The organism is Halomonas sp. KHS3, assembly GCF_000830495.1.
In the GTDB taxonomy this organism is placed as follows: domain Bacteria; phylum Pseudomonadota; class Gammaproteobacteria; order Pseudomonadales; family Halomonadaceae; genus Vreelandella; species Vreelandella titanicae.
The window spans coordinates 1-230,686 of the sequence record NZ_JWHY01000004.1 but is presented as its reverse complement, the minus strand read 5'-3'; the positions used below and the strand labels follow the sequence as shown (position 1 = coordinate 230,686).

Annotated in this window: 203 protein-coding genes, 1 tRNA gene, 1 other RNA gene and 4 pseudogenes (1 of these 209 cut by a window edge); 72 read left to right on the top strand and 137 right to left on the bottom strand. The window is 53.6% G+C overall.

The features are described 5' to 3' along the window. Positions 1 to 493, bottom strand: the 5' portion of a protein-coding gene (locus RO22_RS11885) for a hypothetical protein (protein ID WP_039858552.1). It extends 8 nt beyond the left edge of the window; the window shows 493 of its 501 coding nt (coding positions 1–493); its start codon is at positions 491 to 493; its stop codon lies off the left edge, out of view. 361 nt (positions 494 to 854) lie between these two features. Here RO22_RS11885 and RO22_RS11880 point away from each other — a divergent pair, with 361 nt between their 5' ends. The 6 genes from RO22_RS11880 to RO22_RS11850 all read left to right on the top strand — a co-directional run bounded on the left by RO22_RS11880 (position 855) and on the right by RO22_RS11850 (position 6,815). Next, positions 855 to 1,883, top strand: coding sequence for a zinc-dependent alcohol dehydrogenase family protein (locus tag RO22_RS11880; RefSeq protein ID WP_039858317.1), 1,029 nt, complete (start codon positions 855 to 857; stop codon positions 1,881 to 1,883). Positions 1,884 to 2,450: 567 nt separating this feature from the next. Further along, on the top strand, positions 2,451 to 2,909 hold the full coding sequence (locus RO22_RS11870; RefSeq protein WP_041158416.1) for a hypothetical protein: 459 nt from the start codon (positions 2,451 to 2,453) through the stop codon (positions 2,907 to 2,909). A 179-nt stretch (positions 2,910 to 3,088) separates the two neighbouring features. Next, complete coding sequence (locus RO22_RS11865; protein ID WP_027959244.1) at positions 3,089 to 3,415, top strand: TraR/DksA family transcriptional regulator; 327 nt, start codon at positions 3,089 to 3,091, stop codon at positions 3,413 to 3,415. A 54-nt stretch (positions 3,416 to 3,469) separates the two neighbouring features. Then, positions 3,470 to 5,317 (top strand): ATP-dependent zinc metalloprotease FtsH, encoded by a 1,848-nt coding sequence (gene ftsH, locus RO22_RS11860; protein ID WP_041158415.1) that lies wholly within the window; start codon positions 3,470 to 3,472, stop codon positions 5,315 to 5,317. Between the two features lie 247 nt (positions 5,318 to 5,564). After that, positions 5,565 to 6,497 carry a DnaJ C-terminal domain-containing protein gene (locus RO22_RS11855; RefSeq protein WP_039858316.1) on the top strand — a complete coding sequence of 311 codons (933 nt, stop codon included), beginning with the start codon at positions 5,565 to 5,567 and terminating at the stop codon, positions 6,495 to 6,497. A 3-nt stretch (positions 6,498 to 6,500) separates the two neighbouring features. Beyond that, on the top strand, positions 6,501 to 6,815 hold the full coding sequence (locus RO22_RS11850; RefSeq protein ID WP_039858314.1) for a chaperone modulator CbpM: 315 nt from the start codon (positions 6,501 to 6,503) through the stop codon (positions 6,813 to 6,815). 119 nt (positions 6,816 to 6,934) lie between these two features. On the opposite strand, the gene RO22_RS11845 is transcribed toward RO22_RS11850, so the two are convergent. The 4 genes from RO22_RS11845 to RO22_RS25315 all read right to left on the bottom strand — a co-directional run bounded on the left by RO22_RS11845 (position 6,935) and on the right by RO22_RS25315 (position 11,845). Then, the gene (locus tag RO22_RS11845; RefSeq protein ID WP_041158414.1) at positions 6,935 to 8,050 is read right to left on the bottom strand and encodes an ABC transporter permease; all 1,116 of its coding nucleotides are present in this window, start codon (positions 8,048 to 8,050) and stop codon (positions 6,935 to 6,937) included. 1 nt (position 8,051) lies between these two features. Beyond that, positions 8,052 to 10,772, bottom strand: coding sequence for a ribosome-associated ATPase/putative transporter RbbA (rbbA, locus tag RO22_RS11840; protein ID WP_041158413.1), 2,721 nt, complete (start codon positions 10,770 to 10,772; stop codon positions 8,052 to 8,054). Continuing rightward, positions 10,769 to 11,566, bottom strand: coding sequence for an HlyD family efflux transporter periplasmic adaptor subunit (locus RO22_RS11835; RefSeq protein WP_235270502.1), 798 nt, complete (start codon positions 11,564 to 11,566; stop codon positions 10,769 to 10,771). Before RO22_RS11835 ends, rbbA begins: the two co-directional genes overlap by 4 nt. A 72-nt stretch (positions 11,567 to 11,638) precedes the next feature. Further along, positions 11,639 to 11,845 (bottom strand): hypothetical protein, encoded by a 207-nt coding sequence (locus RO22_RS25315; RefSeq protein ID WP_235270501.1) that lies wholly within the window; start codon positions 11,843 to 11,845, stop codon positions 11,639 to 11,641. Positions 11,846 to 12,841: 996 nt separating this feature from the next. Between RO22_RS25315 and RO22_RS11830 the strand changes: the two genes are divergently transcribed. Beyond that, the gene (locus RO22_RS11830; protein ID WP_041158412.1) at positions 12,842 to 13,312 is read left to right on the top strand and encodes an antitoxin Xre/MbcA/ParS toxin-binding domain-containing protein; all 471 of its coding nucleotides are present in this window, start codon (positions 12,842 to 12,844) and stop codon (positions 13,310 to 13,312) included. Between the two features lie 441 nt (positions 13,313 to 13,753). Here RO22_RS11830 and cas6f read toward each other — a convergent pair whose 3' ends face one another. From cas6f to RO22_RS11795, 7 genes and pseudogenes are all read right to left on the bottom strand, one after another. Continuing rightward, positions 13,754 to 14,362 (bottom strand): type I-F CRISPR-associated endoribonuclease Cas6/Csy4, encoded by a 609-nt coding sequence (gene cas6f, locus RO22_RS11825; protein WP_041158411.1) that lies wholly within the window; start codon positions 14,360 to 14,362, stop codon positions 13,754 to 13,756. Continuing rightward, a complete protein-coding gene (gene csy3, locus RO22_RS11820) occupies positions 14,359 to 15,408 on the bottom strand; it encodes a type I-F CRISPR-associated protein Csy3 (protein ID WP_041158410.1) in 1,050 nt (349 codons plus the stop codon). The genes cas6f and csy3 overlap by 4 nt, the downstream gene beginning before the upstream one ends. Before the next feature lie 10 nt (positions 15,409 to 15,418). Then, a complete protein-coding gene (locus RO22_RS11815) occupies positions 15,419 to 17,476 on the bottom strand; it encodes a hypothetical protein (RefSeq protein ID WP_041158409.1) in 2,058 nt (685 codons plus the stop codon). A 4-nt stretch (positions 17,477 to 17,480) separates the two neighbouring features. Beyond that, the gene (locus RO22_RS11810; RefSeq protein WP_052475616.1) at positions 17,481 to 18,719 is read right to left on the bottom strand and encodes a TniQ family protein; all 1,239 of its coding nucleotides are present in this window, start codon (positions 18,717 to 18,719) and stop codon (positions 17,481 to 17,483) included. Positions 18,720 to 18,940: 221 nt separating this feature from the next. Then, positions 18,941 to 20,155, bottom strand: a complete 1,215-nt coding sequence (locus tag RO22_RS11805; RefSeq protein WP_041158408.1) for a DUF4236 domain-containing protein — start codon at positions 20,153 to 20,155, stop codon at positions 18,941 to 18,943. 28 nt (positions 20,156 to 20,183) lie between these two features. Continuing rightward, a complete protein-coding gene (locus RO22_RS11800) occupies positions 20,184 to 20,642 on the bottom strand; it encodes a hypothetical protein (RefSeq protein WP_235270500.1) in 459 nt (152 codons plus the stop codon). Between the two features lie 226 nt (positions 20,643 to 20,868). Further along, a pseudogene (locus RO22_RS11795) lies at positions 20,869 to 21,752 on the bottom strand (DMT family transporter). Positions 21,753 to 21,969: 217 nt separating this feature from the next. Here RO22_RS11795 and dsbD point away from each other — a divergent pair. The 3 genes from dsbD to dsbG are packed head-to-tail and all read left to right on the top strand — an operon-like array spanning position 21,970 to position 25,507. Continuing rightward, positions 21,970 to 23,877 carry a protein-disulfide reductase DsbD gene (gene dsbD / locus RO22_RS11790; RefSeq protein WP_235270499.1) on the top strand — a complete coding sequence of 636 codons (1,908 nt, stop codon included), beginning with the start codon at positions 21,970 to 21,972 and terminating at the stop codon, positions 23,875 to 23,877. Further along, positions 23,874 to 24,698 (top strand): TlpA disulfide reductase family protein, encoded by an 825-nt coding sequence (locus tag RO22_RS11785; RefSeq protein ID WP_041158406.1) that lies wholly within the window; start codon positions 23,874 to 23,876, stop codon positions 24,696 to 24,698. Before dsbD ends, RO22_RS11785 begins: the two co-directional genes overlap by 4 nt. 26 nt (positions 24,699 to 24,724) lie before the next feature. Continuing rightward, a complete protein-coding gene (dsbG, locus tag RO22_RS11780) occupies positions 24,725 to 25,507 on the top strand; it encodes a thiol:disulfide interchange protein DsbG (protein ID WP_052475614.1) in 783 nt (260 codons plus the stop codon). 11 nt (positions 25,508 to 25,518) lie between these two features. Here dsbG and RO22_RS11775 read toward each other — a convergent pair whose 3' ends face one another. After that, positions 25,519 to 26,826 (bottom strand): ATP-binding protein, encoded by a 1,308-nt coding sequence (locus RO22_RS11775; protein ID WP_041158405.1) that lies wholly within the window; start codon positions 26,824 to 26,826, stop codon positions 25,519 to 25,521. Beyond that, on the bottom strand, positions 26,823 to 27,500 hold the full coding sequence (locus RO22_RS11770) for a response regulator (protein ID WP_041158404.1): 678 nt from the start codon (positions 27,498 to 27,500) through the stop codon (positions 26,823 to 26,825). Before RO22_RS11770 ends, RO22_RS11775 begins: the two co-directional genes overlap by 4 nt. A gap of 289 nt (positions 27,501 to 27,789) precedes the next feature. Here RO22_RS11770 and RO22_RS11765 point away from each other — a divergent pair, with 289 nt between their 5' ends. Further along, positions 27,790 to 28,695, top strand: coding sequence for a L,D-transpeptidase family protein (locus tag RO22_RS11765; protein ID WP_041158489.1), 906 nt, complete (start codon positions 27,790 to 27,792; stop codon positions 28,693 to 28,695). An 883-nt stretch (positions 28,696 to 29,578) separates the two neighbouring features. Here the strand turns inward: RO22_RS11765 and RO22_RS25015 are convergent. The 6 genes and pseudogenes from RO22_RS25015 to RO22_RS24130 all read right to left on the bottom strand — a co-directional run bounded on the left by RO22_RS25015 (position 29,579) and on the right by RO22_RS24130 (position 35,970). Next, a complete protein-coding gene (locus RO22_RS25015) occupies positions 29,579 to 31,180 on the bottom strand; it encodes a molybdopterin dinucleotide binding domain-containing protein (RefSeq protein WP_235270498.1) in 1,602 nt (533 codons plus the stop codon). Position 31,181: 1 nt separating this feature from the next. Beyond that, the gene (locus RO22_RS25010; protein WP_235270497.1) at positions 31,182 to 32,768 is read right to left on the bottom strand and encodes a molybdopterin-dependent oxidoreductase; all 1,587 of its coding nucleotides are present in this window, start codon (positions 32,766 to 32,768) and stop codon (positions 31,182 to 31,184) included. Continuing rightward, positions 32,761 to 33,990 (bottom strand): NrfD/PsrC family molybdoenzyme membrane anchor subunit, encoded by a 1,230-nt coding sequence (gene nrfD, locus RO22_RS11755; RefSeq protein WP_041158403.1) that lies wholly within the window; start codon positions 33,988 to 33,990, stop codon positions 32,761 to 32,763. Before nrfD ends, RO22_RS25010 begins: the two co-directional genes overlap by 8 nt. Next, a complete protein-coding gene (gene dsrO, locus RO22_RS11750) occupies positions 33,974 to 34,750 on the bottom strand; it encodes a sulfate reduction electron transfer complex DsrMKJOP subunit DsrO (protein ID WP_039857572.1) in 777 nt (258 codons plus the stop codon). The genes nrfD and dsrO overlap by 17 nt, the downstream gene beginning before the upstream one ends. A 292-nt stretch (positions 34,751 to 35,042) precedes the next feature. Then, positions 35,043 to 35,794 (bottom strand): annotated as a pseudogene (locus tag RO22_RS11745) (IS5 family transposase). A 101-nt stretch (positions 35,795 to 35,895) separates the two neighbouring features. Next, positions 35,896 to 35,970 (bottom strand): DUF2892 domain-containing protein, encoded by a 75-nt coding sequence (locus tag RO22_RS24130; RefSeq protein WP_083868688.1) that lies wholly within the window; start codon positions 35,968 to 35,970, stop codon positions 35,896 to 35,898. A 208-nt stretch (positions 35,971 to 36,178) separates the two neighbouring features. On the opposite strand from RO22_RS24130, the gene RO22_RS11740 reads away from it, so the two are divergent. The 6 genes from RO22_RS11740 to RO22_RS11715 all read left to right on the top strand — a co-directional run bounded on the left by RO22_RS11740 (position 36,179) and on the right by RO22_RS11715 (position 40,810). Beyond that, entirely contained in the window at positions 36,179 to 37,093 is a 915-nt protein-coding gene (locus tag RO22_RS11740; protein ID WP_039857571.1) for an MBL fold metallo-hydrolase, read from the top strand. A gap of 20 nt (positions 37,094 to 37,113) precedes the next feature. Beyond that, positions 37,114 to 37,560 carry a TIGR01244 family sulfur transferase gene (locus RO22_RS11735; RefSeq protein ID WP_041158402.1) on the top strand — a complete coding sequence of 149 codons (447 nt, stop codon included), beginning with the start codon at positions 37,114 to 37,116 and terminating at the stop codon, positions 37,558 to 37,560. Between the two features lie 7 nt (positions 37,561 to 37,567). Continuing rightward, on the top strand, positions 37,568 to 39,334 hold the full coding sequence (locus tag RO22_RS11730; protein WP_041158401.1) for a SulP family inorganic anion transporter: 1,767 nt from the start codon (positions 37,568 to 37,570) through the stop codon (positions 39,332 to 39,334). 5 nt (positions 39,335 to 39,339) lie between these two features. After that, positions 39,340 to 39,801, top strand: coding sequence for a YeeE/YedE family protein (locus RO22_RS11725; protein ID WP_041158400.1), 462 nt, complete (start codon positions 39,340 to 39,342; stop codon positions 39,799 to 39,801). Continuing rightward, a complete protein-coding gene (locus RO22_RS11720; RefSeq protein WP_041158399.1) occupies positions 39,798 to 40,211 on the top strand; it encodes a DUF6691 family protein in 414 nt (137 codons plus the stop codon). The genes RO22_RS11725 and RO22_RS11720 overlap by 4 nt, the downstream gene beginning before the upstream one ends. Positions 40,212 to 40,348: 137 nt before the next feature. Then, positions 40,349 to 40,810: a DUF2892 domain-containing protein gene (locus RO22_RS11715; RefSeq protein ID WP_041158398.1), complete on the top strand. Its 462-nt coding sequence runs from the start codon at positions 40,349 to 40,351 to the stop codon at positions 40,808 to 40,810. An 840-nt stretch (positions 40,811 to 41,650) separates the two neighbouring features. Here the strand turns inward: RO22_RS11715 and RO22_RS11710 are convergent. The 22 genes from RO22_RS11710 to RO22_RS11610 form a co-directional block, all read right to left on the bottom strand. Next, positions 41,651 to 41,974: a hypothetical protein gene (locus RO22_RS11710; protein WP_041158397.1), complete on the bottom strand. Its 324-nt coding sequence runs from the start codon at positions 41,972 to 41,974 to the stop codon at positions 41,651 to 41,653. A 58-nt stretch (positions 41,975 to 42,032) separates the two neighbouring features. Continuing rightward, positions 42,033 to 42,215, bottom strand: coding sequence for a hypothetical protein (locus RO22_RS11705; protein ID WP_041158396.1), 183 nt, complete (start codon positions 42,213 to 42,215; stop codon positions 42,033 to 42,035). A gap of 62 nt (positions 42,216 to 42,277) precedes the next feature. Continuing rightward, positions 42,278 to 44,350 (bottom strand): protease Lon-related BREX system protein BrxL, encoded by a 2,073-nt coding sequence (gene brxL / locus RO22_RS11700; RefSeq protein WP_052475612.1) that lies wholly within the window; start codon positions 44,348 to 44,350, stop codon positions 42,278 to 42,280. 72 nt (positions 44,351 to 44,422) lie between these two features. Further along, positions 44,423 to 47,053: a BREX-1 system phosphatase PglZ type A gene (gene pglZ, locus RO22_RS11695; protein ID WP_041158395.1), complete on the bottom strand. Its 2,631-nt coding sequence runs from the start codon at positions 47,051 to 47,053 to the stop codon at positions 44,423 to 44,425. Positions 47,054 to 47,302: 249 nt separating this feature from the next. Then, on the bottom strand, positions 47,303 to 48,025 hold the full coding sequence (locus tag RO22_RS23865) for a hypothetical protein (protein WP_052475611.1): 723 nt from the start codon (positions 48,023 to 48,025) through the stop codon (positions 47,303 to 47,305). After that, positions 48,025 to 49,143 carry an AAA family ATPase gene (locus RO22_RS11685; RefSeq protein WP_041158394.1) on the bottom strand — a complete coding sequence of 373 codons (1,119 nt, stop codon included), beginning with the start codon at positions 49,141 to 49,143 and terminating at the stop codon, positions 48,025 to 48,027. The genes RO22_RS23865 and RO22_RS11685 overlap by 1 nt, the downstream gene beginning before the upstream one ends. Positions 49,144 to 49,250: 107 nt before the next feature. Further along, positions 49,251 to 51,041: a DUF262 domain-containing protein gene (locus tag RO22_RS11680; protein ID WP_041158393.1), complete on the bottom strand. Its 1,791-nt coding sequence runs from the start codon at positions 51,039 to 51,041 to the stop codon at positions 49,251 to 49,253. A 119-nt stretch (positions 51,042 to 51,160) separates the two neighbouring features. Then, positions 51,161 to 52,564 (bottom strand): tetratricopeptide repeat protein, encoded by a 1,404-nt coding sequence (locus RO22_RS11675; protein WP_041158392.1) that lies wholly within the window; start codon positions 52,562 to 52,564, stop codon positions 51,161 to 51,163. Continuing rightward, the gene (locus RO22_RS11670; RefSeq protein ID WP_235270496.1) at positions 52,561 to 55,323 is read right to left on the bottom strand and encodes an NERD domain-containing protein; all 2,763 of its coding nucleotides are present in this window, start codon (positions 55,321 to 55,323) and stop codon (positions 52,561 to 52,563) included. Before RO22_RS11670 ends, RO22_RS11675 begins: the two co-directional genes overlap by 4 nt. 34 nt (positions 55,324 to 55,357) lie before the next feature. Next, on the bottom strand, positions 55,358 to 57,112 hold the full coding sequence (gene pglX, locus RO22_RS25190; RefSeq protein WP_141224404.1) for a BREX-1 system adenine-specific DNA-methyltransferase PglX: 1,755 nt from the start codon (positions 57,110 to 57,112) through the stop codon (positions 55,358 to 55,360). A gap of 62 nt (positions 57,113 to 57,174) precedes the next feature. After that, a complete protein-coding gene (gene pglX / locus RO22_RS25185) occupies positions 57,175 to 59,112 on the bottom strand; it encodes a BREX-1 system adenine-specific DNA-methyltransferase PglX (protein ID WP_052475610.1) in 1,938 nt (645 codons plus the stop codon). Further along, a complete protein-coding gene (locus RO22_RS11655) occupies positions 59,109 to 60,590 on the bottom strand; it encodes a helix-turn-helix domain-containing protein (protein ID WP_041158391.1) in 1,482 nt (493 codons plus the stop codon). Before RO22_RS11655 ends, pglX (RO22_RS25185) begins: the two co-directional genes overlap by 4 nt. 111 nt (positions 60,591 to 60,701) lie before the next feature. Beyond that, positions 60,702 to 64,385: a BREX system P-loop protein BrxC gene (brxC, locus tag RO22_RS11650; protein WP_041158482.1), complete on the bottom strand. Its 3,684-nt coding sequence runs from the start codon at positions 64,383 to 64,385 to the stop codon at positions 60,702 to 60,704. Between the two features lie 192 nt (positions 64,386 to 64,577). After that, positions 64,578 to 65,201 (bottom strand): DUF1788 domain-containing protein, encoded by a 624-nt coding sequence (locus RO22_RS11645; RefSeq protein WP_197915459.1) that lies wholly within the window; start codon positions 65,199 to 65,201, stop codon positions 64,578 to 64,580. A gap of 171 nt (positions 65,202 to 65,372) precedes the next feature. Further along, the gene (locus RO22_RS11640; RefSeq protein ID WP_041158390.1) at positions 65,373 to 65,972 is read right to left on the bottom strand and encodes a DUF1819 family protein; all 600 of its coding nucleotides are present in this window, start codon (positions 65,970 to 65,972) and stop codon (positions 65,373 to 65,375) included. Between the two features lie 57 nt (positions 65,973 to 66,029). After that, positions 66,030 to 66,347, bottom strand: a complete 318-nt coding sequence (locus RO22_RS11635) for a helix-turn-helix domain-containing protein (protein ID WP_009095642.1) — start codon at positions 66,345 to 66,347, stop codon at positions 66,030 to 66,032. 146 nt (positions 66,348 to 66,493) lie between these two features. Then, entirely contained in the window at positions 66,494 to 67,513 is a 1,020-nt protein-coding gene (locus RO22_RS11630) for a TniB family NTP-binding protein (protein WP_041158389.1), read from the bottom strand. Then, complete coding sequence (locus tag RO22_RS11625; protein ID WP_052475609.1) at positions 67,510 to 69,393, bottom strand: Mu transposase C-terminal domain-containing protein; 1,884 nt, start codon at positions 69,391 to 69,393, stop codon at positions 67,510 to 67,512. Before RO22_RS11625 ends, RO22_RS11630 begins: the two co-directional genes overlap by 4 nt. Beyond that, positions 69,390 to 70,019: a TnsA endonuclease N-terminal domain-containing protein gene (locus RO22_RS11620; protein ID WP_041158388.1), complete on the bottom strand. Its 630-nt coding sequence runs from the start codon at positions 70,017 to 70,019 to the stop codon at positions 69,390 to 69,392. Before RO22_RS11620 ends, RO22_RS11625 begins: the two co-directional genes overlap by 4 nt. Positions 70,020 to 70,142: 123 nt before the next feature. After that, positions 70,143 to 70,239, bottom strand: an RNA gene (ffs, locus tag RO22_RS24125) — signal recognition particle sRNA small type. A 52-nt stretch (positions 70,240 to 70,291) separates the two neighbouring features. Continuing rightward, positions 70,292 to 70,368: transfer RNA gene (locus tag RO22_RS11615), tRNA-Met, on the bottom strand. Between the two features lie 100 nt (positions 70,369 to 70,468). After that, positions 70,469 to 71,407, bottom strand: a complete 939-nt coding sequence (locus tag RO22_RS11610) for a choline ABC transporter substrate-binding protein (protein WP_009286517.1) — start codon at positions 71,405 to 71,407, stop codon at positions 70,469 to 70,471. Positions 71,408 to 71,636: 229 nt separating this feature from the next. On the opposite strand from RO22_RS11610, the gene betI reads away from it, so the two are divergent. The 11 genes from betI (at position 71,637) to RO22_RS11555 (ending at position 86,443) form a co-directional block, all read left to right on the top strand. Further along, complete coding sequence (gene betI, locus RO22_RS11605; protein ID WP_009286516.1) at positions 71,637 to 72,257, top strand: transcriptional regulator BetI; 621 nt, start codon at positions 71,637 to 71,639, stop codon at positions 72,255 to 72,257. A gap of 23 nt (positions 72,258 to 72,280) precedes the next feature. Then, entirely contained in the window at positions 72,281 to 73,750 is a 1,470-nt protein-coding gene (gene betB, locus RO22_RS11600; RefSeq protein ID WP_039858292.1) for a betaine-aldehyde dehydrogenase, read from the top strand. 202 nt (positions 73,751 to 73,952) lie between these two features. Then, positions 73,953 to 75,626: a choline dehydrogenase gene (gene betA, locus RO22_RS11595; protein WP_027959236.1), complete on the top strand. Its 1,674-nt coding sequence runs from the start codon at positions 73,953 to 73,955 to the stop codon at positions 75,624 to 75,626. A 230-nt stretch (positions 75,627 to 75,856) separates the two neighbouring features. After that, positions 75,857 to 78,343, top strand: coding sequence for an acyl-CoA dehydrogenase (locus RO22_RS11590; protein WP_039858290.1), 2,487 nt, complete (start codon positions 75,857 to 75,859; stop codon positions 78,341 to 78,343). 200 nt (positions 78,344 to 78,543) lie between these two features. Next, positions 78,544 to 79,641 carry an ABC transporter ATP-binding protein gene (locus tag RO22_RS11585; protein WP_022523706.1) on the top strand — a complete coding sequence of 366 codons (1,098 nt, stop codon included), beginning with the start codon at positions 78,544 to 78,546 and terminating at the stop codon, positions 79,639 to 79,641. Beyond that, on the top strand, positions 79,634 to 80,758 hold the full coding sequence (locus tag RO22_RS11580; RefSeq protein WP_027959234.1) for an ABC transporter ATP-binding protein: 1,125 nt from the start codon (positions 79,634 to 79,636) through the stop codon (positions 80,756 to 80,758). Before RO22_RS11585 ends, RO22_RS11580 begins: the two co-directional genes overlap by 8 nt. Then, positions 80,751 to 81,638 (top strand): carbohydrate ABC transporter permease, encoded by an 888-nt coding sequence (locus tag RO22_RS11575; RefSeq protein ID WP_022523708.1) that lies wholly within the window; start codon positions 80,751 to 80,753, stop codon positions 81,636 to 81,638. Before RO22_RS11580 ends, RO22_RS11575 begins: the two co-directional genes overlap by 8 nt. A 1-nt stretch (position 81,639) precedes the next feature. Continuing rightward, positions 81,640 to 82,536 (top strand): carbohydrate ABC transporter permease, encoded by an 897-nt coding sequence (locus RO22_RS11570; protein WP_027959233.1) that lies wholly within the window; start codon positions 81,640 to 81,642, stop codon positions 82,534 to 82,536. A 12-nt stretch (positions 82,537 to 82,548) separates the two neighbouring features. Continuing rightward, positions 82,549 to 82,821 (top strand): DUF2160 domain-containing protein, encoded by a 273-nt coding sequence (locus tag RO22_RS11565; protein WP_022523709.1) that lies wholly within the window; start codon positions 82,549 to 82,551, stop codon positions 82,819 to 82,821. Between the two features lie 95 nt (positions 82,822 to 82,916). Beyond that, positions 82,917 to 84,683, top strand: a complete 1,767-nt coding sequence (locus RO22_RS11560; RefSeq protein ID WP_022523710.1) for an ABC transporter substrate-binding protein — start codon at positions 82,917 to 82,919, stop codon at positions 84,681 to 84,683. Positions 84,684 to 84,802: 119 nt separating this feature from the next. Further along, the gene (locus RO22_RS11555; protein ID WP_039858288.1) at positions 84,803 to 86,443 is read left to right on the top strand and encodes a glycerol-3-phosphate dehydrogenase/oxidase; all 1,641 of its coding nucleotides are present in this window, start codon (positions 84,803 to 84,805) and stop codon (positions 86,441 to 86,443) included. A 56-nt stretch (positions 86,444 to 86,499) separates the two neighbouring features. Here RO22_RS11555 and RO22_RS11550 read toward each other — a convergent pair whose 3' ends face one another. From RO22_RS11550 to RO22_RS11530, 5 genes are all read right to left on the bottom strand, one after another. Further along, complete coding sequence (locus tag RO22_RS11550) at positions 86,500 to 86,724, bottom strand: hypothetical protein (RefSeq protein WP_022523712.1); 225 nt, start codon at positions 86,722 to 86,724, stop codon at positions 86,500 to 86,502. A 482-nt stretch (positions 86,725 to 87,206) separates the two neighbouring features. Beyond that, entirely contained in the window at positions 87,207 to 88,694 is a 1,488-nt protein-coding gene (glpK, locus tag RO22_RS11545) for a glycerol kinase GlpK (RefSeq protein WP_027959230.1), read from the bottom strand. Between the two features lie 254 nt (positions 88,695 to 88,948). Further along, positions 88,949 to 89,707, bottom strand: a complete 759-nt coding sequence (locus tag RO22_RS11540; protein WP_022523714.1) for a DeoR/GlpR family transcriptional regulator — start codon at positions 89,705 to 89,707, stop codon at positions 88,949 to 88,951. Between the two features lie 125 nt (positions 89,708 to 89,832). Then, a complete protein-coding gene (locus RO22_RS11535; RefSeq protein WP_022523715.1) occupies positions 89,833 to 91,773 on the bottom strand; it encodes an SLC13 family permease in 1,941 nt (646 codons plus the stop codon). 380 nt (positions 91,774 to 92,153) lie between these two features. Continuing rightward, the gene (locus RO22_RS11530) at positions 92,154 to 93,131 is read right to left on the bottom strand and encodes an NADPH:quinone reductase (protein ID WP_009286508.1); all 978 of its coding nucleotides are present in this window, start codon (positions 93,129 to 93,131) and stop codon (positions 92,154 to 92,156) included. Positions 93,132 to 93,358: 227 nt separating this feature from the next. On the opposite strand from RO22_RS11530, the gene RO22_RS11525 reads away from it, so the two are divergent. The 3 genes from RO22_RS11525 to RO22_RS11515 all read left to right on the top strand — a co-directional run bounded on the left by RO22_RS11525 (position 93,359) and on the right by RO22_RS11515 (position 96,528). Further along, positions 93,359 to 94,114, top strand: a complete 756-nt coding sequence (locus RO22_RS11525; protein WP_041158387.1) for a glycerophosphodiester phosphodiesterase family protein — start codon at positions 93,359 to 93,361, stop codon at positions 94,112 to 94,114. A 46-nt stretch (positions 94,115 to 94,160) separates the two neighbouring features. Beyond that, positions 94,161 to 95,003, top strand: a complete 843-nt coding sequence (gene nfo, locus RO22_RS11520; protein ID WP_009286506.1) for a deoxyribonuclease IV — start codon at positions 94,161 to 94,163, stop codon at positions 95,001 to 95,003. Positions 95,004 to 95,112: 109 nt separating this feature from the next. Beyond that, positions 95,113 to 96,528, top strand: coding sequence for an amidase (locus RO22_RS11515; RefSeq protein ID WP_027959227.1), 1,416 nt, complete (start codon positions 95,113 to 95,115; stop codon positions 96,526 to 96,528). A 71-nt stretch (positions 96,529 to 96,599) separates the two neighbouring features. Here RO22_RS11515 and RO22_RS11510 read toward each other — a convergent pair whose 3' ends face one another. Further along, on the bottom strand, positions 96,600 to 97,034 hold the full coding sequence (locus tag RO22_RS11510; protein WP_009286505.1) for a hypothetical protein: 435 nt from the start codon (positions 97,032 to 97,034) through the stop codon (positions 96,600 to 96,602). Positions 97,035 to 97,304: 270 nt separating this feature from the next. Here RO22_RS11510 and RO22_RS11505 point away from each other — a divergent pair, with 270 nt between their 5' ends. The 6 genes from RO22_RS11505 (at position 97,305) to RO22_RS11485 (ending at position 103,866) form a co-directional block, all read left to right on the top strand. Next, a complete protein-coding gene (locus RO22_RS11505) occupies positions 97,305 to 99,023 on the top strand; it encodes a proline--tRNA ligase (RefSeq protein ID WP_027959226.1) in 1,719 nt (572 codons plus the stop codon). A gap of 56 nt (positions 99,024 to 99,079) precedes the next feature. Continuing rightward, positions 99,080 to 99,229 (top strand): hypothetical protein, encoded by a 150-nt coding sequence (locus RO22_RS24675; protein ID WP_155705810.1) that lies wholly within the window; start codon positions 99,080 to 99,082, stop codon positions 99,227 to 99,229. Between the two features lie 180 nt (positions 99,230 to 99,409). Then, on the top strand, positions 99,410 to 100,093 hold the full coding sequence (locus tag RO22_RS11500; RefSeq protein ID WP_009286503.1) for a Cupredoxin: 684 nt from the start codon (positions 99,410 to 99,412) through the stop codon (positions 100,091 to 100,093). Between the two features lie 50 nt (positions 100,094 to 100,143). Then, positions 100,144 to 102,513, top strand: coding sequence for an EAL domain-containing protein (locus RO22_RS11495; RefSeq protein WP_027959225.1), 2,370 nt, complete (start codon positions 100,144 to 100,146; stop codon positions 102,511 to 102,513). After that, on the top strand, positions 102,510 to 103,388 hold the full coding sequence (locus RO22_RS11490) for a DUF3034 family protein (protein WP_223827962.1): 879 nt from the start codon (positions 102,510 to 102,512) through the stop codon (positions 103,386 to 103,388). Before RO22_RS11495 ends, RO22_RS11490 begins: the two co-directional genes overlap by 4 nt. A 10-nt stretch (positions 103,389 to 103,398) precedes the next feature. Beyond that, positions 103,399 to 103,866, top strand: coding sequence for a group I truncated hemoglobin (locus tag RO22_RS11485; RefSeq protein ID WP_027959223.1), 468 nt, complete (start codon positions 103,399 to 103,401; stop codon positions 103,864 to 103,866). On the opposite strand, the gene RO22_RS11480 is transcribed toward RO22_RS11485, so the two are convergent. From RO22_RS11480 to RO22_RS11470, 4 genes are all read right to left on the bottom strand, one after another. Further along, positions 103,850 to 104,902 (bottom strand): sensor domain-containing diguanylate cyclase, encoded by a 1,053-nt coding sequence (locus RO22_RS11480; RefSeq protein ID WP_027959222.1) that lies wholly within the window; start codon positions 104,900 to 104,902, stop codon positions 103,850 to 103,852. The two genes, RO22_RS11485 and RO22_RS11480, sit on opposite strands and share 17 nt — an antisense overlap. Positions 104,903 to 104,994: 92 nt before the next feature. Then, positions 104,995 to 105,510 (bottom strand): hypothetical protein, encoded by a 516-nt coding sequence (locus tag RO22_RS25005; RefSeq protein WP_022523727.1) that lies wholly within the window; start codon positions 105,508 to 105,510, stop codon positions 104,995 to 104,997. A gap of 201 nt (positions 105,511 to 105,711) precedes the next feature. Then, on the bottom strand, positions 105,712 to 105,867 hold the full coding sequence (gene ccoM, locus RO22_RS24750) for a cytochrome c oxidase subunit CcoM (protein WP_022523728.1): 156 nt from the start codon (positions 105,865 to 105,867) through the stop codon (positions 105,712 to 105,714). Between the two features lie 109 nt (positions 105,868 to 105,976). Next, positions 105,977 to 106,495 carry a peptidylprolyl isomerase gene (locus RO22_RS11470; protein ID WP_039858286.1) on the bottom strand — a complete coding sequence of 173 codons (519 nt, stop codon included), beginning with the start codon at positions 106,493 to 106,495 and terminating at the stop codon, positions 105,977 to 105,979. Positions 106,496 to 106,608: 113 nt separating this feature from the next. Here RO22_RS11470 and RO22_RS11465 point away from each other — a divergent pair, with 113 nt between their 5' ends. Then, a complete protein-coding gene (locus tag RO22_RS11465) occupies positions 106,609 to 107,970 on the top strand; it encodes an AmpG family muropeptide MFS transporter (RefSeq protein ID WP_041158386.1) in 1,362 nt (453 codons plus the stop codon). Between the two features lie 19 nt (positions 107,971 to 107,989). Here the strand turns inward: RO22_RS11465 and RO22_RS11460 are convergent, their stop codons facing one another. Both RO22_RS11460 and RO22_RS11455 read right to left on the bottom strand, forming a co-directional pair. Continuing rightward, complete coding sequence (locus RO22_RS11460) at positions 107,990 to 109,807, bottom strand: SEC-C domain-containing protein (protein WP_041158385.1); 1,818 nt, start codon at positions 109,805 to 109,807, stop codon at positions 107,990 to 107,992. Between the two features lie 137 nt (positions 109,808 to 109,944). Continuing rightward, complete coding sequence (locus RO22_RS11455; protein ID WP_027959219.1) at positions 109,945 to 111,186, bottom strand: ABC1 kinase family protein; 1,242 nt, start codon at positions 111,184 to 111,186, stop codon at positions 109,945 to 109,947. 212 nt (positions 111,187 to 111,398) lie between these two features. Between RO22_RS11455 and RO22_RS11450 the strand changes: the two genes are divergently transcribed. Next, entirely contained in the window at positions 111,399 to 113,321 is a 1,923-nt protein-coding gene (locus RO22_RS11450; RefSeq protein ID WP_041158384.1) for a DNA topoisomerase III, read from the top strand. A gap of 108 nt (positions 113,322 to 113,429) precedes the next feature. On the opposite strand, the gene RO22_RS11445 is transcribed toward RO22_RS11450, so the two are convergent. Further along, positions 113,430 to 113,945, bottom strand: a complete 516-nt coding sequence (locus RO22_RS11445) for an MgtC/SapB family protein (RefSeq protein WP_009286495.1) — start codon at positions 113,943 to 113,945, stop codon at positions 113,430 to 113,432. 233 nt (positions 113,946 to 114,178) lie between these two features. Then, the gene (locus tag RO22_RS11440) at positions 114,179 to 115,084 is read right to left on the bottom strand and encodes a LysR substrate-binding domain-containing protein (protein ID WP_041158383.1); all 906 of its coding nucleotides are present in this window, start codon (positions 115,082 to 115,084) and stop codon (positions 114,179 to 114,181) included. A gap of 119 nt (positions 115,085 to 115,203) precedes the next feature. Here RO22_RS11440 and RO22_RS11435 point away from each other — a divergent pair, with 119 nt between their 5' ends. Beyond that, positions 115,204 to 115,905 (top strand): FMN-dependent NADH-azoreductase, encoded by a 702-nt coding sequence (locus RO22_RS11435; RefSeq protein WP_041158382.1) that lies wholly within the window; start codon positions 115,204 to 115,206, stop codon positions 115,903 to 115,905. 56 nt (positions 115,906 to 115,961) lie between these two features. Here the strand turns inward: RO22_RS11435 and RO22_RS11430 are convergent, their stop codons facing one another. From RO22_RS11430 to RO22_RS11405, 6 genes and pseudogenes are all read right to left on the bottom strand, one after another. Then, on the bottom strand, positions 115,962 to 116,282 hold the full coding sequence (locus tag RO22_RS11430) for a DUF1330 domain-containing protein (RefSeq protein ID WP_022523737.1): 321 nt from the start codon (positions 116,280 to 116,282) through the stop codon (positions 115,962 to 115,964). Between the two features lie 74 nt (positions 116,283 to 116,356). Then, positions 116,357 to 116,992 (bottom strand): LysE family translocator, encoded by a 636-nt coding sequence (locus tag RO22_RS11425; protein WP_041158381.1) that lies wholly within the window; start codon positions 116,990 to 116,992, stop codon positions 116,357 to 116,359. Between the two features lie 50 nt (positions 116,993 to 117,042). Next, positions 117,043 to 117,425: pseudogene (locus RO22_RS11420) on the bottom strand (VOC family protein). 104 nt (positions 117,426 to 117,529) lie between these two features. Then, entirely contained in the window at positions 117,530 to 118,069 is a 540-nt protein-coding gene (locus RO22_RS11415; RefSeq protein WP_041158380.1) for a GrpB family protein, read from the bottom strand. A gap of 34 nt (positions 118,070 to 118,103) precedes the next feature. Continuing rightward, positions 118,104 to 120,083 carry a M48 family metallopeptidase gene (locus tag RO22_RS11410; protein ID WP_041158379.1) on the bottom strand — a complete coding sequence of 660 codons (1,980 nt, stop codon included), beginning with the start codon at positions 120,081 to 120,083 and terminating at the stop codon, positions 118,104 to 118,106. A gap of 18 nt (positions 120,084 to 120,101) precedes the next feature. Next, on the bottom strand, positions 120,102 to 120,698 hold the full coding sequence (locus tag RO22_RS11405; RefSeq protein WP_027959206.1) for a LemA family protein: 597 nt from the start codon (positions 120,696 to 120,698) through the stop codon (positions 120,102 to 120,104). 337 nt (positions 120,699 to 121,035) lie between these two features. Between RO22_RS11405 and kynA the strand changes: the two genes are divergently transcribed. The 3 genes from kynA (at position 121,036) to RO22_RS11390 (ending at position 123,962) form a co-directional block, all read left to right on the top strand. Then, positions 121,036 to 121,872, top strand: a complete 837-nt coding sequence (gene kynA / locus RO22_RS11400) for a tryptophan 2,3-dioxygenase (protein ID WP_027959205.1) — start codon at positions 121,036 to 121,038, stop codon at positions 121,870 to 121,872. Positions 121,873 to 121,955: 83 nt separating this feature from the next. Then, entirely contained in the window at positions 121,956 to 123,185 is a 1,230-nt protein-coding gene (gene kynU / locus RO22_RS11395; protein ID WP_009286489.1) for a kynureninase, read from the top strand. A 12-nt stretch (positions 123,186 to 123,197) separates the two neighbouring features. Beyond that, entirely contained in the window at positions 123,198 to 123,962 is a 765-nt protein-coding gene (locus RO22_RS11390) for an alpha/beta hydrolase (protein ID WP_041158378.1), read from the top strand. Positions 123,963 to 123,995: 33 nt separating this feature from the next. On the opposite strand, the gene RO22_RS11385 is transcribed toward RO22_RS11390, so the two are convergent. From RO22_RS11385 to RO22_RS11305, 17 genes are all read right to left on the bottom strand, one after another. Further along, positions 123,996 to 125,108, bottom strand: a complete 1,113-nt coding sequence (locus RO22_RS11385; protein WP_235270495.1) for a GGDEF domain-containing protein — start codon at positions 125,106 to 125,108, stop codon at positions 123,996 to 123,998. A 184-nt stretch (positions 125,109 to 125,292) separates the two neighbouring features. Continuing rightward, complete coding sequence (locus RO22_RS11380) at positions 125,293 to 125,778, bottom strand: VOC family protein (protein ID WP_041158376.1); 486 nt, start codon at positions 125,776 to 125,778, stop codon at positions 125,293 to 125,295. Positions 125,779 to 125,834: 56 nt separating this feature from the next. Beyond that, positions 125,835 to 126,074, bottom strand: a complete 240-nt coding sequence (locus RO22_RS11375) for a hypothetical protein (RefSeq protein WP_027959201.1) — start codon at positions 126,072 to 126,074, stop codon at positions 125,835 to 125,837. Then, on the bottom strand, positions 126,062 to 127,447 hold the full coding sequence (locus tag RO22_RS11370) for a S8 family serine peptidase (protein ID WP_235270494.1): 1,386 nt from the start codon (positions 127,445 to 127,447) through the stop codon (positions 126,062 to 126,064). The genes RO22_RS11375 and RO22_RS11370 overlap by 13 nt, the downstream gene beginning before the upstream one ends. Before the next feature lie 197 nt (positions 127,448 to 127,644). After that, positions 127,645 to 128,436, bottom strand: a complete 792-nt coding sequence (gene map / locus RO22_RS11365; RefSeq protein ID WP_041158375.1) for a type I methionyl aminopeptidase — start codon at positions 128,434 to 128,436, stop codon at positions 127,645 to 127,647. Continuing rightward, positions 128,429 to 128,635: a ParD-like family protein gene (locus RO22_RS11360; RefSeq protein WP_022523750.1), complete on the bottom strand. Its 207-nt coding sequence runs from the start codon at positions 128,633 to 128,635 to the stop codon at positions 128,429 to 128,431. The genes map and RO22_RS11360 overlap by 8 nt, the downstream gene beginning before the upstream one ends. Positions 128,636 to 128,723: 88 nt before the next feature. Beyond that, a complete protein-coding gene (locus tag RO22_RS23860) occupies positions 128,724 to 130,094 on the bottom strand; it encodes a CHAD domain-containing protein (protein ID WP_052475608.1) in 1,371 nt (456 codons plus the stop codon). Between the two features lie 53 nt (positions 130,095 to 130,147). Further along, on the bottom strand, positions 130,148 to 130,549 hold the full coding sequence (locus RO22_RS11350) for a DUF2784 domain-containing protein (RefSeq protein ID WP_041158374.1): 402 nt from the start codon (positions 130,547 to 130,549) through the stop codon (positions 130,148 to 130,150). Positions 130,550 to 130,558: 9 nt separating this feature from the next. Beyond that, entirely contained in the window at positions 130,559 to 131,785 is a 1,227-nt protein-coding gene (locus RO22_RS11345; RefSeq protein ID WP_041158373.1) for a GGDEF domain-containing protein, read from the bottom strand. 66 nt (positions 131,786 to 131,851) lie between these two features. Continuing rightward, positions 131,852 to 132,649 carry a M48 family metallopeptidase gene (locus RO22_RS11340; RefSeq protein ID WP_041158372.1) on the bottom strand — a complete coding sequence of 266 codons (798 nt, stop codon included), beginning with the start codon at positions 132,647 to 132,649 and terminating at the stop codon, positions 131,852 to 131,854. Between the two features lie 275 nt (positions 132,650 to 132,924). Then, positions 132,925 to 133,725, bottom strand: coding sequence for a hypothetical protein (locus RO22_RS11335; protein WP_009286481.1), 801 nt, complete (start codon positions 133,723 to 133,725; stop codon positions 132,925 to 132,927). Between the two features lie 217 nt (positions 133,726 to 133,942). Beyond that, complete coding sequence (locus RO22_RS11330) at positions 133,943 to 135,163, bottom strand: winged helix-turn-helix domain-containing protein (RefSeq protein WP_041158476.1); 1,221 nt, start codon at positions 135,161 to 135,163, stop codon at positions 133,943 to 133,945. 75 nt (positions 135,164 to 135,238) lie between these two features. After that, on the bottom strand, positions 135,239 to 135,643 hold the full coding sequence (locus RO22_RS11325; protein WP_041158371.1) for a DUF1801 domain-containing protein: 405 nt from the start codon (positions 135,641 to 135,643) through the stop codon (positions 135,239 to 135,241). 167 nt (positions 135,644 to 135,810) lie between these two features. Beyond that, complete coding sequence (locus tag RO22_RS11320) at positions 135,811 to 136,302, bottom strand: arsinothricin resistance N-acetyltransferase ArsN1 family B (RefSeq protein ID WP_041158370.1); 492 nt, start codon at positions 136,300 to 136,302, stop codon at positions 135,811 to 135,813. Positions 136,303 to 136,400: 98 nt separating this feature from the next. Next, positions 136,401 to 136,988 (bottom strand): O-methyltransferase, encoded by a 588-nt coding sequence (locus RO22_RS11315; protein ID WP_041158369.1) that lies wholly within the window; start codon positions 136,986 to 136,988, stop codon positions 136,401 to 136,403. A 53-nt stretch (positions 136,989 to 137,041) separates the two neighbouring features. Further along, entirely contained in the window at positions 137,042 to 137,668 is a 627-nt protein-coding gene (locus RO22_RS11310) for a LysE family translocator (protein WP_041158368.1), read from the bottom strand. 109 nt (positions 137,669 to 137,777) lie between these two features. Further along, positions 137,778 to 138,149 carry a DUF2306 domain-containing protein gene (locus RO22_RS11305; RefSeq protein ID WP_041158367.1) on the bottom strand — a complete coding sequence of 124 codons (372 nt, stop codon included), beginning with the start codon at positions 138,147 to 138,149 and terminating at the stop codon, positions 137,778 to 137,780. A 114-nt stretch (positions 138,150 to 138,263) separates the two neighbouring features. Here RO22_RS11305 and RO22_RS11300 point away from each other — a divergent pair, with 114 nt between their 5' ends. Beyond that, positions 138,264 to 138,791, top strand: a complete 528-nt coding sequence (locus RO22_RS11300; protein WP_039858268.1) for a PadR family transcriptional regulator — start codon at positions 138,264 to 138,266, stop codon at positions 138,789 to 138,791. Between the two features lie 78 nt (positions 138,792 to 138,869). Here RO22_RS11300 and RO22_RS11295 read toward each other — a convergent pair whose 3' ends face one another. Beyond that, positions 138,870 to 139,622: a Crp/Fnr family transcriptional regulator gene (locus tag RO22_RS11295; protein ID WP_041158366.1), complete on the bottom strand. Its 753-nt coding sequence runs from the start codon at positions 139,620 to 139,622 to the stop codon at positions 138,870 to 138,872. Positions 139,623 to 139,990: 368 nt separating this feature from the next. On the opposite strand from RO22_RS11295, the gene RO22_RS24435 reads away from it, so the two are divergent. Then, a complete protein-coding gene (locus tag RO22_RS24435; protein WP_138800261.1) occupies positions 139,991 to 140,164 on the top strand; it encodes a phosphatase PAP2 family protein in 174 nt (57 codons plus the stop codon). A gap of 261 nt (positions 140,165 to 140,425) precedes the next feature. Here the strand turns inward: RO22_RS24435 and RO22_RS23855 are convergent, their stop codons facing one another. Then, entirely contained in the window at positions 140,426 to 140,887 is a 462-nt protein-coding gene (locus tag RO22_RS23855; RefSeq protein WP_052475604.1) for a hypothetical protein, read from the bottom strand. A 95-nt stretch (positions 140,888 to 140,982) separates the two neighbouring features. Here RO22_RS23855 and RO22_RS23850 point away from each other — a divergent pair, with 95 nt between their 5' ends. The 3 genes from RO22_RS23850 (at position 140,983) to RO22_RS11270 (ending at position 145,025) form a co-directional block, all read left to right on the top strand. Continuing rightward, complete coding sequence (locus tag RO22_RS23850) at positions 140,983 to 141,939, top strand: LysR family transcriptional regulator (protein ID WP_052475603.1); 957 nt, start codon at positions 140,983 to 140,985, stop codon at positions 141,937 to 141,939. A 644-nt stretch (positions 141,940 to 142,583) separates the two neighbouring features. Next, complete coding sequence (locus RO22_RS11275; protein ID WP_041158365.1) at positions 142,584 to 143,339, top strand: phosphatase PAP2 family protein; 756 nt, start codon at positions 142,584 to 142,586, stop codon at positions 143,337 to 143,339. A 1,152-nt stretch (positions 143,340 to 144,491) separates the two neighbouring features. Further along, positions 144,492 to 145,025 (top strand): invasion associated locus B family protein, encoded by a 534-nt coding sequence (locus RO22_RS11270; RefSeq protein WP_411906333.1) that lies wholly within the window; start codon positions 144,492 to 144,494, stop codon positions 145,023 to 145,025. 203 nt (positions 145,026 to 145,228) lie between these two features. Here RO22_RS11270 and RO22_RS11265 read toward each other — a convergent pair whose 3' ends face one another. Next, on the bottom strand, positions 145,229 to 146,023 hold the full coding sequence (locus tag RO22_RS11265; RefSeq protein WP_041158363.1) for a 2OG-Fe dioxygenase family protein: 795 nt from the start codon (positions 146,021 to 146,023) through the stop codon (positions 145,229 to 145,231). 354 nt (positions 146,024 to 146,377) lie between these two features. On the opposite strand from RO22_RS11265, the gene RO22_RS11260 reads away from it, so the two are divergent. Continuing rightward, positions 146,378 to 148,159, top strand: coding sequence for a putative bifunctional diguanylate cyclase/phosphodiesterase (locus RO22_RS11260; protein WP_084625323.1), 1,782 nt, complete (start codon positions 146,378 to 146,380; stop codon positions 148,157 to 148,159). A 257-nt stretch (positions 148,160 to 148,416) separates the two neighbouring features. On the opposite strand, the gene RO22_RS11255 is transcribed toward RO22_RS11260, so the two are convergent. The 7 genes from RO22_RS11255 to RO22_RS11225 all read right to left on the bottom strand — a co-directional run bounded on the left by RO22_RS11255 (position 148,417) and on the right by RO22_RS11225 (position 155,941). Then, positions 148,417 to 150,081: a diguanylate cyclase gene (locus RO22_RS11255; protein ID WP_084625321.1), complete on the bottom strand. Its 1,665-nt coding sequence runs from the start codon at positions 150,079 to 150,081 to the stop codon at positions 148,417 to 148,419. A gap of 220 nt (positions 150,082 to 150,301) precedes the next feature. After that, complete coding sequence (locus RO22_RS11250) at positions 150,302 to 150,766, bottom strand: MarR family transcriptional regulator (RefSeq protein WP_041158361.1); 465 nt, start codon at positions 150,764 to 150,766, stop codon at positions 150,302 to 150,304. Positions 150,767 to 150,872: 106 nt separating this feature from the next. Continuing rightward, on the bottom strand, positions 150,873 to 151,358 hold the full coding sequence (locus tag RO22_RS25310) for a restriction endonuclease (protein ID WP_411906330.1): 486 nt from the start codon (positions 151,356 to 151,358) through the stop codon (positions 150,873 to 150,875). A 762-nt stretch (positions 151,359 to 152,120) separates the two neighbouring features. Next, positions 152,121 to 153,674: an alpha/beta fold hydrolase gene (locus tag RO22_RS11240; RefSeq protein ID WP_084625319.1), complete on the bottom strand. Its 1,554-nt coding sequence runs from the start codon at positions 153,672 to 153,674 to the stop codon at positions 152,121 to 152,123. Between the two features lie 217 nt (positions 153,675 to 153,891). Continuing rightward, the gene (locus RO22_RS11235; RefSeq protein WP_041158359.1) at positions 153,892 to 154,854 is read right to left on the bottom strand and encodes a hypothetical protein; all 963 of its coding nucleotides are present in this window, start codon (positions 154,852 to 154,854) and stop codon (positions 153,892 to 153,894) included. Between the two features lie 95 nt (positions 154,855 to 154,949). Then, complete coding sequence (locus tag RO22_RS11230) at positions 154,950 to 155,477, bottom strand: hypothetical protein (RefSeq protein ID WP_041158358.1); 528 nt, start codon at positions 155,475 to 155,477, stop codon at positions 154,950 to 154,952. A 92-nt stretch (positions 155,478 to 155,569) separates the two neighbouring features. Then, positions 155,570 to 155,941, bottom strand: a complete 372-nt coding sequence (locus tag RO22_RS11225; protein ID WP_152618907.1) for a hypothetical protein — start codon at positions 155,939 to 155,941, stop codon at positions 155,570 to 155,572. A gap of 402 nt (positions 155,942 to 156,343) precedes the next feature. Here RO22_RS11225 and RO22_RS11220 point away from each other — a divergent pair, with 402 nt between their 5' ends. Then, entirely contained in the window at positions 156,344 to 157,264 is a 921-nt protein-coding gene (locus RO22_RS11220) for a ketopantoate reductase family protein (RefSeq protein ID WP_041158471.1), read from the top strand. Positions 157,265 to 157,374: 110 nt separating this feature from the next. On the opposite strand, the gene RO22_RS11215 is transcribed toward RO22_RS11220, so the two are convergent. The 9 genes from RO22_RS11215 to RO22_RS11175 all read right to left on the bottom strand — a co-directional run bounded on the left by RO22_RS11215 (position 157,375) and on the right by RO22_RS11175 (position 166,589). After that, on the bottom strand, positions 157,375 to 158,001 hold the full coding sequence (locus tag RO22_RS11215) for a glutathione S-transferase family protein (RefSeq protein ID WP_041158356.1): 627 nt from the start codon (positions 157,999 to 158,001) through the stop codon (positions 157,375 to 157,377). A 218-nt stretch (positions 158,002 to 158,219) separates the two neighbouring features. Further along, a complete protein-coding gene (gene mmsB / locus RO22_RS11210; RefSeq protein ID WP_009286467.1) occupies positions 158,220 to 159,113 on the bottom strand; it encodes a 3-hydroxyisobutyrate dehydrogenase in 894 nt (297 codons plus the stop codon). Positions 159,114 to 159,150: 37 nt separating this feature from the next. Beyond that, the gene (locus RO22_RS11205; protein WP_041158355.1) at positions 159,151 to 160,266 is read right to left on the bottom strand and encodes an enoyl-CoA hydratase/isomerase family protein; all 1,116 of its coding nucleotides are present in this window, start codon (positions 160,264 to 160,266) and stop codon (positions 159,151 to 159,153) included. 53 nt (positions 160,267 to 160,319) lie between these two features. Continuing rightward, complete coding sequence (locus RO22_RS11200; protein ID WP_041158354.1) at positions 160,320 to 161,474, bottom strand: acyl-CoA dehydrogenase family protein; 1,155 nt, start codon at positions 161,472 to 161,474, stop codon at positions 160,320 to 160,322. A 196-nt stretch (positions 161,475 to 161,670) separates the two neighbouring features. Beyond that, positions 161,671 to 162,663, bottom strand: coding sequence for a branched-chain amino acid ABC transporter permease (locus RO22_RS11195; RefSeq protein ID WP_035578664.1), 993 nt, complete (start codon positions 162,661 to 162,663; stop codon positions 161,671 to 161,673). 2 nt (positions 162,664 to 162,665) lie between these two features. Continuing rightward, positions 162,666 to 163,553 (bottom strand): branched-chain amino acid ABC transporter permease, encoded by an 888-nt coding sequence (locus RO22_RS11190; RefSeq protein ID WP_027959158.1) that lies wholly within the window; start codon positions 163,551 to 163,553, stop codon positions 162,666 to 162,668. Positions 163,554 to 163,654: 101 nt separating this feature from the next. Then, positions 163,655 to 164,878: an ABC transporter substrate-binding protein gene (locus RO22_RS11185; RefSeq protein ID WP_009286462.1), complete on the bottom strand. Its 1,224-nt coding sequence runs from the start codon at positions 164,876 to 164,878 to the stop codon at positions 163,655 to 163,657. A gap of 164 nt (positions 164,879 to 165,042) precedes the next feature. Further along, a complete protein-coding gene (locus tag RO22_RS11180; protein WP_027959156.1) occupies positions 165,043 to 165,786 on the bottom strand; it encodes an ABC transporter ATP-binding protein in 744 nt (247 codons plus the stop codon). Next, positions 165,783 to 166,589 (bottom strand): ABC transporter ATP-binding protein, encoded by an 807-nt coding sequence (locus RO22_RS11175; protein WP_022523811.1) that lies wholly within the window; start codon positions 166,587 to 166,589, stop codon positions 165,783 to 165,785. The genes RO22_RS11180 and RO22_RS11175 overlap by 4 nt, the downstream gene beginning before the upstream one ends. 326 nt (positions 166,590 to 166,915) lie before the next feature. On the opposite strand from RO22_RS11175, the gene RO22_RS11170 reads away from it, so the two are divergent. The 9 genes from RO22_RS11170 (at position 166,916) to RO22_RS11130 (ending at position 177,366) form a co-directional block, all read left to right on the top strand. Beyond that, the gene (locus tag RO22_RS11170; protein ID WP_022523812.1) at positions 166,916 to 167,383 is read left to right on the top strand and encodes a MerR family transcriptional regulator; all 468 of its coding nucleotides are present in this window, start codon (positions 166,916 to 166,918) and stop codon (positions 167,381 to 167,383) included. Positions 167,384 to 167,477: 94 nt separating this feature from the next. Beyond that, complete coding sequence (locus RO22_RS11165; protein WP_041158353.1) at positions 167,478 to 168,647, top strand: isovaleryl-CoA dehydrogenase; 1,170 nt, start codon at positions 167,478 to 167,480, stop codon at positions 168,645 to 168,647. 22 nt (positions 168,648 to 168,669) lie between these two features. After that, the gene (locus RO22_RS11160; protein WP_035578659.1) at positions 168,670 to 170,277 is read left to right on the top strand and encodes a carboxyl transferase domain-containing protein; all 1,608 of its coding nucleotides are present in this window, start codon (positions 168,670 to 168,672) and stop codon (positions 170,275 to 170,277) included. Between the two features lie 12 nt (positions 170,278 to 170,289). Then, positions 170,290 to 171,114 (top strand): enoyl-CoA hydratase/isomerase family protein, encoded by an 825-nt coding sequence (locus tag RO22_RS11155; protein ID WP_041158352.1) that lies wholly within the window; start codon positions 170,290 to 170,292, stop codon positions 171,112 to 171,114. Beyond that, positions 171,111 to 173,192: an acetyl/propionyl/methylcrotonyl-CoA carboxylase subunit alpha gene (locus tag RO22_RS11150; protein ID WP_052475602.1), complete on the top strand. Its 2,082-nt coding sequence runs from the start codon at positions 171,111 to 171,113 to the stop codon at positions 173,190 to 173,192. The genes RO22_RS11155 and RO22_RS11150 overlap by 4 nt, the downstream gene beginning before the upstream one ends. A gap of 9 nt (positions 173,193 to 173,201) precedes the next feature. Beyond that, positions 173,202 to 174,107, top strand: coding sequence for a hydroxymethylglutaryl-CoA lyase (locus RO22_RS11145; RefSeq protein ID WP_041158351.1), 906 nt, complete (start codon positions 173,202 to 173,204; stop codon positions 174,105 to 174,107). Positions 174,108 to 174,192: 85 nt separating this feature from the next. Next, positions 174,193 to 175,896, top strand: a complete 1,704-nt coding sequence (locus RO22_RS11140) for an AMP-binding protein (RefSeq protein WP_041158350.1) — start codon at positions 174,193 to 174,195, stop codon at positions 175,894 to 175,896. 3 nt (positions 175,897 to 175,899) lie between these two features. Beyond that, a complete protein-coding gene (locus RO22_RS11135) occupies positions 175,900 to 176,724 on the top strand; it encodes a class I SAM-dependent methyltransferase (RefSeq protein ID WP_041158349.1) in 825 nt (274 codons plus the stop codon). Positions 176,725 to 176,802: 78 nt separating this feature from the next. Continuing rightward, positions 176,803 to 177,366, top strand: a complete 564-nt coding sequence (locus RO22_RS11130) for a hypothetical protein (RefSeq protein WP_009286455.1) — start codon at positions 176,803 to 176,805, stop codon at positions 177,364 to 177,366. 33 nt (positions 177,367 to 177,399) lie between these two features. On the opposite strand, the gene RO22_RS11125 is transcribed toward RO22_RS11130, so the two are convergent. After that, positions 177,400 to 178,293 carry an AraC family transcriptional regulator gene (locus tag RO22_RS11125; RefSeq protein WP_200890247.1) on the bottom strand — a complete coding sequence of 298 codons (894 nt, stop codon included), beginning with the start codon at positions 178,291 to 178,293 and terminating at the stop codon, positions 177,400 to 177,402. 144 nt (positions 178,294 to 178,437) lie between these two features. Between RO22_RS11125 and RO22_RS11120 the strand changes: the two genes are divergently transcribed. Next, on the top strand, positions 178,438 to 178,839 hold the full coding sequence (locus RO22_RS11120; protein ID WP_041158348.1) for a VOC family protein: 402 nt from the start codon (positions 178,438 to 178,440) through the stop codon (positions 178,837 to 178,839). Then, positions 178,836 to 179,813: a saccharopine dehydrogenase family protein gene (locus RO22_RS11115; RefSeq protein ID WP_041158347.1), complete on the top strand. Its 978-nt coding sequence runs from the start codon at positions 178,836 to 178,838 to the stop codon at positions 179,811 to 179,813. The genes RO22_RS11120 and RO22_RS11115 overlap by 4 nt, the downstream gene beginning before the upstream one ends. Positions 179,814 to 179,842: 29 nt before the next feature. On the opposite strand, the gene RO22_RS11110 is transcribed toward RO22_RS11115, so the two are convergent. Continuing rightward, positions 179,843 to 180,250, bottom strand: a complete 408-nt coding sequence (locus tag RO22_RS11110) for a winged helix-turn-helix transcriptional regulator (protein ID WP_041158346.1) — start codon at positions 180,248 to 180,250, stop codon at positions 179,843 to 179,845. A gap of 97 nt (positions 180,251 to 180,347) precedes the next feature. On the opposite strand from RO22_RS11110, the gene RO22_RS11105 reads away from it, so the two are divergent. After that, positions 180,348 to 180,812, top strand: coding sequence for a nuclear transport factor 2 family protein (locus RO22_RS11105; RefSeq protein ID WP_041158345.1), 465 nt, complete (start codon positions 180,348 to 180,350; stop codon positions 180,810 to 180,812). A 298-nt stretch (positions 180,813 to 181,110) separates the two neighbouring features. After that, positions 181,111 to 181,779 (top strand): glutathione S-transferase family protein, encoded by a 669-nt coding sequence (locus RO22_RS11100; RefSeq protein WP_041158344.1) that lies wholly within the window; start codon positions 181,111 to 181,113, stop codon positions 181,777 to 181,779. Positions 181,780 to 181,859: 80 nt separating this feature from the next. Here RO22_RS11100 and RO22_RS11095 read toward each other — a convergent pair whose 3' ends face one another. Then, entirely contained in the window at positions 181,860 to 183,758 is a 1,899-nt protein-coding gene (locus tag RO22_RS11095) for a monovalent cation:proton antiporter-2 (CPA2) family protein (protein WP_041158343.1), read from the bottom strand. A gap of 100 nt (positions 183,759 to 183,858) precedes the next feature. Between RO22_RS11095 and RO22_RS11090 the strand changes: the two genes are divergently transcribed. Genes RO22_RS11090 through RO22_RS11080 form a run of 3 tightly spaced genes read left to right on the top strand, consistent with a single transcriptional unit; the run spans position 183,859 to position 186,232 of the window. After that, the gene (locus RO22_RS11090; protein ID WP_041158342.1) at positions 183,859 to 184,137 is read left to right on the top strand and encodes a Trp family transcriptional regulator; all 279 of its coding nucleotides are present in this window, start codon (positions 183,859 to 183,861) and stop codon (positions 184,135 to 184,137) included. Beyond that, positions 184,134 to 185,555, top strand: a complete 1,422-nt coding sequence (locus RO22_RS11085; RefSeq protein ID WP_041158341.1) for an anthranilate synthase component I family protein — start codon at positions 184,134 to 184,136, stop codon at positions 185,553 to 185,555. Before RO22_RS11090 ends, RO22_RS11085 begins: the two co-directional genes overlap by 4 nt. Continuing rightward, positions 185,552 to 186,232, top strand: a complete 681-nt coding sequence (locus tag RO22_RS11080; RefSeq protein ID WP_009286448.1) for an anthranilate synthase component II — start codon at positions 185,552 to 185,554, stop codon at positions 186,230 to 186,232. Before RO22_RS11085 ends, RO22_RS11080 begins: the two co-directional genes overlap by 4 nt. A 30-nt stretch (positions 186,233 to 186,262) precedes the next feature. On the opposite strand, the gene RO22_RS11075 is transcribed toward RO22_RS11080, so the two are convergent. The 8 genes from RO22_RS11075 to cysM all read right to left on the bottom strand — a co-directional run bounded on the left by RO22_RS11075 (position 186,263) and on the right by cysM (position 196,491). Further along, entirely contained in the window at positions 186,263 to 186,538 is a 276-nt protein-coding gene (locus RO22_RS11075; protein WP_022523829.1) for a DUF1294 domain-containing protein, read from the bottom strand. Between the two features lie 26 nt (positions 186,539 to 186,564). Then, positions 186,565 to 187,644 (bottom strand): 23S rRNA pseudouridine(2604) synthase RluF, encoded by a 1,080-nt coding sequence (gene rluF, locus RO22_RS11070; RefSeq protein ID WP_041158340.1) that lies wholly within the window; start codon positions 187,642 to 187,644, stop codon positions 186,565 to 186,567. 36 nt (positions 187,645 to 187,680) lie between these two features. Beyond that, complete coding sequence (locus RO22_RS11065; protein ID WP_041158339.1) at positions 187,681 to 188,226, bottom strand: DUF924 family protein; 546 nt, start codon at positions 188,224 to 188,226, stop codon at positions 187,681 to 187,683. Between the two features lie 80 nt (positions 188,227 to 188,306). Further along, positions 188,307 to 190,955, bottom strand: coding sequence for a phosphoenolpyruvate carboxylase (ppc, locus tag RO22_RS11060; protein ID WP_041158338.1), 2,649 nt, complete (start codon positions 190,953 to 190,955; stop codon positions 188,307 to 188,309). A 38-nt stretch (positions 190,956 to 190,993) separates the two neighbouring features. Next, entirely contained in the window at positions 190,994 to 191,833 is an 840-nt protein-coding gene (gene mazG, locus RO22_RS11055; RefSeq protein WP_041158337.1) for a nucleoside triphosphate pyrophosphohydrolase, read from the bottom strand. After that, positions 191,833 to 194,109, bottom strand: coding sequence for a GTP diphosphokinase (gene relA, locus RO22_RS11050; RefSeq protein WP_027959135.1), 2,277 nt, complete (start codon positions 194,107 to 194,109; stop codon positions 191,833 to 191,835). Before relA ends, mazG begins: the two co-directional genes overlap by 1 nt. A 73-nt stretch (positions 194,110 to 194,182) precedes the next feature. Beyond that, complete coding sequence (locus RO22_RS11045) at positions 194,183 to 195,580, bottom strand: 23S rRNA (uracil(1939)-C(5))-methyltransferase (RefSeq protein ID WP_041158336.1); 1,398 nt, start codon at positions 195,578 to 195,580, stop codon at positions 194,183 to 194,185. Positions 195,581 to 195,582: 2 nt separating this feature from the next. Then, a complete protein-coding gene (gene cysM, locus RO22_RS11040; RefSeq protein WP_009286444.1) occupies positions 195,583 to 196,491 on the bottom strand; it encodes a cysteine synthase CysM in 909 nt (302 codons plus the stop codon). Positions 196,492 to 196,582: 91 nt separating this feature from the next. On the opposite strand from cysM, the gene RO22_RS11035 reads away from it, so the two are divergent. Further along, positions 196,583 to 199,315, top strand: coding sequence for a response regulator (locus RO22_RS11035; protein ID WP_041158335.1), 2,733 nt, complete (start codon positions 196,583 to 196,585; stop codon positions 199,313 to 199,315). Between the two features lie 83 nt (positions 199,316 to 199,398). Here the strand turns inward: RO22_RS11035 and acpS are convergent, their stop codons facing one another. The 12 genes from acpS to rpoE form a co-directional block, all read right to left on the bottom strand. Then, entirely contained in the window at positions 199,399 to 199,776 is a 378-nt protein-coding gene (acpS, locus tag RO22_RS11030; protein WP_041158334.1) for a holo-ACP synthase, read from the bottom strand. A 33-nt stretch (positions 199,777 to 199,809) separates the two neighbouring features. Continuing rightward, complete coding sequence (gene pdxJ / locus RO22_RS11025; protein WP_027959132.1) at positions 199,810 to 200,634, bottom strand: pyridoxine 5'-phosphate synthase; 825 nt, start codon at positions 200,632 to 200,634, stop codon at positions 199,810 to 199,812. A 54-nt stretch (positions 200,635 to 200,688) separates the two neighbouring features. Beyond that, positions 200,689 to 201,384, bottom strand: coding sequence for a DNA repair protein RecO (recO, locus tag RO22_RS11020; protein WP_041158333.1), 696 nt, complete (start codon positions 201,382 to 201,384; stop codon positions 200,689 to 200,691). Positions 201,385 to 201,392: 8 nt separating this feature from the next. Further along, positions 201,393 to 202,292: a GTPase Era gene (gene era, locus RO22_RS11015; RefSeq protein ID WP_009286442.1), complete on the bottom strand. Its 900-nt coding sequence runs from the start codon at positions 202,290 to 202,292 to the stop codon at positions 201,393 to 201,395. Further along, positions 202,289 to 202,981: a ribonuclease III gene (gene rnc, locus RO22_RS11010; protein WP_009286441.1), complete on the bottom strand. Its 693-nt coding sequence runs from the start codon at positions 202,979 to 202,981 to the stop codon at positions 202,289 to 202,291. Before rnc ends, era begins: the two co-directional genes overlap by 4 nt. 67 nt (positions 202,982 to 203,048) lie before the next feature. Next, positions 203,049 to 203,852, bottom strand: coding sequence for a signal peptidase I (lepB, locus tag RO22_RS11005; RefSeq protein ID WP_009286440.1), 804 nt, complete (start codon positions 203,850 to 203,852; stop codon positions 203,049 to 203,051). A gap of 15 nt (positions 203,853 to 203,867) precedes the next feature. After that, the gene (lepA, locus tag RO22_RS11000) at positions 203,868 to 205,685 is read right to left on the bottom strand and encodes a translation elongation factor 4 (protein ID WP_009286439.1); all 1,818 of its coding nucleotides are present in this window, start codon (positions 205,683 to 205,685) and stop codon (positions 203,868 to 203,870) included. Positions 205,686 to 205,880: 195 nt separating this feature from the next. After that, a complete protein-coding gene (locus tag RO22_RS10995) occupies positions 205,881 to 207,293 on the bottom strand; it encodes a DegQ family serine endoprotease (protein WP_022523841.1) in 1,413 nt (470 codons plus the stop codon). 81 nt (positions 207,294 to 207,374) lie between these two features. Further along, positions 207,375 to 207,842, bottom strand: coding sequence for a SoxR reducing system RseC family protein (locus RO22_RS10990; protein WP_041158332.1), 468 nt, complete (start codon positions 207,840 to 207,842; stop codon positions 207,375 to 207,377). A gap of 1 nt (position 207,843) precedes the next feature. Continuing rightward, positions 207,844 to 208,887, bottom strand: coding sequence for a MucB/RseB C-terminal domain-containing protein (locus tag RO22_RS10985; RefSeq protein ID WP_022523843.1), 1,044 nt, complete (start codon positions 208,885 to 208,887; stop codon positions 207,844 to 207,846). A 54-nt stretch (positions 208,888 to 208,941) separates the two neighbouring features. Beyond that, on the bottom strand, positions 208,942 to 209,661 hold the full coding sequence (locus tag RO22_RS10980; protein ID WP_022523844.1) for a sigma-E factor negative regulatory protein: 720 nt from the start codon (positions 209,659 to 209,661) through the stop codon (positions 208,942 to 208,944). Between the two features lie 308 nt (positions 209,662 to 209,969). Beyond that, on the bottom strand, positions 209,970 to 210,569 hold the full coding sequence (gene rpoE / locus RO22_RS10975) for an RNA polymerase sigma factor RpoE (RefSeq protein WP_009286436.1): 600 nt from the start codon (positions 210,567 to 210,569) through the stop codon (positions 209,970 to 209,972). A 379-nt stretch (positions 210,570 to 210,948) separates the two neighbouring features. On the opposite strand from rpoE, the gene RO22_RS10970 reads away from it, so the two are divergent. Continuing rightward, positions 210,949 to 212,025, top strand: a complete 1,077-nt coding sequence (locus RO22_RS10970; RefSeq protein WP_039858206.1) for a 3-deoxy-7-phosphoheptulonate synthase — start codon at positions 210,949 to 210,951, stop codon at positions 212,023 to 212,025. A gap of 38 nt (positions 212,026 to 212,063) precedes the next feature. On the opposite strand, the gene dinG is transcribed toward RO22_RS10970, so the two are convergent. Together dinG and rhlB are read right to left on the bottom strand one after the other, a co-directional pair. Then, positions 212,064 to 214,193 carry an ATP-dependent DNA helicase DinG gene (gene dinG / locus RO22_RS10965; RefSeq protein ID WP_022523846.1) on the bottom strand — a complete coding sequence of 710 codons (2,130 nt, stop codon included), beginning with the start codon at positions 214,191 to 214,193 and terminating at the stop codon, positions 212,064 to 212,066. A 5-nt stretch (positions 214,194 to 214,198) separates the two neighbouring features. Continuing rightward, entirely contained in the window at positions 214,199 to 215,473 is a 1,275-nt protein-coding gene (gene rhlB / locus RO22_RS10960; protein WP_022523847.1) for an ATP-dependent RNA helicase RhlB, read from the bottom strand. A 144-nt stretch (positions 215,474 to 215,617) separates the two neighbouring features. On the opposite strand from rhlB, the gene RO22_RS10955 reads away from it, so the two are divergent. Together RO22_RS10955 and xthA are read left to right on the top strand one after the other, a co-directional pair. After that, positions 215,618 to 215,875: a hypothetical protein gene (locus RO22_RS10955; protein ID WP_022523848.1), complete on the top strand. Its 258-nt coding sequence runs from the start codon at positions 215,618 to 215,620 to the stop codon at positions 215,873 to 215,875. Continuing rightward, positions 215,875 to 216,702, top strand: a complete 828-nt coding sequence (gene xthA, locus RO22_RS10950; RefSeq protein WP_041158331.1) for an exodeoxyribonuclease III — start codon at positions 215,875 to 215,877, stop codon at positions 216,700 to 216,702. Before RO22_RS10955 ends, xthA begins: the two co-directional genes overlap by 1 nt. A gap of 18 nt (positions 216,703 to 216,720) precedes the next feature. Here the strand turns inward: xthA and RO22_RS10945 are convergent, their stop codons facing one another. Genes RO22_RS10945 through RO22_RS10920 form a run of 6 tightly spaced genes read right to left on the bottom strand, consistent with a single transcriptional unit; the run spans position 216,721 to position 221,626 of the window. Then, positions 216,721 to 217,785, bottom strand: coding sequence for a tetratricopeptide repeat protein (locus RO22_RS10945; protein ID WP_041158330.1), 1,065 nt, complete (start codon positions 217,783 to 217,785; stop codon positions 216,721 to 216,723). 4 nt (positions 217,786 to 217,789) lie between these two features. Continuing rightward, positions 217,790 to 218,560 (bottom strand): TonB family protein, encoded by a 771-nt coding sequence (locus tag RO22_RS10940; RefSeq protein ID WP_041158329.1) that lies wholly within the window; start codon positions 218,558 to 218,560, stop codon positions 217,790 to 217,792. After that, the gene (locus RO22_RS10935; protein WP_022523852.1) at positions 218,557 to 218,964 is read right to left on the bottom strand and encodes an ExbD/TolR family protein; all 408 of its coding nucleotides are present in this window, start codon (positions 218,962 to 218,964) and stop codon (positions 218,557 to 218,559) included. The genes RO22_RS10940 and RO22_RS10935 overlap by 4 nt, the downstream gene beginning before the upstream one ends. Continuing rightward, positions 218,957 to 219,499, bottom strand: coding sequence for a MotA/TolQ/ExbB proton channel family protein (locus RO22_RS10930; RefSeq protein WP_039858198.1), 543 nt, complete (start codon positions 219,497 to 219,499; stop codon positions 218,957 to 218,959). Before RO22_RS10930 ends, RO22_RS10935 begins: the two co-directional genes overlap by 8 nt. A 1-nt stretch (position 219,500) precedes the next feature. Beyond that, the gene (locus tag RO22_RS10925; RefSeq protein WP_041158328.1) at positions 219,501 to 220,847 is read right to left on the bottom strand and encodes a MotA/TolQ/ExbB proton channel family protein; all 1,347 of its coding nucleotides are present in this window, start codon (positions 220,845 to 220,847) and stop codon (positions 219,501 to 219,503) included. Then, a complete protein-coding gene (locus RO22_RS10920) occupies positions 220,844 to 221,626 on the bottom strand; it encodes a DUF3450 domain-containing protein (RefSeq protein ID WP_022523855.1) in 783 nt (260 codons plus the stop codon). The genes RO22_RS10925 and RO22_RS10920 overlap by 4 nt, the downstream gene beginning before the upstream one ends. A gap of 374 nt (positions 221,627 to 222,000) precedes the next feature. Between RO22_RS10920 and RO22_RS10915 the strand changes: the two genes are divergently transcribed. Beyond that, positions 222,001 to 222,198 carry an addiction module protein gene (locus tag RO22_RS10915; protein WP_052475601.1) on the top strand — a complete coding sequence of 66 codons (198 nt, stop codon included), beginning with the start codon at positions 222,001 to 222,003 and terminating at the stop codon, positions 222,196 to 222,198. A gap of 288 nt (positions 222,199 to 222,486) precedes the next feature. Continuing rightward, entirely contained in the window at positions 222,487 to 223,380 is an 894-nt protein-coding gene (locus RO22_RS10910) for a DMT family transporter (RefSeq protein WP_041158327.1), read from the top strand. A gap of 19 nt (positions 223,381 to 223,399) precedes the next feature. On the opposite strand, the gene RO22_RS10905 is transcribed toward RO22_RS10910, so the two are convergent. The 8 genes and pseudogenes from RO22_RS10905 to RO22_RS10870 all read right to left on the bottom strand — a co-directional run. Then, the gene (locus tag RO22_RS10905; RefSeq protein WP_041158326.1) at positions 223,400 to 224,347 is read right to left on the bottom strand and encodes a LysR substrate-binding domain-containing protein; all 948 of its coding nucleotides are present in this window, start codon (positions 224,345 to 224,347) and stop codon (positions 223,400 to 223,402) included. Between the two features lie 218 nt (positions 224,348 to 224,565). After that, positions 224,566 to 224,964, bottom strand: a complete 399-nt coding sequence (locus tag RO22_RS10900; RefSeq protein WP_039858189.1) for an NUDIX hydrolase — start codon at positions 224,962 to 224,964, stop codon at positions 224,566 to 224,568. Positions 224,965 to 225,027: 63 nt separating this feature from the next. After that, entirely contained in the window at positions 225,028 to 225,999 is a 972-nt protein-coding gene (gene nrdF / locus RO22_RS10895) for a class 1b ribonucleoside-diphosphate reductase subunit beta (protein ID WP_041158325.1), read from the bottom strand. A 132-nt stretch (positions 226,000 to 226,131) separates the two neighbouring features. Then, the gene (nrdE, locus tag RO22_RS10890) at positions 226,132 to 228,237 is read right to left on the bottom strand and encodes a class 1b ribonucleoside-diphosphate reductase subunit alpha (RefSeq protein WP_206478118.1); all 2,106 of its coding nucleotides are present in this window, start codon (positions 228,235 to 228,237) and stop codon (positions 226,132 to 226,134) included. A 98-nt stretch (positions 228,238 to 228,335) separates the two neighbouring features. Further along, positions 228,336 to 228,770, bottom strand: coding sequence for a class Ib ribonucleoside-diphosphate reductase assembly flavoprotein NrdI (nrdI, locus tag RO22_RS10885; protein ID WP_009286427.1), 435 nt, complete (start codon positions 228,768 to 228,770; stop codon positions 228,336 to 228,338). 9 nt (positions 228,771 to 228,779) lie between these two features. Continuing rightward, entirely contained in the window at positions 228,780 to 229,001 is a 222-nt protein-coding gene (gene nrdH / locus RO22_RS10880; RefSeq protein ID WP_008956787.1) for a glutaredoxin-like protein NrdH, read from the bottom strand. 263 nt (positions 229,002 to 229,264) lie between these two features. Next, positions 229,265 to 229,876: a superoxide dismutase gene (locus tag RO22_RS10875; RefSeq protein ID WP_022523859.1), complete on the bottom strand. Its 612-nt coding sequence runs from the start codon at positions 229,874 to 229,876 to the stop codon at positions 229,265 to 229,267. Between the two features lie 202 nt (positions 229,877 to 230,078). Next, positions 230,079 to 230,686 (bottom strand): annotated as a pseudogene (locus tag RO22_RS10870) (electron transfer flavoprotein subunit alpha/FixB family protein); the annotation flags it as partial.

The window sequence follows — 230,686 nt, the reverse complement described above, 5'->3', positions numbered from 1 at the left end:
CAAGATTTAGCTCAGAAGAGCCTACTCTCCACTGTTCTTGGCACTCCCGAAGCACAAAACACTCTTTCGTTTTCTGTGTCACAAAGTCGAATAAAGGCTGGTGCAATTCAGGTGTAGCATTCGTTTCCAGCATCCAACCAAAGAAAGCACTCGTCGCTTCAGCGGCTTTTTCGGCATTCACTAGCAGGTGATGCCCCATATTTTCATCCACAACGAAGAAGTGCTTACTAACTTTATTGAAAAATGGAGGTTCCTTTTGCTGATTAGCACTCACGCAAGCACCAAGATCCATTTGGCTAGCCACTTCCTGCAAACTACAAAGTCTGTGCACACACTCCATACCAATCGCATCCATCAAACGACTAATGGGTGGATCAAAGGGTAGAAAACTCAATGCCAAGCCTCGGTAGCGATTTAACTCACGTACTTCGTGCAAATATGCTAAGTTCAGCTGGTCTTGCGGCAGAAAATTAAGTGCTGTCAAGTTATCCATCAATAAAGCCCTCTCACCATGTAGAAATAGCCCAACATTAGGCTGTTTTTCAGGAGGCATCCTAGTGTGAGAGAAAGCTCATTTTCTATGATCTCTGTCAATTTTTCATCACGGCATTAAGAAATTAATACTCCTCAAAAGAACATCCACCATTACCATTAGCCAATAACTCAAACTTCACCCTTGTAGTGCTAATCAAGTCTTAGCTATTTAAGCTGCCGGTTTTATAACAACCATACACGCATAAAAAAACAAAGCTATAAAGCTGACAACGGTCAAGTTTTTGTGCACCTATATTATCTATACTCTTTGAAAGCTATTGCGAGATCCCTAGCAATTGTCTGCATAGGAGGAATAAACGATGAAAGCACTTGTTTATGAAGGAGTAGGGAAACGGAAGTGGAAAGAGAAGCCCCGGCCTATAATCGAGACTCCCACCGATGCTCTTGTAAGGATAACGCAAACCACCATTTGCGGGACTGACCTGCACATCCTTAAAGGAGATGTTCCTACAGTCGAAGCTGGTCGCACTCTGGGCCACGAAGGAATCGGTATCATAGAAAAAGTAGGTGATAGCGTGAGTAGCCTCAAGCCAGGAGATCAAGTACTTATCTCCTGCATCACCTCTTGCGGACATTGCGACTACTGTAAGCAAGGAATGTATGCGCATTGCCGCGATGGAGGCTGGATTCTGGGGCATAAAATTGATGGCACCCAGGCTGAATTCGTACGCATCCCGCATGCCGACAACAGTCTCTACCACTTGCCGCCGGGGCTCGATCCTGCCGCCGCACTTATGCTGAGCGATATCCTGCCAACCGGTCATGAAATTGGCGCACTCAATGGCGGAGTTAAACTCGGCGATACCGTGGCCATCGTCGGTGCCGGGCCGATCGGCTTGGCGGCCCTACTCACCTCCCGTTTCTACTCACCCGCACGTATTATCATGGTAGATCCCGACGAAAACCGTCTAGCCGTGGCACGTCAGTTAGGAGCTACCGATACCGTCAGTGCTGACCCGGTCGAAACAATAATGAAGCTCACGGATAGTGAAGGCGTCGATGTAGCGATGGAAGCCGTAGGAATTCCCGAGTCGTTTGATACCTGCCAGCGCATATTGCGTCCCGGTGGTCGCCTTGCCAATATCGGGGTGCATGGCCGCAGCGTTGAATTTCGAATTGAGGACCTATGGATCAAAAACGTTACCGTGCGCACTGGGCTGGTGAACACCAATACCATTCCAGTATTGATGCGTTTCCTGGAGGCAGGTGGCATTGAAGCGAAGAGCCTAATCACCCATCGGTTCGCCTTGAAAGAGATCGAGGAAGCCTATGATATTTTTTCGCGTGCTTCTTCGGAAAATGCAATTAAAGTGTTGCTGTCAGCCTAATAAGATAACTCACCGACCTAAATAAAATAAAAATCAGGACGTTAAGTACATCGAACTAATTGATTATTAATGAAAATACAAAACGAATCAAAATAAATGCAATTTTCGCCTGGCTACAAAACAAAAACACTTCAACGAGGACAAGAACATGATAACTTCAGGTCATCAAAAAAACCCTCTGAAAGCACCCGTGGCAGACAACTTGCTCGTTTTGTGGTCTCAACCTTGGATGGAATCCACTAACACAGCGATCAAGTTACAGCGCATTTGGCTAGAGACACTGAATGACGCAACGCGTCACGAACTAGACTTCTTTTCAACCGTGGCGATTTCCTGCAGTAAGCTGACAAGCTGCATGCTGGGTCTTGAGGGTCTGCTAACGCCATCATCTATGATGTCCTGCTATCACGAAATCACTGGTGATATGACAGAAGCGACGTTAAAACGCGTGCATAAGGTATCAAAGCTCAGTGATGATCTAAGAGAGCGCATTTGGTGTGAAATCTAAAAATTCTGCAAGGATCGCGCGACTTTTTCTAAAGGACTAACCTGAGATAGGACAAAGGCATGACGGTTGAAACCATCAAAGACATACTGGAACTGACCCGGCGGTTGCATGCCAATCTGGCCGATAAACTAAAGCGCGCCGCCAGGGACACCCAGCATGAAAAGCTGCGCATGTTACTTGACTATCTTTCCCAACATGAACAAAAGCTTAGCCAGGTCATAGCGTTGAGCGAGCAAGATGCAGAGAAAGCCGCGCTCCAAACGTGGTGTGCAGAATACTTTGACAAGCACCCTTTCAAGCTTGAAACACTGGGTAATTTAGACTTTGCCAACATGGGCACTGACGATGTCCTGCGCTCTTTGCTAGCAGTACATGATCGTATTATTGATCTCTATCGCTATTTATCGACACGGGCTGAAGTCTCGTCCACCGAGGAATTATTGAATGGCCTCCTCGCTTTAGAACAACACGAAATCATGCGCATGATACGAGACGCGGAAAAGCTGGAAGATCTTTAGTCATAGATACAAGTTCTAGCGCTCATGCTGTTTGACCTTACTCAGAAAACCGTGGTGGTGTAACGCCGCCATCGGCCCGATTAAAACAGGTTTGAGCATAACGCGAGCTGTACCAAGTGTATTAGATGCCATATACCGCTCAATAGATCAACTTACTAATCAACATTAACGGGTACATCATGTCTACTCAAGATAGAAAGGCCTTACTAGACAACCTACGGTTAGAGCTCAAAGCCCGCATCCATCACTATGAAGAACACCAGCATCGAAGCAGTGGCGCTCTGAATAAAGATCTTGATGATCAGGCGGTAGAGGTTCAAAACGACGAAGTTGTCGCGCGGCTGGAGGAAGAAGTCAGGCTAGAACTGGCCCAGGCCGAACGCGCCTTGGCACGCATCGCTGCCCAGGTCGGAGACTTATGCGAGGAATGTGACAAGCCCATCGCACCAGATCGTCTCAAGGCCTTGCCCTACACAACCCGCTGCAAAAACTGCGCCGATCTGTAACAAGGGCGAAACCTCCTCCAATAAGGCCCTCTAGTAAGCCGCATTGAGGTTAGCATGGACAAACGTTACCAAGCATATATCCTCTTTTTTATTTTCGGCTATATTGTTGTCCTATTGGCTCAGGACTTCATTGCGGAGGAGCGTTCCTACGAACCGATTCCCTATTCCGAGTTTCGACATCATCTTGAGCAAGGCATCATCAACACGCTTGATGTTAGTTCAGAGCGGATCAAAGGCACCTACAATACGCCACTCTCCGACGGTACTACTGGCTTCACCACCTATCGCATCGGCCCGACCTTGGCCAATGACCTAGCCCAATACGATGTCACTTTCAATGGTGCGCCTAGTGAGTCATGGCTGACCTCTATGCTTTCTTGGCTCTTGCCGTTCCTGCTCGTATTCGCTATCTGGGGATTTTTCCTGCGCCGTATGGTATCTAGTCAGGGAGGCCTTGGCAGCATGATGACACTGGGCAAATCGAAAGCCCGTGTTTATGTTGAGACCGAAACCAAGGTGACCTTCGCCGACGTGGCTGGCATTGACGAAGCCAAGGATGAACTCAAGGAAGTAGTGGCCTTTTTGCGCGACCCACAGCGTTATGGTCGCCTGGGGGCTCACGTGCCGAAGGGCATCCTTCTGGTTGGTCCTCCTGGCACTGGCAAGACGCTACTGGCCCGTGCCGTGGCTGGCGAAGCTGGCGTTCCCTTCTTTTCGATTTCAGGGTCCGAGTTCGTAGAGATGTTCGTCGGTGTGGGGGCAGCCCGAGTTAGAGACCTCTTTGAGCAAGCTGCAAAAGCCACGCCGTGTATCATTTTTATTGATGAGCTGGATGCACTCGGCGGCGCCCGAGGGCTTGGTATGCTCGGTGGCGGTCATGACGAAAAGGAACAGACCCTTAACCAGCTACTAACTGAGCTAGATGGCTTTGATACATCATCCGGGATTGTACTTCTGGCCGCGACTAACCGACCCGAGATCCTTGATCCCGCCCTGCTGCGTGCAGGACGTTTCGACCGTCAGGTTTTGGTCGATCGCCCCGAGCGGCGGGGACGTATTGCCATTCTCAATGTACATCTAAAACACCTCAACAAGCTGGCGCCTGATGTCGATGCCGAGCAGATAGCCGCCTTGACCCCAGGGTTTACCGGTGCTGATCTAGCCAACTTGGTCAATGAAGCGGCTCTGCTAGCCACGCGCCGTGATGCCGATGCGGTGACACTAAGCGATTTTACACTCGCGGTGGAACGCATCGTTGCCGGACTGGAGAAGAAAAGCCGTGTGCTTAATGAACATGAGCGACGCGTAGTAGCGCATCACGAAATGGGCCATGTTCTCGTCGCCGCTTCGTTGCCTGGAATGGACCCCGTACACAAAATCTCTATCATTCCACGTGGGGTTGGCGCCTTGGGCTATACACTCCAGCGCCCAACAGAGGAGCGTTTCCTGCAAACGGTTGCCGACCTAAAGAGTCGTATGGCAGTGCTGATGGGCGGCCGAGCCGCCGAACGCATGATTTTCAACGAAATCTCCACTGGAGCGGCTGATGATCTGGCCAAGGTGACCGATATTGCCCGTAGCATGGTCACCCGATTCGGAATGAGTGAGGAAGGCGGACAAGTCATTTATGAGGAAGACCGGCAAGCATTTCTAGGCGACAAATTTGGGCTCGCAAAGCCCAAGACCTACTCCGAGGAAACAGCCCGTGAAATCGATACTGCCATACGCAGACTGGTCGACGACGCTTTTGATAGTGCCACCCAGATACTGACCCGCCGTCGCAAGGTACTGGAGACCGGTGCCGCCATGCTGCTTGAGCGCGAGACGCTGACCGCCCAAGATTTTCCGCCTATCGGGGAAGTAGCAGAGATAGCTGACAGGCCAGCGACGGATCGAATATAAAGCACTCTTGACCCATAGGTACGATAGGCTCGACTAAAAAACATAATGACTACTTTGTCTGACCTATTACAGCAAAGTGTGGATTTATTGATAATGGTCACGATAAGACGAGGAGAGGCATTTTAAAATAACAATAACCTTTTACTATAGGCTCTTAAAGTAACAAAAGAGGCATCTAGCCGGCCAACGGACATTTGCGTAATGAATGTCTCGCCCCCCTTAGCCCCGAACAAGTATGGAGTGATTCGTGGAGTTCAAGGATTATTATCAAATACTTGGGATCGATAGAGCTACCGCCATCCCCGACATCAAGAAGGCCTATCGCAAGCTGGCGCGCAAGTATCATCCTGATATTAGCAAGGAGCCCGATGCTGCCCTGCGTATGCAGGAAATCAATGAGGCTAAGGCGGTGCTTACCGATCCCGAGAAACGTGCGGCTTACGACCAACTGGGAGAGCATTATCGTGCTGGGCAGGAGTTCCGGCCGCCGCCAGATTGGGATGCAGGTTTCGAGTTCTCGGGCAGAAATTACGAAGATGTCGACCTTGGTGAGTTCAGTGACTTCTTCACCGATCTATTTAGCCACGTTGGTCGGCGAAGCACCGGGTCACATCACCGCGTGCGTGGATTGGATCGTCATGCAAAAGTTTTCATCGACTTGCGCGACACCTATGACGGTGCAACACGCTCGGTGACTTTGCATGCGCCACAGACTGATCCACAAGGACATGTCTACCTGCAGCAGCACAATCTCAAGGTGCGCATTCCTAAGGGTATCACTGAAGGTCAGCATATCCGCTTAGCGGGACAGGGCCACCCTGGTACAGGTGGGGGCGAGTCCGGCGACCTTTATCTGGAAATACACTTTACACCGAACCCCGACTATCGCGTGGAAGGGAAAGATGTGTTCGCAACCCTGCTGGTTGCACCTTGGGAGGCAGCTCTCGGTACGTCTCTCACGATGCCCACACCTTCTGGACAGGTTCAACTGAAAGTGCCCAAAGGTTCCCAAAGCGGTAGAAAGTTACGATTGAAAGGCCGAGGCATTCCCAGTTCTGAGCCTGGTGATCTCTATTTCGTCCTGAACGTGGTATTACCTCCGGCCAATACCGATAAGGCACGCCAACTGTATGAAAGTATGGCGCGTGACATACCATTCAACCCGCGTCAAAAGAGGTAGATCATGGTTGAAAACAACATAGTCAATGGTGAAATACTCGACGAAACTACCCTTACACTGGAAGAGTTCGCGCATGCATGCGCCGTAGAAAGGCAATGGGTGAAAGAGCGGGTCGAGAGCGGCATGCTCGGCGATGGCACTCACTACGTCTCTCAATGGCGATTCACCAGCCACGATCTTATTCGGGCTCGCCGCCTTCGCCAAATGGAGTACGATTTCGATGCTGTCCCAGAGCTAGCCGCTCTGGTCGCCGACTTGTTTGAGGAGATTGAGCGACTAAAAGGACGGCTCAGAGCGGCTGGACTGCCCTTCCATTAAGTCGCTAGTCCATGACCACTTATGGGATTGATGAATGCTGCATTGATTTATGTTGCCGTTGCCCCCCTGCTCCAGGGTTTGTTCGGCCATAAACAACGCGCCGAAAGTAGCTGGCTGAATCATTCTTGTGCTTTTCTAAGTCTTACCAGGGCGCCAAAGAAGAACACGCTTCCAATGATGGCCAGCGCCAACAAATGCGGCCAGACAATTCCCAATCCGGCGCCACGAAAGAGAATGGCCTGAGCAAGCTCGACAAAGTGAGTGGTCGGGGCGACGAACATAATGCGCTGCACTAGATCTGGCATGCTTTCACGCGGTGTCATCCCGCCCGAGAGAATCTGCAGGGGAATCAGTACCAGAATGATTAATAGCCCCAATTGCGGCATTGAGCGCGCCATCGTACCCAGAAAAATCCCCATCGATGTGGTCGCGAACAGCAGTAGCGTGGCGCCGAAAAGATAGAGCATCTGCGAGCCGCGAAGAGGTACTTGCAGCCAACCCTCGACGATAATGCGTAGTGCGAAGACCGAAGCCAGCAGCACGACCAACCCCATCGACCAGACCTTGGCCAACATGATCTCGAACGAGGTGACCGGCATGACCAACAAATGCTCAATGGTGCCGTGCTCTCGTTCACGGATCAACGCTGCTCCTGTCAGGATAATCGACAACATGGTGATTTGATTGATAGCTTCATTAATGGCGCCGAACCAACTTCGGTTGAGATTAGCGTTGAATTCAGCACGAACCACTGCCTCAATGCGGCCCGGTGATGATTGCTGGTATGCTCCGATGAAATCGGCCACCTCACCACTGATAATCCGCTGGATATGCCCAGCTCCCGTGAATGCCTGGCTGATCTGGGTAGCATCGACATTCAACTGAATGGTCGGCTGTCGAGCGGCCAGCAGATCACGCTGAAAGTTAGGAGGAATATTAAGTGTAAAGGTATAACGCCCCGCATCCATGCCGCGATCCATCTGGCCAATATCGATAAATTCGGGCGGCAAAAAATAGGGAAGTTGAAAGGCATTAACAATACGCAAGGATGCCTGAGATCGATCCTCGTCGACGATGGCTACGCTAGCCCGGAACGGCGCCTCCGGCTCGCCAGTGGCACTCAGGTAGATCCCCAAAGTAAACGAGTAAACGATCAGTAACATCAGAGCCGGGTCGCGATACAGGCTGCGTATTTCCTTGATACCCAGTTGCAGAATATTGGCAAACCTGGCCATGTCAGCGCTCCTGCTTCCTAAGCCCCAAAACACTAAACAACGTCAGTACGGGGATAGTAATCAGCAGGGCCAGAAAATACGGTGTCAAATCTCCCAAACTAAGCGCTTTGGAAAACACGCCTCGACTGATAATCAGAAAATGGCTAGTGGGGTAGATATGTCCAATGACAGCCGCCCCCCCTTGCAGCGCAGAAACCGGAGAGAGTAGCCCCGAAAACTGGATCGCAGGCACCAGTGTAGCGATGGCGGTACCGAAGATAGCGGCAATCTGACTATGCAGAACCGATGACATCAACAATCCCATCCCCGTGGAACAGGCGACATAGAGCAGCGCTCCTAGGCTCAATGTCAGCAGGCTCCCCTTCACTGGGACGCCAAAGGCCAGAACGGCGAACGTCACTAAGGTGGCGAAATTGATCATCGCCAGCATTATGTAGGGCAACTGCTTGCCAAGCAGAAATTCCAACCGAGAAACCGGCGTGACGTAAAGATTGATAATAGAACCGAGCTCTTTCTCACGAACGATTCCCAGTGCAGTAAGCATCGCCGGTATCAGCATGAGCAGTAACGGGATCATCGCCGGGGCCATGGCTGGCAGGCTTCTAACATCGGGATTGTAGCGGTAGCGAATGGCAATCTCGACAGGAGAAGAGGTTCCAGCACTTTCACTCAAACGAGCTACGGTCTCAGCATGAATCCCCTCCACATACCCTTTGATGGTATCGGCCCTGACCGGCATGGATCCGTCGACCCAGTAAGCAACTTTGGGCACATTGCCACGCTTGAGATCGCGGCCAAACCCTGGCGGAATTTCCACCGCCAGGCTAATGTCGCCGCTGCGTAGACGTTGCTGTACATCGGTGTAGTCGGTCAGAGGAAACTTCTCGGTGAAATAACGCGATCCCGTTAGATTGAGAGTATACGCTTGGCTGGTAGTGGTCTGGTCACGATCGAGCACGGCATAGGTCAGATGTTCGACATCCATATTGATGCCATATCCCATGATAAACATTAGGATCAGACTACCCAGCAGCGCCAGCGTGGCGCGTATCGGATCGCGACGTAGCTCCAGGGTCTCTCGGTGGGTATAGCTGAACAAACGACGCAGGCTAACGGTCAGCCCGCCTGACCGGGTCGACGGGTGCGGTTTTAGAGAGGTAGTTGTCGGCTTTTCGGGCTCGGCTTCATCTATCTTGCTAGCCTCCTTCAGGTACGCCATAAAGGTAGCTTCTAGTGTGGGTAAGCCACGCGACGCTAGTAGCCCCGCAGGGGTGTCGGTGGCTAATACGCGCCCTGCATGCATCAGGGCAATTCGGTCGCAGCGCATTGCCTCGTTCATGAAGTGGGTGGAGATGAAGATCGTCACTCTCTCTCCACGGGAGATCTGCCCTAACAGCAGCCAGAAATCATCGCGTGCAATCGGATCCACTCCAGAGGTGGGTTCGTCGAGAATCAATAACTCAGGACGGTGAATAACAGCCACCGCCAACGACAGCCGCTGGCGCACACCTAGGGGAAGCGCTGTCGGTAATTTGTCAGCCACTGCTGTGAGGTCAAAACGATCCAGCATCTCCCTCACGCGAAGGGAGCGCTCAGCCTTAGGAAGATGAAACAGGTGCGCATGCAATTCAAGATTCTGACGAAGCGTCAGTTCCGTATAGAGAGAAAAACCCTGGGACATGTAGCCCACCCGACGGCGCGTAGCGATATCGCGTGGATCGACGGGCTTATCGAATAGCAATGCCTTTCCTTCACTGGCGGATAGTAGCCCAGTGAGCATCTTCATCGTGGTGGTCTTTCCACAGCCATTAGATCCCAGGAAACCAAATATTTCACCGCGTTCGATACAAAAGTCAGCGTGATCCACGGCGACGAAATCGCCGAACCGCTTGGTAAGTCCATGGGCCTCAATGGCTATATTGGCATCAGGTTGACGCGGCGTTATCTTGAAGTCTCGATGCCTGCGCCGTTTAGTCTTGGTTAATAACCTGATAAAAGCTTCCTCAAGCGTTGCGCTTTCCGTCGCTGCCAGCAGATCGTGGGGCGAGCCAGTATTCAGTACCTGTCCCTCATTCATGACCACCAACCAGTCGAAACTTCGAGCCTCCTCCATATAGGCAGTGGCAACTAGTACGCTCATACCTGGGCGCTTGCCCCGTATCCTACCAATCAGTTCCCAGAACTGGGCGCGTGACAAAGGATCGACGCCAGTGGTGGGTTCATCGAGTATCAATAGGTCGGGATCGTGGATCAGCGCACAACATAGCCCCAGTTTCTGTTTCATTCCGCCGGAGAGCTTGCCGACAGGACGTTCCGTGAACCCAACCAGCCCAGTACTGTGCACAAGTTCGGCAATACGACTATGCCGGTTCCGGCGATCCAGACCGAATAGTCGGCCGAAGAAATCGAGGTTTTCAAAGACTGTCAGAGTGGGATAGAGGTTCTTTCCCAACCCCTGAGGCATATAGGCAATCCGCCAGCACACCTGTTTGCGATGTCGCCCTTCTGCCATGTCACCGCCTAACACGACAACTTTACCCTGCTGAATTTTCCTGGCACCGGCGATCAGGGCCATCAGACTGGACTTACCCACGCCATCGGGTCCGATCAATCCCACCATACTGCCAGCGGGGATGGCCAAATTTAGGCCAGATAAGGCATGCACTGAACCATAGCGCAAGCTGACACCTTCAAGCTGTACCACAGGTTTATCAGGGATCATGGCGTCACATTGACCTTCAGTTCTTCGGGCCAATCGAGCGTATCATCAAGCTTGAGATAGGCCATGCCCGGCAAACCGGTTTTGACTTGATCCAGATGCTGTTCAAGTAGCGCAGGGTCGATACGAGCCTTAACTCGAAACATTAACTTTTCACGTTCGCTAGCCGTTTCCACGGTCTTGGGCGTGAATTGGGCCACGCTGGAGACGTAGCTGACGTTAGCCGGGATCACATACTGAGGTGCTGCATCTAGCACCAAGTGCACGTCAGCACCCAGCGCAACACGCCCGGCTTGACGCTCGGGCAGGAAAAAGGTCATATACACATCGGTCAGATCGATGAGATTGAGTACCACGCCCCCCGCTGACAGCACTTCACCGGGCTGAGCGACACGATACTGAACCCTAGCCACCCGGTCACTGCGCAGCTGGCTGTCTTCAAGATCTGCCTCTAATTTGTCCACCGTGGCGCTCGCCGCCTCAATGGCCGCCTGTGACTCAATGACCTGTGAATCGGCTGCCTCAATAGCCGCCACGGCAGCGAGTACACCCGCACGCGCTGCCGCCAACGCGGCTTCGGTACTCTCCAAGCGGGCTAAGTCATCGTCGAGTTGCTGCCTTGACAAAGCATTGCGAGCGACCAATGCCAGAGTTCTTTCATAACGCTTTTGAGCCGCCGTTAGCTCGGCTTGCCGTTGCAGAACGGTGGCATCGGCAGCCGTTTTTTCGCTCTGTCGTTGAGCTACTTGTGCCTGGGCGGTGCGTGTCGCGCTCTCGGCCTGTCGAACCTGTGCCATGGCCTGTCCCAGCTCGGCTTCTAGCACCTTCGTGTCCATACGCACCAAAAGCTGATTCGGCTCGACCTGCTCTCATTCGCCAACAAACACTGCTTCGATGCGCCCCGCCTGCTTGGTAGCGATATCGATTTCTGTCGCTTCAATCCTTCCATTACCGCTGACAAAACCATCACCCAGTCCATCGGGTCGGAACTCCAGCCATACCAGCACACCGGCAATGAATACAACTCCGGCAATTATTAATATTCGCCATAACACTTTTTTCAGCTTGGAGGACACAACAGAGCTTCCTTGATTCTCTAATTATTCAGTAGGAAAAAAAGATAACGACTGATGTCATTATTGACCTTTACAACCACCATGAAACTGGAAAATGTACATTTGGTGATACAGATCAAGAATATTCTCCAAATATCTTGCATTCCTGATATCAATTCTTGAATGACACTAGGCTTAAGAGCCTGTCCCTGCTGAGTAGGAGGCTAGACTTGAAAAAGGCTTGCGCGAAGTATAAGTCACTTGCTTTAGATGAAGCAGAAGCGAGGCTGCATACCAAGTAACCATGTCGTCGATACGACTCCAGGGAAACCAGCGACTATCTTCGTGATATGTCAACTTCGGTGGTTTAAATGTAGCGGGTGCCTAATAGTATAAAGAAATCCAAACATGAAACATGTGGATCATTATGCTTTTTACAGAATAATGTTTATAGAAGGCACATGGCAACACAGCTCTCGAAGGATAACTACATAAAGCTATGACACGTAACTGAGGCAGGATCGAAGGGAAAATCAGATGTCGTTTCCACTTCAATCTGACATAACCAGAACCAGAAAACAGCCACTTACATCAGGAATTCCACCGCAAAATGACATAACTTTTCCACTTTTAAATGACATAAAGTAAAACGATCGTTTGCTCCGGTAGCAAAATAACGTCATAAAAAAACATCCTGATAAACAGCTCTTGGCCGCAGCACATGATCAAAACTGCTGAGCATCCCACTAAAATGGACACCTTACGGCTTACGTTGAATTCAGCTATAAACGCTCAAAAGAAGAACTGGTTATATGGCTGATCTGGCCACGATGCCATGTCTATATTCTCTGCAAATTTCGACATAGCCCCATCCAGTGCCGATGCCAAAAAACATAGTTCACGTGCATAACCAACCATGAGATACAGACTACACTTCAAACAGAAACAGTCGCTCCGTGCTGTTATCCATCTCCGCTTCATGTGAAGTTTCATAACCATCACTTGACGAGGCGACTTATGCCAGAACTACCAATCTCGCCTCATAAAGCTAGGAATAATAAGCGTGAAATACGGACAGCAGAGTTCTGGCGGTTCATCACAGCCCAAGCGATGCGTAAAGAGTCTGAGCGTTTACAAAGTATCCAGGAAGGCCTCTCACCAACGTTATTGCTAACAGTGCAAGAGACCTTTCAGCTACAGGATAAGCAGGTTAAGGCATTGTTCAATGTGTCCCTCTCGGCGGTTCACCGCCGCAGACGTGAAGGAAAAAATCTGAGCTCAGTGACATCAGAACGTCTTGATAGGGTTGCGACCTTAAATCACCTCGCGATGGTAGTATTCGAGGACAAACTGGCCACGATCAACTGGATGTCTAGTTCGAACGAAGCGCTGGGAGGACAGGCACCTGTCATGCTATGCGGCACTGATATCGAAGCAAAACGGGTTCGGCGTCTACTCCTCGCTATGGAGTGTGGCGGTGTGGCGTGAAGGTGGGTATTCATTATTACCCAGGCTGGTGCTCTAAGAGCAAACCAACTCATCTTCAGAAATAGCCTTCACCTAGCACCACAAAAAACCCTCCAAGAAATCTTGGAGGGTTGAAAACCAATACTGCCTTGCGGCGGTGTGTATCATTACCGTTGCTGGCTTCCAGTCCTAATATCAGCTGCCTATTCGGCGGTTCACAGCGGCTCACCGGCTAGATCACAGCAGTACATTTTTTCAGCTGCCTATTCGGCGGTTCATTTGCTGTTGCTTCCCTGCACGGTTTTCTTGTTTTTTTCAGCTGCCTATTCGGCGGTTCACTAGACCTAGCTAGCAGTTTAAATATAGACATCAACGAGATAAGTACAAAATGCTAAAAATACCCTTTTTGGCGTAATTCAGGCAGGCCATTGATAAGTATCATAATATATTTTCTAACAATATTTAGGTAATCTGCTTAAGGCTTGGCACAGAACCAGGGTATGTATGTTGTGTAGCAAGCCCGTAACTATTGTAGCTATCAAACTTGCTTTCTTCGCCAAGTGCTTCAAGCTGCACATACAGCGGGAAGCGTTGGCCTGACGATCGGCTATCAATAGGAATTACGTGGCAGTGATCAACGAAGCGATCTGATACGGCACTACTAGGCATGAACGTCTCGCCACGTTTTTCCGCCCGCTTTTTGCTGCGGATCAGCCTTCTCTTAATTTCGCCTGGGAAAGATTTAGCAACATGCTGGTTTCTAATAAACCTAACTTCTTCTGATATGGCAGGAACCATTTTGATATCACTAACTTCAATAAACTCTTCGTCCACCATATTCTTAAAATACCGCACTGATGATAAGTAAGACAAAGCATTAATATCTTTACTCACAAAAGCGATTGAGTCCCCTACTGAGTCCGTAGCCCATGATGGAAACGAAACACCAATGCCCGAACTTGTTATCTTAGAGCCGCTCATAAGACCATGTAAGCAAGCAATACATCTACCTGCTAAAAATGCGTGATTAGCTGACGGCATTAGATATTTTATGTAAAAAAAGTATCTCATTTTTCACCTTTCTTTATTCCTTTTTGAAACATACCGCCCTTCACTAGCACTGACATCAAGTAGTGTGCATTAGGGCTGGCCTGCCTGGTTTCAATCATTTTCTCTGTGATACTTATAATTTCGTTTAACAGCGAGTAAAAATCTTTTTTCGTAACCGGCTCACGCATAGCTAAAACCCGACTACGATCTGCACCGTATTCACTCACCCTTAAAGGGTATTCAGCACCTTCATCTAGCCACCAGTCATCAATTTTTTGAATTGCTGCTCCAACTTTATAAGCACCAAAGCTAACTGCTTGACGACCATCACTCATTGTACTTTTCATAAACTGCCTCGCTGCACTTCCGTTGCCTCTATCATCTTTCTCAACAAATAATTGACTGGGGAATATTTCTTGGCAAAATTCTGTTTTAATTTTGGCAGTTACATCAGCAAAAAGAAATTTTTGTGGGCAAGAAAGTGCTTCTTCAAGCTCGGCTGCTAGTCCTTCTAATGATTTAAGGTCACCTCCTTCCCAAGAAGAACCCCATTCTTTGTACTGTACGTCTTTAACACAGTAGTTTTTTAAACTTGAGGTAGAAACTTCAACAGCTATTCCTCTTGCAAATTTATTTCTCCAAAGCCACTCAGCTGAAAGAATATTTTTAGCATATCGGGTTGCTAACTCATGATATCCACCCAAGCTTCTATAAGTATCAGAAAATTCTCTCAATGCTTTTGTTGCTTCTGCATTATCACAGATATTTGGTTCTAAACTGTTTGAAATGATGCGTAAAGAAAAACGACAATACACCGTATCGACTAAAGGTGGTACATAACACGTTTCGAGCATAATAGGATTAGAAAAGCCTAAATCACTTGTTTCTTTTGCGCGTGCAGTTCCAGATGCCATATAACCATCGCTAAACGTTGACTTGGGGCCACGAAACCGTGTCACTTCAGCTTGCAACGGCTCAAATTCGCTCGAATCTGTCCGGTAATAAAAAACCGCCTTACCTGGGTTGAGAGAGCGCTCATAGCTAAGATGCCTGAAAGAGTTCATCATACTGACCTGCCTATGCTTTTTTCATCAGCATAGTCAGGTTCTGGCTTTTCAACCTCCAGAATGCGTTTTTAAGAAAGTCAGCTTTACCATTGAGCCTCACGCTTGCCGGTGACAGCGTCTCTGTTAGACCTACCACAGACTCAGCATAAGCATGGCACTCCCTGTGTGAACCAGACCGATAGCAAGGTTCTTCAAGCAACTGATAGCCACTCGTAGCAGGTAAATGATTGGGGTACTTGGACAACCATGCCACCAAGCTTTCAATGCGTTGCACCTGTTTTTCTGAGTCGACAACCCAGCGACCTTCATCCGGCAGAAGCGATATGGCTGCCAATAAACTGTGCGCATCTGCGTATGCTTGGCACCACTGCAACTCTTCATGAAGTGGCGGGGGCTGCATAGTCCCCCCAGCGAACCTTCCGGGGAAAGCAGACTGCAACATAGGTAATTCGTCATTTCCCAGCGGAGTATCATCTCCATCCTCTACACGATAGCGAATAACTAAATCCATGCGTAAATCGCAAAAGCGCATATCAATCAGGCCTGCGCGTTTAGGAGCCTCGCCTGGCTTCGTTGGTGGTAGGTAAGGGGCAGATATCTTGGCACCCGAAGAAAGCTCATACTGCCGCAAAAACCAGGCAACTCCTTCAAAGACAATGTTCCGTTTAAGGAGTTTTCGTAAACGTAGCTGGTAGTTATAGACGGTTCCCCATACTGCTAGCAGTGAAGGCAAGCCCACTAGATAGGGACAAGATAGCGCCTGTGCATCGAATACATGTAGGTTTTTAAAGTGAAGGTAATGATATGGCTCTTCAGCCATGGGTTCATCTTCTTTGATTTTCATCCCAATCAACAAGGACTTAAGCTGAGCCTTGAAAGGAATTAATAGCTCTGGATGATAAGCAAAACTTTGTGTCTGGGGATACCTTACCAAAATACTATGCAATTCTTTATTAACCTCAGGTAAGACTTCAAGTAAATCCTCGTCAAGAGCAGAAATCAAAAGAAATGCAGTGCTGTTTTCCCGGTCTGAAGGTACCTCCCCTCCTACATTTCGCCAATAGCTAACTGGGGATAGCCATTCAGATAAAGACTGCCTCAGCAACTTAATAGCAGAACGCCTATGATCTCGCCTTTCCTTAGCTACCAACAAGCTTTTACTTTCAACAATTTCATTACATGCCAGGATAAACGATTGACTTCTTAAAGAACTGTGATGAAAGTCTACACACACGCTTTCAGAAAATTTCCCATTTTTATAGCAACTATTAGATAGCAAGCGAGGTGAATAATTAAGAGCGGAGATATTGCCTCCAAGTGATGATGCTAAATCTCCAACACTTGAGGGGTGCCAATGTTTTATTGTTGAAAAACTCCCAGCTTTATTGCGGCGAGAAATTTGAATATCGGCCAACAATGAATGTGAAGTGACCGGTGTAATGCTTACATCTTTTCCTTGGTAGATAAATGTCACTTGTACAGAATATCTATCCACATAAGAGGGTAATAGATTTTCAGTAAAATATTTCACGAAAAGCGACTGAAGGTAAATCCACTGACCATCAGATATACCAAGCTTCTTGAATTCTTCCTTCCACCTTTCTTCATTATCTATAATGACTGTAGCTAAACAGTGTGTCACACCATTAAATATAAATTGAGCTCCAAAAAGCTTTGCTTTATTAACAGCTGCTGAGTTGTGTGACCAGCCCAAACGACTCACGCTATTAAATGAAGAAATGACACTACTAGGGGGCTTCTCAGACTTTACTAAAATTCTTTGATGTGCGACACGTGTATCAGGATACTTTAGGTTATGTGAGTGCAGCCACTGTACTTCCTGCGCACAGCTTTCTATATGCTGCCAATCTTTGAGTGTTTCAATTGCTCTTTTTTTATTCAACAAATCGGGAGCGTACTGACGCTTATGCGATAAGTTAAGCAGCACCAGAATAGCAGCGTTAACATCTTCAGAAACCTCTAGCAGCGGCGTGTAGGGAGCAAAGGCTTTACGAATTGCTTCTGAGCGGCTTGGCTCATCAAGTTCCAACAGTGTATTTAAAGACATGACGTTACCACGCGGGTAAATAGTTATTGTAAGCGCCTGTCTCAATCGGCATTCGTGATTGACGCAGCTCCATTACTTCTCTTAAATAAAACACTCCAATACCATTCACTAGCTTTTCATGTGATTTCAATCTAACCGCGCATTTAAGATACCCTTCTTCATAAAGCCGGTACGCTTGCTCATATGACGTACCAAGCAAGATCGCGGCTTCCGGCATACTAATAAGTAGGTCCGCGACGTTTGGCACACGTGTTTGCGGATTCTGATCAACCAATCGTGCTAAAAAATTCTCTAATGGCGTCAAGACAAAATCGTTTTCTGGATAAGCCTTCAAGAGAAGACGCGAGATACCGACAATATTGCCAAAAACATCGCGAAATGAGGTTTTATTATAATCACATATCAACTTATCGCCTGAGAGTGAAACTTGCTCCTCTAGTTCCTTTGTAAACACTTCAGGCCAATGCGTGAAATACTCTATAGCTTGTTCAATCGTACGAGTGGAAACCTGATCGCAGGCATCTAGCGTTTTATGTACATATAGCTGGTACCACAGCAGACACGCTAGGCGCAAACTGACTGAGCGGATGTCTAGCAGAGGATGCCTTGAAGGCGAATGCTCACCCACTACTAGGCGGCTGGCGATAAGCTGCCATTCGTCTGCTGGCTCAGAGTCAGCGTTACGAAGATCGAATCCACAGCGACAAGTATGCAAGCATTCAGAGTCGGTATAATTTAATTTCTCTTCGCATTTTGGGCACTCATGCAGCATCTGTTTGCCATGATTAATACAGGCTTCATAGGGCATCCAATGCCATTCTTGCCGAATGTAGTTAGCTTCACTGAGGCAATCAGGGCAAACAGGTATACTCTTTTGCCGAACTAACGCCCTGGGCACGTGTGTACCACCATAAAATACACTCGTGTAGCGCGAACAAAATTTCTCGCTGGAATGTATTACTGCCAAGTGTAGTAGCGGAAGTTTTTCATTATCTGTTAGCGACTCCACTAGCTTGAGCGCTCTGATGCGTCGACTACTACTCTGAGCCGCGTGATAGACATTTAAACGGCTCAACTCCTCTGGAAACGCCCCTGCTGCTTCATGGTCATGCAGCTGCAGCCAGTCTTTTATCGCTCGACTAAGCTGCTGATAGTATTCGAAGAAATTCTCTTGCGATAGACGGAGCATGTAGCTCTCAAGTGACTCGTTAATGAACGGACTTGGGCGGACAAGCAATTTCATGGCAATCACCTGCTAAGATATCCTTATCAAACATATAGCAGTTATCCACCATAAAGCATAAATTTTACTAGAAAATATTGACTTGTGGAGCTCATCCCCCCTCCCACGATTAACGGTTGAGCTGTCATGTCAGCGCCGCTCACGCCTGCCCGTTGTCACTACCACTGAATAGGAATCTCTGGTCAAACACAAAAGCCTTGGAATTATGCCTCAGCCAGGGTTTAGACGAGCTTAAACGGATCAATGTCCCGAAAAATGCCTGTTTTGGTCATGTCACGGCGGAGTGTAAACGCTTCTACCGCCGCCACCGGGTCGACCTTTTCAAGCTGATCAAAGTGGATACGGTTCCACTGTGCCCGGGTGACCTTGATACTGTAAAGGTACTGATCGCGGGTACCGCCCGTGGTGGGATCAACCACTTGGCGATATCCGGATACCCGCGCTTCTTGAACAGAGGGCAAACGCACAAACACGGCGCCAAGCACACGAAAGGCAATGCCGTGGACATGGTCACGGTACAGTTTCCGCTGTCGTGTGGCACTCAGGGATTTTGGGGTGAGCTTGAGCGCTTTGGCGGGCATCGTCCATTCTCGATCCGGCATGTCATCGTCAGAGGGCAGGTCAATATCCAGCGCCATCGTGGTGTCATGGCTTCCCAAATCAAAATCGATCACGGTCTCGCGAGGCCAGTCGATCTCTTCTAGGCGTTCTTGAAGCGTGAGCGTCATGTCATCACGTTGTCTTGGCACGCCCTGCTCTTCTCGCTGTTGTCGGGCAAACTCGGCGGCATCAAAATCGGCTTTGCGGTGCTCCCAGGTACGATAGTCATCATTAAACCGCTTCTGGCGACGTGTGTTATCGACCTCATATTGACGGCGTGCCGGTGGCCATAGCACTTTCCACCATGGAAGAGGCACCGGCGTGGGCGGAGTGGGTGCCGGCTCAGCAAAATGGCGTGGGGTGTAGCCACTGCATTGAGGAGATGGGGTATCGTGGTGCAGCTGCCCTAAGCGCACGATGTCCGCGTTTAATTCATCGCAGAGTGTCTTGAGCTGTGCACGAATAGCATCACGTGCATGACGGCGCAGCCAACGTACGTCCTGGTCGCTGAGTGGAGTGCCATCTTCAAATAGGTAGCGCACGTTGCCGTCTTTTTTAACCGACAGCTGAAGCCCCAGCGACTCCCCTTGCCCAATGCGCGTTTCTAGGGCTGAGGGGGCACTTGCTTGCTCCTTTGAAGAAGCGCGCCGAGATGACGACAGCTGGGTGCGATAGGCCAGTCCTGTTCCAGGAAGTCCGGCATGCGCATGGATACCTCGTGGCCCCATGCTGACACTGGCACCTCGCGGGCCGACAGAAAGGCCCACACCACGCTTGCTGATATTCAGGCGCACGCCGGGCGCAAGCGAAATACGACGTTGAAAACGAAAAGCCATCGGCACTCCTTGAAGCGGGAACCTTACGTCATTGGTTCACGCGCCGTTGATCGCGCTTACCCACGACACAGTACCAGCGCGCCTCTTCCTCTTGCCGCCGCTTAATCGCTGCCTGCATGGCTTCTTCTGAGGTCGCATAGCGGGTGCGTGACGTACCGAAACTGAACTGCGCGCTGCGTTTTTTGCGTGAACCACCGGGCATCAACGCATACCAAGCCGCTACCCAGAGTGTTGTCCCAGTGGGACGCTCGTAATGGTAAACGCCCGTTATCGGGCCAGCAGGCCGTTCACGATGACGCGCGACGGAGCGTGCCTCTACTCTCAACAACTCCTTCCAGCGGCGTGTTCCCCAGATCTCTCTGCCACGTTGGTCTCGATGCGCAAGGCATCGCTCAAAAGTATCGTATTCATTAGCTAAGCGCGGGATCGACTTGGTTTCGGGTTTTCCTGATGGGCGTGGCACGCGCACCATGGGGTGTTCGTGCATTCCGATTTCGGCCAATAGCGGAAATTTAGTAAGTTTTGATATAATGGGTAGTTTGAGCGGTTTGGCTACTCCGCGCCTTCTGTAATATTTAGTTAGGCAAATATCAAATAAGCCAAGAAAAAACTCGTTACCTTTCTCTGTTCACCCTTCGCAAGTCGTCAATACCTACAGATAGCTGTAATCACAGCGTTGGATCCTAGATCAGAACGATAACCAGCTAGTGATTCTATCCGGAGGGTGGCCGTCCAGAGCTTGAAAAGACGCTCAGCGCGGTCACTGTGACTAATATCAGTCCCATACCCAGAATTTGCGGCCCTACCAGGGTTTCGCTTAACACCACGACGCCGAACAGCGTCGCGGTGACCGGTTCGACCATTGCGACAACGGAGGCCACGGCCGGGGCAGTATGTTTCAAACCAATGATATAAAGAACAAAAGACAAACCTGCGCCGAGTACACCGAGTACTGCGAATAGCGGCCAATCCGGCGTGCTCAGGACAGCAACCGTCTGGCCAACATCACTCGGCCAGATAAGAATACTGGCAAGTACCATAAGCGCGATAGAGAGAATAGCCTGCGGGCTACCGTGTGGCGCCGCATACTTGAAGCCGAAAATGAATATTGCGTAGGACAGTCCGGCAAGCAGACCAGCACCTACACCCATCGCCGTAACGCCACTCGCACCGACGTCATAAATCAGTGTAAGCAATACGACACCAAGAATCACTACTGCGATCGCGGCCCACTTCAGCGGCGTGGGACTTTCGAGCCTTAGAGCGAAGGATACGAGATATACGAAGACTGGGGCGCTGTACATCAATGTAGCCGCAACAGCAACGCTACCGTGCGCAATGCTTAAGAAATAGAACGAGAAGTTACCCCCTACGCCGACACCGGCGATGACTGACCAGAACCATAACCGGCGTTTTGTCAGGCCACTACTGTGTGGACGCAGTATTAGCCAGATGAGGACGCACAGTAGTCCGATCGCACCCGGTAGAAGGAAACCACGAACGCGTCCCAACCGTCGGCTATAAGGATTCCGCCGATCCCGCCAGATAACCCCCAGAAAAGCGCCGCCAGCACCACAAAAATTGTACTCGCACCCATCCTGTAACCTCGCTTCTCGTGTTGAACTAACATCGTTGACGGCGGGGAAGGGCGTCATGGGACCCTGCTCCGGGCCGCTGAAAGCAGTGCGTCGGTCACTGCCCGAGTATCAGGTAGGGCCGTCTGTACGCCAGCCAAGCCACTAGGCAGGAAAACCTTCATTTTCAGTTAATCCCCATAAGCCATCCTATCCAGCATCGAATCAGGAGTGCTGGAAATGCGAGCTATGAACAGGCCGATACAAGAGGCCATGTGCTTTAGGCTGGTGCAGTGGGTACTATTACTGGGGTTGCTAAGCGTTACCACAGTAGCCACTGCACAATCTTTTTTTGGCCAGCAGGAGAGCGTTCTTCCTCCAGAGCAAGTCTTCAAGCCAACACTTAGCCATGATGGCGAATCTCTGGAGATTGATTGGCAAATCGAGCCCGACTACTACCTTTACCGCCACCGTTTTTCTGCTGAAGCCGATGGGCGTGAGCTATCGCTGAATATCCCTGACGGGGAAACCATTGAGGACGAGTATTTTGGACGCTCTGAGGTTTATCGTCATTCGTTGAGTATGATCACCCAGCCTGGCAATGCTGAAACAATTACTCTTCGCTGGCAGGGCTGCGCCGATGCGGGCCTTTGCTATCCACCTCAGGAACAGACCTTTGACTTAGCGTCTGCTGGCCAGGACATATCCAAAACCGATGAACCATCGGATGCCACGAACGAATCCTCATTTGAAGAAAACCCTACTTCTGACCCAGAAATTACGATGGCAGAAGACCAGCAACTGGCGGCGCAACTGGCCGGAGGTAATTGGTTCTGGACGCTGGCGGCATTCTTCGGCATGGGGCTGTTACTGACGTTCACGCCTTGTGTGTTGCCGATGATACCGATCCTTTCGAGCTTGATCGCGGGGCGACGAGAGGTGGGCGAGAGCCACCGAGCGGCAGGCTTAGTGATGTCTACTGCCTTCGTCCTTCCCATGGCGGCCACCTATGCGTTACTCGGCGTGGCCGCTGCCATGGCAGGCGCCAATCTACAGATGCTGTTTCAGAACGTCTGGTTTATCGGCCTGTTCTCGCTACTGTTTATCGTTCTCGCCTTGGCCATGTTCGGCTTATTCGAATTAGAGCTGCCGAGAGCGCTTCGCCAGCGGCTTGATTCAGGCATGTCGCGTCAACGTGGTGGTCGCTTGAAAGGGGTTGCCATCATGGGCGTACTCTCTGCACTGCTGGTGGGTCCCTGCATGACCGCGCCGTTAGCGGGAGCGCTACTGTTCATTGCTGATAGTGGCAACCCCTGGTTGGGCGGCGCAGCCCTGTTATCGCTTGGACTCGGAATGGGCCTACCACTCATCCTGATCGGCACCGTGGGTAGCCAGCTTCTACCTAAGCCGGGTGCCTGGATGATTCGCATCAGAGCGCTTTTCGGCTTTGTATTACTGGGGATGGCGATTTGGTTTGTGGCTCGCGTAATACCTGATGCCATCGTTCTCGGCCTTTGGGGCGCTCTAACACTTAGCTTTGCGATAGCCCTCATGTCGCTTGCTCGGAACGAAGGCCTTAGTGGCATCACGTCTCAAGTCTTGACGGCCAGTGCAGCAAGCATAGCCATATGGAGCGCGCTAATGTTAATCGGCGCTGCCGGCGGTGCCTCTGATCCTTGGCGTCCGCTAGCGATTTTTACATCAACTAATGGAGGCTCAAACACAGCAGATTCGATGTCAAACAATGAGCAACCGCTTACCTTTGATGAGGTTGAAGATCTAGCCACGCTTGATGCCCGTATTGACCAAACCGGGGTTAGCGGCCAGATGACGCTCGTCGAATTTACGGCCGACTGGTGCATCTCTTGTAAGGTGATCGAACAGGAAGTTTTCGCTGACCCCACTGTTCAAGCCGAACTGGAGAATGTGCAACGGTTGAGCATCGACGTAACTAACTACGACGCATCTGACAAGGAGATCATGGAGCACTTCGGCATCGTTGGGCCGCCAACGCTAATGTGGTTCGGCTCTGACGGGCACGAGCGGCGCAGTGCGCGCATTATCGGCGAACTAGACGCTGACACATTTCTGAAGCGCTTCGATCAGGCCAAACAAACCGGCAGCAGTACCACTGGAGGTGGTTCATGAGTCCCCTGGATCGCAGCCTCGTTATCGGCCCGTTAGCTCTGAGCGTAGGGCAGCTTTTGCTGATGCTTTCGATAGTTATCGCACTGATCATCGGAGGCTGGCTAGGCCGCCGTCGAAAGGTCAACGTTGGCGATAGCATCTTCAATGCCATGCTCTTGGGTGTGATCGGGGCGCGACTTGTTTTCATCGTTCAATATGGCGAAAGCTACGATACGTTCTGGTCGTGGTTTGACATACGCGATCGCGGCTTCGAGCCGCTAGCGGGCCTTGTCGTCGCCTTGGTTTACCTTGCTTGGCGGCTATGGCGCCAACCTCACGAGCGCGGCCCTCTCGGGACAGCCGTAATATCAGGGGCTCTGACCTGGTCGCTGACGGCGGGGGCACTGACACTGATGGTATCTCAAGGTGCTAGCATTCCTTCGACGGCGTTAACCACGCTTAAGCATGACGAAGTGACTCTTCCCACTATGCTAAGCGAAGCTGATCGCCCCATGGTGGTCAATCTTTGGGCCAGTTGGTGCCCGCCGTGTCGACGCGAAATGCCTGTATTTGAGCAGGCTCAACAAGAGCGAGACGACGTGACGTTCGTGTTCGTCAATCAGGGCGAGAGCCTCAGCACCGTTAGTGCCTTTTTACAGCAAGAGTCACTCACCCTCGATAATGTCTACCTCGACCGGAACAATGCGCTCGGCCATGACGTGGGTGCCATGGCCATGCCCACCACGCTTTATTACAACGCCGATGGCACGCTTATCGACACCCACTTTGGAGAGCTGTCTCGCGCCACGCTCGATCGCAGTCTAGCGCGTTTCAACCTCTAACTCACCTCACTTTGGAGACAACACACATGGCCGCTTTCAACGCCTGTATGACACCACTACGCCTCACACTAACGCTTGGGACTAGCATTGCGCTGGCAACAAGTCTGCCTGCAACTGCCGCTGAGTGGCCCGCCCCTATTCAAGAGCTCGAACAGCAAGGTCTCACGATTCATGGAGAATTCGATGCGCCGGACGGGCTGACTGGATATGCAGGTAGTGCTCGTGGCCAGACGATTGCGGCATACCTTACCTCGGGAGGCGAGCATGCGCTAGTTGGTACACTGATCAATGCCGAGGGCCAGGACGTTTCAGCTGAGCGGCTAGAGCAACTCGTCAACGGTCAAAGAAACGCCGAGTTATGGCAAGAAATGGATAGCCAACACTGGGTGCGCGATGGCGATAAAGAGGCACCCCGTATCGTATATACCTTTAGTGACCCCAACTGTCCTTACTGCCGCCAACTGTGGGAAGACGCCCAACCCTGGGTTGAAAGTGGCGACGTTCAGGTTCGTCATTTGATAGTAGGTATTCTCAAAGCAGACAGCCCTGAAAAGGCAGCCGCGATACTCGATGCGGATAATCCTGGCGAAGCGCTGGCTGAGCATTACCGCAACGATGCCATGCCCGAAAATCAAGGGGATGACCAAAGCGAGCAGTGGGTTAGCGAAAACACCCAGCTAATGCGCGATGGCCAACTCTTTGCAACGCCAGCGACCTTTTATCAGGATGACAACGGTGACGTGCACAGTGTGATGGGTGCTCCCTCGCCCGATAAGCTTCGAGCCATTATGGGGAGTGATTCACCTTAATCTAAACGGGTTCAACCCGAAGGCAATTGAAGCGTCACTCGTAGCCCAACACCATTGCCAGATGCGAACATCACTCGGCCTCCTGCCCGGGTGACAATCGCCTCGACGATCGAAAGACCCAAGCCACTACCTTTAGGATGATCTCCCCGATGAAAGCGCTTCGTCAGTCGGGAGAGGTGTTCGGCAGCAATGGTTTCACCTTGACTAGTGATATCGATGACTGTCATTCCCTTTGATTCCTGTACGGAAATCTCTATCGGCGCACCGAGTGCGCCGTGACGCATCGCATTTTCGAGCAGGTTGCGTAGAACCGTCACGAGAAGCGGCTCAGATAGGGCGACATGTACTTGGTTAACGCCCTGGGGATAATGACAATGATCACGGCTACCGGTTTCTGTCATCGCAGCCACCAGTGCCCCCCCAAGAGGAGTAGGATCAGAACGACGGGCACGTGTGATGTCCTCACTTTCCATTCGCGCCAATAGCAAAAGCTGACCAAGCGTTTTCGTTAGTCGATCTACTCCAGCTTCAGCTTGCTGCATCGCTTCGTACTGCTGGTGACCGTCAACACGCCTCGCGATTTGCAGATGTGTGCGAACGGCAGTTAACGGTGTACGAAGTTCGTGGGCAGCATCGTCGGTAAAGCGCTGCTCCAATTCAAGCATACGTCGCGTTCGTGCCAGTAGCGTATTGAAACTATCGATCAGCGGGCGAATTTCACCAGGCAATCCATGAAGAGGTAGTGCCGAAAGGTCATTGTGTTCGCGCAGAATAAGTCGTTGTTGTAACTTGGCAAGCGGCGCAAGTCCTCGTGTTACCCCCCACCATAGCGCAACAAGACTGCCCACCAGCGCCAGTAGAAATGGGTAAAGCGCGGCCCGGCGAACCTGCAGCAGCAGTGCTTCTCTCTCTTTCAGACGATCAGCCACCGTAATACGCTTGTCGTTATCAACTAACGTGTAAACTCGCCAGCGCTGCCCGTTGTGCTCGCGATACCGATACCCCTCAGCCTCAACGGCAAGCACGTCGTTCATTTCCGGATGCGTACCCGCCACCACTTGACCACGAAGCGATGATACTCGACAAGCGATACCATCCAGCGAAGGAATCGTTGGCGTTTCATCTTCTGTACCGTTCCAAGACGTTGCTGGCACGCGATCCAACAAACCAGCCACCATTCGCGCCGATTGAGCCAGACGCTGATCCAGAGACTCTTCCAACTGCGCCGACAGGTCACGCATTGACCATATGGCAGTGATACTCCATAGCAGCACGAGAGTAATTCCAAGTGTAGCAACCAGACGTAAGCGCAGATTCATGAGGTCGCATCACTGTTGTATTTGCCAAGTCGATAACCCAAACCTCTCACGGTTTCGATCACGTTGCGTCCCAGCTTGCGACGCAGTTGGTAGATGTGCACATTAAGCGCATTACTTTCGATCTCATCATCAATACCGTAAAGGCAGTCCTTCAATTGATCGGCGCTCAGAATTCGCCCGCGAGCTCGAATTAATGCTTCCAGCAGCATTAACTCGCGTCGCAACAGGACGACGGGTTCTCCATCCAACGTGACGCTACGTGTGACGGGGTCTAATGCCAGGCTGCCGTGACGAATGGCGTGATCCACTTGCCCTGCCGTACGGCGTAATAACGATTGGAGCCGGGCTGTTAACTCGTCAAGATCAAACGGCTTGATCAAATAGTCGTCTGCGCCTCCCTGAAGGCCCTCGACGCGGCTCGCTACCGCATCTCGAGCCGTTAGCATCAGCACTGGCGTCGCCACGCTCGCATGACGCCAATGCTTCAATAACGTCAAACCATCTCCATCGGGCAATCGACGGTCGAGAATAACAGCATCGTAGTTAATGGTGGCTAGCGCGCCTTTCGCAGTATCCAAGGTGGTGACGGTATCAACCACAAAGCCGCTCAGTGCCAATCCTGCTTCGACGCCAGCCGCTACCGGGGCATCATCCTCGACCAGTAATACCCGCATACTTACTCCTCAAGGTCATAGAAAATGGTTTCTATCAGCAGTATGCCATTAGGGGATGAAGTTAATATGAGGCAGCCCCATTTTGCAGCCGATAGATCGAAACCATCCAAACCAACAACTAAACAGCATTATGTAATGCCAAAAGCCGCCATTATCCACATCCACGCTTCATTTACAGTTAATGTTCATCATGCCTAATGAGCTTTTGGTCGTATAGTGAGTAACGTTTCTTATGAACTCTTGCTTTGTAAAACCTGCAGTCAGTGGTCGACTGCTTCGCTGCGTATTCATGGTGGCATTGTGGCTTGTTTCATTTTCGGCTTTTGGCGAGACCTCACGGCCACTAGGACATTATCTATTGCCTGAAACCGGCAATATCGTGGGTGAGGCCTATACCGTTCAAGTAGAGAACGAAGAGGATACCTTGCTCGATATTGCTCACGCACACGGTGTCGGATATGAGGAAATTCGACGGGCCAATCCCGACACTAGTCTTTGGGTTCCTGGGAAAGGAACGCAGGTTCAGATTCCGGGGCAACACATACTGCCGGATGTAGAGCGTAAAGGAGTGGTTATCAATATCGCGGAGCTGCGGCTTTACTACTATCCCGAGGTGCAAGATGGAGAAACACCTCGCGTCGAAACCTACCCCATTGGCATCGGCCGCGATGGATTCGATACACCATTGGGGATTACCAAAACCACCATGCGCCTTGAGGACCCCGCTTGGTATCCTCCCGAATCCGTTCGTCAGGAAGCGGCTGAACGCGGCGACCCACCGCCTGACGTTGTTCCGCCAGGGCCCGACAATCCCCTCGGTCAGCACGCCATCTTATTGGATATTCCTGGTTATTTAATTCATGGCACGAACCAACCAGATGGCATTGGCATGCGCGCCAGTCGAGGTTGTATCCGTATGCACCCCGACGATATTAAAGCCGTATTTGAGCAAATACCCAACGGTACCCAGGTCAATATTATCGATGAGCCGATCAAGCTTGGCTGGGACGCCGACCACTTGCTGTACTTGCAGGCATTTACTTCGCGTAATGAACAAGAAACGAGCATAAGCGACTTGCTGAATATCGTTAACAAAGCTGACGAACTGCCGGAACAAAAGCGCTCAAACATTGATTATGAAGTGATGCAGAAAGCGCTTAAAAGAGGTAGTGGACGTATAGAGCCGCTAATTTAACCCACTTTTTAGTAAATTTTAGCGGTTGTTATGGGTTCAATGTGGCCAAGTGCTTTCATAAGTGATGCCGTCACGTCCGTCGCAGGGTTTACTGTATCCTGGGATTCCCCTGCCATCCATACAAGGCATCATTTACAGCGTTCTTCAGGAATAAATGGGGCATTCAAAGGGAATAAAGTATGGTGGTAAGCAGCGAGAAACTCTTTGCAGAGTGTTAGTTAAAATTAGGCTTTAAGACAGATCATCGCGTGTAATTTCAACTTTGCTAAATGCATTAAGCACGGAGGCCTCACAAGGTACACTCTCATTGTTTGATTTAGGATGTTTGAAAGGATCGGCAAGCTCTAGGCTATGGCTAGTCAATTTTTGAACGACACCTTGGACGAGCCGAACGCTCCAAAGTCCTAGAGAAGTCACAGTACCAGCCCAGCACTGTAACCAGCTCGCTGACTATTCGTGCTGGCTGCTTATGGGAGTCTGGGCTGGATGAGCCGTGTACTTAAAGATGGTTCCCTATCTAGGGCATTTAGGCTCCACCACTTTTGGACCTTTGAACCTCGTCATCTGATGACACAAGATCATGCCTGTGGCTACGGCCTAATAGGCCAACAATTCCTCCGAGCACCCACTCATGAATGAATATAACGACCATATCGCCAGCAATTAGCAGATAAGTGACAGTTAAAATGTTGCGTTTCTAGTCAAGTTGATAAGTGTCCGAACCAGGCAGAGAAAAAATACTGAGTTAACTATAAACCGTTGGCCAGTTTTAATTGACCACTACAGCCTTAGCGGACACCCTTAGAAGCTCATGAGGGCGTCCTTGTTTTTTTCATTCCAAATTTGCAAAGCTAGCTGTATATATTCTATTGCTCTGCATTGGTTAGACTCGTCTAACTTTTACTGGTAAGCCTTGGCGCACGCTGGCCCCACTGATTGGCTCTAGCCAAGTGCCATCTACTTTCCGTGTGGGGTCTTGAAAGCCTAGGTCATTAATATTGATACCTGCACGCATCCAGGGCATATCCGGCTGGGATACCCCGTCGATGACATGTGGCGTGGCACCTAAATCCTTGTGGCCATAGCCGTGCTCAATGCCCAGGGCGCCAGGTATTACGCTTTCACTGACTAGTGCCAATCCCACAACGCTTCCGCCAGGGCTTTCTATGCGAATGGTATCACCGTGCTGGATACCAAAGCGCTCGGCGTCTTGGCGGTGCATTTGTATCGGGTTATAAGGCTTGATCATACGTAGCCGCTCACTCCCAATGGCGTAAGAGTTCATCAGATTGGATTTGAACGAGAAGGCTAGCAGCGGCCACTCCTGCTCAGAAAATATCTCGCGCATAGGTTGCTTGTTCGCCATCTGAGGCAGCTTATGGCAGGGGACGCCGCTATTGGGCAGGCCATTAGTGGTATCAATACTGGTGCCTACCGATTCGTTGTAAACACACAGCGTTTGCTTCCACTGGTATTTCAATTTTTCACCGATGAAGTGCTCGCTGGCATCTTCAAAGCGTCCACCCCGGGCATAGAGATAGGCAACTCTAGCGCGTTCATCAGATTTTAGCGTTCTTGCGATTTTAGGCAGCAGTGGGGCAATGCCTCCATGAGCAATATCAGCGTCATCTGCTTCTGGCAGTGGCTCTTCTTGAAAAGCGATATTGGCCGCGGCTCGCAGGTAGTAATCCTCAGCGCGATTGAGCGGGTGCAGATTTCCTTGGGCATCGGGAATTGCGTTGTCGCCAAAGCCGGGCAGACCCAGGCGCTTGGCCACGGCAATAAAGAAGCTGTCCATTGACACCGGTTCTCCCTCGGCGGTTTTTTGCTGGCGTGGCTCAACTACGGGCCAGCAGGCGGTGGTTAGTTTGCCGAGGGTGCCTTTCCACGCGCCAGTAAACCCCCACACCTCGTACATCACGGAATCAGGCACGATGTAGTCGGCGTAGCGGTTGGTTTCATTGATAAAGCCATCCACGGCGACAAAGAGCCCTAGACGCTTAGGGTCCTTCAGCTTGTCGACAATGACGCTTTTCAGACCGGCCTGACCATAAATCGGGTTGGCCATACAGCCAATCACCGCTTTGATGGGGTAAGGATAGCTATCTAGTGCAGAGGGTAGGTGCTCTGTGAGTGTCGGCGGTGCCAACGAGCGCCACGGCGCTCTAGCCGGGTAAGGATTTTCGCCTGCGGCGACTTTGCGCTGATACTCGGAAGACTTTTCGTAGGGGAAGCGCGAGCGGGATAGAAACACCCCCTGAGGTGCGCGCTTACCAGGAAAGTTGGCTAAGTCGTAGCGTGGGCCCTCGCCGGTACCGCTGTAAGTGCCGCCGCCCACGGCGCTGCCACCCTTCATGTTGTAGTTGCCCGCCAGTAAGTTCAGCATTTGCACGCTGAACGCGGCGTAGAAACCGTTACCCGACATCATGCCGCCGTGACAGTTAACAGCGGCTTTTCTGCCATGGCTGGCATAGCGGCTGGCCAATTCAATAATCGGCGTAGAAACCGTTACCCGACATCATGCCGCCGTGACAGTTAACAGCGGCTTTTCTGCCATGGCTGGCATAGCGGCTGGCCAATTCAATAATCGTCGCCTTGGGAATGCCACAATGCTCGGCATAGGTGTCTAGGTCGTACTCGTGGGCAGATTCGCTTAGCAACGTCAGGCTGCTTTTGACGGTCACGGTGGTGCCATCGGCAAGCTCAACCGGACGTTCGGCAAAGAGCTCGGCGGTCATCACCTCTTCGCTTAGCGCGAGTTCGCCATTGGCGACTACCATCGGCGAGTCAGCATCGTTATCCGCTTCCGCTAGGCCCAGGTCGCTGGCGCGAAGAAAATAACCTCTGCGGGGGTGTTCATAGGTGTCAATCACCAAATGAGTGGCGTTGGAGTGGGTGGTTTCGCCCGCTGCATTGGCGGCGGCTTGGCCGGGCAGAGCTAGGAAGTCACTAGCATAGCCTTGGTTGTCGAGTAGCCACTGGATGATTGCCATGGCAAAAGCGCTGTCTGTCCCAGGACGAATAGGCACCCAGCGGTTGTTGTCGGCTGCGTGGGAGGTGGCGGCATTGAGCGCTGGGTCGACCACCACGTACTCCAACGTACCGGCTGCACGGGCTTGGGCAATCAAGCGGCCTTGGCGTTTAAACGGGTTGCCCGCTTGGCTGGGCGCACAGCCGATATACATGATGAAGCGTGCGTTTTGGATATCTGGCTTAACGTGGGCGTTGGTGACAATATTGTTCATCACCGCGCCAGATCCCATGCGGAAAGCCAAACCACAGTAAGCGCCATGGTGACCATAATTGCGGGTAGCAAAGGCATTGAGGGTAAAGCGCTTGAGTAGGTCTGAACGCCCGTAGTCAGTGGCTTCCATCACCATTAATTGGTTGGCCTTGGGGCCATATTCAGGGTTGTCAGGGTCAATCAGGGTGTCGTGATCGCGAATATCGCGCAGTCCATCAACGTGGCCTTCGTTAAACAGGTCGCCGCCTTCGCAGATTTCTTCAATTAGCTGCTCAAAGGAGATTTTCTGCCATTGACGGCTACCACGTTCACCTACTCGTTTCAGGCAGTTGTCGACTCGGAAAGGGTTGGTAATTTGGCTCATCATGGCGTTGCCACGGGCGCAGGCGGTGGAGCGGTTTATCTGACCCTGTTCACCATAGGCGCTAACACTACGCAGTGCATCCGCCACCGGTGTACGCATAGGTAAATGGTCGTCGGCGGACAGCGGGTGGTAGGGATTGCCTGATACCCGCAGTACTTCGCCAAGGGTGTCATCGACCCTCACTCTCACGCCGCATCGGGTAGTACAGCCGTAACAAATAGTGAAGGCGACTCGCTGGCCGGGGGTTAAGGTGAGTTCGCCAGTGTCTAAATCGACGCGGTATTCTGGGGTCAGCGAGTTGCCATGAATATTGTGCCTGGGTTTTTCACCCGCGCTACCGGTAATGCCCTTGGCCATTTTTGCCAGTGGGTCGGCATAGCCCACGGCAAAGGTGGCTGCACCACCAGCGGCGGCAGCGCCTTTTAGAAAACGGCGGCGTGACGGGTCTTGAGCAGACTTAGACATGACTAGACGCTCCTTTTTTAGCGGTGAGAGGATGAGTAGAAGCATCTTGGGCAGCGTGGGTTGGCATTGCTATAAGGCCGCCTTGTTGGGCCTGTCGCCAGGGAATAAACAGTTCAATCAGGAGAATAACGGCGAGCCAGAGACCGAAGGTGCCAACAATGCCTAAAATGCCGGAAGAGCCGGCGGGAATACCATAGTGGTGAAATCCGGCACTATTGCGCGCCACATGCTGAACATCCATCAGTACCACCCAGCGAAACATCCAGCCCATGTGTATGGCGACGAGGCCTAGCAACCATGCCCAGGCAAACAGTGCTGGCTGGCTAGAGGTTGGAGCGCCGCTCGGCCCGGGCTGGCGCAGGGTAGGGCGAGTCAATAAAAACAACACGGCGGCAAACAGCGCGATGCCGGTAATGCCTCCCCAGAGGGCAGTGTTGCGCCACGAGGCGCTATGGCGCACGGATTCCAGCGCGGTGGCGACTGAGCCTACGTGGGCATTTACGCCATCTAAAAACCAGCTAAGCGCGATCAATCCTGCTAGCGCACAGGCCACTAGCAGCACATACAGCATCTGTCGTATAGCGGTTTGCGAACAAAGCCCACTAACCCTGTTCAGCACTAACACCAGACCGGAGGCGGCGATAAATCCGGTGGTCGCCAGCATGGGCGGTAGCCACACGGTGTTCCAAAGCGGACGGGCCTTTACGATTGCTAGTTCCGCACCGGTGTAAAGCATAATGCCGCTGGAAAGTCCCAGCGCAGCCAGACCTACCACCGCGACCATTGCTCGTGGCGTTGTGCCTCTGCCCAGTGAAAGCCAGGTGGCTAGCATGCCACCGAGTCCTGGAGTGCCGCACTGTGCCTGCAGCGCGGGCCGCCATGCCAACCAAGCAAGGCCAAGCACGCTAACCAAATAAAGCGGCAGAACAACGCTGCCAATCGACATCCACGAGTGGCTATTGGCGTAAGCGTAGAAGTGCCAGAACCGCAGTGGCTGGTGCAAATCCGCGAGTAACGCAACGGGCGCCACTAGCGTAGTGCTAACGCAAGCGATTAGCGCCAGACGTGCGGTAGGCAGCCAGGTTTTTTTACCGAATACCAGTGCTGGGGCGGCTAGCCATAGGCTGGCGTAGGAAACCGCAATCATAAAAAAGTACTGAACCGCCCACGGGTACCAGGCGATGTCATAGCGCGGTGCCAGTAGCTCAATGGTGGAATTCATAGCCCATCTCCTGACCGTGGGGGTCGAGTACTTCGAGCGCAACGGGCTCGGCCTTAGGACGCGTGGTGAAGCGCTCATCCATGCCTAGGTAGAACACCTGAGGAAGGGTGTTTTTTTCTGGTTGTAGCACCATCAATGCATCGCGATGTTCATGAATCATGCGGCTGATTTGGCTTTGAGGATCGCGCATATCTCCAATCACGCGGGCACCGCCTACGCAGCTCTCAACGCAAGCGGGCAATAGTCCGGCTTCTAGACGATGGGCACAGAAGGTGCACTTGTCGGCGGTTTGAGTGCGTTGGTTAATAAAGCGAGCATCGTAGGGGCAAGCATTGACGCAATAGGCACACCCTACGCAGCGGTCGCTATCGACCACCACAATGCCATCCTGCTGCTGGTAAGTGGCTTCTACAGGGCAGACCGGGACGCAGGGTGGGTTTTCACAGTGGTTACACAGCCGGGGCAGCATAAAGGTGGCTAATTCGCCGCTTTCCTGATGCTGTACTTCATACTGGGAGACCGTGGTGCGAAACTGTCCCAGCGGTGCAGCGTTTTCGATATGACACGACACCGTACAGGCTTGGCAGCCGATGCACTGGCGTAAGTCGATAAGCATACCGTAGCGTTTAGTTGGGTCGCCTTCGCGGCGGGCAGGTTGCTGATTAATGCCAGCTTGGGCAAGGCTTGAAAACGGCATCAGCGCAGCGCCTGCACTTAAGCGTGCCATTTGACCCAAGAGCGAGCGACGTATTGCGTCCATAGCGCCTCCTTGGCGAATTAAACGGCATTCGCAGGGCGAATGTCGGAATACCCTTAGATTACGCCTTTGCTCAAGGTAGAAAGTTGATACGTGTCAATGTGTTATGATATATCGCTTAATGCTCTCTTAATGTTAAATGACTAAGTAGCTGTTCTGTATATGGAATTTCATCTAGCATTAAGTAATTAGCTTGTTACATGGGAATTTTTTAGCGCGCATATGTAAAAAAGCGCTTGCCCCAATAAACATGGCAAGCGCTTTTTCTATGGTTTTGTTTGCTTAGGGCGTGTCCTCATTTCATTTTCAACCAAATGAAGGTGCACGCCAGGTAAACCATGGATTTGAAATTTCGTGCCAGTTTCTCAAAGCGAGTGGCAATGCTGCGAAAGTGTTTCAGCCGAGCAAAGAGGTTTTCTACCAAATGGCGATGCCTGTAGAGAAAGGCGTCAAACTCCGGATTTGGCGTCTTGTTGTTTGATCTTTTGGGGATGATCGGGTTGATGCCCCCTGCCCTGGCATGGTCACGGATGCCCTCTGAATCATAGCCCTTGTCAGCAATGAAGTGGTCGGCTTGATCGACCTTCTTTATGAGGTGCTCTGCAACCGTGGCGTCGTGGACGTTACCCCCAGTGACTTCAAAATCGACCGGATTTCCATGCGCATCGGCGAGCATATGAAGTTTGGTGGTAGCTCCTCCTCGTGATTTTCCAATGGCCCGCTCTTCTCCATGCCGAGCTCCACTCGCATGCTGGTGAGCGCGGAGGTAACTTCCGTCGGCGAATACCCACTCCGCATCAATTTCGCCTCGTAGCTCAAAAAAAATTGCTCCCACAGTCCTTTGGTGGCCCAGCGGTTGAAGCGATTATAGGCCGTTTTCCAGGGGCAAAACTCACTTGGAACATCGCGCTAGGGAGCGCCGGTTCGGAGTTTCCAGAGTATTGCTTCCATCACATTTCGATCATTGGGCCAGCGGTGGCAACCCTTTGCTTTCATGGTGACTTGAAGCTGTTCCCAAATGTCATCGGTCAAAACATATCGTGTCATGGCTGTACTCCCCTTCTGTTAAGAAGAGTCGCATAACCCCACAGAAAATCAATGAGGGACAGCCTTTCTTTCAAAATGAGGACACGCCCTAATAGGCACTATTAAATTTTACATGTATTAATGCCTATTAATTTATAAGCTGGGCAGAAGTTAAATAGCCCGGTGGCTAGCGGCAATCATCTCCAGTAGCGACTCAGTGAAAAGCTTCTTTAATCTTGTCTTCGCGACTTCGAGTTCGTTGAGTCGCTTGGAATCTGGCTAGCTCAACCCAATCAGAGGGGGAGATGTCACTTTTACTTGATGTTTGTATAAACATGTTTCATTGTTTTCTTGTTATTCCAATATGGTCTAGGCTTGTAACTAAAATGGAGAATGAGGAAGAATATGCGTAATTTCCGACACTCACCAGGCAGGCCGGACGTGGCCGGCTTTTACGATCAAAGAACCTCAAGCGTTCAATATATTATCAGTGACCCTGCGACACGGCGCTGTGCCATCCTTGACCCTGTCCTGGACTTTGATGAGAAGTCAGGGACCACTGCAACCCACCATGCTGATGAGTTACTAGATTACGTCGCACGGGAGGGGCTCATCGTTGACTGGATACTCGATACGCATCCACACGCCGACCATTTTTCGGCAGCACAGTATCTTAAGGAAAAGACAGGGGCACCAACGGCTATAGGAGCTTACGTTACGCAAGTGCAAGCGCTATGGAAGGATATATACAACTGGCCCGACTTTCCGGATGACGGCCGACAGTGGGACCACCTTTTTGTAGAGGGCGATACTTTCCACGTGGGCGAGATAGAAGGCCGGATTATGTTCTCGCCCGGCCATACCAAGGCGTCGATCACCTACGTCATCGGCGATGCGGCGTTCGTGCACGACACGCTGTTTCAGCCGGATGGTGGTACGGCCCGTGCCGATTTCCCTGGGGGCAATGCTCACAAACTGTGGGATTCCATTCAGGCCATCCTGGCACTGCCGGACGACACTCGGCTCTTTACCGGTCACGACTACATGCCCGGCGATCGCGAGCCAGAGTGGGAAAGCACGGTGAGTGTCCAGCGCGAAACCAATATTCATCTCCAAGACAGCCCGACAGCGGAAAGCTTCATCGCTTTGCGTAACGAACGTGACGCCAAGCTGCCCATGCCGAAACTGATCCTGCACGCTTTGCAAGTCAATATCCGGGGCGGCGACCTGCCAGAGCCAGAGGATAATGGTCGTCGTTACCTGAAGATTCCCCTCGATGCTCTACCGGGGGCCGCCTGGGATGATGAGGCGCGTTCCTAAAGCGACCAAGGAGGTAACCTATGGATATCAAACCACTCGATGATCGCCTTTACGTGGCAGCACAACCTCGCCTCGACGAACTTGAACAGCTTGCCGAACAAGGGTTCCGCACCATTATCTCCAATCGCCCGCGCGGGGAAAGTGATGACCAGCCGGATCCCGATGCCCTCAAGGCTAAGGCCAAATCACTGGGCATGGCCTGGCATGAAGTTCCCGTAAAGCCTGGGGAATACGCAAAGGCGGACATCGATGCCTATTCAGATGTGCTGCATTCTGCAAAGGCCCCCGTGCTCGGCTTCTGCCGAACGGGAAAACGCGTGGCCCATTTGTGGGCATTATCACTCGCCCCGCAGCGTCCGGTATCCGAGCTGATCGAATCAGCCAATGCGGCTGGCTATGACTTGGAGCCCTTGCGCGACAGGCTTGAACAACAAGCCCATCAGGCAAAGGGTGATTCTGGGTCGTGAGCGTGCTATGGCCAGCCTGAAGCATTATCTACCTATACTCCAGTGGCTGCCCGGCTATGGACGCGATACGTTGGCCAGCGACCTGTTGGCAGCGGTAATCGTGACCGTCATGCTGATCCCGCAGTCGCTGGCATACGCCATGCTGGCGGGCCTTCCCCCCGAGGTGGGGCTTTATGCAAGCATCGCTCCGCTGTTCGTTTATGCGATTTTCGGGACCAGCCGCACCCTTGCGGTAGGGCCAGTGGCAGTGGTCTCGCTGATGACAGCGGTGGCCATCGGTCGCGTCGCCCCGCAAGGGTCGCCGGAATACTTGGGCGCTGCACTGGTACTGGCACTGATGTCTGGTTTGCTTCTCATCCTCATGGGGGTGGCGCGACTGGGCTTCTTGGCCAATTTCCTCAGTCATCCCGTGATCTCCGGATTCATCACCGCCTCGGGGCTGCTCATCGCGATCGGTCAGGCCCGACACCTGCTGGGGGTGGAAGCCTCGGGTCACAACATGATCGAATTACTGGGCGACCTGTGGGTAAACGTGGGCAGCCTCCATGGGATTACTCTTGCCATCGGTTTAGGTGTGCTGGTCTTTCTTTATGCTGCCCGGCGTTGGTTGAAGCCAGGGCTCCTGTCGCTAGGCCTGCCGTCACGCTCAGCGGATATGCTGTCCAAGGCAGCACCGATTCTTGCCGTGGCGCTGACCACCCTAGCGAGCTGGGCCTGGCAGCTCGACCAGCACGGCGTAGCCGTCGTGGGAGAAGTACCGGCCGGCCTACCTCCGCTTACCTTACCAGGTTTGGACCTTGGGCTATGGCGTGAACTGTTAGTAGCTGCCTTGCTGATAAGCGTGGTCGGTTTCGTAGAGTCAGTATCGGTAGGTCAGTCCTTGGCCGCCAAGCGTCGGCAACGCATCGAGCCAAACCAGGAACTGATCGGTCTTGGCACTTCGAATATCGCGGCTTCCTTCTCTGGCGGCATGCCGGTGACGGGTGGCTTTGCCCGTTCGGTGGTCAATTTCGATGCCGGCGCTCAGACTCCGGCGGCAGGTGCGTTCACGGCCATAGGCATCACACTGGCCGCGTTGCTGCTGACACCGTTGATCGCCTATCTCCCCATCGTCACGCTCGCCGCAACCATTATCGTCGCCGTCCTGTCATTGGTGGATTTGGGCGCGGTGCAAAAAAACTGGGTCTACTCCCGCAGTGATGGCGTAGCCATGTTGGTAACCATCATCGCCACCCTGGGCCATGGGGTGGAAAGCGGCATCCTGGCCGGCGTAGGGCTATCGCTCGCCTTGCATCTCTACCGTACCAGCCGTCCCCATAGCGCCGTGGTCGGCCGAGTGCCGGGCAGCGAGCATTTCCGAAATGTCCTGCGTCACGACGTTGAGACCGATAAGCGTCTGGTCATACTCCGCATCGACGAAAGCCTTTATTTCGCCAATGCCCGTTACCTTGAGGATACCGTGATGGCCTTGATTTCCCGTGACTTCGAATTGCAGCATATCGTGCTGGCGTGTCAGGCAGTTAATACCATCGACGCCTCGGCCTTGGAGAGCCTAGAGGAGATCAACGCTCGGTTGAAGGATGCCGACATGGCGCTGCATCTGGCCGAGGTCAAGGGGCCGGTTATGGACAAGCTTCGTGGCTCCGATTTCATGAAAGCGCTCGGCGGCGAGGTCTTCCTCAGTACCTACGATGCTTGGCGCAGCCTGCATCAAGAGAAAACGTCGTTGGCTCAGGCAACCAACACCCAACAGGTTCACCAAACTAAGGAGTAAACGAAGTGGATTGGACTTCAAATCTGCAAGGATTGGCCGGCGGTATACTCATCGGCATTTCCGCTACCTGGTTGATGGCCACGCTAGGACGTATCACCGGTATCAGCGGCATCGCCGGCACGCTGGTGACGACGCCTCCAAAGGGCCACAGCGCTTGGCGGGCCGCGTTCTTGGTTGGCCTGGTCACCGGGCCTGTTGTGCTCGTTCTGGCGGGAGGTGGTCTGGGAAACGTGGTGGGACAGCCCAATGAGGTTATTGGTGATCCCGCCGGTGGCGTGATGCTGATGTTGATTGCGGGGCTGTTGGTGGGTGTCGGGACAGGGCTCGGCAGCGGCTGTACCAGTGGTCATGGGGTATGTGGCCTGTCACGTCTATCGCCGCGTTCGATGGCGGCTACCGTCACGTTTTTGCTGAGTGCCATGGCAACCGTCTATATCACCCGACATGTGATAGGAGGTGGGGCATGAGAACCTTAATGGCTTACGCCGCAGGGCTCTTGTTCGGACTCGGCCTCGCCATTTCAGGCATGACCGATCCGGCGCGTGTTCTCAGCTTTCTGGATATCGCCGACGAATGGGATCCTACCTTGGCCTTTGTACTGGGCGGGGCCGTCATCACTACCTTCATCGGCTACCGGTTGGTGTTGCGTCGGAGCAGCCCTTTTTTTGGTGATAAATTTCAACTACCAACCAAGCGTGAACTCGATAGCCGTTTGCTCGGTGGGGCGGCGCTCTTTGGCATTGGTTGGGGGCTTTCGGGCTACTGTCCAGGTCCTGCCATCGCCTCGGTCGTCGGACTGAGCACGCCTCTCGTCGCGATGCTTGTGGCAATGATTGGCGGGTGGTGGTTAGCAAAGCGGTTCTCAGGCAGCCGCTGACCAGCGCTTGAGCTTAAACCACCGCTTGCTAAGAGTGAATTATAGAACTAAAAGTGTAGATCTAGATTAGCGTTAAGATTGCTAGCTCTTGGTTAAAGATATCTTTGGACATATTAACTTAAGGATAAGGAGGTCACATGCTGCCTTCAACGACTTCACGCGTTGAGCAGAATACTGCCGAAAGCATCAACCAGCATATCCGGCGGCGCACCGAAGACAACATTGCGTACTTCGCCCAATATCCTCATGAAATTGAGCACCGTCTGCATGAGCTCGACCATGAGTGGGATATTGAACGCACTCTGGAAGCGAACGCGGCTACCCTGAGCTTGGCTGGAGTGGCCCTTGGGGCGTTAGTCGATAAGCGATGGTTCCTGTTGCCTGCGGCGGTAACCGGCTTTCTGCTGCAACACGCATTGCAAGGATGGTGTCCACCCATTGTTATCTTCCGTAAACGTGACGTACGCACTTCAAAAGAAATTGACCAAGAACGCTATGCGCTTAAAGCCTTACGTGGAGATTTTTCCCAATTAGAAAGCGTTTCGCCGGCAAGCCCGCATGACCGCATGCATGAAGTGCTGGACAGAGTAGAACGTTAAGAGCGCTCCCGCTTATCCAAGCGAATGCTCGTCAGGCCAAGCAAGTCCGACCCTTAGCGGCAGGACCAAAATGTACATGCCAAATCACCGCTCTGCTCTCCTTTATTAAGAGAGCAGAGCTTATTTCTGCACGCTACACCTCCCCCCAGTGTCTTTCAGTCCGCTGAGTAATGTACTTACCCTGCTCAAGGTTTATGTTTACGTGCTAAAACAGCTGTTCCTGGCACAACTAGAAAGTGGAATACTGCGCAATCATGCCAAACAACGTAGCGCTGTTTGGGCAGAGTTGTATGAGTGGTAATATCCACGAACAATTATTCCACAGTGTTTGAGACTGTCTCGAAACGTTGCTTGGTTGCTTGGATTGCTTCGTTTGAAATACCTAGAACACTAAAATTCTGATAGCCAAGTTTGAGAAGATCATCGGCTAACGCAAATTAACCGCCGCCCACGTCGATAAATAGCCGCACTGTGATCTGGTGCAGCTTGTTGAACGAAATGCAATGACTGTGCAAGGTGTGAACAATGCCAGCTGACTTTTCAACGCCCTCTCAAGATTCATAGTGTCGTATGCTTAACAGGTATAAGACTGCCAACTCATTTATTGAGTTGACCCGCTGGCACGTTCATTTGGGTTATACCGCATTTCATTCACGATCTATACCCTTGAAATCACGTGAAACTAAATACAGCTCGGCAGCAAAGCATCAATATCGTACCGGCTGCATAACACTGTCGAACCAACATGCCTAATTGGCCGCAACTTCCGCTTTGGGTCGAAATCTGCCTTAAGCAGCTCTCTATACCAGTCCAAAAGCGTGGCGAAACTGCATAGCACGCTTAGGCGTCTCTATCACCAAAATAATCATCCGTCGCCACGAGCCCCAGGCGGTCATCTGTATTGAAGGCTTGATCTCTGTCACTATCTTCGCTGAACAAATTTTGTACGCGGCGTTCTTGTTTGAAGTAAGCCAACGTGCTGAAAAAACAGCTTTCGCAAAGGTGAACTTCATAGCGCTCGCCGTCGTGTTGAGAGCCATAGCCCCAATGTGCCTTGAGGGTGGCGTACTCAAGATTTTCCTCTACTACACGTGTTGTGGTTAGGCAGACATCGCACACCACATCAGTGACGGCCTCGACTTCTACTTTTTCAGTCACTTTCATTGCTATGCTCCTCCCCTACCGACCATGTACTCACTAACATGGCATGTGCAATGCGTGCCTATCTCGGCGGATGCTCATCACCTGATTGGGTGGCTGGAACAGGCTCTTCCACCTGCATGGCTTCCCAGTCGTCAGCGCCTACAGGCTCAAACGGCAGCTCATATTTGCCGACCGAGCCCTTAAGCCGCTGCAGAGGGCCACCGTCTGCTTTTATATCACTGGACTCATTAGATTTTTGCATCTAAGTGCCTTCTGCAGTGCGTGCGAAACCATGAATGCAGTATCACGGTAGACTCATTAACCTTAATCCACCCCAAGCGCTTTGACCACTGCATCAATCGGTTCGGCATAGAAGCTGGTTTGGAACTTGGTGAACAGCTCTCCGGGGATGGTAGGAATATCCATGGCGCTGCTCATGGGCAGAGTGACGCGCTTGCCACCGGCATCAAAGGCAACCTGCAGGCATTCCGCTAGACTTTCGACGGGTTTCAAGCTGCCCCCTAGACTCATGTCGCCCAGCACGACCATTTGGCTCTGAGTAGGTTTACCTACCAGGCCAGAGGAAAAAGCGACTAAGCTTGCTAGCGAGAGATCACGCAGCACGCCGCTATTTTGCAGATCGACCACATGAAGGTGGAAATCATGCTCCAACACCTTGCGGGCTCCACTGATACGGCTGGCGTTGGCCTTGAAGTAATCGAACGCCATTTTGACCTGCTCTTTGGCGGCCGTTGAGTTCCAAAGCCCTGACATCGCCAGCTTGCCGCTGCCTGCGGTTACCTGCATTTCGATGCGATAAACCCCCGGCATGCCTTTATCGCTGAGGCCAATGGTATGCACCACCCCTGGCTTGCCCTGGCCTTCTGGAATTAGGCCGCCACCGCCCTGCTCTTTCACCGACACAAAGTGCTCTTCCAAGGTCTCTTTGTCGATGTAGCTGAAATGGACATCGTAGAACTCCATGCCGCCAATCTTTTTCAGCTGCTCCTTGACGCGGCGGCGTACCTGCATGGCGTATTCCAGGCAGTCCCGTACATCGTCTTTCATGTATTCCCCATGGGGAAACATCAGCTTCAGCAAGCCCGATACCGTTTTACGTACCGCGATCACGTCACGCTGGTTGAGGTTGTCGCCCAGAGAGAAGTAGCGATCAATCGCATCAGCGAAGCTGCGCTTGCGCATCTCACGGAAAAATTCGGCTAGGTAATCGACGATAAACCCATAGCGCTGAGTGAAGAATGAGGGCCGCATCTTGGGGATTTCCCAGCCGGGAATATAGGCATGGAAGCGGTCAAAGAAGGCAGCATCAATCATGGCATCGGGGAATGGCGTCAATAGGTGACTGGTTTTCACCAGCGACTCCACGCTTTGATTGATGTTGCCGACGAACACCATCGAGGCTGAGGCTTCCATCTGTTCGCGCCCACGGGCAAAGGAGCCAGAGGCCATGTAATCCTTCATGATCTGCACCCCGTCCTTATCCTTGAACGAGATACCGGCCACTTCATCGAACGCCACCAAATCCCACATACCCACCAGGCCAATGCGCCGCGAGCTCATGTTGTAGAACAGGTTAGCCACCGTGGTTTGCCCGCCGGAGACCAAAATGCTGTTGGGTGAGCACTCTTTGTAGATATGGCTTTTGCCGGTGCCCCGTGGCCCTAGCTCGCAGACGTTATAGTTGTTCTCGACAAATGGAATCATCCTGGCCAGCAGGTGCCATTGCACGTTCTCATCCAGCTCGGCAGGTTCCATACCAATCGAGCGAATCAGCACTTCACGCCATTGAACATTGGTAAACCCACGCCGCCCTTCAAACAGCTCGTCCATATTCATGTGGGGCATCTGAATAGGCTTGAGCAGGCTAACGCCAAACGGCGAGCTTGTTTGCCCCTCTTCGTGAAAGTAGCTGAGCGTGGCGATCACCCAAATACCGCCTACCAGCAGCTTCTCGTGCTCTTTAACAATACCTGCAGAGATTTCGGCATCCTTGATGCCCAGGTTACTGAACGCCGCTTCATAGCGATCTTTCTTCTCATTCAGACGCACCGTGACACGATCAATCACCTTGAAGCTGCCGCGCTCACGCACAATGGATTTTACTTTCTCCGCTTCATCCGGCCGAACGTAGTTATCGGTCAGAATCGCTTTGACGTTTTCCAACCCCTTGGCAATCACCTCGGTATCGTCAGAGGCGCAGTACATACCTAACAGGTACTCCAGTACGTAAACAGGCACGTTTGCGCCCTCTTTCACGCGCTGGGTGAGATCCTTACGTACCACGCGGCCCGCAAAGTGCGTGTTGAGCATCGTATCCAGATCGGCATCTTGGAGGGCGCCGGTCACGTGCGTGGCGGAAGATGAGTCAAAATCCATGTGGGCGGTCACTCCTAAACGACGAAAAAAGCACAATGCACAAACATAAAAGCTTCCCAGCTGATGACGGGCCTAGAAAAAATCATCCGTAAACGCGAGATCAATCACCACCCGGTAGCGCTCCCGCTCGGTGCCCAGGTCTTTATCGCGCAGCACTAGGAAGTAGTCATTCTTGCGGTCGAATGACGTGCCTGATAGCGAGAGGCGCACCGACTTCATGCGCTCGTTCATATTGTCGCTTGCGCTATCGAAGGTCACGATCTCTTCACTGGAGACCACCTCGCTGCCCGCGTAAATCGACACCGACAGCGTGACCGGGCGGAGGCGCTCGCTCACCGCTTCGGTTTGCAGCAGGTCGAAGCGCTGAATGTTATTGACCATCTTCAGCGATGCCTTGGGTGAGATCACTTCCACCTTGCGGCTAGTGCGCTTTTCTACCTTCTCGCCCCGTAGCTGCTGAACGGTGAGCACGGGCACCACAATTTCCTGGGGCATAATGCCCCCGTGTACAAAGCGCGCCCCGCCGACAAAGTGAAAACGGTGTGCGCCTTTGGGTATCCAGAACTGGGTGTCGCAGGCGGTGCCTGCCGTATCGCGGGTATGGCCGTGCCACACGCTGGGGTTGTCGGGCAGCGACTCGCCCAGCACATAGCGCTTTTTGCTTTTGAAGGCCGACGTTGGCTTTTCTGACAGCGCCGTGCGGTCGGTAGCATCCAACGCGCTGCGCTGGAACAGGAAACCATGGTCGGCGGTGACCAACACGGTGCTGGTGTTCAAGTGCATGAGAATTTTACGGGTCAGCTGATCCAGTTCATCAATGGCATCCTCCACCGCTGCGAACGTCTCGCTTTCGGTGTTAGCGGCATCCCCACGGGCATCTACCACGTTGTGGTACACGTACATCAACTGCACGCCTTTGATCTTTTCGCGCCCCTCTTCACGGCTCCAACCCTTTACCTCATCGGCGGTGACGGCTAACGCCTCCCCGCCTAGCGCGGCTTTAAGTAACTTGCTGCGGTTCGCCGTGCCTTGGGTGGATTGGCCATTCACCAGCACCGTATCGCTGCCCGGCTGATAGCTGAGCTCTCGGTGCGGTAACAGCGAGGCCATCCCCAGCGTGGTGTAGCTAGGCACCACACCTAACTGGCTTTTTAACGTCGCTTCACTGTAGCGCTTAGCATTAATGCGCTCACGCAGCTCTTCCGCCGCCTCATAGCGGAAAGCATCACTAATCACCACCACCACACGCTTTTGGCGGCTAGCGGCTAGCTGGGGCTGCACCCAGTCACGGTAGAAATGCTGCTGGCTGGGGATATTGGGTAGCTTCCAGTGGGTGAGCCGCTGCTCGGCTTCTACCCGCTCGCTCCAGTTACGGGTGAGCTGGCCCAGGAACCACTCGTCATAACAGCGCTCAACGGCGGCATCCAGGTTTTTTAGCAGCTCAACGCCAGTGGCATCAGACGCCACGGCATAATGGCGATAGGCGGTATCAAAACGGTAGAGGTCTGTTTGGTACGCGTGATAAAGCGCTTCAACGCTCTCGTAATGAAAGCCTTTGGCATGCTGATGACGCAGGCTAAACAGCGCAATCGCCGCCGTCAGTGCGGCGTACAGCTGACGATAGCGCTCGCGGCGGGCATCGTTTTTATGCCGAGATGCCCAGTAGCCGTCCAGGCGCGCCACAATGATGCTGTCGAACAGCTTCAGGTCGCGGGCATCCGCCGAGGGAATCGCCTGGCAGAGATCGACAATGATCTGCTTCTCCACGACCTCAAACGTCGCCACATGGCTTAGCTGCTCTAGCGGCACACCCTGCAGCTTGTCATCAATGCGCTGGGCATCCGCCACCCAACCGGAGATCACATCGAACGCGGGGTAAAAGCGCGAGCTATCCCGCCAGCGAGTGAGCAGCGCCCGCGAAGATGCACGCGCATTAACAGAGGGAATGGCCACCTGACGCGCCCAGTCAGGAATATCAGAAATGCTCTCGCAGTAGCCGGTAATCAATAACCGCAGCATTAGCTGGCCGAAGTTAAGCGGCGCTTCGCCGCTAAGCTCTGCTTGACTGGCGGGGTAACCCACTTCGGCTTGCAGGGCGTGCACCAGCGCAGGCACCAAGGCGTACTTTTCCGCTTCAATCAACGCCGCTGGGTTCGTCTCTAACCCCAGCTCATTGGCCACCGCTTCTTCAGCCAGATGAAACAGCAGCGTGGCAACATCGAGGGACGTTGCCCCGACCACCACGGCCAGCATCGCCAGATCCAGCTCATCTTCACTGAGGGAAGGCGTAACCAAACGCTTCAGGGCCTCAATACGTTTGCGGCTGGCTAAAAACGCCTGCCGCTGCGCCAAGTGCTCGCGCAGCACATGGCGTGTTAGGCCCAGCTCGTTGAAAATCATCGAAACGCGGTCGGCGTAGAAGCGGCCAGAGTACAGCTTGATATCCAACAGCCAGTCATCTTCTGGGGCTGGCTCGGCGTAGGGAAAGTAGAGCAACGTGGGCATTTCCGGCTCCTCCAGCTCCAGGCGTAGCTTCACGCCAAGGGTAGACTCCCCCGCCATATTGATCACCTGAACGCCTTCCAGCCCAAGCTCGCTAAGCGAATCCGCAAAGTGGCCAGGGGCGTCGTACCAGAACACAATCCGGTGGCGGTCGGTGAAGAAGGCGTGTTGTAAGCCCTGCTGGAGTTGGTCGAGCTGCATCTAGCCTCCTTGCCGGTTCATGATCAAACATGACGGCTCGCCTGAACCGGCAAGCACAATATAAAATGAAGGAAATACTAACATGCCCTGTCTAATACAGCCGGACTCTCCCGCTAAATCCCGGCTTCATCATTTTCTCTCCTTCACAAAGCCTGATAATACTCGCGTATCCTCTACGCCATCAGCTTGCAGCAGGCGGCGATCTTGTACGGATCAGTTCTTCGCTAAAGCGACAAAAAGTCGCAGATTTTAAAGCTCGTAAACCTTTTGACCAAAATAATCCGCCAAGAAGATTGGGAAGGCACTCAACACAGCCACTTCCCCATTTGGCAAGTAATTATTTATCTGAGTACTAGCAATAGAAGGTTGACTGACTCGGGTGGTAATACCGTATTTACCGCTAACTATACCATTGGCTTTCCTCATATTAACGTCTACCAAACCTTGCCAGAGAAGCTTATCTATTTTCTTTGCATCTCGATACTTTGGATTTCCGCGCTGAGACGACAGTCCTTTATAAATCTTCCCTTTACAGCGCGAAACATCAACTGTAAGAGCTAGATAATCTTCATGTTTATCTATATCTCTCAACGCTTCAACCATAGGGTAACTGATAAAAAGCTTGCCGTTCTCTGTTTCGTTATCAAATAACTCAAGCATCTTACATAGCTTCTCATCGCTATAAAGATTGTCACAGGGCTCCATATCAAAGAAAAGGTAGATTTGAGATATCTGATCACGCCTTAAGCCAGCTAAACTCTCTTGTTTTTTTGCAACAGAGTTTAACTCTTTAATAATCTCAAAAGGATCTAAATCCTCATCTTTTACTATCGCCTTGTAAAGCTCGTAAATATCATTCTGAAAGCAGACCAAAATATTACTTTCTTCACCACTGAAGAAAACTTTTGCAAGGCTATTAAAATAATTCGGCTCAACCTTTTCTCCTTCAAACACAAACAACGTCCGTTCCATTAGCTAGACATGCCTTTGTAAATTTTTTCTAGATTATGTGCCTTTCGTAGCTCTTTATTCGTAAGTGCGGTAATGGGCTTAATATCTTTATCCAATACGAAATAGCAATCTGGCCTGAGCAGGTCGTTACTCATGACACCTGTATTATGAGTGGTCATAATAGTTTGACAATCCGAATCAGCAACTTTTCCGACAATAACGGATGCCAATGCGTGATGATAGAAGGCATCAAACTCATCCATATAGGCAAAGGTGACTTCTTGACTTTGAAAGCGCAACCACCAGAAATAAAAAATACCCAGAGCTAAGGTGCCTGTAGAAGCCACGGAGGCAAACTCTAGCTTTCTTCCTCCAAAATTAAAATATATGCTTTTATCGCCATCATCCTTAACATCAACATCAAGTGAACATTCAATGCCAGAATCATTCAAAAAATGTTCAAAGTCCTCAAGAGAGCCTGAGCTAATAATCCTTTCCGAAAGCCGCGCCTCGCTTAGCTTCTTACCAATATATTCACCCGTGCGCGCCGAACTAAGTGACCGGAAAAATACCATCCCCTCAATAAAATCAAACAACGCATCAAACGCCTTATCCGTGGCGGATTCTTCAGAAAGCGTATTGCTATGAACATACTTTAATAAAGATATCTGAGAGTCGCCAACGTCCTTTTTTAGATTGCTTGCTCGTTGAAGGCAGATGCTAGCGTGCTTTGATACACGCCGATCAATGGCAATAACTTCTTCGCCGTCAATGAGTAAATTTTCATAAACCAACTCTCTTAGTGACTTTTTACCATAACGATACTCAACATTAACTCCTTCAAAACGAAACTCAAAAACAAATTCAGCTAGCTCAACGCCTATTCCACCATTTAAGTAGTTATTTTCAAGGTTGAGATTTTGGTGGTTGTGGGAAGAGTCGATCAAGTGAAGCACCGGATCAACCATGGCCAAGCCAAGATTGGATTTACCACCTCCATTAGGCCCATAAATCATGCCATGCTCGACAATACCATCCTTCACTGCATTGTCGTTAAACGCATACTGCTGGCTGGTCATGTCAAACGTAAGCCAATCCGCAAAGTTTCGGAAATTTTTCACAGCAAATTTATGCAGCATGGTGCCCCCTCAAGATAGTAATCTGATCATCATAGCAAGCTCTGATGCATCCGTAAAAAAACTACGGCTACTGGCACCAGTTCTGCCCTTGACGTTCAGCCCATACCTCATAAAGCCTGGTAATACTCGCGGATCATTTCGGCCATCAGTTTGCGACGCGCCGCGAGAAAATCTCGGTAGTTGTCAGAAGTGACGGTGTCCAGAAAGTCCGGAATAGCGTTCTCTCTCAGGTTAGCTTGAAGGTCTACCAGATGAGTGATTTCACCTAACGTTAGCTCACCGGTGTCACATTGTGACTTTACCTTGGCCATATAGGTTTGCGGGGGATAGTCTTTAATAGCGATATTGATGGGTGTTTCCGTCAGCGCAAAGTTGGCTACTTGGTTGTAGTCACCCTGTTTTGGGAAGCCATTCTTAATCAAATAATTTTTAGGAACAATATGATGCATATCACCATGCCCTTCGATCATCTGAGCAACATTTATCGACTTCGACAAAAACCCACGGACACCCTTGCTAACTAGCGCTGCTAAGTAAATTTGGAACGCTGGACTACGCTTGCTAGGTGATACCAGTTCCTGCAACAAGGCCACTTTCCAGAAGCCATCGCCAAGCTCTGATTCTTCCAGAATGCGCAGGTAGCTATCAGCGCCGTGTTCGCTAATCCGACGCAGGTCGGTTTCCCAGGTTGATTCAAAACTACCCACTGCACGGCCGGTGAGTAGTGTCATCACGAACCAACGTTTGACGATACGCGCCCGCTCGCCCTCGCTCATCTGGTCGTCGTTGCGCAGCCGCAAATACAGCGCATAGGCGAAGTTCAGCGCGTTCTTCGAGCCAATCATGCTAGCGTCGATAAAGCCCGCCGACTTGATCATCATCACAAAGCGTTCAAGGTGAGTTTTGCGCACCAATTGATCCAGCGCGTCCGAAAACCGCGCATAAGCAGCGGGGATGCGGCTTTCATCAATCTTGCGGGTTTCTGGATCGAGACCGGAAAGCTCGCTGACAATCGCTCCGGCCTTGCCACGGCTGAAGCCCACCAGCCCCGCAATGCGGATCACATCGGTGTATTCTGGTTGAAACAACTCATCTGACTGGCTTTTGAGCCACTGGATCTTGTCCAAGTGTGGCGAGGCGGCAAATTCTTCATCGTTAGCGCGGATGTCGTCGAAGGCGTGACCGGACACAGTGAGATGGCAAAAATAATCGATCAGCTTGCGCAGGTTACGCCCTTCATCGCCATAGGTGGCGATCTTGCTCATGACGAAGTCGGCGCTGGAAAGTGGAACGCCCTTGGCGTTGATACGCACAAATATCTCAGCGACCGTTTCCACATCCAAATCATCGTTCAGAGATATCACACCGACCTGGGCGTGTTCAATACCTGCGAGCTTCGCTACCGCAGCCTCGACCTGCCCCTCATCGACACCGGGGTTCTTGTCAAAATAGTGGCGTAGAAAGGTCAGCTGGCTAGTGCCCGAGAAAAACTCGCTAATATCGTGAATCCACTGGCTGCTATTACTGATTGCCGGGGTGCGTGTAGCAAACTCCTCGGTCAACGGGTTGAACGCGATGGCAATGCGCTTTTTCTGGTAGCGCTTGCCCACCACCGGCTGCCCAGCCACCGCTGCACGCAGTGCTGTTACCCGCTGCTGGCCGTCAATCAAAATCTGTTGATGAGCCGCCACGTCTCCGCCTTTCAGCTTGGCGCCTACTGACTGCCAAGTGATCAGGTAGCCCACCGGATAGCCGTTGTATAAAGAATCCATCAGGTCACGCACCTGGGATGTTTTCCACACAAATGGCCGTTGCAGCTCCGGGATGGCAATCTTGTCGCTGCGCACATCCGCCAGCACTTGGCTTACTGCGGTCTGTTTTACTTCATATTTGGCCATGCCTGATCCTTGTTGCGCTTGTATTGTTACCGGATAGCTTTATTCATGTCACCTAGCGCGAATAAAGCTTTCAAAAACGATTTGATCTTAGATGCGTGTGATTTTTCCGGCTCGTGACGCTAGCCATCTTTAGAGTGGAGACTGATAGCTCTCCAGCCATACTTATTTTTCGCTTTATCAAAAGCGGCTACTGCAACGCCCTTCGTTTGGCAGTTATCTGGTTGTGTAGATGCCAGCGATGCATAAACAAATATATCGCCATTTACAAAGCCAAACCCTCTATCGGTAACGCTTAGTGTGCCGTCAAATAAACGAATATCAGGGGATTCAAAATGGTCGCTAACCTTCACTGACACTACCTCGGGTTTATCTGAGGATAAATCGCAGAGCACCTCAAGGGGAGTGCCTGGCTCAGGAAAATTACGCTTGGGAAAAACGCCTTTTCTCGCAGAAAGTGTTAGATCACGGGATACGTAAATATTAGCGCCTTTTAAAGAGGCATGGACATTTTGCAGAATGCCGGCATAACGCTGTGGCTTGGCAATGGTGTATTGCTCCGCACCTGCCGATAAGCTCCGAGTGATTGCATCTAAGTCACTGTAATCAACTGAGGCATCGAACCAGGGGGATGAGGTCAACGCCAAGATATTATCCCGGGGCGTCCATCCATTCTGGCTGTATATCTCCAACAGCTTACTCAGTGCCTTAGATGCGTTCTCGTTCTCTCCGATCTCATGGAATCGTTCGGCGATCTGAAACAGGCCTTGGGTGCTGAACTTTGGGTCATGGGCAGAAGATAATCCATTTGCCAGAAGCTTGATTGCAACGTAAGGCTCATCTTCATAAGTCTTCGCTAGGCCAAACCAGGCCCATGACTCATTGCGCTTACGTTGAAGAACTGTCAGATATGCGTCTCTCGCCTTTTGCAGTTCATCAGCCTGCAAATAGATTTTGGCCTTGTCGTATGCCAACCAGACCTTTCCTGCAGGTGAATCTTCCGCTACTTCTTCAGCATATTTGAGAAACGCTACGATCCGAGGCGCTGACAATGTGCTTCCTTCGCCTTTAAGCAGGTAGCATGCAGCAACCATTCTGGCCAGCTTCTGAACGGTGCTGGGTGATTCGCCTTTGTCAGTAACAAAGGGCTTATGGTCGTCAGCATGAAATAGCTTGCTCCCAGACATCAATATAAAGGAGCAAATAGGTTCACAAAATTTTCCGATCTTGTTAAAAAGGTTCCATAACCTGAAATCAAAGTTATCGCTCGGCAGGGTCAGCTCCAAATCAAATATGCGTGAAGCCCACAGATCGATCGCCTGTTGTTCAGATGGTCGCGGAGTATTATCTTTACGTGATTTGATAGGTTCCGCTATCAATTTCAGTGCTGCATAGATCACCCAGAATAGCGAGCTTTTCAAGAATTCATTGTGCTTATCTTGCTGTAACACCTGATAGCCGGCCTGCCAGGCTCCCTCTAAATTATTGTTTGATTTGAGCTCCCTGATATCGTCAATGATACTCATGCTAGGGCCTCCATAGCATTAGTAAAGCGAGTGATCGCTTTTTCTGAAGTTGCTCGGCAAATTCGGATGGAACTAACCATACCGCGTTTATCTGCATTGATATGTACATCTACAGCGTCTTCGCCTCCTACAAATACCAGTTGAAGGAGATAAGCACTTTCGCTGGCATGAGCAAGGCTGAAACCATGAGGCGTCAGTTTTTCTAAAACTGCATCAAAGGCGTCTTGCAGAGCAGGACTTTGGGCTTTAAATGGCTCAACAATTAGCTTATCAATGATTGCTTGATCTTCTGGATTACCACTGATGAAGACCTTTGTGGTGATGATTTTCTTCTTGTTGTAGTGAAGGCGTACGGCGACATCAGTTTGCTGATCTCGCTCAATGAATTTTACTACCACCTGAAATGGATACTCGTTCCACTCTCCAATGCCCCATGCTGATTTCTCAAGACGCTCGCGCAAAGCCAGCAGCAGTGGCAATAACTCGGGATCGCTAAACCCTGGGGGTGGAACTATAGACGCTTCTTGCTCTTTCGGCTGCCGATCAGAGTCGTAGAATAGTCCTGCATTGACGGCAAACGGCCCTACTCGGAGATCATGGGCTCGGCTAACTGTGGCGTAAATCAAGGGTGTGAGGGCAGGCATCTGTCGAACGACCAGCTGTTCTTCAGCGATCGTAGAGGCAGTGTATAGCCAACGAAAATAGTCGGCATTGTCAGGTTTCCCACCCGAAGAGCTGCGGGATGCGTTCACCCACACGCAGCGCCAATGTCGCCCCTGAGCTCTATGTAGCGTCATTACATGCGCAGGACGAATCAGAGCAGCAGTAGCATAACCCTGGGCTTGTAGAATCTTGTATTCGTAACGGTCATAGCTTGCACGGGCTTCCGCGTAGGCCTGATCCTTCTTATCTGGCAGCCTTGCCTTCTGTTCAGCTAGCGATGGTTTGGCAAGCTGACGGGCCAATACCTGTAATGCAAGCACTTGGTCTGTGGTCAGCTCAGGACGCTCTGCTTCGTAGAAATCTATAAGATAACGGAACGTTACCTCACCGACACCGGGTAAACGACAGTGAGCAAGCTGGAAGTGCAGGTAGGTAGGCTTGCTTCTTCCGCGTAACTCCACACTATGTGTTTCAATACCCTCGTCGACACCGTCAATAAGCGCTATTTCGCCAGCACTTATCCAGCGCAGTTCAGAGCTCGCCCAAGTTTCAGAATCAGCAGTAATGATCGGTGTACGGTTGTAGAAATCGACCCTATCCCTGATACCCAGTCGTAATGGACTTGTGTGGCCCAGAATTCTGGTTTTAACAGCAGCGTTGATTTTGCGGTTTTGTTCATGAGTAGCACAAAGCAGAGTAGATTCCGCGCACACATTACTGACATCTGGCTCCCAGTTAGTCTTGTTTCCCTCATGCTGTATCTGCAATCGTTTTCCGACAACACGGGGCAAAGAGTTGAACCGAGTGTTGATCACCCGGCTGACTAGGTGGGATTGAAACTGACTTAACGCATCTTGCGGATCAGGCACAACCTGCTCGGACAATAGCTCCCCCACTACAGACAGCTGCCGATGTTCCAACAAGCTATCGGTCATCAGGCTACGCTGCTGCGAGCCACGCGGAGTCTGGTATGGGTCGCCGATAACCACAAATGGGGCTTTATACGACTCTATTACTGACAGAAAATCCTGAATCAAGTGACCAGAACCATAGCGCCTGTCGGTTGTGTTGAATTCTTCGTCACTCAGCAGGTGTGCATCAACAAGAACAGGAATCTGTCGTGGCGACAACAAGCCTTGTTTTATTTTGTGAACACCGATTTTGCGGTCATTTATGACCTCAAAATTGTCTGGTTCACGGCTATATAACCAAGTGTATATTGATGTGGGCTGTGCCTGCGAATGATGATAAGTGCCGGATAACCGCGCACTCGGATTAAGAAGCAGCACTTCGTATCCAGCAGCGCCAATTTCCTCTACTACGTGGGGAAATAGAAAGCGCTTCCCCGTTGAAGCCATACCAGCTAAACGGAATAAGCCGGTCGCATTCTGTAACCAGTGACGTAACTGCTGTAGGAGCACGCTTTGATGATGTGTGAAGGCAACGTTTATGCTCGTATCTTCCAGCCTTTCACCCAGTAGTCTCACGTCGGGTACGCCAGCTGGTTCATAGTGCTCAATACCCAGCTGCTTGATCATTCGCTCGATACCTGTCGGGGGTAGCGAAATCTCCTTGCTCACTATGGCGTCCAGATCCCTAACAAGCTGACGTTCATCAGTGATATGAAACCAAGGCTTGATGCCACCGGGCAGGTGGCCTGCATCAAACTCTACCGCTCCCTCAAAAACGACCAATGCTGCAGTATGCCGCCAGTTACAAGCGGTATTGAGATCAGTCATATTGCGACTAAGAAAGTCGATCAGGGCATGTTTATTGATCGTAAGCTGGCGTAGTGGGTTAACGCTGGCACCGCCTTTAACTTCCACACTATGGCCGGACTCATCAGTCATCACCCATGGTCCACTTTCAGAAAACGCCAGGGTTCCACTGTACGCCTTGAAATCAATAATGATCAGCGCGTTGGGCTTTATGAGCAGCGCATCCAGTTCCCGGCCACCAACGTAAAAATTGGCTAACAAGTGCCAGTCTTGATCGGTAGACAGACAATGCATGCAGAGAGCATCGTACAGTCGATCGAACGCCTTGTTTTCATGCGTGTGATCAAACTGCCTGCCGCGATATGCCTTCAATGCCATCCTTGCAATTCCTTAATTTGAGGCAAAGGTATGATTAGCCTGCCTTTTCGCCCGTCACAGCCTTCACTTCCGCCAATAAATCCCCGAACTTCCCGTAGTTCACCTTCACCCCGTCATCCAGATCCAGCGAGATACGCTGGTCGGCGTAGTGGCGGAGTTTTTCGTCGAATTCGGCCAGTTCAACCTGCTGCTTGTGCAGAGTGGCGATTTCTTTTTCCAGGCGCTTGGTTTCAGCGGCTGAGGTGCTGGCTTCTTTGTCTTGTTCCAGCTTTTCAGCGTAGGCGTTGAGCTTGGCGCTGAGCGGGATGACGTACTCCGTGCGCATCCGTGCCAGTGTGCCTTCGTTGTAACGGTGCAGGTAGACCAAACATTCAAAGGCTTTGTATTTACCGGAACTGAACAGCCAGTAGATGGGGCGTTTTTTGTACGTCCGCAGGTGGTCCTCGAAAAACTGGGTGCTCAGGTAGCGGCGGATGGTATCGAGGTCAGATTCACCACGCTTGTATTTGATGGCGTGCAGACAGAGGCCTTCTGCTACGAAGTTCAGGTTTTCCTGTAAATGCTCGTCACCCCAGACCACGCGGACAAACTCGCGGAAGCGGTTGGTGGCGTCATCGGCGAACCATTCCTGATCGGTGAGTGGCAAGATAGCATCTTCGTCCGGGACAAAACTCGGTGAAGGGATCTGATGGAGATAGTCCTGAAGATTGTCGCCTTGGCTGGCGAGGATTATACCAGGCTTGTCCAGTGAGTAACGGCCCATCATGCAACCAATTGTGTAGGAAACAAGCTCCCGTAAAGTATCGCACCGCATCAGAGCTTCAAGCTCTTCTTTGCTGCGTTTACCTCCGTAACGGTAGTGTGCATTAGAAGTGAGAGTGATATCCTCAAGCATCACTGCAGGTTCAAGCTCACACTGTAAGCCATATGCATTTATGCATAGTTGGTTGTTCTCTTGCTCTAAGGTTTTAAGATCCAATGAGACTGATCGCCAGTGTTCTGATTGAGTCAACCAAGCCGCCTCAATTGTGTCAAATGACTGACTTTTATGAACTAGCGGGTTAACAAGAAACCCCCACGACGTCTCGTATGAATCCCAATCCAGCTTTGCTATATCAACCATTTTTTTTATGATTTCTGTGCTTTCCACCCGAATATAGGGTATGCCTTCAACATCTTGTTTCTGAAAATTAAAGGTGGGGTTAATTACTTGAAGGAACTTTTCTCCGAGTTTGGAGTTAAGGATCGACATTACGTTTAAGCAACAATCTTCTGCAAATATTCCGGGGCCCGCGTCGGAGAATAGAACACCTTTATCAAAGTATCGGAAAGATAGTTCGCCACCGCCTACTCGCGACCAAGAAACAAATGATTTGAAATACCATTTCTTTTCCCTGAGACGAAAATCGGGGCTCCTATTTTTAATATTCTCGCCATCGTTTAGAAAATCGATAACGTGCTCTGCATTACCATACCATTTTCGAAAGCTTCCCCCTTTATGAAGTGGCAGCCACTTTATTGAGGGGTTAACTTCTTCGGAGTTTTTCAAACCAAACTGGATACAGGTCTTTGACACTTCAAACCACAGACGAAGAAAAAGCTCATCTCGTCCTGTCCGTATTCCAGGACAAACCGGAAAATAATCAGATATAGGCTTATTTTCACTAAAAGTCCTACTCATATTAGGACTATTCCAATATGCAATGACTTTCCCGGGAAGTGGAATGAAGTCCGAGGTAGACGCTCGATAAAAATTCTTCGTCCTCTTTTCTCTTACTTGCTGGCCCATGCCTCGCCCTCATAACAAATTCGGTGATGACCACACTGTGTGGATAGGGGTATATATGAGCGTCACTCAATAGCCTCAAGCAACAGCTTTCGCTTCTCCGCCTCAGACTTGGCATCCACCAAACGAATGAATGCGCCCGAGTAATTGGGAGAGGCTGCGTTTTCGATCACGAAAGCCGTTGTGGAGACCACTTCGCCGCTGATGCTATCGAATGCCCGGCTCCCCATGTGCGCCATGGTGATGATGGTGGCATTGTGAAGTAGCCATTCCCGGAGCTTTTCGTAGCTGGATAGAAACATCCACGACTGCATGTTGATCTGCGCGTTGTATCCGTTGGGTCTGAGCAGTGAAAAAGCTCGCTCCATAAAGATCGCGAAGAGATCTGACTTGCTGTTTGGGTAGGCGTTTTTGGCGTAGTCCTTCAGCGCCTTATTCATGCCTTTACTGCCCATATACGGCGGATTCGCCACCACAGCGTCATAGCGCTGCGCCAGTAACCAGGCTTGCTGCACTAACGGTACTAACCGCTGGGCGGCGCCCTTTTGCATCATATCGCCGCTGTTGGTGAGTTCGCTCAGTTCCTCTAGCAGTGCTTTCAGCGGCACTTCCCATTCGTTGGGCACTTCAATCAGCGAGCCGAAGGTTTTGGCATCTTGGAAGCGCTCAATCAAGTCGGCCATCAGCTTGTAAGTGGCGTCGTTGCTGGAAAGGTCTTGCTGTTCACTATCAAACAGGCTCTGGGACTGCCCCTGGTGCCAGTCACCGGTGAGGTTCAGGTCACGCCATAGGGTATTGGCATCCAGGTATTGGCTGCTTTGCATGGCCAACACGTTTAGGCGCACGTTGCGGGTTAAAATGCGGCGATCGTCTTCACGGGCTTTCATCAACAGGGCAAAGCCCGCCAGCTGGGCGGCGCGGTCGTCGATATCCAGGCCGAACAGGTTGTTTTCCAGAATCAGCTTAGGGATATCGCGGGTGCGGTAGCCACGCTCTTCGTAGATCGCCTTCAACACGTTGTAGGCTTCCACCAGAATGTGGCCGGAGCCGCAGGCGGGGTCGAGTACCTTGATGGTTTCAGGGTCGAGGCTGGCCGGGGTGATGGCGTCCAGCTGGGCCTGTACCTCGGGCTCCTGCTCGGCGGGCTCGATGTAGTACGGCATCTCGGCCTTGAGCGTTGATGTGGGGTAGGTTTGCAGCCACTGGCGGCCTACCGAGTTCTGCACCAGGTATTGAACGATCCAGTTGGGGGTAAACAGCTGGGTGGCGGCGGGGATGTCTTCGCTTTTCACCACCTTGCCGATTACTTCGTCCTTCTTCTCGCTGATGTAGAACTGGTAGAGCCAGCCAATCACCTCAACGTCCTGCCAATCCTCTTCGGGAATGGCTTCTACCAGCTCGCGGATCAGCGAATCTGTTTTGGTCAGGTTGTTGGGCAGCAGTAGCTCGCTGGCGTCGTCCAGCGGCTCGAACAGAAACGGCATGGCCTCATGCAGGGCGTGGCATTGGGCCAGCAGCAGCTCGCGGTAGAGGGTTTCATCCTGGGTGCCGTCGAGCTTGAGTTCGCGCACGCGGGCGATATCCAACCCTGGCAGGTCTACTTCTAAACACTCATCCAGAATCTGGAACTGCCCGGCTTCGCCCCCTGCCCCACTTAGCACGCGGCGGCCGTGGTCTAGGTAGCCGTGAATTTCCATATAGCGAATGGCGCACAGGCGGTTGAACCAGCTATAGGCGGCCTGCTCTATCGCTTGGCTAAAGCCATCGCTCTGCACCCACGCAGCCAGCGCTTCCCGTGCGCCTTTCAGGTGGGCGGGCACGGTATGGGTTTGGCCATCCTGGGCAGTCATCACCAACACATCGCCCTTTTGCTCTAGGGGGGCAATCACCACACCGCCTTTGCCATCCGGGCTAATGCCCATCCGGGCCGCTTGACGCGTCATGGTGTCGATAAAGCGGGCGCGGGCTTGGGGGGCGTATTTTTTGATGTTGGCGGTGTTCATGTTAAATCCTTGAAAGTGTCTTGCAAAAAGCGCTGGCCTTTAGGCGTTAAGCGGTATTGTTGAAGGCGGCTATTGGGCTTTTCGGGCAGCGTCATTTCAATAAGCTGCTGCTGGCGTAAATTGCCTACTTGTTTATTGAGTTCACCGGAAACGCCCTTATGGCCCAGTTCACGCGCCATGGCTGCTTTCCCCAGCGGCTCCTGCCGCAGTATCAGCAGCACTCTGGCTGCCAGCGCTGACTCTAGCCGTGACTCTAGCCGTGACTCTAGCCGTGACTCTGGCTGAACTGACTCAGTCTGGGACCCTGGGGCTGGCTGCTGGATCGAAACCGGCGCGGCCAGCCGAATACTCAAACGCACGCGATTGGCAATTTCTTCAATATGCGGTTCTGGTAGCCCTTGGGCGTGAGCTTCCGCGAAAATACGCTTTACACCGCTGCCCCACTGCTCTATCAGCCCTAACTCTCGAAATACGCGGGCAATCACTGGGTTACGGATCATGGAAACGCCGCGTTTCATGTCTTCAATGGTCATGCCGGGCATCAGTAGCCCTGGGCTTTCAATCTCGATACGGTCGTCAAAAAACGCAATGCGTATGGGGCTGCCGCGTTGTGAGTAGTCACTGTGTACCAAGGCGTTAATAATCGCTTCACGCAGGATGGTCAGCGGGATACTCCACACATCGCGGCGACGCATGGCGCCAAACTCTGCCTGCTTGAAGGCATGTTTTTTGAGAAACAGCTCGATGTCATCAACTGCTTGGGGTAGCGACGCGTGAATGTCGGCTTGATCAAAAATCTCGACCTTGTCGGTGCCGCGAAAACGCCCGCACTGAATCCAGGCATCTTCAAAGTGCCACTGGCGCTCGCGGCCAAACAGCAAAATGCCTCCCACGCTGGGTACCAGGCGGCCTTGGTACGGCACCAGTAGCCGTAACGTGCATAGCTTATTGTCATCAAGTGGTTGTTCGCTGCGAAAGGCTTGCTGTATGGCGTTATGATCAAGATCATCACGGCTCAGCTCGGGCATGGGCTGAACATCAAACGTAGTGCCGCTCGCTTGGCGCTGCATTTCTTGGATGAGCGCCAACCCCGCCTGCCGATTGCTGGAACCGAGCCGCACCAGCACACCGTTTTCTTCGCCAAGCGCTTTGAAAAAGTGTGGGCGTGCGCTACTCAAAAACACCTCAATACACACCAAGGTATGTTCGCCTACGCTCACCAGTTCAATATTAGGCAGTAGCCGGGGGTGAATGGCATCCGCGATCATGCTGGTAAGGCGCTCTTCCATATCCAGCGGATCATCCACGCCTAGCACGGTGCCATCATCGTCAACGCCAATGATCAACTGGCCACCAGCCGTATTGGCAAAGGCAACCAGGGTTTTCATTAGCGGCTTGGGCGATGATAGGTCGCGCTTGAACTCAAGCTGCTTGCCTTCTGGCTCGCTTAGGCGCTGTTCAATGGTCGCGGTGGTCATAGGTGTCTCGTTGACTTTTCATGTTTCTTTCCGCTTCGCTGTCCCGCGTCCTAGGACACGGGACGGCAGTAAACAGGCACATTGCCCGTGTCAACAAAAATCGTTCGAACACTAACGCACCTGTACCCGTTTGCCCGCTGAAAGTGACCCTTCCAGCTCTTTTCTCAGCTCGTCCATAAACGCATCGACTTCCGCTTGGCTTTCCAGGTACACGCCACTATGCACGCGGCTGAGTACGTCGCTTACACGCACTCTTGCCACGGGTTTGGGGGCATTCACCGCCGCCGGTGCTGTTTCGGTATGCGGGTCGTACTTTTTATCACCTGGTGCCGTTTGTGGGGCTGGCTTGGGGTTTTCTGATGTGGGAGCCGGTGTTGTGGTGTTTCCCGCAGGCGCGGGCGGCTGCCGCTTAGCAGCGTCGGCCTGGGCGTTGTGAAGCGCATCCAAACTTTCTTCTTCTAATTCAACGGCAGTTTCGGTTTGCAGCTGGTAGATCTGCGCGACGCTGACCGATTGATTGACCGAGGCTTTGAGCTGCTGTAGCGGGTGCAGCAAGCGGTTGCTAAGCTCGGCGGTGCCAATGCCGCTTTTGGCTATTTCTGCGCTTACTTTGGCGATGCGCGTATCGATACGGGCAATGGCGTGCTGGCGTTTTTCCTCTACCAGGCGGTTGTTCACCTCATCCAGCGTGCGTACCAGGCCATCCACCTGGTTCAGCATGGCGTAAGGCGCTTCGGCGCGGTAAATACGCTCACACTCGGCCAGCGCTTGCTGGGCCTGGGTGTTTTTCTCAAGCTCTAGGCGGTTCACCGCAAACCGGTTGAGCGCTTGCTCCAGCTGCTGCCAGGTGGTGAGCTGCTTGGTAAAGAAATCGTTGAGATCACGGTAGTCCTCTTCAACATCGAGCAGCGTGTCCTGCTGGCTAGCGACGGTTTTGAAGAAATCAAAGCTATCGTCAAGGCGCAGTAGGCGCTCCACTTCCCGCAGGGAGTTTTCAATGGCATTGCGACCGGGGAAGTTGCCCACGTCGGTTTTGCTTTTGTACGCCTCAAGCTCACGTCGCCAGTGAGATAAGCGGTCTACGTAATAGGTAAACAGCTCTTTTTCACTGGTGGGGCCTAGCTGGCCAAACAGCTCTTTGGTGAGGTTACGGGCTTTGTTGAGCACCGCATCTTCGGTTTGGCGCTTCTTCTGGAGGCGCACTTCACTGCGGCGGCGGGCGTTGTTGAGTAGCTCAAAGGCTTCTTTACCGCTGAGCGCGGGGCCAGCGGTGTGGAAGGTTAAGCGCCCAGCGGCATGCAGGCGGCCCAGAATCAGCAGCGTTTCGCCTTCCGGCCAGCCGAAAGGTCGGTTGCTAAAACGCTCAATCAGCGGGTTCAAGGGCACCGGCTCGCCGCCATGTAGCGAGATATACTGCTCTACCTCTTTCACCGCTTGGGCGTTGCCCTCTTCACCGTCTAGATTGAGGTTCTGGGTGCCCAGGTCATCGGCGGTTAATACGGCCTGCAGCTCGCGCATCGGCTCGGGGCTAAGTACCGTGAGCTGGCTCAGCTTGTTGTAGGTATTTTCTAGCAGGTAGCGACAGGCTTCATCCAAACGGGTGTTGAGCTGGCCTCGACTGAGATCGAGCTTCTGGCCAAGCGCGTAAACGTCCGCATCCAGCAGCATCTCTTCCAAACGCACCCGCAGGCGCTTTTTGCGCTCCTGGTTTTCCCGGCCACGGTCGGCCAGAATGCGCTCTACGCTGTGGTCGTTGGCCGATAGGTTCAGGCGAATAAACTTATCGGTTTTCAGCAGGGTACGCAGTTCATCGGTAAAGCGCTTATCGTCGGGCAGCTTAATCAGCACCTGCCCACCGTTATCGCCGCTTTTGTGAATGCAGCCTGCTTCGCTTAGCTGTACGTACTCCACGTCCAGCGGTGAGACCACCTCCACCCTTAGCTGGCTCTGGTAGCGGCCATCCAGGGTGTGGCCATCCAGGTAGCGGCCAATGCTGTAGTCGGTTTTGTTGACCGGGTAGCGGTATTTGGTTCGATCGCGCAGCAGGTCTTTGAAGATCAGGCTGGAGAGCTCTTTGTTTTCGTCGCTGCTGGTAACTTCGGTTTGTTTGATCTTGCGGGTAATGTCGCGCTCTTCATTGGTGAGAAACTGGTATTCATCGCCGTTACGGGTAATCAGGCTCTCTTTTTCCAGCCGTGCCAGGGTCGCTTCCAGCTGCTCACGAATGGCTATGCGGTCATCGTCGATTTGAGTCAGTGAGAGCGTTACCAGGTTATTGACCGTGCCCTTCACCAAGTCCACATAGCGGATCATAAACAGCGTGCGTAGGGTTTCGACATCAAACGCTTCTAATACGGGGTTCTCGCTGGCCTGATCGATGGTGCGCTTCACCGCCGTATCGAGGAACCCTTCTATCGCCGTGTAGAAGCAGTGCATCGGTACCAGCGCGCCAATCGTCTTCTCTTGCACGGCTTTGGCAGCCATGTGAAACGCATCGAGCATGGAGCGCTCGCCATAGGCCAGGTGGGCACCCGTGGCTCCTACCTTGCGGATCTCTTCAAAGACTTTTTGCACCAACTGGAAGTGGTACGGCACAAAGGGGTAGTTGGCGATAAAGCTCTCGACGCCTTCGATATTTTTCAGCGTGGGGCCGGAGCGGTCAAAGGTCAGCTGGTTACGCAGAATGGAGCCTTTGGCCTCAAACACACCTTCCAGCTCCGCACATGCCGGGTCGGTTTTCACCAGCAGGCGCTTGCGGATCACTTCGTCAGAGTTGGAGCTTGAGAGCGATAAGCGGGTTTTGAAGCGTCCGGCGATTTTGGAAAAATCGTTGGCTTTTGAGGCGGTCATTTCGCCTAGCACGGCGTCCATATCCGCTTGTGAAGTGACCACGATCCAGGCACGCCCACCGCAAATCGTGCCAAGGTTTTCGGTGAGCGTTTGCAGAGTCAGCATCAAACGCGTGTCGCTGCCAATGAACTGACCCACTTCATCGACCATGAACACCATGCGCTGGGTAGCTGATTGCGACTCCAAAAACTCTTTTACCCAGTGGCAGAAGTTCTCTACCGAGACGCTGAAGCTGGTTTCAGATTCCTCAAACCATTTATGCGCCGCTTCAGGAGAGAGATCGAGCGCCGACCCAATCGCTTGCTCGATATCGTCCTGGTAGAACTGATAGCCGTCTCGCTCGTCTTCCCACACCACGCCACTGGCCTCGTTAAAGGCCTGCTTAAAGCGCTCATACACACCGCGTTTTTCTAGGTGGCGCTCCATATGAGCAATGTGCGGGTAATCAGAGCTAAAGCCTTGGTACTCGTTAAACACGCGCAGGAAGACGTTCAGGATGGGGTTGCCATCGTCATTGGAGCTGGCCTTGCTATCGATGTTGAACAGCACCACATGGGCCGGTTCACGGACAGCCTTGGCGATGTCAGCCCGGATAGAGCTGTCCACCAGCTTTTGCTCATCAAAAAAATCAGCGGCCTTCTTAGACTGGCCGTTGGCATCAAACGCTTCCGTGTTGGCGAGTAGGTAAGAAAGCGTTTTCAAAAAGTGCGATTTACCCGACCCAAAGAAGCCACTCACCCAAACACCCACGCGATTGGCGATGGAGGGGTCATCTAAAGGGGTGGTGTAAGATTCAAAAAAAGCGCGAAAGTGCTTTTCTAACTCGTTGGTGACGACATACTCATCCAGCTCTTGGTAGATGGTTTCCTGGTCACGCTGGTCGGCTTTGACCACGCCGTTGATTGACCGGCTAAGCGGTTTGAGGAAGAGCTCTCGAATGTGCATATCTGTCCTGTAAATGTTTAAACCCTGATTTTTGAAAGCACTGCTTAACAACAACCGACTTTTGACAGCGGCCCACACTGTCATCCGGCCTCATCTATGGGGCTTCATCACTGTAGAAGGCACTGCGATAACGTTAACAGTCACGGCTCACAACCGGGGCGAACGTAACACACCATAAAGCAATACGCCGCGCTAAGGCACGAGCGCAAACGCACGGTAGTAGTTGTTGCTTTTGATCTGCTTAAACAGCGACATCGTTTGCCCGTCGTAACGGCCTGGGTAGAAGAGTACCAATGGTTTATGGCCAAGCGGCCCGTGTAGGGCATTTAGCAAGCTGTGCGCACGCACCATGGGCCACAGGCTGCCAACACCGGTGAGCAATACGATATCAGGCTCGTGCGACAGTGAGTGTCGGATGAGGTACGGGGCGAACTTGTCCATGTGCAGCGGCCCACGCAGCGCCTTCAGCAGGGCTGCATCGCCTTTGCTTTTTTGCATGGCAATGGCTTTATCAAGGAAGCCGCGCTCAGTCAGGTAATCCTTTAGCACTTCAAGCAGATTGACCTGCGCCATTTTGATGTCAGGGTGCTGGCGTGCCATTAATGAGGGGAGGAAATTCAGGTAGGCACGCACCTGTAGTTCATGTTCAGGAGCGTAATCGAAAATCCAGAAGCCCAGCTCATTACCCAACCCTTGCCCCGCTAGGAAATCAGGCCGAGTGATTTTCTCAGCGACTTGGTTCAAACGCGCCCGAAGCTGGTCATCCTCGTGGTGGCTAAAACCGCTGGGGGGTGGGTACTGATCACTCTGTGACATGCGGATGCGTCCCTGTGTCTAGCATGTTTGATGCAAAGCTTTTTCTAATACAGAAAGCTGATTGGGTAAGACTATGCCGCTAGACACCTGCGTTGCAAGGTCTACTTAGTCGTGTTTTGACGTGAGCACGGTTTTAAAGAAAAGAACGAGGTTAAGAAGGCAACATGAATATTACCGCAGCCGGCGACAACATGTTTGTAGTCGTTCGTGCTGGTAGGTTTCAAGCAAGCTTTTTACTTCTGGCCGCAGCAGCAAGGGCTGTAACTTGCGCGAGCGACTGGACGCCAATATGCTGACTTCCGCCAACATACGATACACCACCTGCCCCATTTTACGCTTCGAGCTATCAGCCCACCCTGCTATTGCTTCATCGCGGTGTGCACGCTCGGCTAAAAACTCATCCCACTGGTAGGCCTGAAGCGACTCTGCGTGGGTTAAGAACGCATCGGCAACGACACTTTCAAGAAACTCCACCAATAGCAGATTACGCGCCATGGCCGCGCAAAAAGACACCTGCGTGGCGAGCTGGTCGTCGCCATCACGCAGCGCTTGCCAAAACGGTGGCTCCAGCTTCTCTAAGCGCTTACGAATAGCTTGCCCAGCACGTTTAGCAGTAGCGGGACGGTTCTTCTGGAGGCGGTTATCAATGATGATTGCCTGGTGCCACTGCCCTTCATCTGCATTAGAGAGCAGCAACTCAGCTACGGCACGGCTCTCGCGCACCATCAGTCCACCGCCGATCAGATCAGAGTTGTAGCTGAAAGAAGTCAAAAGGCGCTCATAAAGATCAATTACGTTGAAGTTGCAGGCGGCTGATCAGTAACGAGATCAGCTTTCGCTAGGCGCACTGCCCTTTTTAAGCTGTTCCAACAAGCGTTGGCGTTCTGCAGGGTCGAGTTTATCTAACTCAAGGATCAATTCTGCCACGGTATCGTCTTCGCAGAAAAAATAGGGAATGGGCACCTCTAGTGCCTCTGAAAGCCTCTTCAGCAACTGGAAATTGGGCGCATGCTGCCCCTTTTCATACTGCGTCATACGCGCACTCGCCAGATTCGGCTCCATGCCGAGGTATTCACCCAACTGCCTTTGTGTCATACCCGCTGCTTGCCTGGCGGCTCTCAAGCGATCTGGAAGCGGACTGTCCATGAAAACACCATCGCTACTTGGAAAGCCGCTAGGCTAGCGCAAGATGACACAAAAATATGCTAAGAGATTCTTAGCAAGAATGCAATAATATTGTTCTAGAAGTGCCCATATTGTTATTTACCGAAATGAGACATCTGAATAATTGCTTAATTTTTTGAAAATAATTCACGCGTTGAAATTTTACGAGTGAACTGTGTCGCAACAAATGTTTCAGATTCCACAGTTGAATAACGGTTATATGAAGAGTATTTCGAAACTTCACTAATCGGAACATCTTCTAACTCAAGCTCAAAAGGGTTATCCGCGCCTAAAAAAAACTTATCGCATGCCTCTAAAAAGTGTTGCCTACGAACAGTGCTATCATTTTTTGACAATGCCACACAAAGCGCGGCCTCTAACACTCTTTTCACTTGCCTTGTTTCGCCTCGTGTAACAGAAAACAAAGGGAACAAAATTTCATCAACATGAATACTAGGGGCTTTTTTAAAACCCATTTTAGACGCTAAGCCTTTAATAAAACGTGTAAACTCAATTCTGTCTTCTAAATTGAAAAACTTAAAATAAGGCAATTCTATTGTGCACATCAAGCGTGAAGCCCACTGAGGCTCATTTAATATTTCAGCAGCCCAAGGCATACCGACAAGGACTATAGGAATACCTGCTTTTTCATTTACCAACTTTAATATATTAGCTATTCTTTGTTTTTCTTCAACGGACTTGAACTCTATTAACTCCTGAAATTCGTTGATTATTATCATCTCAGATTTGCATTTTTTCAACATCTTAACTAACGCTTCAGCAAGACCCGCCTCACGCCTCCTCTCTCGCCTAGTATCAGCCCCGAATTGCCCTAAATCCATCATGAGCTGTATCAACATGCTTTCAACATCTGGTTTACTTGGAATTCTTGAAACAAGCACAGGCTTAATAACGGTGTCATTTTCAACATACTCTGGATATTGAGATTGGAACTCTTGAACCAGCCTACTCTTTCCTGAACCAGGGTCCCCTATTATTAACATACACTGTTGCTCACCCCCTAAAGCATGATTAGCTTTCAGAATTTCTAAAGAACTTATGGCTCTTGCAACAGACGAATGCTTGACATAGCAATTCTTGAAATAAATTTGCTGCTCTAATTTTTCGTTACTCATTAACATATTCATGAGTAGGGCTCCAAATCATCAGAAATTCTTTTCCATTCTTCGTCATTTGGATTTACACCACTGTGTGATTTATTTTCTTTCTCGATATCACTTATTTCCCTACTAGTAAAGCCATCTACGATAGAGCTAGGGTTTTCACTTGATATTCCAAAATAAGCCGCCGCCTTTTTAGTTCCTTTAATTTTTTTCTTTGAAGCGGACACTTCCTCTGCAATTTCACTAACTCTATCGTCAATCAATTTTTCAGCTTCCGCAATACCTACATAATCAGTTTTCGAGTTTATAAAATTACGACGTAATTTACGTCTTACTTTTAGCTGAAAAACACTCAGCCCATCATATAAGCGATCTGGGTCAACAGCAGGAACCCTGATATATTCTTTTCTTTCTACCAAATAAACATATATGTAAGAGACATCCTCTGGATCTCTCTTAACAACAACCTTCACTACTTTGCTACCAGGTGGTGGTGGGGTAATCTTACGATACTCCACCAATTCCTCATTAGTATAATCGATCCTATCAATGCTTATTCCTCCTCTTCGCAGAGTACACAACTCAGTAGGGAAGGCTTCAATTTTAAAAATTTTTTCTTCAAAACCACTATACAAAGGAGGAGGATACTTTTTACAACCAATTTCCCAAGATAATGCAGGTATTCTTGTCATCCTGCTATCTGGCGACTGGTTATAAATATCAATTATCCAAATATGCATTAGCTCAATAAAATAGGAAAAAGGAAGGATTGCATCTTTCTCAGGTTTATAACCAGCTAACTGTTGGGCATTAGAAAAAGTAGTGCCAGGTATTTCTTTCACAAACCTAGAATTATAAATTGAAAACAACCTTTCAACTAAAGGTTTTTTCCAAGGTTTACCCACAGGATTAAACTCAATGTTTATACCGACTGAAGCGCAGAAGAATTCTAAATTTTTTGACCAGAACTCAGCTCCATTATCGACAACTAGCGTTTCAATTTTACCTTGACACGGCCAATTTTTTTTAATCATTGGATATTTTTTAGCAACATCTTCTTTACTTAAACACGCGTTCATTATTGCGCTTCTTACTGAGTTATAACTTGGCTCCTGAAAGCTAAGATAAAAACCAATTATACACCTACTATGGCAATCTATTAAAATTGTTAAATACGGCCTTCCAATAGGAATTAGCAATGTATCGTCTAATAAAATCAAGTCGAGGGGTGTATGATCAATCTCAACGCGCTCCATAACACGTTCTGCCGCAGAAAACTTATTCACAACACGGTAATCTTTATCGGCCTCAGCTTTACCAAAACGTCCCACCTCTACTTCGTAGGGAGAAATTTTCTTTACGCGTTTGTAAAATGCAGATTTTGTTATAGGCTCAATGGCATTATCAGGGTGCGCCCTGTTATATAATAGTATATTGTTAAAATAGTGATAATAAGCGGTAGATACATGCGGCCTCTCTCTTTTGAGAAACTTTTCTTCCACAGCTCTTTTATAAAAATCTGCATCATCTCTTTTGGAATTTCCAGGGTTTTTCACTAACCCTTTCGCAGAAACCAATGATTTTGGCCCAATGACTTGATCGTAGTTTTTATGCCATCTTGCAACACTTCTCCATGATGGCTTTTTTTCAATATGGCCTTGCTCAAATAACGAGTCTAAAATTGGATCAATATTCTTTTTCGTCCATCCACCCTGGAGATGCTCCTTAACTAGAACGATAACTTTATACTTATAATATGCTTCCTCTTGTACGCTTTTGCTTAAGGAATCAAATGAAATATAAGAAAGGCGCTCAGGCACATTTATATATTGCCCATCTACAACTGCGGATGCCTCCCCACTTTGAAAGCCTGGGAATTCATCACTAAAAAATTCGATGCTCATTGCCCACCTCCAACCCAAATTAGAGATTCACATCCAAACGTTTCGTCAATATTTATGAGAACTTTTCCCGAAGCAACTAACCACATAACATCAACTAAGACTTCAGCTGAGTCAGCACCACACAGTTCAGAAATATCAGCAATACTTAAACCATGAGATTTTTTTATCAATTCGTAAATTTTTTTACGAGATACCACCTCAGTATAAAGCCCTGCATATCGGTTAATCAGTTTCAGATTTTTCAGTTTTGGCATTGAACTGATTTGATGATCAGTGACTAGAATTAGCTCTTTGCCAAGCATTTCAACCGCCTTTTTTTTAGCGGTAAAACGCTGGATAAAATCATGTTTCAAAGCTTCTGGAGGTGGCTTTATTTCAACAAACACCTTCTTGCCTGAGTGACAGAAAAGCTCAAAGTCGGGTGTGTAAGAGCAAGTCCTGTCTTCAAATTGATAATAAAAGCCTTCTGGCTGCGCAACGAAGGACCTTACCTCGTTGGCATATTCAAAATGAAAGCAGGCATTAAATTCGAGGGAGGACTCAACAGTCTGGACGTTGCCATTCTTGTGACTGGCAAATTTATAGATGTGCTTGACGGGAGAAGGACGCAAGGTACGGGTATACATGGCAGTACACCTATTTTTGTTTTATTACTACAAAAGTAGGTTATGCCACGAGAAAAGGCAAAAAATGACAGCAGCGGGACAATTTGTGCCACTTTGAAGGAGAAACGACAGAAATGGAGGCGGCCCCAAAAGCCACATCCCGGCACACGCAGCCACCACTACCGTTGCTCCCTTCCGGGCCTGGCGGGGTTCGCAGTTTAGCGTTGCGGGAGGACCTAAGGGACCACCATAACGGCACACTCTGTTATATATTAAGTGTGCTGAGGCTGATGTGGTGGCTACGCCCTGATTTGAACAGGGGACCCCATCATTATGAGTGATGTGCTCTAACCAGCTGAGCTACGTAGCCTTTCCCTCATCAACGGGTGCAGATTATGCCTACCTTAATGACGAAAGGCAAGCCGGATTCCGGCTTGCCCTGCTAGTCAACAAAGCGTATCGAAATTGACTTACTGAATAGCGGCGCGCACGGCCTCTGCACCTGGCTCGCCGTCTCGTGTTGTAACGCCGTCTAACCACTCGTCCAGTAGGCTATCATTAGCCTTCAAATAGTCACGTGCGGCATCACGGGGATCTTCGCCATCATCCATGATCGCGCTCATGAGCTGATTTTCCATTTCCAGCGTGAAGGTCATATTGCGCAGCAAGGTACCCACATTCGGGCACTCATCCACGAATCCCGCTCGGGTATTCGTGTGCACAGTCGCGCCGCCTAAATTTGGGCCAAAATAGTCGTCGGCATCAGCAAGATAAGCCATATCGAAGTTAGAGTTCATGGGGTGCGGCTCCCAGCCCAAAAACACCATCCACTGCTCATTGGGTACCCGGGCGCGCAGTTCCGCCAACATTCCCGCTTCGCTGGAATCGATCACCTGCCAATCGCCTAACCCATAAGCATCATCATCGATCATCTGCTCAATGAGCTCGTTACCGTCGTTACCCGCTTCGATGCCGTGCACGCTACGCTCAAACTGCTCCGCATGCTCGGCCAAATCGTTAACCGACGTTACCCCCGCATCGTAAACGTACTGAGGCACTGCCAGGGTATACTTCGCCCCTTCCAGGTTGGTCGCCAAGCGCTCAACTTCACCGCGCTCGATATAGGGGTCACTAATAGAGGCCATCGAGGGCATCCAGTTACCCAGGAAGACATCGAAATCATTGTTGCGCATACCGGCGTAGGCAATCGGAACGGAAACTGTATCGACGCTTGGCTCATAGCCAAGCCCTTCAAGGACTTCGCTGGCGAGCGCAGTGGTGGCGGTAATATCTGTCCAGCCCACTTCAGCAAAGCGCACGCTGCTGCACTCGTTTGCATAGGCTGCCGTTGGCAGACCCGCTGCCAGCAATAAAGCACCTGCATAGCGTGAAGAAGTTCTGCTCATCATCGTAGTCCCCTTTTATAAGCTTATTGCCAATACATATTGCCAATACGTATTTCCAAAACATAGATACGAACACTCCGTTGCTGCAGTGGTCGCAGTGCGTAGCAATCATCGCTGTCTTTTTATTGATTGAACGTTCAATAAAAAAATGCCATCATTGTTAGGTAATCATGTCTACGCTCGGGTTTCAAGCAACGACCCTGTTAGGCATTCAACGAATTAGGAGAACGTCGTGCCAAAGGTGGGAATGGAACCGATACGCCGCCAGCAGTTAATCAACGCGACTATGGCAGCCATTGATGAAGTCGGCTTAGCCGAAACTACCGTGATGCGAATTGCCCGCCATGCGGGCGTTTCAGCGGGCATTATCAGCCACTACTTTGGCGGTAAAGATGGCTTGCTGGAAGCGACGATGCGGCAAATCTTGACCGACCTGTCCGGAGCTGTTGCGGTGCGTCGCCATGCGTTGGAAGACGACTCTCCCCGCGCCCATATCGGTGCCATTATTGAGGGTAACTTTGACCGCACTCAGGTCACCGGCCCCGCCGCCAAGACATGGTTAGCGTTCTGGGCCAGCAGCATGCATAAGCCTATGCTGCAGCGTCTGCAAAACGTCAATGATCGCCGTCTTTACAGCAATTTATGTCACCAGTTCCGACGTGTTATGCCCCGCGTAGAAGCCCGCAACGCAGCACGCGGCTTAGCCGCCATGATTGATGGGCTATGGCTGCGTGGCGCACTAACGCCAGAAGGCCTTGACGCCGAAGAGGCCCGCTACCTTGCCCACACCTATCTCGACCAGCTTTTTGCTCATCATGGATGCACCAACAAAGCATCCAATATTTACCTTTAATTTTCTGATTCTTGGAGATCGACATGGCCGCTCAAGACGTACAGCCACTTTATATTGATGGTCGCCAGGTAAACGCCACTTCAGGCGATACTTTTACCGTTACCAACCCCTTCGATGGCAGCCTGCTGGCCACTATCGGCCAAGCCAGCCAAGCGGATGTTGACACTGCGGTCGCCGCAGCCCAGCGCGGCCAGCGCGAGTGGGCCGCGATGAGCGGCATGGAGCGCTCACGCATCCTGCTGCGCGCCGTCGCGCTGTTAAGAGAGCGCAATGACGAGCTTGCCGAGCTTGAAACCCGCAATACCGGCAAGCCGATCAGCGAAACGGCCAGTGTCGATATCGTTACCGGCGCAGATGCGCTGGAGTACTACGCGGGCCTGGCGCCGGCTATTGAAGGCAGCCAGATCCCCCTTCGCGACAGCTCTTTTGTGTACACTCGCCGCGAGCCCTTGGGTGTCATTGGTGCCATTGGCGCCTGGAACTACCCGATCCAAATCGCCTGCTGGAAAGCCGCTCCGGCGCTGGCGGCAGGCAACGCAGTGGTATTCAAGCCCAGCGAAGTGACTCCGCTGACCGTGATGAAACTAGCGGAAATCTTTACCGAGGCAGGCCTGCCCAACGGCGTCTTTAACGTGGTTCAGGGCGACGGCCGCGTGGGCGCCATGCTCACCGAACACCCAGGCATCGCCAAAGTCTCGTTCACCGGCGAAGCAGGCACCGGCAAGAAAGTGATGGCCGCCGCTGCTAGCTCAACGCTGAAAGACGTCACCATGGAACTGGGCGGCAAATCGCCGCTGCTGGTGTTTGCAGATGCCGACCTTGATCGCGCTGCAGACGCCGCCATGATGGCCAACTTCTACTCCAGCGGCCAAATCTGTACCAACGGCACGCGGGTATTTGTTGAGCGCAGCGTTAAAGACGCTTTTGAAGCCAAACTGGTGGAGCGCGTTAAGCGCATCAAAGCAGGCGACCCCATGGATCCCAGCGTCAACTTTGGCCCCCTGGTCAGCTTCGAGCATCAGGAGAAAGTGCTCTCCTATATTGCCCTGGGCAAAGAGCAAGGCGCTCGCCTGCTCGTGGGTGGCGACGAATGGAACACCGGTAGCTTTGCCAATGGCGCCTGGGCTGCACCCACCGTGTTTACCGACTGCACTGATGAGATGCGTATCGTGCGCGAAGAGATCTTTGGCCCGGTGATGTCGGTACTCGCCTTTGATGATGAGGCGGAAGTCATTCGCCGCGCCAACGACACCACCTACGGCCTTGCCGCCGGTGTCTTCAGCGAAAGCCTGAACCGCGCCCACCGTGTGATACACCAACTTGAAGCGGGGATTTGCTGGATAAACACCTGGGGCGAGTCCCCCTCCGAGATGCCGGTAGGCGGCTATAAAGAGTCGGGTATTGGTCGCGAAAACGGTGTTGAGACGCTCAATCACTACACCCAGACCAAGTCGGTACAAATCGAAATGGGGCCGTTTGAGTCAGTGTTTTAACTCTAAGCACTAAGCTCCGCCGGTAGGCATAACACGAAGACGCTGTGAACCCATCCATGGGCGCTCGGCTTTTTCATCTGACCGCCAAGGATGGCGGGAATGCTGGAATCGCATGGAGCACTTTCCGGCCCTGAAAAAGACGCTTCGCTTTTATGCCTACCGGCTCACTTCCTCGACTCGCCAGATTTCTTAAGGAGACACTATGTCTCAACCACGCGAATTTGATTACATCATTATCGGCGCAGGCTCGGCGGGCAATGTGCTTGCTACTCGCCTCACCGAAGACAGCAACGTCAGCGTATTGCTGTTAGAAGCGGGCGGGCCCGACTACCGCTTCGATTTCCGCACCCAAATGCCCGCTGCCTTGGCATTCCCACTACAGGGCAAGCGCTACAACTGGGCGTTTGAAACCGACCCCGAGCCACATATGGATGGTCGCCGCATGGAGTGTGGTCGTGGCAAAGGGTTGGGCGGCTCCTCACTGATTAACGGCATGTGCTATATCCGCGGTAATGCACTCGATTACGACAACTGGGCCAAACAGCCCGGCCTCGAAGATTGGGACTACCTAAGCTGCCTGCCCTACTTCAAAAAGTGCGAAGCCCGCGACATTGGACCCAACAGCTACCACGGTGGCGACGGCCCGGTCAGCGTGACCACGCCCAAAGCGGATAACAACCCGCTTTATCGCACCTTTATTGAAGCCGGCAAGCAGGCTGGCTACCCGGAAACCGAAGACGTTAACGGCTACCAGCAAGAAGGCTTCGGCCCTATGGATCGCTTCGTCACGCCCAAAGGCCGCCGCGCATCAACGGCCCGCGGCTACCTGGATACCGCCAAACAGCGCCACAACCTCACCATCGAAACCCATGCCGTTACCGATATTATTGAATTCGAAGGTAAACGTGCGGTGGGGGTACGTTATGAGCAGAAAGGCGAAAAACAGCAGGCCTACGCCCGCCGTGAAGTACTCCTGTGCGGTGGCGCCATCGCTTCCCCGCAGATTCTGCAGCGCTCAGGCATCGGCAACCCTGAACTGCTGAAGGAACTGGGTATCGAGACGGTTCACGCCCTGCCCGGCGTAGGTGAAAACCTCCAGGATCACCTGGAGATGTACATCCAGTACGAGTGCAAAGAACCCATCTCGCTCTACCCCGCGCTAAAGTGGTACAACCAGCCCAAAATTGGTGCTGAATGGCTGTTCAATGGCACCGGCGTGGGCGCCAGCAACCAGTTTGAATCCTGTGGTTTTATCCGCAGCCGCGATGAAGAGGAGTGGCCCAATCTGCAATACCACTTCCTGCCCATTGCCATTAGCTATAACGGCAAGAGCGCGGTGCAGGCCCATGGCTTCCAGGCCCACGTTGGCTCCATGCGTTCAGAAAGCCGTGGTCGTATTCGACTTACCTCGAAAGATCCACACGCCGCGCCCAGCATCCTGTTCAACTACATGGCCAAAGAGAAAGATTGGGAAGAGTTCCGCGATGCTATTCGCCTGACTCGCGATATCATCGCTCAGCCAGCCTTTGATAAATACCGTGGTCGCGAGATAGCACCAGGGCCCGACGTGCAGTCGGATGCCGAGCTCGATGCCTTCGTCAAACAGCACGCCGAAACCGCCTACCACCCCTGCGGTAGCTGCCGTATGGGCGAGGGTGAAATGGCCGTCACCGACGGCCAGGGTCGTGTCCATGGTATTGAAGGCCTTCGCGTCGTAGATGCCTCACTGTTCCCGGTGATTCCCACCGGCAACCTGAATGCGCCCACCATTATGTTGGCCGAGAAAATCGCCGACCGTATCAAAGGCCATGAGCCGCTTCCCCGTGCCAGCGTTGACTATTACGTCGCCAACGGAGCACCGGCCAAACGCGCCTGAACATTTAGTCTGTTTTTTACTCCAAACGCCATGGCTTGTCGCCATGGCGTTTTTTTTGGCTACGTTAAAGGAACAAGCTACGCCAAACGTGCCTAAAAACTTGCGTGTGATAGCCCCCATCTGCCAATATTCAAACAAGTGTTCGACTCAATATCTCAACAACGATGTTACTCGCGTTTTATTAACAACAGTCGGCCTGCAACAGTGGCCAGCAAAAAGAGAGATAACCTATGCTCACCCTACTTCTGATCGTGCTCGCCATTGTCGGCTTGCTCGTGGTCATGCGTCGCGAAGCAGGCGCTCCCGCGGCGCTAGCTGTGTTTGGCGTATTAGGCCTTGTTGGCCTACTGTTTGACGCGGAAATCATTGGTGGTCTGCTGCTTCTTGGCGCTGCGGCAGTAGCCGTGGCAGGCCTGCCTGCACTGCGTCGCAAGTGGCTCACACCGCGCTTATTCGCCACCTTTAAAAAAGTCGCCCCCAAAGTTTCCGCCACCGAGCGCACAGCTCTGGAAGCGGGCAGCGTTTCCTGGGACGGAGAGCTATTTTCAGGCAAACCCCAGTGGGAAAAACTGCTCGCCTTTAAAGACGATGGCCTACGCGACGATGAGAAAGCCTTCCTAGCCAATCAGTGTGCGAAAGCCGCTGGCATGTGCAACGCCTGGGACATCGCCCAGGAGCGCGCCGACCTGCCCCAGCAGCTTTGGGACTACCTGAAAAAAGAGGGTTTCTTCGGCATGATTATTCCGAAGGAGTACGGTGGTCTTGGCTTCTCGGCTAAGGCTCAGTCCATGGTACTGCAGAAGCTCTCCGTCAATGAAACCCTGATGGTGACCGTGGGCGTACCCAACTCCCTCGGCCCTGGCGAGCTGCTGCTTAAATACGGTACCCAAGAGCAGAAAGATCATTACCTGCCGCGCTTATCCGATGGCCGCGAGATCCCCTGTTTTGGCCTCACCGGCCCCCGCGCAGGTTCTGACGCTACCTCGCTGCCAGACACTGGCGTTGTATGTAAGCAAACCATTAACGGCGAAGAAGTGATCGGCCTGCGCCTTAACTTCGAAAAACGCTGGATCACTCTGGCGCCCATCGCCACAGTCGTTGGTCTTGCCTTCCGTCTGTTTGACCCGGAAAAATTGCTGGGTGACGAAGAAGATCGCGGTATTACCCTGGCGTTGATTCCCCGCGATACCGACGGCATGGAAATCGGCCGCCGTCACCACCCTATCGGCAGCCCGTTTATGAACGGCCCGATTATCGGCAAAGATGTCTTTGTTCCGCTGGACACCATCATTGGCGGCCCAGACATGATCGGCCAGGGCTGGCGGATGCTGGTGGAGTGTCTGTCTATCGGCCGCTGCATCACGCTGCCGTCAGGCGCCACCGGCACCGCGCGTTACGCCCTGGGCTGGAGCGGCGGTTTCACCCGTGTTCGTCGTCAGTTCAACGTGCCGGTTGCCGAAATGGAAGGTGTGCAAGAGCCCCTCGCCCGCATGACGGCGCTGGCCTATATCTCCCAGGCCACCGTGTATCAAACCGCCAATATGATCGACCACGGCGAAAAACCCGCCGTGCCCTCAGCCATCCTGAAGAGCCAGTTGACCGAGTTCCAGCGCGTATTGCTTAGCGATGCGATGGACGTTCACGGCGGCAAGGCGGTCACTCTTGGCCCGCGCAACTACCTCGGTATCGGTTACAGCGCCAACCCGGTGGCGATCACCGTGGAAGGCGCCAACATCATGACCCGCAACCTGATGATCTTTGGTCAGGGTGCTATTCGCTGCCACCCCTACGTACTAGAAGAACTGGCCGCCAAAGACGCCAACGATATGCAGGCGTTCGATAAAGCCTTCTTCGGTCACGCGGGCTTGATCTTTGGTAACGCTGCGCGCGCCTTTACCCTCGGCTTTGGCATTGGTAAAGCCAGCGTACCCTTCGACGGCCCCGCCGCCGCCTATGCCCAGGATATTGCCCGCCTCTCCGCTGGCTTTGGCCTGTGTGCCGATGCTGCCATGGCAAGCCTGGGTTCAGCGCTGAAGAAACGTGAAATGATCTCTGCACGGCTGGGGGATGTGCTGTCTAACCTCTATCTCACCTCAATGGTACTCAAGCAGTGGCAGGCAGGCAGTAAAGTAGAAGGCGAAGAGGCGCTGTTGCACTACAGCTGCCGCTTCCTGCTCCAGCGTGCCGAGCAGGCGTTTGTGGAGATTTTCGATAATCTACCCAACCGTGCGCTAGGTAAAACGCTCAACGCCGTAGTAATGCCCACCGGTCGCCGCTGGAATAAACCCCACGATGACCTGGCCCGGGATATCGCTAAGCGTGTGTCTACACACAGTGCCCTGCGCACCAAGCTGCTGGAAAACACCTGGGATGCAGACGACGGTGAACAGCGCAACCCGCTGGCGCGCTACAACGCTTTGCTGGTCGATTATGACCGCGCCGAGGCGATCTACCGCACGGTGAACAAGGCGTATGCTAAAGGCAAACTCCCGCAAACGGCGCTGCATCCTGAGGCACGTGTAGAAGCCGGTCTGGAAAAAGGCCTGATCAATGAAGAGGATGCCGACTTTATGCGTACCTTCGAGGCCGAAGTACTGGAAATGCTCACCGTGGACGATTTTGCCTACGATGCCTTTGCCAAGAATAAGTCCACGCTGATCGAGCACAACGGAAAACCTGTGGTAGCGCCTAAGCAGGAGGAAGAAAACGTTAAGTAATACCTCTTTTTCAAAGCATTACCTGTAAAGATAGCCGACTCCTGTATGCCAGGAGTCGGCTTTTTTGTGTTCACTTTCTACACCTAAATGCGTAGACCAAGGAACCAAAAACGCGTTGCAAGTTCGCAAACGATCAACTAGCCTTTCGTAAACGAAAACGATCTACCTTATCCAACAACAATGACGCTAGCGAGATCGGCATGTCCTTACATTTGCAAAATATCGATCACATCGTTAACGGTGTGCCCCATATCAGTGGGATAGACTTAGCCCTAGAGCCAGGATCCTTTAATGTGCTGCTTGGGCGAACACTTGCTGGCAAAACCACTTTAATGCGCCTAATGGCGGGGCTTGAACCACCCACCCGCGGCAAAATTATTATGGATGGCAAAGACGTCACGAACGTCTCAGTGCGTAAACGCAATGTCTCCATGGTGTACCAGCAGTTTATCAACTACCCCAGCCTCACCGTTTACGACAACATTGCGTCGCCGCTTAAACTGGCCAAACACCCAAAAAGCGAAATTGATAAACGGGTTGGCGAAATTGCTGAAATGCTGCATATCGAGCACCTGCTTAACCGCTACCCGCAGGAACTCTCTGGTGGCCAGCAGCAGCGTACCGCCATGGGGCGGGCCTTGATCAAAGATGCCGATTTAATTCTGTTTGATGAACCGCTGGTCAATCTGGATTATAAGCTCCGCGAAGAGCTACGCGATGAGTTGCGTGACCTGTTTAAAGCGCGTAACTGTATTGCGGTATACGCCACCACCGAGCCCAATGAAGCGTTAGCGCTGGGCGGTAACACGGCGGTACTGCACGAAGGCAGGCTTCTCCAATACGGCCCTACCGAGCAGGTCTATCGCGAGCCCAATGGCCGCTTTAGCGCAGAAATGTTCTCCGAACCCCCAATCAATATCGTTCCCGGTCAGCTGACCGACAGCGAGATCACCTTCGACCAAACGCTTCACTTTCCCTGCGATGACGAGCTAAAGCGTCTTGAACCGGGTGATTACGACTTTGGCGTGCGAGCTTCGCATCTCACTCTACAACCCCAACAGGCCGATGACCTGGCCCTGGATGTCCATGTGGATGTAGCGGAAATTAGCGGCTCTGAAACCTTCCTGCATGTTCGCCACGAACGCTTCCCCTTAGTGCTGCACTTAGCGGGTATTCACCAGTTTAGTGTTAATGAACCTCTGAAAGTTTACTTCCCCACCCATCAACTTTACGCCTTCGACAAGCAGGGTCACACGGTACATATTCCTGCACGTCAGGGAGGAGCTGCCCATGGCTGAGATCACACTAAAAGGCTTGGCGCACTCCTACGAAAAAACGCCCAAAGGTGCGGCGGATTACGCCATCCGGCAGATGGATCACGTATGGCACCAGGGCGGCGCCTATGCCCTATTGGGCCCATCAGGGTGCGGTAAATCGACCCTTCTGAACATTATTTCGGGCCTGCTTGAACCCTCGGAAGGTGACGTACTTTTCGACGGTCAGCGGGTCAATGAGCTGCCCCCAGAAGAGCGCAATATTGCCCAGGTGTTCCAGTTTCCGGTGATCTACGACACCATGACGGTGTTCGATAATCTTGCCTTTCCCCTGCGCAATATGAATACCCCCGAGTACCGGGTGAAACCCAAGGTACTCGAAGTCGCCGATATTCTTGAGCTGACCCCTTTGCTGGATCGTAAGGCCAAAAACCTGACCGCCGACGAGAAGCAGAAGGTCTCCATGGGCCGTGGGCTGGTACGTGACGACGTAACGGCGATTCTGTTTGATGAGCCGCTCACCGTTATCGACCCGCAGCTAAAGTGGAAGCTGCGTCGCAAGCTCAAAGAGATTCACGAGCGCTTCAATATCACCATGATCTACGTGACCCACGATCAGCTCGAGGCCTCTACTTTCGCGGATAAAATTGCCGTGATGTATGAGGGCCAGGTGGTGCAATTCGGCACCCCACGTGAGCTGTTCGAGCGCCCTGCGCATACCTTTGTGGGTTACTTTATTGGCAGCCCGGGCATGAATTTTATGGCCGTGGAATATCGCGACGATCAGGTAATGTTCGGCACACAGCCACTGCCGGTTAGCGAGCAGATGAAACACGCTGTCGCCAGCGCTGCCAATGCCAGCGCTAACGATATTAGCCATAACAATATAAAACTAGGCATCCGCCCCGAGTTTATCGCCATTTCCTCAAGTGAAGTGGCCAATAGCGTGCCGATTCAGGTGACCAGCGTGCAAGACCTGGGCACCTACTCCCTGCTGACCTTCAAACTCAACGAGCAAACGTTTAAGGCACGCCTGCCCGAAGGCCATCCGCCGGTCAGTGAAGCGGCGTTTGCGCACTTCGATGCTGCTCACGTAGCGCTGTATATCGATGAATACCTGGTGGAGGCTGGTCATGAATAACAAGGTACCCAATAACAGAGCCTGGCTACTGGTGCTTCCCATGCTGGTGTTGGTGGCCTTCTCCGCCATCATTCCGCTCATGACCGTGGTCAACTACTCGGTGCAGGACGTGCTCGGGCCGAACGCACGCTTTTTTACCGGCACTGAGTGGTTTCAAAGCATGCTCAACGACGACGCGCTGCAGGCAGCGTTTCTGCGCCAAATTTCGTTCTCGCTGATTATTCTGGCTATTCAGATTCCGCTAGGGATTGGCATCGCGCTCATTATGCCCAAACGCGGTTGGCAAGCCTCGGCGGTGTTGATCCTGATTACCCTGCCGTTGCTGATTCCCTGGAACGTAGTGGGCAGTATCTGGCAAATCTTTACCCGTGGCGATATCGGCTTAATGGGCTGGGGCCTGCGCGAACTGGGCATTGAATACAACATTACCCGTAATGCCGGCGACGCCTGGGTAACCATCATTTTAATGGACGTGTGGCACTGGACGCCGCTGGTGGCCATGCTGTGCTATAGCGGTCTCCGCTCGATTCCCGAAGCCTACTATCAAGCAGCACGTATCGACCGTGCCTCAAAATGGGCGGTGTTCCGCTACATTCAGCTCCCCAAGCTAACCAACGTGCTGGTCATTGCCGTGCTGCTGCGCTTTATGCACTCTTTTATGATCTACGCCGAACCCTTTGTACTGACGGGCGGCGGGCCGGGCAGCGCCACCACTTTCTTAAGTCAATCACTAACCACTATGGCTGTCGGCCAACAGGATTTAGGCCCTTCTGCAGCTTTCTCGCTGATCTACTTCCTGGTCATTCTGCTGGTGAGCTGGGTGTTCTACACCACCATTATGAATATGCAGAAAGACAAACCGCCGCACGGAGGTGCCTAACATGAGCTATCAACTCGAAAACACCCAGCGCGGTGAAAAGTACAACACGATTTTTAGCAAGGTTTCACCGGCCAAGCGGCGTAACCGCACCGCCCGTGCACACTGGCGCTCGCGTCTCTTGCTTGGCCTGTATCTGGCGCTGATGATTCTGCCCATTTACTGGCTGATCAATATGTCGCTACAGACCAATAGCGAAATTCTCGGCTCGATGACGCTGTGGCCCCAGAACCTTACTTTTGATAACTACATCGGCATTTTCACCAACTCAAGCTGGTACATGGGCTACGTCAACTCGATGCTCTACGTAGCGATGAATATGCTCATCACCATCTGCGTCGCGCTACCCGCCGCCTACGCCTTTAGCCGCTACACCTTTATTGGCGACAAGCATCTATTTTTCTGGCTGCTGACCAACCTAATGGCGCCACCTGCGGTATTTCTGCTGCCCTACTTCCAGCTCTACTACTCGGTAGGCCTGTTCGATACCCACATCGCCGTCGCGCTGGCTCACTGCCTGTTCAATATCCCCCTTGCTATCTGGATTTTGGAGGGCTTTATGAGCAGCGTGCCTAAAGAGATCGATGAAACCGCCTATATCGACGGCTATAGCTTTCCGCGCTTTTTCGTCAAGATTTTTATCCCCATGATCCGCTCAGGCATTGGCGTCACGCTGTTCTTCCTGTTCATGTTCTCCTGGGTGGAGCTGTTGCTGGCCCGCACGTTGACAGCCACTGACGCCCAGCCCATTGGCATGATCATGACGCGCACATCGACTGCTTCTGGGATTGACTGGGGCACTTTGGCCGCCGCCGGTGTACTCACCATCATTCCCGGCATTCTGGTGGTCTACTTCGTTCGTAACCATATCGCCAAGGGCTTTGCCCTGGGCCGTACCTGAGGAGATCTCGCTATGTCTTGGATGGTATGGACAGTGCCCACCGCCATATTCTTTTCATCCATTGCGGCCATGCTGGCAGGCATGACGGTATGGGAGATCATGTCGCCCACTGTTGAACGCAAAGGTTTTTTACCCATTGCCACCACTCGCGGGGATCGGCTGTTTATCGGCCTGCTCTCCGCAGCCTTTATCCATTTGGGCGTGATCGGCTTCACGTCACTTTCCATTTGGATAGCACTAGCGGTATCAGCCGTATGGCTGCTGGTTTTAATGCGCTGGGGATAGCCCTTGGGACTAGCCCTTGGGAAATGCCATCAGCGTTTAATCGGTATCAAGGACGGCCAAGCCATCAAGGAAGAACACAACAAAACGAGGTCAACATGCAAAAGCACGACAATAAATCCAAACTGACTAAATTCAAACTGACAACCCTCGCCGCCAGCTTGTTGCTGGCGTCGGGAACGCTGTCAGCGCAAGAGCAGGATACCCGTGCCATCGCTGAACGCTTGGTCGACGAGCACTTCCAGAACTCAACCCTGAGCCGCGAAGAGCAGATCGAAGAGCTGATGTGGTTTGCCAACGCTGCCGAGCCTTTCCGCGGCATGGATATTCAAACCGTGGCTGAAGGCCTCACGACTCACGTTTATGAAAGTGAAGTGCTTGCAGAAGCCTTTAGTGAGCTGACCGGCATTAACCTGACCCACAACATCATCGGTGAAGGTGATGTGGTGGACACCATGCAGAATCAGATGCAGTCGGGTAACAGCATCTACGATGGCTTCGTCAATGACACCGACTCCATCGGCACGCATATTCGTTATGGCACCACCATCAACCTGTCTGAAGCGATGGAGAACGAGTGGGCCGACTATACGTTGCCCACCCTGGATTTAGACGACTTTATTGGACTGCAGTACGGCACCGGGCCAGATGGCAGCCTCTTTCAACTGCCCACCCAACAGTTCGCTAACCTCTACTGGTTCCGCTATGACTGGTTTACCGACCCTGAGCTGATGGCACAGTTCGAAGAGGTCTACGGCTACCCTCTTGGCGTTCCCACTAACTGGACGGCCTATCAAGATATCGCCGAGTTCTTTACCGAGCATGTCGGCGAAATAGATGGCACCAAGGTGTATGGCCATATGGATTACGGCCGCCGCGATCCGTCACTGGGCTGGCGCTTCCACGACTCCTGGCTCTCCATGGCAGGTATGGGCAGCCCCGGCGTCCCTTCCGGCAACCCGGTGGATGACTGGGGTATCCGCGTCAACGAAGATAGCCAGCCAGTAGGCGCAAGCGTAAGCCGCGGCGGTGCTACTAACTCACCGGCCTCGGTATTTGCCATGCAAAAAGCCGTCGATTGGCTGCGTGACTATGCCCCTCCTGAAGCACAGGGCATGACCTTTGGTGAGGCTGGCCCGGTACCTGCGCAGGGACACATTGCCCAGCAGATTTTCTGGTACACCGCCTTTACTGCCGACATGACCGACCCTGCAGTCGCAGTGACCGATGACGAAGGCAACCCGCTATGGCGCATGGCTCCATCCCCCACCGGCCCGTACTGGGAAGAGGGTATGAAGGTCGGCTACCAAGATGTAGGCGCCTGGACGTTCTTCGATTCAACGCCGGAAGATCGTCGCACCGCGGCGTGGCTGTTCGGCCAGTTCACCGTGTCTAAAACGGTGTCTTTGGAAAAACTGATGCACGGTCTAACGCCGATTCGTGAATCTGACATCTTCTCTGAGCAGATGACCGAGATGGCCCCCAAATTAGGCGGCCTGGTGGAGTTCTACCGCAGCCCCAACGAGTCGAACTGGACGCCTACCGGCACCAATGTGCCTGACTACCCACGCATGGCCCCACTGTGGTGGCAAAACCTGGCGCCTGTCATGAGTGGTGAAGTCACGCCTCAGGAAGGCTTGGACAAACTGGCGTCGGATATGGACAGCACCATGCATCGCCTAGCCAGGGCCAACGTCTTCGACAGCTATGCGCCCGTGCTCAATGAAGAGCAGGATCCGCAATACTGGCTGGATCAGGAAGGCGCACCCAAAGCCAAGCTGGACAATGAAATGCCCCAAGGCACCACCGTTCCTTATGACGAAATGATGGAAGCCTGGATGGCAGCCGGTACGCGCCAAGAGTAATCACGCGTAACGCTTGCAGGGTGGGCAACCGCCCTGCAAGGGTTTCATTGGCGGCAGGCCATAGCACAAGAGAAAACACCCAGGGCACCAGGGCTATTTATTTGTTAATTGGATCCGCTATGAAACTGCGAAATCGAAATATAGAAAAATTACCTACCGAGACCTTTGATGCCCTGATTATAGGGGGCGGTATCAATGGCGCGGCCACTGCGGCGGCGCTGGCTGGAAAAGGCGCTAAAGTCGCACTGATTGATCGCGGCGACTTCGCCGGCAGCACCAGCATGCACTCCTCCAACTTAGTTTGGGGAGGCATTAAATACATGGAAAGCAAGGATTTTGCACTGGTTCGAAAATTGTGCAAAAGCCGCAATCACTTGATAAAGAGTTACCCCTCTACCGTGCAGGAGATTCGTTTCCTGACCACTATTTCGAAAGGTTTCCGCCACTCACCACGCTACCTATGGGCGGGCACCTGGCTTTACTGGCTGATGGGCAACGGCTTCACTAAACTGCCCCGCCTGCTTTCGCCTAACAAGATTAAGCAGCAAGAACCCATTATCGATATTGAGGACGCCGTTGGCGGCTTCGAGTACTCCGACGCCTACCTCCACGATAATGACGCACGCTTTGTGTTCAACTTTGTGCGCCACGCGCTTAACTATGGAGCAATTGCCGCCAACTACGTCGAGTCACTCGGCGCCGAACGGGTCGGCGACCTATGGGTGACCAAAGCGCACAACGTGATGGATGGCAGCACCTTCGATATTCATGCCAAGGTATTAATCAACGCTGCTGGCCCCTGGGTAGATCAGCATAACGAGCTGACCGGCCAAAAGACTACCCATCATCACCTCTACTCCAAGGGCATTCACCTCATCGTTCCACAGCTAACCGATTCACAGCGGGTGTTGGCATTTTTTGCCGACGATGGAAGGCTGTTCTTCGTCATTCCCATGGGCAATCGCACCTGTATCGGCACTACCGATACCCATATGGAGCATCCAGAGGTGGACGTTACTGCTGACGATATCGCCTTTGTGCTGGAAAATATCAATAAACGCCTAACGCTAGATCAACCGCTCACACAAGACGACATTATCTCGACACGCTGTGGCGTAAGGCCTTTAGCCATCAAAGATGATCAGGGCAGTGACCGAGACTTTTTACAGCTTTCTCGCAAGCATGTGGTCGATACCAACGTTGAGAGTGCGCATATCAGCATCTTTGGTGGCAAACTTACCGACTGTTTGAACGTGGGGGATGAGATTGCCGAAGAGATCAGCCGCCTGGGCGTTTCACTTTCAGACCCCAACTTTCGGTGGTACGGGGAACCTGCCAAGCCCGTGAAACAGCAGTTTATGGATCAAGCCAAGCGTATGAACCTGGATGCCATGACCGCCTCTACGTCATCGGAGCTGCTCTCCTCTCGGCTGTGGCGGCGCTATGCCGATCAAGCCATACCGATGCTGGAGAAAATTCGTCAGGATCCCGCTCAGGGCGAAATCCTCATTGAAGGCACTGAGTACATCCGTTGTGAAATTGAGCATGCCCGCGACCACGAGATGATCACCCAGCTTGAGGACTTCCTGCGCCGCCGCGCCAAAGTTTCTCTGGTGGTACCTCATGAGCAGTTACGCCATTCCACAGGTTTAAAGGAAGCGTGTCGGGTACTGTTTGGTGACGATGCTGAAAATCGATTTAGCCAGTACTTCGAACAAAATCGCGATACTGCACTTCCGCCGACATCGACAGCGGTTTAGCGTAAAAAAGCCCCCTCACCTAAGTGAGGGGGCTCAAACAATCAATAAGCGATGCCCTACTCTTCGTCTTCAATTCGCATTTGAGAGTCCCCTGAGAGCACTTCATCCCAAGCTTCTTCCAGTGTGCAGCCTGAGCGGCTATCCACTGTGTCGATGACCTCAACGGCATGCTGCAGTGATTCACGGTTGCCCTTCAGTGCCACAACAAGTCTAGCGAGATCTTGTTTGCTGAAAGTGCTGGCGATGCTGTCGGCTTGTTGGCTCAGTTCGATGCAGTTCATTAGTAATACCTCATGGTATGGTCATCCGCTGCTTAACCGACTATCGGTTAAAAAAAGCAGCCATCTTAGTTAACGACGTATGGTGACGTTGCTACTCATGCTGGGCCGGATAAGTGCCCAGTTCGGCAACTGCGAAACGGTCACAAGCTTTGCAAGACCTTCGCCTTTAGCGCTCGGGTAATACTGAAGCGCTATGGTTCTGTAGCAGAGATCAGGGCAGTGACTCGGGATAACGAAGCACCCTCCTGATCCATGGCTTCACTATGGTTCACTGCAACAAAACCCACAATGCATCATTGGCAGCAGGGGTGGTTGTAACTCGACTACATAAACACTCATTAAGTGTTAAGTGTGTTAAAGACTTTCATGAGGGGCGCTAAAAGCGAAGAAAGGCGGCCAATGGTTTAATTGGCCGCCGCATTATAAAGAATCGAAAGAGTTAATAGATAGTGTGCTTAAGTAGTGGGCTAAATCGTTATTACCTAAGGCGTGGAGCGCACGCGCGAAACCGCATCCAACCAGCCTTGATAGAGCTGCTCGCGAGTGGTCTCCTCCATAGCAGGCATAAAGCTCTTCTCACAGCGCCACAGCTGCTCAATCTCTTCGAGGGTTTGATACCAACCTAAACGCAACCCGGCTAAGTAAGCAGCCCCCAGCGCCGTGGTTTCCAAAATCGTAGGGCGATCCACCTGGACACCCAGCATATCGGCAAGAAACTGCATCACCCAGCTGTTCTTCACCATGCCACCGTCGACGCGCAAAGTGCCTGGTGCGGCCTCCATGTCGTCGTTCATACAGTGCTGGAGGTCTCGGGTTTGATAGCACACCGCTTGCAGGCCTGCAGCGACTATTTCAGCGATACCGGTATCGCGAGTTAACCCAAAAATAGCGCCGCGGGCTTTGGGATCCCAGTGTGGAGCGCCCAAGCCGGTAAAGGCGGGCACCAGATAAACGCTGTGGCCACTGCGGGTCTCCTGGGCCAAGGCCTCCGTCTCTGACGCATCGGCAAACAGGTTCAAGCCGTCACGTAACCACTGCACCGTCGCCCCCGCCACGAAAATACTGCCCTCCATGGCATAGGTCGGCTTACCGTGAAGCCGGTAGCCAATGGTGGTCAACAGGCGATTGCGCGACAGCGAGGGCGTTTCACCGGTATTCACAATCATAAAACAGCCTGTGCCATAGGTGCTTTTACCCATCCCCGGTTGAAAGCACGCCTGCCCCACTAAAGCAGCCTGCTGATCCCCCGCTACCCCAGCAATGGGGAGCGCGGCACCCAGCCAGTGCGCTTCGGTGGTGCCAAAATCATCGCTGGAGTCTTTCACTTCGGGCAATAAATTGGCGGGAATATTAAATAGCGCCAGCAGCTCTTCATCCCACTCCTGAGTATGGATATTAAACAACGCTGTACGCGAAGCATTGGTGGCATCGGTCACGTGCTGCTGACCGCCTGTCAGCCGCCAGATTAAAAAGCTATCTACCGTTCCAAATGCCAACTCGCCCTGCTCGGCGCGCTCCCGAGCACCCTCAACGTTGTCCAGTACCCAACCAAGCTTGGTGGCTGAAAAGTAGGGATCAATCAATAGGCCCGTTTTAGCTTGAACGGTATCGGTATAGCCTTGATCGCGCAGTGACTGGCATAAATCTGAGGTGCGGCGATCCTGCCAAACGATGGCGTTATAGAGTGGCTTACCCGTTTTCCGATCCCACAGAATAGTGGTTTCCCGCTGGTTGGTAATGCCGATCCCGGCTATTTGGTCGGCGGAAACTTCAGCGTTACGCATCACATCTCGGCAAGTCGCCACCACGGTTTCCCAAATGTCTTCGGGGTTGTGCTCAATCCATCCGTCGTGGGGGAAGTGCTGAGTGAATTCTTGCTGGGCAACAGCGGCCACCTGGCCTTGGCGGTCAAACAGAATGGCGCGAGAACTGGTGGTACCTTGATCAATGGCGAGTATAAAAGAGGACATATCGAGTTCGCTTTGTTGTATTATCTTTCGATTTTGTATGATTGAAAACCTCTGATTAACGCGATGAGCGCAGGCCAGACAAGGCAAAAATCAACGAAAAAGCGGAGTTTACGGGGTGTAAATGAGCATTTTGAGGCGATTTTTAACGCTGTATGGCCAAGCGCAATAGTTAATCAGAGGTTTCCACGTTTTCGCTTTATTATCATCCAAGGCTACTCTAGCCGCCCAAAATGCTCAAGGCTGAAACTACCTCATTAAGCAATGTAGAGCGCCACATCGTGTTGCGTCAGCAAGCGCTGAATCGCGTCTGGGGGTTTGCGGTCGGTAAATAGCGCATCCAGCTGTTCCAGGTTACCTTGCCGAACAACCGGGTTACGGTGAAATTTAGAGTAGTCCGCCGCCAGATAGATGCGCCTGGAATTGGCGATAATCGCCTGAGCAACGCGCACTTCCTGGTAATCAAACTCCAGCAGTGAGCCATCCTCATCGATACCGCTGATGCCGATAATGCCGTAGTCCACTTTGAACTGATTGATAAAGTCGATCGTTGCTTCACCGATAATGCCGCCGTCCCGGGAGCGCACCTGACCGCCGGCGATAATCACGGTGAAATCCTCTTTATGTTGCAGGATAGCGGCAACATTTAAATTATTGGTAATGATCTCAAGGCCCTGGTGCTCTAACAGCGCTTGAGCAATCACTTCATTGCTGGTGCCGATATTAATAAACAGAGAGGAGTGATTCGGGATGTGCTGTGCTAAACAGCGGGCAATGCGCTCCTTTTCTTCCAGATGCAGTGTCTTGCGCGTGCTGTAGGCGGTATTGACTGTACTCGACTCGATTCCTACTCCGCCATGCACCCGCCTCACCCGGCCCTCATTGGCCAGGGTATTTAAATCGCGACGGATGGTTTGTGGTGTCACGGCAAAATGATCGGTGAGCTGCTCAATACTCATATAGCCGTGCTGACGAACCAGCTCGACAATGGCATCCTGACGAAATTGTTGATTCATAAGCCCGGCCTGTTCGATTTTTATTGATATCTGAACATAATCTAGCAAAATTTTCGAAACCTAATAGCACTATTCATACAATTCCGCAGGTGCCAAACCGACAGACCAAGCGGCGACCTCGCCTATTAAAGCGGCCACACCCATAGGATCATTGGGATAGCAACCACCAGCACCACCAGTGATAGCGGCAAGCCCAGTTTCCAATAATCACCAAAGCGGTAGCCGCCAGGCCCAAGCACCAGCGTATTGGATTGGTGCCCAATAGGGGTTAAAAACGCACAGGAAGCGCTAACAGCTACGACCATCAAAAACGGATCCAGTGAGACGTCAAAGCCATTGGCTAAGCTCACCGCAATCGGTGCCATCAGTAGCGCAGCCGCCGCATTGTTAACCACATTGGAGAGCAGCATAGAGAGTAAAAACAGCCCTATCATGGTCACCACCACCGGCCAATCGCTGCCAAAACTGAGCAGCGCGTTAGCAATCAAATCTGCACCTCCACTGGTTTCTAATGCTTCGCCCACGGGAATCATCGCCGCGAGCAGCACTATGACGGGGCCATCAATGGCCTGATACCCTTCCCGGAGTGGTAACACGCCAATCAGGAGCGAAATCAGTGCCGCACTACTCATGGCCACCGCTGCGGGGAGTAGATCAAACAGCATGGCGACGATTGCCAAGGCAAAAATAGCAATCGACATAGCAAGTTTGCGTGGCTGCCCCAGATGCAGTTCACGGCTAGCCAGGGGTAGACACCCAAGCGAGGCCAGGCTATCTGACATCTCGTTTTCACTGCCCTGGAGGAGCAAAACATCACCGTTTTTAAAACGAATATCCCGCAACCGCTGCTTCAAGCGCCCGCCATCCCGTGCGACAGCCACCAAGTGCAGGCCAAACTGATGGTTTAAGCGTAGCTGGCGTACGCTGCGGTTAATCATCATTGAGTCGTTACGCACCACGGCCTCGATCAGTTGCAGGCCCTCGGTATCCACGGGCTGTCGATCCTGCGCAGAATCTTTCTTATTCACAGGATCCTTATCACTCTCCGTAGGCTCAGCATCCTCCGCCTCAGGGTCTTCCTCCAACTCTGCAATCGCGCTTAGCCCTACTTTGTCTTCCAGCATTTGAAGCTCATCAGGCCCTGCTTCTAATAGCAGAATATCGCCCTCTTCCAGTGCGCCGTGGAAGTTATAGCCTGCACGGCGGTTGTCATCACGCACCACCGCTAACACGGGAATGGTTTCGTCCAGTTCGTCGCGCAACTGTTGTAGCGTTAGCCCCTTGGCCTTCGACTCTTCGCCTACTTTCAATTCGACTAAATAGTTGGCGGTATCGAACATTTCATCCGTAGAGGCCTGGCCGCTACGCTTGGGCGTCAAGCGCCAGCCCACCAGAACAATAAAGGCCAGCCCCGCCAGCGCAACTACGATGCCTACAGGCGAGAAGCTAAACATACTAAATGCTTCATCTGTCACATCACGGCGATAACTGGAAATAATGATATTGGGTGGGGTACCAATCATCGTGGTCAGGCCGCCGAGCAGAGAGCCAAACGCCAGGGGCATAAGCAGTAAGGAAGGCGAGGTGTTGTGTTCGCGGGCAAGCCGCATAGCTACCGGTAGCAGCAGTGCCAGGGCGCCCACATTATTCATAATACCTGACAGCACAACAATGGTACCCACCAGCACCAGGAGTTGGAGCAGCAGGTTTTCCCCCACTTTAAGCACTTGGTTGGCAATAATATCGACCACGCCCGAGCGCTCAAACCCTCGGCTAAGCACCAGTACAGCGGCCACGGTAATCACCGCCGGATGGCCGAAACCGGCGAAAGCGCTTTCGGCCGGCACAAGCCCCAGCATGACCGAACCCAACAACGCTGCCAGCGCCACTAAGTCATAACGAAAGCGTCCCCATATAAACGCGGCGAGCGTTAGCCCAAGTACGATAAACACCAGTGTGCTAGGTGTAAGCGTTAACCCGCCAAGATCCAATGCTTCAATACTTACGTTTTCAATACCGGAGCCCTCAGCGCTTGAGCCCTCAACACTTATGTCCTCAGCCGACATCCTTTTCCCACTCCCTTGCTGGCGTTTGAAAGTTCACCATGCGATTGATGCAAAACACGCTTTAACATGACTATTTCTTCTGCACATTAGACGTTTACTATACAGAGGTATAGACCCTGCATACGCAAAGCCTATAAACACATAGCCAAAAGGGACAAAAGCTCGGCAAAGCCGAGCTTCATATCGGTAGTGTAATGAAGGGTAAAGCGGGCTAATAAAAGCGCTTACTTTTGGCGCTCAACAATAATGTGAGCATCAACAATCTTATAGCGATGCGTGCAGCCTTTGAGATATAGGAAACTTCACGGGGCCCTGGCCAACCGCTTCAGGCTGCCCCTGCTGCTGCTCTCAAAGCTCTATCGTCGGATAAAACGAATTCGCTACGGCAAAAGAATAGTTGAGCCCGTGGTCTTGCGGCTTTGCAGGGCGTCTTGGGCTTTGCCAGCTTCTGCAAGTGGGTAGCGGTTGGCGATATCAATGTTGACCTTACCGCTTTCAATCATGGCGAAAAACTCTTCGCACATCATCTCCAAACGCTCGCGGGTGTCGGCGTAGCCATTCAGGCTGGGGCGGGTCACGTAAAGTGCGCCCTTCTGATTCAGAATGCCGATATTAACGCCCTCCACCGGGCCAGACGCGTTGCCAAAGCTGACCATCAGACCACGGGGCTTCAGGCAGTCCAGTGACATTTCCCAGGTGTCTTTACCCACCGAATCGTACACCACATCGCACATATCGCCGTTGGTAAGCTCGCGTACGCGCTCTACCACGTTCTCTTCGCTGTAATTAATTGTCGCCCAGGCACCGTTGGCCATGGCTAGATCCGCTTTTTCCTGTGAACTGACTGTGCCGATCAGCTTAACGCCTAACGACTTCGCCCACTGGCAGGCAATCGAACCTACCCCGCCCGCTGCGGCGTGAAATAGAATGGTTTCGCCACCTTTTAGTTCATAGGTTTGGCGCAGCAGATACTGCACGGTAAGGCCCTTGAGCATACTCGCCGCTGCGGTGTCGAAATCAACGAAGTCGGGTAGCTTGACCACTTTAGCCGCTGGCAGCGTATGCAGTTCAGCATAGGCGCCCAACGGGCCTTGGGCATAGGCCACGCGATCGCCAACCTGAAGGTGTGTGACTCCTTCGCCAACCGCATCGACCACGCCTGCACCTTCGGTGCCTAGACCAGAAGGCATGGAAGGGGTTGGATAGAGCCCGGTACGAAAATAGATGTCGATAAAATTAAGGCCAACGGCTTTATTAGCAATACGTACTTCACCCTGGCCAGGTTCAGCAGGGGTAACGTCGACCAGTTCAAGTACCTCAGAACCGCCGGTGCGGGCAAATTGAATACGCTGAGACATTAGGACTCCTTATTGTGTAATTCGGCTATTATTCGAGTTGATACGCCATCTCTGAATAATGCTAAGCATGGCAACAGGTGCTGCTATACAAGCGCGTCATGGCATTTAAATCAAGCTAGCACGCTAGCGTATTTTTACCCACTAGAACGCGAGGCAATGCAATCCTGCTGTCATGCGCCCATGCTAGTATTAGCGCTTCTTTATCGTCTAAGGCTTAGAGATTTGTCATGACGCATCCCGCTATTCAACTCCCCGCGCTGATTGCCCACCGCGGCTACTCCGCCGCTGCCCCTGAAAACACCCTCGCCGCGGTGCGCGCCGCCTATGAAGCGGGAGCCACATGGGTAGAGCTGGATGTGCAGCTACTGGGTGATGGCACCCCGGTGATTTGGCACGACGGCGATGTAGCACGCTGCTCAAACGGACGGGGCGGACTCGCCTCCATGAGCTGGGCGCAGGCGCAAACCCTGGATGCCGGGGCTTGGTTTGACGATCGTTTTGCGGGTGAGAAGATGCCTAGCCTCAGCGAGATGTTGGCACTGCTTAACGAGCTGGAAATGGGCGCCAATATGGAAATCAAGGTCAACAAAGGCCGCGACCCCATCGCGCTGGTGGAACGCGCGCTGCCGGAAATGCTCGACACTCTCCCCCCCGAGCGCTTGATTATCTCCTCCTTCAATGCCGCGGCTCTTGGCCACTGCCGTCAATTTGCCAGCAAAGAACGGCTGGCCCTGGGTGTGCTGTTCGGTAGCGTGCCCAAAAGTTGGCGTGAGCAGTGCGAGGCCATTGAGGCTTTTAGCGTGCACCCCCACTGGCCGCGTTTGAAGCGCGCCCAAGCCGAAGCTATGCAGCGCGATGGCTATCAAATATTGTGCTATACCGCCAATGACCCCAGTGCCTTTCATAGCCGCTGGGAGTGGGGCATCGGCAGTGTCATCACCGATGAACCCGCCGCGTTCAAGCGCTTTTTAGACAGCCATTGATAAACTCTAACAACTTATAAGTTCACACACTGACAAGGAGTCCACCGTGAAGTACCTAGGAGCCCATGTGAGCGCCGCTGGCGGCGCAGACCAAGCCGTGCAGCGAGCAGTGGAAATCGGTGCGGATGCGTTTGCGCTATTCACCAAAAATCAGCGTCAATGGAAAGGTAAACCGCTCACCGATGAGGCGATTCAAGCCTTTCGCGATGCCTGTGCCGAGCACAACTTTTCTGCAGAGCAGATTTTGCCCCACGACAGCTATCTGATTAATCTGGGTCACCCCGAGCAGGAAGGGCTGCGCAAATCCCGCGATGCGTTTCTGGATGAGATGCAGCGCTGCGAGCAGTTGGGGCTGACGCTGCTTAATTTTCACCCTGGCAGCCATTTGAACAAAATCAGCGAAAGCGACTGCTTAAAGCGTATTGCAGAATCCGTTAACGAAGCGCTAACGCATACCCAAGGCGTTACCGCAGTCATTGAAAATACCGCTGGCCAAGGCACTAACCTGGGTTGGCGCTTCGAGCATTTGGCCGAGATCATTGCCCACGTGGACGATAAAACTCGCGTGGGGGTGTGTATTGACACCTGCCACGCCTTTGCGGCGGGCTATGATCTACGTACGACAGAGGCCACCCAAGCAACGCTTGATGAGCTAGACAGCGTGGTCGGCTTTGAGTATCTGCGCGGTATGCATTTAAACGATGCCAAAAGCAACCTTGCCAGCCGCGTGGATCGCCACCATAGCCTGGGCAAAGGCAATATTGGCCTACCTGCCTTTACCACCATCATGCAGGAACCACGGATTAACGGCATTCCAATGATACTGGAGACCATCGAACCCGAGATATGGGCCGATGAAATAGCTTGGCTACGCGCTCAAGCCTCCTGAAGTGGATACAAAGAGTCAGCCTACGATTCAGCGGTTTTTGCACGCCCGGTAATGCTTGCCTACGCTTAAACTCCTTTACCCAAGCCCCAGCCTACGTAAGGAGTGTGCAATGAGCGATACCGATCTTGGCAGTTTAGATGCCCAGACCCTAGCTCACTTGTTTGCAAGCCGAGAGGCCTCCCCGCTAGAAGCGACTCGTGTCGCTCTTGATCGAATCGAGCGCTTCAACCCAGACGTTAACGCCTATGTGTATGTAGATGCTGAAGGTGCGGAATCGGCGGCCAAAGCCTCGGCGCGGCGCTGGGGGCAAGGCAAGCCGCTAAGCCCCATCGACGGGGTGCCGGTATCGCTTAAAGACCTGACCCAAGTGGCAGGCATGCCCTGCCGAGAAGGCTCGTTAACCTCTTCTGAAGCGCTATGTGACACCGATGCGCCACCCGCACGCATGCTGCGTGAAGCAGGCGCCGTCATTTTAGGTAAAACCAACACGCCCGAATTTGGCTGGAAAGCCGTGACCGATAACCGTGTCTTCGGTGCCACGGCTAACCCCTGGGATACTCGGTTAACCCCCGGCGGTTCTTCCGGCGGGGCCGCCGCTGCTGCGGCACTCAATATGGGGGTACTGCACCAGGGCGGCGACTCCGGCGGATCCATACGTATCCCCGCGGCGTTCACCGGTGTTTTTGGCTTCAAACCCACATTTGGCTGGACGCCCCAATGGCCTCCAGCTAAAGAACCCAGCCTATCGCACCTGGGGCCGTTAACGCGCACCGTGCGGGATGCGGTTAGCATGCTCAATGTGATGGGCCGTTACGACTACCGTGACCCTTACGCCACCCGCGGGCAGCCCGAGTGCTGGGGGATGGATTTGGATAAAGGTTTAACCGGACTACGGATTGGCTACTCGGCTGATCTTGGCTACGCCAAGGTAGATCCACAGGTTGCCGAACGCGTGCGAGAAGCAGCCGGCAGACTGGAGGCGTTGGGCGCTGAAATCGTCGAAGTGCATCCCGGCTTTTCGTCACCGCTGGATACCTTCCGTAAGCTGTGGTTTACCGCCTCTTTAGAGCAGTGGTCACAAATGGATGATCACCAGCGTACGCTGCTGGATCCCGGCATGGTGGCCAATGCCCGTGAGGCCGAACCCTGGAAAGCCGTTGAACTGTTTCGTGCCTTGGCAGATCGTGCGGAGTTAACCCAGCTCCTGGAGCACTTTAACCAAGAGTATCATCTACTGATGACCCCCTCGGTGGCGATACCGCCGTTTGAAATTAACCAGGAAGTTCCCCTCAGCAGCGATATGCGGGACTGGGAAGAGTGGGCGCCCTTTAGCTATCCTTTTAACCTTAGCCAGCAGCCCGCCGCGTCAGTGCCCTGTGGTTTTACCGATAACGGTTTACCGGTGGGTTTTCAGCTTGCGGGTGGCAAGTATGATGATGTGCGGGTACTGCGTGCCTGCCACGCCTACATGGAAGCGCACCCGCCGCGCTTTCCCAGCGTACCCAATCCTCCCCAGTATGCTTAAACACTTGCACGACATGAAAAAACCCAGCCAAGCGTGACACATGGCTGGGTTTTAGCGATCAATAGCGAACGTTACATCGCTGAGAGTTTCTCTTGGTCTAACACGCCCGACATACGCACCATGGCCAACGCTTCATCCAAGCTGCTCACCTCCTCGATCATGACCAACTCGCTCTCTAAGCTCACCGGCTGACCAGCTGTTTCAGAGAGCAATTTTTCCAGGGAAGCCACATCCATAGCGTCGTCTAAGTGGTGAACATCTACTGAGGCGCTGTTGCGGCCCGGCAGATAGATGGTGCCATTAGAGAAATCCACGGCGTAGGCAATCACTCCGGGTACAATAAAAAACAGCAAACCGACCCCATTGGCGACAGCAATAACCGGATCAATATCACCGCTCAATTGCCCTTTACGCTCAGGGTGAAAAAGCGTACCACAACCACTCAATGACACGATGGAAACGCCAACCACGGCGCCAGTCAACCAGCGACGAACTGCTTGATGCATGAAGGTTCCCTCAAATACAAAAGTAACGATAGTCGATATAGCGTATTGCGCTTGCGTTTTTGCCGACTATCGCGCCACAAAACTCGATCAGTTTAGCACAGCCATCCAAAAGCATAGATCATTTGAACATAAGCACTATTTTGCCGCTTTAACCGCTAGACCGTACAATGTCCCCATTCAACGCTTCCAAGCACTTTTTCAAGAACCCAGCTTTCAAGAACCAGGTTTTCAACAACCCTGTTTTCAAAAACCTAAGGAATGCTCACGCCCATGCGCGCCAGCCAATTACTGATTGCCACTCTCAAAGAAACCCCGGCTGACGCCGAAGTCATTAGCCACCAGCTAATGCTCCGTGCCGGGATGATTCGCCGTTTAACCTCAGGGCTATACACCTGGCTGCCACTTGGCCTGCGCACCCTGCGTAAAGTGGAAGCCATTGTGCGCGAAGAGATGAACCGTGCCGGTGCTCAAGAGGTACTGATGCCCGCCGTGCAGCCCGCTGAGCTTTGGCAGGAGTCTGGCCGTTGGGAGCAGTATGGCCCCGAGCTGTTACGCCTGAAAGATCGCCACGACCGCGACTACTGCGTCGGCCCGACCCACGAAGAAGTGATCACCGACCTGGTGCGCAAAGAGATTGCCAGCTATAAACAGCTGCCGGTCAATTTCTATCAGATTCAGACCAAGTTCCGTGACGAGATTCGCCCACGCTTTGGGGTAATGCGCTCCCGCGAGTTCATCATGAAGGATGCTTACTCCTTCCACCTGGATGAAGCCTCGCTGAAGCAGACCTACCAGGATATGTATGATGCTTACACACGCATTTTCACGCGACTAGGCCTCGACTTTCGCCCGGTAATTGCCGACAACGGCTCTATCGGCGGCACCGGCTCCCATGAATTCCACGTACTGGCCGACTCGGGCGAAGACGATATCGTATTCTCCAACGCCTCCGACTACGCCGCAAACATGGAAAAGGCCGAAGCCCTGCCTGCTCCGGTGGGCAGCGACATACAGCGCGAAGCACCTACCCAAGAGATGCATCTGGTAGATACACCTAATGCCAAGACCATCGCCGCCCTGGTTGAGCAGTTTGATCTGCCGATCGAGAAAACGGTCAAGACCCTCATCGTACGTGCCGCTGAAGGTGGCCTGATTGCCCTATTGGTGCGCGGTGATCATGAGCTGAACGAGGTAAAAGCAGAGAACCTTCCCCAAGTGGCGGCCCCGCTGACCATGGGCAGCGAAGAAGAAATTCGCGCAGCAGTTGGTGCAGGCTTTGGCTCGCTTGGCCCGGTGAACCTTGATATGCCCATTATTGCCGACCGCAGCGTTGCCCTGATGAGCGACTTTGGCGCGGGTGCCAATATTGAAGGCAAACACTATTTCGGCATTAACTGGGAGCGTGATGTTGCCCTTCCCGAGGTGGCCGACCTACGCAATGTGGTGGAAGGCGACCCTTCTCCCGACGGTCAAGGCACGCTCTCTATCAAGCGCGGCATCGAGGTTGGCCACGTCTTCCAGCTTGGCCAAAAGTACTCCCAGGCCATGAACGCCAACGTACTGGGCGACAACGGCAAAACCAGCCATCCTTGGATGGGTTGCTACGGCATCGGCGTGACCCGTGTGGTCGCCGCGGCCATTGAGCAGAACCACGATGAATCCGGCATTATCTGGCCTAACGCTATTGCGCCCTTCCAGGTGGCACTGGTGCCGATGAATGCACACAAATCCCAGCGTGTTCGCGAAGAGTCTGAACGTCTTTACCAAGCACTCACCGCCGCTGGCTTAGACGTCTTGCTGGATGACCGAGACACCCGGCCCGGCGTTAAATTTGCCGACTTGGAGCTGATGGGCGTTCCTCACCGCCTGGTAATCGGCGACCGCGGCCTGGACAACGGCGAACTGGAATATAAAGGACGTCGGGATAGCGAAGCCACCATGGTGCCTGCGGATCAAATCATCGACTTTTTGCGTGAGAAAGCTAGCTAAGGCAGTAACGCTGAGCGGCGCTGGGCTTGTAGAGACAAGCCCAGTGGCGTGAACGTATGGGCACGCCGCTAGCGCGTTTTATTGGTGATGACGTGCAGCGCCAGACGCAGCCTGGGAGAAACCTGGTACCCAGAGCGCGTCATGTATGCCTGGCGGGACACTTGGCGCCAGCCAGCATTGCGTTAAGCACTATCCTGCCCATCTAATCGGTAAAAGCTAACGTGGTCACTGGTGCGAGTGCCACAGCACCTAATAAAACAAAAGCAAAGTTAAGGATAAATCCACAAGTATTGGCTTACCGTTAAGCCAAAGGCATGACTTTCTTGCATAATCCATCCACTATTAGGCTTAACACTTTGCCAGCTTAATGCGGGATGCCAATCTGAATGCCAACACAACAACGTAGCCCTTTTAGTGGCTTTTTCAGCGTATTTACTGCCCCGTTTTTTGTAGTGGCAATCACATCCCTACTTGTCTCCACCGCTAATGCTGCCCAGGTAACGGTGCGTAGTGTTGAAGGTCAACTGCTTGAGGACGCAGTGGTTGAGGTCTATTACGACACCTCAGCAGGAAATCCACCCCAACAAGAGAGTATCTACCAGCGCGATGCCGCCTTTCACCCCAAGGTGCTAACCGTATCGACCGACAGCTATGTGGCATTTCCTAACCAAGATACGACTCGCCATCACGTCTACTCTTTTTCACCGGCCAAAACCTTTGATTTAAATCTCTACCTGCAAGAAACCCCACCACCAGTTCAATTCGACCGAGCGGGCATTGTCGTCTTGGGGTGCAATATTCACGACCATATGCAGGCCTTTATTGTCGTTAGCGACGCTCCCTATATGGCCACAACGGCTGCCGAAGGCACGCTTTTGCTACCTACTCTGCCGCCAGGTGAGCATCGTGTGCGGATTTGGCACCCTCAGCTTGATGACAGCCAACAAGTCTGGTGGGAAGGCGTCATTACCGATACCGACCAATTAAACGTCAGCTTGAAACTCAATGCGCTGCCACCCCCAGCGCCAACACTCTCTCCACTTCAGCAGCGATTTAAAGATGCCACCTAAGCCCCTATCAGTGTTCAGGAGATCGCGATCCGCCACTTAGTGAGGTTGCTATGCGCTTTAGAACGCGCCTGATGCTCGTGCTACTGACAGTGGTGATTGTCTCGCAACTCGCCACCGGGGTGGCGTTTCTTCGTGCGACCCAAAACGACGTCATTGCAAAAGGCTCCCAACGTTTAGAAGTGGGTGCCAATGTATTGGAACAACTGCTGGACGCACGCGGTGAGCAGTTAGCTAATAACGTCGCCATTCTTGCCGATGACTTCGGTTTTAAAAGCGCCGTTTCCACCCAGGACACCGATACGCTCTACTCCGTATTGGCCAACCATGGTGATCGAGCCAAGGCGGATATCGTGTTACTCAGCGGCCTGGATGGGCGTATTTTGGCAAGCAGCCATCACGCGCAAAATAGCCCCATGCCTTTCCCGCAGTTGTTCGATCGAGCCAGCCAAGAAGGCGAAGCTGTTAGCGTCGTCATCGCCGAAGGGCAGCCGTACGAGTTTGCCCTGCTGCCAGTGCGTGCCCCCAACCTGATTGGCTGGGTGGGTATGGGCTTTTTAATCAATGAAGCGGTCACGGAAGAGATTAATGCATTAACCGGGTTGGACATCAGCGTAGTCAACTATCGCGACAACGGCGAGATCAGCTACCTTGCCAGTTCTCATCCCGAGCAACTGGCCCTGGAATTAATGAGCGGGCGTGACGATGAGCTAATCGAAGGTGAATATGCCTTACACAGCCAGATGACGCCGGATGCCGAGTACCTGACCTACGCGTCTCAGCTCTATTCCGATGACGTCAACCAGACCTATGCGTTGTTACAACTCTCACGCAACGAGCTGCTTGGCGCTTACCGCTCGCTGCAGTGGCAACTGCTGGGAATCATTGCTTTGATCCTGCTGTTTACCGTGCTGATTGCTATGTGGAGCGCCCGGAGTATGAGCAAACCGTTAATGGAGTTGGCGAAGGCGGCACAGCGCATTGGTCGCGGCGAACGTTTTACCGAGCTACCCATTGGTAGTGAGCGAAGTGAAACGGGGCTTTTGGCGTCGACACTGATCGCCATGCAGGAAGGCATCGCTCAGCGCGAGGCGACGCTTCATCACCAGTCTCGCCACGACCTCCTTACCGACCTGCCCAACCGCATCAGCACCCAAGAAGATATTAGCCTTTTGATCAAACGCGGTGAGCCTTTTACCTTGCTTCGCCTGGCGATTAACAACTTTCGCGACATCAACGACACCTTCGGCTATGCGCTGGGGGATCACGTGCTAGTCACACTGGCCAAGCGCTTGCAGCACTTTGATGGCTCTGAGAGCACTGCCTACCGACTGGATGGCGATGAATTACTGCTACTCGTCAAGCAGTCGAGAAGCGACTTTGCCTGGCGAACCCGCCTTTTTACAACGCTGCACCACCCTATCGACCTTGATAAATTCCCTATCACGCCGTCACTCTCGGCGGGCGAAACTAATTACCCCGACCATGGCGACAGCCCTCAACTGCTGCTGCGGCGTGCCGACATCGCACTCGATATGGCGCGTCGCCACCGTCACGCCCATCAACGCTATTTGGAAGGACAGGATGAGCATCATTTACGCCAGCTCACCTTGATTCGAGACCTACAGGACGCGGTGGGCAACGGTGAGCTGTGGATGGCCTACCAGCCCAAAGTAAACACACGTAACGGCCGTGTCGATCAGTGCGAAGCGTTGATGCGCTGGCGTCACCCGTCGTTAGGTTTTGTGCCACCCGATGAGTTTATTAGCTTGGCCGAGCGTTCGGGAAGCATCAGCATGCTAAGCCACTGGATGTTAGCCAATGTCTGCGCTCAACTGCATGCTTGGCAGCAGCATGGTTACCACTTATCGGTAGCGGTTAATCTCTCCGCCAGTGATGTGGTGGATCGCCAATTAGCTGCTTATTTGGCTAGCCTGCTTGAGCGCTATCGTCTTGCCCCTGCCCGCCTGAGTATCGAAGTCACTGAAAGTGCCGTTATGCAGGACGTTGATGCCGCCATGGCCACGTTGATGGAGCTCAACCAACTAGGGCTGCGTATCGCGATTGACGATTACGGCACCGGCTACTCTTCCCTAGCGCAAATCAAACGCTTGCCCGTGGATGAACTCAAGATCGATAAATCGTTCGTGTTGGCCATTGATTCCCAAAAAGATGACTTGACGATTGTCAGCTCGACCATCGAAATGGGCCACAGCTTAGGACTGCGCTTAGTGGCCGAAGGCGTCGAGAATCGCGCCAGCGCCGAGCTGTTAAGCAAGCTTGGCTGTGACTTTTTACAGGGCTATTGGATTGCTAAACCAATGCCAGCTGATGAACTCCCCGCATGGTTGGATAATTTTACGCCGCTCTCCTTGCCCCACCCGATGTCTTCCTTACTAAAGGCGTTCCAGAGAAAGCCATGATGTTATTTCAATCTATGTTTTCACCATCCAGTTCACCCTTTCGGCACTTTTTTTTCAGCTGCCTTGCGGTCTGTTTAGCGCTTGCGGCCATGCCCTCCTATGCCGGTAGCCGTATTGTAAGTACGGGCGGAGTGAGTGCTATTGAAGGGGCCGCGGGGGGTGGCTTATCGCCTTGGGCAGTGCTGGCCAGCACCGCCAGCGAACAGGAAATCGGCGTCACTGCCGCCGCTACCCATGCCTGGGTGGACGATTATCGGCTAACAGTGACCGGCGCAAGCCTGAATGTTTATGACCGTATTGAAGTCTCAGTGGCGCGTCAAACGCTTGATCTAGACACCCTGGGTGGCGAGCTAGGCCAGGATATTTACGGTGCTAAGGTGCGCTTGCTCGGTGATGTGCTCTATCACCCTTGGGGCATTTGGAGTGTTGGGATGCAACATAAACGACTGGTTGATGGCACCATTCCCACCGCCCTCGGTGCCGATAAAACAAGCGGTACCGATATGTATCTTAGCGCCAGCAAGTTGCTGTTTAGCGCTGTTGCCGGGCGCAATGTGCTATTCAACGCCACCCTGCGCAATACCAATGCCAACCAGGGCGGTCTGCTTGGCTTTGGCGGCGATCAGAGTAGCCGCTCGTGGATGGCCGAGGGGAGCGTGGGCGTTTTTATTACCCCGCAATGGGTTGTCGGTGCAGAGTATCGTCAGAAACCCGATAACCTAAGCGTAGCTAAAGAGGATGATTGGCAAAGTCTCTACAGTGCCTACTTCTTCAATAAGCACTTATCACTCACGGGCGCGTGGTTGAACTTAGGCGACATTGCCGGCCTACCTTCCCAACGCGGCGGCTATCTTTCACTTCAGGCAGCTTTCTAAGCGGGGCGCTATGAGCTTTCCACACAAATGCAAGCGGACACACCGTGGTTTAATAACGGTTACTTTTGCAACAATCGCAATTACGCTCGCAGGCTGCACTCATCAGTCAGCCACTCAATCAACAACGCTTTACGAACGGCTTGGCGGTCAGGGCACTATCGACACGGTGGTCGAGAATCTCTTATACCGAATTGCGGATGATCCCGAAGTAGTGGTGTTTTTTGCTAACACCAATATCGATTTATTTGCTGAATCCCTGGCCAGCCAGCTATGCGATGTAAGCGATGGCCCCTGCCACTATGAAGGCCCGCCGATGGATCGTGCTCATCAACATATGGGGCTAACAGATGCGCATTTTAATCGCTTGGTGGAACATCTCGATGCGGCTATGCAGGCGGAGGGTATTGCCCTTGGCGCACGTAATGAACTGCTGGGCAGACTCGCCCCTATGTACACAGACGTTATGCGTCTTCAGTAACCTGCCAACCGTCACGGCCCATCGCTTTTACCCGGTAGAGTGCTTTGTCGGCGGCTTCGTAAGCGTAGGGAAACGTTGCTTCATCGGCTACAAAACAGCTCCCGCCAACGCTTAACGTCACGCCTTTTTTATCCGGATGGGCAGAGTGGGCAAAATCAGCTTCCCGCAGCCCTTCAATTAGCTGACGACAGTAACGCTTCAGCGTGTCAGTGTTCGGGCAGTGAAGTAGTGCCGCGAACTCATCGCCTCCCAAGCGGTAGAGCTGCGCTTCATCATTCAGCGTTTCACCAATCAATGTGGCCAATTGGCGCAAAAGAGTATCGCCTTGCGGATGCCCATAGGCATCGTTGTACTGTTTAAAAAAGTCGATATCGACCAGAATCAGCCCTAACGATTGATGCTGCTTCGCCAACACATCCTGGTGTAAAGCGCTGCGATTGCCAATCCCGGTGAGCGGGTCGCGCATGGCACGCTGCATCCACTCGAAAGTCTCTTGGGTGGCGCGATCTGCGCGTCTTAGCTGGCGCTCATGGAGCCACCAAAACGCCAATCCCATCACAAAGATCAATAAACTGGAGTAAGTCAGCACCTGACGATGCTGACGGGTGCTTTCGGAAAAATCGTTAATCGCTGCGCCCCGACGATCAAGCTGATCCATCTCAATATGGGTTAAGCATTGAATCGGTGCGAACAACGCCATCGCCGCAGCGATACGGTCAATGCCCCGCGCCACGAGCAGCGCCACCAGCCGATCCAACTCCTTCAAACTAGGCTCAACGCAGGTATATTCACGCCGATAAATGTGCACATCGGCTAAGCCGTAGGCCAGGTCAATATCCAAGGCTGCGGCATCCAGCGCATCTTGCTCTGCCTGGTCACTCAATAGCTCGGATTGGGCATTTTGTAGGTAGACCCGTGCCCGAGTAGAAAGCTGCTGACCTGTAAGGCTCCCCGTCTGGCTGAAATAAGCCTGTATTTCGGGGTATACCCAGCGCGATTCATAAACAATCAACACCATAAGTGCCAAAAAGCTCATCAAGCTCAATGATAACCACGTAAAATAGCGGTGCTGGCGAGCTAAAGGCCGGGGACGAACTGTGGGCTGCGCGACGGGCCTAGTTTTGGATGTCACCACTTCGCCTCTATGCTACGAATCATCCAGATCCAGTCATTGAACTCACGCAGGTTTTCTACGTCGCGATCACCCTTGCCCTGATTATTGTAGTCACGCTCTACCAGCCGCACAGGGCCTCGCGTACGGATGGTGAGCGGATCGCCATCCTCAGAGCTAATCAGGTACCAGTTAGGGTCGTCCCACCCTTCTAAGGTAACCTCGTAGTCGTCCCAAGCGGTAAAGTGAAGCGCCGGGGGCACTTCGCCAAACTGTTCAATCAGAAAGGTGCGAAACTCGACGCCCTGCATCTCCACATCGCGCCCTTGATAGGGGTCATAGAGTGTAAACGTCGTATCAGACATGTCGTGCAAGTCACTTAAAGCGACCTTTTGAGTGACATCGCCGTTGATCATATTTACTGCCTGGGCAAAGGCAGTCGCGGGAAGTATTATGCCCACGACAATTAACGCGCACGCTAACCGATCACGTACACGACCCCACGGGCTGTGGTGTAAGGCAACTGCGTTCATGACAAAGCATCCTAGTGTAGTCATTGCTTCAATGGACTTTACCAGAGCACGCCTTGCATTGCTCATTAACGCACGCTATGCGATTGCAACTTTTCAGCACATTTCAGGCAAAAAAAAGCCAGCCCATGGTGGGCTGGCAACAGGAGGTTTACTGCGATAGCAAACCCCCTCCCCTGACAAGGTTTACATGAGGTGGGAAAGCTACTTTTTACGCTCATCTTTACGTAGATGATCACGAATCACGAAGCCCACCCACCCCAGCATAAAAACGATTACTAACGCGACGGTCACTAAGCCGAAAATAACTGTGTCATCCCAATACATGGTGAATCCCCCCGCCGTGATGTATGCGTTCATACTAGTCACTCAACGGCAGAAGAATGCTGACCTAGATCAAGTTACGGCAGGCGGGGGAAGGCGGTTAAACAGGAAATTGATACTGATCAATTTTTGGGCGTGATTAGCACTACAGCACCTTGCGGTCTTCGACTTTACTGTGTTCGGTACCTGGTGGTAACGGATGGCCTTTGGCTAATTCTGCACGGGTAGCTTCGCGTACGTCTAAAATGGTGACTTTATAGTTCAGCGTGCGCCCGGCCAGGGGGTGATTGGTATCGACGGTGACGCGGTCGCCATCGACTTTGAGTACCGTAACAATTTGCGGCCCGGCTTCGCCCTCAGTTTGAAAGCGGCTGCCCGGTTCCAACTCAGCGTTACCAAAAGAGCCACGGCTGACTTCCTGAACCAAATCTTCGTTACGCACACCGTAGGCATCTGCGGGCATTAGTTGAACGCTAAGCTCGGCGCCAACGATTTGACCTGCTAGCGCACTCTCCAACCCTGGCACGATATTGTCGTGACCATGCAAATACTCTAGCGGCTTATTGCGCGCTTGGGAGTCATCCAATACCTGCTTGCTGCCATCGTTGAGCACGTCGCTGAGGACATAGTGCAAGGTAACTACCTGATGCGCCGTAATCGACATGGAAAACTCCTCTCCGGTAAGCTGTCGGTTTTGTGATAGCACTTTGTGTTAGAACACTGCCTCAGTTTATCACTTGGCCGTTGCCAGCGTCTTTCCACCAGGAGTAGCGTTTAATGTTAAACCCCACCCCCCAGCGCACTTGGCTTGCTGCGCTGGCTATTTATTGTCGTGCACCCGTTATTACCATGCTGTTTTTGGGGTTTTCTGCAGGCCTACCCTTTTTATTAGTGTTTTCAACACTCTCCGCCTGGCTGCGTAGCGACGGCGTGGAGGTAGCGGCAATTGGCTTTTTTGCCTGGATTGGCATGCTCTACTCGATCAAGTTTTTCTGGGCGCCGGTGGTAGACCGGTTAGCGCTCCCGATTTTGACCCGCGCCTTCGGCCAACGCCGCGGCTGGATGCTGTTAGCCCAGGGGTTGATCGTTGCGGGGTTAGTGGGGCTGGCCGGTTTGAGCCCGGTGGGTAATCTCGGCTGGGTGGCCCTCTTTGCACTGCTGGTGGCGTTTGGCTCAGCGACGCAGGATATCGCTATCGATGCCTATCGCATTGAGTCCGCCGATGACGATGTTCAGGCCGCCATGGCCTCGACCTATATTATTGGCTATCGCGGTGGCTTACTTGCCGCCGGTGCCGGCGCACTGTATATCGCGGCCTCTGCCTCTTGGGATGTGGCCTACATGAGCATGGCGGCGCTAATGGGCATTGGCGTTCTCACCGTGCTGCTGCGCCCTGAACCGAAGCGCGCTTCGCTTTCTATTCAACTTATCCATGAGCCTAAGGTACGGGCGTTTATTCGCGCCAGCCGCGGTAAGCCCAAACTGTTACGCCGCCTGGGTGCCTGGAGCGTTGGTGCGCTGGTCTGTCCGTTTACCGACTTTTTTCGCCGCTATGGAGTGAAAGCGCTGTGGATTTTGGTGTTTATTGCCGTATTTAGAATCAGCGATTTGGCCATGGCCTCCATGGCCAACCCGCTGTATATCGACCTGGGCTTCTCGCTGGCAGAGATTGCTAACGTGACCAATATATTCGGCATTGCGATGAGCATTACCGGTGGAATTCTAGGCGGGCTATGCGTGGCGCGCTACGGCATTGGCCCGCTGCTGATCTTCGGCGCGGGGTTAGTGATGGTGACTAACCTGCTGTTTGCCGTGCTTGCCGTGGTGGGTAATCAGTTGCCCATGCTGGTGGTGACGATTATCGGCGATAACCTTGCCAATGGCTTAGCCAGTGCGGTGTTTATCGCCTTTCTTTCCAGTCTCACATCACGCGCCTATACTGCAACGCAGTACGCGCTGTTCTCATCACTAATGACGCTGCCAGGAAAGTTTTTGAGCGGTTTTGGTGGGCTGGTCGTAACCTCTCAGGGCTACCCAAGCTTCTTTGTCATCGCAACGTTACTGGGCCTTCCCGCCATTATCTTGGCAATTTGGATCAGCCGGGACAAGCAGCTAGTGCCTACCCCCAAGCCTGCTTAAACAGGCTTGAAGGTTTAGGCTAGCGATGTGTTTCGAGCCAGTCCAAGGCCCCTGGCGTAGTCCGCCACTGATCGCGCATCAAGGTGCGGTACTGCCACGCTTCCGCCCGGGAGCCGGGGTCAACCTGACCATCGGGGTGAGGCATGGAAGGCCGCGGGCTCTCTGCACAAATTAGCTCTAACGCGTAGCGGTTATGGCCAAGCACATCGCCTAGCGCCGCTTCTGCCGCCTCACGCTGCTCTAACCGATAGAGTGCCAGGGCTTTACCCATCAAAAGCCCCAATACCAGCGAGCCGTCGTCGTCACTCTCTTCCGCAAGTGCCAACGCTTCCTCGTTGCGATCATCACGTAGCAACTGGTCAAGTACCAGCTCCCGCAGCCCTAAGCTATCTTCCTGGTCGATCAGCAGTAGCTCTTCGGCCAACTCGCGGGAGTGCTGACGCGCCCCGCGCTCCATGCCGACCACCAACGCGAGCCCTGTGCGTAGCAACATGGCGTTGTTGGCATCGTCCCAGCACAGGTTGCCATCGCCTTCGGCGCGGGCTTGTTCCAACCAGCGCGAGAGGCGAAGCGCCAGTGGCTCCAGCAGGCTTGGGGCCATCCACGGCAGGCTGCCAAAGCGGCTGGTGAGCGCCAACGTTAAGTCCTGCACAACCTGTGGGGCGTCCAGCCACTCGGGATGTGCACAGAGTGCCGACATCCACTCAATGGCGTTGCCCCAAGGGTCATCGCGGAAGCCCAACGCTACGTCTTCATCCACCAGCACCTGAAACTGCTCATGCCAGGCGGCAAACAGCGTCTCTTCACGAGCACTGGTGTTGTAAAGCAATCGGCCACTTTCAGGGTCGGCGCTCACATCGATTTTGGGGGCAGTGGGCAGCGCGGCCAACAGCGCCTGAAGCGCCACCAGCGGCGTGGCCAGATCCTCTTCCGCACTCAGCAACTGATCGGCAAGCGTCGCGCCGGGGTTATCCGCCAACGCGGCTAAAAAATCCAACTGATCTTCATCCAGATCACCCTGTCGAACCAAGCGGCGATACCAGAAATTAGCGCGCTCTTTGGCTTCCTGTTCGTGGCCTTCATGCAGTAACAGCATGGCTTCAATGTAGGCCAAGGTAGGCGAATCGGGTAGCGCCTGCTGAGCCTTCACAAAGGCACCGCGGGCACTATCCAGGTCATCGTTATCCAAGTGCATCAGGCATAAACGCTCAAGAGCCACGCCACGCAAAAACAGCGGCCCCCGCTCCATCACATCATCAAGCAGGTCAGCACGTTTACGGCTAAAACCGCGCTCTTGATAAATATCCAGCAGGATTTCAAAGGCAGGCTCGGCCTGCTCAGGCAGCCGTGACCAGTCACTACCATCGAAGAGTGATTCAAGGATTTGCATAGCGCGGCCCGTCTGGCCGCTTTCAGCAGCAATCAACCCGGCTTCCAGTAGCGCTTGAGCCGGAGCCTGTTGGCTATCCAACGCGGCTTTCAGGGTCGCGCCCTTCCATTCGCGCAGCGAGAGCATCCACATCATCTGATCGGGGATCTCAGTGGGAAACTCGATCTGATAGCAACACTGCTTGAATTTGCGCCCTGAGTCACACCAGCACGGTTCATTACGCCCCGGCGTGGCGAGGGGCTCACAGGCAAAGTCGAGCCGCTCTAGCGGTGTTTGCGACCATAGCACCGGCGCCAGCGCCTGGGCCATAGCCACATCACCTTCAAAGGAATCCGCGCCTTTGGCACGCACCCAGGTCATAAAATCCGGATAGTGTTCTTGTTGCCTGATTGCCGAGAGTGCCCCGGAGGCGAATCCCAGCAGCTGATCGACCCATACCGCCAGCATTGCCGTCTCCATGTTGTGACAGGATGGCTTGTTAAACGATGTCGTGTTCAACGATATCGAATTAAACAACGACCTGTTTAAAAGCGGCATAGTTTAGCATGAAGGCCGACATGGTCGCAGTGGCAATCGGTTGATCATTAATAGGCTCGATGTAATAGCGGAAGCGTGCGCTCGTGCATATTCAGTCGCGCGCCCAAACGCACTAAATTCCAATAGTGGCCGTTCAGCGCCCGGGAAAGCAGCAGCGTTTCAGCAGGAGGCTGTAGTCGATCCATCGCCGCCCACACTTTAGGGGTTAGCTCGCGCAGACGACGGTGCACCCGCACATCGCTGAAATCCTGCTCGCCCGGCTCAAACAGCGGCGCGATACATTCAGCAGATTCACGATAGAGCGCCAGCGGCGCGCCCTGCCCCTGGCGGCCACCCATTTGCATCAAGGCTTCGTCCATCCCCATGGGGTCATGCTTCAAGGTGGCATCCAACAGCTGCATCATCGCCTTTATGCGCGCATCGGGGACCGCAATTACCGCGCCCAAATCGTAAATCACCAGCCGCCCTTGGGCATCGGCGGCGAAATTACCCGCATGGGGGTCGGCGTGTAGTTCGCCGTAGGTAAACAGTTCTTGGGTAATCCAGTCCGCTAATGTCTCGGCAATGCCCTGGCGCGTCTCGTCATCTGCCTCGGCTAATTCGCGCAATGGCGCTCCTTCCACGTAGCGCATCGCCAGCACATGGGGGCCGGAGAGCGCTGGCAAAGGCTCGGGAATCACTAGCCGCGGGTCATCCTTATAGCGCTCACGGTAGCGGGCCAGTGCATCGGCTTCGGCGTGGTAGTCCAGTTCCCCACGCAGGCTTTCAGCAAGCTCTTCAAATAGGGCATCCAAACGCGCCTGGGGCACTTTGAACCAGCGGCCTAAACGCATAATGCGCCGCACCTGAACCAAATCGCTCTCCAATACCTCGGCTAGGCCGGGGTACTGCACCTTGAGTACGACCGTTTCTCCCTCATGGGTGGTCGCGCGGTGAACCTGCCCCATGGAGGCGCTGGCAAAGGGGCGCTCCTCGACTTCGCTGAAATAGTGGTCAATGTCGCCGTACTGCTGAACCAGCGCTTCATGAATACGTGGCCAGGGCATCGGTTCGGCTTGGCGCTGCAGGCGGGCAAGCTCCTCGGCGAGATCGGGCGGTAGCAGATCGTCCCACTGGGACATAATTTGGGCAAGCTTCATGGCCGGGCCTTTAAGCTCTGAAAGCCCCTCAAACAGCGCTTCGCCCAGGGCTCGCCAATCCGCTTGGCCACCTAAACGGGTTTTCAGCAGCGCTCCACCGGTGCGTGCACCCAATCCCATTAAACGTCGTGTTCTGCCTCGATCACGCATTGATGATGCCCCTTAAATACCAACCCTGACCATCAAATAGATGGCTATCGAACAGTTTCCTGGCGAACAAAACTATTTGTACATAATTTATACAACTTAACAGTATCAGCAATTTACCGCATCACTATATTGACCTGCCCCTCTGGCGCCAATGCTGGTCAGCGTCTGCTACCATAGGCGCCATCAAAGGATACGATGAAGGCTTCGCTGCTATGCGCCTGATAATTGCCGAAAAACCCAGCCTCGCCCAAGCCATTGTCGAGGCGTTACCGGGCACTAGCAAACGCCAGGAGGGCGCGGTGCTATGTGGCGACACCACGGTCACTTGGTGCTTAGGGCACTTATTAGAGCAAGCGCCACCGGAAGCCTATGACCCCGCTGACAAACAGTGGCGGCTGGATCGGCTCCCTATCGTGCCGCAGCAGTGGAAGTTGATGCCACGCCCCAAGGCACGTGGGCAGCTCGCGGTGATTCGCAAGCTGATCAAACAAGCCACCGATGTGGTTCACGCGGGTGACCCTGACCGCGAAGGTCAGCTGCTGGTGCAGGAAGTGATCGAGTACATGAAGTACCGTGGCCCGGTACAACGGCTGCTGATCAGCGACCTCAATAAACCTGCAGTGAGCCGGGCGCTTGCCAAGCTACGCTCCAACGCCGATTACCAGCCGCTGTTTCAGGCAGCCCAGGCCCGCTCTCGCGCCGACTGGATGTATGGCATTAACCTAACCCGTGCCTGGACACTCACCGGCCGACAAGCGGGGCACGACGGTGTGCTTTCTGTCGGCCGTGTGCAAACCCCGGTACTGGGATTAATCGTGCGCCGCGATAACGCCATCCGTGATTTTGTGCCCCATCCGTTTTATCCACTATGGGTGGATCTCAAGGTTGCCCAGGGTCAACTGCGCGCCTGGTGGGCGCCCAAAGAGCACCAACCCCTCGATGATCAAGGCCGTTTGATTGACCGCAGGCCCGCCGATGAACTGGCGGCTCAGTTACCCGGCGCATCAGGGCAACTCACCAAGCTCGACCAGCAGGAGAAACGCCAGGCACCGCCGCTGCCCTACTCGCTATCAGCCCTTCAGGTAGATGCCGCCCGCCGTCATGGGCTTTCCGCGCAGATGGTGCTGGATATTTGCCAGCGGCTCTACGAGCGCCACAAGTTGATCACCTACCCGCGCTCCGATTGCCGCTACCTACCCGAGGAGCATCTTCAGCTTGCCCAGCGCAGCCTGACCAGTGCTTGCCAAAACGATGATGCGCTTCAGCAGTGGCTGAATGGAGCAGACTTTACCCTGCGCTCCAAGGCATGGAACGATAAGCAGGTCGGTGCCCACCACGCCATTGCCCCCACCGGAAAACCGGCAGATTTCAGCCAACTCTCCGCTACCGAAGGCAATGTGTTTCGGTTGATCGTGCGCAACGTGATGGCGCAGTTCTACCGTCCTCTGCGCACCTTCGAAGTCAAAGCCGAATTTACGCTGCTTAATGAAGCCTTCCGCGCCCGCGGGCAAAGCATTCTCGACCCCGGCTGGAAACCGCTATTCACTACTCGGGATGAAACACCACCGCTGCCACCACTCACTCAAGGTGAGCCCTGCCAGGCGCTGGGCGCAGGCGTAGAGGAGAAGGAAACCCGCCCACCGGAACCATTCACCGATGCCAGCCTGATCAAGGCCATGATGAACATTGGCCGCTACGTGGACGACCCGGAAGTGCGCCGTACGCTTCGCGACACCGATGGCCTGGGCACCGAAGCCACCCGGGCGGGCATTATCGAAACCCTGGTACAGCGCGGCTACCTGGTACGCCAGCAAAAAGCCCTGCGCGCCACCAAGCTTGGCACTGCCCTAATCGCCGCCCTTCCCAGCGCCGTAAGCACGCCTGAACGCACTGCGCTATGGGAACAACGCCTACGGGCGATTTCCGAACAGCAGGACGACCCTGGCGCGTTTCAGCAAGCGCTGCTGGATGATTTACGCGGCCTGCTCACCCACAGTGACGCTGCCAAGCTCAGGCAGAGCCTGCAAACCGCCCAGGGTGAGGCCGGTGGCCCGCCGAAACGCACGGGTAAGCCGAGAAAGAGCTATGCAAGAAGGAAAAGCCCCAGTGGAAGAAAGAAGGCTTCCAACAAATAATAATTATACCGTCTGGATGTAGTTCCCTGATTATAAAAAGGCGAGGCCTTACCAGAGGAGTTAACTCTCTGTTCATTCACGCCCTCTAGTTTTTGCATTCGGCTCCCATCAAATATCGGTATTGTCTTCGTCATCGCCCAAGGACGAAGACTTTTTCTTGCTGATTGAACCGGAAAAGAAAGGCACTACATAGAGGACTACCCAGGCCAGCAGCGTACACAAAACCGCCGTCTGCTCGCGTCCTAGGCCTACGGCTATGCCAATTGCCGCCGTCAACCAAACCCCTGCCGCCGTGGTAAGCCCTGACGTGCCTTTTTCATCTTTTCGGGTGATGATGGTGCCAGCACAAAGAAAACCGATGCCAGCAATAACGCCTTGGATGACCCGGCTCATTTCCGCATCAGAGATACCCGTTTGCTGAGGTATAAATATAAACAAAGCCGCCCCCATACAGACCAGCATATGGGTGCGTATTCCAGCGGCCTTGCCTCTCTGCTCTCGCTCGAGCCCCAATAGACCGCCTAGTACAGCCGCCAACAGCAAGCGAATCACAACAATGATGAATTCACTCAGGTCATTAAAATCCGAAAACTCGGATATTATAGTATTAATAATTACTTCCATCGTTTCGTTCCTTGATTGCCAGAGCGACGGCTCTTAAATACTATGAGTTGAATTCAGGGGAAACAGCATTTCTCACCTGCAGTAGGACGAGCATCAGCTCGGAGATACACTTTAGAAGCTCCTTGAACAACAGCGAAGCTTCGAAGGTCATCCAGCAGCGTGGCCTGTTAACCAAGTCAGTAAGGTGGATGGGTAGCTTGCCTATAAGATAACGGTATAAAAGTCCTCCACTATCAATTCATCAACGTACACAACCCACCCGGCACCGCCAAAACCCAATCACTGATCGCTTGAATGGTTGGGTCATGCCGTCGGCTTTCTGGGTAGACCAGAAAGAACGGCTTACCTTCAAATTCGGGGCCGAAAGGTTGCACCAAACGCCCCTCCTCCAACTCATCCTGAATCAACTGGCGGCTCATCAGCGCTACACCCTGCTCCCCAACGGCAGCCGAGATAGCGTGGGTCTCATCAGAAAAGACCAGCCCGGCACTCACGTCCAGCCCAGGTACCTTTGCTTCTTTCTGCCACGTCGCCCAATCCAGTGGTGATGATATGGCCCCCTGACTGCTGAAGTGAATCAATGGGTGCAAAGGTAGCTGTTCTACCTCGTGTAGACCAAGGCGTGGGCTACAGGTCGGGATAAAGGTGTTATCAAACAGCTTCTCGGCGACCAACCCTGGCCAACGGCCATCGCCATAGCGAATGGCAATGTCTGCCGTTACCCCATCCAGAGGAACCGACTCATGCGAAGCATGAATACGCAGATCAATATCTGGATGGGAGTCGCGCAGCATACACACCCAGGGCAGCAACCAGCGCACCGCAACCGCTGGCGTTGTAGAGAGCGTAACGGTTTGGCGAACAGGTACAGCACTCAACCGCTCGACAACATGACTAATGCTATCAAACGCAGTCTCCAGAACCTGCAGTAGCTCACGGCCCTGAGGTGTCAGCGCCAACTGTCGGGGTTTACGTAAAAATAGGGTAACGCCTAGCGCCTCTTCAAGACCCCGAACCTGATGGCTAATCGCAGCGGCAGTCACCGACAGCTCCTGCGCAGCCTGCTTGGCGCTTTCATGGCGGGCAGCGGCTTCGAAAGCTCGTAGTGCTGAAAGCGAAGGTAATCGGCGATGGTTCATGAATGAGCTTCACTCATCTATAGCTGCAAGAAAAGATCGTTTGTTCAGGCTGAAAGGCACAGCCTAAGCTAAGCCTGTTGTTAATCATAGATGAGTTTAACTCAGATTAGGAGGCCACCATGACACACATCCTGCATATAGACGCTAGCGCCCGCCCCGGCATTGCTGGCACAGATAACCACGGTTCGCATAGCCGCCATTTGACTTATCAGTTTGTCAGCCAGTGGCAATCAGGCCGGCCGCAAGACACGGTTACCTATCGCGATATAGGTCAAAACCCGCCGTCGATTATTAGCCACGACTGGATTGCGTCTGCCTTCGCTCCAGAAGAGCGACGAGAATCCTGGATGAAGAACGCACTAACAGAGAGCGACCAGCTGATTGATGAGTTAATTGCTGCTGATATTGTGGTAATCGGAACGCCGCTTTACAACTTCGGGATGCCTGCCGCCCTCAAGGCGTGGGTCGACCAAGTAGTACGGCCCGGTCGAACGGTAGAGTTCGATGACACCAACCCGATAGACCCTTACATACCCAAGCTCACAGACCGAAAAAGGCATGCCGTTGTGCTCACCGCTAGAGGCGGCGTAAATATGGCGCCAGGTGAAGAAATGGCCCATATGAACCACCTTGAGCCACACTTGGCCACAGCACTGGCATTTATCGGCATCACTCGCGTTCACTACATCGCGATCGAAGGACAGGAAGTGGGCGGCGAGGTATTGGCCAAATCGGTTGCTGCCGCGATACAGAAAGTTGAAACGCTTGTTGAAGAGTTGCAGGTAGCGTTGGAAAGCACGCCATCACCTCAACCGGCCTAAATTATAATTAATGGTCTTTCATCGTAAATACGCTGAAGTATAAGGAGCGGCTATCGCTACCCAAGGATGTCCGCTCCTTTATGCCCTTCTGGTACACCTTGAACTAATAGCACATCGCCCTCTGTATTCCGGGTACGCAATGGGCGGATCGCTTTATAAGCAGCCGAGTCATACCAACCTTGCGCATGCTCCATGGAAGGAAATTCAATCACCACCATATCCCCTGTCCACCCTCCCTCAAGCGGAATGTATGGCCCACCATGCACGAGGTATTTGCCCGAGAACGGCGCGAGGGTTGCATCAATGCCTTCTAAATATTGTTTAATTTCAGGATCGAATCGGGTTTCGCGGATAAGAGCAACGGCGTAAGCAGACATTATCACCATCCTTCATTTAAACGAAAAGAGACCTCCTCCCCAGCACTTCAAAAACAAAAATAGCATTACGTAGCCTACCTTGCACTGGCAGCCAACCGTGCACCCAACGCGACGAAAAGTGCTCCAAGGGATCTATCCATCCATAAACCAACGCGTGGTTTTCTCTTTAAGTAAGCACCCAACTTAGCACCAGCCAGAACCAAAGGGGGCTCTATTACGGCAGCAACTGCAATAATAAGGCTGCCATGCAATAAAAGCTGTGCCTCGGCTGGGCCAGCGCCTTCCACGATAAATTGCGGCAGGAAAGCCAGAAAGAAGATAGCGACTTTGGGGTTTAGCGCTGATACCAGCATGCCCTGCCAATAAACAGCGGAGAGGTTCTTGTTACCCGGCTTTTCTGCAGCGACAAACTGATCCCCTTGAGACAGCAACATTTTAATACCGAGCCATATCAGGTAGGCGGCCCCTACCCATTTAACAATCGAAAACGCCAATGCAGAGGTGGCTAAAATAGCCGAAAGACCAACTGCAGCCATTACTACATGTAGCGCCGCTCCTGTCCAAATCCCAAACATAGCGGCAAACCCTTGCCGTCGCCCGCTACGTAATGTTTGCCCCAGTATGTAGGCAATATCTGGCCCCGGCGATAGGTTCAAAAGCACGGCCGCTGATAAAAAAGTCATCCAGTGCAGCAATGTATACTCAAACATAAGCGCTCTCTTGTATTTTTCCGTTGCCAAGCTAAAAGAATGTTAACGTGCTAGCTGGAAAGGTTCAGCTGCCAGGAAACGCCGTATTTATCATTCAACCATCCGAATTTTTCACTAAAGCCGTAATTATCTAGTGGCATCAAAACCTTACCTCCATCGCTCAATGCTTTAAATACGTCTTCTATTTCTTTCTCTGAGCCGCACTCAACGTGTAACGACATTGATGGCGTAAAACTGAACTGATGGTCGTAATAGCTATCCATTGCCAGGAAGAGAGTGCCGTTTATCGAGAAGCGGGCGAGCTTAATTGCCCCTTCGGGATCATGCCCCCAGCTTCGACACGCTCGATATCGATGATTTTCGAGTTCTCAAATAGCGAAGTGTAAAACTTGATAGCTTCTTCGGCTTTACCGGCCTGATCCCCCACAAACATTAGAGATGTTTTGATAGTCTTCACTTTAACTTCCCATTTCATTTGACGCGCTAAGCGTTACTGTAGAAAGGTCTGCAAAACAGACGCGACATTGACTGCTGTGGTTAAGAAGCATTCTTGAGCGCCTGTTTAATGAAATCCCCTTTCGCCGCCGTATAGGCTTCTCGGTCTGACGTAAATTCCGCCGCCCACAGGCGCTTCTTTTTCTCATACCGTTGCGAAAGCTCAGTATCAGCACGCAGTTTATTGCGAAAATCCAACCGACGATGCCACTCCTCGCTGCCATACACCATCAGATGCAGATGATGCGTCCTACGTCCTTCAGCCCATCGCATTAACCAACGTCGCCTCACCAAAGAAGCGTTGTACTCCATTGATGTAGCATATTTCGCACGGCACAACGGCTCCAATAAGTCATCGGCCCTGGATATTAAGTCAACGCCTGCCAGAATATCGATGATCGGCTTGGCCGAGAGACCAGGAACAGCGGTACTTCCGATGTGCTCAATGGCTAGGAACTCATCTGGAAATAAATCTAGCAGCCTGTCTCGCTCCTGCTTAAATAGAGTTGGCCAAGCCGCATCATATGGAAACAGCGCGACCTCCTCATGGATGGCTCGATTTAAAGATTCCGTTTCATCCATGGTTGAGGCTCCTCCCTTTAGCGCGAATGGCTGCCTATGCCTCATCTGATAACAGTGGCGGCATTGGGCAATCGAGAATATCGGCCATGGCACGGAACAGTTCGGCTTCGGCGGGCAAAATACGTCCGCTATGTTCAATACAGCGCGCCATCGCTTGCAACAGCGCGGGCTTATGCAAAGGCTTTAAACGTCGCAAGCGCTCAACCGCCAGGCTGAGTGCACGCATATCACTTATATCGTCAGTGGCCCTCAATGAGAATGGCAGCTCACGCTCAGCGGCATTAAGCGCAGCGCTTATCTCAACTGGGTCATCTTGACCGGCGGTGGCAAGCACCGTCAGTAGCAGCTGACACTCCCGCTGCAGGTCGTTTATCTTGAGGTTTGAAGGCCCACTGCCTTGCTTGCTGATGTTATTCAACACCAACTGATATAGCGTCCACTCCAACAGGCTGACCTGACCATCTGCCTCGATCAACCGTTCCATACAGAGGCGAAAGTGTTGGGCCTGCTCCATCGAAAGCGAGCGTAACGCTGGCAGCGCCAGTTCTATTAGAGGCAAGCGTAACTGTACATCCAGCCTCAACATTTCCGGGCCATAATCCATCAGCGCTCGGTAAACATCTGGCAGTGCAACTTGATGCAACGCCTTAAGCTGATGCCTACGCATTGTCTTATCCTGGCTAAGCAGCAGTGAATAGATCAGAGCACGAGCGGCATGGGGCTCATGGGCGGCGATTTTAATCCGCTCAGGTAGCGCATCTAGTGTCGCTCTAGCCTGGTTAAGATGGCGCTGGTCAGGCTGGCCCATGGTGTTAATGGCGGTTTGAGCAGAGGCACCGGTTAACACAGCCGCCATTGCCCCCGTTCCCGTTCCCGTTGCCGTTCCCGTTGCTGTTCCCGAGCCAAATCTGGGCTCCGCTTCAGACCGCTCACCGTTGCCTTCTGGTTCTGTTGCGCCATTCTCGGCTTCCTGGATGGGCCAAGTGACTTCGAAGCGGCCATTCCAATCGGGCATGACCCGCTTGATACGATCTTTAATCGGCGGATGGGTGGCCATCATTTGGCTAAAGCCCTGCCGCACGCCTTGACCGAAGAACAGATGGCTGAATTCCGCCGCCTGTGTCGCTTGCAGGTAAGAGCCCTGGGTGTGCGAGCCGATTTTAACCAGCGCGTTGCCAATCCCCTGAGGGTTGCGGGTAAACTGCACCGCAGAGGCATCCGCCAGATATTCACGCTGCCGACTAACCGCCGACTTGATCAAGTTACCAAAGAAGGTACCCGCGTAGCCGATCAGCATTAGCGCCGCCCCCAGCGCTAAAACGACAGCGCCTGAGTTGTCACGTTTTCCACCGCCCACCCGTCGAAAACGCATACTACGCAGCAGTGTACCGCCCAATAAGCCAATGATTAGAATGCCATGGAGGATGCTGATCAGGCGCATATTCAACCGCATATCACCATGCAGAATATGGCTAAACTCATGAGCTACGACGCCCTGCAGCTCATCCCGTGTCAGGTTTTGGATCGTGCCACGGGTAATCCCGATCACTGCATCATTGGTTTGATAACCGGCGGCGAAGGCATTGATACTCTCCTCCTCAAGCACATAAACCGAGGGCACTGGCGTACCAGAGGCAATCGCCATCTCTTCAACCACATTGAGAATACGCCGCTCATCAGCATCACGGGTATTAAGATTGATCTCGCGTCCACCAAGGGCTTCTGCCACTACCCGGCCACCACGCCTTAGCTGACTGCGTTTAAATAGCCCGCCCAGCACCACGACGGCCAACACCGCAATAGCAACGCCAGTGACCAGTTCAATCGAGAGTGCCGACCACATCCCCTGAGCAGAAAGATTGGTTTGTGTAGCGGATTGTTCCCCCATTAGATGCAGCGCGATGGCAATTGCCAGCGTGGTAACAACAATTAGGGCGAGTACTGCCAGTACCATCAAAACAACCAGACGTCCGGTTTTACGACGAGCGTGATCCTGCGCGGTAAAAAAATCCATGTCGCGTTTTCCCTGAGCTTAGAACGACACCGTCGGCGCCACTTGAATCTGGGCACTGTCTTCAAACTCCAACAACGAGGCATCCTGCCCATGGCCGAACATGCCAGCCACTGCTACCGGCGGGAAGCTCTGCCGATAGGTGTTGTAGTGCATCACCGCATCATTAAATGACTGCCGCGCAAAGGCCACCTTGTTTTCAGTGCTGGTTAGCTCTTCTGACAATTGCTGCATATTTTGCGAGGCTTTTAAATCCGGATAGGCTTCCATGACCACATTGAGCCGCCCCATTGCCTGAGTCAGTGCACCTTCTGCGCCGCCCAGGTCTGCCATGGCTTTGGCACTGCCTGGATTTGCCGCGGCCGCTTTTAGCCCAGCGGCGGCTGTATTACGAGCTTCGATGACCGACTGCAGCGTCTCCCGTTCATGGCTGAGATAACCTTTTGCGGTCTCTACCAGATTAGGAATCAGGTCATGCCGACGCTTAAGTTGCACTTCAATTTGCGCAAAGGCGTTCTCAAAGCGATTTTTCAAAGACACAAGTCGGTTGTAGATACCGATGACGTAAAACGCGATAACGGCGATGATCGCCACGGTGATAATGATAGTGAGCACTATGGTTCTTCCTTATAGTAGGCATTCGTCAGTAAAAGCCGGTCTATGAAAAGCTAGACAATGAATGCCTAGCTAGTGAAAAAAGTAGCCACCAAGTTCAATATCCGACGTTCACACATCACTTTGCAAGCTTAGGGAGAAAGGGAATGTCGACATAGCATTGCTCAAGATCACCTTTCTCATAAAACACTGTGATCGTATCAGTACCTGCTCGAAACGATTATCGAGCAGGGTCTGAAGCTCGCCGCCGGTATACTCTGGGACTTAGGTGAACCTAAAGAACAGGCTTGCAAACAAACGACAACAACCACACATTGCACAGCAACCAAGGCAGAATAAAATGACGACTCCTGAAGAAAACAGCGTCGATAATGAAGCCATTCATTGGGATCAGGATATTAGCTACGGCCAGTACCTGGATCTGGAACCTTTGCTTGCTTGCCAAAATCCGGCTTCTGATGAACACGATGAATTACTCTTCATCGTTATCCATCAAGTATCGGAGCTATGGATCAAACTTTGCCTTCACGAAGCTCATGGTGCCGCAGCGCATATTCAAGAAGATAACCTGCGCCCTGCTTTCAAGATGCTATCGCGGGTTTCCAGAATTCAGGAACAGCTTATCAAGGCCTGGGAAGTGTTGGTCACCATGACCCCCGCCGACTATGCCAGCTTCCGAGACAGCCTTGGCCAAAGCTCTGGGTTTCAGTCCTATCAATATCGGGAAATGGAATTCCTGTTGGGTAACAAGAACGCCAAGCTAATCGAAGCCCACAGATCAAAACCCAAACACTACCAAAAACTTCAGGAATCCCTCCACTCGCCCAGTCTTTACGATATCGTGCTGCAGCTGCTTGCCAAACGCGGTTTCAGCATTCCGGAAAGCAAAACCCAACGCGATTGGAGTATCCCCTACACCGCCAGTAGCGAGGTGGAAGCGGTCTGGACGGAAATCTACCGCAACAGCGAACAACACTGGGATCTATACGAGCTTGCTGAAAAACTGGTGGATGTCGAATTCAACTTTCAGCGCTGGCGATTCAGCCACATGAAAACGGTCGAGCGTATCATTGGCTATAGACGCGGCACAGGCGGAACGGCTGGGGTGAACTATCTGGTCAAAGCGCTGGATCTTCAGTTCTTCCCGGAACTGTGGAGTGTTCGGACGACGATATAAGCACTTGGCACGCTGCTGCGCACCCAGTTTAACTACCGTCTTGATATTCAAAACAGCGACATACAATTTTTCGGAGCAGCCATATGCCTGTAAGCCTGGATAGTGTTCGTGAGCGTGACCGCCAAGACCCATTGGCAGACTTTAAAAGCCATTTCGCCCTGCCTGAAGGCGTGCTTTATCTTGATGGGAACTCACTGGGCGCTCAACCGAAGGCCGCCAAACAGGCGGTCGATGAGACTCTGGATCAATGGCGCGACCAACTGATCAAAGGCTGGAACCAGGGCTGGTTCGATGCTCCGGAACGCTTGGGCAATCTGCTAGCCCCGGTGATTGGTGCGCAACGCGGTGAGGTAAGCGTCACTGACAATATCACGCTAAATATCTTCAAGCTGCTGGGGTATATCCTCGGCCAAGGCAAGGAGGGTCGCCAGGCGGTTCTTAGCGAAGGCGGCAACTTCCCGACCGATGGCTACATCGCCCAAGGCTATTGCCAGGTGAGTGGCGCCGAGCACCGCTTCCTGCCCGAAGGAGGCAACTTGGCCGAACACCTCGACGGTGTAGCCGTGGTGGTACTGAGCCAAGTTAATTACCGTACTGGCAAATTACGCGATATAGCCACCACCACGAAACTGGTGCACGACCACGGCGCGGAAGTCATCTGGGATTTGGCCCATTCCGCAGGCGCACTGCCCATTGATCTAAACGGTTGCGGTGCTCGCTACGCCGTAGGCTGTACGTACAAGTACCTTAACGGCGGCCCTGGCGCGCCAGCTTTTTTATACGTGCATAGCGATCACCAAGACAAAGGTTGGCAGCCGCTTTCCGGCTGGCACGGCCATGCATCGCCCTTCGCTTTTGAAGCGGATTACACCCCAGCGGGGGATATTTCCCGCTTTCGCACTGGCACCCATTCGGCACTTGCCTACGCCGCTCTGGAAGCCTCACTCGCCCTATGGAGCGAGGTGGACATGCAGGCGCTGAGAGAAAAAAGTCTGGCAATGAGCGACCTGTTTCGAGAGTGTTTAAGCGATATTTTTACCACTCATAATATTGACGATATAACCCCATCAGCCAGTGAGCGCGGCAGCCAGGTATCACTGGTGGATAGTCAAAACGGCTACGCTATCGTTCAAGCCTTGATTGCCCGCGGTGTGATCGGCGACTACCGGGAACCCGGCCTAATGCGTTTTGGTTTTACCCCGCTGTATCTCAGTTTTGAAGATGTTTGGCAGGCCGCCCAGCACTTCCGCGAGGTAATGGAAAGCGGTGAGTACCAGGATCCGCAGTTTCATGTGCGTGATGCCGTTACCTAATAGAGGTATGTTATGACTGAAATACCCCTGAACCTCGCCTACTCGCCGAGCCATTTCGCTCGGGATTTCGAAGCCACTTTAACGCGCCAGGCAGCTTTAGGTATCGACCTGGTGGCACGCCACCAGCCGATTACCCTGCGCTACGGTGAAGATCCGGCGGCCCGTCTCAACCTGTTCGTCCCGGAAAGTACCGCGGGCCCCTGGCCATTGATGCTATTTATTCACGGCGGCTACTGGCAGGCGCTGGATAACACCGCGACGGACTTTCTGGCTGAACGCTACCTGGCCCGTGGTATGGCCTTCGCCTCCCTGGGTTACGGCTTAGCACCGGAAACCTCCATTAACACCATGGTGAGCCAATGCATTGAGGGGATTGGGGCGGCATGCAACGCCCTCGCGGATAACGGTGGCGTGTGGTCTATTGTATTAGGCGGCCATAGCGCCGGTGCCCAGCTAGCCTACTGGGTAGCCACCAGTGGTGATATACCCATTGATAAGTTGATACTGGTTAGCGGCGTTTATGACCTAACGCCATTGGTGGATACCTACGTTAACGAAGCGCTGGAGCTCACTCCACCCCAAGCGCTTGCGTTAAGTCCTATATTTGCCGATTCCAGCAAACTACCCTCATGCCAAGTGGTGATCGCCGAAAGCGATCCGCCCACTTTTCGCCAACAAACACACGATTTTGTTGCAGCGTTAAAAACTAGCCATATCCAAGTCGAGCTCGTGGATATAGCTTACTGCGATCACTTTGATGTGTTAGATGCGTTATGAGTTTGAAGCAATTCCAGAAAATACCGTGCCCGATCAATCGCCAGCCAGTACCGCACGGTTACGGCCTTCTTGCTTAGCACGGTAAAGCGCCTTGTCGGCGCGGCTGATCACTTCGTCAATGCTCTCGGTCTGGCGATGAAGCGCAACACCCAGGCTCAATGTAACCGCCAAGTTGCCTGCTGAGGTGGCAAAGGGCGGCTCAGCAACTGCTCGACGTACCTTTTCGGCGACGGCCATAGCGCTCTCCTCGGTAGCGTTTGGAATCAGTAGCAAAAATTCCTCTCCTCCCCAGCGGGCAACCCGGTCTCCACCCCGAAGAGTATTAGTGAACCGTGTAGCAAGAATGGTGAGCACCTCATCACCCACTTCATGGCCATGCTGGTCATTAACAGCCTTGAAGCGATCCAAGTCGGCCATCAACACGGCAAAACATTGTTCGTCGCGCTTAGCGCGGCTCCACTCTGCCTGCAAGTCTGTTTGCATCGAGCGCCGGTTGGGCAAGCCGGTCAGCGCGTCGGCCAAAGCGCTATGCTCAAGTTGCTGGCTGGCAATAAAAGTGCGCTGGTGTTCCTGGTAAAGCATAGTGGCAATGACTACACCTATCCCTATCGCAGCGGGAATGAAGGCCAAATGAATAGGGTTATCTGGAAACGGGCTGCCTGAAAAAACAATAAAAGCGATTACTGCTGTAAGCGGCAAGCCGTATATCAAAGCCAGATCTCTAGCACCGTAGACGGTCGCTGTAGCCACAGTAATAATGACCAAGGTTAGCCCCTGGGTGATGTAGAGAAGATGTCCGCCCTGCTCCGAATAGTGCAATACAAACATGGCAGCCATCATGCCCACTATTGAAAGATTCAACGTCAGCAATAGCGGATAAGCCCAAAAGCCCGGGTCTTTCTTATGATGGAGCAGCAAAAAAGTAATCGCCAAAATAACTGCGGGCAGGCGGAAGAGAATATGTTTCCATATCAACTCCCCATCAGCGTAGCTGACCAGTGTCGCGTCCAAAATAGTAAAAATGGGTAAAAACACCAACACCACGCCAGACAACGAGTAGCCAAGTCGGTGCGACAGCGAGAATTGCTTAAGCAGAAAATCGGCCTGCCATTCGGGGGGTATTGGCACATGCTTACTCATCATCATTACCTGCTTCCGGGAACTGGATAGCTTTACTCCACCCGCCACCTACCGGGAAACACCGGTGAGATCAGGATTTTCTGACGTGGCTAATGGTAAGTGACATATTGAGGTTCAATGCTCATAATACCTAATCAAGCCGACTTGCAAAATATTCTTAATTTAAACGAAGAGTCAACCAGTCCTATACTCAACCGTGAAGCGCCGCCTCAATGTCAGCGACGTTGATTTTTCTCATCTGCATCATTGCGTCGAATGCGCGCTTAGCGGCGGCAGGGTCAGGATTGGTAACGGCGTTAATCAGCACGACAGGCGTTATCTGCCACGATATTCCCCATTTATCCTTGCACCAGCCACAGGCGCTTTCCTTGCCACCATTGCTAACAATGGCATTCCAATAGCGATCCGTTTCGGCTTGGTCATTCGTTGAGACCTGAAAAGAGAACGACTCATTGTGCGTCACCCCAGGCCCGCCGTTGAGTCCAAGGCACGGAATGCCCATCACGGTAAACTCTACGGTCAATACATCCCCTTGCTTACCCGATGGAAAGTCTCCCGGTACGTGATGAACCGCCCTGACAAACGAATCAGGAAAGGTATCAGCGTAAAAGCGTGCTGCCTCTTCTGCACCACCATCGTACCAAAGGCAAACAGTGTTCTTTGCGGGGGTTGCCATATCACATCTCCACTAAAACCATAGCGTCATTAAGCCCAGTGAAATATTTACCGAGCTTACCAAGTCTCCTCAGAGCCCGGTGGCCCCATATCGATCTGCATATCAGGCGCTATATCCACTACGCCTTTGATCTTTTTCAGCCGTTCCGCCGTGGCATCGTCAGCCGAGCCGGTAATGCAACCGATCTCCTCCAGCACCTCCTGGATATTTAATCCTTCAGCGCTGAGACGTGTGGCCATTTCATTTATCGGTTGATCGCTGGAAATAGTGATCAACCATAGCGCTACCGCTGGCATCTGGCGTACCTCCCTAGTAAGTGCACTGGGCGGCCTGAAAGGAGCGCCTGCCCAGTGTCGCCCAACATCAAGGCTTGTACCAACCCAGCTCCCACGCGGGATTCAGGCGATGGCAGCTCTTGCACCGAAGCCACTAGCTGTTGCCACAGTTTCCTTCCCCGTAATGAGGCATCAGACTGTGCCCACAGTGCCGCGCAGCCTGCCACGTGTGGTGCCGCCATGCTGGTGCCACTGATCGTCTTATGGCGAGTGGGCCGGGGCCATGAGGAGAAGATATCGCGCCCAGGCGCGGCAATTTCGATCTTGCCATGATTGGAAAAGCTGGAAGGCTTCAGGTTCGGATCGAGAGACGCCACCGACATCACGGTAGGCGAGTTGGCAGGCGCCCCTGTATTGGTTGCAGAATTTCCCGCTGCAGCGATAACGAGGCACCCATTACGCAGCGCCGCTTCACCAGCATGGGTGTAGGCGGCCTGCACCGGGCTCTGGCTGCCAAGCGACATCGAGATCACTTCACAGCGGTTGGCTATGGCCCAGTTTAGGCCAGCGAGAACGCCCGCCCCGGTACTGCTGCCCGAGTTGGTCAGCACCTTGCCGACGAAGACCTGCGCCTCATACGCGATCCCGTAACGCTGAGTGTTTTCACCGGGCGCCTGGGGGCCACAGGCCGTGCCGATACAGTGAGTACCGTGCCCGTTAATATCCTGCACCGGCTCCCCGACGAATGAGCGGGTAACGAACTCCCTACCCTCGAAATCCGGGTGGCCAAGATCCATCCCGGTATCCAGCACGGCGACTTTTATACCCGCGCCACTCCAGCTACTTTGCGGCACCTTACAGCGTTTTAGCCCCCAAGTTGGCCGAAGGGCGTCCTCTTCAAGGTTCTCTTCGCCTTCTTCCAAATCCAGCTCAACGCCAAGATCACGAGCGATGGTGCTGGCTGCCCGCAAAAAACCCCGTAGATATTCAGAATTTTCAGAAAAGGCGAAATACTCTGGCTCAATAATTTCGATGGGACTATCCGCGGCTACTTTACCCAGCGCACTCATGCCATGCTGCTGTAGGGCATCGCCGCCTACCAGCGCTACTCCAATCTCCGGAAATACCATTGCCTCAGCATCTCCGGCATCTTCCAGGCTAACGGCTTGATCGGTGAAATCCCGCGCATCAGCGATGCGAAATTTCTGGGCTTTTAGCGACTTAATGCCCTCTTCTACCCGCCCCTCACGATAGCTAATCAGAAAGCGCCCGGTTTCAAGGCAATTGCCGCCCCGCTCTAAGGCTGCCAATAGCAATTTATCGGTGCCGCATGAAACAGTGGCGAGTGACTCACCCGCTGGCGTATTGCCTTTACCTGTCGGTTTTTTCGCCATCGTAGACATCCTTTTCATTTAGCTGTTAAGCGATATGGAATAGGTGAATCATAGACTCCATGCAAGAGAAAGCATGCCTAGCTATGCCACACCCACCATTTCAGCTTAACGCACCTGATATGCTTCGCCAGATCGATTTCAGGCTACGGCCCTTAAACATACAGGGCGCTTAAACGAAGGAGGATAGATCATGGCCGTTATGGGTTAATCTCAGTAGGGAGGCACTCGTCATCGCGGAGTGTTAGCACTTCGAAACCAGAGGATGTGACCGCTACCGTATGCTCCCACTGAGCAGACAATTTCTTGTCACTGGTCACCACCGTCCAGCCATCCCGCTTGGTTTTTATCTTGGCCCTGCCCTGATTAATCATAGGCTCGATGGTAAACACCATCCCTTCTTTCAACGCCAGGCCTCTGCCTCTCTTCCCGTAATGCAGCACCTGCGGCTCTTCATGCATTTCGCGACCAATGCCATGGCCACAATACTCACGAACGACAGAGTATCCGTGTTTTTCGGCATATTGCTGAATTGCGTAGCCTACATCACCCAACGTGGCACCGGGCTTAACCACTTGTATTCCTTGCCACATGGCCTCGTAGGTTTTATCGACCAGTCGCTTGGCATAGGGAGTCACATCGCCAATCAGATACATCTTGCTGGAGTCAGCAATAAAGCCGTCTTTCTCCAGGGTAATGTCGACATTGACGATATCGCCTGTTTTGAGTATTTGCTTCTCGGATGGAATGCCATGGCACACCACGTGGTTGACTGAAGCATTCAATACGTACTGGTAATCGTATTGCCCCTTACTGGCCGGGCGAGCCTGCAATTGATCGACGATATAGCGCTCAGCCCAATCGTTAATAGCCATGGTGGATACGCCGGGCGCTATCCGTTGGTCGAGATGACTGAACACCAATCCGAGTAGCCGTCCGGCTTCCCGCATCAAACGCAACTCCTCCTCGCTTTTTAGCGTCAGCTCACTCACCGACCACCTTCCTTACTTCAACGTCGGCTTGCTTCATTTGCTCACGCATGATGTCAGAGAAGGTCATTCCCGGATTGGCCTCAGCCAGCATGCCCACCTTTATCCAGTACTCTGCCTGGGCATTGATTGAGCGCACCATGACAGTGCTTGCCTTGCGAATATCCTCATGCAACTGGTCATTGATCTTAACGATACCCATCACACCACCTAATATATGAAACGAATATGAAGCATATACGAATCATATATCGCGTAACGATTGGCGGCAAGGCTACCTGATTACGTTGTTACGGGGACACGTTGGCCATAGGTTCCAACGCCAATACTTCTTTGCGCAGCACAAGCTTCGGCTTCTCTAACGAATCGCGCCACTGAACACACTCCTGCTGTTGCTGCGGGTCGTTATCGGGGCTTGCGCCAAAGGCATCCAGCCAGGCCTGACGAGAACACAGGTCTTGATACTCCCCGAGCAGGCGCTGGCGGTGCTTCAATTGAGATAGAAACGGCTCAGGGGTCTCTGGATTCAGATCAGCCAGGTAACGAATCCGCTTCACGCCCTTCCGCAGTTCATGGAACCCGGTGTCATGGGTATCCAGCGAGAGTGCCGCCAGGTCTTCATCGTGGCGTGCGATACGCTCATTCAGTACCGTACGGATACGCTTTGGCGTAAGTTTCGAAAGTGCCTTGCCAACGTCATCGGAAGCGATAAAGTGCTGCCATGCCTTCATCTCCTCAGCATACGCCGGTGCATTTAACTGCTGACATAGCGCCTGGAGGCGTTCCCGCTGGCAAGCCTGGAGCCACTGCATCAATCCCTGGCGACTACCAGAAGTGAGCGGCGGGGGCGTCTTGGCCATATCCTCCAGAAACACATCAATATCACGCAGGTCACTGGTAGCCTGGGCACGTTGCTTGAGCCGCTTAAGCATCTTTTTTAGGCCAGGCACTCGGGTAATGGCGCGCACGGATTCACCCACTGCCCGGCTACGACGCAGATTGACCCGGTACTGGTGCAGGAACTCAGGATCAACACCTGCGATGACACCAGCTTCCAAGGTACGGATCATCTGATACTGGTGCTCCAGCATGTCACGAATGCGGCTGGTAGTGTCGTTATTGCGTTTGGGTGGTCGGGGGGCAAGGCGCTGAAAAAGAGGATAACTGGCCGCTTCCGGGGTCTGGCACCCTGCCAGCTTGGCTCCGCCCTGCCTCACGCTTTCCCAGGAAGAGCCGGACAGCGTGAAATGCAGCACGCTCCCGGTGGGCAGCGAATGCGGCGCGGTCTTGTCGAGCCAACGAGCCAGATCATGCAGCGCCGGGTTATGCCCAATCACCAGCACCCTTTCGGCTTCATTCGGCAGCGATTCGAGCCATGCCTGCAGCCCGCCACCATCGAACGTGTAAAGGTCTTCATCGAAGTGAACCTGATTGACCAGGGTACGATCAGGCAGTTGCGCTGCGATCTCGTCGAAGGTTTCCCGCGTGCGAGCCGCTGTACTGGCGTAAATCCCGCCTTCTAACGCTTGCCAGTGCTGCAGCACATGCGCCATCGCCGCTGCCTGACGTTTACCACGCTTTCGCAACGGTCGTTGATGGTCGGTCATATCGCCACTGGGCTGCTTAGCCTTGGCGTGCCGCATTAGGTATAGGTGCCGCATGGATTCGCTCCCAAGCACAGTGTGATACGCAAAGTTTAGTACACGCCCATCTTCTAGGAAGAGTGCTGACGAGGCTTCACCACAAACCAACTGGCCAACACCAGGCTACCGAATAGCGTGTACACCACCGCAAACACCCACTCTGGCAAAGTGAAATAGAGCAGGCTGTGCAGCCAGTTCTGAATAAACGAGCCCGAATAGGTGACGGCGCCTGCCTCTGCCCTCAGCGCCATTTCCCAGGTGGTTAACGGGCAAACCACGCCAAGCCAAGCCTGAACCACCACATAACCTATGGCGCATAGATGCATGATACGAAAGGTTCTATTGCGAACCCACCGCCAGCTGAAGAAGTAGCCTGCGTAAATGGCGACCAGGCCTAACACCACGAAGGCCACAAACAGCACGTGGAGAATTAGAAGGGTGTCGGCGAGCATTAGCAGCAGTGATGGGGGCATAGGAAAGCGCTACTTGTTGCCAACGGGTGAATCTGGTGCTTCGACAACATCGCTGCAGACGACGACTTGGTTCCTCCCAGCGCGTTTGCCAACATAAAGCATCTCATCCGCTCGTTTAATTAAAGACTCCAGATCGGCTTCCTCTGAATCGGTAGCCGCCACGCCAACGGTGACGCTTGGGCGCAGTTTGCCCATCTCTTCTGTTAACGAAAGTTCAGCCACCTTCTTTTTCAAACGCTCTGCTACCATTTGCGCATCGCTCGAGCTGGTGTCTGGGAGTGCGACAACAAACTCTTCACCACCAAAACGTCCTATCACATCCGTTGGGCGCAGCGATTCTGCACAGACTTCGGCAATCTTGGTTAGCACCCAATCCCCATGGCTATGCCCCCAGGTGTCGTTAATGTGTTTGAAGTGATCCACATCGATCATAAACAGGCTGAATGGCACCTTGTGGGTTTGCGAGTGCTGCAACAGATCTTTAGCCAGTTTTATAAAATGGCCGCGATTATTCAGGCTGGTCAGCGCGTCCTGCTCAGCGACTACCCTCAGCTGTTCTTCCAGTGATTTTCGGTGCGCGATCTCTTTGTGTAACTGGTGGTTATTCTCTCGCTCTTCTTGAAGCAGTGCATATTGCTTACGCTGCAGGCATTCCAAGCGCAGCAGGGCGAAAAACCCTACAACGCTGCCCATAATCAGCAACAGTGCGACCAGTAGCGTCGCTATCGGGGCAAGACTTGCGAACAGCACCGCAGCCACTAAAAAGCCAATATTTAAATAGAGGCTGGCCGCTGTCACGACTGTTAGCGGATTGGGAATCAGAAGATAAAACGCCATGGTAGCCACCACCACCGCGGTGATTTGAGTGGGGAGGCTTTCGGGTCGTAGGGGGACAATCAATATAATGCCCGTGGCAAATACCCACAGCGGTAAGGCGTGCAACCAAGCACGGTAATCATTGCCACCCCAGCGCCGCACAACGAGTGCCACCAACAGGCAAATGCTCACCACCACTATTCGCATGGTAAGCAGCAGATAGAACTCCCTGGTAAGGCCCAGCAGGTAGTAATCCGCAATCGCGAACATGCCAAAGACACATGCCGCAACGCTCACAGCAAAGCTAAACTCAAGCCGCACGCTTTCCTGGATAGAGCGGCGATACATCAACTCACGGCTGGCATCGCAAAACTGCCCGGTTAACCCATGCACCTGATACTGTTGTTTCTGTAATGGCACAGCCCCACACTCCCGACGTCACGTGGCAATTTTTCTTATTTTATCAATAACGCGATGCCACTCACCTCAACATTCAGCAGGCGTAACCGTACGATAGCTGGCCGTGGCCTTTTCCAGCCCTTGCTGTAATGCCCGAATGCGCGATTCATGGGCAGGATGCGTAGAAAGAAATTCAGGGGGCTGACCACCACCGCTAGCAGCCATGTTGCGCCACAGGGTCACGCTCTGCTGCGGGTCAAACCCCGCACGGGCCATAATTTCCAAGCCCATCAAATCGGCCTCCTCCTCATGGGTGCGGCTGAAAGGCAGGCTAATGCCCAACTGGGCACCGATACCCAAGGCCTGCATCAATTGCTGGTTGCCAAATTCCTCTTCCCCTAATAACCCCACCACCAATAACATGGCTTTAATGCCAAGCTGCTGGGTAAGCCGCTCATTGCCATGATCCGCCAACACATGCCCCACCTCGTGCCCAATCACCGCCGCTAGCTGGGCTGGCGTCTCGGCCACTCGCAGTAGCCCGCTATGCACCCCGATGCGTCCACCCGGCAGAGCAAACGCATTGGGGGAAGCATCCTCAAATACCACCACTTCCCAGCGTTCAGGGAAAGCGAGCCTTGGGTAGCTCGCCTTAGCGCCAGCCACCACTTTTTCAGCCACGCACTGCACCAACTGATTAGCCTGCGTATCGCGATTGATCGGCTGGCTATTGCGCAGCTGATTAAAGGCATCTTCCCCCATGTCAGCCATTAACGCGTTCGGTACTAACGCCAATTGGGAGCGCCCGGTGGGCGTTTCCCCGCAACCAGCCAAAGAGGCCAGCAACATCAAAAGGAAAAGAGGTAACAGAAATCGCCGATGCATCGGATAGTATCGCCTGGATTAAGAAACGTGCAGTAGAGTGTAAGGCGCTTCTCAGGCGTAGCGCTCGTCGCGTTCATCAACGCTACCCAGCCCAAGGTGCCGGTCGTAATCGTAGGCCACAAATAGGCGGACATAATCCAACTCGGTATGAAGCTCTAGCGAACCTACCACTCCTTGGCGGAGCAGTAGATATCGTCTAGAACCTCCCCGTAAAAGTAACGGGGAGACACGTCTAGAGTTCTTCGCTGCGAGGTATTATTCGTTAAGGCTGTAAATCACTCAGGCGTTTGCGCTTCGTCGCGCATCACTTCGAGCGAAGTGATTTCAACGGTGAGCGCATCACGCGTTGTTTCTAACTCACTTACCCGATCACCGACCGCTGAAAGTTGGTTATTGGCCTCTTCTATCTGAGTATTTAGCGCTTCAAGGTCAGCTTCAACCTGACTGCGGGCATCTTCTGCCTCTTGACGAGCCTGTTGCGCGGTATCGCTGGCGGCTTCGGCTTCTTCAATCTCGGCGTTGAGCGCTTCAAGGTCTGCTTCAGCCTCGCTGCGAGCGTCTTCTGCGTCTTGACGAGACTGTTGAGCGGCATCGCGGGCGGCTTCGGCCTCTTCTTTCTCTTTTTCTACCTCGGCGTAGTTCTCATTCAGCTCTTCAAGGCTGCTCTGCCGTTCGTCGACCTGCTCATTGAGGGTCTCCACTTCTTCTTCGCGGGTTTCACGCTCGCCCCGTAAAGCCTTCAAATCTTCTTCAGCGTGGGAAATATCTGCTCGCGTCGAAGCTAGCTCGGCTTCAGCATCAGCTTGCTCAACCTCAAGGGCGCTCATTCTCTGCTGCAGTGTTGCTAAATCAAGCTCCGCGGCTTCAACCTCAGACATCTCCGCCTGAATCTGTTGATGCTCCCGCTCAGTTTCAGCCAGACGCGCTTCGAGCGCATCCATACTGTCTCCCCGCGACCCAGCAATGGTGTGCGCCACCACGGCCCAGACCACCGCAATAATCGCGATGACCAAGAGCACCTTTACCCGGTTATCGCTCAACAATGCTATCGTTGATGGTTTATTTGTCCCTGTCATTGGTGCAATCCTCTCGCTTAAGCGTTATCGCTAATATAGCAGCTAACGTATCTACGTCAGCAGGCCGTCATCTGCCCCGTTGTTAATATGGAGGAAAGTTTTTGATTCGGCTAGAAACGATCATTCAACACATTCATGTACCTGAAGCCATGGCTCCGAGGAAAATTTTTCCAATAGCAACGCCTAGCTTAGATACCCCACCCCTGCCTAGATCCTTTCACCCCAGGGGTTTTAACGCGCTGCGCAACCGCTGAGTCAGGTGTTCAGGTTGGACTGCATTCAAAGAGACGGAGTCAGATTTTTGAAAATGACAAAACTGAACGATGGCTTCCACAAAAGCAGTAACGACTCTATGTTCATCAAAAGTGTGTGGTTCGAAATATAAATTCTTGATCTCTAAGTGGCTGGTTTTTCGATGGACTTTACAATCCATCCGGCCAACAAACTCATCGCGATACAGTAGCGGCAGGCAAAAGTAGCCATACTGACGCTTGGGTTCGGGTACATAACATTCCAACTGATAGTCGTATTGAAATAGCGCTTTGAGCCGCTCCCGCTGAATGACACTGTTGTCGAATGGTGAAAGAATCAACATACGCTCTTTCAAACGAGGCAGGGAGCGTTCGAGTGCCCCCCTTTCCAATATAAATTCATCGCCACTGCTCACTTTTACTTTCTCTAAATCTCCCTGTGCCAACCTTTCATTTACCAGGGCATTCACAGCTTTGCGTAACTCTGCATTTCGGCGCAGATAGGTCAGCCCTTTGAGTGAAGCAAACCCATGACAGCTCAATTGTTGGTCTACAAGGTGCGCCGCATACTCCTCCATGGAGGGCATCTGTAAATTTACGTGAGATGGCAATACCCGCTCGGTTAGATCATATGTCTTTTGAAAACCGTCGCGGTCGCTGACCATCAGATCGCCTTGCATATACAGCTGTTCAAGTGCCTTTTTGGCGGGCTTCCAGTCCCACCAGCCTGCACGTTTGATGCTGCTAGTCCCTACATCTCGAGACCGCAGCGGGCCATCTGAACGTATGCGAGCCAACAACTCTCCCATGAGCTTTTTATCAGGTGATCTAAACCAATGCGTTTGCCCACTTTTGATAGCGTTTTTGTAGGGCAAGGAAAAGCGAAAATCGGTAATGGGTAAAAATGCAGCCGCGTGCGACCAATACTCAAAAATGTCTTTATTGATCAACAGCTGGTTCAGCATGTGTGGCTCAAACCCTGGTACCCGGGAGTGAATAACATGATGATGGGCTCGTTCCACCACAGATATGGTGTCTATCTGAACATAACCCAGGTGGTTAATCGCTTTACGGGCACCAGCTAAGCCACGTCCATAAGGCTTATTCTGCAGCAAACCTTGCGCAGCCAGGGCAAGGCGGCGTAAGCGCGACAGCTCTTGTGGGCTTTTAATTTCAATTACTGTCATTTTTTCCCCAAAGCTCGCCATAAATAGCGCGAGTTGCGCGCGCCTAATAGTTTAATATTGCGCTTTCTCCAATAGCTACACGCCTAGAAGCGGCAAGCGCTTAAGCCTGTGATACTTCAGAGCCAACTCGATGCAATGCCTTAACGGAACCTGTTCGATATTCACACTCAGAGGGAGCACAATAGCTCTCGTACCCTCATACTCAAATTCATTACGATATATTTCTTTGAACGTTTCAATCAAACATGTTTGGCAGTGAAAAAACACCTTAATGACGTCTGGATCTTTAGGTTTCCAATCGATTCGAATGGTAGTGCCCCCTTTGACAAGATAACTAGCTTCTCCCCATTTAAGCACTTCTTCGACATCGCCAAGCTCACCTTCAGCAGCTGTTGAAAGAATGAGTTGTCGCACGCTCTCAAGCTGCAGCCGTGCGCCTTTCGGGTAGCTTTCAAACTTAGCCTGAATATCTGGATTCACAATAAATTTACTCCAGAGTTAGCAGAGGTAGGCATAAAGTTCATCTATCACACCAAACCGAAGGGCCATCGTTCCACGACAATCTCAACATACCGCCTCCAATCATTCTGAGGTACGTCCATAGTATTTAATTAAATCCACCTTGATTTCAGCATGTTGAGTCACAATCAGATAGCCAGATTTAGCTGCCAGTAGCCAACGTCGTGCCACTGATCGAACTTGAACCCGACCTTTTCAAAATGGGCTACTTTTTTCATACCCATTTTTTCATGCAGTGCAACGCTGGCCGGGTTGGGAAGCGTGATACCGCCCATCACCGCATGAATACCGCACTCTGTGAGCGTGGAAAAGAGCGTTTCGTACAGCTTTGCGCCCAAGCCCCTACCGTGCGCCTGATTGGAAAGGTAGACGCTGACTTCAACTGAAAATCGATAGGCGCTTCTCTCTTTCCATTTGGTAGCGTAGGCATAGCCCACCACAGCATCATCTTCCACTGCCACCACCCAAGGCAAACCGGCCCCCTGAACGTTTTCAATCCGGCCTTGAATGTCTGAACCCAATACTGGCTTTTCTTCAAATGAAATAGCGGTATTTTCGATGTAGTGGTTATAAATGTGCGCTATGGCTTCCGAATCACCCTCTACGGCATCTCTGATCATGGTTTATTCCATTTATATTCTGACGGTTTAGGTTCACTGATGAAAAATCGACTTCCGCTTTCTGAATCAGCTAGGGCGCCTTTAACGCTAAGCAGGCGTTACCCGCACCGCGTTGCCAGAAACTCGCCATTGCCAACGGGTACAGTGCAAGTAGTGAACTTGGAGTCTGCCGATACCAGCGCCATAAAATCAGCCATTTCATCTGCATGGGAAGTGGCGTTATCCACCACAAGCAGTCCGCCCTTGCGTAAAACTCGCTGGATATTCGGCCACCAATTCACATAATCAGAGCGCTTTGAGTCTAAAAAGAGCAGATCGAAACAGGCATCGTCCAGGCTTTCAAGAAGCCCACCCGCCTCCCCTCGCTGCTGAGTAATGACCTTAGAGAGACCTGAGCGCTCAAAATTTCTCGCGGCCATCTCCAGCTTGAATTCGGAAAGCTCAACAGTGGTAACGTGCCCACCAATCTTCTGCACTGCCTGGGCCAGCCACAAGGTGGAGTATCCATTCGAGGTGCCAATTTCCAGCACTCGTTGGGCATCAGTTGCTTGAACAAGTACCGATAAAAACTCCCCCGTATCACGAGTGATATTGAGCATTCGTCTTGGGCGTTCAGAAATGGCAGCATCGTTTTGTTGGCCAAATTGCTCAAGTTCCGTTAGCAGTTCTTGAAGGGTTTCACTCATAGTTGTCTCCCGCTAGGCACAGCATTTTCATCATCAAATTTCCTGGCCTTTGCTTACACAGGCCGCTTAGCAAGCAGCGCCCAGATACCCGCTGAAGAGAGTAACGTTCCGCCAACCAAGTTGAAGCGACGCTGGGCGCGACGCGATGCCAGCATCTTGCGCACAGACGTTGCGAATACGGCGTAGAGAGTGGCATTAAGCGTTGCCAACGCCACAAACGTGATCGCAAGTATCCACAGTTGTTGCTCAGCATCGGCGTTCGGGCTGACGAATTGCGGCAAAAAGGCGACGAAGAAGATAATGCCCTTCGGGTTGAGCGCAGTAACGAGATAGGTATTGGTGAAAAGCTTCCAGCGCGAACCTGATACCGCCGGTGTTACTGGCTGCACAGAGGATATACCGGCACGCAATAGTTTGATGCCCATATAGAGCAGGTATAAACCGCCGATCCACTTGATTACAGTGAACCAAAATGCCGAGGTGGCTAACACCGCTCCCAGGCCAAGCAGTGAAAAGAGCAGCGCCGTTGAATCACCCAATGCCACCGCAGCGACAAGCGGAATATTGGCGCGCCTGCCTTGGGCAATAGAGTAGCTGACCACGGTCAAAATCGTTGGCCCGGGAATGGCAAGCAACGCCACAGACGCAAGAGCAAAGGCGAACCAGATTTCAATAGACATGGAAAGCTACCTCACAGGTTGTTAATGCTAAGTTAGCATAAGCTCAACAATGATTGGAGTATCCTGCTAAGGGGTCAGCGGCCCTATCTAACACGCTTGCTTTTAATCATCACCACATTCCCAGCTGAACAGCGATCCAGCGTCCTGGTGCCAGGGAACCGACAAAAGCACCGACCAGCCCCAGATAGGCACCAACCATCCAACCGCGATGCTGCTCTACCCTCCCCTTGAAGATAGCCACCACTGCAACGGCAAGAGCTACTAGCACCCACAACGAAAGCAGATGAATCGGCCCAAAGTGACCTATTAGCGGCAGAACGCCGCCGCCAAACCAGAAGGAGCTCAAGGCAGAAAACGCCATGGCGAGCACCCAGATGCTGCCGATTAGTCGATGGAGCATAGTGCCCTTTGGCGAAAGCAGCAGAATAGCCCCAAGCCCCAGGGCCAGAAGAGACGCGTAGAGATGCAGGGTAAACGCCATGAAACCTCCAAGAGCCAAGTCAATCGCCCGGCAAATGCAACTTGTTGCATAAGGCTAGCCCCTGCCATTTTATTATGCAACTATGTGCATAACGTTCGAAACACACGGTTACTCATGTCCCTACGCGCCGTTTTATTAATCACTCTTCAGCGTGAGCCCGGCACTGGTTACGATATCCTCCAGCGCTTCAAAGCGGGACTCGCCCATGTTTGGCAGGCCAGCCACCAGCAGCTCTACCGCGAACTTGACCGAATGCGCGGCGATGGCCTATTGGCGTGCGAGACTCTGCCGCAAACCGAACGCCCCGACCGCAAGGTTTACCAACTCACCGAAGCGGGGCGTCAGGCGCTAGACATCTGGCTCGCCGAGCCCTTGTCTACCAGCCCTGTGCGCCAGCCATTGTTTGCCAAGTTTTTCGCCTGGGAACGCTGGCCTGAGGAGGCCCGCCGCGAAGAGCTCACCGACTTCCGCAAGCAGCTCAAGGATCGCCTAACGACTTACGCTGCCATCGAACGGGAGTGGTTTAGCGATCCACAATCGTTGACGCCCGCCCAGCGAGCACCCTGGCACACATTGCGACTTGGACAACGCCTTACCGAAACCTGGGTAGAGTGGGTCGAGGAAGTGATAGAGGAAAATTAGCTTTTGGTGAAACCAGCTTCTCGTGGAAGCTGGGGGCTTTGGAGGGGGCTTGATCAGCCAATAGAGGCTACCAGCGCTTTACGGGCTCGCTTTTAAAAGTTCAGAAAACGAGGGAGATAGGAATTCATCGATATAGCTATCATTGAATTCGACTAACCGCGCCAACGCTTCGGGGTCGGGCAGCTTCACGTGCTGGCGGTTTCGGATCACCAAGCCCTCATCACGCAGCATCGAGAAAGTCCGGCTCACGTGTACCGGGCTCATCCCTAGCGCGTCGCTAATCAGCTCCTGCGTGAGCGGCATGAAGAAGCTATTGTCCCTAACGGCCTTGATCCGCTTGAGTCGCAGATAAATTTCGTAGAGAAAGTGCGCCAGTTGCTCGTGGGCTGAATACTTGCCGAGGTATATCAGCCGCTCGGAGAGTTGCGCCTGCTGACGAGTTGCTGTGGCCACGATGCCGGCAGCTAGGCTTGAACGCCCAAAGAGCTCAAAAAGCTGCTGATATGAGAAAGGGCAGATTACACCTTTATTAATCATTGCCGCACTTGCCAGGCGGCGGGTGAAGCCAAAATCACGAATGCCTATGATATCGTCAGGAAGGTAGAACTTGAGGATCTGCTTTGAACCATTTTTCAAGTTACGATAGGAGTATGCCCAGCCCTCCTTGACCACGCAGAACAGATCAGCATCCTCGCTCTCCTGCCAGAGCACCTCACTAGCTGACATGTATCTAGGGCTGAGTTCAAGACCCAGCAATAGCGCTTTGTCTTCCTGAGACAGCGCACCTTGAGTACTAAGGCCCCGCATCACTACTGTATCGATGAGAGACACTCTGTTACCCCTCAGGCAAATGGTTTATTAGCGTCATTCTAAAACATTTGCCGACCTCACTAACCTAACGTAGGTTATGAATTATGCTTGTTATCAAATGGTTGCATGAATCCTATAGGGATGCCCTGGCTCCCGAATGCCACACGGCAACTTCGTTTCGGCAACATTTCAGGCAGCGCCACCAGGTCAGCCCCCGCAACTGGCGCAAGACCTTCGGCGACAATGCCTGACTATCCTGCCAAACGTCTCCTGTCAAAACGTCAACTGGGCTTAGAAGTAAGCGGTTTTCCGCGCTATTGATAACCCTGGCACAATAAAACCGTCAGATTCGACGTTGCGTACCCCTTCTCAAAGCAAAGGAGTTGCAAATGAAGCACCATGAAAAACTTGGACAAGTTGGGCGCAAAAGCTTTTCCCTGCTGGTGGGTATAAGCCGAGTCTACCTTGGGGTTCATTGGCCGACCGATGTGCTTGCCAACTGGACGGCCGAGGTGAGCTGGGCGCTGGATGCAGCGGCGTGGGCAGGTAGAGACGGAAGATAGCAGGTCGGACACCGACGACTGCGGCCTTTGAATCACACCGGTTCGGATGGCGCTCCTGGCGCAACTTGGGCGTCCGTCTATGGGGTCGGAATGATCATGATGGCATCGCGGATAGTAAGCCTGCAGTCTTTGCGGCGCTTGGCGATCGCGCTCTTGGGTATCCCTACGCCGAGAACCGTCTCACAGTTTTAGTCGTCTGGGTATAAGAGCCTGAAGCTATGGCAGGCCACAGCTTCAGGCCCCAGATAGAAGTTCTCCCGGTCACGGATACTGGCCGTCGGCGTCGTTGGTTGGATGCTTAGGTGTTCCAGAAGCTGTCAGCGGTTTGAAACGGTGAAACTGGGCCCAAAGGGTCATTCCGCCGGTTGCCACCAAGATGGCAGCGAGCGGCAGTCCGGCGGGATTCAACACCACATGAAACGCCACAATCACCGCCATCACAGGCGCAAGCAATGCCAACCCTAGTGCAGGCGCTCGATTGCTCAGCAACAACGAAGCGCCGATCAGTTCGATAACTTTCATTAAGGGCCAGAAAAATCCAACCTCTTTGAGAGCGGCTTCAAAAGCCAGACCATCTACTGATGTTGGTGGGTGGATGAGGTGCGATCCAGTGAATATATACCAAAACCCATCAATTGCACCGATTAGGAAGATGCCTCCAAGCACCAGTCTTGGGCCGGTATCAACAAATAGAGTCTTTGCGTTTGGTAACGAGAGCGCCATCGTGAATTCCTTTCAGCTGTATATTGATCTTTGACCGATACGGGGCCATTATGCTGGGAATTCCGTGTTATAAAAGCAAATAGTATTCATTTAGCATGAATGAAATTCAGATTAGAAACCTGGACCTGAACCTGCTTTTGGTCTTCCGTGTGTTGATGGATGAGGGCAGTGTCAATCGGGCCGCAGAACAACTCGGCCGTACGCCTTCAGCAGTCAGCCATGCTTTAGGTCGGTTGCGTGGCCAGCTTGGTGATCCGCTTTTGGTTCGTGTTGGTGGAATTATGCAGCCCAGCCCAAGGGCTCTCGCACTTTACCAAGAGATACAGCCGATCCTCGCCCGGATTGAACGCGCCGTGCAGCCGCCAGCGGAATTTAATCCCTCGAAAAGCACACGTATTTTCAAAATAGCCGGCCCCGGCTTGGACATTGTGGCCACAGAAGTTGTCCGAAGGATGCACAGAGAAGCACCAGAGTCCGGCCTTGCATGGCAACCCCTGTCAAAGGAGACCATGGGTCAGATCGTAAGTGGCGAAATAGACATTGCATTTGGGAACGCAAACTTCCCTCTCCCGGCAGGATTGAAGGCTAAGGCTCTCCCCCCATTAAAACGCTATGTCTTCGCTCGTCATGGACACCCAGCTTCAAATGACTGGACAACGGAAAGTTGGATGAGTTGGCCTCATGTCGTTGTACGCGCTCCAGGTGCAACACATGGAACTGTAGAAGAGCGACTCGACAGCTTAGGTCTGAAACGCCGGATTGGGTTACACGCTGCCAGTTGGTCAGGCATTGGTGCGGTCTTAAACAATACCGACATGCTGGGTAATTTTGTCGCGCTGTGTCTACTAGGAGGCGCGCAGGGTGAAGATATTCAGGTATTTGAGCCTCCCGAACCCTTGCCTGACGTGTCTTTTCGGGTGATGTGGAAATCAGAACTTGATGGTGACCCCGCCACCCGGTGGCTACGCAATATTGTTTTGGCGACGTTCGATGCGCTAATCGATGAGGCTGACCGACGCCTCGCAACATCTGACATCATCAAGCCACGCTAAAGCACCTGTTAGGCTGTCGCAAAATTTACGGGCAACGAGAGCGGGGTTGGTGATGTCAGGTAGATCGGGACGAGCGCTAAGCCTGCAGGCTCGGAGTGATTATGCGGCGATTCTCGTGGCCGGCCTGTCGACCGGTGGTGCGAGTGCTGTGATCGCGGAGGCTATCAATTTCTTGACCGTGTCCGGCAATACCAGTTGTCTCGATCTACTGCCGCAGTAGTGGCCGTCTGGTCTCACTGATATCCGGATTGGGTCGAAATCAGCCCTCCAACCAGGTGCCCCTAGAGCAATAATCTGCGCTTACTTTCACCCACTCTACGCGCAGATTTTCAAAATCTTCTTAGCTTCAACGCTTCCAGATAATGATTGCTGCCATCGCTGGAAATTAACCTTTTATACCACCTTCATTTATAGGCAGTGAACACAATAAGCTTGGCGGCAACGCCACTGCCAAGGATTAAGCCAAAATCGCGAATGCCACACGGCAACTTCGTTTCGGCAACATTTCAGGCAACGCCACCAGGTAAGCCCCCGCGACTGGCGCAAGACCTTCGGCGACAATGCCTGACTATCCTGCCAAACTTCTCGTGTCAAAACGTCAGAATTGGCGCTGCGTACCCCTTCTCAAAGCAAAGGAGTTGCAAATGAAGCACCATGAAAAACTTGGACAAGTTGGGCGCAAAAGCTTTTCCCTACTGGCTCGGCTCGGCCGCTACGAACTAGCGATGCTGCTATGCGTCGCGGTACTTTCCGGTGGGATTTGGGGGTTCGTCGCGCTGGCCGAAGAAGTTATCGAGGGGGACACCCATAGCATCGATGAAAGCCTGCTGCTCGCCCTTCGCAATCCCGCGGATCTAAGCGACCCAATCGGGCCGGGATGGGTTGAGGAAATGGGCCGGGACTTTACCGCACTCGGCGGTGTCGGCGTGCTGGTACTCATCACATTGGGTGCCCTGGGCTACTTGTTACTTGCCAGGCACTATCGCGCGGCTCTCTTTGCCTCAATCGCGGTGCCCGGTGGCATACTTCTCAGCACCGTGATGAAGCTGGGCTTTGACCGCCCTCGCCCCGATCTCGTGCCTCATGAAGCCATGGTCTATACCGCGAGCTTTCCCAGCGGCCACTCAATGATGTCTGCCGTGACCTACCTCACCCTGGCAGCGCTACTCATTCGCGTACAGCCCGCGCTGAGGCTAAAGGCTTACCTTTTGATACTGGCGATATTGTTGACCCTGCTGGTGGGCATAAGCCGCGTTTACCTTGGGGTTCATTGGCCGACCGATGTACTTGCCGGTTGGACGGCCGGGGCTAGCTGGGCAGCACTGTGCTGGATCGTGATGCACTGGCTTCAGCGGCATGGGCAGTTAGAACCGGAAGAGAGCAGTTCCAGCATCGAATAACGTGGCTCAAACAGCGCTGGGTAACACAGAGAGTGTTGCCCAGCCACCTGGAAGAACGAATATTTAGCTTGAAGCCGATTAAAAGGGGCTGATGACATCCAGACCAGCCAGCCACGCCAGTGCACTACTTGCAAAATCAGCGCTTTTTGGGCGTTCTGGGAGGAAAATAGCCGCTTAAAAGCCAGCGTAGAATATTGCTCGGTTCAATTATCGGACAAAAAAATAACTTTAGTCACAGCTAACAAATAAGCTTAACCCTATAGAAACAAAGAATTAGCTTGTAGTGGAGCAAGGTGCAGTCTGTCTACTTCCTGAAGATTTCATATGGCCAGGGTGAGGCCAGCTTTTACGTTTTAGCAGAGTATTAACTATATACAATGCGCGTCGACACTTTATGCGCTAACATCAGCTCACGGAAGCTGGTTTCATACAGCTTAACGGGTCAACTAATGGATTAATAGAGGCAAATAGCATGAGCAAAGGAAAAGACAGTAAAAAAGACACTAAAAAGAAACCCCTTCTAACAGCCAAAGAAAAGAAAGCTGCTAAATCATCAAAGAAAAGCGAAACCAACGTACTAGGTAACTAAGCGAGCCTAACTCAGCACTACCGCTCACTGCTAAGACTAATAGCAAAATGCAGTAGTGTTAGGAGTTACTTTTGATAGAACGAAACTTTGTTACCTTACATAATTTCAAACAGCCCCTTCACGCTCTTGCCTTTCACTTTTAATTGACCACTGCATAAACCACGCCAATAAAAACTGCAAAGGTAAGCGGGCATATAAATACAGCCTAGGTATATAAAAATATTGCTCAGAGTATAATGCCAGATTTATATCGGCAGATATCTGACGGTGCTTTTCAGCTTAGGGAGACCCATGAGCAGTTGCACCGCTACACGCAGCAACACGCCTGCCTAGCGTCCTGTGTAAGCCTTAATCGCCACTCCGGAACTCGCCTATATAGCGAATGGTTTCACAAATAAAGTCTATATTTACCTTAAATAAAAAAACGCTCAGGAAAACGAGGTGGAGAGGAAGGTAAACCGCCCAACCACGCTCTCGTAAATCAAGGGCTCGACCTCAAGCGAACAAGCAGGCATGGTGAGTATTATTATCCACCATCAGCGAACCAACAGGAGGTTATGCCAATGCCGAACTCTCTTACTCAAAACCTATGCAGGATGGGGCTATTATCGCTCTTGGTGCTGTCTCCCAATGCCTTCAGCCAACAACAACCGGGGGCAGCCTCCGGTAATGATGTCACTACCGAGTCGTTCCAGGATTGGGAAGCCCGTTGCCAGCGTAGTGCCGAGGGCCCGAGCCCTTGTGCGATGTCGCAATTGATCACTCAACCTGACAGCGACCAACCCTTGATGCAGGTAATTCTTGACTACCCGCCTCAGATCGATGACCCGGTGATGAGCTTCTTCGTGCCGCTGGGGGTACGTCTGGCCCCGGGCTTGCAATTCAGTGTGGATAACGCTGAGCCAGTCCAATTCCCCTATCAGGTATGCCAAGAGCAAGGGTGCCGTGCTGACGTGCCCATTGAGTCGTCGATGTTGCAGCAACTCCGCAGTGGCAATACAGCAACCCTCAGCATGATTAGTCCACGCGGTGAACGCATGGACATAGATATTTCACTGCTCGGCTTTACTGACGCCAGTAACCGCATCGCTCGTTAACCTTCGGGGCCTTGCCCAGACAAAGCCGACTTAAAAGGGACACGTTTACTCAGCCGTTGCCAGCAGCCGCTCACACAACGTTGGCCAGTGGAGACAGACACCCTTGCCGTCGGCCAGCACTTCCCCTTGCCGGGCGCACAACCAAAACGCCCCCGGAGTTCCGGGGGCGTTGGTGTTGCTAGGTTCTCAATTTACCGAGAGTATCAGTAGCTCTCATTGAGGACCGCTTCCGGGAAGTGGCGACGCAACATCCGGTTCTGGAAGTCGTCCACGAAGCGACTATTGATGATGATGATAAACCGTTCGAAGGGTGACTCGCTGTCGAGCTGTTCGATCCCGTCGACACTGTGGAATAGCCGGTCATCGTTCAGATGAAGGATATCACCCGGATTCAGGGTGATATCGACCAAGGGTTGCGTGCCAGCTTTGTCTGCGTAGAGGTGGTTTTCGGCGCCCGCCACGTTTTCCCGATTGATGACCAGAATGCTTAGGGCCTTGCAGCCATCGGCATGAATTCCCTGTCCCTGAAGGGGGTCGATGCTGCCTTCCCCGCGAACCCCGGTGATCTGCATCAGGATGGGCTCCTGCGCACCGATACTCCACAGCCTTGCCCAGGCGCGAACGAAGGCTTTCACATCGGGGCGTGCCATAAATTCCCAAGTCAGCGGATCATAGTACCGCAGGCGATCCGCCATGCTTTCCGCGTCGTTGAAGGCACCCCCCTGGGCCATGGGGCATTGGCCCATATCCTCGACATCTCCCTGATCATTCAGGGCGAGCCATGACATCCGCTTCCACCGCTGGTTAACGTAGGGATCGCGCGGCAGGTCAGCGGTAAACCCCTGCCAGGCGGTCAGATCGATTCGCTCCCGAATATTGGTTTTCGCCCAATCCTGATGCCTCAGCGCCTCTATCACTCCCGGATTCCAATAATCGGCGAGTGAATCGGCAGGCATGGAGGTGAGGTCGAAACCGTGCTTGAGAGTATCGAGTTTCATGTGGGTATTCTCCTGTTAACTGGACTGAATTGCCCGGTGTTGCCGTTGTAAACACCACGGCCAACAGAAAGAAAATGAAAAGATTTGCAAGGATATGTCAAAGGAATGTACTAAAAAGAGTAATTTTTTTGAAAACAGGATCAGACCGTTGATGACGTTTATGTGTAGGTTATCTCCTACAAGTAGGTGTAGGATAATCACAACAAAGTGCCCCTCTCGTTGCCATTATGATGGCTCTTGACAGTGTTTTTTCTTCAAGTGGATCCCATGACTGCCAGCGATCCCCGACTTCACAGAGATCCGAAACGCCTGAAGGAGAACCGCAGGAAGTTTTCCGGTGCACTCGTGTTGAAGATGTCAAAGACACCTTCAACTGATGGCATCGATTCGCATGATGCCGGTAGGGAAGAAGTCGAGTTAGTACGCCGCCAGTATCTGGAGAGTGAGCAGCAATTCCGCGCCCTGCTGGAGAGTCTGCCGAAAGTGGCAGTTCAGGGTTATGATCGCGATCGGCGGGTGATTTACTGGAATGAGGGTAGCACTCGTCTCTATGGCTATACCGCTGAGGAAGCCCAGGGACAGTTACTGGAAGATCTGATCATACCTGCCTTCATGCGTGACGAGGTGATCCAGGCGCATGATGCCTGGATCAAAGAAGGGGTCGATATACCCGCCGATGAACTCCAGCTCAAACACAAAACCGGTGAACTGGTATCGGTCTTTTCGCAGCATCTGATGCTCAATGAGCATACCGACTCACCCCTAATGTTCTGCGTGGATGTCGATCTTTCCGACCAAAAGCGCGCCCACCGTGACCTGGAATTCGCCACCCGTTTCGACAGGCTCACCCATCTCCCTAATCGCCAGACCTTCGAGGTCGATCTGGACAGTCTGTTGGATTCCTGTCGACGCCAGGGCCATGGCCTGGCCACCATCTACCTGGACATCGATCACTTCGTTGAGATCAATGATGCCCTTGGCTATGATCAGGGCGACCGCCTGCTCATTGAGCTGACTCGGCGACTGAGAGAGTGCCAGCGAGTCACTGACCTTGTCTCCCGTGTCTCTAGCGATGAATTCGTGCTGGCCTTTCCCGGCGTCCACTTGCCCCCCGATGTCAGACGGGTCGTTCGTCATGTCCAGAATGTCTTTCGGGAACCTTTCGTCCTGGATGGTCGGGAGCGTCAGGTCACGGCCTGCCTGGGTGTGGCACTCTTTCCCGAGAATGGTGAATCGTCACGCGAATTGATCCGTAATGCCGATGTTGCCAAGAATCGTGCAAAACTGGAGGGTCGGGGTGCTGTACGTTTCTTCCAACAGAAGCTCCATGATGAGCTGGTTCGCCAACACTATCTCTCGGCGCGACTCGAGGAAGCTCTGGATAACGGTGAATTCTCCCTCCACTACCAACCCCAGGTCTCGGCGGCCAGTGGGAGAATAGAGAATCTCGAGGCCTTGATACGCTGGGAGCCTGCCGAGGGCCCGCCGATCTCGCCTGCCGAGTTTATCCCGCTGGCCGAGCGTTCCGGTGTGATCCATCGTCTGGGCGACTGGGTCATTGAAGAGGCTTGCCGCCAGCAGGTGGAATGGCGTGCCAAGGGATTTCATGAGCACCGCATCGACATCAATGTCTCGGGTCGTCAACTGGTACGACCCGATGCCCTCAAGAGCTTCGAGGATGCGCTGCAGCGTCACGGCTTAGGCCCGCGGGATATCGGCATCGAATTGACTGAGAATGTCCTGATCGAAGCCGACGAGACCGTCCTCGAGGATCTGCGGCGCCTCTATCATCGCGGTATTCACATTGCTATCGACGATTTCGGAACCGGTTATTCCTCCCTGAGCTATCTCAAGCACTTTCCAGTCACCGCCCTGAAGATAGATCGCTCCTTCATCCACGACGCTCCCACACAGCCGAAGGATCGGGCCATCATGGAGGGTGCCATCTTCATCGGTCATCGGTTGGGATTGGAGGTGGTGGCCGAGGGCGTCGAGAACGCCGAACAGTTGTCATTGCTTCGCGAAATGCATTGCGACCTCATCCAGGGGTTCTTCTTCTACCGTCCAATGCCTGCCAAGGAAATCGACCGCTTGCTGGGCGGTTTCGTGCCTGGTCACGAAGGGCTGTCGAGCTGAGCCTCGTCATGATTTGGCGTCCAATGCCCGGGGTTGCCATGACCTGGAGAACTTGTGAACGATCCTGATGCTCATTGATCGCAGGGACTGACACTGCTGGCCCTAGCTGGATTGCCGTTACCGGCCAAGAGTAGACTCTGGCCATGGCAATTGTCCCGGGGCAAGGCTCAGCCTATGCACCTCATCGCGGGTCAGGTGCGGCTGGCCACGTCATTGGTGGCGCATACGGGGTTCCGCTAGAACTAGTTCCTGACCGCTTAGCCGGTGCAAATCTGGTCTCGCCCAGCATGTTTGGCTGCATAAAGCGCTGTATCGGCGCGCTTTAAAACGTCCGAAAAGGGAGCGTCCTCAACATGCTCGCTGACTCCGCCACTCATAGTAATGCTCAGTTCGCTACCGTCCAGTAGAGCAATGGTGCCTATCTTGATGTGATGGCGAATCCGTTCCATGACTTTCTCAGCGACCAGAAGGCTTGTCTGTTGCATCACGATCACAAATTCCTCGCCCCCCACGCGCGCCAACATGTCATTATCGCGCAGACATTCAGAAATACGGTTGCTCACCCACTGGATTGTGGTATCACCGACGTCATGGCCATGAGTATCGTTGACCTGCTTGAAGTGATCAATATCGACCACAGCAACGGAGAAGCACTCCCCGCGTGATATCAATTCCGCCACATGTTGGTGCAGGTAGGAACGGTTGGGCAGTCCCGTCAGATGGTCTTGCGACGCCTTTTGGGCCATCAGGTCCCGCTCCTTACGTACCTGCTCGACTTCGTTCTCATGAGCGATAGAGCGCTCAACGGCATCGGCAACTAGCCTGACCAACTCGATTTCCACCTCGGTAAAATCGCGGCGACGGGGAGTCGGGCTGGAAAAGTTGATAGTTCCCCATACGACTCCGCCCACGTACAGCGGGGTGCCGATATAGGTCTCGAGTCCAAATTGCAGATAACAAGGATGGCCGCTGATGCGCGCATCCTGACCTGCACGGATGGTATGAAAGATATCGTGGGTATCGAGCATTAAACGACAATACGTGTTTCCCAAAGCGAAAGTTTCGCCTGGCGTTATATCGACGTCCGAAGCTGCCCATTTGATGATGTATTTATCATCGATGATGCGACTGACTAGGCCTATGTCCAGAGACAAGGTACTCAATGCATCCTGGAGCAAGCGATCAATGATCTCGCTGGTGCTAATATCGGTACGGTTCACGCCGCTATGGATATTACGGAGCAGATTGATCATGGCGCGATCTTCAGAGACATCCTGGATGATGGCATAGAACCCGACGACTGCCTGCTCCACTAAGTCAGGAACGTACTTTACTTTGAAATAGGAGGTGCGACCATCTTGTAAAGAAATTTGGTCTTCGTAATTAACCTCTTGCCCAGACAGTACTTGTTGAAAACGTGGCAACACCTTTGCATAGGAGTCGGCATCAAGCACAGAAGACACCGGCTGGCCGTAGAGTGTTTCTCGACTGATGCCAACGAAGTCCACATAGGCCTGATTGTTGAGGCGATAACAACCCTCTCGATCAACGTAAGTCACCATGACAGGCAACTTGTCAGCAAGACGCCCGACAATGCCATGATCGGATTGGATAGAGGAGGTAAGTTTGATAACGACGCTGCCATCGGAAAGGCCGTAGTAACCGCAAGTGCCATCCTCGTAGCCCCAGGTCTCGCTGGGTCGTGCTTCACGCCTGGCTAGGTTCTCCGAGACAGCCACTCCCAGTTGAGCGCGAATATCTTTCAACACCCCAGGTGCCAGACCGATCAACTCATCCGGTTCACAGCCGAGCAGTGATTGTGTATCGCCCACGGCATCACAGATATACTGGTCGCGTGAAATACGCAAATATGCAGAGTGAGAGAGTTCCAGGACTTCCTTCCACCAGTCAGGTTGACTCACAGCATCATGCCTCTTTTTGGCCTTGCATGGTACGACGTTACCACCGTCAGTAGCACCGGGGTTAGATTCAGAGGTAACTTTATCGTACTTTACCACCGTATTGGGTACGGCCCCTGTCGGCCAAGAGCGGACTTTTAGGCGATTCTGATATAGCGGTTTAACACTGCGCTCTGCGGAAATTTGGGAGCGTCAGCGAGTAAATTTTCCTAGCAGCGCCTTGTTAGCTTGTGCGCGCCAACGACTTACGTCCCAAATTTGTGGGATACCAGCGCAACCTGCCCTCGCTATTTCTTGTTTGTTCAAGTAACCCCTTAGCGATCAAGTCCGAATATGTGCGGTTTACGGTAGCCTTATTTAGGCCTGTTTCTTTTGAAACACCTGTAATAGAACGCATAGCAAATCGACTGTTAATTATTGCGGATAAGACGTTTTGCTCTGCTTGATTTATCTGAACGGCATCGTTAGTTTGATCGTCTTCCTCATTATCATCACTTTCGTCAAGCTTACTCTCGACTGCTTCGGCCACTTTCTCTAGCCTTTCAATCTCAACACCTCCAGCCTTAATCCGTTTTATATTTCGAAGTATAGCCGGAAGCTCCTTCTTGAAAATTGCAGCCAATACAACAACAGCGACCGGCCAACTCAGTGCCTTAATTATTTCTGACCAAAACGCCAACCAGTCCATATATTCTCCTGCAAGCTAACGCCTTGCTTCAGCCGCGGGCGCCAGCCCGTCGACTGCAAGCGCTTGTTGGGCCACTTGAGTCTTCATACGTTTCAATAACCTCGTGTTACCATGTATCCGTCAAGATCATGTCTCCCAGTTCACGCGCCGGAGCCCAAATTCCCTTTGAGCTTCGAACGTACTCCTGGCATAGCGAGACGATCTTCTGTTGACCAGCAATACGAACTGAGTGCTGCTCGACCTCGGCTCGCCCACGCATCACTTCTTGCGTAAAGCCGGATGAAGACAAGATGAGCCCAGTAGCGTCATCACCAGCTCTTGCAACGACGTCCACAAGTGCGGAAACCACCTTCTCTCCTGGCTTTTGCCCGCTCGGCAACCAGTGTTTTACTTCAACTAGAAAAACCTGACGCCGACTAAATTCTCCGTACTCAAGGCGTAGATCAAACCCTCCGTCTTTACCTGACCTTGTGAGAATAGTATCGAAGCCGAGGCCCTCAAAAACCTCTCTTAGAGCGCGCTCTAAATCTCTCCACTCCACGTGGCGGAGACTTTGCGGATGGCGAGCTATATGTTCAGCGACCGCGCCCATCGTACGGCGAAGGAGTAGCTCGAGGCTGCTACGCGTAACAGCCTCCTCTTCGGCGACCCTTTGCGAACGGACCTCGTCAAGATATCGTTTTAATCGAGGACGGCCATTAGGCCCGATGGAAATCCTGCCCTCTTTCTCTAGTTCTTTTGCTCGGGCAGCGGCAAATCGCCAGCATCTCCCTGGCGGCGGCAGGTGCCCGTGCCATTCGTAGACAAGAGCTGGACGCTCGTAAGGGGCAGTAACATCTGTGGCAAGCCACGGCCCACGAGGATCATTATCTGGGTTCTTATATCTCGACTCGTCGACAACTCGGGCTCGTGTCTCCAACGTCCCTCCGCTAGTCATGGTTTCTGATTCCGCCTCATCAGCGCCCAACAGCGTATTAGACGGCGTGTTCTATGATTGAATGAACGTGCTGGCACTTTTTTCCGGCAAATGCAGCCCGCCACATTCTCCCAAGCCTATGATTTTTTTTGGCTATTAATTTTCAATAGGCAGTATAGCCAAAATTCGCGCGCCTGCGCCATTCCTCGTTACCTCCGCTCAGGGTCGATAGCACCTATGCTCGATCATTCTTATTTCGGCCAAGAGCGGCCACTCAGAAGCAATACTTCACGTTGAAGCCCAGCCGATACAAGTACGCGGGGATCGCCTGTTAAAAATTGTGGCCCAGGCTTCGGTCGTGCCAGCGACACTGACCGAAGGTCTGGCTTCTGTTTAAAACGCAGTGGTGTGTGTGACATAAAATGCCACTCATCTCCACTATTGCGGCGGCTCGATCACCCAGGGATCCAACGCCACTTCATTCTTACAACTGTCGTCGATGGGCTCGTATGGATCATCAAGAAAGGCGCTAATCATGGTCGAACGGCACTCATTGACAGGATTGTGGCCTAGCCCCTGATACTCGACGAACTGCAGGTTGGGCATGGTTTGGCGGACATGCTCACTCCAACGTGTTCCACAGCAGGGATCCATCTGGCCATGAATGGCCAGAGCCGGCGTATCTGATACCGGCGGATCGTTGTGTTCGACGGGCACATTGCCGTCTTCGCCCCACCACCCGCAGACCCACGGGGGCTCGAAGCCCAAGATCGCCGGCTCAGTCTGCACCGCGGCGATCGAGTCTTCGCGTGTGGGCCGGTTCGTGCCCATGTCACTGCAGACATGGGCAAGGAAGTAACCCAGCGCATAGTTAGGGGCTTCCGGTTCTGGGTCGTAAGCGTCGATGAGGAAGAACTCTTTCAAACGCGTGTAGTCGCCCGCCTGGATATCGGCGAGCAGGCTGGGCAGTTCGGCATAGGCCCCTGGCAGCATCAGATAGAGCGTGTCGAGGAAGGCGGCCCCGTCGAAGTAGAGCGTTATGCTATCGCCGGCGTCGCCGCCGACATCGACAATGTAGGGCTGGCTGTCCAGGGTACGACGTGCCCTGTCGACTGCCAGCATCCAGTTGGGCAGCATCTCGCGGCACGCCTCGTCCTCGGCGGCGCATAGCGCCAGCGTATCGGTGAATATCTGCTTGGCAGTGTAGAACTCATCCACGGGCGCCCGGTTGCGCAGATGGTTGAACCATGGCCAACCGAGGATGGCGGCGCGAATGCTGTCCGGATGGTACTGAATGAAAGAGAGCACGGTGCCGCTACCTGTCGAGGAGCCGAAGGCATCGATGTCGTCGTATTCCAGCAGTTGGCGTATCTCGTCGACGTCACGCGCTACGGCATATTGATTGTATTGGGCAACGTCGATGCCCTCGTCGGAAAGCTTCTGGTAGCACGCCTCCACCTCACTGGTGATCGCCTCCAGGCGCTCCATCGGCTTCAGCGACGAGGCTATCGCCGGGGTGTGGATGATGTTGTGGTACGGCGACACGACCGCGTAATCGGAACACTCCAGCGTCGGCTCGCTATGAATGAAACCACGGTGATCCATCGTCACAAGCGTGCGGTTGCCGATATCCTTGCGGAGCTGTTCCATGTAGTCGCGCAGACCCAGCGAGGAGTAGCCCGGCCCACCCGGGAAGAAAAAGACCGGCACCTCGTCGGTATCGCCGTTTTCCGGCTCGATCACCGCCACGGGCACCTGAATCCGGTTGTCGCCGGGGTCATCCCAATTCTCATGACCATGAAAGGTGTAGCAGTCGGCGCCGAGTTCCGTGAGCGCCTCGGTCACGCACTCCGTGGACTCCAGCCGCGGTATCGTATCCGAATCTGTGGATTGCGCGTAAGCGAATGAATGTGCGGTGAGCAAGCCAAGGGAAATGGCACCTGTCAGAAACCGCCCGCGGTACTGGCCATACCGGCACGGAAAAATATTCATTGCATGCCTCCATCGGGGTTGTTCTTGCTGTTATCCGGGGGTACCAACTGTGAAGTTAGTTCCCCGGTCAAAGAGCGTCAAACGGGCTTTGGCGGCCTGTATGGAGACATCTATCGGCCAGAAGCTGCCTTTTAGTCGTTTCTGATATAACGCCTTACTCACCGGAGAATTAGGAGCGTAGCGAGTAATTTTTCCGCGTGCAGCAACTTGTTAAGCCTCATTTTGCCCACGGCGCCATCTTTAACAAAAAAGATGCATTATTGATAGAGTACTTTCTCTCGTACTTACTTGTCACTTTCTCAATTAATCGCAATGCTTTCTTATAATAATCCACCGCCTCACTTACATTTTTTACAAGCTCAGAATACCTCAACTTAATAGCGTCTTTGTCACTTGGAAGCAGCTGAATTACAGAAAAATCTAAACTCGCATCATGATTATTAATCTTGTTGCTCAATTTGTTTAGGTCATGGCCAAATACCCATGAACCATAAATTTGTTTTAAATATACCTTTAAGGTTTTTTCAATTGCCAGATGTAGTTCCCAGCAACCAATTGATGCTTGAGGTTCTTGAAATGACAAGATATCAACAATAGATTTTTCTATATGCCCCCATATACCGTCCGCCATGCTGGCTGCTTCTTTGTCAATACCACCCGCCGAACCTAAATTAAGATTAATTTTCCGAGTCATAGAAACTATTTCGCTAAACTCGGTTGATAACCTATCCATCTCTTCTGGAGGGAGCTTGTCTAAATCAATCTTGGTCTGAGCCATATCTCCTATGGATTCATTCTTGCTCAAGCAGTCAGGAAAAGTAAGCCATGCTGTTTCATTTGGCACTTCTACTCTACTTGTAGTTGCTGGAATCTTGACTAAAACAGGATGCCCATAAGGAGTAATAAGTCCCGAGTAAATTCTATTAGTTGGATTTTTAGCCAACTCTCCATATCTATCCCAATACCAGTCATTGACTAAAGGGATTAGTCCTTCAATAAACGCTGTACTCTTTAAAAGCTCCTCTTTGCTTTCATAACTTGAATCGATTATGGCAACATCCACAAACAAATATGCAGCACGCATAAAGCGATCAAATATCGGTACGTTCAATTTTTGCAGATGCTCGTCAATAAATGGCATATGCTCATCAATTGCTTCTTTCAACCCATACTTGCTCATCTGCGGAACTCCATTGGGCTTAACGTTTGCAGCATGCGGGCCCATGAAATGGAGCCGAAGGCGCAATGTAGTGGGCGTCGCCGTGCCTGCACTGGTTAGGCATGCTTGCTCAGCTCTACATCGATATACTTGATCAAAGCAATGATTTTAGTCTGGTAGTTCTCTAAATCCTCTGAAGTTTTGCTGCCCGTCGCATAGATAGTGAACGGTGCGAACTTCTTCATTTCTTCAAAATGAGACAACACCTTTTCAGCCGAAACCCATTTGGGGAAAAGATAATATTCTGGTGTCATAAACTTATAGAAAAGGTCGAGTGAATTTTCCTGGTAGCGAGTAAACTGCTTCCATTGATCCGGACACTCGCGCCGGAAATCTTCTAATGACCACTTCATCATATCCAGCTGCCCTTTAAACTGAGCGACATAGTAGATATCGAAAAATATTTCGCTCAGTTTCGTCCTTATCGAGCCCATCTCCAAAAACTGACTTTTTGCGAGTTCAGATCGGAAGATATCGGATCTCTTTTTCACAAAAGCTAGAATCGAGAGAGCCACCGCGACCAGACTAAAAATAAACTGGCCTATACCGCCTAGAAGCTCAGAAATCTGCAATGCTAAATCCACGATGGTTCCTTTTGCCTAACGCCGCTAAGCACGCGCGGCTACGGAATGGAGGCGAAGCCGCAATGGAGTAGACGTCGCCGTGGCTTGCATGGTTAGATTTTGAACGTATTGTGCACATGATTCTCAAGAAGAAACTGTTGAAACTCCCATTGATGGCTCAATCTATCCTGTTTTCTTGGGCGCGCTGTTGGGTCGGTGTACATGTACAGGTGAAAACGGCCAGCAGAGTGTTGCTGCGCAATTTTTTCAACCTCAGAATGCGTCATCAACCAGACCTGCTCACTTGAAAGGTCGACGAAAGCAACCAATTCAGCAGGAGAATCCTCGCGCAGCCACCAATCCAAAGCCGCCTTACCTGACCCACCACCTGGTTTTGCCTTATGATTGGTCTTCACCTGGATTGTCCGGGCGTCTCCATCCTTGGGAGAGAAAGCAACGAGATCGACACCAGTGTCAGTGCTCATTGGAGCGGACTCTATTCCGCACAAAAGGAGACGGTACTGAACTAGAAGTTCACCGCATTTGCCTATTTGGGCTTTGGATAACGCCATGACACTCCCAAAAATCTAACATAGATTATCGTGCCGGCTGCATAACACGGCTGAATCAGCATGCCGCTTTCGCTGGAAGGGCCGCTTTGGGTCGAAAGCAGCCATCTAATAATGCCTCATGACAACATCAGGCATAACACGCCGTCACGCATTGGCCACTTCACCCACCAAATTCACTTAGCATCAAACTTATCAGACATTGTTTGCCACCGTCACTAGCCATTAGTCCCCTTTGCTCGTGCTTTTTCACCTTCGCGCCCCTAAACCAAACGCGGTAAGCTTGGCGACAACGCCGCTGTAGAGTACATGCTTGATATGACTACCCACTGGATACTCGGCCCGGGTGCCATTGGCCGCCTGCTGGCCCATTCGCTTTCACCTATAGCGGCCACCACCCTACTCGGTCGCCGTGCGCTGCCTGCTCGGCAGATGCTGACCACGCCGGAAGGCGAACAGCTCGTGCTGCCGTTAAACTCGTTGACGATAGATCAACTGGCATTAAAGACGCCGGTACCGCCCGCCTTTGTGCATATCACTACCAAAGCCATGGTGGCTGAGTCGGCGTTGGCTGGCATTATTGACTGTATTTCCCCTTCTACCCCGCTAGTGCTGTGGCAGAACGGTTTTTTGGCGCAGCCGCGTATTACTCAGGCGTGGCCGGGGCCGGTGTTGTGCGCGACAACAACCGAAGGGGCTTATCTAACCGGTGATGATGGCGTGGTGCATGCGGGGCGCGGGCATACCTTTGTGGGCGATTTGCATAACCAGCACGGTGCGCTGGCGGAAGAACTGGCGCAAACATTAACCCAGGCAGGGCTTGCCGCCACAAAGGTGGATGATATTCGCCAACGCTTGTGGCAGAAGCTGGCGGTGAACGCGGCGATTAACCCACTGGTGGCGTTAAATGGTGTGCGTAACGGTGAATTGCGCGGTGAAACTTATGCGGGCCGTGTGGTGGCGGTGGCAAAGGAAGTCGCGGCGATTATGTTGGCCGAGGGCATTGCGCCGCCCAATGATGGCAACGGTGAAGGTGCGTGGTTGGCGTTGGTGTGGCAGGTAGTGGAGAACACGGCAAACAATAAGGCTTCGATGTTGCAGGATGTGGAGGCCAAACGCCCCACCGAGCGCGGGGCGATATTGGGGCCGTTAATTGAGAGTGCCCAGCGCCATGGGTTGGAGTGTGAGGTATTGCAGGCGCTGGATGATAAGTTGGCGGAGGTTGAGGCGAGCTTTTAGGCATTACCTGGGGCAGCTTCGCTGCCCTCCCGCGGGTGCCTCGTTTCTCGCTACGCTCGCTACTCGTTACCACACGCTACAAGTGCGCTTACCTTATTTAGATTCAAGCATCACGTAACAGGAATCACCACCACTTTTTGGTAGGCGGGACGTTCAGCGATTTGTTGGTACCAGCGTTCTAGATTGGGGCGCGGCTGCCAGGTTAAGCCGATATGCCATAGGTTGTAGATAAAGGGTGCAACGGCAATATCGCCCAGGCCAAACTCATTACCCGAGAAAAACGCTTGCTTGGCCAGCACGTTATCCATCAACTCAAACAGCTCTTCACACGCCTGCATACCCGCTTCAAGGGCAGCATTATCGCGTTTTTCAGGTGGGGTTCTGACATAGCCCATCAGGATCGTGCGGTGCCGTGGTGACAGAGTGCTGTTCGACCAATCCATCCACTTTTCAGCCTGCGCCCGTTCGGCGGGGGCTTCGATCCATAGCTTGCTTTGCCCGTACTGCGCGGCAAGGTAGCGAATAATCGTATTGGATTCCCACAGCACGCTGTTGGTGGCGTCATCTTTGAGTAGCGGCACTAGCCCGGTGGGGTTCATGGCCAGATATTCCGGAGTGTTGTTTACCCCGTGCTCCAAGCCAGCCTGGATCTGTTCGAACGGTAGTTCCAGCTCTTCTAGCACCCAGCTCACTTTCTTGACGTTGGTGGAGTTATTGCGGCCCCAAAGCGTGATCATGGTAGTCCTTGTATATGAGCAGTTTCTTTAAGTTTGCCCGCCCTTGAGGCCGGAGACAAGCTGTGGCTTCGGTGGGATAGCTGGGGCGGCTTCGCCGCCCTCTCGCGGGTGCCTCGTTTCTCGCTGCGCTCGCTACTCGTTACCACGCGCTACAAAACCTATTCACCACTCACCATTTACCATTCACACCTCACACCTCACACCTCACACCTCACACCTCACTCTTTATCCTGATAGAACTGCATCAGGCTTGAGAAGTCCAGTTTACCGTTGCCTTTGGCTTTATGCAGGGTGAACAGTGAGCGGGCGGCGGAGCCCATGGGGACTGCGGAGGCGCTTTGCTGACTGACATCCATGGCGAGGCCTAAGTCTTTGATCATCAGGTCGACCTGGAAGCCACCCTGATAATTTTTAGAAGCCGGTGCGTTTTCCATGACGCCTGGGTAGGGGTTGTAAACATTGAGCGCCCAGTTACCGCCGGAGCTTTGCTTCATGATCTCTGAAAGCACCGCGGGATCCAGGCCGTTTTTGACGCCCATATTGATCGCTTCGCAGGTGCCCGCCATCAGGATAGAGAGCAGCATGTTGTTGCAGGCTTTGGCCACCTGCCCTGCGCCGTGATCTCCGGCGTGGAAGATGTTTTTGCCCATGGCTTCCAGCACCGGCTTGGCCAGCCTGAACTCGACCTCGCTGCCGCCTACAATAAAGGTCAAGGTGCCCGCTTGAGCGCCGCCCACGCCACCGGAAACCGGCGCATCGATAAAGCCGATACCCAGCTTCTCGCCCTCTTCAGCAACGCCTCGGGCAGTGGCACCGTCAATGGTAGAGCAGTCGATGACCAGCGCTCCACGTTTGATCACTTCAAACAGCGGCGCATCGTCTTCAATATATAGCCCGCGTACATGCTTTCCGGCGGGCAGCATTGAAATAATAAAATCGGCGTCGGTGGCAGCTTCCTGGGCCGAGAAAGCCACTTCACAACCATTCGCTTTGGCGGTCTCTTGCGCCTCTTGAGAAAGATCAAAGGCGCGCACGTCAAAGCCAGCTTTTACTAGGTTGGCAGCCATGGGGCCGCCCATATTGCCCAGGCCGATAAATGCGATGGTGTTCATTTTATTATCCTTATTAGCCGGTAATGGGAAGATTATATTAGCGTAGATCCGCCAGCGGATTTTGCGACCATGCGGAAGATAGTAGCTCGTTGATAAAGCTCTCCTCTACCGAGGCCACATCGGGATACGTCCAATTCGGTTGCCCGTCTTTATCGACCAGCAGTGCGCGCACACCCTCAGGGAACTCACGGTGTCGGCAGCACTGTACCGAGAGCGACATTTCGGATTGGAACACCTCTGCCAGCGACATATGTTTAGCCCGCTTTAGCTGCTCATCAATCAATTTCACTGACACCGGGCTACCGTGGGCCAGCGTTTTCTGTGCCTTGCCAAACCACTGATTGTCGCTTTTTACCGCCGCAATAGCGGCGACAATTTGCTCCACGCTGTCGTGATCCATCAACTCGCGAATCAGCGGTGAGTGCTGGTATACGGGCGCTTCCAACTCGGCAAATACGGGCTGGGATGTTTGCTCAAGCTCACGCATGATGCGGTTAACCACCCCGTTGGCATCGGTATTCTCACCGGCTCCCCAATGTGCGTCGGTCAGTTGCTGCAGCATGGCGTCACGGTGGTGGCTGGCGATACAGCGGTCAGCCAAACCCAGATGAACGGCGTCTGGCGCATTGATCTGGCAGCCGGTCATGGCTAGAAAGCGCCCTGCGCCGTTGGGAAGCCGGTTTAAAAACCAGCTGGCGCCTACATCCGGGTAGAGGCCGATAGTGACTTCCGGCATTGCCAAACGCGAGGTCTCGGTCACGACACGGTGGCTACTGGCGCTTAACAGCCCCATGCCGCCGCCCATCACAATACCATTGCCCCAGCAAATCACCGGTTTGGGGTAGGTATGGAGTAGAAAATCGAGCCGATACTCGGTCTCGAAAAAGCGCTCGGGGAAGCTGGGGTCGCCCTCGCCGGTAATCGTTTTATACAAATTCACCACGTCGCCACCGGCGCAAAAGGCTTTTTCGCCTGCGCTATCCAGCAGCACCGCGACCACCCGCTCGTCGGTGGCCCAGTCGCGAAGGCGCGGCAGCATCTCTTCACACATCTCAAGCGTTAATGCGTTCAGCGAGCGTTCGGCATTGAGCTTAACCTCAGCAATTACGTGGCCGTCTTGGGTGGCGTGTTCGGTAAACAGTACGCTGCTCATTGGCATTCCTTATCCGTCGCTATCGTATCCACCATAATCTTATTCATCGTCATTTACAGCTCGGTGGCGCCGTCTGCCAGCACCCGGCGGGCGATGATCATCCGCATGATTTCGTTGGTGCCTTCAAGAATCCGGTGTACCCGGGTATCACGCACGTAGCGCTCCATGGGGTACTCCTTGATATAGCCGTTGCCGCCGTAAAGTTGAAGCGCTTCGTCGCACACCTTGAAGCCCACATCGGTAGCAAAGCGTTTAGCCATGGCACAGTAGGTCGGTGCGTCGGCGTGGCCAGCGTCCAGCTTGGTAGCGGCCATGCGCACCAGCTGCCGTGCAGCGACCAGCTCAGTGACCATATCGGCTAAGCGGAACTGCAGCGCCTGGAACTCGGCTAAGCGCTTACCGAACTGTTTGCGCTCCAGCATATACTCCCGCGCTTTGTTGATCGCCTGCTGGGCGGTGCCGATAGAGCAGGTAGCAATATTGATACGCCCGCCGTCGAGGCCCTTCATGGCGATTTTAAAACCGTCGCCTTCATTGCCGAGCAGATGATTGGCGGGTACCCGCACCTCTTCAAAGGTAATCATGCGGGTGGGCTGGCTGTTCCAGCCCATTTTCTCTTCCTTGCGCCCATAGCTAATGCCGTCACTCTTGGCATCAACCGCAAACGCCGAAACGCCGCTGGCGCCCTCACCGCCGGTGCGCGCCATCACCACGAGAAAATCGGTGCTACCGGCACCGGAAATAAACATCTTGCTGCCGGTCAACACGTAATGGTCGCCATCGCGCTTGGCAGTGGTTTTCAGCGAGGCGGCGTCGGAGCCTGAGTTTGGTTCGGTTAAACAGTAAGAACCCAGCAGCTCACCCGTGGCCAGCCTTGCGCCCCACTGCTCTACCGCTTCCGGCGTACCGAAATCCGCTAGCATCCAGGTGACCATATTGTGAATGGTTAGATAGGCCGTGGTAGAGGTGCATCCCATGGAAAGCTGTTCGAAAATGATGCTGGCATCCAACCGCGAAAGCCCTAACCCACCCACGCTTTCCGGTGCATAAAGAGAGCAGAAGCCCAGCTCGCCCGCTTTACGAATCACATCGACGGGAAAGAAGGAGGTTTGATCCCACTCGGCAGCGTGGGGCTCTAGCTCGTTTTGGGCAAACGCCCGCGCCATATCGGCAAAGGCGACCTGATCTTCATTGAGTTCAAAATTCATGGCGTATCTCCGCAAATGCGCGTGCGCACTGCTGTTGTCGTTATAATTGACGTTAACGTTAACTTATCCATTTACCCGGCTACAAGCAACCTGCCAACGCTTGCGACCTTAGGCGTAGGCCTTATAAAAGAATCAAAAAAAGGGCGCCAAACGGCGCCCAAAATCGGACAGAGAGAGTGCTATTTAATAAAAACGCTTACTTAAAGTTTTTGCGATACATCTTGTCCAGCTCACCGATTATTCCGCTACGGAAACTGAGCACACAGACCACAAAGATGATACCGAGAATAACGCTAACCCAATTCCCCAGCGGCGACTGCGCCAGGATATGCTGAAGGCTGACCACAATACCTGCACCCATTAACGGGCCCAGCAAGGTGCCCACACCGCCCAGCAGGGTCATCAGTATTACCTCACCGGACATATGCCAGTGCGCATCGGTCAACGAAGCCAGCTGGAAGACCACGGTTTTGGTGGAACCCGCCAAGCCCGCTAAACCTGCAGAGATCACGAACGCCACTAGCTTATAGGCATCGGCGTTGTAGCCCAGCGACACCGCGCGGGGCTCGTTTTCACGAATCGCTTTTAGCACCTGGCCAAACGGCGAGTGCACCGTGCGTTGAATCAGCGCGAAGCCGAAGATAAAAATCGCGAACACAAAGTAGTACATCGCCAGGTTACTGCTCAGGCTGATAAACCCAAACAGTTCGCCACGGGGCACGCCATGCAAGCCATCCTCACCGCCGGTAAACGGCGCCTGCACAAACATGAAGTAGACCAGCTGGGCGATCGCTAAAGTCACCATGGCAAAATAGATACCCTGACGCCTGATGGAGAGCACCCCAAACACCACTCCAAGCAGCGTGGCTAGAACAGTCCCGGCGATAATACCCAGCTCAGGCGTCAGCCCTGGGTAGCTTGCCAACAGGTAGCCGGTTACGTAACCACCAGTGGCCAAGAAAGCCGCATGGCCGAAAGACAACAGACCCGCATAGCCAAGCAACAGGTTGAACGCACAGGCAAACAGCGCAAAACAGAGCACTTTCATCAAGAACACGGGGTAGGCCAAAAACGGCGCGACCAGACCCACCACGATTAGCGCCAGATAGAACATATTGCGGCGAAACTTGGCCCGCTTTTGACGTTCCAGTACCGCGGATGGCGCCGCCATTGATTGAGATTCTGCCATGTTCATGCCTCCTTACCGAACAGCCCAACGGGGCGCAACATGAGCACGAGGATCATGACAAGAAAGATCACCGTATTAGAGGCTTCGGGGTAGTACACCTTGGTCAGCCCTTCGATGATGCCCATGGAAAGCCCGGTAATAATGGCACCTAGAATCGAGCCCATCCCGCCGATGACCACCACCGCAAACACCACGATTAACAAACTCGACCCCATGGTCGGCGATACCGGATAGAGCGGCGCTGCCAACACGCCGGCAAACGCAGCAAGACCAACCCCAAATCCATAGGTGAGCGTGATCAGCAGCGGCACATTAACGCCAAATGCCTGCATCAGCTGCGAGTTCTCAGTACCTGCGCGAAGGTAAGCACCCAACCGCGTACGCTCGATCATAAACCAGGTAAACAGGCACATCGCCAGCGCTGCCACCAGTACCCAGGCGCGATATGTCGGTAGGAACATAAAGCCCAGGTTCAAGCCACCCTGGAGGATCTCCGGTGTAGCGTAACGCGCCCCGGAAACACCGAAGAAGTTGACCAGCGTGCCCTCAAAAATCAACGCCAAACCAAAGGTCAGCAGCAGCCCATAGAGGTGATCCAAATGGGCAATACGGCGCAGCAAAAAACGCTCCAGCAGTACCCCAAAACCACCAACCACTAGCGGCACTAACAGCAGCGCCAGCCAGTAATTAATACCCAAATAGCGAAAGCCCAACAGTGCGGCGAAGGCCCCCAGCATGTATTGCGCCCCATGGGCAAAGTTGACGATCTTCAACAGGCCGAAGATGACCGCCAGGCCCAGGCTAAGCAGTGCGTAAAAGGCGCCATTCACAAGACCCAGAGTTAGCTGGCCCATGAAGACGGCCATTGGCACGCCGAATATCATCGTCATAACGCGACTCTCCTCGCCCTCAAACAGTTGGCGGCAACTTGCCGCCAACCGGTTCTACACATCACTTGCGATGGCTATCTGGCTCAAGCTCAGCCGGGAAATTAGTTTTGCACCAATTTGCACTGGCTTTCAGATAGCGGGCGGTAGGCTTCTTCGGCGGGAATGGTGCTGAGGATTTCGTAAAGATCCCACTCACCGGTGGACTCATCCGGCGTTTTAACCTGGGCCAGGTACATGTCGTGGATCATGCGGCCATCTTCACGGATGCTGCCGTTACGGGCAAAGAAGTCCTCAATAGGCATCTCGGCCATTTGCGCACGTACGGTTTCAGGGTCGTCGGTGCCCGCGGCTTCAACGGCTTTCAGGTAGTGCATGGTGCTGGAGTAGATACCCGCTTGTACCATGGTCGGCATGCGGCCTACTTCATCGAAATAGCGCTGTGCCCATTCCCGGGACTGCTCATCCATATCCCAGTACCAGCCGGTAGTTAGCAGCAGGTTCTGAGTGGCTTCCAGGCCAAGGGCGTGAACGTCATTCAAGAAAATCAACAGGCCTGCTAGCTGCTGCCCAGATTGAGTCAAGCCAAACTGGCTGGCCGTCGTGATCGCGTTAACGGTATCGGCACCGGCGTTGGCCAAGCCAATAATTTTCGCGCCGGAGCCCTGAGCCTGAAGAATGTACGAAGAGAAGTCGTTAGTCGGGAAGGGATGACGAACGCCGCCCACAATTTCACCGCCGCTCTCTTCCACTACTTTGGTGACGTCAGCTTCAAGCGCATGACCGAAGGCGTAGTCTGCGGTCAGCATAAACCAGCTGTCGCCGCCCTGCTCTACAACTGCTTTAGCGGTACCGTTAGCCAGCGGATAGGTGTCGTAGACCCAGTGAATATGATTAGGGGTGCAGTGTTCGTTGGTAATGCTAGAAGCCGCCGAGCCGGACACGATACCCAGGCCATTGTTCTCTTCCAACACTTTGGTCACCGCAATGGACACAGAAGACGCTACTAAACCGCCCACCATATCGACGTTATCCTGATCGATCCAACCACGCACGGTATTCGCACCGACGTCAGCGCTGTTGCGATCATCTGCACTGGAAATAACGATGGACGCGCCATTGACGCTGCCGCCAAAATCGGCCACCGCCATCTCCATGGCAGTTAAGCCGCCGGGGCCTGCGAGGTCGCGATAAGTGCCGGACATATCGGCCAGGTAACCAATGCGGACTTCACCATCACTCATATCAGCCTGGGCGGTAGACACGGCGAGGCTTGAAGCGGCCGCAACGGCGATGCTGGCGGCCAGCGTTTTTTTCATAAAGGTCATATTCGTCTCCTGGCCCGGAGGCCTTTGTTGTTGTGTTGTTTTTGAGCTGTTGTGTAGTCTTTGAGCTGTCGTGAAAGTGCGTACTGCAAATTACTGATTAATATTATTGTTTTGTGAGCAGCGAAACTGTTGGCGGAATGAACATTTAAGTGTCTAGCCGTGTGTTATACCCCTAGCATTGAGTTGAGATGTTCCCGACGCGATGGCAGCTGCGCGGCGCTGATTTCTTCGACAATCTGACCGTGATCCATCACGAAGTGGCGATCCGCAAGCGGCGCCGCAAAGCGAAAGTTCTGCTCCACAAGCACAATGGTCATACCGCGCTCTTTCAACTGAACCAGCACTTCGGCAAGTTTCTGCACAATGACGGGGGCAAGCCCTTCGGTAATTTCATCGAGCAGCAGCATGCGCGCACCCGTGCGCAAGATACGCGCCATGGCTAACATCTGCTGCTCACCACCGGAAAGCCGCGTCCCCTGGCTTCTACGCCGTTCATAAAGGTTCGGAAACATGGCGTAGATTTCGTCCAGGCTCATACCGCCGGAACGCACAGTGGGTGGAAGCAATAGGTTCTCGTGCACATCCAAGCTTGCAAAAATACCGCGCTCTTCCGGGCAGTAACCCACCCCGAGACGCGGGATATGGTGCGGCTTCATATGCAGCGTTTCATTACCGTTAATCACAATAGAGCCCGTTCTGCGCCCCACCATGTTCATGATCGATTTCAATGTGGTACTACGCCCGGCGCCGTTGCGGCCCAGCAGCGTCACCAGCTCGCCACGCTTCACATCAAAATTGACGCCATGCAGGATGTGCGACTCGCCATAAAAGGCGTGTAGATCCTGCACCCGCAGCATTTCCAGGCTTTGCGTGTTTTCAACCGGCGCTTCGGCCTCAGCGATATTCATACGGCAGCTCCCTCTTTTTCAGAACCATCCTCTTCCGCGGCATCGCTGCCCATATAGGCTTCGCGTACCAATGGATTCCGAGAGACAGCGTCGTAATCGCCCTCAGCCAAAACAGCGCCTCGCGCCAACACGGTGATGCGATCACATAGGCGGCTAACAACGCTCAGGTTGTGCTCCACCATTAATACGGTGCGCCCCTGGGAGACACGCTTAATCAGCGCCACGATGCGGTCAACGTCTTCTGCGCCCATGCCTTGGGTAGGTTCATCAAGCAGCATCATGGTGGGGTCGAGCGCAAGCGTAGTGGCCAGCTCAAGTGCTCGTTTACGACCGTAGGGCATTTCTACCGTTAGCGTATCGGCATATTCCCGCAGACCCACTTCTTCCAGTAGTTCAAGCGCGCGCTCATTAAGGTGATCCAGGGATTTCTCAGATTTCCAGAAATGAAACGAGGTGCCCAGTTTTCGCTGTAGCGCTACCCGCACATTCTCCAGCGCGGTCATATGGGCGAATACCGCAGAAATCTGAAACGAACGCACCAACCCTAACTGGGCTATTTCGTTGGATTTTTTACTGGTGATTGAGTTGCCGCGATACAAAATATCGCCGCGGGTAGGCGGCAGAAATTTGGTCAATAAGTTAAATACGGTGGTTTTACCCGCACCATTGGGGCCAATCAGTGCGTGAATATGCCCTTCCTGTACCTGGAGATTGACATCGTCCACGGCGGTGAAGCCGCGAAACTCTTTGGTCAGCCCTCGGGTTTCGAGGACAGGTCCCTGAAGGACATCGTTTGCACTCATAGAGTGGCAAGCCTCTTATTGTTGTTGTGCTAATTCTTTACAGGCATGGCAAAAGCGGCTGCTACTGCCTTACCTGAACGTAAGGTGTATGTGCAAACTAGCAACTGTCGCTATAGCAATACAATTACAACTTTGGTCTATCGACGACATTCTCCTGAATTAATAACTGCCTTCAAAACATAAATATCAACAACTTACCTGATTTCAACGCTTTTCAACTGCTAGCAACAATTGCTTTACGTTAACGTAAACTTGTTTTAGCCTCAGTGGCAGTGTTCCATAGGAGTCATATATTGGGAACAACGCCTTATTGAGAGAACGTCACCATGAGCAAAACTTACTCGATCAGTGAACTAGCCAACGAGTTTGATTTAACCACCCGTAGCATTCGCTTCTATGAAGATCAGGAACTGCTCCACCCTACGCGCCGCGGGCAAACCAGGGTTTACAGCAGCAAAGACCGTGTACGGCTGAAGCTCACCATTCGTGGCAAGCGACTGGGTTTTTCATTGGCAGAGATTCGCGAACTGTTCGAGCTTTGGGACGAAACCCGCAGCGGCAGCAAAAAGCAGCTGCACCTAATGCTAAGCAAAATAGGCGAGCGCCGTGCGGCGCTGGATCAACAAATGAAAGACATCACCATGGTTCAGCTAGAGCTTGAAAGCGCTGAAATCCGCTGCCGCCAAGCGCTCGAAGAACTACTCGAGAAAGAGCCGCAAGAAACACAAAACGAAGAAGAGCACGCGAGTTCGGCCGATAAAGCCTCAGCCCCCTCTTCCGCCACTATGCACTGACGCGTCCGCCAACTCGATTAGCCGACACAGCTACGCCAGCCCAGATGGCTAATTACAGATAGCAAACACAAATAATCAGCACAGGTGATTGACCATGTTTTCACACTACTCAGAACTCAATTTTGGCCTCGAAGACGAACTGAACATGTTACGCGAGCAGGTCAACGCCTTTGCTGCCAGCGAGATTGCCCCCCGTGCGGCCGAAATCGACCGCAACAACGAGTTCCCTAACGACCTGTGGAAGAAGTTTGGCGATATGGGGCTATTGGGGATTACCGTCTCTGAAGAGGATGGCGGCAGCGGCATGGGCTATCTGGCCCACTGCATCGCCATGGAAGAGATCTCCCGGGCCAGCGCATCGGTAGCGCTCTCTTACGGCGCCCACTCCAACTTGTGCGTTAACCAGATCAAGATCAACGCCTCCCCCGAACAGAAAGCCAAGTACCTCCCCAAACTGATCAGCGGCGACCACGTGGGCGCTTTGGCCATGTCGGAACCCGGCGCAGGCTCGGATGTTGTGTCGATGCAGCTGCGTGCCAAGCAGAATGGCGATCACTACATCCTTAACGGCAATAAAATGTGGATCACCAACGGCCCCGATGCCGATGTGCTGGTGGTGTACGCCAAAACAGATCCAGACGCCGGTTCCAAAGGCATCACCGCGTTTATTATCGAAAAAGGCATGCCCGGTTTCTCCACCGCCCAAAAGCTCGACAAGCTGGGCATGCGCGGTTCCAACACCTGTGAACTGGTATTCCAGGATTGCGCCGTTCCCGCTGAAAACATTCTCGGTGAAGAAGGCAAAGGCGTACGCGTACTGATGAGCGGGTTGGACTATGAGCGTACCGTACTGGCCGCTGGCCCGATCGGCATTATGCAGGCCGCCATGGATGTGGTGATGCCCTATATCCACGAGCGTAAACAGTTCAACCAGTCGATTGGTGAGTTCCAACTGGTGCAGGGCAAAGTGGCGGATATGTACACCACCCTGAACGCCTGCCGCGCCTATTTATACGCTGTAGCCGGTGCCTGCGACCGTGGCCAAACGTCCCGCAAAGACGCTGCCGGGGTGATTCTCTACTGCGCCGAAAAAGCCACTCAGGTCGCACTGGATTCCATTCAGCTACTCGGCGGCAACGGCTATATCAACGAATACCCCACCGGGCGCCTGCTACGAGACGCCAAGCTGTATGAGATCGGCGCGGGCACCAGCGAGATTCGGCGGATGCTAATTGGTCGCGAACTCTTCACCGAAAGTCTTTAATTAAATTCAGCAGGGTCCTGTCATGAGCTCCATTTCCACTCAGATCAACCCGCGTAGCGATGTATTTCAGGCCAACGAAGCCTCAATGCTCGGTGAAGTGAACAAACTGCGTGAACTGACCGCTGCCGTCGCCCAGGGTGGCGGTGCCAAAGCCCGCGAGCGTCACGAAAGCCGCGGCAAGCTGTTTGTACGCGACCGCATCGATCACTTGATCGATGAAGGTTCGCCATTTCTAGAGTTTTCCGCCCTTGCGGCGCACAACATATACGATAGCGAGATCCCTGCCGCTGGTGTGGTCACCGGTATTGGCCGTGTTTCCGGCGTGGAGTGCGTGATTGTCGCTAACGACGCCACGGTGAAAGGCGGCACCTACTTTCCGCTCACGGTTAAAAAGCACATCCGCGCCCAAGAGATTGCCCGCAAGCATCGCCTGCCGTGCATCTATCTGGTCGATTCCGGCGGTGCCTTCCTGCCCCGCCAGGATGAAGTCTTCCCCGACCGCGATCACTTCGGGCGCATCTTCTATAACCAGGCGACCATGTCGGCTGAAGGCATTCCGCAAATCGCCGTGGTGATGGGCTCCTGCACCGCAGGCGGCGCTTACGTACCCGCCATGGCGGATGAGTCGATTATCGTTAAAGAGCAGGGCACGATTTTCCTGGGTGGCCCGCCCTTGGTAAAAGCCGCTACCGGCGAGAGCATCAGCGCTGAAGATCTGGGCGGGGCAGATGTTCACGCCAAGGTCAGCGGTGTCGCCGATCACTACGCGGAAAACGACGCCCATGCGCTGCAGCTGGCTCGCGCCTGTGTGTCGCGGTTGAATTGGCAAAAGCGCGGCAAGCTCGCCATGCAAGCGCCCAAGCCACCCAAGCTCGACCCTGCTGAACTGTACGGCATTGTCGGCACCGACCTGAAAAAGCCCTACGACGTGCGCGAAGTGATTGGCCGCATCGTCGATGACTCCGACTTTGACGAGTTCAAACGCTACTACGGTGAAACCCTGGTCACCGGCTTTGCCCATATTCACGGCTACCCGGTGGGTATTGTGGCCAATAACGGCGTGCTGTTTTCCGAAAGCGCGGTGAAAGGCGCGCACTTTATCGAGCTCTGCGCTCAGCGCAAGATTCCGCTGATCTTCCTGCAGAACATCACCGGCTTTATGGTCGGCTCCAAGTACGAGCACGAGGGCATTGCCAAGCACGGCGCCAAACTGGTGACTGCCGTAGCCTGCGCCAAGGTACCCAAATACACCGTCCTGATTGGCGGCAGCTTCGGCGCCGGTAACTACGGTATGTGTGGCCGCGCTTATGACCCCAACCTGCTGTTTATGTGGCCCAACGCGCGCATTTCAGTGATGGGCGGCGAGCAGGCGGCAGGCGTGCTGGCCCAGGTTAAGCGCGAGCAGCATGAGCGCGAAGGCCGCGAGTGGAGTAAAGCGGACGAAGAAGCCTTTAAGCAGCCCACCCGCGACCAGTACGAGCATCAGGGCCACCCCTACTACGCCAGCGCCCGCTTATGGGACGACGGCGTGATTGATCCGCTGCAAACCCGCGATGTGTTAGGGCTTTCTTTAGCTGCCGCGATGAACGCAGAAATTGAAGAGACACGCTTCGGCGTGTTCCGGATGTAAGGGGGTCTTACCATGGCTTACTCAACGCTGACTATAGAAGAGGGTGTGGCGCGCCTGACCTTAAACCGCCCCGAGGTGCATAACGCTTTTGACGACAGCCTGATCGCTGAGCTAAACGCGCACCTTGACCAGTTACATACGTTGGCTGAAGCAGGCGATGTGCGCGCGGTAGTGCTGGGTTCAGAAGGCAAAAGCTTCTCGGCGGGTGCTGATCTGAACTGGATGAAGCGCATGGTCGATTACGACCTGGAAGATAACGTCGCCGATTCCCGCAAGCTCGCCGCGCTCATGCACGGCCTGGATACGCTGCCCTGCCCTACCGTCTGCCGTGTGCAAGGCGCCGCCTTTGGCGGCGCGGTGGGTTTGGCCGCTTGCTGCGATGTGGTGATCGCCTCGGGTAAAGCCAAATTCTGCCTTTCGGAAGTCAAAATAGGCCTATCGCCCGCAGTCATCAGCCCTTACGTGCAGCGGGCTCTGGGCGAGCGACAGATGCGCCGCTATGCGTTAACCGCAGAAGTCATGGACGCCGAAATAGCGCTCGCGCTGGGTTTAGTCCATCTGGTGGTGGAGCACGATAAGCTAGACGATGAAGTGGACGCCATGCTGGCCACCCTGTTAGCCGGCTCGCCCCAGGCCCAGCGCGCCACCAAGGCACTGATGGCCTCGGTCGCTCAAGCGCCTGACAGTGACGCCACCCGCGAGCATACCTGCCAGGTGATCGCCAAACTGCGGGTAAGCCACGAGGGCCAAGAGGGCTTATCCAGTTTCTTTGAAAAGCGCCGCCCCGCCTGGGCCGATTCTAATAACACACCCCACGCTTCGGAGCGTCGCTCATGAGTCATTCACCCCCTATTGAAAAAAACGAAAGAGCCGGAAAAGCCGCTCGCACGACGCCTTTTGACACCTTGCTGGTGGCCAACCGCGGCGAAATCGCCTGCCGCGTAATGCGCACTGCCCGCCGTATGGGCCTGAAAACCGTGGCGGTTTACTCTGATGCCGATGCCAGCGCACGCCACGTACGTGAAGCCGATGAGGCTGTGCGTTTAGGCCCCGCCGCTGCCCGGGAGAGCTATCTCAATATCGATGCGGTGATCGAAGCTGCCAAACGCACCGGCACTGGTGCTATTCACCCCGGCTATGGCTTTCTTTCTGAAAACGGCAGCTTCGTCAAAGCCCTTGAAGAAGCAGGCATTACCTTTGTCGGCCCGCCGGCTTCAGCCATTGCCGCCATGGGCGATAAATCCGCTGCTAAAGCGCGCATGGCCAATGCGGGCGTGCCGCTAGTGCCGGGCTATCATGGTGACGATCAGGACGACGCTCTGCTGCGCAGTGAAGCCGACAACATTGGCTATCCGGTGATGCTCAAAGCCAGCGCCGGCGGCGGTGGTAAAGGCATGCGCGTAGTTGAATCTGGCGATAGTTTTCAAGCTGCATTAGATGGCTGCCGCCGTGAATCCAAAGCTGCTTTTGGTGATGACCGGATGCTGATCGAGAAGTATCTGGTGCAGCCCCGCCATGTGGAAGTGCAGGTATTTTGCGACCGCCACGGCAACGGCGTTTACCTGTTCGAGCGGGACTGTAGCGTTCAGCGGCGCCACCAAAAAGTCATTGAAGAGGCCCCCGCCCCCGGCATGACGTCGGAGCTGCGCAGCGCTATGGGCGATGCTGCCGTACGCGCCGCCCAGGAGATCGGCTACGTGGGCGCGGGAACCGTCGAGTTTCTTTTAGACATTGATGGTTCGTTCTACTTTATGGAGATGAACACTCGCCTCCAAGTCGAACACCCCGTCACTGAGATGATCACCGGCCAGGATTTGGTCGAGTGGCAGCTGCGCGTCGCCATGGGCGAGCCGCTGCCTTGCACCCAGAACGAACTAACGATCACCGGCCATAGCTTTGAAGCGCGTATCTACGCCGAAGACCCGGATCAGGATTTCCTGCCCGCTACCGGCCTGCTCAACCGTTTCGCGCTGGATTTAGACGGCGCAGGCCTGAGCGCTGACCAAGTACGCCTGGACAGCGGTGTAGAGAGTGGCGATACGGTGTCGATGCACTACGACCCCATGCTCGCCAAGCTGATTGTTCACGGCCCCGACCGCGATGCGGCGCTGGCCACGCTTAACCGCGCACTAGCAGCGCTGGATGTTCAAGGGGTTGTCACTAATCGCGCCTTCTTAATGCGCCTGGCGACTCATCCCGGTTTTAAGAACGTGGAGCTGGATACCCGCTTTATAGAACGCAATGAAGCGACGCTGTTTGCTCCCCGCACTTATAGCATGAACGCCTACGCCAGCGCGGCGCTGATTGGCCTGAATCAACTGGCTCAGGAGTGCGAAAGCGACTCGCCCTGGGATCGCCACGACGGCTTCCGCCTGAACGCGCCGCACACCATTCGCATTGCGCTGTGCGACCCGGCAAGTGCGCAAGCGCCCGATAGCGATGAAGCGGTAGTGATCGTTGAAGGTAAACGCAGCCCTGGCGAGTCACTGTGGAATCTCACTATTGGTGATGAAACCCTTACCGCGAGTTTGCAGCCGCTCACCGGCGATGCGGTAGCGGTTACCTTGAATGGCCACCGCCGTCGCCTGCAGGCGCGACGCGACGGTCATGTAGTGGTGATGGCCAATCCAAGCGGTGAAACCCGCCTGTTCTGGCGGCGCATCGATGCCATTGATCACGGTCACCACGAGGCAGAATCCACGCTGACCGCACCCATGAACGGCACGGTCGTTGCATTGCTGGTAGAGCCCGGCGTTAATGTTGAAAAAGGCATGCCGCTAATGGTGATGGAAGCCATGAAAATGGAGCACACCATGACCGCCCCCGCCGATGGCAGCGTGGAGACGTTCCACTTCCAGGCCGGCGACACCGTCAGTCAAGGCGCCATACTGCTCGACTTTGCGGCCAACGAATAGGAGTCACTGATGCCATTGCCTACCTCTGTAAAGCTGTTTGAAATGTCACCCCGTGACGGCCTGCAAAATGAGCCGGGGGCCATTGTGCCCACCGGGACTAAGATTGCTCTGATTGAGCGGCTTGCTAAAGCAGGTATCACGCATATCGAAGCCGCCAGCTTTGTATCACCCAAATGGGTGCCACAAATGGGCGATGCCGTTGAGGTCATGGCCGGCATCAAACGCCAGCCAGGCGTGGTGTACTCCGCGCTGACGCCCAACCTAAAAGGGCTCGAAAACGCGCTAACTGTGGGCATTGAGGAAGTCGCGGTATTTGGTGCGGCGTCTGAGGCTTTTTCGCAAAAGAACATTAACTGCTCTATTGCCGAGTCACTGACCCGTTTTGAACCAGTGCTCGATCGTGCTCGGGATGCGGGCGTACGTGTGCGCGGCTACGTCTCCTGCGTATTGGGCTGCCCCTACGAAGGCGAGATTGACCCCGCCAAAGTGGCTGAAGTGGCCAAGGCGCTTTATGAGATGGGCTGCTACGAGGTGTCCCTGGGCGACACCATTGGCGTCGGCACGCCGCTGGCTGCTAAACGCATGATTGAGACGACGCGCCAACAGGTGCCCATTGAGTTTCTGGCCGCTCACTTCCACGACACCTACGGCATGGCGCTGGCCAATCTTTATGCCGTCCTAGAAGAAGGCGTTAGCGTTATTGATGCCGCTACCGCGGGACTTGGCGGTTGCCCCTATGCCAAGGGTGCTTCCGGCAACGTAGCCACTGAAGACGTGCTCTATCTGCTGGAAGGGCTAGGGATTGAAACGGGCATCGACCTACAGGCCGTGATTGAGACCGGCTACTGGATCACCAACGAGTTAGGCCGCAAGCCCAGCTCCAAGGTGGCCCTGGCAAAAGGCTCTAGCAGTTAAATGAGACGTGAATAATAAAAATTAAAAGCAGCGAGTTATCCCCTGCCTTCCCGTTCGGACAAGAAAAATATCGGAGAGATACACCATGGCATCACCTGCTCTTACCCAACCCAGCTACTCCAGCAGCATGGCTGACAAGCCGCTTCTTGGCATGACGATCGGCGATAAATTTGACCAAATCGCGACGCAGTATGCTGAAAATGACGCGCTGATCGTACTGCATCAGAACATTCACTGGAGCTATCGCCAGCTCCAGGAAGAGGTCAACCGCTGTGCCCGTGCGCTGCTCTCCATCGGCGTCAATAAAGGCGACCGTGTGGCCATTTGGGCACCCAACTGCAGCGAATGGACGTTGACTCAGTTCGCTACTGCCAAAATCGGTGCCATTCTGGTCAACATTAACCCCTCTTACCGCACCCATGAATTGGAGTACGCGCTAAACCAATCCGGCGCGCGCTTCTTGGTCACCGCTAACAACTTCAAGAGCTCTGACTACAGCGCCATGCTGTATGAGCTTGCACCCGAATTAAAAGCCAGTAACGATGGCGAGCTGAAGTCGCAAAAGCTGCCCGACCTTGAGTGCATTATTAATTTAAGCAGCGAAAAGCTCAGCGGCATGTGGCGCTGGTCTGACCTGATGAAAGAAGCCAATAAGGTTAGCCAAACTGATGTTGACGACCTCCAGGCGACGCTGCAGTTTGATGATGCGATCAATATCCAGTACACCTCCGGCACCACAGGCTTTCCTAAAGGCGCGACGCTTTCCCACCACAACATTCTCAATAACGGCTTCTTCGTGGCAGAGAGCATGGGCTTTACCAGTGAAGACCGCCTGGTGATTCCGGTGCCGCTTTACCACTGCTTTGGCATGGTGATGGGCAACCTGGGCTGTATGACCCACGGCGCCACCATGATTTACCCGGATGAGGGCTTCGATCCCGGCAAAGTACTTAAAGCGGTTCACGAGCAGAAAGCCACCGCGCTCTACGGCGTGCCCACCATGTTTATCGCCGAGCTTGAACACGAGGGTTTTGCTAGCACTGACTTCTCCACACTGCGCACCGGGATTATGGCGGGCTCGATCTGCCCTGCGGAAATCATGAAGCAGGTGATCAACAAGATGAACATGAAAGGCGTACAGATCGCCTACGGCATGACGGAAACCAGCCCGGTCTCCACTCAAACGGGGGCCAACGACAGCATTGAGAAACGCGTTTCCACCGTGGGCCGTACCCAGCCTCACTCAGAGAACAAAATTGTCGACCCTGGCAACGGAGGCATTCTGCCTCGGGGCGAAATCGGCGAGCTATGTACCCGCGGCTACAGCATAATGCTGAAGTACTGGAACAACGATAAAGCCACCGCCGAGGCCATCGACGAAGCGGGCTGGATGCACACAGGTGATCTGGCCACCATGGATGAAGAGGGTTACATCCAGATCGTCGGCCGCATCAAAGATATGGTCATTCGCGGCGGCGAGAACGTCTATCCCAAAGAGATCGAAGAATTTCTCTACGCCCACCCGGCGATCTCAGAAGTACAGGTCACCGGCGTGCCCGACAAGAAGTATGGTGAAGAGCTGATTGCCTGGGTGAAACTCAACAGCACCGCGGGTGACGTCACCGGTGAAGAGCTACGCGAGTACTGCAAAGGCAAGATCACCCACTTCAAAATTCCGCGCTACTTTAAGTTCGTTGACGAGTTCCCGATGACCGTCACCGGCAAGATTCAGAAATTTAAAATGCGTGAAATTTCCATTCAAGAGTTGGGCTTGGATCAAGAATCGTAAGCGATGACCCCTTCCAACCCTTTAGCCGATCATTATCAGCGCGCCCTGCGCGCTGATGAGGTATTGGCACAGATTGATAGCCACTATCCCGCAGGCCCCACGCTGCATCAACTGGCTCCCTTGGATCAGTTGCATATTGGCGGCGTGGCAGCCTCTACACGGCTGCTGGAACGGCTCAACCCTGACACCCAAAGAAAGGTGCTGGATATTGGCGCTGGGCTGGGCGGGCTAATGCGCCAGGGTGCTTCACTCGGTTTTCAAATGATGGGGCTGGATATCACCCACGGTTTTAGTGCGCTCAATAAATCGCTGAGCTTACGGGTCAGTCAGCCAGACGCCCCACCGCTTGCCTGGGTAACGGGCGATGCTTGCGCTCTGCCCTTTGCGGATAACAGCTTTGATGCCGTGCTGTTTCAGCACAGTCTAATGAATATGCCCGATGTTCCCGTGGTAATCGCTGAAAGCCGTCGTGTTCTGCGCCCAGGCGGGCAGATAGTCATGCACGAAGTCGTCAGTGGCCCCAACGTGGCGCAACTTCGCTACCCAGTGCCTTGGGCAGCCTCCTCCAAGCACTCCCATCTACTTACCTTGGTTGAACTAACTCGACTGCTTGAAGTGGGCGGCTTTCAACTTGAACACGTGGACGACTGGAGCGAAATGGCTTTGGCGTGGCGCCAGCGGCAACGTCAAAAAGAGCAGACACCCCGGCAAGCGGTGCTGTCCCCCCAGTGGGTATTTGGTGAGCGCTTTATCACTATGGGTAAAAATTTAGTCGATAACCTAGCCCAGGGCGCAATTAAAGTGGTGGAAATCCAAGCCAGTTGCTAATCTGAATAGAATTGCTTTTTCCTCTCTACCCATGGCTATACGACAACACTTGGGTATGTACCGATAGGTGTAAGAGAAATGCCAATCAAACGCTTGGCAAGCACCCTGCTCTGCTGCTCCGTTCCCTGGTTTAGCAGCTACGCCGACGACACTCCGCCGGTGATGGCCTATACCGCCCCTAATAGCGAACTCATGCAGCTGGATAACGGCGTTATCTTAGAAGGCAGTGACCTTCAAAGCCTTGATAACTATACCAGCGGTTTTCGGGTCACCGCAGGCTACAGCCCCTGGCGACTCCCCCAACTCGATATTGGCGCTGAAATTGCCTACCGGGAAAGCGACGAAATCTCCACTTCCTCCGGTGTTAACCCGCTCATCATGGATACACTCAGTTTGGGTGGCGCCATTGTTGCCGGAGTTCGCATGGGCGCCTTCAGCGTCTATGCGAAGTCCGGCATCACAGAATGGCGTGGTGAAAGCGACCTGGAAGGCGCCGATGAAAGCGGTACTGCATTGCTACAAGGTTTCGGCGCCACGGTAACGATCAACCGGCTCGTCAGCCGCCTAGAGTACGAACGCATCGACGCCCCAACCCTCAGCCACCTCAATATGCTAAGCGCCTCGTTGCATCTGCCATTTTAAAGTGACACTTCGGCTTAACTTCGAAGCGGCACCCTATCCTCCAGCTCCTTTGATTTCGCTTAACATCCTCACAGTATCTCGTGCAGGGGATAGACCAAATACTTTGGTGTAATCACGGCTGAACTGAGTCGCGCTTTCATAGCCGACTTCGAAAGCTGCATCCGTGACACTTTTGGCACTGGATATCATGAGCGTTCGCGCCTGAAGCAATCGAACACGTTTTTGATACTGCAAGGGGCTCAACGTAGTGACCGCTTTGAAGTGCCGATGGAAGGCAGAGACACTCATTGCGGCTTTCTGAGCAAGCGACTCCACTCTAATGGGTTCGGCAAAATCTTGGCGGATCCGCTGAATAGCTTGGCTGACTCGGGCCATGGCGGTATCAGGGGCTGCTATTTCACGTAGCATCCATCCATGAGGTCCTTGCAGTACCCGATACAGAATCTCCCGTTCGTAAACAGGTGCAAGTGCCGCGATTTCCTCAGGGCTATTCATCAATCTCAACATGCGCACCCAAGCGTCTATTAGCTCGGTCGTTACATCGGCCACTGAAAATCCTGGGTCGTTTTCGTAACGTCTGGTGGTCTTTGGCAGGTCAGCCAGCAACATCGACAGCATTGCCGGTTCAAGTGTCAGACTCAAAGCGAGATAAGGCTCGCCTGAACTGCTAGGGTGCACGGCTCCTACTGCTGGCAACTCGATGGACATAACGAAATACGTTGCCGGGTCGTACCGCAGCGTGCGGTCACCAACCGTCATTGTTTTGCTGCCTTGCAGGATAAGGTTGATCATCGGATCGTAAACGGCGGCCAGCATATGTTCTGGAATCTCACCCTGAATCATGGCGATACGTGGTATCCCGGTTTCAGTACGGCGATTTTCTGCGTTTGAGGCCAATGATCGAAGTTCGTTGAGTTGGTTATTCATGGGCATCATGCTGACCCCGGGCGCACGCTTAGCGCAAGCAAAAAGCAGAAATAGGCAGGTTTGGAAGAGAAATAGCCTCGTTAGCGACAAAACACAGGATTACTCTGGTTGCTATCGACCACCTCTCAACAAGCGAGATACAGCATGCTGGATCATATCTTCATTTCTGTCAGCGACATAGAACGCTCCATCCGTTTCTACGATGCAGCTCTAACACCTCTCGGTATCACAGCGCGGCTCAATTACAACGGTAAGGATGGTCCTGCAGGCCACCCGGATCTCAAGGGGTTTGGTGCCAATGGTCGGGTGTTTTTCTGGTTACGTGAAGGAGTCGTGGAAGGCCGCGCAGCTCATATTGGCTTCGTAGCAAGCAGTAAAGCCGAGGTCGAATCAGCCTACGCCGCAGCCATGGGGGCAGGCGCTACCGACAATGGTACTCCCGGCGCACGTTTGCATTATGACCCCAACTACTACGCGGCTAACGTTCTAGACCCAGACGGTTACAGCCTTGAATTCGTCTACAAGAATTGGCAGCACGCACAATGAATACTCTCCTAATTTATGGTGCGACCGGCTATACCGGCCAAATGGCCGCTGAGCACGCAAAAAGGCTGGGCCTTGATTTCGAGATTGCTGGGCGCAATGCCGAGCGATTACAGACTCTTGCCAACCGGCTAGACGTTCCTTACCGCGAGTTCAACGCGGATGCTCAAGCAGAGCAATCACTAAACGGCGTGAGTGTGCTGCTAAACTTCGCGGGACCCTTTGCACAAACGTCGAACGCGCTGATGCGGGCATGCATTAACGCCGGGGTCGATTACCTGGACATCACCGCTGAGATCAACATCTATAGGCTAGCGGAACAGTTGGGCTCTGAAGCGGCTGAAGCCGGTGTCATGCTCTTGCCGGGCGTCGGCTGGGATGTGGTACCGACAGATTGCCTAGCAGTGCATGTCGCTCGTCGTGTGCGGAAGCCGCAGTCGCTGAGTGTGGCTCTTCAGGTTCCGGGCTCCATGTCGCGGGGTTCGGCAATGAGCGTTAGCGAGATCATTGGCGCAGGCCTGTTGACGAGGGTCGACGGTCAGCTTGTACCGACGCCCGATGCGCAACCACGCTACTTCGATTTTAGTGAAGGATCGGTGCTTTGCGCACCATTGTCTTTTGGTGACCTGGTCACCGGCTGGCACTCTACCGGCATCCCAAATATCGCCATGTTCGTGCATATCAGTGGTGACGCGTTCCCCGAGGGGGATCTATCACAGTTGCCCGATGGCCCAACCGCTCAGCAACGCGATTCCCACCGGGCTCGTGCTGTGGTCGAAGTGACGGCGGCTGACGGAACGGTTGTCCGATCGATGATCGAAACCATCAATGGTTATTCCTACACACCACTGGTGGCCATAGAGGCAGCGCGCCGTGTACTGGGAGGTGATCGGCAGCCAGGCTTCAAAACCCCGGCACAGATATTCGGTAGCGGTTTCGCCGAGACCATTGCGGGTACGACGATTATTGATCTTTAAGGTAGAGGCTAGCCATCCGGGAGTGGGAGTTACAAAATTTGATCCTCACGCCTATCGAATTCGCTTTGCGCCTGGGTGACGGTTTCCAGATAGTTGATCGTCCACCGGTATAGGGCCCCGAACGGTTCCTCCAGCGTTCGTCCCAAAGAGGTGATGCTGTATTCCACCGCGACTTGGGAGGAAGGGATTACCCGACGAGCGAGAATGCCATTTCGCTCAAGACGACGAAGCGCCTGAGTCAACGACTTTTGTGTAATGCCTTCCAGGCGTCGTTTGAGTTCGTTGAACCGGAGCGGCTTCTCGCAAAGTGCCGCCAGGATCAGTATCGACCACTTATCCGCTATCTGATCCAGTAAGAAGCGGCTCGTACAATCGACTGGTTTGTCCTTTCCGGTTGACCCGTTTCGAGCCGATATCCGATCAGTCGTGTCCTGCATCCAGTTACCTCCGATATACCTGATAGCTTTTAAGTGCGTAATTGATATCTGGTATCAGAAGTATACCATTTGAATTCATTCGAAAGGAGTCAACCTAATGTCGTCAATTCATCTCAAAAAAATGGAAGATAAACTCTCGGTCGTTGATGTGCTCTACCGATTCGCCGCAGGCATTGATCTGCGCGACAGAGTACTTCTCGCAGCGACCTTCACAGAAGATGCGATATCTGATTTCCGGCCTGCCGCGGCGAAAGCTGGATTTGAATATCCAATACTGCAAGGCAGAGAAACTATCGTCTCAGTGTTGTCGGACTCGTTGCAGCCCTTCGACACGACCCACACCGTCACCAACCCTCGAGTATGTATAGATGGTGACAAGGCGTATCTGGAAGCGATAGTGGAAGCCCAGCACTTGCCTCGCGACGACCACTCACGGCACTACCTCATGAAAAACCGCTATGACGTCGAATTGGTTCGACACGGGGAAGCTTGGCTGATTCAGCGAGCGACGATCGACAACGTATGGCGCGATGGCGATCCAGCGGTTCTCTCCGGTGTTTAGAAGACGGCCAAGGTTTCCGCTACTACTCAGCTGATGTCGAAAAGGTGTGATGCTGGAGATGCGTACCCATACACTTTCGTAGGCAACCGGCAAGTCTGCTTCTGTGTCTTTGACTATTGTTGATCGGAACCCCGCCGAGTCCCAACGGAAAAGCCATTGGTGCAGCCGTGCGCAGGGTACTGGACAGTGAGCGGCGGCCAGGTTCCCCCCGGTGCGGATATCCGGGGGTTCGCCGCGGTTCAGAAAATTAGCAGCTAGAGTAGCTGGCTCATTCCCACCAATTATCAAGAGATATGCAATGGAATATGACTTTTATTGGATCAGCGGTAGCCCTAACGCTTGGCGTGCCATGTTAACACTGGAGCATAAAGGAATTTACTACCATTCCCATAGACTTGACCCCGGCAAGCAGGAGCAGAAAAGCCCAGCATTCCTGGAACTCAATCCTTTAGGCAAAGTACCTGTTCTAAAGCATGGCGATGTCGTAGTCGCTGAATCGATTGCTATCATGGCTTATCTGGAGCGCGTACACCCGCAGCCGCCACTCTTTGGTGTAACAGCTGCCGAAACGGGGCTGATATGGCAGCGGATTTTTGAATTCGTCAACAGTTTGCGCGATGTCATAGACGATGGTGTGGTTCGTCCACTTAGCCAAGGGATAATGTTACATGACACTGATGCATTGAAAATGGCTGCCAACACCTTGTACGCATCATTGGATAGAATGGAGACCACTTTGGGAACATTCAATTATTTGGCGGGCAATAAGGTGTCTGCGGCAGACTTTACAGTGCTGCCCAATCTTTTGATGCTTATGCGCGTAGGCAGCCGTTCCGACGCATTGGCACTCAAATTGAAGTTTAACGAGATTCGTTCTAACTATTCTGCAATCGACAGCTGGCTTGCTCGTTTAGAGGCATTGCCAGCTTTCGATGCAGCATACCCACCACACTGGCGCTTATCTTGATTGGCTGAGCGATTGTTGGCCTCTGCTCGTTTATATAAATATCGGAACGAATAGTATTACTGGACACCATTGCTAGGCTGTTATTGAGATTTTGGCTCTTGCCCCTGTTCTGGCGGTGTCCAGATAGGAACATCCTGCCGTTGCGGCTCGGGCCAATCCTGCTGCATGGCACTATTGAGCGCTTCTTCTAGTTTCATGAACAGCTCACTATAGCGAGGGCCGAAAGCATTCCCTCCCTCAATATCCTTCCATGTTGCAAACAATTCATCCTCATGGGCATCTTCGTTCTGTACAAAGGCCCAGGTCATCTGCTTAGCTCGCATAGGGTGCACGCCCATGGCAGTCAGTGCGTGCCCGCCCAGTTCCAGCGCTGAATGATAGGTTTCACTGATAACGTCGTCGGCCCCTGCGTCACGTAGCTGGTAGCCGTGTCCCCGGTCGAATGCACGGGCTAGCACCCACACTTGGGGGTAGGCATGCTTCACATGCTTAACCATCTGCACGGCACGCTCACGATCGTCTAACGCGATAACCAGTAATCGGGCGTGCTCAATCCCTGCAGTCTCTAGCAAGTCGGAGCGGCTGGCATCGCCAAAGTAGCTTTTGATGTTAATTTTGCGCAGGTTCTCGATCTGCTCGATCTCGAGATCCAAGGCGACAATGGGAATATTATTGGCGCGCAGCAAGCGGCAGATAATTTGTCCAAACCGGCCTACTCCCGCAACGATAACCGGTGCCTGCTCCTCAATAGCTTCGGCTTCGCGATCATCGTTTTTAGCGATAAGGTACCGCGGTAGCACCAGCCGGTCGTAGGCAATAAATAGCAACGGCGTTAAGAACATTGATAGCGCCACCACCAGTGAGAGAATCTGAGAGATATCAGTAGGAATCACGTTGTTTTGAACGCTGTAGGTTAGCAGCACAAAGCCGAATTCACCGGCTTGGGCAAGGCTTAAAGTAAACAGCCAGCCGTTGCTACCATGCACTCGAAATAGCAGCGCCAAGCCCAGTAGAATCACACCTTTAACAACGATAACCGCCACGCCTAGCGACAGCACCGTGCCCCACTCCGCTGCTAACACCGAGAAGTTGATACCCGCCCCTACGGTAATAAAGAACAGCCCCAGTAGCAGTCCTTTGAAGGGCTCAATATTGGCTTCCAGCTCGTGCTTAAATTCACTGTTGGCGAGCACCACCCCCGCCAGGAAGGCCCCCAGGGCGGGGGATAAATTGACCACACTCATCAGTGCGGCGATGCCAATCACCAGCATCAGCGCAGTAGCGGTAAATACTTCACGCAGGCCAGAGCCAATCACATAGCGAAACAACAGCGGCATCAAATAGTAGCCAGCGGCAATAACGCTTGCGATAGCTGCCACGACCACTAAAGCGTGCGCCCAGCCGGGCAAGTGGGCTACCAGGCTTAAGCTGGCATGGCCGTCATCGCCGCCCGCGCCCATTAATTCCGGCAGCGCCAGCAGCGGAATCAGCGCCAGCATTGGGATCACCGCAATATCCTGGAACAGCAGTACCGAGAAAGCGCTGCGCCCGCCTTCAGTTTTGGCGAGCCCTTTCTCATTGAGTGTTTGCAACACAATGGCCGTGGAGGAGAGCGCAAAAATCAGCCCCACCGCCAGGGCGGTTTGCCACACAAGCCCCAGCCACCAAGCAATGGCAGTGCCAGCAGCGGCCGTTAGCACTACCTGAAGCCCACCCAGACCGATCAGCCTAACGCGCATCGCCCAAAGGCCCTTGGGGTCAAGCTCCATGCCCACCAAAAATAGCATCATCACCACGCCAAACTCGGCAAAGTGCTGAATGGTGGTGGTCTCCTGCCCCACTAGCCCAAAAATGGGGCCAATCACCACCCCAGCAACCAAATAACCCAGCACTGACCCCAGGCCAAAGCGCTTGGCCAGTGGTACCGCAATCACCGCGGCGACAAGGTAAATAAAAGCTTGAATAAAGTATCCGGTCATCGAATTCCCTTAACGTAAATCAACACGCATTGCTTGACTTTTCTGGCCAACAATATACCGTACTAGTACGCTAGTACACGCTTATTAACCGGCCTTGACCATGCCCACAAACGAACACTACCAGGCTGAGCTCATTCGTCACCTGCTCGCCATCGACTCGCCGGACGCAATGGATGAGGCGCTGGCCAGCCTGCTGACTCCTGCAGAGTACCAAGAAATCAGTAAACGCCTACAGATTTTTAAACTGCTGCAGGAAGGCGTGCCTCACCGCAAAATAGCCGAAACCCTGGGCGTGGGCATCGCTACGGTTTCGCGGGGTTCCCGCGCGCTGACCACGTTACCCTCTTCAAGCCCTTCTTCACGGAATGATGCATCATGACCACTGCCAATACACATGCCTCACCAGGCCCGCAGCCTTTTACGCTGCCACGCAAACCTCACTATGTGACCTTGGCGGCGGACTGCGACTTCTTTGCCCTGTTTCAGAAAATCGAGCGCCGGTTTGATACCTGCTACATGCTGGAGTCATTGGGCGAAGATAGCCATATGGCGCGCCACTCGATCATTGGCTTTGATCCCGAGTACACGCTTTACGCCAACGGCAACACACTGACAATCGAAGACCGCAAAGGCAACGCCAAGCACTACCCCAGCGATAACCCCTATGAGCTGCTGCGCAGTCTGATCCCGCAGAATATTATTTCCCGCAAGTATGCCGGAGGACTCAGCGGTTATCTTGGCTATGATGCCATGCAGTACTTCGAACCATCGCTTACGTTAAAAGCCAGCGATGATTTCGATACCTTCCGCTTTGGGCTCTACAAAGATGGTCTGATCCTCGACAAGATGACCGGGGAAGTCACCTACTTCTACTACGATAATAGCCGCTACGACTTTCTGCAGACACTGATCAATGCAAACGATGAGCCAGCAGGCCCGCTGCAAATCACCGCGCTGGGCGACACCATGAGTCAGGCAGAGCACGCCGAGGCGGTGGCCAAGGTGAAGCAGGATATTATCGACGGTAAGGTGTTCCAGTGTGAAGTCGGCTTTAAAAAGCGTTTTAGTATCAAAGGCGATACCTTGGCGCTGTACGACCAGCTACGCACCATTAACCCCTCGCCGCAGATGTACTACGTCAAATTTGGTGAACAGAAGCTGATTGGCGCCAGCCCAGAGCTTTTATTTCGGCTGCGCCAGGGCGAGATGGAGACCTTTCCGCTGGCGGGTACCACCACCCGGGGTCAGACGCCCCAAGAAGATACCCAGCTCGCCCGCGCGCTGCTTAACGATCCCAAAGAGATCGCCGAGCACAATATGATCGTGGATCTACACCGCAACGATATTGGCCGGGTAGCGCAGTTTGGCACGGTGAAAGTGCGCAGTTTGATGGATATCAAACGCTTTAGCCACGTGCAGCATATCTCCAGCGAGATCGTCGGCATCATCGCCGAAGGCGAAGATATGTTTACCGCGCTGGCCAGCAACTTCCCCGCGGGCACCCTCACCGGCGCACCCAAAATCGAGGCGATGAAAATCATCGACGATCTGGAAACCGACGGGCGCGGCCCCTACGGAGGCGCAGTGGGCCAGTTCTCGTTCAACGGGGACTGTACCTTTGCGATTCCGATTCGTACCGTGTTTGTGAATGGTGAGCGTGCCTACGTGCAAACCTGCGGTGGCAATGTGTTCGATAGCAATGCCGCCGATGAGTATGAGGAGATCCGCCGCAAGTTTGCCGGTACTCGCAAAGCCCTTACCCCCTTTATGGAGACGGACATGGAGAGCCCAGCATGAAGGTACTTATCATCGATAATTACGACTCCTTCACCTATAACCTCTACCAGTTTATTGGTGAGATTCTAACCACAGAGAAGAATCGCGGCGGGCTGGCCAATTTTGAGATTATCGTTAAGCGCAACAATCAGATCGATTACGGCGCCATCGAAGCCATGGCCCCGGAGCGTATTATCATCTCCCCCGGCCCCGGCTCGCCGGATGACCCGCGCTACTTTGGTGTATGCGCTGAAGTGATCGAGAAACTGGGTAAGACCACCCCGCTGCTGGGAGTATGCCTGGGTATGCAAGGCATTGTGCACGTATTTGGCGGCAAGGTAGTGAAGGCGCCGCTACCGATGCATGGCAAGATCAGCCCGATCAACCACAATAACGCATCGGTGTTTAACGGCGTGCCCGACCAGCTTGAAGTGATGCGCTACCACTCGCTAATTGCCGATGCGATCACCCTGCCCGAGTGCCTGGAAGTGACCGCCACCGTAGGCGCACTTGCAGCCGATAGCTTTGAGCAGCGCAGCCGTTGGCTGGCACTGGGTGAATTCGAACTGATGGGGGTTAAACATCGGGAGTACCCGATTCACGGCATCCAGTTTCACCCAGAATCGTTTGCCACCGAAGGCGGCAAAGAGCTGATCGCTAATTTTCTTTTCGCGCACGGCAATCACGCCAGAGCGTAGGCACCAAGTATAGGGTGGCTAAACGGGTGGCTAAATGAGACTCAATGAAACCGTTAGCCACCCTAGACAGGCCAGATTTACGACAACCGTCAGCCAGAACGTAACTTGAAAGGCGGTTTTCTGGGTTTTATGCCTCAGCTGCTGTTGGGCCAGTAGCGCACCCGGCCAGCCACCCACTACCCCAAGCAGATGTAGCGACTTTTCACTCACCCGACGGCGGTTTTTAATAGCCGCCTTTTTGTCGATAGCGTAAGTGATATAAGCGATAACGCTCACTACAGCGTAAAAGGCGACGATTGGGATCACAGTGAAGACTCTTGAATGATGGGGAGTTACTTGCGCCGCTGGGAAGGCTTTCCGACCGCCGCTGGCTTACCGCGGCCTTTACCAACGGGCTTACCTTTAGCTCCAGGCTTGCTTTTAGCACCAAGCTTGCCGGGGGCTTTGCTGCCCTTGGAGTGCGGCTTGCCTAACGTACTGCCTTTCGGGCCGGTACCTGTTTTTCCACTGACTTTTCCGCTGGCGGCTTTTTTACCCTTGACGGGTGGTTTAGCCCCGGCGGCTTTGGCACCAGCCGCCTTCGCGCCTGCTTTGGCCGGGCGCCCTTTTGCGGAAGGCGGTTTTGCCTTTCCTGCGCCTGAGCTGTAGTTGGGCCTTTCCGGTTTAGCTTTACTTTTCTTTTCTGGTGCCGCCTCTGAGCGTTCGGTCAGCGCGATAATGGTATCGATCTCTTTGGCAGTGAGATCGCGCCAGTCGCCCAGGGCTAAGCCTTTTAGCGGCACATTCATAATGCGCGTGCGAATAAGCTGGGTAACCTCGTAGCCGAAGTATTCACACATACGACGAATTTGCCGATTGAGCCCCTGCACCAAGGTAATAGTGAACACAAAGGTGGACTCTTTTTGTACCTTGCAGCGCTTGGTCACCTTGCCAAGAATCGGCACGCCGCTCTGCATGCCGTCAATGAACTCGTCGGTGATCGGTTTGTTCACCGTCACCTGGTACTCTTTTTCGTGGTTGTTATTGGCGCGCAGAATCTTATTAACCAGATCGCCGTTATTGGTTAAAAAAATCAGCCCCTGGGAGTCTTTATCGAGCCGCCCAATGGGAAAAATGCGCACGCCATGCTTCACAAACTCAACGATATTGTCCTTTTCGCTGGATTCAGTGGTGCTGACAATGCCCACCGGTTTGTTCAGCGCGATCAGCACCAGATCCTCCTCTTCCTGAGGCTCGATCTCCTGACCGTTTACTTTAACCAAGTCACCCGCCACCACTTGATCACCGGTAGTCGCACGGCGACCGTTTATCCATACGTTGCCCTGCTCCACAAAGCGGTCGGCTTCACGGCGAGAGCACATCCCGCTCTCGCTAATATATTTATTGATACGGGTAGATTTTCGAAACGACATAAAACGCCATGTGGCTATAAGAGGATAAGCAAACAGTTAAAAAGAGGAGCCGGGCTCCTTTAAGAAGGCCAACTCCTCGTCGGTAGAGCCACGCCCCAACAGTGCGTTGCGGTGCGGGTAGCGCCCAAAACGATCAATAATCGCCTTGTGGCGCACTTCAAAATCGTAGTTATTCTCTAACCCCGGCTGGTCAAACAGCTGCATCGCCAGCTCATGAATGGCCGCGGATTCGCTATGCATATAGGGCATATACAAAAACGCACGCTGCTCGCTGGTTAGTTCTGCGTCTGCCCCAGCGGCTACCGCCTCTTGAGCTAGCGCCAGCGCTAAGGGATCAGTGGCAAAGGCGCGAGCGTCATCGCGATAGATATTGCGCGAGAACTGATCCAGCACAATGATCTCCGCAAGCCGCCCTTGCGGCGTTTGACGCCATGCGTAACATTCACACCGCGCGGTTTGGGCATGCAGCGCGCCAAACCGCTGCGAGATTGTACGATCCAACTCAGCGTCTTTTTTAAACCACTGAGCAGGCGTCAACTCCTCAAACCAAAAGTCGAGTACCGCTTGAACATCTGAGGACATTGACGCCTCCCTGTTGTAGTAGAACGTTGTAGTAAAACGTTACGGTTAAAAATCACGGTAAAAAATCGTGTTAAAACAGCCTAGCCGGTGTTGCGCAGACCTGCCGCTATGCCCGCCATAGTGACCATCAACGCCCGGGAAAGATCGGCGCTGATCGCCCCATCGGCGTCGCGATTACGCTGCAGCAACTCCGCCTGCAAACCGTGCAGCGGATCGATGTAGGGGTTGCGAACATCGATCGCCTGGCGAATCAGCGGCGTGTTTTCCAATAGCTTCTCTTGCTGAAGAATATCCAGCACTGCTTCTTCCAACGACGCGAAGCGCTGGCGTAACTTTTTACCCAACGCCTTCAGTGAGGGCTCGTCGACCAAGCGATGCTCGTAGTAAGCGGCAATGGCGACATCGGCTTTGGCCAGCAGCATCTCCAGCATGTCCAGATAGGTGCCAAAGAAAGGCCACTCGTTGCGCATCTCCTGTAGCACATCGCGTCCACCGGGCTGCTCTAAGCGCCGCGCAAAGGCTTCGCCGCTGCCCAGCCACGCGGGTAGCATCAGGCGAATCTGTGTCCAGGCGAAAATCCATGGAATGGCGCGCAGGGTTTCCACCCCGCCATCCTGGCGCCGCTTGGTGGGGCGTGAACCCAACGGCAGCCTACCCAAGGCGCCTTCCGGTGTGACCGCGCGGAAATAGGGCACGAAGTCCGGGTCTTCACGCACCACGCCCACATAGGCGCCATGCGCCACCTTGGCGAGCTGATCCATCTCTTCACGCCAGTGCGGCTCTGGCGCGCGCGGCGGCAGCAGCGTAGCTTCCAACACTGCACAGGCATAGATCTCCATGGAGCGCAGGGCAATATCGGGTTGGCCAAACTTGAAGCGAATCATCTCGCCCTGCTCAGTCACCCGCAGGCTGCCGTTTACCGAGCCTGGAGGCTGAGAGAGTATCGCCGCATGGGCCGGGCCGCCACCACGACCAACGGTACCACCGCGACCGTGGAACAGGGTTAAATCGACGCCGTGCCGGTTACACACATTCACCAGCGACTCTTGAGCACGGTACTGCGCCCAGGCAGCGGCCAGCTGGCCGGCATCTTTTGCCGAGTCGGAGTAGCCGATCATGACCTCCTGACGGTCATCGATCAGCGAACGGTAGCCCGGTATCGCCAGCAGCTGATCCACCACATCGCCTGCGTGATCCAGGTCGTTAAGGGTTTCAAACAGCGGTGCAATAGGTAGCGTTACCTGCCCCCCGACCTCTTTCATCAGCAGTGCTACGGTGAGCACGTCCGAGGGTTCAGCGGCCATGGAAATGATGTAAGTTCCCAGCGCTTCGGAGTGCTCCTGGGCGATAACTTTGAAGGTATCCAGCACTTCGCGGGACTCGGCGGAGCACTCCCAGCGACGCGGAATCAGCGGGCGACGTGAGGCCAGCTCCTCAAGCAGAAATTCCTGACGTTTGGCTTCGTCCCACTCCTGGTAGTGACCCAGGCCAAGGGAGCTTGTTAGCTCTTCAATGACCTGGGCATGGCGACTGGCTTCCTGACGTAGGTCAAGCTTGGTCAGCGTAACGCCAAACACCGCTACTCGGCGCAGCGTATCCAGCAGCGCGCCGTTAGCGATGGTGTCGAGGCCCACATCACACAGCGAGCGGTAACAGGCGAGCAGCGGTGAGTAGAGCTGATCGCGGGTTTCAATAATCGGCCCGCCGTCGTAGTTGCGCCCTTCCAGTTCGGCCTTGGCCCAATCCCGGGTCGACTCCATCTTAGCCAGTAGGCGTTTCAACACTTCGCGATAAGGCTCTGCTACATCGCCTGCCTCGGCTTTGAGGGCGCTATTGGCCTTCCACATGGAGAGCTCGGTTTTAAGCTGTTCAAGATCGCGCAGATAGAGATCAGCGGCCATCCAGCGGCCTAAAAGTAGTACTTCACGGGTCACACGAGCGGTCACATTCGGATTACCGTCCCTGTCGCCCCCCATCCAGGAGGCGTAGCGAATCGGTGCGGCGTCCAACGGCAGTCGCTCACCGGCGGTATCCAGCAGCAGGTTATCCAAATCTCTATGGAAATCTGGCACCGCCTGCCACAGGGAGTTTTCAATCACCGCAAAGCCCCATTTGGCTTCGTCCACCGGGGTGGGTCGCTCGTGACGGATCTCGTCGGTGTGCCACGCCTGGCTAATCAGTTCTTCCAGGCGCCCCTGGGCGCGGGTGCCACGCTCGGGATAATCTTCAGAGCTCTCGATGGCGGTTAAACACTCATCAATGGCGTCATATTTTTGGATCAAGGTGCGGCGAATAACTTCGGTGGGGTGCGCGGTGAGCACCAGCTCTACGCGCATATTGGCGAGGGCCTCGACCAGATTACGCGGTGAGTTGCCCGCCTGCTGGGCGCGCTCAAGCAGCTCCCCCAGCACCGGCTGGGAGCCGGGTTTGTAGTCCTCTACCCGGCGAAAGCGCGCCCGATAGTGCTGTTCGGCAATGTTCGCGAGGTTTAAAAACTGGTTAAAGGCTCGGGTGACCGGCAGCAGGTCGCTCTCCGGGAGCTCACGCAGATACTCGATCAACTCGCGCTGTTGCAGCGAGTCGCCCTGGCGCCCGCGCTTGGCGTGGGCGCGGATGGTTTCAATTTTATCGACAAATGCTTGGCCCAAATCATCGGCAATGGTGCGCCCCAGGCTGTCGCCTAGAATACGCACGTTATCGCGCAGAGATTCGTGTAGGTCGTGACTCATTGGCATGGCCTCCTTGCAGGGGTCGCATCATTATTAAATCAGGGATGGGTAGGTTGTTTTTCTTCTGCTTTCGCCGCCTGCCAGTGGGCTTCCATCTCGTCTAGAGAAGCCTCCGTTAATGGCCGCTGGGCAGCGCTCAGCTCGCGCTCAACAAAACGAAAACGGCGCTCGAACTTGGCATTGGTAGCGCGCAGGCACTGCTCCGGGTCGGCACTCAGCGTGCGGGCAAGGTTGGTGACCGCAAACAGCAAATCGCCGACTTCTTCCTGGGCGTGCTGCTGGTCGCCAGCGGCAAGCGCTTCTTCGACCTCGGCCAACTCTTCACGAATTTTGTCAATGACACCGCGGGCATCGGGCCAGTCAAAGCCTACCCGCGCGGCGCGTTTAGACAGCTTGGCAGCGCGGCTTAGCGCAGGTAGCGTGCGCGGTACATCGTCGAGCACAGAGGGCGCCTCAATGGCCCTTTCAGCACGCTCCTCGGCTTTCAACGACTCCCAGCGGCTGTTGACCTGCTGGGTTTGCACTTCCTCGGCGCTCACTCCCGGCGGGCGGCGTGAGGCCAGGGTGCCCTCCGGAAATACGTGGGGATGGCGACGCAACATCTTGGCGGTCAGGGTATCGACGATATCAGCAAAGTCGAAGCGCTGCTCCTCCGCCCCGAACTGGGCGTAGTAAACCACTTGAAAAAGCAGATCGCCTAGCTCTCCGGGTAGCTCGTCAAAAGCGCGTCGCTCAATGGCGTCGGCGACCTCGTAGGCCTCTTCCAGGGTGTGGGGCACAATGCTGTCCCAATCCTGCTGGAGATCCCAGGGGCAGCCCTGCTGCCGGTCGCGCAGCACCTGCATCAGGGTCAGCAGATCATCGATACCATGGCGCATTATGCCCCTCCCTTGCGAATTTGTTGTTCCGGGTCGGCGTTGCGCAAACGGCGCACTTCGGTAACGTTGGGCAACTGCTGGATACGCGAGAACAACCGTCCCAGGGATTCAAGGCCATCGACTTCCAGGGTAATGCGCAGCCGGGCAATGCCTTCATCGGTGTCCGTTAGCGTGTTCACGGCAAGCACGTTGACTTTTTCATTACCGAGCAGGCCCGTGACATCGCGCAGCAGCCCGGAGCGATCCCAGGCCTGAATCTCGATGGTCACCGGGTAGCGGGTCTGGGCGCGTTCGCCCCACTCCACTTCGATAATGCGCTGGGGTTCGTCCAGCCGCAATTGCAGAATATTACTGCAGTCCTGGCGGTGAACGGTGACGCCGCGCCCCTGGGTAATAAAGCCGATAATCGGTTCGCCAGGCACCGGACGGCAGCAGTTGGCCATACTGGTTTTAAGGTTGCCGACGCCGAGCACCGTGATATCGCTTTTGGTGGCTTTGCTGGATTGGCGCTTAGGTTTGGCGAGCAGGCGATCGAGCTGCTCTTGGTCGTCGGTTTCACCAAACAGTTGCTGAGCCTGGTGCAGCACCTGACCGATACGCAGGTCACCAGCGCCGATGGCCGCGTACATGTCCTCGGCGTTTTGGTAGTTGACCGCCTTGGCCAGCTTGGGCAGATCGAGACCTTCGACATCCAGGCGGCGCATTTCACGGTCAAACAGCACGCGCCCCTCGTCCAGGTTTTGATCCCGTGCCTGATGTTTGAACCACGCCTGGATTTTGGCCCGCGCCCGGGAAGTGCGTACATAGCCCAAACTGGGGTTTAGCCAGTCGCGGCTTGGGCCGCCTTTAGTGGCGGTAAGAATTTCTATCTGCTGGCCGGTTTTTAACTTGTAGGTGAGCGGCACAATGCGCCCATTAATCTTGGCGCCTCGGCAGCGGTGGCCAATCTCGGTATGCACCCGGTAGGCGAAATCGATCGGTGTGGCAATTCGCGGCAGGTCAATCACGTGACCGTCAGGAGTGAAGACGTAAATGCGGTCAGGGGCCACATCACTGGAGAGCCCTTCGCGCAAATCGCCAAAGCCGCCCACTTCGTCCTGCCACTCCAGAACCTGACGCAGCCAGGCAATTTTCTCTTCGTAGCTACGGCTTTTGGCGTTGGTATCGTGGCCTTTGTAACGCCAGTGGGCACAAACGCCCAGCTCCGCTTCGTCGTGCATGGCGAAGGTGCGAATCTGGATTTCGAGCACCTTGTTTTCCGGCCCCATAACAGCGGTATGCAGCGATTGATAGCCGTTCTTTTTGGGGTTGGCGATATAGTCGTCAAACTCGTTGGGCACGTGGTGCCAGCGCGAGTGAATAATCCCCAGCACGGTGTAGCAGTCCGCCACTTCCGGCACCAGAATACGCACTGCGCGCACGTCATGAACTTGTGAAAAATCGATCCGTTTGCGCTTCATTTTGCGCCAGATCGAATAGATATGCTTGGCTCGCCCATCCACGTCGTAGCGGTGGATGTGCTGAGCTTCCATCAAGCCTTTGATGGTTTCGACCACATCGTGAATATAGCGGTCGCGGTCAAGGCGTTTCTCCGCCAACAGCTTGGCAATCGCCTTGTACTCATCTTCGTGCAGGTAGCGAAACGATAGATCTTCCAGTTCCCACTTAAGCTGACCGATGCCCAGGCGGTGGGCCAGCGGCGCATAAATATCGGCGACTTCACGAGCCACCAGTAAACTTTTTTCCCGGGGAGCGTCTTTTACCTGGCGTAGTGCGCAGGTGCGTTCGGCAATCTTAATGAGTGCCACGCGCACATCACCGACCATATTGACCAGCATCTTACGCAGGTTTTCCTGCTGATTGTGTTGGCCCATGCCATGGTCAGGCGCCAACGGGTAGCTAATAGCGGCCATTTGCAGCACGCCATCAATCAGACTGGCCACTTCTTCGCCAAAGCGTTTTGTCACGGACTCAAGGCTCAGCAGCCCTTCCCGCACTGCACGGTAGAGAACGGCGGCCTCAAGCGTGGCTTGGTCTAGCTTTAACTCACCAAGGATATCGGCCATTTCCAGGCCCATGCGAAAACTAGAGCCTGGCGATAGCCATACGCGATGGGTGCGCGGGGCTTCAAGCTCCAGTTGTTCGGCGAGTTCACAGGCGCCGACTAGACGCTCAGGCTCAGGTAGGCGCACATCCTCCTGCAGGCGCGTTAACCACTGCTGTATATCCACCTTTCCGCCCGCGGTTAGCGGCTGGTCTTCACGCACTTTCACCATGACAATTACTCATCCTTTCAGGGAGACGGTCTCTGCACGACCGCCACCGTGGCTTGATGCGATGGGGAAACGTCTAGTCCCCGTATTCGAACAGCATCAGCGTTTCCATATGCGCAGTGTGAAGGAACATATCCGCCACTGCTACTTGCTTGACCCGGTAACCCGCATGCACAAGATGTGCCGCATCCCGAGCAAGCGTCGCCGGATCACAGGAAATATAGACCACCCTGGGCACCGGGTGATGCGCCAGCGCCTGACAAATAACTTCGGCGCCGCTTCGCGGCGGATCGAGCACAAGCGCATCGCTACCGCCATGAACGGTCAACAGCTCCTTAACGCTGGCAGCGCTGTTTAAATCAGCCTGCTGACCGCTGACCATCAGTTGGTTGCGCTTAGCGTTAATCGCAATGCGCGCCACCATGGCAGGGTTACCTTCCACTGCATAAACCTCAGCACCCGCTGCCGCTATGGGTAGGCTGAAATTACCGATACCAGCAAACAAGTCGAGTAATTTTTGCCCCGGCTTAGGCGCTAACCACTGGATGACCTGGGCGACCATTTGCTGGTTAACCGGGGCGTTGACCTGTAAAAAATCTCCCGGTGCAAAACTTAGGCTAAGCGGTGGTTGGCCGGTAACGGTTAGCGACTCTTCAAGCGCCGGCGCTGCGCCATGCCAGTGCAGTGTGGGTGTTTCTCGCCCCAACCAAGTGCCCAGCGCCACTCCCTGCTGCTGCGCAAAGGCTTGCCAGCGTTCGGCGTCCCCGGTGTGCTCTTTTAACTGACGAACCAACACGACCTGCGCGGTCGCCGTTGCCAATAATTCGATGTGCCCTACCTGGCGCGGCGCCTCTAACGTACCCAGCAGCTCACGCAGAGGTGTTAATAGGCGCTGTAAGGGACCGACCAACACCGGGCAGCGTTCAATATCCACCAGGCGATGGCTATGGGCGGCACGAAAGCCCAGGCGCGTAGTGCCTTGGCTGTCGACTTTGACCCCCAGCCGTGCGCGGCGCCGATAGCCCTGATCGCTGCCTTGAATCGAGCCGATCTCGCTTAGCGTTATACCCTGGCGAGAAAACAGATCGCGCACTACTTCTCGTTTATGGTCGCGCTGGGCATCGACACTTAGGTGCTGCAGATCACAACCGCCACAGTGCCCAAAATGCGGACAAGGCGGCTTGACGCGCAGCTCGGAGGTGGTCAGCAGCGATTTGATATGCGCTTCATCAAAGCGTTTGCGAGTGAGATGAATGGCCACTTCGACCTGCTCACCGGGCAACGCCTTATCAACAAAGACCGTTTTACCGTTGGCTGAGTGGGCAACGCCACGGCCATCGTGCGCTAAGCGCTCAATCACCATAGGAGATGTGTCACCCGTAGCCGCATGACGCGTTTTGCCACCAGGCGTGCCCGCTAGCCCAGAGTGGCCTGACGCGGGCCTGGGCGGCCGCCGTTTTCCCAACATGGCCATGGTTATACTCCTGGGGCAAATAGGCCAGTGGAGAGATAACGATCACCACGGTCGCAGACGATAAACACAATCACCGCATTTTCGGTTTGCTCCGCGATACGTAGCGCGCCCGCGAGACTGCCACCCGATGAGACCCCGGCCAGAATGCCCTCTTCACGGGCCAGACGGCGCATATGCTCTTCGGCCTCTTGTTGGCCAATATCGAGGGTGACATCCACTCGCGGCGCTTCAAAAATAGCCGGCAGGTACGCTTGTGGCCAGCGACGAATGCCAGGAATACTGGCGCCATCGGCGGGCTGTAAACCGACAATCTGAATAGCCGGGTTTTGCTCTTTCAAATAGCGCGACACCCCCATAATGGTGCCCGTGGTGCCCATCGAGCTGACGAAATGCGTCACCTCGCCCCCGGTTTGCTCCCATACTTCGGGGCCGGTGGTACGATAGTGGGCCAGCGGGTTATCAGTGTTGGCGAACTGGTTTAGCGGCTTGCCTTCGCCCCTGGCGATCATGCCATCCGCGATATCCCGAGCCTCCTCCATACCGCCCGCTTTGCTGGCGGAAATTAATTTAGCGCCATAGGCCGCCATTGCCTGCTTACGCTCTTCCGAGGCGTTTTCCGGCATAACCAGCACCATCTGGTAGCCCTTAATCGCGGCCGCCATGGCTAGCGCAATACCGGTATTACCTGAGGTCGCCTCAATCAGCGTATCACCGGGGGCTATATCACCTCGGGCTTCTGCTTCATTGATCATCGAGAGCGCGGGGCGGTCTTTAACCGACCCAGCGGGATTATTGCCTTCAAGCTTGGCCAACAGGGTATTGTTACGCCCCGCGCTAATGCGCTTAAGGCGTACCAGGGGCGTGTTGCCAACCACATCTTCTATTGTGGGATAGCCCTTAAGATCGTTCATGAATGTTCCTTATCGTCACCGTTATGCTGCATTATATCGGTGCTGCCTTAGGCTGGACAGGCAACCTCATTGAATCAGCGAGCTTCTTTTCATGTCTTTGAATACCCGACTGCTGTTTGCGTTACTCGGTTTCCCGCTCCTGGTGTACGCCATGATGGCCGTACTGCTGGTCATACAGAGTGATACGCAAGCTCGCGAGGCACACCAAACGCGGTTAGAAAGCGTCGGTGAGCTGCTCGCCCCGAACCTTGCTGCTGCGGTCGCAACGGGTGATGAGCAACGTCTGGAAGCCCTGTCGCGTCAACTCCTTGCTATGAAAGGACTGCGAGCGGTTGCGCTATTTGATGCCCAGGGCGACCGTCTATTATTACTCGGGCAATCCAACCTACCACCGCTAAACGCCCCAGATGATCAGCAATTGATTAAGCAGCAGGATGCATGGCGACTGCGCTTGCCACTGAACCCTCCTCAAACAAGTGTCAGCCAAGCTGGGGACAGCCACGTTGGCTGGCTAGATATCGAGATGGATACCCGTACGCTAACCCTTGGTCGCTATAAGTTGATTGCCAGCCTTAGCTTGGGTGGCATGCTGCTTGGCCTGCTGCTGTTTTTAGTCGCTTTTGCGATCAGTCGCTATACCACCCGCCCGCTGGAAGAAGCCAACCAAGCCCTTTATCGGCTATCCCGCGGCGACTATCGGCTACATCTGGCGCCCTCTAATGCCACAGAACTCCATCACCTGAGTAGCTATATTAACGCCCTGGCCGAGCACTTTCAGCAAGCCCAGCGGGATATGCAAACGCAAATCGAGCAGGCCACCAGCGAGCTGCAAGAGTCCATGGAAACCATTGAAGAGCAGAATATCAAGCTCGATTTGGCCCACCGCAGCGCGCTGCGGGCTAATGCCGTGAAGTCTGAATTTCTGGCCAATATGAGCCATGAGATCCGCACACCACTAAACGGGATTATCGGTTTTTGCCGGTTACTGGGACGCTCATCACTGGATACGCGCCAGCGGGAGTGGCTGCAGCACGTACACCGCGCTTGCGACAACCTGCTTATGCTGGTTAACGACGTGCTCGACTTCTCCAAACTTGAAGCGAATCGCCTCACCCTGGAAGAGACAGATATCGACATTGTCGCACTGGTCGACGAAGTGGTCGGGCTACACGCCCCTGAAGCCCAGCGCAAGCAACTGCACTTGGTAGCCATGGTATATGACGATGTGCCTACCCCGCTAACCGGTGATCCGCTGCGTATTCATCAGGTATTGAATAACTTGATAGGCAATGCGCTTAAATTCACCCAGCACGGCGAGGTGATCGTGCGTGTCATGTTGGATAATTTAGAAGGCCAGCATGTGGTGCTTAATCTGAGCGTCAGTGACACGGGCATTGGCCTCAGCGATGCCCACCAGGAGGCCCTCTTCAGCGCCTTTTCCCAAGCAGAACCAAGCCACTCACGGCAATTTGGTGGCAGCGGCCTTGGGCTTACTATCTGCCGCCAGTTGATTGAACGCATGGGCGGCGAGATTGGCGTGGAAAGCTCGCTGGGCAAAGGAACCACTTTCTTCTTTACGCTGCCCATGCTGGCTCATAAAGCGGCCGAGCGACCTCCAGAAATTAGCTTGGCCAATCCGACCATTCGCTTATATGAAACTCATGCTCCAACCCGCCATGTACTGGAGCACTTGCTAGAGCGCTGGGAAGCACAACCCATCGCCTTTGATGTCTCGGAGCCAGCGAAATTGCTGATATTGGGACTTGAACACAGCGACTTTAGCCCCGAATGGCACGCTCACTGGCAAGCGGTGATTGATCAAACACCCTGCCCCACATTGATTTTAGCCAATGGCAATAGTTTTGACCTGCCGCCACTGCACTTAACCCATGGCGGCGAGACACTCTACAAACCTTTTTCCCGCGCGCAGTTGGTAACGACGCTCAAGCAGCTACTGCTATCTACGCACGTGCCGAATAAGAGCGAACAGGAGCTCCCCGCGTTACCAGCGGCGTCTCAGCCACTCAAACTGCTGATTGTCGATGACAATGCACCCAATCGTGAGCTGCTCAAAAACCTACTTGAAGACCCTACCCTGCATGTCTCTACGGTAGAAAGCGGCCACCAAGCACTAGAATTCGCCCGTGCCAGTAACGTCGACATGGTGTTAATGGATATTCGTATGCCGGGGATGGATGGCGTACAAACCACCCAAGCATTGCGCCGGTTGAGTAGTACCTGGGCCCGCTGCCCCATTATTGCCGTTACCGCCCACGTGCTCAGCAATGAACGCCAGCAGTGGCTCGCGGAAGGTCTGGATGACGTGCTGGTAAAACCCATTGACGAAACACAGCTAGCACAGTTGCTCAACCGCTTTTTGGGGGTGACTCATCGGCTGACCGCCAGCATTGCAGAGCCGCCCTATCCACAGCACGACATTAACGCCACCCAGAGGACACGGGTTAGCCATGCGGCACCGGCCACGCTACCCATCATTGATCTGGAGATTGGCGCACGTTTAGCGGGGGGTAAGGAGCATCTGGCACGAGAGCAGCTAAAACGTCTGATCGACAGCTTGGATGAGAGTGAACAGCATATGCGCGCCGCTTTTGGTCAACAGCATTTGCCCACGCTGCTCGATTGGGTGCATGGTCTCAATGGCGCTAGCCGCTACTGCGGTGCGCCCGAGTTGGCCTTACTGGTAGAGACCCTGGAAACTCGTCTACGCACCAGCGGCTTAGACCATGTTGAGGGGCTATTGGAAGACCTTTACCGGGCAATGGCCCGGCTGCGAGCACTGCGCCCGCAGTTGGTTAGGCATTGATTGAACAGGCTTCAAGGCGTTGCCCATTAGATGCTTGGAATAAATGACATGACCCCAGCATTGGCTGATCTGGCGGCGAGCTGTTAACGCTCTAACACCACAAAAGCTACCGCATACTCGGCTTCATCGCTCAGGGTAACGTGGCTAGCGGTGACACCCGCCGCTTGCAATAGCCGCTCGGCTTCGCCATTAAGCAGGAAATAGGGCTTACCCAAGGCATCGTTCAACACCTGAATGTCCCCCCACTGCAGTCCTTGGCGCAGGCCTACACCCAGCGCTTTTACAAATGCCTCTTTGGCAGCAAAACGCTTAGCCAGAAACGCCGCAGGTTGGGCTTTGTGTAGCCAAAGCGCCTGCTCATCGGGGCCTAAAATCCGCTCAGCAAAGCGTGGCCCGTGCCGTTTCATGGCCCGTGTAAAACGCTCCACACGGGCAATATCCGAGCCAATTCCCACAATCATCGCCTTAAAAACCTCTGAATAGACAACCTCTGATCAGTGCCCGCAGCAGCCATTATGAACATGCTCAGAGTGGTTTTCATGCTCATGATCGTGAGCATCGAGAGCCGCCATTAAGCCCGCCTCTTGGCCAGCGATGATCAAGCGTTTCATCTCCTGAACGGCCTCTTTGAGGCCCACAAACAGCGCACGGGCAATAATGGCATGGCCGATATTGAGCTCGTTAACGCCCGGCAGAGCCGCAATCGCTTCAACGTTATGGTAATGCAAGCCGTGACCGGCATTGACCACTAAACCCAGCGAGATAGCGTGAGTCGCTGCAGTCGTTAAGCGATGATACTCTGCATTCGCTGCATCGCTGCCGGGACGCGCTTCTGCGTAAGCGCCCGTGTGCAGTTCAATCGTCGGTGCACCGGCGCGCTGAGCAGCCTCAATCTGCTCCACGTCAGGGTCGATAAACAGGGATACATCGCAACCCGCCGCACTTAGCCGTTGGCAAGCGCTGGCAATGGCATCAAAGCCGCCGACAACGTCAAGACCGCCTTCGGTGGTCAGCTCTTCGCGCTTCTCAGGCACTAAACAGACATGGGCGGGGCGCACTTCTTCGGCCAGCGCCAGCATCTCTTCAGTAACAGCCATTTCCAGGTTCATGCGCGTATTAAGCATTTCGGCCAGAATGCGTACATCGCGGGGCTGAATATGACGCCGGTCTTCACGCAAATGCACCGTAATGCCATCGGCACCCGCCTCTTCCGCAACTAATGCCGCCTGCACGGGGTCAGGATAGCGAGTACCTCGGGCTTGGCGAAGTGTCGCAATGTGATCGATATTGACGCCTAACAGTATCCGTGGGGGGTGCATAGTGCCTCCAGCGCAACAATAAGGTAAGAGTTTGTGAACAGGGAATTCAAAAAATCAGGGACGATAGCGACGCCGAGCTAAATCGAGCATCAGTTCTCGCGAACGCAAAACGGTGGTGCCAAGATGGGGTGCCAGCGCCGCTCGCATTACCGCCTTTAATGCATTGGCAAGGCCTTCATGTTGCCAATCACCCTGCTCAATGTAACGTAACGTCCTGCCGTCGAGGCCACGCTCAGCAGGTATGAATGCCCGGCTGGCGGTGTCAAAACGGTAGCGGAGCTGAGGATCCAAAACGCTACCTTCTGGTGTCGCAAACTGCGGCGTGGCCTCGAGCGCCTCTAACAGCGCCCACTCATAGCGGCGGAGCGCTAATGCGCGCTCCGCTGGCGCTGGCAGTGCTTCCAGTAGCGCGGTATAAAACGCGAAAACGTCAGGCGCCGGCAGTTCTAACGGCAGCAGCCGGGTGGCGATCTCATTGGCGTAAAGCCCGCACAGCAACCCCTCCCCGGCCAACAGCGCCGTCTGGCCGCGAGACTCCATCAACGTTAGCCGCTTTAAATCGCGGCTGCCCTGCCAGGTCACGAACAGCGGCGTAAACGGCTGCAGGCGTTGGCGCGATTTAGAACCGGGCCTTTGCCCGCCATGGGCCACAGCACGCACTCTGCCGTGATCAAGCGTTAATAGATCCACCAGCGCACTGGTTTCACGATATGGCCGACGGTGGAGTAAAAAAGCCGGCTCTGGCGACATCGCTACCTTCAATCGAGGTCGTAACCCAAGCTTTTCAAGGCGCGCTCGTCATCCGACCAGCCGCGTTTTACTTTCACCCATAAATTGAGCATCACTTTGGTGCCTAGCGCGCGCTCCATATCCAGGCGCGCTTCACGACCAATGCTCTTGAGGCGATCGCCGTTTTCACCAATTAAAATGACTTTTTGGCCTTGGCGCTCAACGAGAATAAGCGCGCTGATATGCGTTACACGCTCGGTTTCGCGGAACTCTTCAATTTCAACGGTCATCTGGTAAGGCAGCTCATCGCCCAGTTGGCGCATCACTTTTTCACGCACCAGTTCAGCGGCCATAAAGCGCAGGCTTTTATCGGTAATTTGGTCTTCAGGGAAGAAGTGGACACTTTCAGGCAGGTGTTTGGCTACTTCCTCTTCCAGAGTATCGACCTGAGTGCCGTGCTTGGCTGAAATCGGCACGATAGCCGCAAAATCGCGGCGAGCACCGACATCCGCCAGCCAAGGCAGCAAATCGCCCTTTTCGCCCAGGCGGTCGACTTTATTGACCGCCAAAATCACCGGCGCTTTTACGTGCTCCAGGCGCTTCAACACCGCCTGGTCTTCTTCCGTCCAGCGGGTGCGGTCGATAATAAATACTACGCAGTCCACATCACGCAGGGCCTGGGTAGCCGCCTGGTTCATAAAGCGGTTGATCGCTTTATTACGATCCTTGGACATGATGTGCATGCCCGGCGTATCCACATAGATAAACTGTGTCTCATCGACTGTTTTAATACCCATGACCTGGTGGCGCGTGGTTTGTGGTCGCCGTGAGGTAATCGATATTTTCTGCCCCAGAATACGGTTCATGAGGGTCGATTTGCCCACGTTGGGTCGGCCGACGATGGCAACGAATCCGCAGGTTTGGCTCATGATTTATCTCCAGGGCTTTTTTCGAGGTACGACAGCGCTTCTTCTGCCGCCTGCTGTTCAGCATGACGGCGGCTTGGGCCTTTACCAGTGGTATGCTCAGCCAACAGGTCAATGTAGCACTCCACGGTAAAGGTCTGGGCATGCGCCTCGCCCTTTACGCAGACAACTTCATAGCGCGGCAACGCGGCTTGACGCGACTGCAAAAACTCCTGCAACCGTGTTTTGGGATCTTTTTGGGTATCTTGCAAAGAGATGTTACCCAGCCTTTCCGCGTACCAATCCAACACCCGGTTGCGCACCACATCCATCCCAGCATCCAGATAGATGGCGCCAATAATGGCTTCGACCGCATCCGCCAAGATCGATTCACGACGATGCCCGCCGCTTTTCATCTCGCCGGAACCTAGCCGCAAACATTCACCGAACTCCATTTCACGGGCCAGTTCCGCCAGGGTTTGTCCTTTCACCAGTCGCGCGCGCAGGCGCGAAAGCTGCCCTTCACGGGCCTGAGGAAAGCGCTGAAACAGCGCCTCGGCGATGACAAAGTTGACGATGGAGTCACCTAGAAACTCCAGGCGCTCATTGTTACGACCACCGAAGCTGCGGTGGGTCAAGGCCAATTCCAGTAGCGTATCGTCGCCAAAGGTATGACCGATTCGTCGGCAAAAAGCGTTCAAGGAATTACTCACAGCTCTCCTACGTCATTGACGTTAACTAAAGTGACATAACTGACTAAATTCAGCACACGCAGCGTCTTCATTCAATGCGCCGCACGCTGGTAAAACTTGGCAACCCGCCATCCCAGTGCATCCACACCGCAAAGGCGCGGCCCACAATGTTCTCTTCCGGCACGAAGCCCCAATAGCGGCTGTCGTTGGAGTGGTCACGGTTGTCCCCCATCATGAAATAGTGCCCTTCAGGAACCTCCACTTCACGCATTTGCGGGCCAGGGTCTCGCGGGTTGTTATAAATAAAGTGCTCGGTGTCGCCAAGGCGCTCTTCTAACAATAGCTGCTGGGGCGAACCATCGGGCCCATCCTCGATCAGCTCTTTGGCCACCGGTTCGCCGTTAACGTAAAGCTGCTTTCCCTCATAGCGGATATGATCCCCTGGCATACCGACCACTCGCTTGATGAAGTTCACCGAAGGCTCGTCGGGGAAACGAAACACCATCACATCGCCACGCTCAGGATCATCGACTTCGAGAAAGCGGGTGTTGACTACCGGTAAGCGTAAGCCGTAGGCAAATTTGTTGACCAGAATAAAGTCGCCCACTTCAAGCGTAGGCCGCATTGAGCCAGAGGGGATCTGAAAAGGCTCAATGATAAAACTACGCACCACCAGCACCACCAGCAACACCGGGAAAAATGAACGGGCGTAGTCAACCGGCCACGGCTCTTTAAGTAGCTTTTCGCTGGTAACTGGATCCAGCCCTTCCTGGGTATTGGCCTCTGCGGCGGCGAAGCGTTGGCGGCGCTTGGGCTTTAATAGCCACACGTCCAACAGGTAAATAACGCCCGAAAGCGCAACGGCAAGTACCAGCAGTAATGAAAAATCCATGAGTGGTGTTCTTTCCTAGTCGTTAACCTTGAGCACAGCAAGGAAGGCATCCTGGGGAATTTCCACACGCCCCACCTGTTTCATGCGTTTCTTACCCGCTTTCTGTTTCTCGAGCAGTTTCTTCTTACGGCTGACATCGCCGCCGTAACACTTGGCCGTCACGTTTTTGCGCAGCGCTTTCACGGTGGAACGTGCCACCACTTGACCACCAATCGCCGCCTGAATCGCCACATCAAACATCTGCCGTGGAATCAGCTCTTTCATTTTTTCCACTAACAAACGACCACGATGGTGGGCGTGATCACGGTGGATAATCACCGCTAGCGCGTCAACTTTGTCGCCGTTAATAAGTACATCAAGACGCACCAACTTGGCCATTTCAAAACGCTCGAAGTTGTACTCTAGCGAAGCGTACCCCTTGGAGATCGATTTCAGGCGGTCAAAGAAGTCCATGACCACCTCAGACATGGGCAATTCATAGGCCAACTGGATTTGGTTACCCAGAAACTGCATATCCAGTTGCGTGCCTCGGCGCTGCTCACACTCGGTGATCACGTTACCCACATACTCCTGGGGAACCAGAATGCTGGCGCGCACCACTGGCTCACGCATTTCATCCACGTCAGCCATATCGGGAAGCTTTGAGGGGTTGGAGACGTAGGTGATGTCGCCATTTTTCATCGCTAGTTCATAGACAACCGTGGGAGCGGTAGTGAGCAGATCGATATTATACTCACGCTCCAGACGCTCCTGGACGATTTCCATGTGCAGCGTGCCCAGAAACCCCACCCGGAAGCCAAAGCCAAGGGCATCAGAATTTTCCGGTTCATAGGCAAGCGAGGCATCGTTAAGCGCCAGCTTCTCTAGCGCATCACGAAAGTCTTCATAATCATCCGCACTGACCGGGAACATACCGGCATACACCTGCGGTTTTACTTTTTGGAAGCCAGGCAGACGCGCGACATCTGGCGTCTTGGTGTGGGTAATGGTATCGCCCACCGGTGCGCCGTGGATTTCTTTGATACCCGCGACAATAAAGCCGACTTCCCCGGCACGCAGAATCCCGGTCTGCTTGCGCTGGGGGGTGAAGATCCCTACTTCCGTGGTACCCCAGTCGCGGCCCGTCGATTTAATACGGATCTTATCGCCTTTGCGCAGCGTGCCATCAAACAGACGAACCAGCGAAACTACCCCAAGGTAGTTATCAAACCAGGAGTCGATAATGAGCGCTTGCAGCGGCGCTTCCGGGTCGCCCTTGGGCGGCGGAATATCGCGCACCAAGCGCTCTAGCAAGGCATCAATGCCCAAGCCACTTTTGGCCGAGACCTGGCAGGCGTCGGTGGCATCCAGGCCGATAATCTCTTCAATCTCCTGGGAAACCTTGTCGCAATCCGCCTGAGGCAAATCGATTTTGTTGAGTACCGGCAGAACTTCTAGTCCCTGTTCGATAGCGGTATAACAGTTGGCCACCGACTGGGCTTCAACACCTTGTGCAGCATCAACAACCAGCAATGCCCCTTCGCAGGCGTAGAGCGAGCGCGACACTTCATAGGAGAAGTCGACATGCCCTGGCGTATCGATAAAGTTCAGTTGGTAAACCTGGCCATCGGCGGCGGTGTAATCCAGCGTGACCGACTGCGCCTTAATCGTGATGCCTCTCTCGCGCTCGATATCCATGGAGTCGAGCACTTGCTCTTTTAGCTCACGCTCGGTTAATCCTTCGCAGGTCTGAATCAAACGATCAGAGAGCGTCGATTTACCGTGGTCGATGTGGGCGATAATAGAGAAATTGCGTATGTGCTTAAGCTTTCCGTTGGGAACGTCTTGGGACATCGAGTCTGTTCTGCCTTAGTGGTACGCAAGCGGCCGCATAAACAGGCCGCTTCGAGAGTTCAAAGCTCGAAAACAGCTGCCGTTTAAAAATAAGGGCCATTTCCGACAAAAAGATATCCGCTATTGTAGCGATATGCGCAGGCTAGGAACAGCGGTCCGGCGAGAACCGCCGGACCAGGAGTGAAAATAGGCGGGTTATTCCAGACGCAGCGCTACAAACAGGGAACGTCCGTCGCGGAACAGACGAACTGGAATAGCGCGATCAGTCGGCAACGCCTCGACAATCTCTACCAGCTCAGCTGAGGAGGAAACGCTGCGGTGATCAATACTCACTAACACATCGCCTGGGCGAATGCCGGCCTCAGCAGCCACGCTGCCAGACTCAACCTGACGAACGATCACACCGCCGGGAACATTCAGTTGCTCGCGCATGGTGTCATCAATTTCAGCGACCATTACGCCAAGACGCGCTTGGTTATTGCTGCCTGCCTGTGCCGACTGCTGCTCAGTGTCTGGCCAACTACCTAACTCGACAGACTCGGTCAGTTCTTCACCGTCACGCATCAAGGTGAGTTCCACCTCGGTGCCTGGTGCGCCTTTACCGATCAGTCGCGGCAGCGAGCTTGAGCGCTCAACCTCTTCACCATTGACCTCAAGAATGACATCGCCCGCCTGGAGTCCACCCTGGGCCGCTGGGCCTTCTGGATCAAGATCGGCAATCAAGGCGCCAATCGCATTCTCCATACCGAACGACTCGGCCAGATCATCAGACACAGGCTGAATCATGACGCCCAACCAACCACGGTCTACCCGACCGCCTTCACGCAGTTGCTCGGCCACATCCATGGCAACGTTAATGGGAATGGCAAACGAGACGCCCATAAAGCCGCCGCTACGGGTAAATATTTGAGAGTTGATTCCCACAACTTCGCCGTCTAAGTTGAACAGCGGGCCACCGGAGTTGCCGGGATTGATTGCCACATCGGTTTGAATAAAGGGCACATATGCATCCCGCGGCAAGGTGCGATTAATCGCACTGACGATACCCGCAGTGACCGAGTGGTCGAAACCGAAAGGAGAGCCAATCGCGGCAACCCACTCACCTACTTTTAGCTCGTCAGAGTCACCTAGATTGAGCGTAGGCAGATCATTGGCATCAATTTTGAGTACTGCCACGTCGGTTTGTGGGTCGCTACCAACCACTTCTGCTCTCAATTCGCGGCGATCATTGAGCCGCACAAGGATCTCATCGGCATCTTGCACCACGTGCGCGTTGGTCATTACATAACCATCTTCACTGATGACGAACCCCGAGCCTAGAGACTGTCGCTCTTCTGTGCGTCCCTGACCATTACTGGGGGGCGCTGGAAAGCTATCCCCAAAGAAATGGCGGAAAATCTCGGGGATTTCCTGACCACCGAACCCGCCAAAACCGGGCGCGCTGCTGCGCTGAACCGTTCGACTGGTTGAGATGTTCACCACCCCAGGGGCAGCGTCTTCAACTAATGCGGTGAAATCAGGCAAATTCTGAGCGCTGGCGGCTTGGCCAAACGTCAGCAATGCCACCACACAAACCCAAAGCGTGGAAGGGAGAATCAAGCGCTTCATGCAAGAGCTCCTACTTAATGTGATAGTAAGCGAAGGTATATCAACAACTCACGGCGAGATACCGGAGAACTCATTAACAAACTAATTGACCAAGCGTGGGCGAAAGCGTTCCCCACGCCCGCGCATTAGACATTTAATACTTAGCGCACCGGCCATCAAAGCAATAAAAAAGCCCAGGGGCGCCAGCCAAATCGTAGTACTAACGAGCGAGACCAGCCCGGATAGCAACAGCGCAAGCAGTAGCGGCAGCCCATAAACACAAAAAGCCAGCAACGTGACAGAGGCACGCGGCAGGCTGATAATGACTTGGCTTCCTAACGGATAGTTGCGCTCGGCGTTATCTGTTTTGGAGGGAACCGCTACGGCAATGCGTTGGCTGCGCTGGCGCGCCAGCAATCCGACCCCGCACCCTCTCCCTTGAGCACACTGCTCGCAGTTCTGCTGGGCGGCAATTTCAACGATTACTCCCTGGGAGGTGTAATCGACAACCGTGCCAGTACGAAGCAGAGAAGTGCCAAGTAAAGAGCCACAGGGCGCGGAGGTCGTCATTTTATCTACTCACCTCATCGACGCTTTCTTGAGATTGGTCTTCTAGCAGGTCGAAAGTGATTGAGCGAACAATACGCTGCAGCGTTGCTACGGGCAGCTCACCAATGGCCACCAACTGCCAGCGCCCTTCAGCGGTGATGGTGTGCTCAATGGCGACGGCCGAGACACCCAACTGCTGCACACCTTCCTGCAAGGCAATGGTTGCTTCAGATGCAAGAGGCTCTACAAAGATACTCACGGTGGCCAAACCATCACTGTAAACACGCTGATGCACATCGTCGCCGGCAAAAGTAACCGGTTGCGCAACAAAGCCGTCGGGTAACCAAGTGGTATGCCAAGGCGTGTTGAGGATAACGGTGGGCGAGCCCACTCGTACGCGGCCGGTATATTTTTGGGGCGATTGGAGCTGGGTAATTTGGAAGGTTTCAATGATCCTACCTTGCTGATCACTGAGTACATGCTTAAGGAGTAGGCCGGTATCTCGATCTAACCACCACTGATGGGAAAAACGCCATTGATCCCGAGGCTCGAAAATAAGTTTAACGGCATCGCGACCGGCTACCCGAGCATCATCCTCAAGCTCAATAGCGTAATATTTCTCAAGATGAGCCGCCCACCCTGCAGGAGTAGGCATCTCCCCATTACTATGCTCTTCAGTCCAAGCCAGTCGACCCACCGGCGAGCGCCGCTCAATACTCACGGAAGGACCGTCTAGGTACTGAACCACCTGCTGCCGAATGCCATTCTGGATGCGATGCGACAGCGCCAGCGTGCGAACATCAATAGCATCAATCGCCACCGCCCTGGCTTGGAAGGCATAACAGTGGCTAGCCCACAAACCACGCTCAAGCCACTGCGTGGCATTACTGGGCTGCTCTTCGGATTCCGCCGCGCACTCGTAGCCAGCATGACGAACCGGTTGGCTAACGTCGGACGAGCTATTGGCGTTTTCTGCATGCACTTGAAAAGAGAGCGTACCAACTACTGCTGCCAGTACCCAGGCACGCTTTAATCGCCAGGGCACGATCATGTTGCGCACTCCCATCCCGCGCACTCCCTACTCACTTAACAGGCTTCGTCAAAAAGAACGTCATTCAGCTTAGCGCTGACCTAATGGTTCAGTCACTGCAGATGAACGCATTAATGGCATCCAACTATCACCACTGCCGTAAGCAGCGCTCTGAGTATGCTGCTCTAAATAAGATTGCAGCAAGCCAATCTGATCTACATCAATATTGGTTCCCTGGGAAGCAGTCACTCCCTGAGGCGTCTGCGCTGAAAACCCAGTTTCACTAATATTCATCAGACCGCCCTGACCCGACTGACCGCTAAGCCGAAACGGCGTAGGCTCAAACATGGGCATATCAGCACGTGAGGCTACTGCCGACTGAGAGGCCAAATTGACGGGCTGTACCTGATTAGCGCCAGGTGCGGTCGTTGCCATGTCACCACTGCCCTGGCCAACGGGTGAGTCGTTGCCAAAGAACTGAACGCCGGTGATCACCATCAGTGACACTGCAGCAGCAACGCCAGCGCCGCGGGCGAACGAAATACCACCCGTACGGTGAGCTACAGGCTCGGCACCTTGTGTCATTGGAGCAGGCTCTTCGCGCAGTCTGGCCATAATGCCAGCGGAGAGATCAACGCTTACATCAACGCCCTGCTCCCGCTGCATCATGCTGCGGGCAAGGTGATATCGGCGCCATGTATCTGCGGCATCGTCATCATTAGGCAGTGCCTTCAACACTCGGCGAAGCTCAAGCTCATCACTCTCGCCATCCATTAACACCGAAAGTGATTCCCGTGTGTTTTGACTCATACTTCACACCCTCACACTGTTTAAAAGAAGTACTGGGGTGATGGCTTGCGTTATACGCACCACCACTCCGACGACTTCCAAGGCCAAGACTCAGTTCAGGCTAATTAAATGAGCAAAACTCATTAGCCTGCGACGCTAAGCTCATGACACTTTGCACATTGATATATCAGCGATTGACACACCAGCGTGCTCATCAAGATAGTCAGGCTTTATGACGCCTTACATGCCAGACAGTTCACAAAAAATAAAACCTTTATTTTTAAGGCTGACATCCTATAACGCTCATATCGCCTCCCCCACTACGACCACTACCCTTCGCGACTGTTCCGCGCGGTCGATACTAATGGGCGGATATGTTCATCAACCGCCTCGCGGGCGCGGAAAATTCGTGAACGCACGGTTCCCACAGGGCACTGCATGACCTGAGCAATATCTTCATAAGCAAGACCATCCAGTTCACGCAGGGTGATCGCCGTGCGCAGATCATCCGGCAAATTTTCGATTGCCTGATAAACCGCGGCTTCGAGCTGATCTCTGGCAATCGCCGCTTCCGGTGACTCGGAATCTGCCAGTCGACCGCTTTGATCAATAATTTCAGCGTCGACAATATCCATATCACTTCCCGGCGGGCGCCTTCCCCGCGAGACGAGATAGTTTTTCGCCGTGTTAATCGCGATGCGATACATCCAGGTGTAAAACGCACTTTCTGAGCGAAATTTACCCAAGGCGCGATACGCCTTAATAAATGCCTCCTGGGCTACATCCTGAACTTCAGAGTGATCATGAACATAACGACCAATCAGGCCGATAATTTTGTGCTGGTACTTCTTCACCAGCAGATCGAAAGCGCGCGTATCACCTTTTTGGGCACGTTCAACAAGCTGTTGGTCTGTTTCCCGAGTGCCCATTCACACGCTCCTCCAGCTCGTACGGCATGCGCCGAGCCCAATTCCTATTAGCCCTGACAAATGGGCGTTCACAGCAAGCAGCATAGCGTCCCTTGGGCATTGATTAATAATAGAGTGAATAAAAGAGCGAATACGTCGCCCGAGTAAATTGCTGCATTATTATAACGGTACTAAATTTTAACGACAGGGCTCCCAGTGTTGCGCGTTCCGCGCAACGCATCAAGCGCTTACCGCCTTTCGCAAAAACCGTGCGGCTGACACTTTTAATGCCGCTATAGTTCCGCAGCAATTGATTTTTACCTGCCCGGCGAGCGATAGTATGTGCCACTTTTATCGCCCCCTTACTTTTTCAGTCATTACGCAAAGCACAGGTAGCAAGATGCCAGAACAGCAGGTTAATAACCTTAACGTCCTCGCTCAAGACGTTCTCACCACGCCAGAAGCGCTCAAGAATGCCGTGCCGTTAACGGAGGCGGCAGAGCGCACCGTGATCGAAGGTCGCCAAACCATTCAGAACATCCTGGATGGCAATGACCCGCGACTGTTGGTAGTGGTCGGTCCATGCTCAATCCACGATGTGGAAGCCGCCCTCGACTATGCCCGCCGCCTTCGTGAGCTGGCTGACCAGGTCAGCGATAGCCTGTATATCGTGATGCGTGTCTATTTTGAAAAACCGCGCACAACGGTCGGCTGGAAAGGCCTGATCAACGACCCGCACCTCAACGACTCCTTTGAGATCGATGAGGGTCTGCATATCGCCCGTAAATTGCTGGTCGATCTGGCCGAAATGGGCTTACCGCTAGCCACAGAAGCACTGGATCCCATTTCTCCCCAATACCTGCAGGACTGCATCAGCTGGTCAGCGATTGGCGCCCGTACCACCGAGTCCCAGACCCACCGGGAAATGGCTTCCGGCCTTTCCTGCCCGGTCGGCTTTAAAAACGGTACCGACGGCAGCCTGGACGTGGCGATTAACGCGCTTCAGTCCGTGGCCAGCCCGCACAATTTCCTGGGCATTAACCAAGCGGGCCAGGTAGCCATTATTCGCACCCGCGGCAACGCCTACGGCCACGTCGTTCTACGCGGTGGCAACGGCAAGCCCAACTACGACAGTGTAAGCGTTGCCCTGGCGGAGAAAGAGCTCGAAAAAGCCAAGCTCTCACCCAACATAATGATCGACTGCTCCCACGCCAACTCCAACAAAGACGCTGCGCTACAGCCATTGGTGCTGGAGAACGTCACCAACCAGATTTTGGAAGGCAACACTTCCATTATCGGCCTGATGGTTGAATCCAACATTGGCTGGGGTAATCAAAAACTTACCCAGGACCTTAGCCAACTGCAGTATGGTGTCTCCATTACCGATGCCTGCATCGACTGGGATACCACGGTGGAGACCTTCAGCCGCATGAACGATAAACTTGCCGCCGCACTGGCCAAGCGCATCGTCAAGTAAGTCAACAACCCCGCTACGGCGGGGTTTTTCATGACGTTCTAGCGACTAATCTCACGCCGAAATGGCGGCAGTGCATCCAGCAGTGCTTGTCCGTAGCGGCGGGTAATCACCCGCTTATCCAGCAAGGTGATCGTCCCACGATCGCTCTCTTTGCGAATCAAGCGCCCACAGGCTTGCACCAGCTTAATAGACGCATCGGGCACGCTAATGCGCATAAACGCATTACCGCCCTGGCTTTCTATCCACTCCGCTAACGTAGCACCCACTGGGTCGTCGGGTACCGCAAAGGGTAACCGCGTAATCACCACGTGCGTCAAATAGTCGCCGGGAAGATCGATACCCTCAGCAAAGCTCGCCAAGCCAAAGATGATACTGCCCTCGCCCCTATCCACCGCTGCCCGATGGCGCTCGATAAGCTCTCGCTTAGGCAGCGCATCCTGAGCGAGCACGCGCTCCTTCACACTCGCGGGCAACGCTTTATCCACCGCACGCAGCTGGGCGCGGGAAGAGAACAGCACCAGCGCCGCCTCTTGGTCGGCCAACTGCGAGACAAACGTCACAATCGCCCGTTCATGGGCCTCCCTATCGCCAGGGTCAGTGGCCTCTTTAGGCACGCGCAGCACGGCATTGGCGTAATCAAAGGGGCTCGGTAGCGCCTGATAGCGGTAGCGATTCGCCAAGCCTGCACGCTCTTGCAGGCGTTCAAAGCGCCCCAGCGCGGTCAACGTTGCCGAGGTGACCACCGCCCCATGGCAACGCCCCCATAAATGCTTGGCCAGGGTATGTGCGGCTGAAACGGGGCTAGCCGAAAACTCAACTTCCGGCTCCCCCGCTACACGGCTTAGGGTAATCCAGCGAGCGCTGGGCGCCTCATTAGCAACATCCTGCTCACTGAATGCCTGCCACAAGGCATGCGCCTCTAACGCCCGCCCATGAAGCAACGCAACGAGCGGCAGCCAGGTTTCTGCCTGCTCACGATCGAGGCCGGTCTGCTTATCGGGATCAAGGCTTTCGCGCAGAATATCGCTGATACTCTCGAGGCAGCGCGACAGTGAAGCAAACATCACCAATAGCTGCTGCGCCTGTTCCCGTAGGGCATCGGGCACTTGGCCCTTCTCAAAACGCGATTGATGGGTGGCCTCTTCGTCAGCCAAACCGTTTGGCCGCTCCGCCAACTGATGCCCCATACTAAACACGTCGCCCAGTGCGGGCTCCAGGTTATGAATCAGCTCTGGCAAGCTCACCAAAAGCCGCGACACCGTTGGCTGAATAGCCAACGCCTGGTGAAGGTCGGTCAAACTGCTTCTCAGCGTTTTTAGCCAACGCAAGCAGCCGTGCACCGCAAAGCGGTGGGCAAAGTGGGAAAGCGCCTTCTCGGGCAGGTGGTGGCCTTCGTCGAAGACAAAGATGCAGTCCGCCGGGTCGGGCAGAATAGCGCCGCCGCCCAAGGCCAAGTCAGCCAGCACGAGGTCGTGGTTGGCGACAATAACGTCAGCGTTCTCAAGCTCTCGACGGGAACGAAAAAACGCGCAGGCACCGAAGTGCCCACAGCGCCTACCCGTGCACTGGCGATGGTCAACCGTCAGCCGCCGCCAGTGGGCATCCTCAATCGCCTCAGGCCAATTATCACGATCCCCTTCCCATTCGCCCTGACCGTAAGCTTGCGCCATATCACTGGCAATCACGGTGAAGTCGCTACTTTGTGTTTGCAGCGACTGCTCAAACAGCGATAGCGTCGGGTTGGGTTCAGTACCTTCGAGCGCCTGATCCAGACGTGCCACGCACACATAGCGGCCACGCCCTTTGGCTAATGCGTAGCGAAACGCAATGCCGCTATGACTGGCCAACGAGGGTAGATCCTGATTCAGCACCTGCTCCTGAAGAGCAACCGTGGCCGTGGAAATAATCAGCCGCTTGCCCCGCGCTTTCGCGATCGGTAAGGCGGCGATCAGATAGGCCAGTGTTTTGCCGGTACCAGTACCCGCTTCAAGCACACAGACATGGGTATCGCTGGTGCGCTTACCCTCGTCGTCGCTCTCTATATTACCCAGCGTCCGGGCGATTTCGGCGATCATCATGCGCTGACCGTAGCGTGGGGTCAGCTCAAGGGTGTCCACCACGCGACGGTAAGCGTCTTGAATCTCGCTTTTGAGGGCTGTATCGAGCATGCGGCTTAGAGCATACCTTCCGGCGGATGCACGCAGGGCAGCTTGTCGTTGATATAGCGTTCGATTTCCGGCAGCGAGAAGGCATCCTCTTCACCGACGAAGCTAATCGACACACCCTTAGCACCAGCGCGACCGGTACGACCGATACGGTGTACGTAGTCTTCCGGATCTTCCGGCAGGGTGTAGTTGATGACGTGACTAACGTCTTCAATATGGATCCCACGGCCTGCAACGTCAGTGGCGACCAATACCTGAATCTCGCCTTCGCGGAAGCTTTCCAGGGTTTTAATACGCTGATTCTGAGGCACATCGCCCGACAGCATCGCCGCACTGACACCGGCTTTTTTGAGCAGATCGTCAAGCTTGCGAACTAAATCGCGACGGTTACCAAAGACCATCACACGCTCAAAGCTCTCTTGCTGAAGCAAATTAACCAGCAAGCGCTGCTTGTCGTCATCAGACACCAAATACACCCGCTGATCGATGTCCGCCTGATTCTCAACGGTGACTTCGATCTCAACGTGGGCAGGATCAAGCGTCCATTGACTGGCGAGATTCAAGATGTCGTCGGTAAAGGTGGCCGAGAAGAGGAAGGTCTGGCGCTCCTCTTTTTTCGGCGTGTAGCGAATAATCCGCTTCACATCGGGGATAAAGCCCATCGACAACATGCGGTCGGCTTCATCTAACACCAAAACTTCGACTTCATTGAGGTCGATATCGCGCTTCTGATGGAAATCCAACAGACGACCAGGTGTTGCCACCAGAATATCGATCTTGCTGCCCAGGCTGTCACGCTGTTTTTGGTAGTCCATACCGCCGACCACACTCGCCACATTGAGCTGCGTGAAACGCGCTAACGCTTTAGCATCCTTTTCAATCTGTAGTGCCAGCTCGCGGGTGGGCGCAATAATCAAGGCTCGCGGAGCCCCCGGCTTTTGACCATTGGGTGTTGGCTCTTCCAGGAAGTAGGCCATCACAGAGATCAAAAAGGCTGCGGTTTTTCCGGTTCCCGTTTGCGCTTTGCCGACAATGTCGCCACCTAATAGCGTCTGGCGCAGGGCCTCCGCTTGAATAGGTGTGCAGTACTCAAACCCCTGGGCATGAATAGCGCGCATTAAGGGCAGCGGCAGATCAAAGTCATGAAAGCGCCACTTACCGGCCACGGCGGGCACCTGAAACTGACGAAGATCCCAGTTCGACTGGCGACGACGCGGTTTACGGCGGCGACGTTTTGGCTTGCGATTCTGGGCCGGGGCTGTGGTCTGTTCCGACTCGCTCATAGGCTGTCTATCTGTCCATTGCTGTGGAAGTTGGCATCACGAAGTGCGCATTGTACCAGGGCTTGGCGATAAGAGCGCGTCCTGCTGTCGAAGGAGTCCCAAGGCCTGTTAGAATAGCCGTCAAATCGACGTAAGGAGCGCGACATGACGCGTAAGAAAAAAACTCGTTCACTGGCCGATAAGGTGACAATTCGTACCGGTCGGCGGAAAGATTATAAAAAATGGCGCCACGACAATCCCGACCAAGTGGCCCCTTCGCGCCGTTTTGTAGCGAAAAAGCAGCAGCAGCGCAAACTGCAGGCGGTGAGAAAACTCGCTCGCCAGCAGAGCGGGCAGGATATTGCTATACACCCTGACAAATCGAGTAGCGACGCTAGCAAACCTAAGGGGGACGACTCGTAATGCGCTTGGTCTCGTTCAACATTAATGGCATTCGAGCACGACTTCACCAGTTACAGGCGTTGATCGACACTCAGCAGCCGGACGTAATTGGGCTGCAGGAAACCAAGGTACAGGACAGCGAGTTCCCGCTTGCCGACGTGGAAGCCATGGGCTACCACGTTTTTTATCACGGCCAAAAAGGCCATTACGGCGTCGCTTTAATGTGCCGTCAGGCGCCCGAAGAGATTTTTTACGGTTTCCCCGATGATGAGGAAGACGCTCAGCGACGCATGATCGGCGTTCGTCTGATCGCCGAGGACGGAGAAGCCGTGACGGTATGGAACGGCTATTTTCCTCAGGGCGAAAACGTTACTCACCCGACCAAGTTCCCCCATAAAGAGCGCTTTTATGGCCAGCTAGCGCGATTGCTCAACGAACAGCACCGTCCCGACGAGCGGCTGGCGATCATGGGCGACTTTAATATCTCGCCGGAAGATCAGGACATTGGCATTGGCGACGCTAACCGCAAGCGCTGGCTGCGCGAAGGCAAAACCAGCTTTCAACCCATTGAGCGCGAATGGCTCGAAGGCATTAAAGCCTGGGGACTTACCGACAGCTATCGCCTCTGCTATCCACAAAGCGATGACCGCTTTAGCTGGTTCGACTACCGCTCAAAAGGGTTTAACCAGGAGCCCAAGCGCGGCCTGCGTATCGACTATATTCTAGTCACCAAGGCGCTAGCCGATCAGGTTACTGCCGCTGGCATCGACTATGACCTGCGCGGCATGGAACGCCCCTCTGATCACGCGCCTACCTGGAGCGACTTCGCTCTCACGCTTAAGGCGTAGTTTTCTACGCAGTCTTTTCTAGCCAAAGCTGGTCAGCCATTGCTCCGCCTCATCGTCACCTAGCGACGAGGCGCGGGCAAAAGCTTGTTTCGCTTGCCCATCCTCACCCCAGGCATAAGCGAGTTGGCCATAAGCCCGCCAGTCGGGGGCAGCTTGCGTATGCAGCGCTAAGGTGTGCCAGGCATTCAGGGCCTTCTCAACGTCTTTAGCCTGCCGCCAAGCGTTGGCAAGCAAACGCAGATGGGACTCATCGCGAACTATATCGCCCTCATTCAGCGCCCGCTCTAGGTGCTCTGCCGCTCTAGCAGGGGTTCCGCCGGCGAGATGAAGTTGAATCAACAGCCAGAAATCTTCCTGCTCGGTCAACTTACCTAATTGCCACGCCGTCTCCCACAGGGCAGCGGCTACCCCTGACTGACCAGCCTGTTGAGCAAGCCCGGCGGCTTGGCGCCAATCGGCGGCGTCGCTTTGCGCATTCAAGCCATCCAGCAGCCAGCCCAATGCCTGATCGCCTTGCCCTGCATTGCGATACACAGCAAGCGCCAGAGTCTGCTGTGCTTCGCTTAACTCTGGCGTCTCATTAAGCGCCTGCTCTAGCCAGTCGGCAGCGTCTTGCCAACGCTCCTGTTGCGCCAGCAGGCGGATTAACTGCCAGGTAGTGTCAATATCCTGTTGATTGGCTAACCACTCACTGAGTAACTCAATGGCTTGATCACGCTGACCGACAGCACGGCGCAGTGAGGCCTCATCACGTAGCCAACGGGCTGCTTGGGCACTATCGACACCGTTTAAGCCACGGGCAATCGCCAGCCGATCCGCTGCCGCAGCGTGCTGATCCTGACGCGCCAAGGCACCTGCCGCCAACTGCTGATAGAGCGCACTGGCCCACTGATCCGATTGGTTGCCGGATGCCAACCGCTCAGCCTGGGCCGTTGCCCGCTCAACGACCTGAGGCAACGCGCCCTCTTTTAACTGGCTTTGCAGCGCATTGAGGTCAGCAATCACATCACCTTGTAGCGCAGGGCTGGCCTGTGATGAGAGAGGCCAAACGCTGAGTAATAGAATGCATAAAAGACGCTTCATACGGCTACCTCAACTCAAACTCGATCCGCTGGGTGGCATTGCGTAACCGATCACTGGGTTCAAATTGCCACTTGGCAATTGCCTCCCGCGCGGCATCATCAAACACCCGACGCGGCTGCGCGCTGGTAACCCGTATAGAAGAGCTGTCGACACTGCCATTACGCCGAATCGTAAAAGCCACCTCTACAAAGCCTTCCATACCTCGGCGCTGGGCACGGGGTGGGTAATTTGGACCAACTTGGTTCGTCGGTGTCACTTGGCCCACATTCACCGGCTCATTAGAGGGCGCTGGTTGAGCTTCCGGGGCAGCTTCGCGCACGGCGGGTGCAGAATCCACTGATGCAGGGGCTGCTCTAGGAGCTGCCTCAACAGGTTGCTGTTGCGGGGTCGGCTCTGGTCTCGGCTCAGAAGTAGGTTCGGGCCGGGGTTCCGGTTTAACTTCCGTTAGCTCCGGGAGTTCGCTGTCCATTTCAACCGGCTCGACGGGCTCATCTGGCAGCTCCACTTCAGGCAGACTAATAGTGCTTTCCGTTACCGGGGGCGGCTCGGGTGCAGGCATGGGCGGCGGCGTTTGCTGGGGTGCCGCTTCAACAGGCTGAGGCGTGGGCGCCTCCTGCTCAGGGGCCACCTCCGGCGCTTCAATCATGGTCATCGCCATGCTCATGGTCAGCTCTTCGGGCTCCCGCTCAGGGGGAGCCACTAGCTGGGCAAGTAGCCAGAACAAGCCCACCGCCAGCACGACGCCTCCCAATAATGACAGCAGGTGGCGCATCATGACCCACTCCGACTCGCCGCCACCGCCACTTGGTCAACGCCCGCCTCACGTAGGCGATCCATCACCTCGATCAGCAAGCCCGTGGTGGATTCGCGATCCGCCTGAATAACCACCGAGCCATCATCACTTAGCATATCGGCTACCTGCTGGCCGACCCGATGGGCATCCACGGGACTGCCATCTACCCACACTGCACCCTCGGGGGAAATCGCCACGAGCACCTGGGCATCCGGGCGCGGGGTGGCGGCGCTGGATTCCGGCCGCTCAATCTCGACACCGCTCTCTTTGACAAAGCTGGTAGTCACAATAAAGAAAATCAGCATGATAAATACCACGTCAAGCATCGGGGTAAGATTCACCTCGTTGCTCTCAGCAGTCGCATCTATGGAACGACGTCTACGCATCACTCTCCTCCAGTGCCCGCGCCAGGCGATCATGCAGCCGCTGGTCTTCGCGACGGATGACGTGCTCTAAACGACTAATAAATAACAGCCCTACTACGGCAATGGCCATGCCGGTCAAGGTCGGCAGTGTCGCCCGGGCAACCCCATCTGCCATAGCGCGGGCTTGATGGGTCTCGCTCAGCGAAAGGCTATCGAACACGCTAATCATGCCCGTCACGGTGCCTAACAAGCCTAGTAACGGACATAGCGCGACTAACAGTTTTAACCATGGCAAGGGTTTGCGCAGCCTGGCGACCAGCGCCTCGGCCCACACCTGACGCAGTGTCCGGGCACTCCAACTGGAGTGGTCACTACGTGCCGCCCAGCGGCGTAACAGTTGACGGCGTGCTATACGCCAAGTAATCCGGTAGTACCACCAGCGCTCCATAGCCATGGCAAACACCAGTATGGCCACGACGGCCAAAACCACCAGTACCGCGCCACCCGCCTCTACTAAGCGCTCAACGGGTTCGAGCCAGAGAGGAAGAGTGGACATGTTAATTCACCACGGGCGTGTGAGATTCCAGATGATCTGCCAGTGTCGCGCTCGCCTGCCCTTCAATCACGTGGGTCAAGTAACGGCTGCGGCCTGCCAAAGCGGTCTGTACAAACAACAGCGGTACGGCGGTAATTAGACCTAGTACGGTGGTCACTAGTGCCTGACTGATGCCGCCCGCCATAAGTTGCGGGTCGCCGGTGCCAAACACGGTAATCGCCTGGAAAGTCACGATCATGCCGGTTACCGTGCCCAGCAGGCCGAGCAACGGTGCTATCGCGGCAAGCAGCTTCACCATCGGCTGGCTGCGTTCCAACCTGGGCAACTCGGCCAACACCGCTTCATCCAACCGCGCTTCCAGCGCCTCCGGAGTTTGATGTTTATCCATGCCTTCAAAGCGCAGTAGCACCCGCCCCAACGGGTTATTGTCCCGCAACTGATCGAGGGATTGCCGCTGACGCTTTACGCGCAGGCTAACCAGCACTAGATAGAGATACTGCCCCAGACCGATGATCATACCCAGAATACCCAGCGCCACGACAACGTAGCCGACATAGCCGCCCTGCTGGAAACGCTCCCATAGACTGGGTTGCTGGGCCAAGGCCTCCAGCACGCTGCCCTGGGTAGGATCAATGGCAAAGACGCTGCTCTCGCCTGGGTAGTAATCCGCCAGTACCCCGCCAATGGCATCGGGGGTACGCGGCAGAACCACTAGGTTGCCGTCATTTTCACCGCGCTCTAAAAGCTCGTTCTCGGTAAAGGCCGCAAAATCGCCCAACCGCACCAACTCGCGGGCGGCCACCTCGCCGTTAGCATCGGCTACTGGCATTGAAAGCCGTTCGGCACGGCCGGTGCGCGCGGTTAGCGTTGCCAAGCGATCCACCACGTTTTCCAACTGATGGCGCTCAAGCACTTCCACTTCATCCAACCGCGGCGGCAGCGAGCCCTCCTCAAGGGTTAGCAGACTCTGTTCGCCAAGCGTGTTGCGAATCTCTGAGCTATGTCGGGCAAGATTGGCCAGCAGACTCGAGAGCGCTTCGCCCTGCTCTGCCTGGCGCTCGCTCAGCTCGCTGGCTTGATCTGTTTGCTCTGCCTGCTGCACCTGTAGTGCTTCATGCTGCTGCTGGACATCTTCGTGCTCTGCGCGCGCCTGCTCCAGCGCGGACTCTAGCGCCTGCTGGTCATCCAGAAAGCTCATTAGCCGCTGCTGGTCTCGCGCTTCAGCAGCCTCACGGGCTTCACGCAGAGAAGTAGCGCTTTCGGTTTGCGCCATTGATATACCACTTACCGCTACCAGTCCCAATACAACACAGACATAGCCAAGTTGACGGAGTGTTAGTCGACTCATGGTTGCTCTCCCTGCAGGTCATTGGCACTGATCGAGAGCGGCAAGGTTAATAGATCAGGGGCGCGCTGATCTTCCGCCATACGCAGCCCACTGCGCACTTCACGCAGGTACTCGTCATCCAGCGGCTGCCATGCGCCGTTCTCAGCACTCCAAACACCCCCCTCACGGCCATCGGGGGTTAGGTAATAAAAGCCGATACGCCCGATGCGCAAGAAATCCACTTCGCGTTCGCGACCATCCTGACTTAAACGCCCCCGCCAGCTGTCCATCTCCTGACCATAATCGAGCTCAACACGCCAGGCCTCTAACAGTCCATTAATACGCTCGATAGTGTTTTGACCTTGCTCGTCTGGCTGACGCTCAACCCGCGCCAACCGCTCTTCACGTAGAAACGGCAGGTCACGCTCAATCCAGCCGCTCAGTTGCTCGGCCATATTCTGTTCGATCACGGGCAGCGCTGCGCGGGTCTCTTCCAGCGTATCCAGCGCCGTCGCCAAACGCTGCTGACGCTCGGCCTCTTCCGCCAAGCGCCCGGACAGAGAGGCGTTATCAGCCTTCAACTGGCGGGTTTCGCGCTCCAAACGGCGCAACTCCTCCAACTGCTCCCGGGTCTGTTCATCGGCAGCATCAATCTGCTCCTGAAGCGCTGCCTGGGTTTGCTGGGCTTCGACACTTTCGGCCGCTTGAGCCACTGCTTGTTCACTTGCCATCAGCGTTCCACTGGCCAGCACTCCCGCTAGCCACCATCCACGCAAGGCAAAGAAAGGCCTGTTCAGCACGTCGACTCTCCGTCACTGAGTAGCGGGCGGCGAGCACCGCCCAACTAGAAACTAATTAGGTATTAGAACGATTTGCGTTTATCTTTTACGGGTCATAGCCTACCACTAATAGAATAAATGACAATATTTATCATTAACAATCAGTCGATTTCGTTGCCGCTGTAAGCACTCTCCTCCATCATGACCGGCGTCCTACTGACCACCTTGCGAGGGTCTCTGAATGGGGATAGCACCATTAGATAGTTACTCGGAAATGCCCTATGACTGCCGAAACACTAGGGTCTGTTGACGTTTCACTCACGGCCGCGCTGGTGCCCGTTTTTATTCACGGCAAGGCAGAACGTTAACAGACCCTAAATCAGCTACGCCCCCAGATTTCGACACTTTCAGGATCGGAGCGAGCAGCGCTGGCTCATGAGCTTATTATGAGCCTGAACGACCCACGCGATAATTCCGTTGAACAAGCCTGGAACGAAGAAATCAGTCAGCGCGCCTTCAAAGCCAGAAGCGGCAATGCCACCTTACTGATCCGTGAGGAGTTCCGAAAGCAGATGCGCGAGAGGCTAGGTTAGTAACAGTGCGGGCAGTGAGAATACTGGAAGAAGCATCACAGGAAGCGATAGAAGCCGCAGCGTGGTCATCACGTTATTACCACCTAGATGAATAGTCGTATCACGACGTCGTACATTAATATCGGCGCGCCCTCGCTCGCAGTAGGTCACTTAGCGGTCGATGATCCGCCTCTGCCGCTCCTCATCCATTACGTTTCGTAAAGTATCCCTGGCCAAATCTTCATTATTCATAATCATTGGATCTCACTAGCCTTTCCTTGGTAACAAACCCACTAAGGAGAGATTCCAATGACATCAAATACAACCACAATCCCTCGTTTTCGCCCAGGCGTGACCGCCCTAGGGCTGCCTTTGCTTTTCATCGTTATGTGGAGCTCTGGCTACGTGGCTGGCAAAGCAGCCCTGCCCTTTGTCGGCCCGTACACCATGATCTTTCTGCGCTTCGCTAGTGCCGCCCTGGTTCTACTTATGGTCGCCGTTGCAACACGCGCACCGTGGCCAAAAACGTGGAAGGAGGTTGGCCACATTGCGGTTGTCGGGCTGCTGATTCAAGCAATGCAATTTTCGGGGCTCTATACCGGCATCAATCTCGGTGTGAGCGCGGGAGTTTCGGCACTCATTGTCGGCACAATGCCCATCTTCGTTGCACTTGGCGCCAGTGTTTTTCTTTCTGAACGCATCAAGCAACATCAATGGGTGGGCCTTCTGATTGGTCTAGCAGGTGTTGTGTTGGTCGTCTCGGAAAAGTTCTCTTTTGGGGAGGCAACGGTCGGGGGCTATATCGCGATTCTCTTCGCCCTACTTGGTATCACGTTGGGCACGCTTTACCAGAAGAAATTTTGTACAAGCATGGATCTACGTACGGGTGGATTCATTCAACTGAGTGTCGCAGCAACCTTTGCGTTTGTTGCAGCTCATACACTTGAAGATATGTACTTCCAAGTCACGCCTACTTTCTTATTCGCGACAAGCTGGATGAGTCTGGTGAACTCAATTGGAGCCATCAGCGTGCTTTACGTCATGATTCGTCGCGGCGAGGCAAGCAAAGTGGCCAGCCTCTTCTACCTAATACCCGGCATGACCGCCCTTATGGCCTTTGTGATTCTTGGCGAAACACTTCACCCGTTAGCCATGATTGGCTTTGCAGTCACCGCTTGCGGGGTTTATCTGAATAACCGCTAGCCGTTTCGCCTTGCCCCAATCACATAGCGCATGGCACTTGGAGAGACGCAACTCCTGCTCTCTGTTGTTCAGAAGAGTCCCAGCAGCGACGAATAAGCTGAATCAGCCACTCTACTTGGTGGGACTCGACGTTGGCAGCGATTTTAATGCTGATTCGAACATCCGGCAGCAAAGGGAGTTGTTGCTCATTTATCGGGGAGGCGAGCCCATACAGTGACGGGATAAAAGGGAGAGCGCTCACACCCAGGCCCGCTTTGACCGCTGCTAGTAAATCGCCTAAATCACGCGCCTCATAAGCTATGCGCCATTGCAGCTGACTGTGCTTGAGCCTGTTGATTTGCAGGTCTCGTAGTATGCACGGGGGAGAAAAAGCAACAAGTGGAATCTCATTACAGGATGCTAATAAAGAGTGTTGGGCTCCTACCCAGGAAAGGCGCCGGTCTGCCACATGTATGCTTTCTAGCACACTCGGACGCGATGTTTCGGGAATGTCGACAGCGATGACCATATCAAGCTGTCCATCATTGAGCTTATGTTGCAGTACCGTTGAGCGCCCTAGCTGAGGAATAATGCGAATTCCCTTTTGCTCAAGAGGCAAGGAGGCCAGCATGATCGGCAGGTAGTCTTGAGCAAAGTATTCCGACACTCCCAAGCGAATCTCTTTTGCAACTCCACGATACTGCCCGAGCTTATCGAAAGCTTCGTCGTTGAGGGCAAGAATTTGCCGCGCGTACCATAGAAAGAGTTCACCTGACTCTGTAAGGCGCCTTCGCCGCCCATGGGTCGCGAACAAAGTATTACCAAGCTGTTCCTCAAGACGACGCACATGGTGAGAAACAGCCGATTGAGTTAGATGCAAGACCTGCGCCGCTTCGGAAAACCCACCGCAATCGCTTATGGATACCAGCGTACGCAATAGTGTTGTATCTAAGTTGGCCTTACGTGCAGTCTTTATTATGTCTGCCATGCCCCCACTCTCCACAAATGCATGTTCTTTTATACGCTTGCGGGAGAATTAAACGCAACCAGACAATTGGTTTTCCAGAAGAGATCGCCAAGCGGTGCTAATGGAATCGAAGCATTACTCAATACGTTTAAAGTTATCGGACATCAATGACGCTTAGCGCATACCTAGCCTGGATTATGGCCAGCCTTAAACGCTGTTGCCTTACTGAGAAATCAACACTAATTTACCACTACGTACTCTTTCGTCAGCGGCGCTAGAGGAAGCAGCCAAGCCTCTTCACGGGTCACCCATCTTGCCTCGGCAATTTCAGCTGCCGCCTCGACAGGCTCATCAATAACAAGGCTAAACAGGTGCGCTTCGAGCATCATGCCCGGCTCATTGGCAGCGGGAGCGGAGTGTATGCCTAACGGCGAAAGCTGATCGCTATTCACGTTCAAGCCTAACTCCTCTTTCAGCTCACGGCACAGTGCCTCTAGCTCGGTTTCACCCGCATCGATCTTGCCGCCGGGCTGCATAAAGAAGGACGTATTGTGCTTACGCACGAGTAGCAAACGACCATCTGGATCGCTCACCATTGCTGCGGCAATTTTCAATACGTTAGCGGGGTTGTCTGGCATACCTCCTCCTTTATGCGCCTTTATCTATACCACCAGCTTATCTACTACCCACTCATACGGCCATTAAAACGCCCAGTCGTCGTCTTCGGTGGCGACGGCTTTGCCGATCACGTAGGAGGAGCCGGAGCCGGAGAAGAAATCGTGGTTCTCGTCGGCGTTGGGTGACAGCGCCGCCATGATGGTTGGATCTACATCGGTGACGCTGCTGGGGAATAGGGGCTCAAAGCCAAGATTCATCAGCGCTTTATTGGCGTTGTAGTGAAGGAATTTTTTCACATCTTCGCTTAGACCTACCTCGTCATACAGTGACTCGGTGTAGCGCACTTCGTTGTCGTAGAGCTCCAGCAGCAGCTCGTAGGCGTAATCTTTGACTTCCTGCTGACGCGCTGGCGTCGCTTCCGCCATTGCCTGCTGGAATTTATAGCCGATGTAGTAGCCGTGTACCGCTTCGTCGCGAATGATTAGACGAATAAGGTCGGCGGTGTTGGTCAACTTGGCATGGCTTGACCAGTACATCGGCAGGTAGAAGCCGGAGTAGAACAGAAATGACTCCAGGAACACGCTGGCGACTTTGCGCATCAGCGGATCATCCGAGCGGTAGCGCTCTAAAATCAGCTCAGATTTCGCCTGCAGCGTGGGATTCTCTTCACTCCAGCGAAAGGCATCGTCCACATCACGAGTGGTGCAGAGCGTCGAGAAAATCGAGCTGTAGGAGCGCGCATGCACTGATTCCATAAAGGCGATGTTGGTGTAAACCGCCTCTTCATGGGGAGTGCGAGCATCTTCCATTAATACCGGCGCACCCACGCTGCCTTGGATGGTGTCCAGCAGTGTCAGGCCCGTGAAAACGCGGATCGTCAGCTGCTTTTCTTTCTCGGTCAGCGTATTCCACGACTGAATATCGTTCGACAGTGGCACCTTCTCGGGCAGCCAAAAATTACTGGTCAAGCGGTTCCACACTTCCAGGTCTTTATCGTCTTGAAGCCGGTTCCAGTTAATCGCATCAACCCGCGATAAACGTTGCATGGTATTCATATCACTCTCTCGAAGCCCGGCTGTGACAGCCGGGCTAGCAAAGCTTATTTATAAAAATTGGTTATAAAAAGCTTGTTTTAAAAACGAATGCTCAATAACAGATACAAGGCGTATCGACAGAAATCAGTACCATTACAGCGTGCAGGAAACGCAGCCTTCTACCTCGGTACCTTCTAACGCACTCTGGCGCAGGCGAATGTAGTAAAGCGTTTTGATGCCTTTGCGCCAGGCGTAAATCTGCGCCTTATTGATATCGCGCGTGCTTGCGGTGTCCGGGAAGAACAGCGTTAGCGATAAGCCCTGATCGACGTGCTGCGAGGCTTCCGCGTAGGTATCGATGATCTTTTCCGGGCCGATTTCGTAGGCGTCCTGGAAGTAGTCAAAATTAGCTTCATCCAGGAAAGGCGCCGGGTAATAAACGCGTCCCAACTTGCCCTCTTTACGAATCTCGATTCTCGCCGCCACCGGGTGAATACTGGAGGTGGAGTTATTGATATAGGAGATCGACCCCGTGGGCGGTACTGCCTGCAGGTTACGGTTATACAAACCGTGGGCCATGACCGAGGCTTTCAGCTCCTGCCAATCGTCCTGGGTCGGCAGCGCGATACCGCTGCGCTCAAATAGCCCACGTACTTTATCGGTGCGCGGCAGCCACGCCTGGTCGGTGTACTTATCGAAGAAAGTACCCGAGGCGTAGGTAGAGTCTGCAAAGCCCGCAAACGACTCTTTGTGCTCAATCGCCAAACGGTTCGACGCACGAATCGCATGGAAGGCAACGCAGTAGAAGTAGAGGTTGGTAAAATCCAAACCTTCGTCAGAGCCGTAGTAAATGTGCTCCCGCGCCAGATAGCCGTGCAGGTTCATCTGGCCCAAGCCAATCGCCCGCGACTTGGCATTACCTTCGGCAATAGAGGGCACGCTGCGCAGGTTACTCATCTCTGATACGGCGGTGAGGCCACGAATGGCGATTTCCACACTGGTACCGATATCGCCTGCGTCCATCACCTTGGCAATGTTCATGGAGCCCAGGTTACAGGAGATGTCCTGACCGATTTGGCGATAACCCAGGTCATCGTCATACTCGGTAGGCGTATTGACCTGAAGAATTTCCGAGCAAAGGTTGCTCATGTTGATACGGCCAGCAATCGGGTTGGCGCGATTAACCGTGTCTTCGAACATGATGTACGGGTAGCCCGACTCGAACTGCAGCTCGGCTAGAGTTTGGAAGAAGGCCCGTGCATTGATCTTATGCTTACGAATGCGCGCATCCGCAACCATCTCTTGGTACTTCTCGGTAACGCTGATGTCGCCAAAGGGCACGCCGTAAACACGCTCTACATCGTAGGGCGAGAACAGGTACATGTCGTCGTTGCGCTTGGCAAGTTCAAAGGTAATATCCGGAATCGTCACGCCCAGGGAGAGCGTTTTGATACGAATTTTCTCGTCGGCATTTTCCCGCTTGGTATCCAAAAAGCGCAGGATATCCGGGTGGTGAGCGTTAAGATACACCGCCCCTGCCCCCTGACGAGCCCCCAGCTGGTTAGCATAGGAGAAGGCGTCTTCCAGCAGTTTCATAATCGGGATGATGCCCGATGACTGGTTTTCAATACGCTTGATGGGCGCACCCGACTCACGAATATTACTGAGCAGAAACGCCACGCCGCCGCCGCGTTTGGAGAGCTGGAGGGCCGAGTTAATCGAACGGCCAATCGACTCCATATTGTCTTCGATACGCAGTAGGAAGCATGACACCAGCTCGCCGCGCTGCTGCTTGCCACAGTTCAAAAAGGTGGGGGTCGCCGGCTGAAAGCGGCCGCTAATGATTTCATCCACCAGCGACTTCGCCAGCGTTTCGTCGCCCCGCGCCAGGGTTAGCGCGACCATGCAGACGCGGTCTTCGTAACGCTCTAGATAGCGCTTGCCGTCGAACGTCTTCAGCGTGTAGCTGGTGTAGTACTTAAAGGCGCCCAAAAAGCTAGGGAAGCGAAACTTATATGCATAGGCCTGCTCGAACAGCGCCTTGATAAAGGCGAAGCTGTACTGGGCCAGCATCTCGGCTTCGTAATACTGCTCTTCGACCAGGTAATCGAGTTTCTCCTCTAACGAGTGGAAAAACACCGTGTTCTGGTTAACGTGCTGCAAAAAGTACTGGCGTGCCGCTTCGCGATCTTTATCCAGCTGCAGCTCGCCATTGGCACCGTACAGGTTGAGCATGGCGTTAAGAGCGTGATAGTCCAGCGTGCGAGCTTCTGTCTTCGCCGCTGGCCGCTTGGCCTCACCGTTTTTAGTGGATACGTCGTTCGAGACTGAGTCTTTCGGCGCTGAGTCTTTCAGGGCTAGGTTTGTCGTTTCCAAAACTCTTCTACTCCTTGACGGACATTGGCCACGTCATCGTCGGTGCCAAATAATTCGAATCGATACAGCAGCGGCACTTGGCATTTTTTCGCAATAATGCGGCCAGCAAGGCCATACGCTTCGCCAAAATTTGTATTTCCCGCTGCAATCACCCCCCGCAGGAGGCTTCGATTATGTGTGTCGTTAAGAAAATGGATCACCTGCTTGGGCACCGCACCCTGCTCGCTTCCCCCACCATAAGTGGGGGTAATTAAAATATACGGCTGGGTGACTCGTGGAACAGGCTCATCTCGATTCAACGGCAGTCGCTTTGCGGCAAAACCAAGTTTTTCTACAAATCGATGGGTATTGCCTGATTTTGTAGAGAAGTAAACCAAACTGCCGGCGATAGGTGAAGGTGAGCAACTTGCCAGCATTGGGATGACTTAAGCCAGCGCTTGAATGCGGTCTGGGCGGAAACCCGACCAGTGATCCTCGCCGACGACTACGACAGGAAGCTGGCGATAGCCGAGAGCTTCGACTTCTTCTTGGGCACCGGATTCGGCGGTAATATCGATAACAGTGTAATCAAGCCCCTGCTTGTCGAGCGCGCGGTAAGTCGCGGTGCATTGAACACAAGCGGGCTTGCTATAAATTTGGATTTCCATGGCTATTTTCCTTTTCATAGCGGCATTTTTCGGGTAGGGCACATCTAGTGCCTGCCCTCTCTAAAAGATACGACGCATACTATATATAGACCAATGAAAAATCAATTCAAGCATATGTGGTATTTTTCATCCACAGGATATTGACAGCTAATGCCCAACCCTGCCCCTAAAACACTGTCCCAGGCAATAAAAAACCGCCCACTAAAAAGTGGACGGTTTTTAACAGCGCCGTGAACCGGCGCAGTTAGCGGCTCATAGCAATATTAGCTAATCGCAGCTTGATAACGACGCTCAACGTCTTCCCAGTTAACTACGTTAAAGAACGCAGCAATGTAGTCAGGACGCTTGTTTTGATACTTCAGGTAGTAGGCATGCTCCCAAACATCCAGACCGAGCAGCGGCGTGTTGCCGTGCATCAACGGGCTGTCTTGGTTCAGAGTATTCTCTACCACCAATTTCTTTTCAGGAGTAATGGAGAGCCAAGCCCAACCACTGCCGAAACGGCCAAGGGCGGCTTTTTTGAATTCTTCTTTAAAGGCTTCCAGGCCACCCAGCTCAGCGTCAATCGCTTTTGCGACATCACCCTGGGGATTACCACCACCGTTAGGCGACATCATTTGCCAAAACATGGAGTGGTTGGCATGACCGCCACCGTTATTGATAACGGCTTGACGCTTGGCTTCTGGAACGCGATCCAGATTAGCGACCAGCTCTTCGACAGGTACATCTTCAAGACCTGTGCCTTCCAGCGTGGCGTTCAGGTTGTTGATGTAGGTTTGATGGTGACGAGAATGGTGAATTTCCATCGTCATCGCATCGATGTTTGGTTCGAGAGCGTCATATGCGTACGGCAATTCGGGTAGTGTATGTGCCATATCATCATCTCCTTGAGTGGCTTTCGTTGCTTTCACTTATCTATGTGCGGTCAGCCCGCAGCTTTTTCAACCACCGGGGTGGTTTTTCTTACCTTTTGCCCCAGTACTTTAGTCAACTATTGCCAGTTTACCTAATACACCCGCCAAAAAAAAAGCCGACTTCTGGCGAAGTCGGCCCACCGCTATTGAATCACGGTATTGCTTACAGCTTGCTCTCAAGCTCGGGCAGGATCTCAAACAGATCCCCCACCAGGCCGTAATCCGCCACCTGGAAAATCGGTGCTTCGTCGTCTTTATTGATCGCGGATATACAGATCTGGGGCAACGATCTTGCCGGTCTGGCCAACCTGCATATCGTTGGGCACAAAGCCTGCGTCTACCGCGGCCCGGGAAGCACCAATGGCAGCCCCCAGCTTGTCGGCAATGCCGTCGAGCAGCTTGAAGTTTTCGCCGTTGCCCATACCGCGGCCACCGGAGATCACCACCTTGGCTCCGCCCAATTCGGGACGATCTGACTGCGCAAGTTCTTCTTTCACAAAGCTGGACTGGTTGTTATCCACCATTACGTCGACGGCTTCCACCGTCGCGCTGCCGCTGGTGCCGACCGCATCAAAGCCGGTGGAACGCACGGTGATGACCTTGAGCACATCGTCGCTTTTCACCGTCGCAATGGCGTTACCGGCGTAGATAGGACGCTTGAAGGTATCGGCACTGTCCACGGCGATAACGTCCGACAGCTGGCTGACGTCTTTTAGCGCGGCTAAACGCGGCAGCACGTTTTTGCCGGTGGTGGAGGCGCTGGCCAGTACG

Excerpts from the sequence above, each read along its gene's own strand:
- RO22_RS11515 (WP_027959227.1), top strand. The coding sequence starts at position 95,113 with ATGAGCGATACCGATCTTGGCAGTTTAGATGCCCAGACCCTAGCTCAC.
- betB (WP_039858292.1), top strand. The coding sequence starts at position 72,281 with ATGGCCGCTCAAGACGTACAGCCACTTTATATTGATGGTCGCCAGGTA.
- RO22_RS11150 (WP_052475602.1), top strand. The coding sequence starts at position 171,111 with ATGAGTCATTCACCCCCTATTGAAAAAAACGAAAGAGCCGGAAAAGCC.
- RO22_RS11525 (WP_041158387.1), top strand. The coding sequence starts at position 93,359 with ATGACGCATCCCGCTATTCAACTCCCCGCGCTGATTGCCCACCGCGGC.
- RO22_RS11580 (WP_027959234.1), top strand. The coding sequence starts at position 79,634 with ATGGCTGAGATCACACTAAAAGGCTTGGCGCACTCCTACGAAAAAACG.
- RO22_RS23865 (WP_052475611.1), bottom strand. The coding sequence starts at position 48,025 with ATGGAACGGACGTTGTTTGTGTTTGAAGGAGAAAAGGTTGAGCCGAAT.
- RO22_RS11240 (WP_084625319.1), bottom strand. The coding sequence starts at position 153,674 with ATGAATATTTTTCCGTGCCGGTATGGCCAGTACCGCGGGCGGTTTCTG.
- RO22_RS25310 (WP_411906330.1), bottom strand. The coding sequence starts at position 151,358 with ATGGGCGCGGTCGCTGAACATATAGCTCGCCATCCGCAAAGTCTCCGC.
- rbbA (WP_041158413.1), bottom strand. The coding sequence starts at position 10,772 with ATGATCCCTGATAAACCTGTGGTACAGCTTGAAGGTGTCAGCTTGCGC.
- RO22_RS23860 (WP_052475608.1), bottom strand. The coding sequence starts at position 130,094 with ATGCGGCACCTATACCTAATGCGGCACGCCAAGGCTAAGCAGCCCAGT.
- RO22_RS11145 (WP_041158351.1), top strand. The coding sequence starts at position 173,202 with ATGCCATTGCCTACCTCTGTAAAGCTGTTTGAAATGTCACCCCGTGAC.
- RO22_RS11170 (WP_022523812.1), top strand. The coding sequence starts at position 166,916 with ATGAGCAAAACTTACTCGATCAGTGAACTAGCCAACGAGTTTGATTTA.
- RO22_RS10990 (WP_041158332.1), bottom strand. The coding sequence starts at position 207,842 with ATGACGACCTCCGCGCCCTGTGGCTCTTTACTTGGCACTTCTCTGCTT.
- RO22_RS11100 (WP_041158344.1), top strand. The coding sequence starts at position 181,111 with ATGGAATATGACTTTTATTGGATCAGCGGTAGCCCTAACGCTTGGCGT.
- RO22_RS11035 (WP_041158335.1), top strand. The coding sequence starts at position 196,583 with ATGTCTTTGAATACCCGACTGCTGTTTGCGTTACTCGGTTTCCCGCTC.
- RO22_RS11265 (WP_041158363.1), bottom strand. The coding sequence starts at position 146,023 with ATGAAACTCGATACTCTCAAGCACGGTTTCGACCTCACCTCCATGCCT.
- RO22_RS24675 (WP_155705810.1), top strand. The coding sequence starts at position 99,080 with ATGGGCACGCCGCTAGCGCGTTTTATTGGTGATGACGTGCAGCGCCAG.
- RO22_RS11125 (WP_200890247.1), bottom strand. The coding sequence starts at position 178,293 with ATGAATAACCAACTCAACGAACTTCGATCATTGGCCTCAAACGCAGAA.
- RO22_RS11775 (WP_041158405.1), bottom strand. The coding sequence starts at position 26,826 with ATGAATCTGCGCTTACGTCTGGTTGCTACACTTGGAATTACTCTCGTG.
- RO22_RS11200 (WP_041158354.1), bottom strand. The coding sequence starts at position 161,474 with ATGAATTTTGAACTCAATGAAGATCAGGTCGCCTTTGCCGATATGGCG.
- RO22_RS11065 (WP_041158339.1), bottom strand. The coding sequence starts at position 188,226 with ATGTCCTCAGATGTTCAAGCGGTACTCGACTTTTGGTTTGAGGAGTTG.
- RO22_RS11440 (WP_041158383.1), bottom strand. The coding sequence starts at position 115,084 with ATGAACCATCGCCGATTACCTTCGCTTTCAGCACTACGAGCTTTCGAA.
- RO22_RS10945 (WP_041158330.1), bottom strand. The coding sequence starts at position 217,785 with ATGAAGCGTCTTTTATGCATTCTATTACTCAGCGTTTGGCCTCTCTCA.
- RO22_RS11625 (WP_052475609.1), bottom strand. The coding sequence starts at position 69,393 with ATGAGCATCGAATTTTTTAGTGATGAATTCCCAGGCTTTCAAAGTGGG.
- RO22_RS11085 (WP_041158341.1), top strand. The coding sequence starts at position 184,134 with ATGACCACTGCCAATACACATGCCTCACCAGGCCCGCAGCCTTTTACG.
- RO22_RS11560 (WP_022523710.1), top strand. The coding sequence starts at position 82,917 with ATGCAAAAGCACGACAATAAATCCAAACTGACTAAATTCAAACTGACA.
- RO22_RS11225 (WP_152618907.1), bottom strand. The coding sequence starts at position 155,941 with ATGAGCACTGACACTGGTGTCGATCTCGTTGCTTTCTCTCCCAAGGAT.
- RO22_RS11590 (WP_039858290.1), top strand. The coding sequence starts at position 75,857 with ATGCTCACCCTACTTCTGATCGTGCTCGCCATTGTCGGCTTGCTCGTG.
- kynU (WP_009286489.1), top strand. The coding sequence starts at position 121,956 with ATGCCTGTAAGCCTGGATAGTGTTCGTGAGCGTGACCGCCAAGACCCA.
- RO22_RS11270 (WP_411906333.1), top strand. The coding sequence starts at position 144,492 with ATGCCGAACTCTCTTACTCAAAACCTATGCAGGATGGGGCTATTATCG.
- RO22_RS10955 (WP_022523848.1), top strand. The coding sequence starts at position 215,618 with ATGACGCGTAAGAAAAAAACTCGTTCACTGGCCGATAAGGTGACAATT.
- RO22_RS11415 (WP_041158380.1), bottom strand. The coding sequence starts at position 118,069 with ATGGATGAAACGGAATCTTTAAATCGAGCCATCCATGAGGAGGTCGCG.
- recO (WP_041158333.1), bottom strand. The coding sequence starts at position 201,384 with ATGTCGCCAGAGCCGGCTTTTTTACTCCACCGTCGGCCATATCGTGAA.
- RO22_RS11630 (WP_041158389.1), bottom strand. The coding sequence starts at position 67,513 with ATGAATATGTTAATGAGTAACGAAAAATTAGAGCAGCAAATTTATTTC.
- RO22_RS11765 (WP_041158489.1), top strand. The coding sequence starts at position 27,790 with ATGGTGGCATTGTGGCTTGTTTCATTTTCGGCTTTTGGCGAGACCTCA.
- RO22_RS11710 (WP_041158397.1), bottom strand. The coding sequence starts at position 41,974 with ATGAAAGTGACTGAAAAAGTAGAAGTCGAGGCCGTCACTGATGTGGTG.
- RO22_RS11575 (WP_022523708.1), top strand. The coding sequence starts at position 80,751 with ATGAATAACAAGGTACCCAATAACAGAGCCTGGCTACTGGTGCTTCCC.
- RO22_RS11670 (WP_235270496.1), bottom strand. The coding sequence starts at position 55,323 with ATGGCATTGAAGGCATATCGCGGCAGGCAGTTTGATCACACGCATGAA.
- RO22_RS11190 (WP_027959158.1), bottom strand. The coding sequence starts at position 163,553 with ATGACGATGATATTCGGCGTGCCAATGGCCGTCTTCATGGGCCAGCTA.
- RO22_RS11610 (WP_009286517.1), bottom strand. The coding sequence starts at position 71,407 with ATGATGAGCAGAACTTCTTCACGCTATGCAGGTGCTTTATTGCTGGCA.
- RO22_RS11175 (WP_022523811.1), bottom strand. The coding sequence starts at position 166,589 with ATGAGTGCAAACGATGTCCTTCAGGGACCTGTCCTCGAAACCCGAGGG.
- RO22_RS11445 (WP_009286495.1), bottom strand. The coding sequence starts at position 113,945 with ATGGAAGTAATTATTAATACTATAATATCCGAGTTTTCGGATTTTAAT.
- rpoE (WP_009286436.1), bottom strand. The coding sequence starts at position 210,569 with ATGGGCACTCGGGAAACAGACCAACAGCTTGTTGAACGTGCCCAAAAA.
- RO22_RS11785 (WP_041158406.1), top strand. The coding sequence starts at position 23,874 with ATGAGTCCCCTGGATCGCAGCCTCGTTATCGGCCCGTTAGCTCTGAGC.
- rluF (WP_041158340.1), bottom strand. The coding sequence starts at position 187,644 with ATGTCGTTTCGAAAATCTACCCGTATCAATAAATATATTAGCGAGAGC.
- RO22_RS11635 (WP_009095642.1), bottom strand. The coding sequence starts at position 66,347 with ATGGACAGTCCGCTTCCAGATCGCTTGAGAGCCGCCAGGCAAGCAGCG.
- RO22_RS11195 (WP_035578664.1), bottom strand. The coding sequence starts at position 162,663 with ATGGCAGAATCTCAATCAATGGCGGCGCCATCCGCGGTACTGGAACGT.
- RO22_RS11730 (WP_041158401.1), top strand. The coding sequence starts at position 37,568 with ATGGCCAGCCTGAAGCATTATCTACCTATACTCCAGTGGCTGCCCGGC.
- RO22_RS11120 (WP_041158348.1), top strand. The coding sequence starts at position 178,438 with ATGCTGGATCATATCTTCATTTCTGTCAGCGACATAGAACGCTCCATC.
- RO22_RS10910 (WP_041158327.1), top strand. The coding sequence starts at position 222,487 with ATGACATCAAATACAACCACAATCCCTCGTTTTCGCCCAGGCGTGACC.
- RO22_RS11535 (WP_022523715.1), bottom strand. The coding sequence starts at position 91,773 with ATGTCGGCTGAGGACATAAGTGTTGAGGGCTCAAGCGCTGAGGGCTCC.
- pdxJ (WP_027959132.1), bottom strand. The coding sequence starts at position 200,634 with ATGCACCCCCCACGGATACTGTTAGGCGTCAATATCGATCACATTGCG.
- RO22_RS11260 (WP_084625323.1), top strand. The coding sequence starts at position 146,378 with ATGTCAAAGACACCTTCAACTGATGGCATCGATTCGCATGATGCCGGT.
- RO22_RS11375 (WP_027959201.1), bottom strand. The coding sequence starts at position 126,074 with ATGCCAGCGGTAGCGCTATGGTTGATCACTATTTCCAGCGATCAACCG.
- RO22_RS11500 (WP_009286503.1), top strand. The coding sequence starts at position 99,410 with ATGCCAACACAACAACGTAGCCCTTTTAGTGGCTTTTTCAGCGTATTT.
- RO22_RS11720 (WP_041158399.1), top strand. The coding sequence starts at position 39,798 with ATGAGAACCTTAATGGCTTACGCCGCAGGGCTCTTGTTCGGACTCGGC.
- RO22_RS11805 (WP_041158408.1), bottom strand. The coding sequence starts at position 20,155 with ATGGCTTTTCGTTTTCAACGTCGTATTTCGCTTGCGCCCGGCGTGCGC.
- RO22_RS11470 (WP_039858286.1), bottom strand. The coding sequence starts at position 106,495 with ATGTCGATTACGGCGCATCAGGTAGTTACCTTGCACTATGTCCTCAGC.
- ppc (WP_041158338.1), bottom strand. The coding sequence starts at position 190,955 with ATGAGTCACGACCTACACGAATCTCTGCGCGATAACGTGCGTATTCTA.
- brxC (WP_041158482.1), bottom strand. The coding sequence starts at position 64,385 with ATGCACATTCGAGAGCTCTTCCTCAAACCGCTTAGCCGGTCAATCAAC.
- RO22_RS23850 (WP_052475603.1), top strand. The coding sequence starts at position 140,983 with ATGAATGAAATTCAGATTAGAAACCTGGACCTGAACCTGCTTTTGGTC.
- RO22_RS10970 (WP_039858206.1), top strand. The coding sequence starts at position 210,949 with ATGCCAGAACAGCAGGTTAATAACCTTAACGTCCTCGCTCAAGACGTT.
- dsbD (WP_235270499.1), top strand. The coding sequence starts at position 21,970 with ATGCGAGCTATGAACAGGCCGATACAAGAGGCCATGTGCTTTAGGCTG.
- RO22_RS11810 (WP_052475616.1), bottom strand. The coding sequence starts at position 18,719 with ATGAAATTGCTTGTCCGCCCAAGTCCGTTCATTAACGAGTCACTTGAG.
- RO22_RS11115 (WP_041158347.1), top strand. The coding sequence starts at position 178,836 with ATGAATACTCTCCTAATTTATGGTGCGACCGGCTATACCGGCCAAATG.
- RO22_RS11430 (WP_022523737.1), bottom strand. The coding sequence starts at position 116,282 with ATGTCTGCTTACGCCGTTGCTCTTATCCGCGAAACCCGATTCGATCCT.
- RO22_RS11105 (WP_041158345.1), top strand. The coding sequence starts at position 180,348 with ATGTCGTCAATTCATCTCAAAAAAATGGAAGATAAACTCTCGGTCGTT.
- RO22_RS11850 (WP_039858314.1), top strand. The coding sequence starts at position 6,501 with ATGGTTGAAAACAACATAGTCAATGGTGAAATACTCGACGAAACTACC.
- RO22_RS11485 (WP_027959223.1), top strand. The coding sequence starts at position 103,399 with ATGAGCTTTCCACACAAATGCAAGCGGACACACCGTGGTTTAATAACG.
- RO22_RS11540 (WP_022523714.1), bottom strand. The coding sequence starts at position 89,707 with ATGAATCAACAATTTCGTCAGGATGCCATTGTCGAGCTGGTTCGTCAG.
- RO22_RS10875 (WP_022523859.1), bottom strand. The coding sequence starts at position 229,876 with ATGGCACATACACTACCCGAATTGCCGTACGCATATGACGCTCTCGAA.
- RO22_RS11410 (WP_041158379.1), bottom strand. The coding sequence starts at position 120,083 with ATGGATTTTTTTACCGCGCAGGATCACGCTCGTCGTAAAACCGGACGT.
- RO22_RS11550 (WP_022523712.1), bottom strand. The coding sequence starts at position 86,724 with ATGAACTGCATCGAACTGAGCCAACAAGCCGACAGCATCGCCAGCACT.
- RO22_RS11770 (WP_041158404.1), bottom strand. The coding sequence starts at position 27,500 with ATGCGGGTATTACTGGTCGAGGATGATGCCCCGGTAGCGGCTGGCGTC.
- kynA (WP_027959205.1), top strand. The coding sequence starts at position 121,036 with ATGACGACTCCTGAAGAAAACAGCGTCGATAATGAAGCCATTCATTGG.
- RO22_RS11880 (WP_039858317.1), top strand. The coding sequence starts at position 855 with ATGAAAGCACTTGTTTATGAAGGAGTAGGGAAACGGAAGTGGAAAGAG.
- RO22_RS10935 (WP_022523852.1), bottom strand. The coding sequence starts at position 218,964 with ATGCGTAGACGTCGTTCCATAGATGCGACTGCTGAGAGCAACGAGGTG.
- RO22_RS11330 (WP_041158476.1), bottom strand. The coding sequence starts at position 135,163 with ATGACAGTAATTGAAATTAAAAGCCCACAAGAGCTGTCGCGCTTACGC.
- RO22_RS11490 (WP_223827962.1), top strand. The coding sequence starts at position 102,510 with ATGATGTTATTTCAATCTATGTTTTCACCATCCAGTTCACCCTTTCGG.
- RO22_RS25005 (WP_022523727.1), bottom strand. The coding sequence starts at position 105,510 with ATGAACGCAGTTGCCTTACACCACAGCCCGTGGGGTCGTGTACGTGAT.
- RO22_RS11620 (WP_041158388.1), bottom strand. The coding sequence starts at position 70,019 with ATGTATACCCGTACCTTGCGTCCTTCTCCCGTCAAGCACATCTATAAA.
- mazG (WP_041158337.1), bottom strand. The coding sequence starts at position 191,833 with ATGCGCCATGGTATCGATGATCTGCTGACCCTGATGCAGGTGCTGCGC.
- nrdF (WP_041158325.1), bottom strand. The coding sequence starts at position 225,999 with ATGAATACCATGCAACGTTTATCGCGGGTTGATGCGATTAACTGGAAC.
- RO22_RS11715 (WP_041158398.1), top strand. The coding sequence starts at position 40,349 with ATGCTGCCTTCAACGACTTCACGCGTTGAGCAGAATACTGCCGAAAGC.
- ftsH (WP_041158415.1), top strand. The coding sequence starts at position 3,470 with ATGGACAAACGTTACCAAGCATATATCCTCTTTTTTATTTTCGGCTAT.
- RO22_RS11310 (WP_041158368.1), bottom strand. The coding sequence starts at position 137,668 with ATGTCTATTGAAATCTGGTTCGCCTTTGCTCTTGCGTCTGTGGCGTTG.
- RO22_RS11370 (WP_235270494.1), bottom strand. The coding sequence starts at position 127,447 with ATGGCGAAAAAACCGACAGGTAAAGGCAATACGCCAGCGGGTGAGTCA.
- RO22_RS11655 (WP_041158391.1), bottom strand. The coding sequence starts at position 60,590 with ATGACCACCGCGACCATTGAACAGCGCCTAAGCGAGCCAGAAGGCAAG.
- RO22_RS11830 (WP_041158412.1), top strand. The coding sequence starts at position 12,842 with ATGCCAGAACTACCAATCTCGCCTCATAAAGCTAGGAATAATAAGCGT.
- RO22_RS11340 (WP_041158372.1), bottom strand. The coding sequence starts at position 132,649 with ATGCATCGGCGATTTCTGTTACCTCTTTTCCTTTTGATGTTGCTGGCC.
- RO22_RS11735 (WP_041158402.1), top strand. The coding sequence starts at position 37,114 with ATGGATATCAAACCACTCGATGATCGCCTTTACGTGGCAGCACAACCT.
- RO22_RS11385 (WP_235270495.1), bottom strand. The coding sequence starts at position 125,108 with ATGATGATGAGTAAGCATGTGCCAATACCCCCCGAATGGCAGGCCGAT.
- RO22_RS10980 (WP_022523844.1), bottom strand. The coding sequence starts at position 209,661 with ATGAGTCAAAACACACGGGAATCACTTTCGGTGTTAATGGATGGCGAG.
- RO22_RS11510 (WP_009286505.1), bottom strand. The coding sequence starts at position 97,034 with ATGCATCAAGCAGTTCGTCGCTGGTTGACTGGCGCCGTGGTTGGCGTT.
- RO22_RS11505 (WP_027959226.1), top strand. The coding sequence starts at position 97,305 with ATGCGCGCCAGCCAATTACTGATTGCCACTCTCAAAGAAACCCCGGCT.
- cas6f (WP_041158411.1), bottom strand. The coding sequence starts at position 14,362 with ATGAGATACTTTTTTTACATAAAATATCTAATGCCGTCAGCTAATCAC.
- RO22_RS11080 (WP_009286448.1), top strand. The coding sequence starts at position 185,552 with ATGAAGGTACTTATCATCGATAATTACGACTCCTTCACCTATAACCTC.
- RO22_RS11160 (WP_035578659.1), top strand. The coding sequence starts at position 168,670 with ATGAGCTCCATTTCCACTCAGATCAACCCGCGTAGCGATGTATTTCAG.
- RO22_RS25010 (WP_235270497.1), bottom strand. The coding sequence starts at position 32,768 with ATGTCTAAGTCTGCTCAAGACCCGTCACGCCGCCGTTTTCTAAAAGGC.
- RO22_RS11130 (WP_009286455.1), top strand. The coding sequence starts at position 176,803 with ATGCCAATCAAACGCTTGGCAAGCACCCTGCTCTGCTGCTCCGTTCCC.
- RO22_RS11140 (WP_041158350.1), top strand. The coding sequence starts at position 174,193 with ATGGCATCACCTGCTCTTACCCAACCCAGCTACTCCAGCAGCATGGCT.
- lepA (WP_009286439.1), bottom strand. The coding sequence starts at position 205,685 with ATGTCCCAAGACGTTCCCAACGGAAAGCTTAAGCACATACGCAATTTC.
- RO22_RS11865 (WP_027959244.1), top strand. The coding sequence starts at position 3,089 with ATGTCTACTCAAGATAGAAAGGCCTTACTAGACAACCTACGGTTAGAG.
- pglX (WP_052475610.1), bottom strand. The coding sequence starts at position 59,112 with ATGAACACCGCCAACATCAAAAAATACGCCCCCCAAGCCCGCGCCCGC.
- RO22_RS10985 (WP_022523843.1), bottom strand. The coding sequence starts at position 208,887 with ATGGGAGTGCGCAACATGATCGTGCCCTGGCGATTAAAGCGTGCCTGG.
- nrdI (WP_009286427.1), bottom strand. The coding sequence starts at position 228,770 with ATGCTGGCAAGTTGCTCACCTTCACCTATCGCCGGCAGTTTGGTTTAC.
- RO22_RS11045 (WP_041158336.1), bottom strand. The coding sequence starts at position 195,580 with ATGGCCATGTTGGGAAAACGGCGGCCGCCCAGGCCCGCGTCAGGCCAC.
- RO22_RS11235 (WP_041158359.1), bottom strand. The coding sequence starts at position 154,854 with ATGAGCAAGTATGGGTTGAAAGAAGCAATTGATGAGCATATGCCATTT.
- RO22_RS11250 (WP_041158361.1), bottom strand. The coding sequence starts at position 150,766 with ATGGACTGGTTGGCGTTTTGGTCAGAAATAATTAAGGCACTGAGTTGG.
- lepB (WP_009286440.1), bottom strand. The coding sequence starts at position 203,852 with ATGGATTTTTCATTACTGCTGGTACTTGCCGTTGCGCTTTCGGGCGTT.
- RO22_RS11220 (WP_041158471.1), top strand. The coding sequence starts at position 156,344 with ATGACTACCCACTGGATACTCGGCCCGGGTGCCATTGGCCGCCTGCTG.
- RO22_RS11090 (WP_041158342.1), top strand. The coding sequence starts at position 183,859 with ATGCCCACAAACGAACACTACCAGGCTGAGCTCATTCGTCACCTGCTC.
- pglX (WP_141224404.1), bottom strand. The coding sequence starts at position 57,112 with ATGGGCCAGCAAGTAAGAGAAAAGAGGACGAAGAATTTTTATCGAGCG.
- RO22_RS11495 (WP_027959225.1), top strand. The coding sequence starts at position 100,144 with ATGCGCTTTAGAACGCGCCTGATGCTCGTGCTACTGACAGTGGTGATT.
- xthA (WP_041158331.1), top strand. The coding sequence starts at position 215,875 with ATGCGCTTGGTCTCGTTCAACATTAATGGCATTCGAGCACGACTTCAC.
- RO22_RS11165 (WP_041158353.1), top strand. The coding sequence starts at position 167,478 with ATGTTTTCACACTACTCAGAACTCAATTTTGGCCTCGAAGACGAACTG.
- RO22_RS11800 (WP_235270500.1), bottom strand. The coding sequence starts at position 20,642 with ATGCACGAACACCCCATGGTGCGCGTGCCACGCCCATCAGGAAAACCC.
- rhlB (WP_022523847.1), bottom strand. The coding sequence starts at position 215,473 with ATGAGCGAGTCGGAACAGACCACAGCCCCGGCCCAGAATCGCAAGCCA.
- RO22_RS11480 (WP_027959222.1), bottom strand. The coding sequence starts at position 104,902 with ATGAGCTTTTTGGCACTTATGGTGTTGATTGTTTATGAATCGCGCTGG.
- mmsB (WP_009286467.1), bottom strand. The coding sequence starts at position 159,113 with ATGAACACCATCGCATTTATCGGCCTGGGCAATATGGGCGGCCCCATG.
- dsbG (WP_052475614.1), top strand. The coding sequence starts at position 24,725 with ATGGCCGCTTTCAACGCCTGTATGACACCACTACGCCTCACACTAACG.
- RO22_RS11555 (WP_039858288.1), top strand. The coding sequence starts at position 84,803 with ATGAAACTGCGAAATCGAAATATAGAAAAATTACCTACCGAGACCTTT.
- RO22_RS11870 (WP_041158416.1), top strand. The coding sequence starts at position 2,451 with ATGACGGTTGAAACCATCAAAGACATACTGGAACTGACCCGGCGGTTG.
- RO22_RS11455 (WP_027959219.1), bottom strand. The coding sequence starts at position 111,186 with ATGCGTGATCGAGGCAGAACACGACGTTTAATGGGATTGGGTGCACGC.
- RO22_RS11425 (WP_041158381.1), bottom strand. The coding sequence starts at position 116,992 with ATGTTTGAGTATACATTGCTGCACTGGATGACTTTTTTATCAGCGGCC.
- betA (WP_027959236.1), top strand. The coding sequence starts at position 73,953 with ATGTCTCAACCACGCGAATTTGATTACATCATTATCGGCGCAGGCTCG.
- RO22_RS11155 (WP_041158352.1), top strand. The coding sequence starts at position 170,290 with ATGGCTTACTCAACGCTGACTATAGAAGAGGGTGTGGCGCGCCTGACC.
- RO22_RS11815 (WP_041158409.1), bottom strand. The coding sequence starts at position 17,476 with ATGTCTTTAAATACACTGTTGGAACTTGATGAGCCAAGCCGCTCAGAA.
- RO22_RS11835 (WP_235270502.1), bottom strand. The coding sequence starts at position 11,566 with ATGGCACAGGTTCGACAGGCCGAGAGCGCGACACGCACCGCCCAGGCA.
- brxL (WP_052475612.1), bottom strand. The coding sequence starts at position 44,350 with ATGGATTTTGACTCATCTTCCGCCACGCACGTGACCGGCGCCCTCCAA.
- RO22_RS11315 (WP_041158369.1), bottom strand. The coding sequence starts at position 136,988 with ATGAGTGAAACCCTTCAAGAACTGCTAACGGAACTTGAGCAATTTGGC.
- RO22_RS11740 (WP_039857571.1), top strand. The coding sequence starts at position 36,179 with ATGCGTAATTTCCGACACTCACCAGGCAGGCCGGACGTGGCCGGCTTT.
- RO22_RS11380 (WP_041158376.1), bottom strand. The coding sequence starts at position 125,778 with ATGGCAACCCCCGCAAAGAACACTGTTTGCCTTTGGTACGATGGTGGT.
- nrdH (WP_008956787.1), bottom strand. The coding sequence starts at position 229,001 with ATGGAAATCCAAATTTATAGCAAGCCCGCTTGTGTTCAATGCACCGCG.
- csy3 (WP_041158410.1), bottom strand. The coding sequence starts at position 15,408 with ATGATGAACTCTTTCAGGCATCTTAGCTATGAGCGCTCTCTCAACCCA.
- RO22_RS11465 (WP_041158386.1), top strand. The coding sequence starts at position 106,609 with ATGTTAAACCCCACCCCCCAGCGCACTTGGCTTGCTGCGCTGGCTATT.
- RO22_RS11335 (WP_009286481.1), bottom strand. The coding sequence starts at position 133,725 with ATGACAGGGACAAATAAACCATCAACGATAGCATTGTTGAGCGATAAC.
- RO22_RS11110 (WP_041158346.1), bottom strand. The coding sequence starts at position 180,250 with ATGCAGGACACGACTGATCGGATATCGGCTCGAAACGGGTCAACCGGA.
- RO22_RS10930 (WP_039858198.1), bottom strand. The coding sequence starts at position 219,499 with ATGTCCACTCTTCCTCTCTGGCTCGAACCCGTTGAGCGCTTAGTAGAG.
- RO22_RS11585 (WP_022523706.1), top strand. The coding sequence starts at position 78,544 with ATGTCCTTACATTTGCAAAATATCGATCACATCGTTAACGGTGTGCCC.
- RO22_RS11300 (WP_039858268.1), top strand. The coding sequence starts at position 138,264 with ATGTCCCTACGCGCCGTTTTATTAATCACTCTTCAGCGTGAGCCCGGC.
- RO22_RS11645 (WP_197915459.1), bottom strand. The coding sequence starts at position 65,201 with ATGTCACAGAGTGATCAGTACCCACCCCCCAGCGGTTTTAGCCACCAC.
- dsrO (WP_039857572.1), bottom strand. The coding sequence starts at position 34,750 with ATGGACGCAATACGTCGCTCGCTCTTGGGTCAAATGGCACGCTTAAGT.
- RO22_RS11565 (WP_022523709.1), top strand. The coding sequence starts at position 82,549 with ATGTCTTGGATGGTATGGACAGTGCCCACCGCCATATTCTTTTCATCC.
- ccoM (WP_022523728.1), bottom strand. The coding sequence starts at position 105,867 with ATGAACGCATACATCACGGCGGGGGGATTCACCATGTATTGGGATGAC.
- RO22_RS11360 (WP_022523750.1), bottom strand. The coding sequence starts at position 128,635 with ATGGGTATCGTTAAGATCAATGACCAGTTGCATGAGGATATTCGCAAG.
- RO22_RS11275 (WP_041158365.1), top strand. The coding sequence starts at position 142,584 with ATGAAGCACCATGAAAAACTTGGACAAGTTGGGCGCAAAAGCTTTTCC.
- acpS (WP_041158334.1), bottom strand. The coding sequence starts at position 199,776 with ATGATTGTGGGAATTGGCTCGGATATTGCCCGTGTGGAGCGTTTTACA.
- RO22_RS11705 (WP_041158396.1), bottom strand. The coding sequence starts at position 42,215 with ATGCAAAAATCTAATGAGTCCAGTGATATAAAAGCAGACGGTGGCCCT.
- RO22_RS11680 (WP_041158393.1), bottom strand. The coding sequence starts at position 51,041 with ATGGCCAAATATGAAGTAAAACAGACCGCAGTAAGCCAAGTGCTGGCG.
- RO22_RS11390 (WP_041158378.1), top strand. The coding sequence starts at position 123,198 with ATGACTGAAATACCCCTGAACCTCGCCTACTCGCCGAGCCATTTCGCT.
- RO22_RS10995 (WP_022523841.1), bottom strand. The coding sequence starts at position 207,293 with ATGAAGCGCTTGATTCTCCCTTCCACGCTTTGGGTTTGTGTGGTGGCA.
- RO22_RS10940 (WP_041158329.1), bottom strand. The coding sequence starts at position 218,560 with ATGATGCGCCACCTGCTGTCATTATTGGGAGGCGTCGTGCTGGCGGTG.
- pglZ (WP_041158395.1), bottom strand. The coding sequence starts at position 47,053 with ATGCAGCTCGACCAACTCCAGCAGGGCTTACAACACGCCTTCTTCACC.
- RO22_RS11205 (WP_041158355.1), bottom strand. The coding sequence starts at position 160,266 with ATGAGCAGCGTACTGTTTACCGAACACGCCACCCAAGACGGCCACGTA.
- RO22_RS11675 (WP_041158392.1), bottom strand. The coding sequence starts at position 52,564 with ATGAGTATCATTGACGATATCAGGGAGCTCAAATCAAACAATAATTTA.
- RO22_RS11530 (WP_009286508.1), bottom strand. The coding sequence starts at position 93,131 with ATGTCTCAGCGTATTCAATTTGCCCGCACCGGCGGTTCTGAGGTACTT.
- glpK (WP_027959230.1), bottom strand. The coding sequence starts at position 88,694 with ATGTCCTCTTTTATACTCGCCATTGATCAAGGTACCACCAGTTCTCGC.
- RO22_RS10905 (WP_041158326.1), bottom strand. The coding sequence starts at position 224,347 with ATGGCAGACATAATAAAGACTGCACGTAAGGCCAACTTAGATACAACA.
- RO22_RS11435 (WP_041158382.1), top strand. The coding sequence starts at position 115,204 with ATGACACACATCCTGCATATAGACGCTAGCGCCCGCCCCGGCATTGCT.
- RO22_RS11305 (WP_041158367.1), bottom strand. The coding sequence starts at position 138,149 with ATGGCGTTTACCCTGCATCTCTACGCGTCTCTTCTGGCCCTGGGGCTT.
- relA (WP_027959135.1), bottom strand. The coding sequence starts at position 194,109 with ATGGTGAAAGTGCGTGAAGACCAGCCGCTAACCGCGGGCGGAAAGGTG.
- nrfD (WP_041158403.1), bottom strand. The coding sequence starts at position 33,990 with ATGAATTCCACCATTGAGCTACTGGCACCGCGCTATGACATCGCCTGG.
- RO22_RS11685 (WP_041158394.1), bottom strand. The coding sequence starts at position 49,143 with ATGCTGCATAAATTTGCTGTGAAAAATTTCCGAAACTTTGCGGATTGG.
- RO22_RS11095 (WP_041158343.1), bottom strand. The coding sequence starts at position 183,758 with ATGACCGGATACTTTATTCAAGCTTTTATTTACCTTGTCGCCGCGGTG.
- RO22_RS11320 (WP_041158370.1), bottom strand. The coding sequence starts at position 136,302 with ATGATCAGAGATGCCGTAGAGGGTGATTCGGAAGCCATAGCGCACATT.
- RO22_RS10900 (WP_039858189.1), bottom strand. The coding sequence starts at position 224,964 with ATGCCAGACAACCCCGCTAACGTATTGAAAATTGCCGCAGCAATGGTG.
- cysM (WP_009286444.1), bottom strand. The coding sequence starts at position 196,491 with ATGAACGATCTTAAGGGCTATCCCACAATAGAAGATGTGGTTGGCAAC.
- RO22_RS11460 (WP_041158385.1), bottom strand. The coding sequence starts at position 109,807 with ATGCTGGCGGTATGGGTCGATCAGCTGCTGGGATTCGCCTCCGGGGCA.
- RO22_RS10925 (WP_041158328.1), bottom strand. The coding sequence starts at position 220,847 with ATGAGTCGACTAACACTCCGTCAACTTGGCTATGTCTGTGTTGTATTG.
- dinG (WP_022523846.1), bottom strand. The coding sequence starts at position 214,193 with ATGCTCGATACAGCCCTCAAAAGCGAGATTCAAGACGCTTACCGTCGC.
- RO22_RS23855 (WP_052475604.1), bottom strand. The coding sequence starts at position 140,887 with ATGGCGCTCTCGTTACCAAACGCAAAGACTCTATTTGTTGATACCGGC.
- RO22_RS24435 (WP_138800261.1), top strand. The coding sequence starts at position 139,991 with ATGAAGCACCATGAAAAACTTGGACAAGTTGGGCGCAAAAGCTTTTCC.
- RO22_RS11570 (WP_027959233.1), top strand. The coding sequence starts at position 81,640 with ATGAGCTATCAACTCGAAAACACCCAGCGCGGTGAAAAGTACAACACG.
- RO22_RS11215 (WP_041158356.1), bottom strand. The coding sequence starts at position 158,001 with ATGATCACGCTTTGGGGCCGCAATAACTCCACCAACGTCAAGAAAGTG.
- RO22_RS11180 (WP_027959156.1), bottom strand. The coding sequence starts at position 165,786 with ATGAATATCGCTGAGGCCGAAGCGCCGGTTGAAAACACGCAAAGCCTG.
- era (WP_009286442.1), bottom strand. The coding sequence starts at position 202,292 with ATGAGCCAAACCTGCGGATTCGTTGCCATCGTCGGCCGACCCAACGTG.
- RO22_RS11450 (WP_041158384.1), top strand. The coding sequence starts at position 111,399 with ATGCGCCTGATAATTGCCGAAAAACCCAGCCTCGCCCAAGCCATTGTC.
- RO22_RS11350 (WP_041158374.1), bottom strand. The coding sequence starts at position 130,549 with ATGCCCCCATCACTGCTGCTAATGCTCGCCGACACCCTTCTAATTCTC.
- RO22_RS11135 (WP_041158349.1), top strand. The coding sequence starts at position 175,900 with ATGACCCCTTCCAACCCTTTAGCCGATCATTATCAGCGCGCCCTGCGC.
- RO22_RS11185 (WP_009286462.1), bottom strand. The coding sequence starts at position 164,878 with ATGACCTTTATGAAAAAAACGCTGGCCGCCAGCATCGCCGTTGCGGCC.
- RO22_RS11845 (WP_041158414.1), bottom strand. The coding sequence starts at position 8,050 with ATGGCCAGGTTTGCCAATATTCTGCAACTGGGTATCAAGGAAATACGC.